The following is a 230,686-nucleotide window of genomic DNA, read 5'->3' as shown; positions in this document are numbered from 1 at the left end:
CTTCTGCTGACAAACTACGAATCATATTATAAGCTCCGCGGATTTTGAAAGAACGTACAATCTGCAAATCCTCGCGCTTCAAATACACATCACAATCATACTTGGCTGACAGCACAGCATCACGTTGTAGGGGTGTCCGGATTATGACTTCACGCAGTACGTGATGAGCCCGCACAATATCTTCCATTCCTACGATTCGGTCTTCCTCTTCTCTCATAACCCTCTCGCCTCACTATCTATCTGTTATTCTACTTCTTGTAACATACTCTCCCGAGGACATTTTTTCAAGCATCCTAATCAGTGATAAAGAAAAAGAGACTAAAGGAACCCCATAGTCTCTTACTAATATTTGCTATCCCTACGTTATGAAACCTACTAGTCCTGTTGCTTCAGCATCCACTTCACCAGGTCTGGTAAGCTTGTCCACAAACGTGAATGTACAATAACATATTCGATAGCCTCGTTAGCGTCACCCACGCCTACAAAATCAGGCAGGTTATGCGGCAATCTTTTGATACCTAACAGATAATCTGGCACATGCTTGTTCACATTCTTCGCCACGCGGTAGAGCATTTTGAGCTGGGAAGTAATCCCGTTCTTCTTATATTCTAAAACCATACGGTCATATGCTACTGTTGCTGCTGCATCCTTGCCGAACTTCTCCAGTACCTTCTCGGTCTTCTTAAGCTTATTGGTGTAAAGGTACGTTGCCGTTAGAAGGTAACGCGCACCTGTGTTATCTTCTGGGTTCAATTCTAGAATGTGCTCCAGCGTCTTTTGTGCTTCTTCTGCATTTCCGCTAAACCAGCAGGAGTCAGCGTAGCTTTTGCAGATTCGAATGTAAGAACGTGTCTCGTAAAGACCCCAGAAATGTCCTTTGTTCTCAGTGAAAAAGGCTTCTCCAAGCTCACGCGCACCCGCTTCCATCCCTGCTTTCAGATAAGCACGGGCATCTGCTTCATTCTCGGCTTCCTCAGCCAAAATGAGATAGGCGTCCGGACTGTCCGGATAAACTTCCAATGCCGCTTCTGCTAGCTGGATCCGACGATTGGATGCTTTAGTTTCCATTGCTTTTTGCAGCAAAGCCTGTTCCTGATCCTTCGGAGTACCTGAAACGTTGAGCAAAAGTAATTCTTCCTCTGCCCCGCCCATGCCGTACTGTTCGATATAATTAAGCATCTCTTTAACTTTTCTGGAGATGGTAGGTGCAGTAACCTCATGTTTGATCGCTAGATCAGCTTGAGTTTGAAGGAAACCATATTCCTCAGACAAGATAAATTCGATAGCCGCGCAGAAGGAGCCCATTTTCTTCACTGCAGGCTTGATGTGACGGGAATAACCATTCCATAGAACCAGACCTTCCCAGATTAGCTCCCGGTCATAGCTGTCTCTCATGGTCTCAATAAGGTGCATAGCCAATTGTTCATGTGCTGGATGCTCCCATTTCAGATCACGTGACACCTTTTTTTTGAGCGTAGTTAGGGTAAGTTTAGCTTCAGAAATGGCTGCCGCTTCTGGTTTCTCGGCCACAGCCACAGTAGCAGCGGATTCTTCCGTTGTTACCAGTCGCATGATGGATTCCACTGCAGAAGTTTCTTTCCCTAGGCAGCATTTCTTATATTTTTTCCCGCTTCCGCAAGGACACATATCATTTCTTCCAATCTTACTCAAAACGAATTCCCCCTTAAATCTGTGAGTAGCCATTCGCCATAAGCGTATCGCTAGTATGCACTATAAGTATCAACATTTTCAGGCACGAGGCATCCTTTATAAGGTTACTGCACAAAGTCTGAAGGACTCCGATTTAAAAGGGCCTTCCCATGATCGGAAAGGCCCTTATCTGTATATATCCGCACATTTTCCCCCGTACGTGTAGTATTATAGCACTTCTTCTATCACTTGTCAGTCCTTTTTTAGGACTTAAAGCGCAAAAAATTGCTAGATACAGTGCTTTATCCTTATACCAGAGCCTTCATAGCGATGTCGCTGCGATTCTGTTTCCCGGAAAAAGAGATTCCTTCAGCCCTAGCATAGGCTGCTGAACGAGCTTCGGCAATCGTAGCACCCAGGCCTACCACGCCTAAGACCCGTCCGCCGTTCGTTACCCAGCTGCCATCTGCCCCCCGTGCTGTACCGGCATGGAAGATCAGCCCTCCTTGGCTGTCCTCAAGCCCTTCAATCGGTACTCCCTTAGGATAAGAGCCTGGATATCCTCCAGAAGCGAGAACCACGCACACCGCTGCTTCGTCGCTCCATTCAATGTCGATATCCGCAAGTCTACCCTCGGTTACTGCCAAAAAGATTTCTAACAAGTCGCTCTTCAATCTAGGCAGCACGACCTGTGTCTCCGGATCCCCAAACCGGGCATTAAATTCGATGGTCTTTGGTTTACCTTCTGGAGAAATCATCAGCCCTGCGAACAAAACGCCGCTGAAAGAACGGCCTTCAGCTACCATAGCCTTTGCTGTTGGCTTAATGATGGTCTCAATCGCTTCTTGGATAATCGCCTCGTCGATATGCGGCAGAGGCGAATAGGTACCCATTCCACCGGTATTAGGACCTTTATCTCCATCGTAAGCGGGCTTATGATCCTGAGCGGCAGCCATCGGGCGAACTGTCTCTCCATCAACAAAAGCCAAAATCGACATTTCTTGACCCGCTAGGAACTCTTCAATGACAACCTGAGCGCCAGCTTCACCAAACACTTTGGTTACCATAATATCAGCTAGTGCCTGCTCTGCCTCTTCCCGTGAATAGGCAACGGTCACGCCTTTTCCTGCGGCAAGCCCATCTGCCTTGATTACGATCGGCAGCGGTTGCTCGCGTAAGTAAGCCAGTGCAGCTTCATAGCCATCAAATTTTTCATAGGCTGCTGTCGGAATATTATATTTGTGCAATAGATCCTTCATAAAGGTTTTGCTGCCTTCGATCTCAGCTGCATTCTTACGTGGACCAAACACAGGAATAGCCTGTGCTTCAAAAGCATCCACAATGCCCCCTGCTAACGGATCATCCGGTCCGATTACAACAAGACCTACTTCCTTCTCTTTTGCAAAAGCCGTCAGACGGTCGAACTCAAACACACCGATAGGCACACATTCTGCTAGCTGCGCGATCCCGGCGTTGCCGGGTGCGCAATAGATTTTACCAACCTTGGGGCTTTGGGACAGGCTCCAAATAATCGCATGCTCCCGGCCGCCGCCGCCAACCACTAAAATATCCATTAGAATAAAATCCTCCCAGCGTTCTAGTGTTTGAAATGACGGACGCCTGTGAAGACCATAGCAATTCCATACTCATTCGCGACCTTGATCGATTCTTCGTCTTTAATGGAGCCGCCTGGCTGAATAACTGCGGTAATGCCTGCTTTAGCTGCCATTTCAAGCGTATCTCCCATTGGGAAGAAGGCGTCAGAGGCAAGGACTGATCCTTTGGACTTCTCGCCAGCTTGTTCAATTGCAATTTTAGCTGCGCCAACGCGGTTCATTTGTCCTGCACCTACGCCAACTGTCATATCATCCGCAGCTAATACAATCGCATTAGACTTCACATGCTTAACTACCTTCCAGCCGAACAACAGCTGTTTCAATTCTTCTTCGGTTGGCTTACGGTCCGTAACAACTTGTAGATCATCCGGGTTCACAGAATGCACATCGCTCTCCTGCACAACCATTCCTCCATCAATAGAGGTAACTACGAAGCTGCTCTTACGCGCACTAGCCGTGCTGAGATTGCCGATTTTGAGCAGACGCAGGTTCTTTTTCTTCGTAAGGATTTCCAGTGCTTCTTCCGTAAAGCCTGGCGCCAATACGATTTCGAGGAAAATCTCTTTCAGCAGATTAGCAGTGTCCGCGTCGATAATCCGGTTAGCGGCTACTATTCCGCCAAAGATAGAGGTTGGGTCTGCGTTGTAAGCTTTTTGATAAGCTTCGTATACACTTTCACCGACACCTACACCACAAGGATTCATATGTTTAATGGCTACGACAGCAGGTTCTTCAAATTCTTTCACGATTTGCAGCGCTGCGTTAGCATCGTTGATATTGTTGTAGGATAATTCTTTGCCATGCAATTGCTCAGCTGCTGTAAGAGTATCCCCCGCAGCCAAAGGCTTACGATAGAAAGCCGCTTTTTGATGCGGATTCTCGCCATAGCGCAGATCCTGAATTTTCTCATAAGTCACGGTGTAGCGCTCAGGAAGCGGTTCGCCAGTAACATTAGCCAAATAATCGGAAATTAAGGCATCGTAAGCCGCCGTATGACGGAACACTTTTGCCGCAAGACGTTTGCGTGTTTCCAGCGTTGTATCTCCATCTGCGCGAACCTCTTCAAGCACTGTAGCATAGTCGTTAGCATCTACCACTACACTTACAAAAGCATGGTTCTTCGCCGCAGAACGCAGCATCGTCGGTCCGCCGATATCGATATTCTCGATAGCTTCTTCATACGATACATCCGGTTTAGCAATGGTTTCCGCGAACGGATACAGATTTACTACTACCAGATCAATGTAGTCCAGACCAAGCTCTTTCATTTGACGCGTGTGTTCCTCATTGTCACGAACCGCTAGCAATCCGCTGTGTACAGCCGGGTGCAAGGTTTTGACACGTCCATCCATGATTTCCGGGAATCCTGTAACATCGGAAATACCGATGACTGGAACACCTTCCTTAGCCAAAAGCGTGCTTGTTCCACCTGTGGAAATAATCTCTACGCCTAATGCAGACAACTCGCGGCAAAAATCCACGATACCTTGTTTATCCGATACGCTAACTAGCGCTCTTTTGATACTCACTTTGAATAGTCCTCCTTCGGGTTGTACGTGCGATTTAATGTGATGACATCTAAAAGCTTGGGAAACTATAAGAAAGAATCTGACTCTATTACCTACTACACGACACATAATGCCGCTTATGCAATATTTCCCGAGAAATACCCTGAAATCTCTCCGCCTGTCACCAAATGTCGATCCAAAACTTTGAATGACTACAGTGTGGCTTACTTTTCGCGGATAATCGTCTTTCTTCCACTCAGTTCCACTTTCCCGCTGGCAAAAGCGCCAACCACTTCAGGATATAACTCATACTCAACCTTATGAATCCGTTCCGCCAATGAATCCGCCGTGTCGTTATCCAACACAACTACGCTACGCTGAGCAATAACTGGCCCGGTATCCATACCTCCATCGACAAAATGCACAGTGACACCCGTCAGCTTCACGCCATAATTCAGCGCTTGTCCGATTGCATCCTTTCCAGCAAAAGCAGGTAGCAGCGATGGGTGAATGTTAATAATCCGACCCGCATACGGCGTTAAAAGCACTGGTGTAATGAGGCGCATATACCCTGCCAGCACAACCAGCCCGATATCCCGCCGCTGAAGCTCTGCTACAATCTCTGCTTCGTAGAGCTCACGGCTGGCGAAGTCTTTTGGCCGCAGCAGGAGGGCGGGAATTCCCGCATCCTCCGCACGTTGTGCTACAGGCGCTTCCGGCTTGTCCGAGACAAGCAATTCAATCCTGCCGTCTCCAAGCAAACCTGCTTTCTGTGCCTCGATCAGTGCTGCAAAATTGCTGCCCTGCCCCGAAGCAAAAACAGCGATTCGACTTGATTGCATCACACTTCAGCTCCAGTAAAGGTTACTTTGCGTTCCCCTTCTGTTACTTTCCCAATGATATACGCCTCTTCTCCGCTAGCCTTAAGCAGTTCAAGAGCGCGTTCTCCATCAGCAGCGCTAACTACGAGAACAAGACCAATTCCCATATTAAAAGTAGTGAACATATCACGGTTGCTTACGTTTCCTTTGTCCTGCATCAACCCGAAGATTGGCAGAATCGGCCATGATCCGTAATTGATCTCCACGTCTACATTATCAGGCAATACGCGTGGGATATTCTCGATGAATCCGCCACCCGTAATGTGAGCCATACCTTTTACCGGAAGCTGCTCCAGCAGTGCCAGCAAAGGCTTCACATAAATCTTAGTTGGTGCAAGGAGTACATCCGCCAGCGGAGCGCCAAGCTCAGGAAGCACGTCATTCAGACCATAACCCTCTTGCTCAAGCAAAAGCTTACGCACCAGCGAGAAGCCATTGCTGTGCACACCACTGGAAGCCAGACCAATCACTGTGTCTCCAGCAGCGATGTTAGCGCCTGTTACCAGCTTCGCTTTGTCAGCTACGCCCACTGTGAATCCAGCGATATCATATTCACCTGCTGAATACATACCCGGCATCTCAGCCGTTTCGCCGCCAATCAGTGCACAACCCGCTTGGTGACAGCCTTCAGCGATTCCAGCTACGATAGCCTCGATTTTCTCTGGCACCACTTTGTCGCAAGCCAGATAGTCGAGGAAAAAGAGTGGCTCTGCGCCTTGCACTACAATATCGTTCACGCACATAGCTACAGCGTCGATGCCAATCGTGTCATGGCGATCCGCCGCGAATGCGATTTTGAGCTTTGTGCCTACACCATCAGTTCCCGATACAAGCACTGGCTCTTCATATTTATCTTTATTGAGGCCAAACAGTGCTCCGAACCCACCAAGATCCGTCATTACTTCTGGACGGTAAGTACGTTTTACGTGCTTTTTCATGCGTTCTACCGCTTCATTACCAGCCGCAATATCCACTCCGGCGTTTTTATAAGCTTCCGACACTATTGGACACCTCATCTTTTAATAGTTTAGAGCGCGTTTGGGCGCATTCGGCTTTTGGGTGGTTGTAGGGGAGTTACTGCGAGGAATGTTTGGACTTCCGATCGCTGTTATGCTCGAATTCCTTTGAATTTTTTACCGCTGAGCGGTAGAAATTCGAGCATAAAGGCGAACGCTAACGCTTCTACAGTTCCAAACTTCCTCTCCATAACTCCCTCCAACCACCGGTTTGTCCCTACTGCAAGCCGCAGTGCGCGCCTTGCATACGGACCTCAAGACCTCGGTGCATGAGCTGCGCCATGCACCTTCTTAAGCGAAACAAGCGAGTACCGCATTTGCGTAGCAAACAGGGACGAGCTTGGAGAGCTGATCTTGGTGCTTAGAGCGCAGCCAAGTGCCTCCTTAGCGAGACAAGCGGCCCTCGTATTTGCGAAGCAAACAGAGGGAAGCTTGGCGAGCCAGTCCCGGCGGCGGATGCAGCCGGGGGGCGGAGCGTCGTAAAGCGTGTCCCGTCCGTGCGCAGCACACAGGGACAAAGCGAGCACTCGTACCCAAGTCTTCTTAGCAAGTTATAACCCAACTCCTACCGCCGAGCTTTCGGGTGGCCGGAGGGCAGAGCCCTTCGGAATCCCCCTTTGAAAGGGGGACTTAGGGGGATGTCAACACGAGCAGCCATCTTTCTCTGCCCCGTCAAAATCAACCTGCGTCGGGTAATCATTATCAAAGCAAGAAAGGCAAAGTCCGCCTTTGTAGTCATCTTTGTTGTGTCCACCAATGGAAGAGATTAAGCCTTCCGGCGACAAAAATGCCAAGGAATCGGCGTTGATCTCTTCGCACATTTCCTCAATGGTCTTGTAGGACGCGATGAGATCGCGGCGGTCTGGTGTATCAATGCCGTAGAAGCAAGGATTCTTGAACGGCGGTGAAGTAATCCGCACATGCACTTCAACAGCTCCCGCTTCCCGAAGCAGATTGACGATTCGGCGTGAGGTCGTGCCACGAACGATAGAATCATCGATCATAACGACACGTTTGCCATCAACTACACTGCGCACGGCGCTCAGCTTCATTTTCACACCTTGTTCACGCAGTTCTTGACTCGGCTGGATGAAGGTCCGTCCAGTGTACTTATTCTTAATGAGCCCAAGCTCATAAGGAATTCCCGTTTGCTCAGCATACCCGATGGCTGCTGAAATACTGGAATCCGGTACACCGGTTACGAGATCAGCATCGACAAAAGCTTCCAGTGCCATGCGGCTACCCATCCGCTTACGGGCGGAGTGCAGGTTGGAGCCGTTCATATCACTGTCTGGGCGTGAGAAGTAAATATACTCCATCGCGCACAGCGCTTTACGTTTGGGTTCGGTAAAACGGTCCTCTAAGAGGCCGTTTTTGTCGAGGACTAGCAGTTCGCCCGGCTCAATATCTCGAACCAGCTGTGCCCCAATGACCTCTAATGCGCAGGACTCGGAAGCAAAAATATAAGCTTCACCAATCCGTCCCATCACTAGCGGACGCAAGCCATGGGAATCTGAAGCGACAATCAGCTTGTCATTTGTCATAAGCAGAAAAGCAAACCCGCCAACGAGCTGCTGCAGCGCATCTTTTGCCGCTTCAACAAAATCCTTTGGCGAACGGGCAATCAGATGCGCCAGCACTTCTGTATCACTCGTAGTTTGAAAGATCGATCCGCTTTGTTCTAGCTGTTTGCGGATCAACGGTTCATTTACTATGTTGCCGTTCGTAGCAATCGCCAAATCGCCGTCACGATATTTAAATACCAGCGGCTGCGCATTGGTTAAGCGGCTGTCCCCACTGGTGGAATAACGTACATGCCCAATGGACATGTCTCCAACCAATGAGGCAATTTTGTCCTTGTCGAATACTTCTTTTACTAACCCCATCCCGCGGTGATAGTTGAAATCGCGACCGTCTGCTACGCAGATTCCCGCACTTTCTTCCCCACGGTGTTGTAAGGCGTGTAAGCCGTAATAAGACATGGACGCCGCTTCCGGGTGTCCGAAGACCCCGAAAACGCCGCATTCTTCTTTTAATGTGTCAAAAATATCTCCCGAGCCCGTTCCTTCATTGTAAAAGTCACCAGTCCACAGGATAGGAGTCTCCTGCTCTTTCCCGGTCTTTATTTCATAAGACATGGAATAGCATCCTCCCAAACGAATTTCAATTCTGCTACAGCTTCATCTAGTGCGGACACGCCGTCCAGATTTACGCGCAGTCTGTCTCCACCTACAGTTCCGATGATCTCCACTGGAACACCGCTGGCTGCAATCGCTGCTTTCAGCTCTTCCGCACGTTCAGGAGCTGCTGTCAGTACAATGCGTGATTGGCTTTCGCTGAACAATGCTACATCAGATCTAAGACCGTTAGCTGAAAGCTCAACGTTTGCTCCGATTCCACCGCTGATACAGCTCTCTGCAAGCGCTACGGCAAGTCCACCTTCGGACAAGTCATGCGCGGAACGCACCAGACCGCCACGAATTGAGGTAAGGACTGCGTTCAGCAGTTTTTTCTCAGTAGCCAAATCCAAAGCCGGAGGACGACCTTCGGTCACACCATGAACAGCATATTGGAATTCACTGCCGCCCAGCTCAGCCTTGGTCACTCCCAGCAGAAGGATGGAATCGCCTTCTTGCTTGAATCCCTGAGTCGTAATATGATCCGTGTCCGCTACTAAACCAACCATGCCGACAACCGGCGTTGGATAGATGGAGCCCGTAGTATTTTCGTTATAAAGACTGACATTACCACCGATAACCGGAGTATCCAGCACACGACAAGCTTCGGCCATACCATCAACCGCACGCTCCATTTGCCAGAACACATCAGGCTTCTCAGGATTTCCGAAGTTCAGATTATCCGTAATAGCCAGCGGTTCAGCACCGGAACAAACGATGTTGCGTGCCGCTTCGCTGACTGCAATACGTCCGCCCACTTCAGGATCAAGATGAACATAACGGCCATTACAATCTGTAGTCATTGCAAGTGCTTTACGAGTACCATGAATGGTAACTACAGCCGCGTCAGATCCAGGACGTACAGCTGTGCTCGTCCGCACCATGTAATCGTATTGATTGTATACCCATGCTTTACTTGCTACGGTTGGTGATCCAAGTACTGTACGCAATGCACCGCCCAGATCTGTAACTTCCTCGTAACGAAGGGTATCTACCTTTTCATTCGCGATATAATAAGCAGGAACCTCAGAGGGTTTATTATATACTGGGCACTCATCCACGAGCGCCGTTACTGGCATGTCACCAACAACCTCGCCGTGATGATACAATTTCAAGCGGCCATCATCCGTAACTTTACCGACTTTACAGCAGATAACACCCCAGCGGTCAAAAATCTCTTGTGCCTGGGCCTCATCCTTCGGCTCAACGACGAACAACATCCGTTCTTGTGATTCTGAAAGCATCATTTCGTAAGGGGTCATGCCCTCTTCACGTTGTGGCACCTGATCAAGATACAGCTCCAGACCATTGCCTGCTTTACTTGCCATCTCCGCACTAGAGCATGTAAGACCCGCTGCACCCATATCCTGAATCCCGATAACGATGCCGCTGTCGATCAGTTCTAGACAAGATTCCATTACGAGCTTTTCCATAAATGGATCGCCGACCTGTACAGCGGTACGTTTAGCTTCTGATTCCTCACTAAGCTCTACCGATGCAAAAGTAGCACCATGAATTCCATCACGACCTGTAGGAGGACCTACATAGAAGACTGGGTTGCCAACACCCTTAGCTACACCACGTTGGATTTTGTCATGATCAATCAGACCCACACACATTGCGTTAACTAGCGGATTGCCATCATAGCTATCATCAAACATGATTTCGCCGCCAACAGTGGGAATCCCGATACAGTTACCATAACCAGCAATACCAGACACAACATGTTCGAACAAATATTTTACTCGATCACTTTCCAGCTTCCCGAAACGTAGTGAATTGAGGATTGCGATAGGTCTGGAGCCCATGGAGAAAATATCACGGATAATCCCGCCGACACCCGTTGCCGCACCTTGGAAAGGTTCTACCGCTGAAGGATGGTTATGACTTTCGATTTTGAAAACAACCGCTTGGTTGTCACCGATATCTACAATCCCTGCACCCTCGCCAGGTCCCATCAGGACACGTGGTCCGGAAATTGGGAAACGTTTCAGGAGTGGTTTGGAGTTCTTATAGGCACAGTGCTCGGACCACATTACGCTGAATACGCCGATTTCAGTGTAGTTCGGCAAACGTCCCATAAAAGACTTGATCAGCTCATATTCGTTGTCCGACACACCGAACTGGCTGTAAATTTTCTGCTCCGCAATCTGTTCTGCGGTCGGTTCCTTAACGGATACTTGCTGCGTCATGACGATCCCTCCAAGTCTTCAGTATGGATGTAAACATTCTTTTGCCGTCTTCTGAACCAAGCAAACTATTAGCCGCGCGCTCAGGGTGAGGCATCATGCCAACCACATTCCCTTGTACGTTACTAACACCCGCAATATCGGCTACGGAGCCGTTAGGATTATCGCTATAGGTAAACACGATCTGATTGTTAGCTTTCAGCTCTGCCAAAGTCTCGTCATCACAGTAGTAGTTTCCTTCACCGTGTGCGATTGGGATGATGATTTCTTCATCTTTAGCATAGTCAATAGTAAATGGGGTTTCATTATTAACAACCTTAAGCACTGTATCGTGACAGCGGAACTTCATCGACATGTTGCGGCGAAGCGCACCTGGCAGCAAACCAGCCTCAGTAAGAATTTGGAACCCATTGCAAATGCCTAGCACGTATTTCCCTTGCTCTGCTGCTTTAGCAACTTCCGCCATAACAGGAGCAAATCTGGAAATCGCGCCACAGCGCAGGTAATCACCATATGAGAATCCGCCTGGAACCAAAATGCAATCATACGCCGACAAATCTGTCGCTGTATGCCACACATAATCGACTGGTTCGCCGAGACTGTCCTCTACCGCCTTGTAGCAATCAATATCACAGTTGGAGCCTGGGAAGACAAGTACAGCAAATTTCATGTCGTTTAGTCCTCCAATTCGTAGCGGTAATCCTCGATCACCGTGTTGGCAAGTAGCTTTTCGCACATTTCCTTGAGACGCACTTCCGCTTCAGCACGGTTATCCGTATCCAAAGACAGCTCCATATATTTCCCAATACGCAAGCTTTCAACTTCTTGGAAGCCTACCGAATGAAGTGCTCCTTGTACTGCTACCCCTTGTGGATCAAGAACGCTTTTCTTTATGGTGACATATACCGTCGCTTTTAACATATGCTTGTAGTTCCTCCTAAATTTTAATGAGCATACCCTCTGAAACTGAAATTCTACAATGAGTACATTTAGCTTCAAAAATATATACTGAATTTATTCCCATGAGTGCACACACTATGTTGAACTATAAAGACTTGCCAGTAAGACGATGATAAATGTCCAGATAACGCCGTGTAGTTTCTTCTACTACTTCAGTTGGGAGCGGATCAGGTTTACTATTCTTATCCCAGGCAGATGCAGATAGATACGTACGAACAGGCTCTTTATCCATACTATCAATTTCAATATCAAGCGCGTATTTATCCTTAGCCCAGAAGCGGGAAGCATCCGGTGTAAAAATCTCATCGATCAGAATCACCTTGCCGTCCAACAAGCCGAATTCGAATTTGCAGTCCGCAAGAATGATCCCCCGCTCAGCACAATACTCTCTAGCAAAAGCGAACAGCTTTAAGCTCTTTTCCTGCAGCTCAAGCGCCAGATCAGCTCCGATTAATTCCTGCATTTTCTCAAACGGAATATCCTCATCGTGACCTACATCATTTTTAGCCGCAGGGGTAAAAATCGGCTCTGCCAGCAGCGCGTTTTTGCGGAGGTTAGCAGGAAGCTCAATACCATTTACCTTGCCTGTTTCTTGATACTGTCTCCAGCCGCCGCCAGTGATGCATCCACGCACTACGCATTCGATATCAATGCGCTCCGCTTTGCGTACCACCATGACACGGTTTCTGAGGGCCTCTTTGTCCTTAACTACGTCGCCAAGCAGATCCACATCGATATGAACGACATGATTCTCCATCAGCTCTTTAGTCTGTCCGAACCAGAACGCGCTCAGACGGTTAAGCACATTACCCTTTTCAGGGACCGCCGGGTCCAGCACATAGTCAAAAGCAGATATCCGATCCGTAACTACGATCAGTACATTTTCCCCTAAATCGTATAGCTCGCGAACCTTCCCTTTGTAGAGCAGCGGCGCATTGATGAGTTCCACGGCTGTGGATACGGCCGATGATGTCATGACCTTTCCTCCCTTGAACTAATGATCATTAATTATTACTTGAGCGAAAACGTCTCTTGCAAAATCGGAAATATCTGTTGGGTCAATCGGGCCACTACAAGAAATGTTTGGACTTCCGATCGCTGTTATCCTCAGATTTCCTGATTTGAACCACTGCCCGTGGTAGAAATCCGAGGATAAAGGCGAACGCTAACGCTTCTACAGTTCCAAAATTTCTCTCCGTTCCTTATCGACCAGTTGCATTTCAATTCTGCACAACATTAACCGCTCGTACTATTCCTAGCTCCTTAGTTCACCACTAACTTATCTTTTTTAGATAAGTTCTAGCTTGCGGAAGATGGTATCCACATGCTTAAGGTGCCAAGAAGGGTTAAATGCATCTTCAATCTCTTCTGGGGTGAGGACATTAGTGATTTCAGGTGTAGCTTCCACGATATCACGGAACTGCTTTTGCTCTTCCCAAGCTTGCATCGCACGTGGTTGAACGGTATCGTACGCTTGCTCGCGGCTGAAGCCTTTATCAATCAGCTTGGTTAAGATCCGGCCAGAGAAAGGAACGCCGAAGGTACGGTTCATGTTACGCTTCATATTCTCTGGGAATACAGTCAGGTTCTTCACGATGTTTCCGAAACGGTTCAGCATGTAGTTCAGCAGCATCGTTGCATCCGGAAGGATGATACGCTCCACTGAAGAGTGCGAGATATCGCGTTCATGCCAGAGCGGCACGTTCTCATAAGCTGTAACCATATGTCCGCGAATCACGCGGGACAGACCGGAAATATTCTCGCAGCCAATAGGATTCCGTTTATGCGGCATAGCAGATGAACCCTTTTGACCTTTGGCAAAAGCTTCTTCTACTTCGCGAATCTCACTCTTTTGCAGAGCGCGGATTTCGGTAGCGAATTTGTCTAGCGAGGTTGCTACCAGAGCAAGAGCTGCCATATACTCAGCGTGACGGTCGCGCTGTAGAGTTTGTGTCGAGATCGGTGCAGGGCTTGTACCCAGCTTACGGCAGACAAATTCTTCTACGAATGGATCAATGTTGGCATACGTACCAACGGCTCCGGAGATTTTGCCAAATTGCACACCGTTCGCAGCATGGCGGAAACGCTCCAGGTTACGTTTCATTTCTTCGTACCACAATGCCATTTTCAGACCAAAAGTAGTTGGCTCAGCATGAACCCCATGAGTACGGCCCATCATCGGTGTATCTTTATAAGCAATAGCTTTATCTTTAAGGATCTCAATAAAGTTGATGATATCCTTCTCTAGAATCTCATTCGCTTGACGCAGCAAGTAACCCAGTGCTGTATCCACCACATCTGTGGAAGTAAGGCCGTAGTGTACCCATTTGCGTTCTGCGCCAAGGCTTTCGGAAACCGCACGTGTAAAGGCAATTACGTCATGACGTGTTTCCTGTTCGATTTCATCAATACGTGCGATGTCGAATTTAGCATCCTTACGCAGCTTAGCAGCGTCTTCATGTGGGATGACTCCCAGCTCCGCCCATGCTTCACAAGCGCATATTTCCACTTCCAGCCACGCTTTGAATTTATTCTCCTCAGTCCAAATGGCCCGCATCTCGGGTCTGCTGTAACGTTCGATCATATTCTTTAGTTCCTCCAAAGTTTAGATTGCTCCACCCAGGATAGGCCGTCTCCGGTATCCTTGCACAGCAGATTGATATGACCCATCTTACGACCAGTCTTACTCTCAGTCTTGCCATATATATGAAGCTTAGGTACAATACCCAGCTTATTATCTTTTTCCTCATGTGTACAGGTCGCTTTAATAGCACCATCCAAATGCTGACCTAATACATTTACCATAACTACAGGTGTCAAAAGCGTTGTATCGCCCAGCGGCAGATTACAAATCGCCCGGACATGCTGCTCGAACTGTGAGGTCACGCAAGCATCCATGGTGTAATGGCCGGAATTATGCGGCCTTGGTGCCAGCTCATTGACGAACAATTCACCGTCCGCTGTGACGAACATTTCCACGGCAAGCAGTCCAACCGCATTCAGCCCTGCGATTAAAGTCTCAGCCAGCTCGCAAGCTCTGCGCTGAATGTCTGCTGACACTCTTGCAGGTACAATGGACAGATGCAAAATATTATTTACATGAATGTTCTCAGAAGGCGGGAAGCTTTTGACCTCCCCAGATGCACTGCGTGCAGCAACAACGGATATTTCGCATTGAAAAGCTACAAACTTCTCAAGCACCAGCTCCGGAATCACCTCACCGGGTGCAACCTGCCGGAAAGCTTCTTCCAGCTCTTCTTCCTGACGAATCACAGCTTGACCCTTGCCGTCATAACCGCCTGTGGCTGTCTTGAGCACACAAGGTAGTCCAAGTTCAGCCGCCGCCTGTTTTAGCTCCGCAAGGCTGTCCACCTTCCGGTACGGGGCGACCGGAACGCCCGCCGCCTCGATGGCGGCTTTTTCGCGCAGCCGATGCTGCGTGGTATACAGCAGCGCGCTGCCCTGCGGCACGTAAGATTCCTCCGCCAGCAGCGCGGCTACGCCCGCGTCGACGTTCTCGAACTCGTACGTGATGACGTCCGCGCGGCGGGCCAGCTCCCGCGCCGCGTCCCGGTCGTTATACGCCGCCGTGATCTGCGGCGTAACTTGACCGCTAGGCGCATCCGGCGCAGGATCCAGCGCCACGAAGCGGTACCCCATGGCGCTGCCGGCCAGCGCCATCATGCGCCCGAGCTGCCCGCCGCCGAGCACGCCGACGGTCGAGCCGGGCAGCAGCGTCCGGACGGTGTCCGCACCGGACGCTTGTGCGGCTGGCGAAGCTGCGCCGCCAGCCTCCTGCAGCTTCAGCTCCTCCGGTCTCATAAGCTGTCGCTGCTTTCCAATACTTCATCGCGGATCGCATCCCGCCGCAGCTGCACACGCTGCTGCACTTCAGGGTCGAACGCTCCGATGATCTGTGCGGCCAGCAGGCCTGCATTTACAGCGCCTGCCTTACCAATAGCTACCGTTGCTACCGGTATGCCTCCAGGCATCTGCACGATGGAGAGCAGCGAATCCAGCCCATTAAGTGCTTTTGACTGCACTGGCACTCCAATCACTGGCAGGATTGTCTTTGCAGCCACCATACCCGGCAAATGCGCGGCGCCGCCTGCTCCTGCAATAATCACGCGAATGCCGCGGCCTGCGGCTTCCTCCGCATAGCGGAACATCAAGTCCGGTGTACGGTGCGCGGATACTACCTTCTTCTCATAAGACAATCCCAGCTCTTCCAGCACCCCACAAGCGTGCTCCATCGTATCCCAATCCGACTTACTACCCATGATGACAGCTACCTGCACAGACATGATTCGACCTACCTTCCAATCACTAGTATGAGATATCTTTATCTTGTAAATCCGAACAAACAGAGACTACATTCTCGTCCTTCAGGGATGACTATCGTTTTCCTTAATAATATAAGGTTGATGTATTACGTGTAACTTATTCCTTATATTAAAAAAGCCCGATGTCCAGACGCATTTTGCTGCGGGAGGATCGGACTAGTAAAGGAATTAGGAAAAAAACACTCCCGCTTGCCTCTCACCAAACTGGCATTAAGCGCGGAAAGCTGCACAATGCATCACTCCATTATCTGGACTGAACTATCGCATTCTAGCATCCTATTTCCTCGTAGTCCGGTAATTTACGGTTCCCGGGTAGAAACTTCCGGGCCATATTCCCGGTTTTATACGAGCTCTTCATGACATCAGTTTAACAATCCCCTACACATGATGTCAACTCAAACACGAACATTGGTAAAAACACCATAATAAATGTTCGCTTTTGGACGAATTTAAATTCTCAACAACCTTTTATTTTGTCAAGAAAGACTTCTTTCCGTACACTCCTAGCTCTAACACTCTATGTTGTTTAAGCTCCAGAATACGACCTATACTTCCTTAAATTGAAAAAAAGGAACGCTATCAGCGTCCCTTTGAACTCTATATTATTTTACAACCAGCACTGGAATACGAGCGCTTTGTACTACATTATGGCTGACACTGCCCAGAACAAATTCACGTATACCGCCAAGCCCACGGCTGCCGATAACTATGATGTCTATAGCATTTTCCTTAGCATATTTCAAAATCACTTCCGCAGGAGATCCTTGTAAAAGCTCAACCTCAGCATTCAGGCCTTCAGCCTCAAGGCGTCCCTTCACTTCTTCGGTAGTCTGCACTGCCAAATCATAATATTCTTTATTTACTGAAGCTGGTAGAGGTGCAAGAGCTTCTCCGATAAAAAATCTTGGGAATTCAAATGCGTGTACGACATGCAATATAGAACCTGGTGTGACTTTAGCGAGTTCAATTGCGCGCTCCAATGCTTGATTAGAAGCCTTTGAACCGTCATAGGCTAGCAAAATTTTAGAGAATAACATGTACGCCACCTCTTTTTCTAGTTTGTAATCCTAAAGACTATTATCTTAAAAAATAGCTGTACAAAAAGATATTCAGCAGCAGCAGAAGCGGAATTCCGATCCTGAAGGATGTATGACGCGTCTTGTGGCGCTTACGGTACATGGCAATCAGCACACCTAGTGCGCCGCCCATGGCTGCCAGCAGAAAAAGTGTTTTCTCAGGTACACGTTCCCGCCTTTTGCGGGCTTTGTTCTTGTCCTCGGACATCACTACATACCCGATAATATTAATTACCACAAACCACAACATTACAACCTTGACCATTCTCCCGGGCTCCTCCTCCTTGCTTCCTATCTCTATTATATTCCCCTTTTGCACAAAAAACCAATCATCCTTACACGCTCTGCCAAGTCTGTTAAGTTTCTTTTAGCTGCTTCTGCTTCGTATCCTTCATCCATACCCAGGATAAAATTGTAGCCAACGCCGCCGCAATCCCACCTAACCAGAATCCTCCGGTCAAGCCATATACAGAGCTCATCCAACCTGCTACAAATGGCCCTGCTGACATCCCTATCGCATAAACGGCCTGATAGAACCCCATAGCTGTAGCCCGTTTAAAGGGATCTATTTCTGATACGGATTTACTCAACAGCAGCGGAAAAATAAGTCCCTGCATAAAACCATTCCCCACCTGAGTCAGACAAAGCGCCGCTAATGTCGGCATAGAAGGAATGAGCAGCGTAAACAGTGCGCTTCCCGCAAAGCCTAGCATAAGCTTCCCTCTATCACCCAGTAGCCCTCCAAACAGACGTGAACCGTAGAGTGTTGCGATGGCATGCGGAATCATAAAAGCGAGTGTTAGCCAGCCCAAACTTTCTTTGCTTGCTCCGATATTCAGCGCCTGGTTCGGAGTATATCCGAACATCGTTATAAATAGCACACAGTGCGCCAGCACAGACAACAGCGAGACTTTTACCAGCAGAGGTTCCTTTACGACACCAGCCAGCTCCTTGATCTGTATGGCATTTTGCCGTTTTTCCTGCTTTTGTTCCGGTAACCGAAGCGCAAGTATTAGTGCCGCAATAGCTACAATTCCACCAATCAGGAAGGGGGCATTCCAGCCCCAATGCTCTACCATATAGCCGCTGATCATCATGCTGGTCAATTGGGCGATTACTGTAGTGAATTGCAGCATGCCCATCGCTTTTCCAGCTTCCTCTTTTGGAAAATAACCTGCAAACATCACAGAGTACACAACCCATGCCGATGCTGCTATCCCGGATACCGCACGTGCTGCCAACGCCCAACCCGGCTGTGCTCCCCACATAAAAATAAAACAGCTGACTCCACTCGCAATTAATCCCAGATAGATAAACGGCCGCCGCCTATTTAAATAATCTGAACCGATGCCAATGGGTATACGGAATAGAATCTGCATTAACCCATATATCCCAAGCACCATGCCCACCATAAAATACGATGCTCCCAAATGCTCAACATATGGTGAAAGCACCGGCACATAAATATAAGAAGAGAACCAAAACATAAATACAATAACCAAAAAGAAAAACCTGCTGCTTCCTTGCCCCTGTGGGCGATCTGCCGCTTTCAACGGATTCGCCGCCTGCTGCTCAGCTGCCACCTAATCACCTGCTCCACTCATTTGCTTTCCATTCTAATTCAAAGCCTATCCGTAGACCACATAAACTTACTAGGATAGAAAAAAGACTACTGAGCACACTCAGCAGCCATCATTATTCTAATCATTCGTTTTAATTGAAGCTAACCATCCGATGATTCCTACTACTTATCCTTCTTTTGTCCTTCAAGCGCTGCTTTCAGCAGTTCCCCAAGGTTAGAACCAATGCTTTCCTGCTTACTGTATTGCTGCACCAGCTTTTGCTGTTCACGTTTATTAACATGCTTGTGATCCTTATCTAAGGTCTCTGTGATTCCACAGCCTAGACATTGTACGAACATGCCTGCTTTACCCTCTTTAAGCTCCATTTTCTTATGGCACTGTGGGCAGCGGCGATTCGATAGTCTTTTCTCACCTGCACGGGTGTAACCACAGTTATCTGCAGGACACACCAGCAGCTTCCCTCGTTTGCTCTTCTTCTCGAGCAGTCTTGTACCGCATTCCGGACAGTGGCTGTTAGAGACATTATGCGGCTTATATTCTGCTCCGCTAGTTTTCACACCTGTTACCAATTCCTGTGCCATACTGCGGATACCTTGTAAAAAGAGCTCCGGTTTGCCTTGACCACGCGCTATTTTCTCCAGCTCAGCTTCCCAACGTGCGGTTAGATCCGGGGTTCGTAGCTGAGTGGATACCAGCTCGATTAACTGCTTACCTTTTCCTGTCGGATGCAGGAGATTACCTTGCCGCTCAATCGTATCAGAGCTTACCAGCTTCTCAATAATATCCGCGCGTGTAGCTGGGGTTCCGAGGCCGTGCTTCTCCATTTGCGTCAACAGCGAAGCTTCATTATAACGCTTCGGTGGCTGTGTTCGGCCAGCACGCACCATACAGCGGCCAATCGTGACAGCAGCCCCTTCGCGCAGCTCAGGCAGCTTTACACTGCCCGCTGCCGGCTCGTCCGCAGATTCCTCCTCGTCATCACTACTCATATCTCCGCCGTATACTTCGCGCCAGCCGGCATCTTTTACTGTCGTCCCTTTGACATGGAAGCTTTCGCCTTCCACATTGACGGTTACAGCTACCGCATCATAACGAGCTGGCGGATAGAACAAGCTTATAAAACGCCGCACAATCAGATCATACAACTTACGTTCTTCAGTACTCAGACCATTTAACAATACGGTCTGTTCTGTAGGAATAATAGCGTGGTGATCACTGACTTTACTGTCATCCACGATTCGCTTCGTAATCGGCAGCTGCTTGCGCAGCAATGGACGTGCTAACGCTGCATATGGACCGACCGCAACACTATCCAGTCTTTCCTTGAGTGTGCCCGTCATATCTGAAGTTAAGTAACGACTGTCCGTACGCGGGTATGTGACAAGTTTATGCTGCTCATATAACCGCTGCAGCACACTGGAGGTCTGCTTCGCGGAGAAGCCGAACTTCCGGTTCGCATCACGCTGCAGTTCAGTCAGATCATAAGCCAGTGGATGAGGTTCACTTTTCTCACTCTTCTGTACCTTAATAATACGGCCGCTGCGTCCTGTAAGCTTATCCTTTAAGCTGGCTGTCTTATCCTTTTCGAATATTCGACCATCACCGTTACTGGCCCGCCATGCCGCTTGGAAATCCCCAAAATCAGCAGTCAGCGTCTCAAAATCGACGGAACGGAAACCCGTAATCTCCTGTTCACGATCTATGATCATCCCTAATGTCGGCGTTTGTACCCGTCCCGCTGAGAGCGGCGAACCGAACTTACAGGTCAAAGCTCTCGTGACATTCAGTCCAATCATCCAATCCGCCTCTGCGCGGCAACGTGCAGATTCATACAACCGATCAAATTCCCGGCCCGGACGGAGTTTTGCAAATCCCTCTTTAATTGCCTTATCAGTCTGCGAGGATATCCATAACCGCCGGAATGGCTTCTTCCACCCTGCCATATTCATAATCCAGCGAGCCAGCAGCTCCCCTTCACGGGCAGCATCTGTAGCAACAATAAGCTCCTCAATGTCCTGACGCTTCATTAGATGCTGGACAGCTTTGTATTGCTGGTTGGTCTCCCGCAGCACCTTCAGCTTGGTCTTCTCCGGCAAAATCGGCAGATCCTCCAAGGCCCAAGTTGCAAACTTTTTATTATAATCCTCAGGCTCTGCCAGGCCGACCAAATGACCAAGCGCCCAGGTAACCACATATTTTGGACCTTCAATATAACTCTTCTGTTTATTATTACATCCCATGACCCGTGCAATCTCGCGTGCAACAGACGGCTTCTCCGCCAATACTAGTGTCTTCATAATGCTCCCCTTTCCACATCAAATTTCATTATAGCATTAAATGAATGTTAGCAAATATCGTCAGGCTTTACCGTATGCCACTGTTATACACTAGATCATATCTGATACCCGAAAGGAGTCATAGTCAATGTATGAACAAGAAAGCTATAATATAGTACCTATAGGATGGGTTAGAGGTACAGCACAAAATTTGCGGCTTGAAATCAACCCAGAATTCAGACCGGCGCTTAAAGGTTTATCTCAGTTTAGTCATTGCCAAGTGCTTTGGTGGCTGCATGAGTTTGCAGATGATCATTTCCGGCAGACTACACAGATTCAGCCTCCTTATGATGCGACCTTAACTGGAGTATTTGCTTCCCGTTCCCCTATTCGCCCTAATCCAATTGGGCTTAGTGTAGCAGCAATCCTGTCCGTCGATGTAGACTCTGGAATAGTAGAGGTGGCCGGGCTTGATGCCTATCCGGGTACACCGGTTCTCGACATCAAAGCCTATTTTCCTAGTGCAGATCGCGTAATGGAAGTGACCGTTCCCGATTGGGCTGCTGCTTGGGGCGACTGGACAGCAAATAATTGAAGTAATCGTGCTAGACACCATTTCTATTAACTGTTATGGGAGGACATCTCTTGAACAATCGCCAACTAATCATTCAAGCCTTAGATCTCATTGAGGATCGCTTAACCACGTTTCTTCCTGTAGCTGTCCTCTCCAAAGAAATGGGATACTCCCTTTATCATTTCACCCGTCTGTTTCAAGCAGTCACTGGGATAGCACCCGGCGACTATATAGCCAGACGCAAAATCTCTGAAGCAGCCTTGGACATTCATCGAATGCCAGAGCGCTCACTCCAGGACATCTCATTAGACTATAACTTTAGTAACTATGAGACCTTTACCCGTGCCTTCAAAAGAATGCTGCACACGACTCCCTCTCTTGTTCGAAAAAGACTTACTGAAACGAAACTCCCTTTGCTCCCTAGACTAAATGAACAAGATCTACTTCAAGTCCTTTCTGATAGTGATCTCTCCCCCCAGCTCGTTGATTTCGGAGAAATTATACTTCAAGGACCCGTAGTTAAAGTAGACCATGATTTCTCCGTCATTTCTGATACTTGGCCTTTGCTTTTCAATAAGGTAGCCACTATATCGGATAGAATACAGCCTGAAAAATATTATCAGCTTGGCTTCTGGCCAGATGACTATGAGAGTAATGGGTTTTCGATCATGTGTGCCTGCGAAATTAGTCCTATAAAAGCAGACCACAATCAGACTTTCCCCCTTCAGATCTTACCACCCATACGTTATCTGAAATTCATCCATAAAGGCCGGTCTTGTGATATCCCTTCTACCTATAAATATATCTACGGAATCTGGCTGCCGAAAAAAGAATACAGGATGTCCATTCCATTTGAATTGGAATATTATGGCGAATTGTACCTTGGACCAGATAACGAAAACTCGGTGAGTGAAATTTACATTCCATTAGAATTTTTACAAGAAGAGACCACGTTGTCGTCTTTTATAGATGACAACCGGTTCTTTTAGAAATATAAAGATGTTATAGTTGTGTAGCTTATAAATTCTTCTCTTTTAATAAAAAGTCCGTATCTGCTATGCAGACACGGACTTTTTTTGCTTATGGGATTAACAGTTACTTTAGCTCCACCTGAATCGTTTGTTCAAGCTCCGGATAATAATGTTTAACTTGTTTTCCCTCTTCATCCCTTAATGCTTTATGATTTTCATCGATGGAGTAAGTAAACGGCTTAACTGTAATTGTCTTTGGTGTTTGCGCGAACGGTATGAAATCTTTGTCTACCAAAGGATAGACTATAGCTGGCAAGTTAAATGACCCACCCGATGAGAACGCATTGCCTAGTTCATCAACAATTTCATAGAACATTTCAGAGGTTGTGTATCCATCCTTTTCTTTCACAGTTGGCGCTTTACCTTCTTCGCTGAGCTGTAATCTGCTTGTGGCTGGAGTTAATTCCAGCTTGGTAATCGTATAACTGAATTCTTCTGCCTCTTTTGTTTGGTTCAGATCAAGCTTAATAATTCCTTCCGTTACTTTTTTCACCGGCACCTTGATTACAAAAGGCTCTGCAATTTGTGCCACCGGCACACTGATGCTTAATTCAAATTCATCCCCCAAAGCCTCTATATTATTTAGATTTCTGTAATCGTATAAAATAGCATTCTTTTTGCCCTCAACATCACCAAAAGACGACATTTGGCTCTCCAGTTTTTTCCCATTCGGCAATTTCACTTCTGCTGAACCCAACAACCCTTTTTCGGACTGGTTCATTGTCACTTTCCCATGTTGTTCTGTTAGCGATGGATCGAACTCAATCGGTTCAATAATCATCTCAGCCATCATCTTATCATTATCAATGCCTTCCCGTTCAATCGCAAAAGCCAACCGCGAGCCGTCATAATAGGCATCGGTAACCTTTAAGGTCACTCCATCATGAGTAACGCTTTGGTTAGGGGCAGTAGATAATCCTTTTTCCTCAGCAGCATTTAGACCTTTATCGTCAATTCCCTTGAAAATACTTCCTACAACAGGAATCTGCTTCAACGTTTCAGCCATGACCGGGGATACAAATCCGCTACCAATTATGCCCGCACCCAACACTGCTGCTGCCGAGGCAGCCACCAATGATTTTTTCAGGAACTTATTTCCATTCTTTCTTGACGCTCGTTTTTCCATTCCCTCGTCTCCTATTCGCTTCATAATTGAATCGCTGAAACTGTCTACCGGCATTTCATGATTTTGGAATGTTTGACGAATGTGCTCCATCTTCTGACTTTCAGTTGGATCTTGCCATTTCTCCATGAGGGCTGCCTCCTTCATTCATTCTTTGCCGGACTAACTTTTTGCGTAGACGTTCAAATTTTTTGCGTAAAGTAGCTGAATTACAATCCATAATCTGACCCATTTCTTCAAAACTGTATTGCTCAACCACCTTAAGAATCAAAAGATTGCTCTCTTCGGCTGTCAGGTCATCCATAAATAACTTCTGCAATGGCTCCTCATCGTTAGGATTATAATAGGCTTTGGGCTGCTGCTCTTTATATAGCGACAACAGACGCTTTCTTCGCTTGCGTTTGCGAACCTGATCTAGACAATGATGATAGGCCACTTTATACAGCCATGCACTAAAAGAGACTCGTTTCTCATAACGTCTGAGTTCCTGATACACTTTTACAAATATATCTTGCACAGCATCCTCTGCTTCTTCATGACTTCTCAAAATATAATAGCAATACGTATAAATCTTTCTTTCATAGGCTTGTATTATAGTTCTATAGGCTTCGCGGTTACCCGCAAGAACCTGATCGATAGCCTCTTCAATTATTGTTTGATTCACTTGGACCCCGGGGCTGCGACGTTCCAAAGAATCACCTCCTTGTTATTGACTACAACTATATAACGAATGTGATCCCTTTAATTGTGACAGGCTCAAAAAAATTCTCCAAATATGTTAGAAACATTATCCGTTTTTCAATAAAAAAAGCGACTGCCCCGATTGATGTTCGGAGAAATCGCTTTATATAATAATATTCCATATTTATAAATTACTTACTTATTCGTACTAATGGACACCTTTTAACGCTATACATGCTTCAAAATACACAGTATCACTATTCTGACCGCGTACATATATACCATCATCCGTTACAGCTGAACGTAAAATAGTCAGTTCATCCCCAAACTTAGCTTCTTGTAGATAAGTAATCCGGAAGCGTGTGAACTCTGCATTATCCCATTCCGCTAAAGTGAGCGCATCACAACATAAATCCCCGTATCGGGCATTATTCAAATGTCCGTTGCTGTCCAGCCCACTATATCTTACCTGATACCGATAAGCTTCTTCCATAGTAATATCAGAAGGGATCGTTACCTTAACAGGCATATCGCCTACTGAATCGCCATTATAGTGCTTAACCTGAACTGGAAGGGCATTCGGTCTAAGTATCTTTCTCTTCTCAATATCTACTAAAGCCCATATGGATCGTGCTGTGGCGATTTCTATATGATCTGCATCGAAAATACGATAATCCCGTTGCCACAGTGCCCCTTTAGTGCCTTTACTCCAGGTATGTACGCTAAGCACATCATTTGGGCGGGGAATACGCTTAAAATCAAGATCTAACGTAATCATCATCCAGCCCATTCCTGCATTCAGAATCTCTTCCACACTTATCCCCAAATTACCCACTGCGAAGTCTGCCGCACATTGCATGATATCCAGAATAAAGGATAACTTACCCTGCGAACGATAATCCGTGTCGCTCGCATGTACAGAAAAATCTTCTATCCACACAAGATTGCTACTGTTGTCCATTGTTTATCCTCCTGCCATGCAAAATATCCTTGCATTTACTTGAAGTATCCACATATACCACTGCTCTATCCACATAAATTGGGGACTACTTTCATTTTTGAATATATTTTATTATTTCATCCACATGTTAGTAACTTTTATAATTTCGTTAATTCCCCATAACTTATCCACATTATTTAAATTAAGCGATAAAGGGAACAAAAAAGCCATTGTTGATAAATCAACAATGGCTTCGTGTGCTTGGCAACGTCCTACTCTCCCAGGACCCTTCGGTCCAAGTACCATCGGCGCTGGAGGGCTTAACGGTCGTGTTCGGGATGGGTACGCGTGGAACCCCTCCGCTATCGCCACCAAACATGCGTCTGTGAAACAGACGCTGCCGCGTGAAATTCGGTTCATCACCAGAAGTGAGAATGAATTTCTAAGCGTGTTACAGGCTTAATCGCCTGAAAACTGAACCCGAAACGAATCTGCATTCTAAGTATAGGATAAGCCCTCGACCGATTAGTATTGGTCAGCTCCATGCATTACTGCACTTCCACCTCCAACCTATCTACCTCGTCGTCTTCAAGGGGTCTTACTAATTGGGAAATCTCATCTTGAGGGGGGCTTCACGCTTAGATGCTTTCAGCGCTTATCCCGTCCGTACGTAGCTACCCAGCCATGCTCCTGGCGGAACAACTGGTGCACCAGCGGTACGTCCATCCCGGTCCTCTCGTACTAAGGACAGCTCCTCTCAAATTTCCTGCGCCCACGACAGATAGGGACCGAACTGTCTCACGACGTTCTGAACCCAGCTCGCGTACCGCTTTAATGGGCGAACAGCCCAACCCTTGGGACCTACTTCAGCCCCAGGATGCGATGAGCCGACATCGAGGTGCCAAACCTCCCCGTCGATGTGGACTCTTGGGGGAGATAAGCCTGTTATCCCCAGGGTAGCTTTTATCCGTTGAGCGATGGCCCTTCCATGCGGTACCACCGGATCACTAAGTCCGACTTTCGTCCCTGCTCGACTTGTAGGTCTCGCAGTCAAGCTCCCTTATGCCTTTGCACTCTGCGAATGATTTCCAACCATTCTGAGGGAACCTTGGAACGCCTCCGTTACTCTTTAGGAGGCGACCGCCCCAGTCAAACTGCCCGCCTGACACGGTCCCCGTACCCGGTAAGGGTACTAGGTTAGAACCTAGATACGATCAGGGTGGTATCCCAACGGCGCCTCCACCGAAGCTTGCGCTCCGATTTCTACGGCTCCCACCTATCCTGTACAGATCGTACCCAAATTCAATATCAAGCTGCAGTAAAGCTCCATGGGGTCTTTCCGTCTTGTCGCGGGTAACCTGCATCTTCACAGGTATTAAAATTTCACCGGATCTCTCGTTGAGACAGCGCCCAAGTCGTTACGCCATTCGTGCGGGTCAGAATTTACCTGACAAGGAATTTCGCTACCTTAGGACCGTTATAGTTACGGCCGCCGTTTACTGGGGCTTCGGTTCATAGCTTCGGGTTACCCCTAACCACTCCCCTTAACCTTCCAGCACCGGGCAGGCGTCAGCCCGTATACTTCGCCTTGCGGCTTCGCACAGACCTGTGTTTTTGCTAAACAGTCGCTTGGGCCTTTTCACTGCGGCCCCCTCGTGCTATTCACACTACCGGGGCACCCCTTCTCCCGAAGTTACGGGGTCATTTTGCCGAGTTCCTTAACGAGAGTTCTTCCGCGCGCCTTAGAATTCTCTTCTCGCCTACCTGTGTCGGTTTGCGGTACGGGCACCTTCTCCTGGCTAGAGGCTTTTCTTGGCAGTGTGAGATCATGACCTTCGCTACTATAATTTTCGCTCCCCATCACAGCCCAGCCTTAATGATGTGCGGATTTGCCTACACATCAGCCTCACTGCTTAGACGGACATCCATCAGTCCGCGTCACTACCCTCCTGCGTCACCCCATCGCTCATAGCGGATTACGGTGGTACAGTAATTTCAAACTGTTGTCCTTCGACTACGCCTTTCGGCCTCGCCTTAGGTCCCGACTTACCCTGAGCGGACGAGCCTTCCTCAGGAAACCTTGGGCTTTCGGCGGATCAGATTCTCACTGATCTTTTCGTTACTCATACCGGCATTCTCACTTGTGTAGTGTCCAGCGCTCTTTTCAGTACACCTTCAACCCCTACACAACGCTCCCCTACCCCAGATACATACGTATCTAGCCATAGCTTCGGTGGTGTGTTTAGCCCCGTTACATTTTCGGCGCAGAGTCACTCGACCAGTGAGCTATTACGCACTCTTTCAATGGTGGCTGCTTCTAAGCCAACATCCTGGTTGTCTGTGCAACTCCACATCCTTTCCCACTTAACACACACTTGGGGACCTTAGCTGATGGTCTGGGCTGTTTCCCTTTTGACAATGGATCTTAGCACTCACTGTCTGACTCCCGGCAATAAGTATATGGCATTCGGAGTTTGACTGAGCTTGGTAATCCTTGCGGACCCCGCACCCAATCAGTGCTCTACCTCCACTACTCTTATACCGAGGCTAGCCCTAAAGCTATTTCGGGGAGAACCAGCTATCTCCGAGTTCGATTGGAATTTCTCCGCTACCCCCACCTCATCCCCGCACTTTTCAACGTACGTGGGTTCGGGCCTCCAGTGCGTGTTACCGCACCTTCACCCTGGACAGGGGTAGATCACACGGTTTCGGGTCTACGTCCACATACTAAATCGCCCTATTCAGACTCGCTTTCGCTGCGGCTCCACCTTCTCGGCTTAACCTTGCATGTTAAACGTAACTCGCCGGTTCATTCTACAAAAGGCACGCCATCACCCATAGATCGGGCTCTGACTTTTTGTAAGCACACGGTTTCAGGTTCTATTTCACTCCCCTTCCGGGGTGCTTTTCACCTTTCCCTCACGGTACTGTTTCACTATCGGTCGCCAGGTAGTATTTAGCCTTAGCAGATGGTCCTGCTGGATTCATACGGGGTTTCACGTGCCCCGCACTACTCGGGATCCGTCTCGGAGAGAACACAGTTTAGGTTACAGGGCTTTTACCTCTATCGCGGGCCTTTCCAGACCTCTTCACCTACCATATTCCTTTGTAACTCCATGTGAGACGTCCCACAACCCCAAGAGGCAAGCCCCTTGGTTTAGGCTGTTCCGCGTTCGCTCGCCGCTACTGACGGAATCACTATTGTTTTCTCTTCCTCAGGGTACTTAGATGTTTCAGTTCCCCTGGTCTGCCTCTACACACCCTATGTATTCAGGTATGAGTAACTGCGAATTACCACAGCTGGGTTTCCCCATTCGGACACCCCCGGATCAAAGCTTGCTTACAGCTCCCCGAGGCAGTTTCGTTGTTCGCCACGTCCTTCGTCGGCTCCTGGCGCCTAGGCATCCTCCGTGTGCTCTTATTAGCTTAACCTTGATTCTTCCGAAGAAAAATCTCACTAATAACATTTACTTGTTTACACAAGTTGCTAAAAGATGTTCTAAAACGCAAATTCGTTTCGGTATCCAGTTTTCAAGGATCAAGTCTTACTTGAGAGCTTAAACTCTCAAAACTGAGCAACGAGTGAGTAACAGGCCTAAACCTGAGTTTTGGAAGCTGAGCTTCCGATTTGAATGTTCTCATTGCAGAGAACGATTCTCCATAGAAAGGAGGTGATCCAGCCGCACCTTCCGATACGGCTACCTTGTTACGACTTCACCCCAATCATCTACCCCACCTTCGGCGGCTGGCTCCCTTGCGGGTTACCCCACCGACTTCGGGTGTTGTAAACTCTCGTGGTGTGACGGGCGGTGTGTACAAGACCCGGGAACGTATTCACCGCGGCATGCTGATCCGCGATTACTAGCAATTCCGACTTCATGCAGGCGAGTTGCAGCCTGCAATCCGAACTGAGACCGGCTTTGATGGGATTGGCTCCACCTCGCGGCTTCGCTTCCCGTTGTACCGGCCATTGTAGTACGTGTGTAGCCCAGGTCATAAGGGGCATGATGATTTGACGTCATCCCCACCTTCCTCCGGTTTGTCACCGGCAGTCACTCTAGAGTGCCCAGCATTACCTGCTGGCAACTAAAGTTAAGGGTTGCGCTCGTTGCGGGACTTAACCCAACATCTCACGACACGAGCTGACGACAACCATGCACCACCTGTCTCCTCTGTCCCGAAGGCCGCTGCTATCTCTAGCAGATTCAGAGGGATGTCAAGACCTGGTAAGGTTCTTCGCGTTGCTTCGAATTAAACCACATACTCCACTGCTTGTGCGGGTCCCCGTCAATTCCTTTGAGTTTCAGTCTTGCGACCGTACTCCCCAGGCGGAGTGCTTACTGTGTTAACTTCGGCACCAAGGGTATCGAAACCCCTAACACCTAGCACTCATCGTTTACGGCGTGGACTACCAGGGTATCTAATCCTGTTTGCTCCCCACGCTTTCGCGCCTCAGCGTCAGTTACAGCCCAGAAAGTCGCCTTCGCCACTGGTGTTCCTCCACATATCTACGCATTTCACCGCTACACGTGGAATTCCACTTTCCTCTTCTGTACTCAAGCCACCCAGTTTCCAGTGCGACCTCAGGTTGAGCCCAAGGTTTAAACACCAGACTTAAATAGCCGCCTGCGCGCGCTTTACGCCCAATAATTCCGGACAACGCTTGCCCCCTACGTATTACCGCGGCTGCTGGCACGTAGTTAGCCGGGGCTTTCTTCTCAGGTACCGTCACTCCAGTAGCAGTTACTCTACCGGACGTTCTTCCCTGGCAACAGAGCTTTACGATCCGAAAACCTTCATCACTCACGCGGCGTTGCTCCGTCAGACTTTCGCCCATTGCGGAAGATTCCCTACTGCTGCCTCCCGTAGGAGTCTGGGCCGTGTCTCAGTCCCAGTGTGGCCGTTCACCCTCTCAGGTCGGCTACGCATCGTCGCCTTGGTGGGCCGTTACCCCACCAACTAGCTAATGCGCCGCAGGCCCATCCCTCAGTGACAGATTGCTCCGTCTTTCATTCTTCTCTCAGGAGAAAAAAGAAATTATCCGGTATTAGCTACCGTTTCCGGTAGTTATCCCAGTCTGAAGGGCAGGTTGCCTACGTGTTACTCACCCGTCCGCCGCTAAGTTACTTTGAAAGCAAGCTTTCAAAGTAACTCCGCTCGACTTGCATGTATTAGGCACGCCGCCAGCGTTCGTCCTGAGCCAGGATCAAACTCTCCAATTAGTATTGAAAAGAGCGATATGCTCATTTTGAAACATCTGACGAGAAAATTAATTCTCTAATTTTGGATTTCACTTGCGTGATTTCCTACTCACTCGTTGTTCAGTTTTCAAAGATCAAGTTCTCGTTGACGCCGTTTAATGTCTCAGCAGCAACTCTTATAATATATCATGTTGTTTTCAGAAATGCAAGCTTTATTTTTCGAAGCTTTTTATCAGCCTCGTTTGTATCGCCTGTACACTGTCTAACAACGCTTACCTATAATACCCCAACTATTAATAGAAAAGCAACCCCTAATATAAAAATAAACAACTAGCTTAATAATTAAGCTAGTTGTTTATTTAATAGAGTTATGTTTCTAGCGGCGAATTTAATAGTATTTTGCCGCAGTATATTTGCTTGAGGCTTTAATTAAATCGGTTTTCTTATCACTCTTTGCAAGTCCTGCATCCACTGTAGTATCAATGGTAACCCACTTCCCATTAAGCAATACTTCGTTCCAGGCATGATATTGCGTAACGTAGCTTGTATTCCCCATTACCAACTTAGCAGGAACATCTACACTCCGCAGCATTGCGGCAAAAAGAGAAGCGTAATCATAGCAAATCCCTTTTTTAGTAGTCAATGTCTTATCGATGCTTGGAATATAATCAGTAGTTACACTATTAGCAAGAGAGTAGTCATATTGTACATTCGCAACTACATAGTTATAGATCGCTTTAACTTTCTCTTCGTCTGTTGTTTTGCCTTGTACTAATTGTTTAGCTTTGACAATCGCTTTATCAGAAGAACTCCATTTCACATTCTGTACGGAGCCCAAATATACGGAATTCGAGTCACTCATGGTTACGTCTACTACTTCGGAATATAACGCTTTGTATTTATTACCGGTTGTGTTCTCCAGAACAGAAACCTTATAAGTCCCATTTCCTTGTTGCAAAGGGAAGTCCTCAGCTTGTCCAGAAGCATACAAGTTATAAGTATAGCTGCTGTTATCTTTGGTGATCATGAGTTTGATTCTTTTATCTTTCGGAATATCATAGTTAATACCAATAACACCTTGAGCCACTTTGGATGTAATCAACCAGCTGGCATCTGCACTTGCAGCTTGAGCTGTACTTACCGGAACTGAAGTCATTAGGACGAACAACGCCACCAGCATAAAATAAACCTTTTTCACGGATAAAACTCCTTTCGGTAGCTGGCTGCCATCCTTTCGGGAAGGCCCTTTAGCTTTGCGTCCCTACCTTTCGATAGGTTTGCCGTTATCGTATAAGCTCTATCTGTTCTAGCTTTACTAGATATAATTGATAGAATCCATTTGAAACAAACAAAAAAAGCCTCTTCATTCGGTAGCTGGCTGCCATCCTTTCGGGAAAAGGCCCTTTAGCTTTGCGTCCCTACCTTTCGGAAGGTTTGCCGTTATCGTGTTTAGCTTTTATAGTATAATACTATCATATTTATAGTTGTGAACAAGACCTAATTTACTAGATTACCCATTATTTTATAAATATCTCCCGGTATTTGTGTTTTCTTGTCATTCACTATTCTCATTTTGTTAATTTAGCATGAACAATCAGCCGATGCGTTGGATTCACTAGCGGATCACATGTAATCAGAGTAAGAATCTTATCCTTGTCATTCCCGTCAAGAACGGAGACATCACTCGGATCTACAACAGAAATATCGTATACCTCATAGTTAAACACCTGATCACTAGTCTTTACCGTGATAACATCCCCCACAACAACCTCATTCAATCTGTTAAACAAACGACCCGTAGTTCTAGCCCGATGCGCCGCGATTGCAGCATTTCCGATCTCTCCAAGGGGTGCCGTTTCTTTCATATGGGCTGCAGCATGTTTCATATTAGCTTTTGTAGCCCCTTCTAATACAGGCAGCTTCAAATCAATCTTAACGATTTCAATTAGTGCGATTACTTTGCCACCGACCTCAATCTCCGGTTCAGGCTTTTCTGTCTCTTGGGGTTGGGGCTGTGCCTGAGCATCCAGAACCGATTCCTCTGCTAACAGCTGAGTAACTTCAGCATACCTGCTCTTCAAATCTGGCTGGGGAGTACTATCGGCAGTGCTTAGTTCAGCCGTTTCTAATAACTTCTCCTGCTGCCTGTCGTTGTACCATTCGTTAGCTGTCGGATATAACATGATAAGTATCCCAGCCAGTATGAGTAGATAGGAGAATTTACGCAATGTTATTCACCTCCGTATATTGTTTCTATGGTTATATACAAATCAAGCAGAAACAGCTACTTGCCTTTAAGCATAGCAACTCCTTCTGCCTGAAATTAATGTTTAAAATACCCATTTACGACTTCCAAAGAAATTGATGATCACCGTGATAAAGGTAACCAGCACCTTGGAGATCAAGACTTGAATACCTAGTCTGTCTGTCAACAGATGCATTAGCAGCAGTGATATTCCGAGCACTACCAGATTCAGCACGATAAACTTGACCAGCTGCACGCGGTCGAAGCCTTCTTTATTCCCCCGGTCGCGATCACGAAAGGTTACTTTTTTATTCAAAATAAAGCTATTCGCCGTACCTGCACTATAGGAGATCACCTGCGCCAATGCGTATACCATCCCTAGTGAATTCAACAATGTGAAAATCACAAAATCAATAAGCGTATTGAGCAAACCTACGGCATTAAATTTAAGGAACTGTATGAATGCAGCACGCAAGTTCTTATCTGACATCATTGTGGTCCTTCCGGCGGTCCAGTTGTTCTTCGTTCTGGTAGCCTTTAGTCTCACTAACAATGTATAGCGGTCTATCTTTAGACTCGTCATAAATCCGTCCGATATACTCCCCAATCACACCCAACAGCATCAGAACGATACCGTTAAAGAGCAGATTGACGCCTACAATGGAAGCCCAGCCCGGAACCGTCCAGGAGGTGAAAAATATCTTTTGAAACAAGACGAAAAATAAATAGAGAAAGCTAGAGAATGAAAGGAAGAATCCAATATACGTAGCAATCTTAAGCGGCTTATGTGAAAAAGAGGTGATGCCATCTAACGCAAAACGAATCATTTTCTTCAGCGGATATTTGGTTTCTCCGGCAAAACGTTCTTCCCGTTCATATTCCACCATAGTCTGCTTGAAGCCAACCCAGCTCACCAAACCTCGGACATAGCGGTTCTTTTCTTTAAGTCCCCGCAGGACATCACATACCTTACGGTCAATAAGACGGAAATCGCCTGTATCCGTAGGAATATCCACACTTGTCATACTGCTGAGCAGGCGGTAAAAGAGCTTCGCGGTGACCTTTTTGAACATCGTTTCTCCGTGGCGCTTCAGGCGTTTCGCATATACAACATCATAGCCCTCTTTCCACTTCTCGATCATTTGCAAAATGACCTCCGGAGGATCCTGAAGATCAGCGTCAATAACAACAACCGCTTGACCTTCGGCATAGTCCATGCCAGCTGTAATCGCTACCTGATGTCCGAAATTACGCGAGAAGTCAATCAGCTTGACATGCTCGTCTCGTTCACAGATCTCCCGAATCATCTGGGCGGAACGATCACGACTGCCGTCATTGACGAAGACCAGCTCATAAGTATCGCCGCACTCGTCCATTACTTTTTTCAAACGTTCATAAGTATGGCTAATTACTTGCTCCTCATTGAACATGGGTACAATCACACTATATCTGGCTTTCACCTTTATTCCTCCTACAAGCTTTTTGGAGCGTTACATCCATCTACACTTCATAATAACGCTGCATGCATAAACTTATTTTATAGATTTTTATTAAATCCTAGAAAACCCAAGTAGGGAACCAACGCAGCATATCCTTTACGTAATCTCCACTCACCTGCATCCCTGACAGTACCGGGTAGAAAGCGATAAAGAGCAGCAAAGCAACGGCTACATAGACATACTGTACGTAACGGGCCTCAGGGAATTTACTATCCAGCAACTTCATTATATATACAATACCAAGAATCATAAATGGTACCATAGCAAAATAATGGTAAATAAATGTTTCTCTTGGGACAAGCATCCACGGAACATATTGCGAGAAGAAGGCGATCCAGATCATGTAGAGGTTCTTATCTTTACGTTTCAGCGTAATCCACAGCGTTGCCAGCATCGCAAAAATACCCGTCCACCAGATAAGGGGATTCCCCATAGTCACTATACTGCTGACCTGACCTTCCGGCAAACCTTCACCGCCGCTAAAGAACCAGACCGGTCTCTTCATAAACGGCCATTGCCACCATGAGGAAGCAAAGGGATGTGTAGCTACAAGCTGACTGTGGTAGTTGTACATATTCTTTTGGGAATCAATCAAACCTTTAATAGTGAAGCCCTCTGCTGATGCAGATAACCCTGGCACAAAAGATAAGCTATAAATAATTACTGGAATAATTACAAAGAACCCGATACAACTAGCCAACGTAATAATAGTCTTTTTCCAAAAAGAATCTACCGCTTCACGACAGGTGCCCAGCAATTCCTTGTCTTTAATCTTCCCCTCGGCCAGCAGGCGTCCGGAGGCTTGGTATTCTCTGTAGCGTTCAAAAAGGGAGATAGCCAGCATAATGGCCAGCCCTGCTCCTCCATAGAGCACAATCCATTTCGAAGCTACGCCGATTCCGAAGAATAAGCCAGACCAGAATAACGGAATTAATGTTTTTCTCAAAGGCTGCTTGTAGAAATTCATTGTGTAATACCGCTGCATGAAATAGAACATCAACATAATGAAGAATACTCCGTATACGTCAATCGTGGAGATTCTTGTCTGTGTGAAATGCATGAAATCCAGTGCAAACAATCCTGCCGCGAGGGCGGCGTATTTGCTTTTCTTAAACAAACGCAGCGCCATTACATATATGAGAGGTAACATGGCAACTCCGAACAAGGTTCCGATAATACGCCAGCCGAATGGATTGACCCCGAACAGCTCCATCCCTATGGCAATTAACAACTTACCAAGCGGTGGATGCGTATTCTCGTAAGGCACAATCCCGTGTGTATATTCATAAGCTGTTCGCGCATGATAGATCTCGTCAAAATAAGTGCTATTCATAAAGTTAGAATATTCCGGAATGAGCGACTGCTCGTCAAAAAGATTGGCCGCTGCTCCTCTTTTAGGAACTGCGTTAGCATCCGGTGTCACACCGGCAATAGGAAGAGGTTTTCTTCCCCCCCCCTGCTCATAAAAAGCCATTTCGTTCAAAGTGAACCCTGGAGAGGTAACTGTAAACTTCACATATCTCGCAGTAACGTTCAGGGGTTGGCTTTTCCAGATGAAGACATTCCCGACATCCTCACTGACATCCATCGGACTGCTCCAGACCTCAGGATTGTCGCTGAATTCCAGCTTGAACTTCCCCGTGCCTACGCCACCAAAGATATTGACCCGTTCCAATGGTTTACTCTGCCCCAAATCTACATAGAAGCTTTCACCACTGGCAGCAGGCTCCCATAAGGTCTCTGGAGATTTAGTAGAGCCAAGATTATATAAAGCAAGCGCTGCGTAAACGGCCGTAATAGCTATTAGGCATATCCAATCTATACGCTTAAACTTCATCGTTAGATCGCCCTCCCTTCTGATGCGGTTTAATTTGCCCGACAACTCTCAAATCTTCTTCATATTGTTCTTCCAGTGTAATTGGTGCTGGAAGAGGTTTTATACCCTTGCGGACATACACATCGTAACCGATATTCAGCATATAAAGCAGTAATGCTAGATTAGCTATAGCAGTCACTAATACGATTCCGTCTGCACCCGGGCTAACATCTGCATTCAGGTGGGATAAGGTGTACGCCACATTGATGTATTGCGTTAAGCTGAATCCGAGAAATAGCGATAAAAAGCGGCGGTCCCGACTTTCTATATAAGTAAACAAACAAAGAATAAGAGCAGGGAACATATAACGTTCATGCATTTTGGTGCCAAGCACAAAGACCACTACTATAAGCACCATGCCGATAAAATAGGATTTGGTCAGGTCCAAGCGATCCTTTTTAAAGGAATAAAATGCCGCAACAGCTACAGCCACTAAAATAAATATGAAGCCCCATACACGGTATGGAATGCCAAGCCAGGTTAGATCAAGGGATGACCACATCGGATCAGTCAGTGCATACAGATTAAATGCATTCACTGAAGAATACGGATAGGAAGATAACGTACTCTTGTAAAGATCAATAATCCCTACCAGACCTCCGTTATTCCAGAAAAATGGTGCCGCAAGCAATCCGAAGATCCCTAATCCATACAAAGCTCCGAATCCAAGCTGCTTCCAAGCGCGGTGATGATAAAAAGCAAACAACAATACCGGCGTGAATATCAACGCTTGCGGTTTAATTAGCGTCGCTAAGGCAAACAAAATTGCGGAGCGAACAAACTTTTTGTTCGCAGCGCCGTGGATACTGAGCAGCAGGAAGATCAAAAAGAACGAATCTGCTTGTCCCCAAGCCGCTGAATTAATAAGTACCGCAGGATTAAACAGAAACAACAACATCAAGCCGAAAGCAATTCCTGTGCCGAGTTTTTTGCGTGACATTTGATAAATGAAGTAGCCGAGCACCAAATCAGAAAGAATCGCAGGGAGCTTGAAGAGTAAATTCTCTCCACCTGAGCCCTGAGTGAATCCTAAAACGCCACGTATGGCGCTAAGCACGTACAATATGTACAAATAGCCTGGAGGATAATCGGCAAAATAACCTTCTTCATAAAATTTGCCTGGACCTAAATCCACCATACGCTGTCCCCAAGAAATAAAGGTATTCATATCATTCTGATATCCTTGCGCGGTAAGACCAATCCACACCCTCAGGATAAAAGCAACTCCGATGGCAATACTCAGCCATTTGGAATAAATATTCTCAGGCTGCTTCATAAGCTTCTCACTACGGAATGCTTTAGTATAAAGCACTGCAAAAAACACACTAAACAGCGCTGAGATCAGCAACATCTTAGTTGGAGATACTTTATGTGGAGTGTCTGCCTTTTTGTCGCCTGCATCTGGACTAACCGCTGCACTATCCAGCGAAATGACGTTAGCCCCTTCGGGAGCCGCGTCTAATTTTTCTACAGCAAAATCATCAAAATAAGCCTTACCTTGAATTAAGCTAGAGTAGCCGCCCAGACTTGCGCCTATGCCAAATGACTTCTGCTCCGGTCCTGTCTGGCCGATATATTCAAGATACTGCCATTCACCTGCCGTATCAGTTACGCTGGGATACCCCCCGCCTACTCCAACGGCAAGAATGTTGGCGCCTATTCCCTCGCCTGCTGTACTTACTACTTTGATCCATCCAGAGATTCTATAATAACTATTCGGCGTAGCCTCAATCGTCTGCACCCATTTCAAATGATTGGGTTCGATATTCTCAATGACTGCCGCCTTGCTGCCGGAATGAACTTCCTCCGATTGGATTGAAAGTAGACCTGAGTTGTCTCCTGAAATCCACATATCCTTAGTCCAGTTAGAAGGCGCATCATCTCCCCCCTCCTCAAAGCCAGGGTTCTGCAATAGATTCCCCTCTGCATAAATGCTTGTTACAGGAAGCACAAACAATAACAGCATCAATACAGTCATTACGGCCGCACGTGTACTCTTGATCATCGTCCCAACCTCACCTCGTCCTATATTCATCTTAGTCCAGCCAAAAGCATATACCTTCTGAAAAACAGCTCCCGAATTAGTGTATTTCACCGTTGCTAAGAAATCATTTGGATTGATTTTCTCATAAAAGAGCATATAAATATAGGGCATGTTTACCTTATCTGGATCGCAAACCCTTCCATCCACAATACTCCATTCCATAGGATCGCCTAAGCTTCAAGGCTCTTATATAGACTCTTATATAGAATAGAAGAATCGCAGTGGCTAAAGCAAATGCCGGAGCAAAAAAAACAGGCCATTCTATAAGCATAAAGCGAGAGAACTAACAAAATGGTAAGACCATAGGACCACCTAGGGGTTTGAAGTATTTTCAGTACAAAATAAACAGAGATCAGGATCATGGTGGGTAACAAATTGGACTCTAACACCAAGGCTGCCTCGTCCTGAACATCACCTCTTCAACAATATAATCTAAATCATAGATGATGAAAAGCTAGAAACATAGACTAGCCTGAATGGTTAAGTGCCAACAAAAATATAAAAAAAGGGCCCCCTCAGTTATGAAGGAGCCTTTGAATGCACATCTGTATGCTATATATGAGTTAGCCCGCGCTACCAAGAAATACATAACGGAGAATAATCAGAATAGCAAGTACCCACATCATCCAGTGAATATCGTATTTTTTCTTGCCAGCAAGGTTAGCTACACAAGCAAGGATTACATAAGTTACGATACCAAAGGAAATACCATTAGCAATATTATAAGTGAAAGGCATGATTACTAGAGTAAGGAACGCTGGAATCGCAACAACCATATCTTGAAAATCAATTTCGCGAATCGATTGTGCCATGAGCACGCCTACGACAATCAATGCTGCGGCTGTAGCAGATCCAGGGATCAGAGCCACTATTGGTGCAAGGAATAACGCAAGCAAGAAGCACACACCCGTTGTTACAGCTGTAAGACCTGTACGTCCACCTTCAGCAACACCTGCCGCGCTTTCTACAAAAGCAGTAGTAGTGGAAGTACCCAATGCCGCACCACCAGCTACAGCGATAGCATCGACAAACATTGCATTACCTACACGTTTGTTACCTTCTTCAGGGTTGTCCATAATACCAGCGCGTTGAGCAGTACCTACAAGTGTACCAAATGTATCGAACAATTCTACAAAAGTGAATGTTGCGATTGCTGAAACAATACCGGTGTGCAGGATACCATCCCAGTCAAATTCGAAAAAGTTCAATTGCGTCAGGTCAGGCACCCAAGGGGTTGTCGGACTGGACAATGAGCCAAAATCAACTACACCCATCAGTATACCCGCGAGGGTTGTACCCAAGATACCGAATAAAATCGCACCTTTAACTTGCAGTACCATCAGGATGGAAATAAGAAGCAATCCGATAATTACCAATTGTACATCAGTGTTCTCTAGACTACCCATATGAATAATTGTTTCAAAGGATAGGACATCTGTGAATGTATTGGCCGAAATATCTTTACCAGCTTCGACACCAATCGTCATCAAACCACTATTCTTAAGCCCAAGGATTGTAATGAACATCCCGATACCTACGGTAATGGCATGCTTCAAGCTGTCAGGAATGGCTGTCAGTAAGATCTGCCGCACTCGGGTAACCGTGAGCAGGATGAAGATCAAACCGGAAATAAATACTGCAGTCAGACCCATTTGCCAAGTGAATGGATGTTCTGAGGTTGCAGAAGACAAAATTACGGAAGCAAAGTATGCATTAAGTCCCATACCTGGTGCCAATGCTACTGGAAAGTTTATAAACACGCCCATTGCAATGGTGAAAATACCTGCTGCCAGCGCAGTCGCTAGAAATACAGAGTACCAGCCCATATCGATGCGGCCAAATGCTGTTAATGTGCTCGGATTAACCGACAGGATGTAAGCCATAGCCATGAACGTAGTCAAGCCGGCCATTATCTCTGTACGTACTGTAGTGCCGTTCTCTTTCAACTTGAAAAACCGATTCAAATTGTTCTCCCCCTAAGGTATGTTGTGGCTGACAGCAACAAAAAGCCGGTATCTGATCGACACCGGCTCGAAAAAAAGAGTAGCACCCATGACTATAGACCTAGATTCAGGACAATACGGGTTGCTCAGCTCTTCTTAATCGTAGCCAGGTCATTACGGTGACCTCGTAGAAACTTCCAGGCCTATTCCCGGAAATATACGAAAGAATTATGTTGTTGTGCTTTATCATTTTAGGGGGACATCACATAAGTTGTCAATGAAAAAAGCGAACATTTTCGACTTTATTTTTTCTATTGTTCGTAATTCATACATTTTTATCTTTAACTTCAACCCCAAAATCCATTAAACCATGCAGCTTATTAACTATCAAAAGCTTATTAAATGAGTATTTTTCCCTATAAAACAGTTTCAACATGCCCTAGCTTATTGGCCTTTGGAATACTGATAGCTATGCCAAGAATTAGCAAAATGCCCTATAGCTAAACAAATCACTGCAATACCTAACCAGAAAGATCTGCCCCATATAGCCGCAAATCCAAATGCACAAACAGGGAGAACTGCCATGGGAATCGGAAGAAACAATAATGGAGCCCATAATAATCTGAATTGCTGTCCCTTAACCATATAACGAATCCATAAACCGTAATAAATCGTGATAAACACAAAGATAAGTACAGCCCAGATCCCGAATTCTACATTTTCGAAGTTATCCTTTGAAATCGCAAGAATAGCTATACACCCCAACTGCCCTACTCTCTCCAAAAGGGTGTAGACGATGCCGGCATCTTTTAAACCGCTGGGAACATGATCGGGCGGAAACTTAATCATCAGTAAACTTGGGGCAAGAATAACCATAGCTATTAGTGTTCCAATAAGTGAGAATCCCATTCTAATGGCTCCTGTAAGTTTATTTTTTCCAGTTTATCACATTCTCTAAAGTTGCTATATAGGGTCCGTCACAAGCTTCACGGTAAATAAAAAAACCTGCAGTCCCTTAATAAATAAGGAGCTGCAGGTTTCTTATTGCTATATGCTATTCCCACTCAATCGTTGCAGGTGGTTTCGAAGTAATGTCATACACTACGCGGTTTACATTCTCAACTTCGTTGACAATACGTACAGAGATTTTTTCAAGAACATCCCATGGGATACGTGCCCAGTCAGCGGTCATGCCGTCGATGGAAGTTACTGCACGAACACCTACTGTGTAGGAATACGTACGAGCATCACCCATAACTCCGACACTCTTCATGTTAGGCAGGGCAGTGAAGTATTGCCAAATTTCACGGTCTAATCCCGCTTTAGCAATTTCCTCTTGCAGAATGTAGTCAGAATCACGAACGATAGTAAGCTTGTCCTCTGTTACTTCACCCAAGACACGAATAGCAAGACCTGGACCTGGGAAAGGCTGACGCCATACGATCGCACGTGGCATGCCCAGCTCTTCACCGAGTTTACGAACTTCATCCTTGAACAAGGTGTTTAGCGGCTCGATCAAGCTGAATTTCATATCTTCTGGCAGACCGCCCACATTGTGATGGGATTTAATGGTTTGCGCTGTAGCTGTTCCACTCTCAACGATATCCGTATAAAGCGTACCTTGTGCAAGGAATGAAAAATCTCCGAGCTTAGCCGACTCTTCGTCGAAGCAGTAGATAAACTCGTTACCAATGATTTTACGTTTTTGCTCAGGATCTTCAACACCTGCAAGTTTGCTCATGAAGCGATCGCGTGCATCGATTTTCACTACATGAATATCGAATTTGCCTACGAAAGTCTCCATAACGCTTTCTGCTTCACCTTTACGCAGAAGGCCGTGGTCAATAAACATACAAGTCAATTGATCTCCGATTGCACGGTGGATAAGCATAGCCACAACGGAAGAATCCACTCCGCCACTAAGAGCGCAGAGTACTTTTTTATCTCCGACTTGATTGCGAATATCTTGAACGGCTTCATCGATAAACGATTCCATTGTCCATTTGCCGTCGCAACCACAAACTTGGTATAAGAAGTTCGAGATCATCTCGTTACCTTGAACGGAGTGACGTACTTCTGGGTGGAATTGCACAGCGAACAATTTGCGCTCCGCATTGCTCATTGCTGCAATTGGAGCACTTTCTGTACCTGCATCCAGCTTGAAGCCTGTTGGAAGCTCAACTACATGGTCACCGTGGCTCATCCATACAGTCTGGCGGTTCTCCAATCCTGCAACTAAAGCAGTTCCTTCTGCAAAGTCAACATCAGCTTTACCATATTCCCGTTTAGCTGAACGTTCTACTTTACCATCAAGCTGATGAGCCATCAGCTGCATACCATAACAAATACCGAAGATCGGCACTCCTAGATCATAAATAGCTGGATCTACGTGTGGTGCATCTTCAGCGTATACACTGCTAGGTCCGCCGGAGAAGACAATTCCTTTAGGCGAAAGTGCTTTAATCTTGTCAACTGGCGTATTGTACGGCAAAAGTTCGCTGTATACTCCCAGGTCCCGAATTCTGCGCGCGATAAGTTGGTTGTATTGTCCTCCAAAATCGAGAACGACGATAATTTCATTTGGCTTGTTCATTACGTGCCTCCCTTGATTATTGGATTCATTATACTCATGGTTAATTCTCATCGTCAAGGAAAGGAGGACACGCCTCTCATAATCAGAGAGTGATAAAACTTCATGCAGAACCTTCCTTGCTATGGCATAAATTAGATAGCGGATCTAAGCGTTCTTGGCCGTTTATGTTAAACGGAAGGTAATGAGCAGACATTCGCGGATAAACGCATTCGCATCAGAAGCCGCAGGTTCGCCGCCAAGGTCGGGAGCGGAGTTTACGGAATTGCCGCGGGCAGAGATCACGGCTGTGGATGCCAAAGCTGGCGCGTACGCCAGGGTCTCCCACTGGCGGACGAACTGCCGGACGGCCACGTATAGTCCGGCATCGTAAATCCGCAGGGAGTCCACATACTCCCTGCCAGTAACGCCGGGCGGCGGCGGTCCAAACCGCTCCGCCAGCCCGTGCCAAGCCAGAGAGGCCGCGCGCAGCTGCCTCTCACGGCTCAAGCTGCTGCCGCGAAGCGCGGCCAGCAGCAGAGCCAGACTGCGCCGCCAGCGCCAAGCGGCGGCGGGAAGCAGCGCCGCGGCAGTCAGCGGCGCTGAAAAGGGTCCGCCCGCCAGCGGCAGGACGGGTAGTTCCGCGCTGCGCGTTGCTTGCGGCGCGAGCGCCGCTGCCGCAGGCCGTGCCGGCGCGGGGAAGCCAGCCGCAAGCGCAGGCCCCGGCGTCGGATCGAAAGGAACCCAACCTGCGCCGGCAAAATAAACCTCTACCCAAGCATGCGCATCCCCTTGGGTGACTAAATACTTCGCCGGCATGGCTTCCTCCTGCTGGGTTCCAGGTCCGTACCCTTGAACATACCGCGCTGGAATGCCTGTGCTTCGCAGCAATACGGTCATCGCTGTTGCAAAATGCACACAATAACCTTGCTTGGTCTCAAACAGGAAATGATCCACAAAATCAGCGCCAGCTGGCGGAACCATGGTATCCAGCGTGTAAGAATACCCGTTTTGCAAATAATCCCGAATGGCGGTTGCGGAGTCATATCGGTTATCCGAGGAAGCTGTGAGCTTCTCTGCCAGAGCTTTCACTCGCTCAGGTAATAAATCAGGCAGCTGCAAATATTTGTTCTTTATTTCTTGAGGATCAGCATCACCCAACCCGCGCAGCAGTACTGGATTACTCTCGGGAAGTATAGAATCAACTATATACTCAGTGATCCGAGTTGAACCCGCCGAATCTGGCAGACGAAAGGTATCCCTGTCCTTATTCGCCAGAACATAACCAAGCTGGCTGCCATTAGATAGTTGAACTGTCTCAACATCCGTTATGGTGCCCGCATTGAATACAGGAATTCCTCCGGAAGAAGGGCTGGCAAATTGTATCCGCTGTTGTAAAGTCCGTCCACCATTAGTAGTAGTTACCGTCGCCGGAATCTGAGGCAGGCTGGACAAGTTAAGCGGAGTAAATTCCTCACCACCTCTGATCCAACGGCGTCCGTCATAATAGGCAATGCTCTCCCCGCGCCAATAGGTACGCAGGCTGGTCAATGCTGTGAAGACTGGCTCGGTATTGCGTGACAATGGAGCACCCAGTTCTCCATCATTTGTACTATACCCTGTTGTTCCTGCAGGTATAGCCTCATTATCTTCCGGCATATGGCCCGAAGCCCATTCCTGCAGCTTTTCAAAGGTTGACTGGAGTGTAGTTTGGTTAGGCGGTCGTACTTCATATACCTGCCCACCGAACCATGCTGTCATCATTACGAATATGGCAGCCGCTAATGCCAAAACTCCCCATCGGGCATACGGCAGGTGAATGCTGCCCACCCGTTCCCGCAGACGGAGCAAACCACTCATTGCTTGCATCCATACAATAAGCCCCACTGATATTACAACATCCGTTGTCGTATTAACGCCAAAGCCAATATCCAGAACCAATAGATAAATGAGGGTCACCGCTGTAAACAGCAGCGTGCTTCCTCTGAAAAGTGCAAGCTGCTGCACCGAAGATACCAGCAGCCCCCAGCCAACAATCAAAATCAAAAGTCTGCTGATCTCGCTAAGCTGAGAAACATGCCCTGAAAAGAGCAAAATCAGATCATTTGGAATTTCTACTGCATAAATGCCCAACCATCCTGTCCCTACGCTCTCACTGCAAAGATATAGCCAAGCCGTGCCGATCATCAAACATTGGATACTTAGCAATAGCCATCCGGGAATCTGAAGGATTCCCCACATCAACAGCACGGCAGCAGAAATCATCAGAATCTGCAGCAATCTAGCAGTATCTTCCAATGAAGTCGTTCTATATAAAGGGAGCAGCCATTCTAAAAACAGCCCCAAAATAGCCAAAGAGAACAGCATGCGATAATACAGAGGTATCTTTCTCTGTTTACCGGCATGACTGCTCTCTAGTTTTTCCAAATGGAGCTGCTTTGGTTCCTTCCCACTTTGCCCATTCATAGAGAAGCTTGTGTCACCCGGTATCCGCTTACCGTAGCGTTGGTTTTCCGGATGATTCATGGTACTCTACCTCCCTGAGCCTGTAAGCTGGCAATGCATCATCCAGACAAAACATCCGTGCTCCCAGACGACCCAGACTATCCCCAACCGTTCCCCGCACAGGCTGGCGGATCTCCTGCAGCGTTACCTCCGCAGGCACCGGAGCTGGCTGATCCCAAGCATAATAGAGCTCAACTTTTACACCTTGCACTAAGAATTTAGCGATAACCTTAGCGGATTGTTCCTCTAATCTTCCGGTCACTATAGCAACGGTCATTCCCGGAATCCAGCCTCTAGAAGCATCCTCCAACAGCTCGGACAGGGTTCTTGTTCCATTCGGAGAAATATCAGTTAGAATATCCAGCACTCTCCCTGGGATTTTGCCCAGTCCTTCATGCCTAGCCATTCCTTCCGGCCAGCCTCCGCTGAATAACTGGACATAAGCACCTGACTGCTCAGCAAAGAGCATCAGCCCCATCGCCGTTGACACCGCCTTCTCAAATACCGGTGGCTGCTCTTCCCGACTGCCACGAGGTGTAAGTGCATTGGCTGGAATCTCATAGCTTTTTGGATCATTAGCCAACACGATACAGCTCATTTTTGCCTTTTCACGCTCTGGAACTTTGCTCTGCAGATTCCCTAGCCGGGCACTGTTCTTCCAATGGATTCGGCTAAGTGGATCACCGGGCTCATATTCCCGCGATTCCATGGTCTCATCATTGCTGCTTCTTCCCCTTCTGGAATAGAGCGAATCACCGCTAATAAAGCCGCTGTCCGGGACTGCTCCGCCATAATATAGGGGGGCTGGCAGCACTTTAATGCTATGCTCTTCAGCAGGCTCAGATCGGCCTGTGAACCAGCCGGGCAAATCTCCCCAGGTTACTCTACAGCCCTGCAAATGATGATGTCCGCGTGGCATATTCTCAAGAATGTAGGTGTATTCAAAAGAGCGTCTGAATCCCGGAAACAGTAGCTTGTGATGTCCTCTGTCCCCCCAAAAATCAGCGATAGTCAGCCATGGCAGTGGAAGCCGGGCAGAGAAATTCACCCGCACCTTCACAAGCAGTGTATTTCCAGCTATCGGTCTTACAGGAGTGATTGTACGTTCAATCTTTATCGCCCGTGGACCTGAAAGTTGAACGATAAGTCCGCCAACCATGATAACGCCTACAGCGATCAGCAGAAATAAGAGTGATGCGCCTCCGCGCCATGCATATAAAACACCTATAATTCCAGCCACAGTCAGCACCCGCAACCATTCAGCCAATGCACTACGGCTACGCGGATAGGAGAAGCTTCTAACTCTTTCAGTCTTGTTATTTAATTTGTGCTCTACTTTTTTTGAAGAGGACAATGGAACGAACACCCTTCCTTTGGGTCTAGACTTGTTCCCAGCTGAGGAACTTATTACTATCTATTCTTCCCATGAAAAAGGGTGCCCAGACATTGTTTTTTTCTTTTAGAAAAACTGCCCGAGCGCTAAATCTCAGAAGGCTATTACCCGGCGCTCACCTTCCGTCACGCTTATATTTAAAGGAGGGTGATCGGCTGTCTCCAGCAGCTCACGCAGCGATACCCAGATAGAACCGCCAATCATCTCCACACTGGCACCGTTTATCTTTTGAACATGATCAGGAAGATTTAAAAGGAGTTCCTTGTTCGCCACATCCGCGATGATATCTTTGCCGTTCCAGGCAATCCTTCCACTGCGACTGCCCGCATCCCAGCTAATCTGCCCTCCCAGCCGTTCGATCACAGCGCGAAGTGGCACCATATATTTTCCTTTTTGCAGAGTATATTCACCTGGCGCCAGCTTCGTCTCCAGCTTTCCAACCTCCAGCACCAAAGGTTTGCCGGGCGCAAACAGCTCTGCATTCGGTATGATATTCGAGGTGATCCAAGCTTCCGAAGGTTTCACTCTGCCCAAGCTATTGGCTTTTGAGGAGACTCTGAATTGTACAGGCTCCACCGTCTCATCTAAAAGGCCAAAGCTGTATCCAGCAGCCTTATAACGCGCAATAATATCAGGCAGTGCTTTAACACTCTCCTGATGGCCGCCGCCATCATGCAGCAGCAGAATAACCCGAGAGGACTTCAGATCCGCGGTTGACTCTTTTAAGATTTCTGACGCCGGTACCCCTTTGCGTTTGGAATCCCCGCTGTCCACCGTCCAATCCGTAACGATATAACCGGCTTGCTTCAACAAATTGAAGTAGGTATTATCAAAGTGATCAAAGGTTCCGCCCGGGGCGCGGATAAGTTGTGGGCGAACCCCTGTAATGCCCCGAATAATTTCTTCGGTCTTTTTAATCTGGCTCCAAAATTCAGTGAATCCACTATATAAATCATGGTAATTATGATTATAGGTATGATTGCCAATAGCATGTCCTTGTTCCCATATGGCATTAATTAGCTCTGGATGGCTTTTCGCTTGATTACCAAGGACAAAAAAGGTCGCCTTCACACCTTGCTGCTGTAAAATTTCAAGAACGTTGAAGGTATTGTCACTCGGTCCGTCGTCAAATGTAATATAGACTGTTTTTGAAGCTTTCTTTGCGGCTGTGATTGCCGAATATGTTGTTGACACCTTGGATACTTGTGCCGTACTGGAATTCAATTTAACTTCTGGAGAAGCAGTCACAATGGACTCTGCTTTAGGAGGCAATTCTTGCATCGCCACTAACGGGAGATTATTCTTAACAGAGACAGACTCCGCACTTGCGGACTGTAATGAACGATTCATCCAAGAATCTACACTCTCCCCTGCGTTCCATCCCAGCATTACGATGACGATTACAACCATAACAAGCAATCCGCGTATGAAGTTTCGGCGGCCGTGAGTGTTTTTGTTACCTTTCATCTTCTCTACCTCCAGCATTCTATTGGCTCAAAAGCCATTTGGTAGATTGTATGAAGACAAGCTTCAAAATAGAATAAGGCAACTGCCCCTTGGAGAGTGAGAATCTTATGGAAATGCTGAACTTTATACAAGAATTATTCAGCAAATATGGATATAGCGTATTGTTTTTTGGATTGCTGCTCGAATTCGTTGCCTTGCCGTTTCCCGGAGAAACTACCATGGCTTTTGCAGGTTTCCTTTCCTATACGGGAAGACTTGATTTCATAACGCTGATTCTAGTGGCGTTTGCAGGGACCACCGCCGGGATGACCCTCACCTATTTTGTCGGATTAAAAGCCGGAATGCCCTTCATCCAGCGATACGGCAAGTGGTTGCTGTTCTCCCCTGCCAAGCTGGATAAAACGCAAAAATGGTTCGAGAAATACGGCAGTATCCTTATTTCCATCGGATATTTTATTCCAGGCGTTCGTCACTTCACCGGCTATTTTGCTGGTATAGTTGCGCTGCCCTTTCGTAAATTCGCCCTCTACGCTTATAGTGGAGCATTATTCTGGGTAGTGCTGTTTCTTGGCATAGGACGGGTATTTGGTCCGCAGTGGATGGGTATTTTCCATTTATTCGAGTTATATGCACTATGGATTATCTCCGGCTGTGTAGCTATAGCTGCCCTTGTAATCCTGTATCGCTACCGCAAAAAGATAAGCATCCGCCTGTTCCCGCGCAAAGCTGCCATAAAGCTACAGACTCAGGTCAAAAAAACTTCCAAGGGACGGTGAAGCCACCGCCCTTTTTAAGTACGTTTTTTCTTGCTGCGTACCCCCGATATCCTGCAAGCAAAAGCGCAACTGCGGCAAATCCCGCTCCCCCAACAAACCCTACCATTCTTGGCTCCACCCCTTCTAATAGCCACCCGGCGAACAGCATAGATAACCCCAGCAGCGTATTTCCTACTGCAGACAGAAGTCCAAACACAAAGGGCTGTATAGCAGATGGCGTTTTCCGCATAACAAGCGTATCCAGACAGGCATTCCCCGTCCCCCCGGCAAATGACAGCAGAATGTATAACATTAATGCTGCCGCAAAATGATTGCTGACACTGATGCCCATCAATAATACACCTTCGAGCAAAAGCCCTCCGATGGCTACAATCAGCAGTCCCTTTTTTAAATAACGTGAGATAAAAAAACTAAGGCTAAGACCGACGCCAAGCGCCGCATAAAATGCCCCTACTCCAATATCGCCCGTGTGAAATACCTGTATCGCATATACACTGATCAGTACATTATCCAGACCATTTAACAACGGCACCAACAGCTCATAACCGAAAATGACCTGCAGCGTTAGGCTCCCGCCAATTACCATTCCCAGAGCACGCAGCCGACCGTATTTTGCTTCTTCAGCAGATTTTTCTAAGTCCCCCTCAGGAGAATATGTAGCCTTCTTAGCCACCGTCGCCATTTCCGTATGTTGTGGAAACTCGATACCGTAAATTAATATCGCCGCAATTAAAAAAGACACTGCATTCATAATGAACGCTGCCTCCGGACCAAACCACATCGACACCACCCCTCCACAAAACGCCCCAAGGATCAGCACGCAGCCGCTCATTAACTGCTCTAGTCCGTTGACGGTCAGCAGAGAATCTTTGGTGACGAGCAAAGGGATTGTGGACTTACGAACAGGGCTGTAAATGGCTTCGCCCGCTGCCAGTAAAAAACTTGCCATATATAACAACCACAGGTTCTCCTCCCCATCCACCCATAAAAAGGCTAAGGCTACTGGGACCCTCAGCATATCTGTAGCTATCATGATATATTTGCGTGGAATTTTACTGCCAAGTATGCCTCCAAGCGGGGCCAGGAATAAATAAGGAAGCAGTCTCACACCTAACGAAATCCCCACCGCCATGCCTGATCCCGTCAACTGCAGAACCAGCGCCAGTACTGCAACGCTAGTAAAACGATCACCAATTCCATTGATCAAGCCGGCTGTGAACAATCGTGAATATCCCTTATGACTCCTAAACATCGCAACAGCTGAGTGATTATTCATAAAATAAACCTCATTTCATCTATTTATACATATATCTAATTAGATATTAATCGAATCATTTATTTATGACAATGCTTTATTTTCAAGGATTTGCTAAGATGAAATACAGCATTACTTCACGGAAATCTCCGGGAAAGAAGGAATTGTCTTTTGAAAATAGATCGATTGCTCTCTATCGTTATCCTGCTAATGAACCGCCGCCTAATTCAGGCGAAGGAGCTAGCCGATATGTTCGAGGTATCTGTGCGCACGATTTATCGTGATATTGAAAGCATTAATGGGGCCGGAATTCCTATCGTCACCTATCAGGGAGCTAACGGTGGGATCGGGCTTATGGAAGGATACCGGCTGGACCGCAATGTTTTGACGGATCGTGAGCTGGCGGATATTTTCACGGCTCTGCAGAGCGTCTCGTCTTATGGAGGAAATGAACATACGCTGCTCATGGAAAAGATCAGCAGCGTAATCCCGCCCTCCCAATCCGCCGCCTTCCGCAGCAAAACGACTCAGCTCATCATCGACTTCTCCCCATGGGGTCTTCAACGTATTTTGGAAGAGAAGCTTGCCACTCTAAAAGAAGCACTTGAGGAAAGCGTGACCGTAAACTTTGATTATGTAGATGCTGCGGGTCAGACAAGCCAGCGTTCGGTAGAGCCCTATACTTTAGTGCTGAAGGGGCAAGCCTGGTACTTATATGGATTTTGTCTGAATCGTCAGGATTTCCGTCTGTTTAAGCTGTTGCGCATGAAAGAGCTCGTTAAGAATACCCAAGTTTTTATTGCAAAAGATGTAGATGCAAGCGAGCTGCCTTGGAGCAACGAGTATCAGAGATCAACCGTAACAACAGCAACACCCATCGTTTTGCAGTTTAAGGCTGAAAGCAAACATCTAGCGGAAGAGCGGTTTGATTCTACCGAGCTACTGCCCGACGGTAATGGAGGTTACAAGGTTACCATCAACTATCCTGAGGATGGATGGCTGTATGGTTTCCTGCTAAGCTTCGGGATGCATGTAGAGGTCTTAGAGCCACCGCATATTCGGCAAAAGCTGGGGCAGCTTGCAGCAGGCATAGCAGCAAAATATACAACCTAACAATAAACCTGACGGAATGCCGTCAGGTTTATTGTTCTATACTGAACTTAAAGCGGGCGCTCGAGAGCTTGCATACCTTTAAAGGAGTGTTAAATATGGGACATGAACATGTAGAGCAAGGAGATCTTAAAATTTGTCAAAGCTGTGGGATGCCAATGCCTACGGCGGAATTGCTTGGAACGGACCAGGATGGCAACAAGATCGAAGATTACTGCGTGTACTGCTATGAGAATGGTGCATTCAAACAGCCTAACATCACGTTGCAAGAAATGGCTGACATTTGTACAGGCTATATGGTCGAAGAAGGAATGGATGAGAATGTTGCCCGTAAACTTCTCGCGGAGCAGCTGCCACATCTGAAACGTTGGAGCGATCCTGCAGCTGTGTCTCCAGCTAACTAATAGCATCACAACAAAAAGAAGCGCCCTACGGAACCATAACGGTTTGTAGGACGCTCTTTTTCTTCATTCTTTTTTTGCCCAGCTTTTTATTGATTGTCCTGCTGTGGCTGCACTTCTTCCGTCTTCAGGAAGTCTGGCTGCGGTGAAGTCTTTTTTATAAAGAAAGCCAATACCAAAGCAACTACAGTGATCCAGGTAGCAATGTTAAAGGCATGCGTAACCCCGCTAATTGTAGCCTCTTGCGTAAGCTTAAGCATGGCTGCTTTATCGTTTAACGAAACCGTTCCGCTCATAAGCGTATCAGTGATTGTGCTCTTCGTCTTATTGGTCATTAGACTGACGAACAACGCCATTCCCAGCGCGCCCCCGACCGTCCGCAACGTATTCGACATTGCTGTACCATGCGAGCTTAAACGCTGTGGCAGCTGGTTAAGTCCAGCCGTTACAATCGGCATCGATAACATCGACATGCCTAACATCCGAACCGTGTAAGTAATAATCATATGCGTATACGTCGTACTGTCTGTAAGCTGGCTGAATTGCCAAGTCGTAATTACTGTAATAATCAGGCCTACCACAGACAGCCATCTTGCCCCGATTTTATCAAATATAATCCCCGTGATTGGAGACATAATTCCCATTAGAATGGCTCCCGGCAACAGCATAAGACCGGACTCCATTGGTGTAAAACCACGGATCGTCTGCAAATAAATCGGCAGCAAAATCATACCCGAATATAAAGCCATCGTAATGATGATATTGATTAATGTCGTGAGTGAATACATATTGTATCTGAAAATCCGGAACTCAAGCAGTGGTGTCTCAGCCTTAAGCTCTCTCCATACGAATAAAGCCAGTGCAATCACACCCACAATGAGGCAGGTGATGACTGTTGCACTTCCCCAACCATCGGTTCCAGCATCACTGAAGCCGTACAACAATCCCCCAAAACCAATGGTAGACAGGATAACACCCGTTTTATCCAGCTTCGGAGAGGTTGTTTGCCCTACATTTTGCATTGTTTTCATACCTAGCAAGGTAGAAAGAATGGCCAGCGGAAGAACGATAAAGAACAATACGCGCCAAGAATAGTTCTGAACTACCCAGCCTGACAACGTTGGACCTACAGCTGGAGCAAAAATCATGGCTACCGCCATTAGCCCCATCGCTTTCCCCCGCTCTTCAATTGGGAAGATACGAAGAAACACAATATTCATTAACGGCATCAAAATCCCTGCGCCAACCGCCTGTATGACTCTGCCGACCATGATCATTTCAAAGCCTGTTCCGATTCCACAGACAAGTGTGCCTAACGAAAAAAGTGACATCGCGGTGATGAATAGCTGGCGGGTCGTAAACTTTTCCACCAGAAATGCACTAATCGGTATCAGCACACCGTTCACGAGCATAAATCCCGTTGTTAGCCACTGTGCCGTATTCGTAGCGATTTTTAGATCGTCCATTATGCTCGGCAATGCCACATTAAGAAGTGTTTGGTTCAAAAGTGCGACAAACGCACCTATTAAGAGCGCTGCAATAATCGGTCCTCTACGTATTCCCTTAGTTGCCGCTGCAGCGTTACCTGTAATTGTACTCATAAATTCTATTTGTCTCTCCCCTGCTCTAAGATCTGAATGATTTCGTTATGAATCCTAAGTAATTCACCTGCATCCTTGGCAGGTATATTGGATAGTGGAAGTAAGTGTCTTCTGAGCGATTGCTTACTTCTTTCCCTGATCTCTCTGCCCTTTTCAGTAATCGCCAAGTTGTATATACGCCGATCTACCTCAGAGCGCTGTCTTGTGATCAAATCGGCTTTCACCATCCGGTCCACTACGCCGCTCGCTGCACTGTTCCCCAAATGTAATAGCTCGGCAAGATCTGTAATGCCAATATCGGGATTTGCAGATATTTTGCGGAGAACCATTAACTGTGTTGGTGTGATGTCCAGCTCTTCGGCATCCTTCCACAGCAACTGCTGGAATGCATGGCTAATCCGGCGAAAAGAGGAGAAAATATCATCTAATTGCTGCTCCTTATCTTCCAAATCTTCATCTCCAAAGAATTAATTAGTTAGATCATCTAATAGTTCGCATGCGTACTATTTTACACCTTAACTAAATTTCGGTCAATAATTTGCTGTAACTTTCTGAAAGGTAATTTTATATTGCAGGAAAAACATGAAAATCATACATAAGTGCACAAAGCATAAAAAAGCGAACCAAGGTAGATCCTTGGTCCGCTTTTTCGTCTGAACAATGCTCAGGTTAAGCTGTATGAACTTTCAGGTAAAGTCTGCTGTTGAGGCTTATCCGGCAGTTTTAAATTAGACGGCTTAGTCTCTTCCTGGCTGCTGGCAATCGACATCATCAGCTTGATCCGATTCGCTTGGTTGACGACGCTGACTCCAGCATCATAGTCAATCGCCACGATATTTGCACCCGGATATAATTCCTTAAGACCTTTAATCATCCCACGCCCGGTGATATGGTTGGGCAGGCACGCGAACGGTTGAATACAGGCAATGTTGTTCACACCATTATCCAACAAATCCATCATTTCTGCGGTTAAAAACCAGCCCTCACCCATCTGATTTCCTACGGACACCAGTCGGCTGGCCTTCTCGGCAAGACCATAAATATTCTCCCGTCCTTTAGCTAACCCCGCATCCTCAAGGGCAACCTTAATCGGCTTACGGTAAATTTCCAGATAAGAGATCAGCATGGGATTGATATAGCCGAGCCGTTTGCTTTTGCCGAATTGCTCAGCTTTGTAGATCGGATTATATACACAATAGAAAATGAAATCCAGGAAGTCCGGCATTACCGCCTCCCCGCCCTCTGCCTCGATCATCTCTATAATGCGGTTATTGGCATCCGGATGGAATTTGATCAGGATCTCACCGACAATGCCCACTCTTGGTTTAGCAATACCCGTAACGGGCAGCTTGCAGAACTCTGCAACAATCTCACGAATCAGGCGTTTGTATTCTCGGAATGAAAAGTTGGATAAGCTTGCCTTGCAACGCTCCATCCCTTTGCGGAAAAGAACTTCCGCACTTCCTGGAACAACCTCATGCGGCCTAAAGTGATTTAACATCCGCATCATAAGATCACCATAACAAGCGGCAGCTATCAACCGATTCGCCAGCTTAAGACTAATACGGAAACCCGGCTGATTCTCCATCCCTGAAGCATTGAGTGAAATCACCGGAATTTGTTCAAGGTCTGAATCCTTTAAGGCTTTGCGGAGCAAAGAAATATAATTCGTAGCCCGGCAGCCGCCACCCGTTTGTGACATAATCACAGCAGTACGATCCGGATCATATTCCCCACTCTTCAGCGCCGACAGAATCTGGCCAATCGTCACAATTGCCGGATAACACGCATCATTATTAACATATCTCAGACCTTCTTCTGTCTCTTCGGGTCCGGTAGTTTCAAGTATCTTCAGACGGTACCCGGCATCGCGAAAAACCTGCTCAAACAATTCAAAATGAATAGGCGACATCTGTGGTGCAAGGATGGTATAGGTCTCTTTCATTTCCTTCGTAAATAACACATTAGCCTGCACTTTTGGCGGCTTTTGCGGCACTACCTTACCTTTTTCACGCTCACGCATTGCCGCCAGCAATGAACGAAGCCGAATGCGCGCTGCACCAAGATTGCTGATCTCATCGATTTTGATCAATGTATATACCTTGTTATGTCTTTCCATAATATCCTGTACGGCATCACAAGTGATCGCATCGATCCCACAGCCGAAGGAAGTCAATTGAACAAGCTCCAGATCCGAGCGGACTGCAGCAAGGCGGGCTGCACGGTACATCCGGGCATGGTAGGTCCACTGATTCACAACAGCCACATCTCCTTCGCTGTGGTCCAGATGGCAGACAGAATCTTCTGTCAGCACGGCGAGTCCCATCCCGGTTATCATATCCGCTATCCCGTGATTAATCTCAGGATCGGCATGATAAGGGTGCCCACAGAGCAGGATTCCTTTGGTTCCAGTATCAGCTAGATACACAAGGGTCTCCTCACCTTTAGTACGCACATCACTTTTGGCGTTATCAGCCTCTGTAAGTCCCGCCTGCACCGCGGACGTAATCTCATCTCGCGGAATGCTGGTAAATGTCTTCACCAGTCCTTTGGTCAGCGCAGAAATATCATCAAAGGTCAGGAATGGACTGACAAGCTTGATTCCATTGTCCTTTAACCCATCCATATTGTTGCGAATGACTTCGGGGTACGAGGCGACCACTGGACAATTGAAGTGATTATCCGCGGCTTCATCTTCTTTTTTCTCATACACCACCGCTGGATAAAAAATAAAATCGACACCTTTACCGATCAGGCTTTGCACATGTCCATGTGCCATCTTCGCAGGATAACATATCGATTCTGAAGGAATTGTATCCATTCCGCTTTCGAAAAGCTTCTTGCTGGATTTAGGGGAGAGAATCACCCGATAGCCAAGTTTGGTGAAAAAGGTGTGCCAGAACGGGTAATTCTCAAACATATTCATGGTACGCGGAATCCCGACGGTCCCCCGCCATGCCCCTGTTTCCGGTAAACTCTCGTACTCAAAAAACCGTTCATATTTATACTGCATCAGATTCGGCAGGACATTTTTCTCTTTTTTGACTCCTGCGCCACGTTCGCAGCGATTGCCGGTCACATAAAAGCTCTTATCCGGAAAACGACTGATCGTCAGCGCACAGTTATTCCCACAGCGGCCACAGCGGCCTGAGGAGACCTCATATTTAAAGCTGGCAAGCTCCTCTGGTCCAAGCAGCGTACTGGATCCGTTAACCCCGGCTTGCTCACGCGCAATCAGTGCACAGCCATAAGCTCCCATTACGCCAGCTATATCCGGTCTAACCACCGTTCGCCCCGTTAAGGACTCAAAGGCACGCAATACAGCTTCATTATAGAAGGTACCGCCCTGAACGATGATATTTCGCCCTAAGTCCTCCGGATTGCGGATTTTAATTACCTTTTGCAGAGCATTCTTGATCACAGAGTAGGCAAGACCCGCCGATAAATCCGCTAATGACGCGCCCTCCTTCTGAACCTGCTTAACCTTAGAGTTCATAAATACCGTGCAGCGCGAGCCCAAATTAACAGGCTGAGTCGCTTCGAGTGCAGTCTTAGCAAATTCCTCGATGCCAAGTCCCAGGGCAGAGGCAAAGCTCTCCAGAAAAGAGCCACAACCGGCTGAACAAGCTTCATTGAGCATAAGGCTGTCGATAGCACCGCCACGGATCTTGATGCACTTCATGTCCTGACCACCGATATCCAGTATAAAATCTACTTCTGGCATGAACTTGGAAGCTGCCTTGTAGTGTGCAACAGTCTCTACTTCTCCGCCATCCGTCCGCAGAGCAGCCTTGATTAACCCCTCACCGTACCCTGTCACATATGAGCCTGCAATGTGGCAGCCTTCAGGTAGAACCCGGTAGATCTCCTTCAGTGCATCGCTGACCGAATGCAGCGGGTTGCCTTTGTTGCTGCCATAAAAGGTATAGAGAATTTCGTCAGCGGAACCGGTTAACACGAGTTTAGTTGTAGTTGAGCCGGCATCAATACCTAGATAACAGGGCCCACGATATAAAGCTAAATCTGATCTTGCTGCAGAGGCTTTACCGTGACGAAGCCGAAATTCTGCAAGCTCAGCGGCATTCTCAAAAAGCGGCGGCAATTCAGCATCCGCAGCTCGATCCGCAGTAAAATCAACCGCCGCAATTCGCGTGATCCAGCTTGAAAGTGGCAACACGACTGGATCAGCTTCGGAGAGTGCAGCTCCAATCGCCACGAAATACTGTGAGCGTTCCGGGAACAGGATATCCTCCTCCGCCAGCTCCAGCGTTTCCGCAAAACGCTGCCGCAAGGCAGGCAGGAAGGTCAGCGGGCCGCCAAGAAAAGCCACCCGTCCACGAATCGGACGTCCACAAGCAAGACCGCTAATCGTCTGATTAACGATACTCTGGAAGATCGAGGCCGCCACATCCTCCCGGCGTGCTCCTTCATTAAGCAGCGGCTGCACATCGCTTTTGGCAAATACACCACAGCGTGAAGCTATGGGATAGATTCGCTCATGCTTCTCCGCCAAAACATTTAAGCCTGCCGGATCGGTCTGCAGCAGCGCTGCCATCTGATCGATGAACGCTCCCGTTCCGCCCGCGCAGGCTGTATTCATACGCTGCTCAATGCCGCCCCGAAGATATATTATCTTAGCGTCCTCTCCACCCAGTTCAATCGCCGTGTCACATTCGGGGATCAGCGCACTGATCGCCTTCGTGCAGGCTATCACCTCCTGAATAAAGGGAACTCCACCTAATTTGGATAAAGACAAACCCGAGGAACCGCTTACAGTAAGCCTAGCTCCCCTCTCTGGGAATCTGTCGCGTACATCAGACAGAAGAGAGAGGGCCGCTTTTTTAATATCGCTATAATGTCTTACATAGTCTTGATAAACAATGATGTCCCGCTCTATGACAACTAATTTAGCAGTAGTTGATCCGATATCAAGCCCAATATGCAGCATTATCACTCCACCACCTCTTCTTGCTCCAAATTTGAAGCAATTATGAGGAAACTATATCATGACAACACCTTATATAAGCTGTTAAAAATGTAATAGACATCTATAAAAAGTAATTAGTAAAATTTATGATTCGCTTATTCCTGCTATCGTGTTTGCGACATGCCCTTTTACCCGTACCTTCCGCCATTCTTCCACTAATATCCCCTGCTCATCAATCAGAAAAGTAGATCGCACAATCCCCATAAACTCTTTGCCGTAAAGTTTCTTAAGCTGCCATACGCCGAACATTTCACTTACCTTATGATCCTCATCAGACAGCAGTGGAAAGGGCAGACTATGCTTCTCTGTAAATTTAGCGTGCGATGTCAAAGAGTCCGGACTAATGCCCAGAACAACCGCACCCACCGCCGTGATTTGATCAAAAGCGTCACGGAATTCGCAGGCCTCCTGCGTGCAGGCTGGTGTCATATTTTTAGGGTAAAAATATAAGATGACCTTTCGGCCCAAGTAATCACTCAAACTAACCTCATGCCCATTGGAAGAGGGAAGGGTGAAATTGGGTACTTTTTGTCCAATAGCTACTTCGTTCAAGATAGATCCACTCCTTCTTAAGATTGGGGAATTATTCCTAAATTGCACGTATCCCCAAAAGAAATTATAATGTAGTCAACGTGAATGCGAAAGGAAGAACGAGAAATGCCACCTAGAAAGAAAAGGCACGCAAAGACTGGTAAGTCAAAAAAGAAACCGCTGCTTTGGACGTTGGCCATTATACTCCTCCTTATTATCGGTGGGGCCATTTTCTACATTACAACCATTTACAATGAGCTTGGTAGCATGTCGAATACTGAAGATTCACCTTTTCAAAATGCAGAGACCGTTGATGTTGACACCCCTGAGCCTCCTAAATGGGAAGGTACAGAGCCGGTCAATATCCTATTAATGGGTGTGGATGCCCGAGGTGTGAAGAAAGGGGAAATCCCCCGTTCAGATACAATGCTCGTCGCTTCTCTTGACCCTGTGAAGAAGAAAATCAGTGTATTTTCAATACTGAGAGATACGTACGTTCCGATTCCGGATCATGGCGAGAAGCGTATTAATACAGCGATTATTTATGGACCTAATACTGCGATGCAGACCGTCAGCGATCTGCTCGGTATCCCAATTCAATATTATGTCTACACGGACTTCCAAGGATTCATCAAGCTGGTTGATGCCGTTGGGGGTGTGGATTATGAAGTCGAAAAAGATATGGTCTACAAAACCGTTGCAGACGGTCCTGAATATGATATTGATCTGAAAAAAGGATACCAGCATCTTGACGGCAACATGGCGCTACAATATGTTCGCTTTCGGCATGACGCTACCTCCGATTTCACTCGAACCGAGCGCCAACGCGGTTTTCTCAAGGCTGTGGCTGATAAGCTGATCAGCACCACCTCCATCGTCAAGCTGCCAAATATCCTGTCGCAGGTTACGCCTTATATTGAAACCAATATGTCAGTTAATGATATGTGGAAGCTGGCAAGCGTAGGGTATAATAGCAGTATGGGTGGCAGCGAGCAAATTCCGCCAATGGATCTGCTCACCGAGGAAACTACAAGTGACGGATCACAGGTTATTGGAATTCGTAGCGAAAAGAAGCTAAAAGAATTTATACAGGATACCCTAAATGGTCCTGAGCCAACACCAACCCCTACATCGGAGAACACCTCCAATAGCAGTTCTGGCGGGACCAATTAAGGGCCTGACAAGCAAAGTTCACATGTACACAAAGCAGTGACTTGGTATAATACGGGCGGACAACGGAAAACACCGTTGTTCGCCCGTTCCCTTGAGCACCAACAATCGAAAGGATGATCACATTATGAATCGTTCCACATCTGAACAACTTTATCACGAAGCCCTCCAGCATATCGTTGGAGGTGTAAATAGCCCTTCCCGCTCCTTCAAAGCCGTTGGCGGCGGAGCACCCGTATTTATGAAACGCGCCAGTGGATCTCACTTCTGGGATGAAGACGGCAATGAATATATCGATTATCTCCAAGCCTATGGACCGATCATTACCGGCCATGCCCACCCTCATATTACCAAAGCAATTACTACAGCAGCAGAAAATGGTGTTCTTTACGGAACCCCAACCCAGCTCGAAATCAAACTTGCTAAAATGCTAAAAGAAGCCATTCCATCTATGGATAAAGTACGTTTCGTCAATTCCGGAACCGAAGCGGTTATGACAACGATTCGTGTAGCCCGTGCCTATACAAAACGCAGCAAAATCGTAAAATTCGCCGGCTGTTACCACGGCCACTCCGATCTGGTGCTCGTAGCAGCAGGATCCGGACCTTCTACACTTGGCATTCCAGACAGTGCCGGTGTTCCAAGCAGTATCGCCCAGGAAGTAATCACCGTTCCTTTTAATGATCTGGACAGCCTGAAAGAGGCGCTGGAGAAATGGGGCGAAGATGTCGCAGCTGTTATGGTTGAACCGATTGTAGGAAATTTCGGCATGGTGATGCCTAAGCCTGGTTTCCTCGAAGGACTTTGCAAGCTGGCTCACGATAATAGCTCCCTTGTTATTTATGACGAAGTCATTACTGCCTTCCGCTTCCACTATGGTTCTACACAAACCTATGCAGGGCTGGATAACCATGAGGACATCACTCCTGACCTTACTGCACTTGGCAAAATCATCGGTGGCGGCCTGCCTATCGGCGCTTACGGCGGCCGCAAGCATGTTATGGAACAGGTAGCTCCACTTGGACCGGCATATCAAGCTGGCACAATGGCAGGTAATCCTGCGTCTATCTCTGCAGGGATTGCTTGTTTAGAGGTTCTGAGTGCAGAGGGTGTATACGAAGAAATGGATCGGCTTGCAATCCGCCTCGCCGATGGACTTCAAGCATCTGCCGACCGTCATGGCATTCCACTGACAATCAACCGCATCCGTGGTTCGTTTTCCACTCATTTCTGTAACCATCCGGTTACGAATTATGACGAGGCTCAGGATACAGACGGCGAATTGTTCGCCAGCTTCTTCCGTCATATGCTGAACCGTGGCATTAACCTTGCCCCTTCGAAATACGAAGCTTGGTTCCTGACCACAGCACATACTGATGCAGATATCGATGCTACACTTATCGCAGCTGAAGAATCCTTCCGCGCTATGGTGGCTGAGAAATAAGATTGTTTTGACACGCAGTGCTCTATAAGCTAAAAAAAAGCTGAATAGATTAACGGGCTGTCCCAGTCCCATAAACCGCAAATGTTAAAAGAGCAGCGTTTCTCCTGTATTGGAGGATCGCTGCTCTGCATTTTTACTCATCCACGGTCTGCATCTGTAGCTTGTGGCAAGCTTAAGCCAGCCGATCTCAAGCGTCAATTTCTATATGCTGCGTAACAGGTATCGCCGGACCTTCTCTGTGTTAAGTACAAGGGTTAGGGAGCTTCGATAGATAATTAGGGAAATTGCACCTTAAATTCAGGGATTTCTGGTCATTAAACTAATAATTGGGGAAATCCTCCCTATAATTTAGCTAATTTAGTGGAAAATAAAGAACTTACCCCGTTTTTTAGGGAGAAAATCCCTAATTCTGTTCATTTACAGAGAATATAGGTTATTTTCAGGGAGTTTTTCCCTAATAACTCTGTAGCTCACACCGCAAAAAGCTCAAATACACTTTATCTACGGATTTCATCCGCTAACAGCGTTTAGAAGTCCAAATATTCTACTGCTCTCATGTAAAATCCACCTGCTTGTCCAATGTAATCTCAGTCATTAATGGTCTTAACATTTGCTCGCTCCCGGGTACCAGCGAAAACTCTACACCCTCCAGATGCTCCGGCAGCGTTGGGGCGACCAAGAATTGCATTTGTGTATGCGCTCCACCTCCATGACCACCATGCGGCTGCACTTCATATTCATTCTCACCCGCCACTTCAAGCGTTAAAGCCGTTCGAAGATGAATATGTCCTACAGCTTCTTTTAAATATTTAATTTCCACAGTAACTATGCTGAAGGCTTCATACTGCATAGCATGCGTAAGTATATATTCACATTCTTCAACGACCGTCCGCTTTACAATCGGAAGCACTCCCAGCAATAAACCAGGCTCTTCCCAATATTGTCTTCTGGGTACAGTTTCATTCATAAGGTGCAAATGCTGCACAATCTGAGTAGTGTTCATCTCGAATCTAGTTACCCATTCCTCAAGTAGCTTACTATCAGGGGATAATCGTTTCTTGCCTGTTATAGCTTTACGTTCCTGAATCAGACTCAAAATCTGCTCATCAATCTTTTTAACCTCATCATTATATTCGTTGGCGAATCCTCTAATTGGCATTCTGCTCCAGTTCATTTAACGCCCTCCTCTTATTACTAATTTAAATCCATTAATTGTAAGGGTACATCCTTTCGATTGATTTGTAAAATATTTGAAATATCATAATCTTGCCGATAGGTAAAAAAAAGCGACCATCAGCTTTACGCTGTAAGGTCGCCCGCTTTTTAATTTGGAGTTACTCTCCTACTCATATAAGTTCCGGATCTCCACACCCTGAGGCAGCTTAAACGGATTCTCCTTGTTAATTCGGTCATAGAACATAATCCCATCGAGATGGTCTATTTCATGCTGGATGATGATAGCTTGGTAGCCCTTAAATTTAAGGACAACCTCCTTGCCTTCCAGATCATAACCCTTCACCTTCACGGTTTCATACCGAGGTACAAAGCCATGCACGGGACGATCAACGGACAGACAGCCCTCGCTTTCTGGTAAGTACACCATAGACAAGGAGTGGCTTATGATCTTAGGATTAACCCAAGCATGCTCTACAGCGCGCCCTCTCTCGTCTGTAAGATACATCGCGAACATACGCTTCTCCAGTCCGATTTGATTCGCCGACAGACCTACGCCAGAGCGCAGCTTATATTCTTCGGAAATCTCCGGGTCCTGACTGTTCTTCAGAAATTGAAGCATACATTGCAAAGCCTCACGATCTTCCGCCTGTAATGGAAGCTCCACTGGTTGTGCTACGGTACGAAGCACGGGATGACCCTCCCGCACTATATCATCCATGGTGATGATATATTCAGCATTATATTTTGAACTAGACAATATTCCATCCACCTTTTCCTTACGGGCTTAATTTAATTTCTTATGATGTATAGTATGCAGCTTTATGGATTTATGAAAGCAGTTCGCAGTTTGCTGCTGTAATTAACATCGAATCCAAGTCCTGTCGCCAAAGCGGCAAGGGGTAAGTAGGTTTTGTCCTCCTTACCTACCTTTTGCAGAAAAGCTGGAGTATCAATAGCCACGTTCTCTCCATTCACCTTAATAAATTTCGAGCCAATGGTGATCACAACGGTTCTTCCGCCATACACGATGGTAGCGCTGGAGGTTTTGTTATCCCACTTCCCGCTTGCGCCCACGGCATTTAGAATATCTTTCAGCGCCAAAAAGTTCTGCCCATTTTTAAGGATAGGCTTATTGGGTGTATTCAACTCCACGCCCTTCACTACAATCGACATCGGTACCGATGCAGTAGCCATTGTAGCTACAGTAGGAACACGATACTCTCCCCATTGTAACTCCGCGAAAACCTTAGCAATAGTCTCATATCCAAGCTGCGTTGGGTGAAAATCAGTTTGCCCTGCTCCAATAATATGTGTCAGCGAGCCTTCTACCCCGGCAAACTTTGCCGCAACATGAGCTACAAGCACCTTCGCTCCCTCTTGATTTACGCTTGCAGCTACACTATCCGCTGCTTCCGTAAATTTGCCCGCTGCCGTCATTAGTCTGTTGTACATTTGACCAAGCGCGACCTTAGGGGCAGGTTGATATTGATCAGCCAGTATAATCGTCGCTTGCGGACTTACCGCACGAATATTCTCCAGCACTGCCTTCACATTTGTTTGATAATCCGCTAACCGCTGGTCCAGCTGTGTTTGGAAATCCGCATCCGTCAGCTCCTTGAACTGCAAGAACAGACTGCTTACATCATTCCCACCAATCGTAATGGTAATCAGATCAGCTTCCTTAAGCTCTGCTGCGATCTGCGGAGTTAGCTTCACGAACTGCTCTATTCGTGGATCTGGGAGACCTGCCTGAACTCCTTCAGCAGTAATCACTGAACCATCCTTGATTGCTCCTGTGTAATTACGTAATCCGGCCGTAGTCAGGCCTAGGATACCATAATTAGTAAGTGCACTTCTGCCATGATACCAGCCCTGCTCAAGCAATCTCTCCGCATAGCCGTATGGCTTGGTATTCACGTCCGTCATTCCTGGCTCGTAGCCAGCAGTAATGGAATCACCTAGAGCTACGATGCGAAAGACATCCTGCCCAGAGTCTTGTATTGCAGTCGTGTCAGCCGCATTTGCCGTGCCTGCTCCTACGCTAATCAGCGCAGATAACAAAAGCAGGCTGCTTATGCCAGCTGCCCAATTTTTTTTCCAATTGCCTAGCATCGTATCCCTCCCAAATTGTTCTAATTCCATTCTACCATCCCAGGGTAGCAACGCAAAAGAGCGGCCTCCTATATTCAGGAAACCGCCCCTCGCAAATCACTGGCTATTATTTGTCTGAATCTTCATCTGACTCTAACTTCTGCCCTGCACGCTCCAGATATTTATCATACCGGTCATCCAGCTCATATCCAATCTTACGATAACGCAATGTTTCTTCCACAATAGGATCGAGCGTAGTCTGAATACGAATTTCATATTTAGGTGAGATTTCCCGGATTTCTTTAGCCGTACGATCGCCTTGTTCCATCTCACCATCTACCAACATTTCGCTCAGCTTGCGTTCCAAATCATCCTTCTCACTCATGCTGTATCGTCCTCCCTAAAGCTTATATCCTGTTGCTTCAGCATTCTTCAGTGACGAAACCAAATATTCGTGAATGTGGCCATTACTTGCTACTACATGGCGTGTACCAATATCATATGAACGTCCTAGGGTATCCGTAATCTTGCCTCCTGATTCAAGTACAAGCAGTACTCCTGCTGCACAATCCCAAGGGCTTAAGCCCACTTCCCAATAGCCATCTACCCGGCCTGCCGCCACATAAGCTAGATGTAGAGCAGCCGCGCCTCCGGCACGAATACCACGAATCTGCGGAAGAATACTTTGCAGTCCGGCCATATTCACAGGTTGTGCAAACTCACGATCCGGCGGAAAGCCCATAGCGATCAGGCTGTCCCCAAAATCAGTCTCCGTAGAGACCGAGGTAGGAACACCGTGCATGTAAGCTCCCTTTCCTTTTTCAGCGACGAACATTTCATCACGAGTCGGATCATAAATAACGCCTACTGTTAGTTCACCGCGAATCACCAATGCTATGGAGACACAGTAAAAAGGAAATCCGTGTACGAAATTAGTCGTACCATCTACAGGATCTACAATCCACAAATATTCATGCTCACGAGCTTCTTCCAATGCAGCGGTAGCCGCTGCTGCTCCCGGGGAAACCCCTTCTTCCCCGAGAATGGCATGGTCGGGAAAATGTGTCAGGATCAGCCTGCGAATCATTTGCTCAACGCCTTTATCAACTTCCGTAACCAGATCTTGTGCTGAAGTCTTTGTATTCAGCTCCTTCACGAGACCCTGTCTGCTCTTTATCCATTCTCCTGCTTTGGCAGCCGCATTAATGGCCACCGCCGTATGTCCCTTGCTTGTTACTACATAGGGTTCACGTTCATTCTTACCCTCTGGATTTAAAGGACTCATATCTTCACTCCACTTTCTTGAACATAATCGCCAATGGCTTTAATTCTAAAGCAATCCTATTCACAATACCGTGCAATACGTCAAAACGTTCCCCAAGTTCCCAAAGTTCCGCCAAAAGAGGACCCAATTCTCACCTGCGAGCATAAATGCCCTAGGTCCATATAAAGACGATAAGCGATTAAAGTTTCATTCAACGTACCCTATTTCAAGTTACATATCAAGTCATGATAGGACCCGTATTCGGGACCTATCTCCTTATTTTCATTGTTTAAGGTTCAATATTCACGCTTGCCCCATTTAATAAGGAAATTCCGTTACCAGCCTCAGCCAGCTCCTTCATAGCCTCCATCAATCCAAATAACGCGCCATCTTTTAGTTTCGCCTCAATCATAACATCGACAGCAGGCGTATCTGCGGCAATACGTTTCAGAAAAGCCAGCAAAGGCGCAGGTTCCACGCCATCCGCATGGCTGCGCGGATCAGACGGGCTGCGCGGACTGGATACATGAATCTTAGGCGGCAAAAGCTCTCCAGAAGGAACGTCCTTCTGTGCTAGCTCGCTTCGCCATGTCTGCAAAATGTCAGGCCACAGCTCCCAAGGGAGCTCTCCTTCATTATTCACCCATTGGTGGTGAATATCCAGCACCATCGGTAATCCTACGCTCTGACTGACTGCCAGTGTCTCCGGAGCTGTAAATGTCTTATCGTCATTCTCCAGCGTTATACGCTCCTGCAGCGCTGCCGGCAGCGCGCGGAAATGCTCCTCGAATCGCTTCGCCGCTACAGGCTTGTCCCCATAAGCTCCGCCAATATGGATATTGTTCTTCGCCATGGCAGGAAGCCCCATAGCAACCAGCATGTCCACATGGTACTGCAAATCCCGTACGGAGTTTATCAGCACCTCCGGACGGGGTGTACTAAGTACTGTAAAGTGATCTGGATGAAAAGAAACACGCAGCCCGTGCTTTTTCACATATTGGCCCACTTCCGCAAATTCCTCGGCGAGCGCCGCAAACGGATTCCAGTCCTGCAAATCCGGATGCGTCGCCAGAGGAATGATTTTGGAAGTGAGGCGGTACACCATGATGTCCGAAGCCACATTATGCTTCATCAACCGCAGCGTATTATGCAGATTCATTCTAGCGATGTTCTCCAAACGCCGAAGTGCCGCTTCACGGTCATCCAGCTTCTTAAAAGAGGCCATCGTCATTGTCTTAGATGGGGAGCAGTCTTTGATAACGGTGGACATCGCTACATATCCGAAGCGGACAATCATCCCTGTGCTCCAAAAAACATTTCCTCAGCCAAAGCCGTCTGCACTCTGGACTCTTCTTCATTCAGCTTACGCACAAGCTCCATCTCTACCGCGGTAACCTCATGTCCTTGAAAATTAATCTCTGCAATCGAGGCTGAAATTTTGACAATGGCTACAGCTACGTTCTCAGGGGTGTAAGCAATAACCTTCTGACCTGTTGGATACACACGAAAGCCTTGTTTCACCATTTTGGTGCGCCCATATTCCAGCAGCTCGTACAGCTCTTGTTCACTCTTGAATTTGCAGACGGAGTTGAATTCTGTTTGAAAACCCATGTTCTTCTCTCCTTCCAGTCGGGATATTCCCGCTATAGCTTCTATTACTCGTTGTCGTACTTAAGACCTTGTTTAAAATTATAGCGCTCCAAGGCTAACTCAATCATTCGGTCTAACAGAGCTCTATAAGATACACCCGTCTCACGCCACAATAGCGGATACATGCTGTAAGGAGTGAAACCAGGCATCGTGTTCACTTCGTTAATTAGAATTTTACCATCCGATTTTCGCAAGAAGAAGTCTGCCCGGGTAATTCCACTGCCCTCAATCGCTCGAAAAGCAACTATCGCGGACTCCCGCAAACGATCGGCCACTTCAGAATCCACTGGTGCAGGAATCATCATTTGCGATTTGCCGTCCGTATATTTGGCTGCGTAATCATAATATTCACCAGAAGAAACGATTTCACCCGGAACAGAGGCTTCTGGTTCATCATTTCCAAGCACGCCAACCTCTACCTCACGCGCATCCACAAACTCCTCAATAATAACTTTGGTGTCATAACGGAAAGCAAAATCAATTGCTTTTACAAGACTATCCTTATCAGCAGCCTTAGAAATACCTACACTTGAGCCTAGATTGGCAGGCTTCACGAATACCGGATATCCCAGTTTATCCTCTACACCAACAATCAACTCATGACGTTTTCTTTTCCAAGCGCTGATGTTGAAATAACAATACTCGCATTGATCCAGGCCGGCATCAGCGAACAGCTTCTTCATGACAACCTTATCCATACCTGCCGAAGAGGCAAGAACACCAGCACCGATGTAAGGAATATTCGCCATTTCGAACAACCCTTGAATCGTTCCGTCCTCACCATACGTGCCGTGCAGCAGCGGGAACATTACGTCCACTGTTTTGTCCGCACCGGATAACCCACTAAATACCACGTTCAGGGCTGTGCCCATATCTTCGGTCGCTTCTGCAAGCTTGAGCTGCTCCACTTGGCTGTAAGGCGCTGATAACTTCTCTCCAACCTTCCACAATCCCTGTTTTGAAATGTAAAAAGGTATAATCTCATATTTATCATAATCAAATGAGTTCATCACGGCAAAAGCCGTCTGTAGCGATACCTCATGTTCTCCTGATTTGCCCCCGTACACCAGCCCTACGGTTAGTTTTGCGTTCCCCATTCCCTTAACCTCTTTCTGTACTATAAGTAGTCGTTAATATGAAAAAAACGGTATTTCGTTTGATCAGTCCATGCGTAGGAATCACGATAGTCCCAATAGCGATGACGGCTGCTAACGGTACGTGCATTCACAAGCGGCATGCCTCCTGCATCAAAAGCTGTGACGATTGTGCTGTGCTGATACTGCCCGTTGCCATCCCAGTCATATTGAATGATATCGCCCAGCATCAATTGCTCCGGCCGCTCCATGACTTCCGCACGCAAGCCACTGCTCCGACTTCCGCTCAAATAGCGTTGCAGACTGTCTGATACAGCCCAGCTATAGCTCCACCATTCTTGTTTGCCTTGGTAACCTTTGTACCACCAGCCCGTTTCTCTTTTACCAGTATAGTTGATAGGTGCTCCCCCTGCAAAGAGACATTGGGAGACATAATTTGTGCAGTCCACCTCGAAGGTTTCGAACTCCGGATTGCCGTCTTTCCACCAGCGGTCGGCATACGCCACAGCTTCTTCACGGTTATAACGAACCTCTCTTGAACCGGCAATTTCTCCGAGAACATTCCGGTTAAGCAGGGGCTGTGATGGCAGCGGTGCCGGCAAAGCCTCTCCCCACTTGGATAGTCTGCCCGATAGCTCTACCTCTGCCCGATGAACCGTATTTCTTTCAGGGACACTTCGTTCCACACCAGCAATCTCCCAGCCCCCACCGTCCCGTACAAAGGTCAGCCGCTCCAGCTCGATAATATCCTCGCGGTGGTTAACACCGCCTTTTTCATAATAAAGCGCACTATGCAGTGTAACCTCTGCTACTACCTCGGTCGGAGTCTGCCGGACGGTCCGCAAAGTCTTAACCCCTGTCTCTCCGCGCAAAGGAGTTATCCCACGTTCTTTATACCACTCAGCAAGACGTCTTGAACGCTCCCCTTGTTCTACCAGAAAACGCGGATCCTTAACGGACACGGAAACGGTATGCGATGATGACTTAGGCTCCACCCTGGCCTTATTCACTTGATCAACATATACATAAAGACTTTGCTTCCACTGTTGTTCCATTATACTCGCGCCCCTTCTTTCCCTTTTAACTGCTGTTCTATGTATATGAAAGGAAACAGGCCGCTATACAGATCGGTTGAATAGTTAAGGATGTTTCAAGCAAAAACTCTAACCCCAAGTACGACATCTCAATCAAACATCGACAACGAGGACCATATCACCTAATAACTGAGGAAGAGAAATTCAGTGTGCATTTCCCCTAATAAATAAGTAAAACCAAGGATTCCGGTGAATTCCTTCGTATTATCTCCTTTAAATGGCTCTTTTTGAGGTAAAAAGAATATCCCGAAACGATACAATATAACAATGGAAGGGTAGCTTGGCATTTTCTCAGGCATAATTCGGGCTTTAGATGTAGGAAAAAAAACTTTACTCCCCACTTTGTAACCGTTATAATTAAGCTAGAAGCAATTTGAAATTGGGTTTCATTAGACGAAACAAGGAGGCGCATATATGCCAAGCAAGGATCATTTTTCATTGGCTCGGACCCTGGAATCAGGCGGCAAATCTTATCGCTATTATGATCTGAAGTCCCTTGAGGAACAAGGATTGGGCTCTATTTCTTCCCTGCCTTTTTCGATCAAAGTCCTACTAGAGGCTGCTGTTCGTCAGTTTGACGGACGGGCAATTACTGAAGAACATGTGAAACAACTGGCCGATTGGTCAGGTGACATTGACCGTAATAAAGAAATTCCATTTATCCCTGCTCGTATCGTGCTTCAGGATTTCACCGGAGTTCCGGTAGTCGTGGATCTCGCAGCTATGCGTGATACTGTAAAAAAAGCCGGAGGAGATCCTAAACAGATCAATCCGCTTGTCCCGGTTGACCTTGTAATTGACCACTCTGTCATGGTTGATGCTTTCGGTACAGCAGACGCCTTGGAATACAATATGAACGTTGAGTTCGAACGCAACGAGGAGCGTTACCGTTTCCTTCGTTGGGCACAGACAGCTTTTAACAACTTCCGTGCAGTTCCACCAGCAACAGGTATCGTGCACCAAGTAAATCTAGAGTATTTAGCTTCCGTTGCCACTACCAAAACTATCGATGGTGAAACTGTCGTTTATCCAGATTCCCTTGTAGGAACGGACTCCCATACCACGATGATCAATGGTCTTGGTGTTGTGGGCTGGGGTGTAGGCGGTATTGAGGCTGAAGCAGGAATGCTTGGACAACCGCTCTATTTTGTTACACCTGATGTAGTGGGCTTCAAGCTTACAGGCAGCCTTATCGAAGGGGCTACAGCAACGGATTTGGCACTGACAGTAACTGAAATGTTGCGTAAAAAGGGCGTAGTCGGCAAATTCGTCGAATTCTACGGACCCGGCCTTGCTAACATCAGTCTGGCAGACCGGGCAACTGTTGCCAACATGGCGCCAGAATACGGAGCAACTATCGGTTTCTTCCCTGTAGATGACGAGACACTCGCTTATCTTCGCAGCACTGGACGTCCGGATGATCTGGTGGCGTTGGTTGAATCTTATTACAAAGCACAAGGGATGTTCCGTACCTCGGATACGCCAGACCCTGAATTCAGCGATGTGATTGAGCTTGACTTAGCTTCTGTCGTTCCTAGCTTGGCTGGACCAAAACGTCCGCAAGACCGGATCGAACTTACGCATATGAAGGAAAATTTCGAAGGTATTATCCGTACACCTGTAGACAAAGGCGGTTATGGTCTCAGCGATGAGAAAATCGCTCAAGTCGTAGAAGTACAGCACAAAAACGATACCACTAGCAAGCTCAGCACAGGTGCAGTCGTAATCGCAGCTATTACTAGCTGTACGAATACTTCTAACCCTAGCGTTATGCTTGGAGCAGGTCTTTTGGCGAAAAAAGCTGTGGAACGTGGTCTGACAAAACCAGCTTACGTTAAGAGCAGCTTGACTCCAGGATCCTTGGTGGTTACTGAATACCTGCAAAAAGCAGACTTGCTGAAGCCACTCGAAGCATTAGGATTCTACTTGGCTGGTTATGGCTGTGCCACTTGTATCGGTAACTCCGGTCCATTGCCTGAAGAAGTTAGTCAAGCCATTACTGACAATGACATGACCGTAGCCGCAGTCATCTCCGGTAACCGGAACTTTGAAGGCCGCGTACATGCTCAGGTAAAAGCAAACTACTTGGCTTCACCGCCGCTCGTAGTTGCTTACGCACTGGCTGGTACAGTAAATATCGATTTGCAGACTGAGCCACTTGGATTTGATCCACAAGGTGAGCCAGTATTCCTGAAAGATATCTGGCCAACCACTGCTGAAATTCGTGAAGCCATTGGTCTCTCCCTTAGTCCGGAGATGTTCCGTAGCAAATACGAAAATGTATTCACCGCTAACGAACGTTGGAATTCGATTCCTGTTCCGCAAGGCGAGCTGTATGAGTGGGATGATAATTCCACGTACATCCAGAATCCGCCATTCTTCGAACATCTGGCAGACGGTCTGGGAGACATCAAGGATATCAAAGATGCACGCGTTCTAGCGCTGCTTGCTGATTCCGTGACAACCGACCATATCTCACCAGCGGGTAATATCTCTACCTCTGGTCCTGCTGGCGAATATTTGCGCGATCATGGTGTAGAACGTGCAGACTTCAACTCCTACGGCTCCCGCCGCGGAAACCACGAAGTCATGATGCGCGGTACGTTCGCTAACATTCGGATTCGTAACGCAGTAGCTCCTGGTACAGAAGGCGGCGTTACTACCTTCTTGCCAAGCGACGAGGTTATGTCCATCTATGATGCTTCCATGCTCTATCAGGATGCTGGACAAAATCTGATCGTCATCGCTGGTAAGGAGTACGGTACAGGAAGCTCACGTGACTGGGCAGCTAAGGGTACGCTTCTGCTTGGCGTTAAAGCAGTTATCGCTGAAAGCTTTGAGCGGATTCACCGCAGCAATCTGGTCGGTATGGGTGTACTCCCACTTCAATTCCAAGAAGGCCACGGCTGGAGCAGCTTGGGACTGACCGGACGCGAGACCTTCAATATTACTGGTCTCGATAACAACGTGGCACCAAGTCAAGAGCTAACTGTCACGGCTACCCGTGAAGACGGCACACAATTCGATTTCCCTGTCATTGCACGACTCGACAGTACAGTCGATATTGATTACTATCGCAACGGCGGTATCCTGCAGACTGTTCTTCGCCAGATGCTGGCAGATGCTACAGACTCTTCCGCGGTGTCGGTAGAATAGGTTTAAAGTAACTTAAAAAGGGACTGTTTCACGGCCATGAGTGGCTGTGAGCAGTCCCTTTTTTATGGGGTGGTTCCAGCAGCCAATTTGTGGCGGGTGGGGTGCCACTGTCTGTTGTCTTTGGGACCTTCACCATTGCTGCGTTGCTGGTTCCAAACTCCAAGCGTCGTTTGATTCGATAATATTCGCGCATAGGAGCAGCTCGAAGCAATTCACGGACAACTTACGGAATCAGCCGGCTTTAAACGTAGCTATATCCGACTTCGGGACCTGTAAGCCTCGGGCATCAGTAGGATTCGGCGTTATCGGACCTAGCTGACCTTATACGCTGGATTATCCGATATTTGGCGTGCTGTCGGACTCAGATGACTCTATACGCTCGATTATCCGACTTTTGGCGTGCGATCGGACTCCATAGTCGCTATTGGCATGAAAAACATACTAAAGGTTTCCGTTTTGGTCGAATAGCTGCACTGGGGTCCGAAACTATGCCAAACTGGCTGTAAATTCGCAAATAGCATCCCCTAAGTCCGCACGCCTCAGGAGACGCCTAGGATTCCGCGCTATCGGACCCAGATGACCCTATACGCTCGATTATCCGACTTTTGGCGTGCGATCGGACTCCATAGTCGCTATTGGCATGAAAAACACACTAAAGGTTCCCGTTTGGGTCGAATAGCTGCACTGGGGTCCGAAACTATGCCAAACTGGCTGTAAATTCGCAAATAGCGTCCCCTAAGTCCGCACGCCTCAGGAGACGCCTAGGATTCCGCGCTATCGGACCCAGATGACTCTATACGCTCGAATATCCGACTTTTGGCGTGCGATCGGACTCCATAGTCGCTATTGGCATGAAAAACACACTAAAGGTTCCCGTTTGGGTCGAATAGCTGCACTGGGGTCCGAAACTATGCCCAAAAGGCTTTAAAAGTGCAAATAGCGTCTTCTGAGTCCGGAAGCTCAAGAAAGATCTAAATAACAACCTGAGATTACTTGTGTACGAGTTATGAGATACGTGGGTTCGTGGGTTTGTGGGTTCATTGGCTCGTGAGTTCGTGGGTTCGTGGGTTCGTGGGTTCGTTGGCTCGTGGGTTCATTGGCTCGTGGGTTCGTTGACTCGTGGGTTCGTGAGTTCATGAGTTCATTGGTTCGTGGGTTCATTGACTCGTGGGTTCGTGAGTTCATTGGCTCGTGGGCTCGTGGGTTCGTGAGTTCGTTGGCTCGTGAGTTCATTGGCTCGTGGGTTGGTGGGTTCGTTGGCTCGTGGGTTCGTGGTGGTTTCTCTACCCTCCCTCCCCTCCGTCCCTCTGCCTATCTAGGCCCTGGGTTCAAACGCTCGTGCCTCAGCATTACGAGTTACTGAGGCTCCCAAAGGTACGTATATTCACTGAAGCTCACCATACAAACGCAAGGTGGGGAGCCGTTAGTTAGTCATCAGTTAGCTGTTGATTAGCCGTCAGTTACGCATCTATCATCCCATCAGCTACCCGTCAGACCGTCAGTTACCCATCAGTTACCCATCAGTCACTCATCAGTCACTCATCAGGCCATCAATTACCCGTCAGTTAGCCATCAAGCCATCGTTTCCTGCCACTTTACCCACAATCGACTAAGCATCCCTCCCAAAAACATCAAAACAGCGATCCTCCAGTAACAGAGAGATCGCTGCTTAGTTTCTTATATGTCTCAGCCAGCGAATTAAGGAATCATCATGCCCATTTCACTAGCCGCTTCCTTCAGTACCGCGGCATATTCCACTAACGTATCCCTTGATAGGCGACTTACTGGACCTGACAGTGATAACGCCGCGATCACATTTCCACTGCGCCCCGTAACAGGCACCGCCACCGCGGCCGCGCCGGGCTCGCGTTCCTCGAAACTGGTGGCATATCCGAGCCGGATAATGTCATTAAGCTGCTCTTGATAGACATCCTTCTCAACGTAGTCCGGCCATCCCGAACTCTCCAGCAATTCTTTCAGCACCTCTGGAGGAGCATAGGCTGCCAGCACTTTACTTGATGCGCCCACAGATAAAGGCAATCTCGCACCGATCTGCGCCACTCGCCGTATGGCCTGCTGACTCTGAACCGCCTGAATCCGCACACGTTCTATGCCGTCGCGTAAGTATAAACTAACGGTCTCCCCTAGCCGATCCCGCAGCCGTTCCATTGACGGCAACAATACCGCAGCCGACTCATCAAAAGCAGGCAAATGCGTAGACAATTCCCAAATTCGTATACCCAGGCTGTATTTCTCAGTGGCCGGATTACGAATGAGGAAGCCCTTTTCCTCCAAGGTTGCCAGCAGCCGATGGACGGTACTTTTATGTAAATCAATCTTTGAAGCGATCTCCGTCAACCCTAAATCTCTGTCCTGCGTAAAACAAAGCAATATATCAAGCGCACGTTCTACCGCACGCACTGTAAGCTTTCGGTCCTCCATGACAATCTCCCCCTCGTGTTTCATCAAATGAAACTCGGTTACATTATAACTAACTCTATCTTAGTGCAAAACTCTATGGAAAGTCCAGTATATTCACTCCTCCGGAGTTGTGCCAAAAATGTGCCGGAAAAGGTTGGGCTGCACTTTACAGTTACATTACAAAAGCGTCTAATTCATTGACTTTGTAAGGGCTTTTTCATACGATTAACATATTAAATTATCTACTGATGCTTTAGAATCATTTTTACAAATTCTTCTAGGCACTAGTACTCACTTCATTCTTAGGAGGGGACCATATGGATCTGGCAACTCGCCAAACCGGCACAACCGTCTCCCGTCGACCTAAACTACCTAAACAAGGCAGTTCGTCCCGGCTATCGCTGCGGATGATTCGTGTGAAGCATATTATCGTTGCACTGCTATTATCTATTTTTTTCTTTTTAGCCTTCTGCTTTGTCTCACTTCATGGCTATATCGCCTGGGTATTATCTAATCCAACGGTCGCACCTCTGTATTCCAATCCCATGCAGGCCAAAGGTCTCGCATACGAGGATGTGACGTTTCCAGCTAAAGACGGCAGTCGAATGATGAGCGGCTGGTATATTCCCTCCGAAGGGGCTACCAAAACGATCGTGTTCAGCCATGGCTATGGCGCCAACCGTGAAGAATCTTGGGTACCTATGTACGATCTCGCTCACTATGCACACAGTCTGAATTTCAATGTCGTGATGTTTGATTACGGCTTTGCTGCCCAAGGCAACAAGGATATTGCAACCGGGGGTAAAAAAGAATCCCAGCAGCTTCTAGGCGCTATTGATTTTGCTAAGGAACGTGGAGCTGAGGAGTTAGTTGTATGGGGCTTCTCCATGGGAGCAGGCACAGCACTGCAAACAGGATTAGTATCAGAGGACATTGACGCGATGATTCTGGACAGCACCTTTTTGTTAGAGCCAGATACGCTGTATCATAATATTAAGCAAAATATTGATCTGCCCCGCCAGCCTTCCCTGGCGATTATGGAAATGCTGTTCCCAGTTCTGAACGGTACCGGGCTGAATCAAATTCCTTATGCGAAGGTCAAATCCGAAGATTATCCTTTCCCTATTCTACTCATGCATGGAACCGAAGATGATAAAGCTCCTTATCCTATTGCAGAAAAGCTGGCCGCGAACCAAAGCAATCCGTTCTCAGATTCCTGGGTCGTAGAGGGCAGCCATCATGAGTTGCTGTTCCGTGAGCACCCGCGTGAGTATTTGCGGCGAGTCTCTGCTTTCTTAGGAAATGTTCAACTAGCCAAAACCTACAATGGCAACCAGCCGGCGATGGCAAGTAACTAGTTAAGCACTACAATCCGCCTCTGTCCCCTGATGGGTCAGTTGCTTCAACCATTTACCACGGCGAAAACGCACGTAACCTATAACCAATCGAACAGCCTCTTCTAGGGACAGAAAGAAGTATACCCAGGGAAGAGGCTGTTTCCATCCCCATGACAACAGTAGCCCTAGAGGCACCCCAAGCAACCAAGTTGTGGAGGCTTCCATAATAAAGACGAACTTACTATCGCCACCACTCTGCAGAATCCCTCCCGCAATCATCATATTGCCCACCTTTATCCATAAAAAAAGAGCAAAAAAGCAGATAACAGAAGTGGCCATTCGGCGTTCTTCCACTGTTAAGTTAAAGGCTGAGACGTAGAGCGGGGCTAGAACAGCAATAAGAACACCAAGCAGCAATGAAATCCCTACTCCTATTCGAACAAAAAAACGAGCATACTGAAAAGCACCTGCATTATTATTCTCTCCCAGCTTATGTCCGACCATAATCCCAGCTGCACCAGAAAGCCCAGCCAGAAGTCCAATCGTCAACCCCTGCAGCGGAAAGGTCACTGTCATAGCGGTCATCTCTGCTGTGCCCATACGGCTATATATTACGGAATAACAAGCTTCACCTAAAACCCAAACCAATTCCGTTAAAACAATAGGCGCTATCGTTCTTAAAAAAGGTATACACAGCGCTTTCGAAAACGAACTCAGCTCCTTAATTCCTCCGGCACCCGGCAGTTTCCCGCGATACACAGCTCCGATGATCAAGGTACTTTCGACTATACGTGAGATTAACGTTGCATATGCCGCACCTGCAAGTCCAAGCTCTGGAAACCCCCAATGCCCAAAAATAAGCGCATAGTTTAAAATAATATTCAGTCCTACAGCAGCTATGCTCACACCCATTGGATACTTTACATGTCCTGAACTTCGTAGAACCGCCGAATAGAGCATCGTCAACATCGTTGGAATATAACTGAGGGTAACGATTTTTAGAAAAATGTACCCCTTCTCCAACACTTCTTTATCCGTTGTAAAAATAGACAGGCATAGCCGAGGGTTGAAAAAAACAACTATCGTAAATGAACCCGACAATATCAGGCCAATTCCAAGACTTAATCCCAGTAGTGGTGTGATGCTCTTTCGATCTTTACTCCCCCAATATTGAGCCGCGTATATGGCAAGACCCGTAGCAAGACCCGCCAGCACCACCGAAATCACGCTATAGATTTTACTAGCCATACCAACCGATGCGATCGCTACACCCCCAAGCTGCCCTACCATCAATTGATCTACTAAATACAGCACCGCCATGACTAGACTTTGGAGGGATATCGGTACCGCTAATTTTAACAGCTGATTATAAAATTGTTTCTTCTCAAGCTTGTTCATACCCTCATCTCATTTCTCAAAGTTTTTCTACTACCCCAAAGGATTTCATTAATCGGTCCACACGACAAAAAAAGGTACACCCTCCTTTTCGCGAGGTTGTACCTTTCGGTATCATTGCCTTTATTTTCCTGTATTATTTCACCATATCAAACGGTTGTCAACGATATTATTATCGCGTTCTTATGCTCTTCATAAGCTATCATGAGCACACATATAATGGACTGATGAAGACATATCACGGGAGGTTTTCTTGGAATGTTATATGTATACGGGCCGATGCTGCCAGTACGTATTTTAGAAGAAATCGTATTCTGGAAAACACAAGAGAAAGAGCATACCGAGGTTATCAAAGCAATCGTACCTAACCTGGAGGAGCCCTATGTTAAACTGCTGGATGAATGGGCGGTGGTCTTCGGTGCCACAGAGATGGCCGCTCAACAGTTATTGAATTCTGCCCTCTCTGCTTCTCCACCAAGTCAGGCTGAACTCACTGCGAAAACAGAAAAGCTGCTGCACATCTCCTGTACCCAATCCCAAGAATTTGTTCGGCAGCTTTTTGCCATCATGGAAAGCAGCGCAGCCGTCAAAGCCGTCCCCCTTGCTACCACTGTGATCCTGCATATTATTCGTGAATCAGAGTATTTCCTTGCCGTACTACACACTTTGAGCTCGCCCGGACAGCTCACGCAAATTATGAGAGATTATACAGCAGCCGACTATGTCGTAAGAACAGAAGAGGACAATGTCACGCGGAATGAGGGACTTATTCCTTCTACAGATACTATCCTTGATATTCGTGAAATGAGTGCTGTGCCAATTGGCGGGCATACACTGCCTCCATTGCCTTATGCTTATAATGCGCTGGAACCATACATCGATGAGAAAACCATGCGGATTCATCATGATAAACACCATCAAAGTTATGTAGATGGACTAAACAAAGCGGAGAACAAGCTAGCCGAGGCTCGCAAGAAAGGAGATTTCGATCTTGTTAAGCATTGGGAACGGGAGCTAGCCTTTAATGGGGCTGGCCACTATCTCCATACAATCTTCTGGAACGTAATGTCACCTCAAGGTGGCGGGCGTCCAACTGGAGCCTTACTGGAAGCCATTGAACAAAGCTTCGGCAGCTATGACAACTTCAAGAAACAGTTCACAGAAGCTGCGAATAAGGTTGAAGGTGGCGGCTGGGCTATTCTCGTCTGGAGTCCACGCAGTCATAGACTGGAGATTTTGACTGCGGAGAAACATCAGAACCTGTCACAATGGGACGTTGTTCCGTTACTGGCTCTGGATGTATGGGAGCATGCCTATTACCTTAAACATCAGAATAATCGGGCCGATTATATTGAGGATTGGTGGAAGGTCGTTAACTGGCCTTACGTCTCAGAACGTTATGCTGCTGCCAGTAAACTGGCCTGGAAGCCCTTTTGATATTATTTCAATTCACAGTGAACATCACTCTTATTCCCACAGCCTGACCAAAAAGGACCCATCATTCACATTACGTGAACGATGGGTCCTTCCAATTTCGAGGTATGCACCCCGATATTTATTCCTTAATCAAGCTTAGAAACTCCGCACGAGCGGCGGCATCCTCACGGAAGACCCCTCTAGTAGCCATAGTTACCGTTTTGCTGCCTGGCTTCTTCACTCCGCGTGCACACATACACAGATGCTCTCCCTCCACAACAACCATAACACCGTGGGGGCCTAACACCTCCGTCATAATATCAGCAATTTGCGCCGTAATGCGCTCTTGAACCTGTAGACGCCGGCTTACTGCTTCAACAAGCCGAGCTAATTTGCTGAGCCCAGCAATACGTCCGCTCGGAATGTATCCTATATGCACTTTACCAAAGAAAGGAGCCATGTGGTGTTCACATTGGCTGTAATAGACGATATCCTTAACGATCACTAGCTCTTCATGAGACTCATCAAAAGTAACGCCGAGCGCCTCGCGGGGATCTATCGAATAACCGCCGAATATCTCCTCGTACATCCGCGTAACACGTGCCGGTGTTTCCAGCAGTCCCTCGCGGCCGGTATCTTCACCGATTAATTCTAATATTTTCTCAACGTGATACTCGATTTGCTCACGGTTCTCTGCAACTTTACCGTTCACATATTCCTTGATGTTCCCCATGATGTCTCCCCCTTCCGCACCCGTATACATGTTATCCGGACCCGGTTACTTACTTCTACGTTTATTCCCTTTAGCTGCTCCTGGGCGCGCACCTGGCTGTCCCTGAGTCTTCATCATTTGCTGGGCACGCTGCATTTGCTTCCCGTTCAGGTTATAACCCATTTGCTTTGCAACCTTTTGCAGCATTTCAGGATCATTCTGCATGTTTGTCATTTGTTTGCGCAGATAATATACACCGATGAAAAAACCACCGATGAGACCTACGACCAATGTAATAATAGGTAATGCGATATTCATCTAAAGCCCACCTCTACACTCTATTGTCTGCATCGCCATATGGCACGCGAATCTATCATAGCATTTCGGGAACTGGACAGCAATTGGCAATATGCAACCTGTCTATGAACTTTTTCCTCCATTAATATCGCTGTCCTCCCGTGCCTTCTTCCCAGTAAGGAGCACATCCTGCGCCCGGCTTAGCATTTCCCTCACCGTGCCATCCTCCTCGCGCTCTAAACCCGCTTCTACAGCCGCTAGAGCCTCATCACCGCCAATACGTCCAAGCGCCCAAGCAGCAGTGCCCCGCATCTCTGGCCGCGGTTCTTTCAGAACAATTTCTGATAGCTTTGGCACAGCCCCGGCTTCCTTGAAATTGCCTAGGGCAATGATCGCATTTCGCTGCATCGGCTTTTTGCCTCTCCAGGCTGCTGAGCTATTGCCGAATCTCTCTTTGAACTCACGATTGCTAAGATCCAGAATCGGCAGCAGCAGCGGCTTCACGATTTCAGGATCAGGTTGCATCTGAGGGCGATGATTCCAGTTCTTACCTCTATTCTTGGGACATACAATCTGGCAAGTATCACAGCCGTATAGACGGTTGCCGATCTTGGTCATATACTCCTCGCTGAGAAACCCTTTAGTTTGCGTCAAAAAAGAAATACAAGCCTGTGCGTTAAGCTGACCCGGACCCACCAGTGCTCCGGTCGGACAAGCATCAATACACTTGGTACACTCCCCGCAGCCTTCTTCAACAGGTTCATCCGGAGCAAAAGGAATGTTCGTAACCATTTCCCCAAGATAAATCCATGATCCCCATTTGGGTGAGATGATGGAACAGTTTTTGCCGCTAAAGCCTATTCCCGCTCTTTCCGCGACCGCTCTATCTACTAGAACACCGGTGTCCACCATGCTTTCCAGCACAGCCTCCGGTACACGCTCGTGAATAAATTCCTCTAGCTTACTTAAGGCTTCCCTCAGCACATGGTGATAATCCCTGCCCCAAGATGCCCGGGCGAGGATGCCTCTACGTGCACCCGGCTCAGATTTAGGAGGGTTCTCCATTTTAGAAGGGTAAGCCACTGCAATCGAAATAATAGATAACGGCTTGTCTCCAGAAGACAATGCTGGAACTGTCCTTTTATCCAGATCGGGCTCCTCGAAGCCAGATTCATATCCTTTGTCCCGATGGTCTTGCAGTATATTTTTTAAATATAAAAAAGGTTCTGCTGTTGTAAACCCGATATCATCAATACCGAGTGATGTCGCAGCCTCCTGAATCTCTGCTTTAAGCTGTGCCCACTTGGAAGGCGGGGGAGCATACGATGACTGAAATGTATTGGTCATTTCCGCCTTCTCCTTTCATATCTTCGCTGACTTTCTTATAATCTATTCAGTTTTGACAGAGGCCACCATATATAATCAGCCCTGCCGACAATCATATCCTGTGAAATAGAGCCGAAGTAACGGCTGTCCTTGCTGGCTGATGCATGACGGTTATCGCCCATTACAAAATAATTGCCACTTTCTACGGTTAACGCTGGAAAATCCGGATCTTCAATCTCAGTATCGATATAGGGCTCATTCACTATTTTTCCATTTACGTATAACTGATGATTCCGTACCTCTATGATATCTCCAGGTATGCCAATCACTCGCTTCACTAAATACTCCTTATGACTAGGACCGGTACTTGGATCATGAAGAATGACAACATCACCATGTTTTGGATTTACGAACAGCAATGAAATTTTATTAATGAAGAGCCTTTCTCCTTCCCAGAGTGTTGGCTGCATAGACTGACCTTTAACTGTTGATATATTGAACACAAAAACATTAAGAACTGACATCACAGCAAAAACAATCACAGCTGTAAGCAGCCAATCCTTCATTTCCGAGACCAAACGACCGCCCAGGGTAGTCTTGGATCTGGAGGATCTATGTCTTTGTTTCCTATTTCTCGTGTAATCTACTTGGGGCTCCTGATTCAATATGTCACCTCTTGTTCTCAATAATTGAAGATTATACTTGCAAATATTATAACAATAAAAAAGCATATCTCCCAGCCATTAGCAATGGACTTCTGGGAAATACGCTCGAGTATGAATGAAACAGACTATATCGTCAGCTATAGTTCTTTTTTCTAGAAAATGTTTCCGCTTTCGCAGCTGAGTGATCAAAATTACCCAACAATGCTCAGCTTCCGGACAGATTTGAAGATTTGATTCTCGCTATATCCCATAGCTTCATACAATGGCAAAGCAAAAGAATTATGCTCATCGACGGCTACATAGATACCACTGACTTTACGAGCTTGAAACCTGGATTCCATAGCCGATACCAGACTTCTGCCGACTCCTCTGCGGCGATAATCAGGATGTACAGCAATCCGGAAATAACAACCGTGGTTTTTCTCAATCGTACCAATCAGTGCTCCAACAATTTCTTCTTCATCTTCCGCAACTACAATGAGATCTGAATCCCATGAAAGCTGCCTGGAGAAAGGCTCGATAGTGTTCTCGAAACACTCTTCCGATAATGCGGTTTGCAGCAAATCAGTCACAGGGCTAACGTCGCTTAATTGAAAGGAACGAACGTGCATTCTTTAAAATCTCCCTTGTCTATGGCTTATGAATTTAACAAAAAGAAGGGGTTCCCTTAACATAGAGAAAATAAAAAAAAGCATCAAATACCGAGGAATACCTGCTTTTAAATCTATTAAAGCACACTTTTCTCGTGATATCATCATTTTTCTTTTGAAAGCGCTTAATATCAAGCGTTTACATTTTAGATGGGGTTCATTTCTTCATTAAAAGGGTATTTATAAGGATATATGTCTATAGGTTTGGGGACTATTAATTTTAACATTCCAAATACAATTGTAAAACCCTTTCCCTCTCCAATTATACTTTATAAACATTTATGTTTGTTTAGTGTTGCATTATTGGTCTAGATACGGTTTAATTAAGGTATCCTATCGGGCGAATACCCTATAGTACATATTTACAATAAAGGATTTTGACGTTAGTTCGCCAGAATTCTTTATCTATAACAAAATTCTAATATAACTCAGGAGGGATTTTTCCATGGCATTTCAATTACCGGCACTTCCTTATCCGAACAACGCACTCGAACCACACATCGACGCATTGACGATGGAAATTCACCATGACAGACACCATAACACATATGTAACTAATCTGAATGCAGCTTTGGAAAAAGCACCTGAATTGCAAAGCAAAAGCATTGAAGAGCTTCTTACAGATCTGAACGCTGTACCTGAAGCTATCCGTACTGCTGTTCGCAACAATGGTGGCGGACACGCTAACCACACCCTGTTCTGGGAAGTTATCGGACCAAACGGCGGCGGCGCACCAACTGGTGCATTGGCTGAAGCTATCGATAAGGAACTGGGCGGATTCGAAAAATTCAAAGAAGATTTCGCAGCAGCAGCAACTACTCGTTTCGGCAGCGGCTGGGCTTGGCTAGTTGTTAAAGATGGCAAACTGGCAGTAACAAGCACACCTAACCAAGACAACCCAATCAGCGAAGGCGCTACTCCAATCCTCGGACTTGATGTATGGGAGCACGCTTACTACCTGAACTACCAAAACAAACGCCCTGATTACATCAAAGCGTTCTGGAACGTAGTAAACTGGGAAGAAGTTGGCAAACGTTACGAAAGCGCAAAATAAGAAATTACATTTGGCTTAAGCCATTGAACTAAAAAAGAAGGTATCTCAGAGCCGAATTGGCTATGGGATACCTTCTTTGTTTAGGTTGGATAGAGAGAGATATAAAGATAAAGATAAAGATAAAGACAGAGATTGATTGAGATCCTCCCAGACACCGCATTTCACGCCGCTTGCGTCGCTTAAATGGATACACTGGATCGGAATAGATCGGAATAAATCGCAATAAATCTATACTCGGCTTATGAAAATCTGCTTTTGGAGTCGCTGAGCAATAGATTAGTTATGATGAACGAAAGGCAGCCCCTGTTTCGCACACCGTAGGTTAAAATGGAAGTTAAAAGGACAACCATTACAGAGCTACATGCGAAAGGAGCTGTTACTATGAAGAATACCATAAAATACGTCGGTTTGGATGTGTCTAAAGAAAAAATTGCGGTGGCGATTGCAGATGAGGGTCGGGAACCCGCACGATATTATGGAGCCATCCCCCATACCCCAGATGCAGTGGCTCGAATGATTCGGAAACTCAAAGGTTCAGGGATTACACTGGAGGTCTGCTATGAAGCCGGGCCTACGGGGTACGACTTATACCGCTGGTTGACGAAGATGGGAATTTCCTGTGTGGTAATTGCACCTTCGCGTATGCCACAGCGTCCCGGAGATGCCATAAAAACCGACCGACGGGATGCAGAAAAACTGGCTCAGTTACACCGGGCTGGAGAATTGACTGCGATCTATGTGCCAACGCCAGAACTCGAAGCTTTACGAGATCTCATTCGTGCACGAGAAGATGCTAGGCAAGACCTACATCGGGCTCGGCAACGGCTCATTCATTTTCTATTGCGCCACCAAATTCACAAGCCAGAGGGTATGAAAAAACGCTGGACCAAAAGGTACCGGGAATGGCTCTCTATGCTGAAGTTTAATAATGTAGCTCAAGAACGGGTATTTACCGAATCCCTGCAACAGCTCCGGGAAGTGGAGGAGCGAATCAAGCGACTTGAAGCCGCAATGCGAGAAGAAGCACAGATCTGCCCTTACGCACCTGTCATTCAAGCGTTGCAAGGCCTGAGGGGAATCGCCCTGCTGACAGCTATGACTTTAGTTGTCGAGATTGGAAATTTCGAACGTTTTCGTTCACCGGCTCAGCTCATGAGTTACCTGGGACTCGTGCCACGGGAATATTCCTCGGGAGCAAGTACCAAAAGAGGGAGTCTTACAAAAGTCGGAAATTCCGGAGTGCGGCGCGCACTGGTGGAGTCCGCATGGAGTTACCGTCACCGCCCTGCCGTCAAGGGAGATTTAGCAGTGCGTCTTGAGGGCCAGAGTATTCATGTCCATGAAACGTCGTGGAAAGCCCAAGAACGGTTACACAGCAAGTATTTAAAATTAGTCAGACGCGGGAAACACCGAAATTTAACCATGGCAGCAGTGGGTCGTGAGTTAATTGGATTTATCTGGTCGATTGCGGTAGAGGCAGAACGAAAAATGGCGTAGGTGAAACGAAAAAAAATAAAAACATACCCAAAAGATTTGAATCCTTGGGGCATGGAGACAAAGAGAAAGGTTCGAGGAGAATCCGTGAATTCCCTGTGCACAGGATCCCTGATCTAACGTGCGAAATTAGTTTACGGAAGCTCCTTCGACGTAGGCATAATATGTGGTAACCAACCCACGGATAGCAGATTGCCAGCCGACGACTCGCATTTTGTCTCTGTGCCCAAGGGATTGAAAACCCTCTAGTTAAAGGGGAAAACAGGGGAATTGACTAATTCGTTCATAGCAGGGAATAACTCCCTAAAATTCTGCGATAGGCTCCATAAACACATGTAATTAGTTATGATGAACGAAAGGCAGCCCCTGTTTCGCACACCGTAGGTTAAAATGGAAGTTAAAAGGACAACCATTACAGAGCTACATGCGAAAGGAGCTGTTACTATGAAGAATACCATAAAATACGTCGGTTTGGATGTGTCTAAAGAAAAAATTGCGGTGGCGATTGCAGATGAGGGTCGGGAACCCGCACGATATTATGGAGCCATCCCCCATACCCCAGATGCAGTGGCTCGAATGATTCGGAAACTCAAAGGTTCAGGGATTACACTGGAGGTCTGCTATGAAGCCGGGCCTACGGGGTACGACTTATACCGCTGGTTGACGAAGATGGGAATTTCCTGTGTGGTAATTGCACCTTCGCGTATGCCACAGCGTCCCGGAGATGCCATAAAAACCGACCGACGGGATGCAGAAAAACTGGCTCAGTTACACCGGGCTGGAGAATTGACTGCGATCTATGTGCCAACGCCAGAACTCGAAGCTTTACGAGATCTCATTCGTGCACGAGAAGATGCTAGGCAAGACCTACATCGGGCTCGGCAACGGCTCATTCATTTTCTATTGCGCCACCAAATTCACAAGCCAGAGGGTATGAAAAAACGCTGGACCAAAAGGTACCGGGAATGGCTCTCTATGCTGAAGTTTAATAATGTAGCTCAAGAACGGGTATTTACCGAATCCCTGCAACAGCTCCGGGAAGTGGAGGAGCGAATCAAGCGACTTGAAGCCGCAATGCGAGAAGAAGCACAGATCTGCCCTTACGCACCTGTCATTCAAGCGTTGCAAGGCCTGAGGGGAATCGCCCTGCTGACAGCTATGACTTTAGTTGTCGAGATTGGAAATTTCGAACGTTTTCGTTCACCGGCTCAGCTCATGAGTTACCTGGGACTCGTGCCACGGGAATATTCCTCGGGAGCAAGTACCAAAAGAGGGAGTCTTACAAAAGTCGGAAATTCCGGAGTGCGGCGCGCACTGGTGGAGTCCGCATGGAGTTACCGTCACCGCCCTGCCGTCAAGGGAGATTTAGCAGTGCGTCTTGAGGGCCAGAGTATTCATGTCCATGAAACGTCGTGGAAAGCCCAAGAACGGTTACACAGCAAGTATTTAAAATTAGTCAGACGCGGGAAACACCGAAATTTAACCATGGCAGCAGTGGGTCGTGAGTTAATTGGATTTATCTGGTCGATTGCGGTAGAGGCAGAACGAAAAATGGCGTAGGTGAAACGAAAAAAAATAAAAACATACCCAAAAGATTTGAATCCTTGGGGCATGGAGACAAAGAGAAAGGTTCGAGGAGAATCCGTGAATTCCCTGTGCACAGGATCCCTGATCTAACGTGCGAAATTAGTTTACGGAAGCTCCTTCGACGTAGGCATAATATGTGGTAACCAACCCACGGATAGCAGATTGCCAGCCGACGACTCGCATTTTGTCTCTGTGCCCAAGGGATTGAAAACCCTCTAGTTTAAAGGGGAAAACAGGGGAATTGACTAATTCGTTCATAGCAGGGAAATACTCCCTAAAAATCATCCTTTATGGGCAAAAAACCGATATTCGCCCAATTATTAGGGAGGTTTTCCCTAAAATGATCAATTACAAGCCAAATCGACCTATTTTTAGGGAGAAATTCCCTAATTAAGTCTTTACCACTCTCGTAGCATAGGGAACACCAGAAGAATTTAGTTGGAACAAGACTGAACTAGTCTGAGCCAAATAAACAAATATTTGCTACGAAGAGACTGAAGCATACGACCCTACTTAGGTGCATACGACCATACTTAGGTGCATACAACCATACTTAAGAGCATACAACCATACTTAGGTGCATACGACCACGCTTAGGTGCATAAGACCATGCTTAGGTGCATACAACCATACTTAAGAGCATACAACCATACTTAGGTGCATACAACCCTACTTAGGTGCATACGACCATGCTTAGGTGCATACGACCCTACTTAGGTGCATACGACCCTACTTAGGCGCACACGACCATACTTAGGTGCATACGACCATGCTTAGGTGCATACGACCATGCTTAGGCGCATACAACCATACTTAAGAGCATACAACCATACTTAGGTGCATACAACCATACTTAGGTGCATACGACCATGCTTAGGTGCATAAGACCCTACTTAGGTGCATACGACCCTACTTAGGTGCATACGACCATGCTTAGGCGCATACATCAAACTGAGGTTTTGTACATTTAGTGCTTTAGCAACACAACACGGCGAATCTTCTACTACTCTAGCTTCGCCCGCTCTTCCTGCTCATCAAAATAAAGGTTCAGTAGCTTCAGAAAAACGTTAGGGAACGCATAGTTAGCCATGTCTTCGCGGCTGATCCAGCGCACTGCTCCGCCGTCCTCTGGACTAGCGTTCCCGTCCTCAAATCTCTCGATAGGCATGCTGCTGTCGATCCCTGAGAACAAGTCCGCTTCCGCGTTGTACACCGCCCGTCCTTCTGCCGCTATCGGCAGCGGAAGGGCGTCCTCTACGCTGCAGCGGTACACCTGCAGCGTCCACACGATATGGCTGAAGATATGCTCAGCAGCCATCCAGTGCTTTTCAGGCCGGGCAGAGATCCCGGCCTCCCGCAGTGACCGGCGCAGCCGGTCCAGCGCCGCTGCTTCCGGCAGCCGCGCGCCTTTGGCGCCGCCTTCCACAGGCGGCGCCGGCCAGTGCGGCAGCTCCCACATGCGGGCTAACAGCCCGCTTTGTGGCCGCTGCCGGATGAGCACTTGGCCCGCGTGGGCACCGCGGCCCTCAATTAAGGCCGCCAGCCGCTCCTCAGGGCGCGGCGGCTTGGCCTTGGTCTTGACGGGCAGCGAGGTCTCGCAGCCCGCCAGGCGCGCGGCGCAATGCTCCATCACCGGGCAGGTTAAACAGCGCGGTGACTTAGGAGTGCATACGAGCGCCCCGAGCTCCATCAGGGCCTGATTAAAAGATGCCGCTTCCCCCTCCGGGATCAGTTCAGCTGCCAAGTGCTCCATTTTTACGCGGGTGGGTCCCTTGGCGATATCATCCTCTATCAGGAAGTATCGGGACAACACCCGCATCACATTGCCATCGACCGCTGGCTCCGGCCGATTGAACGCAATGCTAAGGATAGCCCCTGCCGTATAAGGTCCCACTCCCTTTAAACTGAACACAGCCTCGCGATCATTCGGCACCTGCCCGCCATACAGCTCTTTGACCTGTTTGGCCGCATGCTGTATATTGCGAGCACGAGAATAATAACCTAAGCCTTCCCAGCACTTAAGCACGTCCTCTTCTGGTGCATCGGCGAGCGACTCCACGGTAGGAAACCTTTCGATAAACCGATTGAAATACGGGATTACCGTATCCACCCTTGTCTGCTGCAGCATTATTTCAGAAATCCAAATATAATAAGGATTGCGGTGCCGACGCCAAGGCAAATCCCGTTTCTGCCCTTGATACCACTCCAGCAAATGATAGCTGAAATATTGCTTAGCCTCCCGCAGCTCCTGTTCGTCTTGAACTTGTAGATCTTGTTGTGTCATTATAACGCTCCTTGCCTTTCTATAATCATGGTTCAATTTATGAACCTAGCCCTTCCACGACGGCAAAAGCCGAAGCCAAATCACGGCCATGTGTTATCGTAAGATGAATGGTGTACTTCTGTCTATCTGGAAGATTTAGTCTGCTCCAGGCTTCGCACGATAAAGTCACCTCTGGTTTTCCTTTAACATCAGGCAATATCTCAATATCCTGAAACCCAACTACATTGCCGATGCCACAGCCTAAAGCCTTCACAACTGCTTCCTTGGCAGCAAAACGCCCGGCTACGAACTCAGCCAACCTCCCGCTTCGCTCTTCAGCAAGTTGATATTCTTGCTCTGTTAAGACCCGCTGGTTAAATTTCTTACCCAGTCCTCTATTTATTACCTCTGAGATTCGTTCAATTTCTAACACATCATGTCCGATTCCGTAAATCAACACTTCACGCTCCTTATGGACGTGTATCCCATTTTGCTTCAATAATGGTATGATCAATCATATGAAGTATTATTAAAAGTAATAGTCCTGCAAGATTCTTTCTGCTATCTTAAAAGAAAATGCGCTTTAAGTCTAATAAGACTATCCAGCGACTTCACGATAGACTAGCTGATTTACTTCATTTTTATATATGGAGAGGGGATTACCCTATGAATCATCGTAATTTTGAAATACCTGCCGGAGACGGAGCTGTTCTCCGCTGCTCACACTTCCCAGCCCAAGGCAAAGCCAAAAGCGTTATAGTTATAGCCCATGGCTACAAAGGTTTTAAAGATTGGGGAATGTTTCCTTACATAGCCACAACTCTCAGCCAAGAGCATGAAGTAATTACTTTTAACTTCTCTCATGCTGGCATCGGGGAAGATCTGCTGCATTTCACTGAGCTTGAGAAGTTCGCCCGCAACACCTATCGCCGCAGCTTAAAGGACATGGAAATCCTGTTGTCCTATCTTAGCCAACACCCGAAATTCGGCAGCCTGCCCTTATTCCTTCTCGGCCACAGTCTCGGAGGGGGAATTTGTTTGGTCTACACGCTTGATCATCCCAATGAGATCAGCGGAGTAATCTCCTGGAACGGGGTTACGAAACTCGATTTGCTGACGGAAGAACAAAAGCAGCAGATGAAGGAAACAGGAAGAACCTATGTCCTTAATGGACGTACTGGCCAACAAATGCCGCTGGATGCTGTAATTTTAGAAGATATGGAGAACAACAAAGAACGCTATAACATCCTTGAACGCATACAGAAAGCGTCCTTCCCAGTTGTTCTTATTCAAGGCAGTCAAGATGGAGTACATCTCCGCCAAGGGTCTGAGCATCTCATCAAACTTCGGCCAGATATTAGCTGGGTGCAGGTTCCTGAGGGTAATCATACGTTCAACACTGTGCATCCTTTTGCTAGCACGACTCCGCAATTAGAGCTCGCGATTGCTGCGACAACTAATTTTATCGATCAGACACTTACGCTTACAGAATAATTATTCTTCTTAGTCTATCCAGCTATCCAACTCACAAAAACCGCCACGAGCTCTGCTGCTACGCAGACCCGTGGCGATTTCTAGTTCAACCTATTCTAAATCCCCGGAATAACATTACGCTTATGTGCCGTTCTCCGGTAATAATTCTCAAGCTTCTCAGCTACCTCAGGATTAACCTGTTTACCTTCCAGATAGTCACTGTTATCGTCATAAGTAATGCCCAGCTCGGTTTCATCCGTCTGACCCGGCCATAAGCCCGCCGTAGGTGCTTTTGTGACAATATCCGCAGGCACACCGATATGTGCAGCCAATTGACGTACCTGACGTTTATTAAGTGTGGATAGTGGTGTAATATCTACAGCGCCATCGCCCCACTTCGTGTAGAAGCCGGTAATCGCTTCAGAAGCATGATCCGTTCCTACTACAATCAGATTGTTCTCAAAAGCGAGTGCATATTGCATAACCATACGTGTTCTGGCTTTAACATTTCCTTTGCCTTGATGCGTCATATGGCGGTGTTGGCCTATTGATTTCAGACCATGCTCAACTTCAAGGGCAATTTCATTTACAGCTTCCTCAATGTTGGTCTCCACAGTGTGAGTCAGATTAAAAGCTTTAGCAACATCGTAGCTGTGCTCGATATCTTCCTGAACGCCATAAGGCTGGAATACTCCAAGCGTCATATACTCTGTGCCTTTTTCTGCCGACAGCTCGTCCGTAGCCTGTTTACACAGACCCGCGGCTACCGCACTGTCCACTCCACCACTAATGGCGATCAATAATCCTTTAGCCCCTGCGTTCAGCACGTACGACTTTAAGAAATCAACCCGTTTGCGTGCCTCAACCTCTACATCAATCGTTGGCTTCACGCCAAGATCCGCAATAATTTCCTTCTGTAAACTCACCAAACACACCTCGTTCCATCAGAAATGGTTCCATATCCATCAAAATATCCACTCAAACGAAGCTCATGCTTCTAAGCATATTCTATCCCATTATTGCTCTTATATTTTGAAAAATCCCGCATGCAGCCGATTTGCCGGCTGATGCGAGATTATATGGAATAACTGTTTTTACTGGCACAAACGATTGAAGACTTCTTTCAATTCAGCAGCAATTTCAGCAGCCGAACGATCTTCTACGCCATGACGTTCAATAAAGTGAACGAGTTCTCCATCCTTCATCAGTGCGATGGAAGGTGAGGATGGCGGATAAGGAGCAAAATATTCACGTGCTTTAGCAGTAGCTTCTTTCTCTTGACCTGCAAACACTGTGAACAAGTGATCCGGAGTGATTTCATTTTGCAAAGCCTGAGCTACACCTGGACGACATTGTCCAGCAGCACAACCACAGACCGAATTTACGACTACAAGCGATGTTCCTTTTGCGGTTGGAAGAGTAGCTTCCACCTCTTCTGGAGTCATAAGCTCCTGAAACCCGATACTTGTCAGGTCATCACGCATAGGCTGAATTGAATCTCTCATATATTGATTAAAAGACATGGACATTTCTCTGCACTCTCCTTCACTTTTCAACTGTTTGTCAGATAATATTACAGCAGTACTTACTAACTTTATTATACATTCATACTCTGTGAAAGCAAGAGATGCTGTAGAGGGTGATTCAATCTAAGAGCGAACCCCGCTGGGTTCCTCCTTATCCAATGGGAAGGAGATCGTAAATACCGTCCCCTCTCCTTCTACAGACTCTACATTTATTTTACCGTTGTGCCGCTCCACAATACTTAGGCACAAGGATAAGCCTAGACCTGTTCCCTGAATTTTCGTCGTAAAAAAGGGTAAAAACAACTTCTCGCGTTGACTTTCTGACATACCAACGCCGCTATCGGTGACAATCAACTCCACTTTATCATGAGTACTGCGTGTCTCCAGCGTCAGCACCCCCTTGGGTCCCATAGCCTCCATACCATTACGTCCTAAATTGAGAATAAGCTGCTTGATTTCCCGGACATTTAGTTCCAATTCATGCAGTGATGGGCTCAGCTTCAGTTCAACACTTTGACCGCGAAGATTAGCATCAGCCCACAGCAATGGACTAACTTCTTCTATAATATGGTGCAGCAGCACCTTCTCTTTATCAGAAACCCGGCTCTGTGCCAAGGATAAAAAATCATTAATAATACTATTAGCGCGGTCCAGCTCTTCCATCACAATCTGATAATAAGAATCCAATTCTTGAGCACTCTTTTCTCTCATCAGCTGCAAAAAACCCCGAACTACCGCCATAGGATTACGAATCTCATGGGTAATTCCAGCAGCCATCTGCCCGACCAAGCTCAAACGTTCCACATGATCCAGCTCTACACGTAGTTTTTCCTCATTGGTCATGTCCTGCACAATAATTACAGCACCACTTGTTACCCCTGAACTCTTATGCATTAACGGCGCTGAATAAATCTGATAGATGCGCGACTCATGAATCATTTTTTCACTTGAACGCCGATTAGAGCGGATATTATCACTTACCCGCATATATGCCTGTGTATCCACTGAGCTATGAAAAAACTTTTTTACCGGCTCGTCAATAATATCCTCTTTTCGCAAATTGGGATAATGAGCCCGCATCATTCCTAGCATACAATCATTAAGATCAGTTACAACTCCGTGTTCATCCAGAGACATAATACTCAGAGGAACTACATTGGTAATCTGCTGCAGCTTCTCGGACTCCCACTGGAAACTTTCACTGATATTCTCCATCTGTACTTTATCCTGCAATCTACTTCTAACCATCTCAACATAATATACAAAAATACCACCTAAAGCGATGGTGAAAAACAGATATACCGTAATCAGAAATGCTTGCACGGAATTAGATTCATATATATTTTTCCCGCCTATAATAGGGACTAACGCAATAAATAGCATGCTTGGACAAAGAATCATCCATAACATACCGATCTTCTCAACTACTGTACCTTTCTTAAAAGGTTTGGCCAGTCCAAACAGTAGCGGATATAATAAAATCCCTGAATTCAATATCACATTACTGATTCCTGTAGGCTCCGCGATGATTACATTGCAGATAAGCAAAAAAATGGACAGCAAAATGCCCGAACGGGTAGTTCCATATAAAATACCAATATACGCAGGGATTAATCCTAAATTTAAATAGGCTACACCAAACAAAGTTGTCGAAAGAAGAGAGCACAGGATAAGACTAAACGTACACGCCAAAATCAAAAAGGTCTGATCATTTGGAAGCTTCCCCTTTTTCCGTGTTACAAATCTACGGTCCACCCACCATTGAAAAAGAAAAAGAAAGGAGCATGCTGCCGATATTTGCAATAAGATATCCTTAACCGCACCAATAATTACAATCACACCCCAAAATGGACAAATTACCCTACATGCTTAGATTAAAGCACAGGATTACTCTCCTGACAACGATAATCACCTAATGATTGGACAAGACTGGTTACATGTGAATCAGAATGGTATGATTCCGTTAGGAATACCCGCGGAATAGGCTTCCGTGTCTTAACATGTAAAGGAGTAAAATTTCATGAGCAATTACGATGTGATCGTCATTGGGGGCGGCCCTTCGGGTCTAATGGCCAGCGTGGCCGCTGCAGAACACAGGGCATCCGTTCTGCTAATCGACAAGGGAGCAAAACTAGGCCGAAAGCTCGGAATATCTGGTGGCGGACGCTGCAATGTTACCAACGTCAAGGAAAGAGACGAGCTAATCGCCCATATTCCAGGAAACGGGCGTTTTTTGTATAGTGCCTTCGACCATTTTAATAATCAGGATATCATCGCCTTTTTTGAAGGTTTAGGCATTGCATTAAAAGAAGAAGATAACGGGCGGATGTTTCCCGTTTCCGATAAGGCCTCTAGTGTCGTCTCTGCCTTAATTAGCAAAGTACGGAGTCTAGGCGTACAGATTATGACCGACAGTCCCGTCTCAAGAATAATCTATAACGAAGGGGCTGTTAAGGGAGTCCAACTGAGCTCGGGCAAGACGATCGCCTGCACTGCTGTTATCATCGCTACCGGAGGCAAGTCCGTACCACAGACCGGCTCCACGGGAGATGGTTACCCTTGGGCAGAAGCCGCAGGGCACACGATCACCGAGCTGTTCCCGACAGAGGTGCCGATTCTTTCACGGGAAGAATGGATTAAGTCCGGCGAGCTGCAAGGTCTGTCGTTACGTGATGTGGTCCTTACTGTGTGGAATCCGAAAGGAAAGAAGGTCATCTCTCATCGAGGGGATATGATATTCACCCATTTTGGATTATCAGGACCCATTGCACTGCGGTGCAGCCAATTTCTGAGACAAGTCCAACGTAAATCCGGCACAGATACGGTGGAGATGTCCATCGATCTCTTCCCTGATCTGAACGCACAGGAAGTAGAATCTATGTTGCAGGATAAGCTGGATCAGGAACCAAAGAAAGCGATCCGCAATTCGCTGAAAGGGCTGTTGCCAGAGCGTCTCATCCCCCTCTTGCTGACTAAATCTGACTTAGATGGGGACACAACCGGTCATCACGTCTCCAAGAATGGATTGCTTCTATTGGCTGGGATTTTGAAACGCATGCCGGTTTATGTGCATGGCACCCGGTCCCTATCCGAGGCCTTTGTTACCGGCGGTGGGGTAAATCTGAAGGAGATCGATCCCAAAAGAATGGAATCGAAGCTTATGCCGGGGTTATTCTTCTGCGGCGAGGTACTCGATATCCATGGCTATACAGGAGGCTACAATATAACAGCGGCCTTCTCAACAGGATATACAGCAGGCAAACACGCCGCTGACATTCGACTGGGATAATCTCTAGTGCAACGTGAATATCCTCCAAGCAGCTTACTGCTTTGAAAATGGCGGACCGTGCGATTCTCTCATTAATTAGAGAATCGCTCCTCTGTTTTGGGTTCGTTAGCTATGTGGAGCGTCTGCCTAATCAGCTACTGCGGCTTCGGACCCAGATGACGTTATTTGCGTATTTTTCACCTTATTGGCAGGGTTTCGGACTCCAACGACGCTATTCCTTATAATGAGGCTCATATATGGTGTTTTTCATGGCAATAGCAACTATGGAGTCCGTTAGCATCCCAAAAGTGGAAAAATAGTATGTTTAGGGGCAGCTGTGTCCGATAGGCTAGCTAGGTACCTCATACGTACGTGCGTGCAATAGATCGAATCAAGACAAAAAAAGAAGAGTGCCCCAGCAGCCTTTTTACGGCTTATGAACTGCACCCCGTCAAGTAGACAGCACAAAAAATAAAAGTAGTTTAAGCGGCCTTAGTCCTAAATTCAATGGGACTGAGGCCGTTTAGTTTTGCCTGTAACCGTTCGTTATTATAAAAGTGAATGTAGGTATCAATATCTGTTTGGAGTTCTTCAAAGGTCTGGTAGGTATGTAAGTAGTACTTCTCACATTTCAATGTTCCCCAGAAGGATTCCATCGGCGAATTGTCAATGCAGCAGCCTACTCGGGACATGCTTTGCTTCAGTTCTGCATCGTCCAGCATCTTCTTAAAATGCAGAGAGGTATACTGGAAACCACGGTCACTATGGAGTAAGGTTCGGCTCTCCGGTGCTGCCTGCAAAGCTAATTCCAGTGTGTTAAAAACTAGCGAATTATTATTGGAATGACCCAGAACGTAAGCAACAATGGACTTGTCATACAGATCTTTTATTGCACTTAAATACGCCTTCTTGCCGTTGCCGTATTTGAATTCCGTTACATCCGTTACCCATTTTTGGTTTGGAGCTTCAGCCTCAAAATTACGGTTCAGCACATTCTCTGCAACCTGCTGAGGCGTGGAGCCTACATACTTCTTTCTCTTTCTGCGGATGACTGACTGGATACCTTGGCATCTCATCAGCCGGTACACTCGCTTTGCGTTAATAGATTTATCCATTTGTCTGCGCAAATGCAGGGTCAATTGGCGATACCCAAAGGTTCGTTCCACCTTCTCATACAAGAGGAGCATGGCCTCTGTCAGTTTCTCGTTGTCAGCCTCTCGAAAACTGGGTTTGCGATTCAACCATTTGTAATAACTTGACCGTGAAATCCCTGCGATGTCACACAAAAGCCGAATGGAGCAAGACTGTTCCTGCTGAACAGCCTGAATGGCCAGGTAGATATTCACCTGGCGAATGGTTCTTAACGCCTCCTCTTTTCGAGTTCCTCTAACTTTTTTAGAAAAGCATTCTCCGCACGCAGGCGTGCATTCTCGTATTCCAGCTTTTGCATCGCGAGTTTGTGGCGATCTGCTTCCGTAAGTTCTTCAGGCGCTTTGGTGCGTCCTCTACCGTCTCGTAATGCCTCTTCACCACCTGCTTCGTACTTCTTTACCCAGCTATATACTTGTTGGTAAGACACGTGAAAATGGCTTGCCGCCTTCGCATAGTCTTCTCCGTTCGAAAGGCAGTACAGCACGATATTTATCCGTTCCTGCCAAGTGGTTACGCGTCCTTTGGTCATAGCTTTAGTTCCTCCTGAATGAGCTGTTAAGCTGTTGCTATGACCATTATACTTCCTAATCCAGTTGGCGAGTTGGGTTGCACTTGCAATCTTATACTTGCAGATGATTTGGTTTTGCGACAATCCTCCCTCGAGATAATCCTTAACGGCATAGAGTTTAAGTTCTGCAGAATACGTACGATTGTAGCTTCGGACTTCCAGCCCTTCGTATCCATACAATTGATAACGTTGCCGCCACTTCACTATAGAGTTTTTGGATATTCCATACTTCCGGGCCGCAGCTTTCAAACCAATGTCGCCCCGTTCAATTTCTTGGAGAATCGTTAACTTTTCCAGTGCTGTATACTTCTTTTGTTCCATAAAAATGCTCCCCATACAGCGACAGGTTTTTATTATTTCACCTGTCTACTATATGGGGAGCATATCATTATGGGGCACTCTTCCGTTCTATTTATATCTTTATTTCGCTAAGCGAAATGTTCCAAATATTCTAGAGCTAAACAGTGCAACGATATAACCTAGCGGGATGAACAGGATAATCCCAAACCATCCATATAAGGAAATACAGATTAGCGCAGAACAAATGATTGAAAAAGGAAGCAGTAAGATAGGGACCGCACGCAGCCCCGCTTCGGCTTTTTGTTCTTTCGTAAACGGCAGAATTCCGATGTAATCATCTCCCACGAATAACAACCAGAACGACAACAGCCAATTGGTCATGAGGGAAATTAAAACTATAAAACCCAGCCATTTGAACCCTGATGGAATGATAAATATCGCTAGAAGGGACACAGCAGTAAACGATAAGTAGAGCTTTAAATGGGCAGGATTCCGTACAAGTGCCTTAATCGCTGCCGCAGAGAAACGGCTCTCGGCAGTTTTTGATTTTAGCAAAGGCTGTGATTTCCGGAAAATCCACGGCTTATGGCGGGTCGGACGTGGCTTATCCAGTACGCCGCGGAGCAATAGGGCCGCTATTTTCATCCGCTGCTTATAATCTTCACGCACATCGTTCATGAATGTCCCACGCATCACTATACGCCGCTGAAGAGCGATTACCGCTACGACTGCAAAGAGTGCTGCAATCAGCAGCATAAAAACTGGACGGTTGTTCCAAAACGCAGCTGCACGGAAATAAATCCCACAGGGAACGGAGATGGCCAGAAACAGCCACAGCCAGCGCCGCCAGCCTTGCTTTTGTACTTTTACAATATGCCCAAGTAATTTAACGCACCAGCTACATGCCAGAGTCAGAGCGAACAGCGCCCATACCTCGGATGACAGCATTCCATATCCCCGAACCAGGAAAGGTAATAACAGCACAAAAGCTACACAGAACTTCAACGATGTTACAATCAGGCTGTACAGCAACCCGCGAAACATGATCGTATATATCCATCGCTGCCGTTGTCTTAGAAATAATAGATCCCCTTCCTGCAATAATAGCACCAGTCCACCTCTACAGAGCAGGAGCACTAATAATGAAGGAATCAACATAAACGGCAAATCTGCACTCCAAGCTGGCAGTGCCTCATTCCAGAACCCGTAATATAACCGTCCTCCCAGAAATCCTCCGGGAATCAGTATATATAACAGCACAGTCCAATCGGCTGCCGTACGAATAATAGCAGATTGCTCACGCCAATGAGAAAATAATCGCCGCCAGAATAGCTTTTTGGAGGTAGGAAAAGCAAACCCTCGCTGCTTCTGCTTACTCATGTCAGTTCGTCGAAGCAATCAAACAACGACGCCTCCGGCAGCCCAGCATAATCACGTATATCTTCAAGCGTTCCTGCAGCGGCAACCCTGCCACCCGAGATCAGCACAAAATCATCGCAAATTTTCTCAGCAGTATCCAATACATGCGTAGACATTAATACACCAGCTCCGCGCTGCCGCTCCGCTTCCAGCAGTCGCAGGAAATCTTTAGTGGCCCGAGGATCCAAGCCGATAAAAGGCTCGTCCACAATATAAACATCCGGCTGTACCAAAAAGCCCAGCATCAGCATCATTTTCTGTTTCATACCCTTAGAGAAGCCAGCTGGAAGATCATCACGGACATGATTCATACCGAACTGCTTCAGTAATCTCTCCGCCGTTTCTTGAAACTGCTCATATTTTAGTCCATAAGCAGCAGCAGCCAAATCTAAGTGCTCCCATAAGGTCAGATCCTCATAAAACACCGGCTGCTCCGGTACATAAGCATAGGACTTATTAACTCCATTAAAGGAGACCTTAGCTTTGGTATTCTTAAGCAAACCGAGCAATGTTTTGATTGTAGTACTTTTTCCCGCACCATTTGGTCCGATCAGTCCGAGCAGCTGTCCACGCCGCACCTGAAATGAAATATCGAATATGCATGGGGCACCTGCTTCATAGCCTGCTTCATCGATCTCAACATCGAGTACAATCTCTTCGTCGCTCTCGGTATCCCCTGTTATTTCTACATTCTCCATATTCGCCAACTCCTAAATATTTCTTATAAATATTATTATCGAAATTCCAATCCAGAAAGATAGCTTCTCTAATCGTACTATATATACTTTCTCCAAGGAAGCATACTGATTTTTTCACAGCTAAGAGAACTACTCTTATATTTAAAAAGAAACCTCCCATTAAAGAGAGGTCTGTCCGAGAAGCTCTAGGTTATTTGTTGCTGAAATTCCTTCCTCACGTTTAATTGCCGCTTCATCTCTCCGCTCGATTTTACCACGCAGCATTAACAGCAACACTCCAAGCAGGGCTGTAAGCGTACCAGAGAGAATGAACGCCGGGACAGGTCCTGACGCTGTAACTAAAGCCCCACCGGCTACAGGTCCTAAGATAACAGCCGCACTTGTTAGACTGCCTATAGTTCCAAATACACGGCCCGTGTATTCCGCAGGGGTCCGCTGTTGCAGCATAGAATTGAAGGGAATAAACGCAAGGCCTGCTCCCACACCAGCAAACATAAAAGAACCAAACAAAGCGATGTTCATCCAGAGTCCAGCCTGACCGTGGGCAGTTACAATTCCTGCACTTGAGAAAACAACCCCCATAATTACAGCTCCCAATCCCATGAAGACGAGCGTATGTTTACCACTGCCTATACGGCTTACAAGCAGGGCTGACAGTAAGGTGCCAAGACCACTGGCTGCCACACACCAACCCAGCAGATCTCCGTTCACACCCGGAATTTCCCGGAATAACGTTACAATCTGCGAATCACCAATTTGCAGCATTAACAGCACTAGCACCAGCATAGCAATCCCGCAAAGTACTACAGGCATTCCCACGATCACCTGCAGACCCGCCGACATTTCTTGGCGAAAAGACTTCCGAGCACCATTCTCCCCTGTGCTATCCTCTGCTGCATCTTTCTTCAGTGCAGCCGTACGCGGCAGTCCTATTAAGATGACCGCCGATAAAATGAAGGTAGCCGAGTCAATCACATAACAAGCAGCAATACCAAATGCGGCAACCAGCAGTCCACCGAGAGCAGGGCCTACAATTTTGGTTATTTGTTCAATAGATGAGCTAAGCGCCATGGCTTTATCCATCTGGGCCGCAGGGACGAGCTCCTTGAGCTTTCCGCTTTTGGCTGGTGAAAAGAGTACATCCATGATCCCTTTAGCCACCAGCAGGACATATACCTGCCAGAGAGAACCTGCAAATACCAAACAAACAACGATTCCGGCACGAGCTAGATCGGAACCAATCATCAGCGCCTTGCGGTTAAAACGATCACTTAAATAACCTGCAAACGGCCCTCCCAAGAGCAACGGCACAGCCATACATAAAGATATAGCCGTAATTTCCCACGGTGTAGCATTCCATTTAAAACCTACCATTGTCAGTAGCGCTAGTATATGCAACCAGTCTCCCACATTCGATACAAGCTGTGCGGCAATAAGCAGCATAAAGGGCTTATTCGCCGTCAGCTTTCCTTCTTTTGAATCATGAGCCAGCTGTTCCTCCATCTTACTTCACTCCCCGTTACTATTTCTCGATGAAGTAATAGTAAAATATTGGAGAACATCAATCATCCGTCTGGAGGCGTAAATAGTGCTTGAACCTAAGGCTGAAATTCTTATCCTTTCAAAGACTGAAATCAAAAAAACCTTCGTTTTTATCGTATTTAAAAAATTGTTTGATTTTTAATAATTAAAAGTGTGCTCATTGTGACAAATCACATGTTCTTCATTCGCTCTTTCACGTATTCTAAGGTTATCTCAAGGTTCGTTGCACAGGTAACCCGTGCACTAATGACTATTGATTGCAAACTGTGCGATGAGTTCACACATGATTAACGATAGAGGGTGGAGAAGCATGATACAATCTTACGAACGTGATACGCAATTAACACTACATTTGTACCGGGTATTTGCCAAGTCTTTTAAGAGCATTAATGAACATGCTGTTACCGGCAGCAAAATTGAAGGTTTTAATCCGACTGCCTTTGCCGTTATGGAAGTGTTGTACTATAAGGGACCACAACCCATTCAACAAATTGGCGCCAAGCTGCTGCTGCAAAGCGGCAACGTTACTTACGTAATCGATAAGCTTGAGGAACGCGGCTATTTGCAGCGTAAGCCTTGTCCGAGCGATCGCCGCGTGATTTTTGCGGAGCTGACTACGGAAGGTGAACGTCTCATGAATGAGATGTATCCGAAATATTCAGAACGCCTGCATCTTGCTTTCAGCGGTCTGAATGATGATGAGAAGGAACAAATGATTGTTCTCCTCAAAAAGATGGGTCTACAAGCTGAGAAGCTATCCCCTCTTCCCCGTAAGTAAGAGTCCCTTGTTTATGTGTTACAGACAAGCTGTTATTGATTTCTGTTAATGTTAAAAAGAAAACCAATAGGCGATTCTCCGATTTATTTGAGAATCGCCTATTGGTTTTTTTGTTCTGCGCCGGCTTACTTGAGCAGATGATCGGTAAGTCGATGCCGAAGACGGACTTTGAGGTCCGCTTTTGGCAACCCTCGGATCATAGTCATCCTTATTCGGCAGGACTTGCAAGCACGCTTCCGATTGGGCGTCCCTTTCAGCTGACCGTTACTATCGCTCTCGGTAAAATTCACTTTTGATGTAACTCGCTATATTTTCAGCGCCGGATCTTGATGAACCTGAGCAGTAACTTAGGGAATAACTGCATTCTATACAGCTATTTCGTATGCAAATCCGCTCATTCTAACTTTAAGTGTATTCTGTACAATTAAAAACCAGACAAACCACCCCTAGGCGAGTAAATCAAGAAAATAGGTGTACTAAATACAGCTATATCCATTGAAAAAGTTACCAGCAGGATTATAGTTGTACGAAATACAACTAAACGCGTCTATCCACTGCTTCCATCGACTCTCTACTCTAGAGGTTACATCAATCTGGCGTGCCACCGTCCGTTATTCCGTGCGTGATTCCATGTGCTACTCCGTCCGTTAGTCCATGTGTCTCTCCATGCGTCATTCCATGTGTCACTCCGTACGCCACTCCAAGAGTCAATTCGTATGGTTCAACCACTTTAACACGCTATCTACCTAATAAGTTATGCCTTTTTCAAGGACGATGTAGCATCCTCTACTGAAGGCACACCCTTGCGCAAACCCCAGGATATTATCAGCGACAAAACAGCGAAAACTGCCATTACGATAAATAATGAATGAAGACCACCTTCAAGGGCATCACGCAAACTATTTGATACTTCCCCAGACAGGTTAGTTCCTGCATGCGATCCAAGCAGCTTATTAATATCATCTCCTGAGATGTTCGAATCCGGTTGTTTTCTTAACAGCTTATCAATATTCAAGTTCAGCCAGGAACCAAAAATAGCCACCCCAACAGTCTGTCCTAAAGAACGCGTGAACGCATTAAGCGCTGTAGATGCTCCCCGTTGCTCATACGCAACAGAGGACTGCGCAATAATCGTAAAGACTGTAGAAGAATACCCAAATCCAACTCCACAGACCAGCATCAAGCATAAAAGCAGCAGCTGTGAAGACTCACCTGTTAAGAAAGCCAGGCCAATAGCCCCGGCAGCGATCATAATCAACCCAAGCATTGCGGTTCGACGCGAACCTGCTTTTAGAATCATCCGCCCTCCGGCGATCGAACCAAACATCCAGCCTACCGACATCGGCGCCAATAGCAAACCTGAGATGGCGGCGCTTTTTCCGGATACACCCTGCACCCATAATGGCACATACGTAGAAAGCCCAATAATTAATGTGCTTACCAGCAGGTTAGCGCCAGTAGATACCGCTATGTTGCGGTTCGAGAATAGACCCAGCGGCAACATAGGTTCAGGAGCACGACGCTCCACAAAGAAAAATAAGACTAGCAGGATAACAGCCACACTTAGAGTTGCGATTAGCAGTGGGGATGTCCACTCCAGATTCTGTCCTCCTGTGGAGAGACCGAAGAGCAATGCGCCCATACCAGCAGCGAACAGCAGCACCCCTGCCACATCAATTTGTGCTTTCCGACGTACCTTCTCTTCCTTCAGATAACGGGCAATAAATACCATTGCTAATAAACCGAATGGCAGATTAAAAACAAATACCCAGCGCCAGCTTAGGTAATCTACTACATATCCCCCAAGAAGAGGACCTACCAAAGAGGAAATCCCCCATACAGAGCTAAGTAATCCTTGTGTCTTCGCTCTCTCCTCGATACTGTAAATATCCCCGATGATGGTAAAGGTCATTGGAATGAGCGCACCCGCGCCAATCCCCTGTATTGCACGGAACAGGATCAGCTGCTCCATACTTTGCGAAATACCGCATAATAACGAGCCTAATAAAAAAACAGCTGCCCCCCACATGAACACCGGCTTGCGTCCAAAGAGATCACTGATTTTGCCGAAAATAGGAGTAGTAATAGCCATTGCCAGCAAATAAGAAGTGAATATCCAGCTAAGCCACTGCATTCCCTGAAATTCACCTACGATAGCTGGACCCGCTGGTCCTGTTACCGTTCCTTCAATCGCAGCCAGAAAGGTAGCTAGCAGCACCCCTATCAGTATTAATTTACGTTCTAAATCCCCTGTTGACTTCAATGTTCCAAACCCTCTCTTTATGTAATAAAATCATTCCCATTCCCCACGTAGAAGCGCATGTAGGGTCACATCCTGAAAGCCGGAAGGTGTCTGGCGATATTGACGCAGTATACCTTCCTTCTGAAAGCCGAGCGTTTGAACCAGCCTCTCCGCACGATTATTATCAGGATGACACAGCGCTTCTATCCGATTCAGCCCCATCCTATTAAAGCCGAAGTCGAGCACTAAACCAAGCGCTTCTTTCATATATCCAAGTCCCCAAAAGGCAGGCGCCAGATCGCAGCCAATTTCCCCGCGGTAAGCTCCCTGCAACTGCCAATAGTTATAACCGCAGCTCCCTATAACTTCACCTTCGGGTCCTACAATACTCCAGCGCAAGCTCTCCTCTTCCTGAGCCATCTGTAATAAAAAAGCAATCAGTTGCTTAGTCTCTTCTATAGAGGATAATGCTGGAGCCCCCAGCCAGCGGGTGACCTCTGGATGAGACCAGATCTGATATAATGCTGAAGCATGCTCAGTAGTCATAGCGCACAGCTTCAATCTACTGCCGACCAGTGTGGGTATCACTCCATTGCAGATATACAAATCTCTGCCCCCCTTCAACTTATCAATTATACATCATTCAAGAGTATATCCTTAAGATAAAAGTTCTAAATTCTTTAACATTGAAAAGAACAAATTCTACGCGTTAACATAAAAAGACGTCTGCATCAGGGGGCATACACTCCCTTAATACAGACGCTTTTTATTAAACTTAACTACAATGATTTCATTCCGCTTCATGAATAACTTCACTGCATAACACCTGAAGTTTGGCTCGAATATCCTTGAACTCTTCAATTCCAGTCCCCGTAATACTGTACCCTTCGGTATGGGCAGTCAGAAAGTTGTCCAGTGTCAGCTTTTCCAATTCCTGTTTCACTTCGCGCTCTCCTACACGATACCCCAGATCTTCAAGTCCGAGCAGCATCTCTGAGATCGTCACATCTTTATCCCGTGCACAATAAAGCATATGAATTCCTATGAACAAGTTCTGTACATCAGCGCGCATATTCCACCTCTTCCGGCTATATAGCCTTCGGTATTTATACTAGCATTACCCTCTGACCGATCCTCGGAAACATTATTGTGGCTGTTGCGCATTTCATGGACTTCAAGGAACATTCCATATTGTTACAGATTGGTATTGTCGCTTGACGTATCATGTCTAGCTGTACTATGTTGATAATTACAGTTAGGAGTTCATATTTGAATTTAAAGTACAGGAAGGTGATGCTTCATGTTTCAAGCTATGCCTTACGATGGAACACGCAACGAGCAGTTTGAAGCGGTTCTAATCCAACTAGAAGCATTAGTAGAGGACGAACCAAGTGCTACGGCCAACCTGGCCAATGCTTCGGCACTGCTTAAACACGCTATGCCGGATACGAATTGGGCCGGTTTTTATTTATTTGATGGCAAGGAGCTTGTGCTCGGACCTTTCCAAGGTCTTCCTGCCTGCATCCGCATCCCGTTGTCTCGTGGAGTCTGCGGAACGGCTGCTGCGGAACGACGCACGCTAGTAGTTGGAGATGTCCATGCATTCCCGGGACATATCGCCTGTGACGCCGCTTCAAACAGCGAAATTGTTGTCCCGCTGATCAAGGATGATCGTTTGCTTGGCGTACTCGATATCGACAGTCCGCTGAAAGATCGTTTTGATGATGAGGAACGCCGGTTCCTAGAGCGGTTCGCTGCCCTGGTATCGGAAGTTATCTAAAGCAGCTCTGCCTTATAAAGCATAAGAAATAGGCTGTCTCATTTGTAGGAATCTCCTACTTATAAGACAGCCTAATCTTGTTGAGCCTATAGCCGTACCGGACTGATATTCCAAATCTCCGCGGCGTAGCGGCTAATCGTATTATCGCTAGAGAATTTACCGGAATGACCAATATTTATAATAGACTTCTTCAGCCATTCCTGACGGTTGCGGTATGCCCGGTCAATCTCGACATGAGTCTCGACATAACTTGCGAAATCCTTAAGCACAAAGAATTCATCGTTATTATCCAAAAGAGAATGGAAAATGGTCTCAAACTCCGCACCATGACAGCATATAGGTCCCGGATTAACCAACTGATCCAATACTTCCTTCACACGACTATCCCCATTGTAGATATCACGTGCGTGATAGCCGCCATGCTGATAATAATCCATTACCTGCTCAGCACGAAGACCGAACAGGAACATATTGTTGTCCCCTACCATCTCATGCATTTCCACGTTAGCGCCGTCCATCGTACCTACGGTCAATGCACCGTTCATCATAAACTTCATATTCCCCGTACCGGAGGCCTCTTTACTCGCTGTAGAGATCTGTTCACTAATATCCGCAGCAGGAATGATTTTCTCGGCCAAAGATACCGAATAATTCTCAAGGAAAAAGATACGAATCTTGCCTCTAACATCCGGATCTTTGTTGACAGCCTCTGCCACAGTATTGATCAGCTTGATAATTCGCTTCGCCAAATGATAGCTTGGTGCCGCCTTTGCTCCGAATATAAACGTGCGCGGTACCATATCCATCGAAGGATTATCTTTGATTTGGTTGTACATATGCAGAATATGCAAAATATTAAGCAGCTGCCGCTTATAAGCATGCAGGCGCTTCACCTGAACATCAAAGATAGAGTCGGGGTCTACATGTACTGAATGCTTGCTGTAGATGTATTCAGCCAACTTGAGCTTATTCCGCCGTTTAATGCTGGCCACTTGTTCTTGGAAGGAAGCATCCTCACAATATTTAATCAAGCCAATCATCTCTTGCGGATGGCTCATCCAGCGGGTTCCTATCGATTGATTGATTAGGTTAGCCAGATCCGGATTGGCATGCATCAGCCAGCGCCGGTGAGTAATCCCATTCGTCTTATTATTGAAGCGGTGCGGGTACATTTCATTAAAAAGCCGCATTTCGCGTTTCATCAATATTTCTGTATGCAGCGCCGCTACCCCATTGACACTATGGCTCGCCACAATCGCCAGATGGGCCATGCGAACCTGATCGTCATGAATAATCGCCATCTGTGAAATCCGGTCCTGATCACCGGGATAACGGCTCATCAGCTCGCCGCAGAAGCGGGCATTGATCTCTTCAATAATAAGAAAAATACGTGGAAGCAAGTCCCTGACCATTTGAATAGGCCATTTCTCCAGCGCTTCGCTCAAGATCGTATGATTAGTATAGGACACCATACGAGTTGTAATACTCCACGCCTCATCCCATCCTAATCCATGTACATCCATCAGAATCCGCAGCAATTCAGGGATTACAAGCGTCGGATGTGTATCATTGATATGAAGTGCAACCTTGTCGGGCAGCGATTGTATAGGGAGTCCAAGCTTTCCAAAGGTTCGCAGAATACTTTGCAGGCCAGCACTGCAGAGGAAGTATTGCTGCTTCAACCGCAACAGCTTGCCTTCGTATTGTGAATCATCCGGATACAGAAACTCCGAGATGGATTCTACGGAACGCTTATATTCCAGGAATTTATGATAGTCTGAACCCGCAAAAGAGCCAAATGTTCTCGCTGGCTGAGTGATGGACTCCGCACTCCAGTTGCGCAGTGTATTCACATGCCGCCGATCTGCACCAATGATAGGCACATCATACGGAACTGCACGAACGGCCTCATATTGACTATGCTCAAAGATAAGCCGCCCGTTCTCCTCGCGAGTCTCAATCACGCCCCAGAACCTTACTTCTACCTGCTTGTCTTCACGACGCACTTCCCATACATTATCATTTTGCAGCCAGTAATCGGGCAGTTCCACCTGATACCCGTCAACGATTTTCTGCTCGAACAAGCCGTATTTATAACGTATACCGCAACCATGCCCCGCATATTGCAGGGAGGCCAGTGAATCCAAGAAACAAGCAGCTAGACGTCCAAGTCCTCCATTGCCAAGCCCAGCGTCGGCTTCTACCTCCTCAATATCCTGCAGCGAGAAACCAAGATCGGCCAATCCCTCACGCACGACCTCCAGCACGCCCATATTCAGCAGATTGTTCCCCAGAAGTCTTCCGATCAGAAACTCCATAGAAAAATAGTATACCTGCTTATCCTTATCCGTCTTGTACTTTTGATTGGTATCCGCCCAATTTTTCCCGGCATTCTCGCGAATCATGTTGCCTAATATTTTATAGACATCAGCATTAGAGGCTTCCTCCAAAGGTTTGCCCAATTTACTGATGAGCGTCTCGCGAAACACCTGTTTGAAAGTTTCTTTATCGTTAAACAACAGCAGGTTCCTCCTGACAAAAGCTTTTTTTAGGGATGCATTAGACTATGCCTATAGATCAGATAGGTTATACTGTTTCGTTTCATCTAATCCAGTTGGTTTATATTTTGCTGCTCTTGGCGATGACGAACGGACGTTTACTATCCCCGACGAGAATTCGATTCTTACTTAAATGTACGTCTTTATCCATGATCACATTCTCAATAACAGCATCTTCCTCTATAATGCACTTCTGCATAATTACAGAATTGATGATCTTCGCTCCTTTACGTACCTGAACCCCACGAAAGATCACGCTGTTCTCCACCGTTCCAGCTATAATGCAGCCGTTAGCCACCAGTGAATTGCTGACATTTGCGCTTTCTAAATATCGGGTAGGAGCCTCATATTTAATCTTCGTCTGCACGGGACTTTCTTTGAACAGACTAAAGTAATTCTCCTGCTGAAGCAGCTCCAGACTATTCTTATAATAGCTTTCCAATGAATTAATTACGGCATGATAGCCATGATATTCATAAGCAGCGATTTTGAATTTATGGCGGTTTTTCTGAATCACATCACGGAAAAAATAACTCTCACCATGTGCAATGCAATGTTCCACCTGCTCCAGGAACAGTTTTTTCTCCATAATGAAGATATCGAGATATAAATTGGGATGATCCTTCTCATGATGGATATTGGTCACATTATTCTCTTCGTCCACTTCAATACGCTGGCATAACTCATGTTCTGGCTGCAACTGCTCTATTTTTTTGTATACTACTGTAACGTCGGCACCCTTCTCCAAATGATATCTGTACAAGTCCTGGAGATCGATAGTATTAATATGCTGGCTACCGGAAAACACAATATATTTAGCAGATCCCCGTTTAAAAAGATCCAGATTATTATGATAATGCTGAAGGTCGCCAAGAGAAGTATCGGTGGGATCATTCCAGTCCGGAGGCAAAATAAATAGTCCCCCATGCTTGCGATTCATATCCCAAGATTTCCCGTCACCCAAATGGTCCATTAAAGAACGATATTTACGGCGAACAAACAGGCCCACGCTCTCCAGATCCGCACGCATCATATTGGAAAGCACAAAATCTATCAACCGATAACGACTGGCAAAAGGTACGGCTGCACCACAGCGGAAATAAGTGAGTTCATTTAGTTTATCGAGTTCATGATCCAGATTAATTACACCCATGAGTTGCTTCATCGGAATCCACCGTCCTCTTATAATTTATAAGAAAGTATAAGTTTCACTATATACTTTATCCTTATAAATCTCGCATAAACGCTTACCGTCCCTAGAAGGACGCCGAAGGCGTTTTAGCTTGATTATATGGTTTTGGCCACAGCTGATTTACGTTTCTTGCTTTTATTGTCGATCAGCAGAATTTCGTTCTCGTTCTCCCGCTCGATGCCTATTTCCATATAATCGTCGATTACCGTATTCTCACTAATAATCGCTTTATGAATGCGTACGTTCTTACCAATCTTAACCTTAGGCATAATTACGGAGTCCGTAATCACACTGCCTTCACCTACTTCTACGCCATAAAAAAGAACCGAGTGCTTCACTTCACCATGCACAATGCAGCCTTCATTAATAATGCATCCTGACACTTTCGCCCCAGGTGCGACATATTGGGCAGGTTGATTCGGATTGCGTGTAAATATGCGCCAGCTGGGATCATTTAGATTAAGCGGTGGATTATCGCTCAGTAAATCCATATTCGCTTCCCACAGGCTGGCTACCGTACCAACGTCTCTCCAATACCCTTCAAAAGGGTACGCAAATAAAGAGTTCCCGTCTTCCAGCATCAAAGGAATGATATCTTTACCAAAATCGTGAGATGATCCTATATTCTCTCCGTCCTCCAGTAAATGCTTGCGGAGAATTTCCCATTTAAAGATGTACACACCCATAGAAGCTAGCGTGCTTTTTGGCTGTGCAGGCTTTTCCTCAAATTCGTAAATTTTCAGATCGTCCTCCGTATTTAAGATTCCAAATCGACTTGCTTCCTCCAGCGGAACGTCAATCACAGAAATCGTGCAATCTGCGTTTCTCTCCTTGTGGTATTGCAGCATAGCATGATAATCCATTTTATAAATGTGATCACCGGATAGAATAAGGACATGCTCGGGGTCGAACTGATCTACAAATTTAAGATTTCGATAAATCGCATCGGCTGTTCCCCGATACCAGCTGCTTCCATTCTCACGTTCATGCGGTGGCAATACGAATACTCCACCATTCTTACGGTTCAAATCCCAATCACTGCCTACTCCGATGTAAGAATGTAGTATAAGTGGCTCATACTGTGTCAATACACCGACAGTATCAATACCCGAATTGGAGCAGTTACTTAAAGGAAAGTCGATAATCCGATAAGTGCCCCCAAAATAGACAGCGGGCTTGGCAAGCGATTTGGTTAAACCTTTCAATCTTTTGCCTTGGCCTCCAGCCAATAGCATGGCTACCATTTCTTTTTTCTTCATGGAAAAGCCTCCCTTGACTTATGGGTAATATAAAGTTCAGCAAACCTAGGATGAATGAACAGAATTCCAGAAAGAAGTGAATTAGAAAAGAAATACACCAGAAAGAAATGAGCCTTGATAGGAAGATGACAAAGTTGAAAAAACGAGGAAGGAAATTTTACACGTTCGGATGATCTAACCTAAAATAGGGAGAGCATTCTCCAAAATCAGGAGCCTGAATCAGGAGATTATCCTTATTGTAAAGTGTTCTATATTCTTCGTCAAAACCCTTTATCGCAATTCCGAAATTCCGGAATTTTTAACCCTGTTTGTCATTAAACACGTTAATATTCCTTATAACTAGATTAACCAATTTAAAGCCATGTGAAAGAAATTCACTCATTTATTCTAGAAAAAGAATCATCCGGTCTTCAGCAAACATTCAACCGGATATGGCATAATGAAGCTATCTATCACCGATTTGGAGGAACCTATGATGAAAGCAGTACAAGGAGTTCGACTTCTGCTCGTAGATGATGAGCCTCATATATTACAGTTCCTGGAGCTGGGTCTCCTTAATGAAGGTTTTGAAGTAAGAACCGCGTCGGACGGGCTAAGCGCCATTTCAATTGCAGCTGAATTCAAGCCCCATGTAGCTATCCTGGATGTTATGATGCCGGGTATGGATGGATTCGAGGTATGTCACTATCTGCGCTCGGAAGAGACAGAGGTAGCTGTCATCATGCTTACTGCAAAAGACGAAGTGGATGATCGCGTAAAGGGACTTTCTATTGGTGCTGACGACTATATGGTCAAGCCCTTCAGCTTTGATGAATTACTAGCGCGGATCCAAGCGCGGCTGCGGAATCAGTTTCCGGGGCTGCTAGGCGAGGTCCGCTGCGGTCCTTTCCGAATTGACAGCCGGCGAAAGGAAATTCGCTTCAGGGAAGAAGTACTTGAGCTCTCCCCTACGGAATACGAGTTATTGCAGTATCTCGTTATCAATCACGGCCTTGTACTCAGCAAGCCTATGATTCTTGATAAAGTGTGGGGCTATGATTTTGGCGGTGAGGAAAATATCGTTGAGGTCTATATCCGTTCGCTTCGTGAGAAGCTCGGAGATAAGGAGCACCGTATTATCCGTACCCTGCGGGGCGCAGGCTACCGGGTGGATCTATGAGCACTCCCATCTTCAGATGGCTTCGCAGACTACCTGCACCACGTTCCCTGCGTAAACAGCTGCTTGCCACATCGCTGCTCATTCTATCAGGATTGCTGCTGCTAATTGGAGTTTTACAATATATCCTTATGCGAGATTTTATATACAGCAATAGAGCGGAGTCTATGGAAGCGCAAATACGTTCTGTCCCCCGTGAGATGTTTTTCAACTTTTTTAATTCCTATGACGAGGACACCACAGGTATAAATGACACGAACAACGAGTTTAACAGCAATTTCCCGATGGAAAGAGAAGACATGAATAAAATGCCAAGTGGGCTGCGAACTGGCGAGAACCGGCGCCCGCTTCTGCTTGATGCCCATACAACTCTCGCCATGTACAGCTCGGATGGCACCTTCAGGGATTTACAGCAATTGACCCTCTCAGATATAGCAGCACCCAGGCTGACCAATGAGCAATACGATGCGCTGCTGATTCACACCACAGATAGGGCAACAGGAAATTACAAGCTCATCCAAGCTGAAGACGGCACTGAACATCTAGCCATATTCATGAATCTTTATAGGCCTGGAAATACTAGATTGCTGCTGCAAATGAGTGTGAGCACGGGGCCATTAACGGATGTGATTATGCAGCAGCTGCTGATCTACGCAGGTTTGTCAGTGATTGCTTTATTGACTGGATTATTCCTATACTTGCCGGCCCTGCGAAAGACGTTAGTTCCTCTTTCTAATATGGGAGAATCGGCTGAGATCATTAATGCCGGTAATTTGGACATTCGGTTTCCAGTTGACCAAGGACAGGCCGAGATCGACAAGCTTGCTCATTCATTCAATGGTATGCTCGAACGTCTCGAAATATCCTTTCATAATGAACGGGAGGCCAAGGAGCAGATGCGCAGGTTCGCTGCCGATGCTTCTCACGAGCTTAGAACTCCGCTCACCTCAATACACGGTTTTCTTGAGGTCTTGCTGCGGGGCGCCGCCGATAATAAAGAACAGTTATATAACTCGTTGCGAAGCATGCATGGTGAATCGAAACGGATCAATAAGCTGGTCGAGGATCTGCTACTGCTCGCTCGAATGGATGGAGCTCCACAGCTGCAGATGACTGACCTGATTCTCAGCGAGGTAATTCACGAAATGAAGCCGCATCTGCTTTTGCTCGCAGATCAACGTAAAGTTACTTTTGATATCTCCTATGGTATCCGTGGTAAATATGATCCCTATAAGCTCAAGCAGGTGATTCTGAATCTGTTCCACAATGCAGTTCAGCATACCGATGCCGCGGCAGGCAGCATTCATCTCTCTTTACAAGCCGCAGGAAATCAGGCTCTCTTAAGCGTGCGGGATAATGGCTGCGGAATTCCCGCAGAGCATATCCCACATATCTTTGATCGATTCTACCGCAGTGACTCCTCTCGCACACGTAAATATGGCGGATCAGGTTTAGGCCTCTCTATCACAAAATCTATTGTCGAGGCGCATCACGGCAAGATTAGTGTAAATAGCACCGTCGGCGAGGGGACAACATTTACGGTCAGCCTGCCTTGTGAGGAAGGATTAGCCAAGGAACAGTAACAACCGTTATAATTAAGAGGAACTGGAGCATCGCTCCACAAAACCAAGCGTATGCTTTCGATGCCAGTTTTGCTATGTAGTCCATTCTAAGGAGCATCGCTCCACAAAACTTTTAGGAGGTAAATACATGTACGAAATCGCCGTAATTGGCGCCGGTCCTGCCGGTGCAAGCGCAGCCCTGTTCGCCGCCAAGGCGGGCAAAAAAACGCTGCTGATCGACAACGATAAGGGCATGACCCGCAGAGGTTGGTTTGAGAACTTTTATGGAATTTCCGAAGTAGGTGGTCCTGAGCTGGTCGAAACCGGCCATAAGCAAGCCGTTAAATTTGGCGCTGAGCTGGTTTCCGAACAGGCTATCAACCTCACCTCCAGCGGCAATGGTTTTGTCATTGAAACTGAAGATGGAATTATCTATGAAGCAAAACATGTCATTCTCGCCACAGGCGCCCTTACAGATCTAGCTGCCAAAGCTGGCGTAGAGACTAAGGATGGTACAGAGCCAAGAATCAAAACTGTAGTAGCCGTTGATGCTGAAGGCAAAACGAATATCGCAGGTATTTGGGCTGCTGGTACTGTTGCTGGAGTAAGTGTACATGCCATTATTACCGCAGGCGATGGTGCGAAGGTAGCTATTAATGTAATTAGCGAGTTAAATGGCGCGCGTTACGTTGATCATGATGTGTTGAAAGCTTAATCTTCAGTACTCAAATCATAATCCGGAGGATGATTCTTAGGAATCGGTCTTCCGGATTTTTTCGTCACCAAGGAGAACCAAGTTACGAGATTTAAGAATAACTGCACTTGATGCAGCTATTTCAAACAATAACACCCACACGGCTGTTTTAAGTGTATTTTATGCAACTAAAAACAGGCTATATGAGCATTCTAGCTAAAATGTGAAGATATAGATGTATCAAGTGCAACTAAATCGATTTGCAGCTGTTCCCCCATACTTTTAATTGTATAAAGTACACCTATTTGCTCGTCCCTCACCTGCCCTTTGAACACCACACGCAAAAAAACTGCTTCAAAACCTCATGCCACCGCCGAAGCCGATGTTATGATCGTTTGAAACAGTTCCTCTCCCTCAACTGTGTATACTCCGATGCAAGGAGTCCACTTCTTCTTCTCTTCCCTTAAGACTAGCAGCCAGCTCCTGCAAATACGGAACCAATAATGGGCGCAAATCCTCTCGCATCAAACCTACCTCCAGCGTGGCCTTAATGTAACCGAATTTATCACCAATATCATAACGCTTGCCGATTAAATCGAGCGCCAGCAATCCTTCATGCCGGCATACCTCGTGCAAAGCATCCGTCAGTTGATATTCACCGCCCGCTCCACGTTCGAGGTTAGCCAGCACTGTGAATATCGAAGGCTCCAAAATATATCGCCCCATAATGGCATACTCTGAAGGAGCTGTTACAGGCGAGGGCTTCTCTACCAATCCCTTTACTTCATGAACTCCATTTAGTGAGCCGCTGGAGGCTATAATCCCATATTTGTTAACCTCCTGCCGTGGCACCTGCTGCACACCGACGATGGTCTGCTCCTCTTGCTCATACAATCTCATCATCTGCAGCAGCGCCGGGTCCTCCGAGACCATGATATCGTCACCAAGCAGAACAGCAAAAGGTTCATCACCGATAAATTGTTCCGCACAAAGGATGGCATGGCCCAGTCCCAGCGGCTCTTTTTGCCTAATGTAATGGATGCTCGCTAGCTCACTGATTAGCTGGACTTCACGAAGTAGATCCTCTTTCCCTTTTTCCAGAAGCGTCTGCTCCAGCTCCACCGATTTATCAAAATGATCTTCAATCGACTTCTTATTGCGGCCGGTCACGATGATAATACTTTCAATACCAGACCGAACGGCTTCCTCTACGATATATTGAATCGCTGGTTTATCCACAATGGGCAGCATTTCTTTTGGCTGAGCCTTAGTTGCAGGCAGGAAACGAGTGCCTAAGCCCGCGGCGGGAATGACAGCTTTTCTAATCTTCATCAGGAATCCCTCCCTTGCAGTTTATTTACGGAGATGGGTCACAGGGTGCTCACGAACATTCTTTTGCTGCCCCTTACCTTCATAGAACTCTTGGACAATATAAAGCGGACGTCCCTTAGTTTCATCATAAATCCGGCCGATATACTCACCTAGTATTCCTAGCATAATGAGTACGAAGCCATTAAAGGTCAGCGTAATTCCAATCATCGAAGCCCAGCCCTTAACGACTGAGTCTGTAAAAATTACCAGGTACAATACATACATAAGGTACAGAAAACCAGAAGCCGACAGCAGTGCGCCCAAATATCCTGCCAGCTTCAGCGGCTTATAAGAAAAGGAGGTGATTCCGTCCAAAGAGAGCTTGATCATACGTTTTAGTGGATATTTTGTTTCCCCCGCCAGACGTTCATCCCGTTCATATTCAATCGCCTTCTGACGGAAACCAACCCAGCTGACCAGTCCGCGTACGAAACGGTTTTTCTCCGGTAGACGTTTGAGCTCTTCGCAAACCCTACGATCTATGAGCCGAAAATCACCTGTATCCACAGGGATAGAAATATCGGTTGAATAACGCAGAATTCTATAAAACAGGCTGGCCGTCCACTTTTTGAATAAGGATTCACCGTTTCGCTTCACCCGTTTAGCATATACAACTTCATACCCCTTCTTCCATTCTGCAATCATGTCCAAGATCAATTCAGGCGGGTCTTGCAAATCAGCATCAATAATGACAACTGCATCCCCAAGGGCATAGTCCATTCCGGCAGTAATAGCGATCTGATGTCCAAAGTTACGTGACAAATCGATCAGCTTCACACTCTCATCCCAATAGCTATATTCCTCGATCATCTGGGCACAGTTGTCTGTGCTGCCGTCATTCACGAAGATCAGCTCATATACTTCCTCCGTCATTGCCATCACTTTTTTAATACGACGATACGTTTCCTGAATGACTGCCTCTTCATTAAACATCGGTATAATAATGGAATAGCGCACGTTGATACTCATGAGCAGCTCCTCCTTTAATTTGAATGCTGAAGCGTGCCTGCAAATGTATGAGCACGCTTCGTATCCTAAAACACTGAACTAGTTAACTGTAACTTTGTATAACGTTCCGCTGTTGCCAGCGTCGTTTCCTGCCCAATCCGCTGCTGGAACCTCTGTGCCATTGTCGGTAATCCATGTAGATAGCGTAGAATTCCCTCCACGTCCACCACCCATACCGCCGCTGCTCAGCAGGAAGTATTTCACCTTGCCACTCTCTACTAACGCCTTTAGGGTATCTGTGGTATATACTGTGTCCGAATTGGAAAAACCGTTCAGAATAACAACCGATGCCCCCTTATCGACGATATAAGGAGCTGCTGTGCCATAATCCAATACGGCAAACAGATAAGGCTCCCCAGTATTATTTTCCTCCAGATAGGACAGCAGACTCTCATTCGCACTTGTGGCGCTATTACGCCCAAAGTTGCTAGAATTGCCGCCCATTCCTCCTCTGCCCTCACTGCTCCCTGGTCCTGCTTCAGGGGTTTGGCTATTCAGGCCATAAGTAATTGGGGTAGCTGCCCAGTAGAGCGGGCCAATTAACAATACTAGTACAGCGACAATACTTGCCGAGAAAACAAATGGCTTCTGCTTGCCTTTAAGAACGACCAGCACCAAAGAAACAACTATACCGGCTGCCAGAATGCCAATCGACCAGCCCCTGCCAATCGTATCGTCATAAGGATGAATAATGTACCATTGAAAAACTGCTGTAACCAGCGTCGCAACTGGCAATAGCCATGACAGCCAACCAGAGTGCTCGCGATACAGACTCCAGAGCTTTGACCAGCCTGCACCGACCAGCGCGGCTATCGGCGGAGCCATCATCACCAGATAATATTGATGGAAGAATCCCGCAATACTGAAGAATCCCATCACCGGTACCAGCCATGCTAACCAGAATAGAGCTTCTTTATGCCCTTGCGTAAAGTTCCTTCTCCGCAGATTAGCGAATAATCCAATACAACCAAACAATACAAAAGGCAGCATCCAGCTTGCCTGACCTGACAGCTCTGATTGGAACAGGCGCAGTGGACCTGCGGTTCCAGTATTGAACATTCCACCTCCGCCGCCATTCATGCCGCTGCGTTGTCCTTGGCCCCCACCTTCACCACCAAATTGCCGGTTTTGATTATCTGTTCCACCGCCGGGTGGTTGCCCTGGTGAACCTCCATCATCGGCGCCATTTTGACCGTCTGAGGTTGAATTTATGCCTTGCCGACCCGAAAATGCTCCACGTCCGCTATCCGTACCATTTTCAGCATCTGCCCCGTTCATAGCGGGTCTTTCACCGTTCATAGCTGGCATCTCGCCATTCATGTTCGGCATCTCACCACCATTCATTGAAGGCATTCCACCTCCGCCACCACCTGTCCCCCGATCACCCGTCAACCGCGCGACACCATTATAACCAAAGGCAAGATTGAGCACGGAGTTAGTACCGCTGCTGCCGATATAAGGTCGTTTACTAGCGGGAATCGAATCCACTATCACTGCCCAGGATAACGAGACCACGAGTAATATAGCTGTCGAGGCCGCTAATACTCCAGTTTTTCGCTTCCAGTTCACTTTCGCAGCCAAGACATAAAAGAGATAAAAAGCCGGCAAAACCATATAAGCCTGCAGCATCTTCTCATTAAACCCAACACCGATTAAAGCGAATGCGGCAAGGAGACTGCCCAGCTTATTACTCTTCGTTCCTTTAAATAAAAACCAAACCGCCAACAGTAACGTGAATACTAACAAAGCATCAATGTTATTCGTCCGGCTAACAGCCGCCGCTACTGGAGTTGTTGCCATGGCCAGCGCTGCTAAACGTGCTGCCGCTTTACCAAAGGTAGGTTTAACCAGAAGGTATACGAGCAACACGGAGCCCACGCCCCCAAGCGCCTGAGGTAAAATTACACTCCAGCCATGCAGCCCGAAAATGAGTGCGCTAAGAGTCTGAATCCAAAAGGTGACCGGTGGTTTATCCACCGTGACTGAACCTGCAGAGTCGAGTGAAGCGAAGAAGAAATTATGAAAGTTTTGCAGCATACTTCCCACGGCAGTGGTGTAGTATGTATTCACATAGTGGTCATTCCAAACTCCATAACCGTACAAAAAAGCAGCGAGTATTAAAATGAGCCACAGTATAAGATCCGAGCTTATTTTTCTAGCAAAACTCATCTCCATTTCACTCCTATCCCTTGATCATTCTATATGCCGGCAGTTCTGTAACTCCGGCCCAAGCTTTCCGTAGGTGTATTATTTCATCCATACCTTAACTCTCAATGAGTGCAAGCTGAATGTTTGCTGAATAAATGAGGCTGCCAGAACGCAAAAAAGACCCCACAATGTGGAGCCTTTCGGTACTCTTTTCAATCCAAACTATGTTATTCCATCTTGCCTATGGCAACAAGCTTATTCACCGTGTTCCAGTTGCGTGCGGTAATGGGCATCCCGAGTATTTTGTCAAAAGGGACTTTAAAAAGCGGCGATTGGCTCACACTGACCTCATATAATATATACATCTCTCTGCCGACAAAACGTACTTTATCCGGTCCATTCTCATAAGTGCGCAGTTTATCCAATGCTTCCGCTGAAGGCTCGGCTGGTAAAAAAGTAACATACCATCTTTTGAATTCCTCTGGCTCGGAGAGCTGAAAGGGATCGTTAGCGATCACGTTCTCCATCTCCGCTAAAGTACGGATAATAACAGAGATCTCGAATCCAAAAACCTCATGAATCTGACGTTCAATGACTCCGCTAAGCAGGCTCTCCGAACCTTCATCACTCTCAAATACGACATTTCCGCTCTGAATATACGTTCGTACATTTGCAAATCCAAGAGTCTGAAACATCGCCTTCAGGTCCAGCATTTTAATAATTTTGTTCCCGCCGACGTTAATTCCACGCAGCAGCGCTATATAGGTAGTCATAGAATACGCCTCCGTTTTGTGCCATGATCAGCTTACCTCTGCGGCTAAGGTGTGTAGACGTTTACGAACTTCTTTTACCAGCAGCTCCTTCTCTGGAGGCGAAAGCCCCTCCACCAGACGCGCGGCCGCGATCGGCAAAATCCAGCGGTCTACGTCCTCATAAGTGTGTCCTGATAATCTGAGATACTCTTGAATGTATCCCTTAGTTAATCTTTTTCTTATAAAACCTAACATTAATTTGGAGAAGGCAGAAGCTCCCGGAGGCATAGCTCCCAAACTGAACATCACTACGGAACGCGCAGCATCTCCAGCAGGTTCTCCCACTACACCCGTCATCCAGTCGATCACCCAGAGCTGTTCATCCATAAGCACATTGTCGGGATGAAAATCCCCATGACATAAACGAGTGCCTTCCGGCAGCTTCTCCAGATACTTCAAAATGACGGATTTTTCCTCTTCGCTCAGCATAGGGGCAACCATGATCTGACTTTTCAGCATATCCTTTTGCTGGCCGATTTCCTCTGTAGTTTCAAGCTTATGCAAATCACAATGAAGCCCCGCCATCAGCCTGGCATATTGGGTAACTTTCCAAGGCTTCTCACCCATCACCTTTAGTAAAGAGGGACCCTGAATTTGTTGAAAAACGATACCTTGTCGATTCTGTTCAGTAATAAGCTCAAAAGGCTGAGGGGTCCGAACACCCCGCGCATGTACAAACCGGCTGATTTTATATTCCCGGCTGACGTGTTGCTCTGCTATATCCTCCCGGTACAATTTAAGAATCCTCTGATCGTCATGTTGCCAGATCTCCGCTGTTCTGCCTTCCCCAACAAGCTTCGCCTTCATTCGGTATCCTCCATTTAGTCCAGATTAATGCGGGTAAAATGCTCAACTACCGGAAATGGGTCGTAGTAATGGTGAAGGAGTGCTTTCCATTCCTGATATTGGCTGGATTCTCTAAAACCAACAGTGTGGTCTTCAAGCGTTCTCCACTTCACCAGCAACAGATACTTATGATCATCCTCCAAGCAATGTTGTAATTCATGGCCCATATAACCCTCTATCGAGGAGATTAAACTTGACGCCTCCTTGAAGCTTTGCTCAAATTCAGTAGTCAAACCAGGCTTTACTTGCAGCATCGCAGCTTCCAAAATCACAATCATCATCTCCTAAAGTTATGTATTTAAAGCATCACGGAAAAACTCATGATAGAAATTAATGATGACCAACAGTATAGCTAGTGACTCATTGACACTGCCTACCTCCAGCGAATGATTAGCATCATCGATTCTATACACCTTCAAATGATTCAGCCCACTAATTTCACCGGAATGTTCTTGACCAAATAAGGGGTCACTGCCGCCATAGATTACAGTACCACGACTCCGCTGAATCAGCGGCACCGCCTCAGGCAACGGGGTGATATATAGATGAGACGTCTTCTTCTGTATTTCTAGCTCTTCAGCTATTCTACCTGCAATAACAGCGCCCATGCTTTTACTTATAAAAAGAAATCTCTTATAATCCGGAAGAGAAGCGATCACAGCTTTACATTCCTCAATGATAATACTCATTTCTTCACGTTTGAAATCCACCCTTGCACTCTGGTAACCATATTCTAAAAGCAGAACATCACAATTATGCTCCCGGGCAGCTTTAGCCGCATAATCTAGCAGAGAGCGATCAGCTGAATAATTTTTACCCGGAAAAATAACAGCCAGCGCTTTGGACCCTTGGGTGATATATTTATGTTTAACCTCTCTACCCCAATAAGAGGACATAATGATATTGCTAACGTTCATACATGTTTCCCCTCTTCTACTCCTTAGACGGATTTAAAATGTTTAAAGAAATCTATCGTTTCTTGCAAATCTGCCTCATCTTTATAGATACTCATTATTCGCCCAATTTCAAGCGCAAAGTCTACATATCCATTCGGTTTAGCGGTAATGATTGTTCCATCGACAAAGACGTTAGATACCCCAGATTCATTGTCCACATAAACCTTACCATCCAGTACTCCGGCAGCCTTAAGAATGGATACCCCACCGCAAATGCCCGCGATGACTTTTCCTGCTCGATTCAGGCTTCTGATTAAATCTAATAGAGCCTCCTGCCCTATTAAATTATCTGTTTCCCCACCAGGGATAATCAATAAATCTATGGTGCTAACGTCCACATTTTCAACCAATACTGATGGATTCACAGAAAAACCCTCGCAGGAGATTAACGCCTTATCTTCCAAGCTTAAGGTATAGACCTCGCCCTTTGTTTTCATAAAATAAGCTGCCAATGTAACCTCAAACTGCACAAAGCTATCATATATAAGAATATATGTATTCAATGATAGATCAGCTCCCCTGTTCTCAATAAAAAAGTAAACTCTATCTATGTATCTATCATTATAGCATCATCGCCTTCTCCTGAAACTTACGGACTCAGAGGACGCTATTTGCACATTTCCCGCGGCTTTAAAAGCGTAAATGTGATCAAATAAAACGAAATAAAAAAAGACACGGGCAACCAGCCACTTTAAGGCTTACGAGACACCTGTATCCTCCTATTAGAGCTATTGCTGCGACTGCGGCGCTAGCTGTTTATTTTTACGCCGGCTCACAACAATTTCAGCGCAAATCCATAACATCAGTGGAATAATCACCTGAAAAGGAAAGGCGTATATTTTATAAATATGGTAAGAAAAATAGTACATTTCCATAATATCCTTGTACACAAAATCCGCAAAATAGATCATGAGTAGTCCCATCTGAAGCACAACAGAGCGGTAACTCTTGAGCTTGAGTACTTTTGCTATCCCACTACTCGCTACATACAGACATAAACTTGTCTTGATAAAAGTAGTGATTACAAAAGCAACTGCCGATGAACCTTCAATTCGGGTCAGAAAATCACCTACATTAATACGGCCAGCAGACACATAAGCGGGAAAATATAAACTGGATAGAACTTCAGGACCCAGCATCAACAGGTTACGCAAAGTAGCCATAATGATAATCACCCCTGAAATTACTAGACTACCAAATAATATCTTCCGTATTGAGCTCTTGTCCGATAAATTACTGAATGCTCCCAGAAATATTACAATCTCCGCAAATGGAAAAGAAAAAGTACCCAGAGTGTCGCTTAATAAAGGCTGCCAGCCTTTGTCCAACAGAGGAAGTAAATGATGATATTCCAGTCTGGAAAAGGCGAGTGTTATCAGTACTAAATTAACAAATACAGCAAACAGCAACAGGAGCTTAGCGCTTCTCCCCATCACTTCAATCCCCGCCTTAACCACCCAAACACACAATAGTCCCAGACATATCATAGGTGCTAACATAGGGGTATCCGTTAAGGTAATTGTGCGACTGAATTCTCCAAAGTTTCTAATAATTAGTGCCCCCAAATGAAAGGAATACCATATATAGAGAGTGGAGATGATTCGACCCAGGATTCCGCCAAACACGGTAATCAACATATCAAATAGATCCTTACCCGGTAATAGGACGTGGAGTCTGGCATATATCAGCAAAAGTGGGGCAACCAGCACCATAGCTAACAATACGGCGATCCAGTTACTGTTACCGGATTGTCCCGGTACGCCCATAAATATTGAAGTCCCCATAATAAATAAGACAGCAATACTAATAGCATGCCCTGTTGATATGATCTCTTTATTCATACTCTATCCTCCCTTTAGGCTAATACCTAGAATAGCTTCTTGATCCAATACACAAGGAATGGTGACGGACTAGGAATCGACCATCTCATTGCCAATGCAAAGGCAATACAGAATGAAATTAGACATAATGCAGAAGAAACATAAAAATCCCGCTTCATCCCCTGCTTCCACAGACCATAAGGATCAATTAAAACAATTACTACATAGATAAACATGACCACCACAACCAATATTATCACCTATTTTTGATGAATCTTGATAGACCTTGTCGTTTGTGCACTGTTCTCAATAATCACCTTGGAATTCACTACTACTTCTACGTTGGAAAATTCTTTCACCCAGTTTTTCTCGATTTTCTCCCAGGTCCGCGGCATTTTCTCATGAAGGAGCTCTCCAAACCCAAAAATATCTGCATGGTAATCCTTCTGAACCTTATGAATAACGGAGAAAATCTGCTCTTCTAGTTCTTTTTCAGCCCACCTTTCTATCGTCTTCTTGCTGTCCAGACTATTGAATTCGCCCGAAGATTTGACCTCGTCCAATCCGGCATGTGTCAGTGTATTAAGTTTTATTTGGAGCTTACCATTTACCCATACAGGTTTTATTTTTGTGCGATTGGATAAAATCTCGAGCGAAAAGTTAGGCTCTCCACTTTCATCCTTTACGATTAACACACCTCCCTGGATTTGATTGTTGGCAAACAGCATGTATTTCGTTTCTTCGCCACTGATCATACCGATCATTTTATCCATTTTGAATATAGCTGTTCCGCTAACTCGTGCATTCTTCATCTTATTTTGTCCATGGACATAAATTAACGGAGCGATAGCATATTCTCCAGAAGCCTCAAGCTTGTCAATGAAATCCCAGATTTCCACAACAGGCGCTGTGCTGACATTCTTCTCAGTTCTCATCTGCTGTGCAAGTGCGTAAGACATAATACTCTCAGTTGAACTGCTTAGGCTTATGATTTCTTGAGCCGGTTTGTCTTTAGCGACAAAGATATACACATCTGATCGGGTTTCCGTATCCCTGTTGTACCAATCAATTACTTTGGTGACTCCCTCCCTTGCAATCTCCTCACTGAGGATAATCGCCTTAGAATGGCTCCAAAATAACTTTTTTCCAGTAATCGAGATCATCCCCCGCACAATATCAAACATGGTTTCGCCCGCGAGCGTAATCATTTTGAAGCCAGCCTGACTTGATTTCAACCCTTCCTTCGTATCTACAATTTCTGTCGTTACCAATAACTGACCGTCTTTTTTCCCCTTATCAATTGCGACCCCAGCAACAATCGACATATCGTCAATTTCAAAGTAGTTCCAGCAGCCTGTATTGCAGATCAGAAGCATCATGGATATAACAATCAGAAGTATCCTTTTCAGCTTGCTCATGGTCTTCTCCTTACTTTATTGGAACCTTTTCTCCTCATATTTCGTGCCCCAATCAACGCCGGACGCAGATACATATGCCACCACGGCGCCCTGATCGCTGTATCTTTAATGTCCTGAGGACGGATAGAGCCTACTTCAAGCATGTATGGAACCCCAAAGCTGCGCAAACTCATCAAATGTACTACTAAACCAAGCATTCCAAGAAAATATCCGTATATCCCCAGGAAAAAACTCGCACCCAGCAGCAATGTTCTTACGATAATTAAAGGACCGGTCAACCTAGGATTAAGTAGCGTCATGATCCCTGTTAAACCGACTACAATAATCATTGGAGCACTCACTATTCTGGCCTCCACTGCCGCTTGTCCTAACACGAGAGCGCCTACGATACTGATAGCCTGCCCTATATAGGTAGGTATCCGCTCGCCCGCCTCTCTTAATATTTCAAAAATAGTTAACATGAATAGCGCCTCTACTATTGTAGGAAAAGGGACTGCTACTCTTGCTGTAGAAATACTGAGCAACAACATGGTGGGGATCATTTCCTGGCTATAGGTAACTAAAGCTACATAAAGAGCAGGAATACTGATCGACAAAAAAGCTCCAAAAACTCTTAACATTCGATTGAACGAACCAAAATAAAAGTTAATGTAATAATCCGAGCTGGCTTGAAAATTCTCTACAAATAGATAGGGAACGGTCATTGCAAACGGGCTGCCTTCTATAAGCACGGCAACTCTGCCCTCCATCATGTTACTGACTACGGCATCCGGGCGCTCTGTACTTCCTGTCATCTCAAAGGGCGAATAGGGTTCGTCTCTAATTAATTCCGCCAGAGATGCCGTGTCCAGAATAAGATCTATGTCAATCTGTTCAATTCGATTCTGTAATTCTTTGAGAATAGCCGGTGATGCCAAGCTCTCCATATAACAGATACATATCGGTGTTTTGGAACGTGTTCCCAGTGAACTAAAAACAAACTTTAACTCGGAGTCTTGCACCCTGCGACGAATAAGGGTGAGATTCACTAACAGTGATTCCGTAAATCCTTCCCTTGGACCTTTGACACTTTTTTCGGTCACCGGTTCCGCAAGAGCTTTCGTCTCCCAACCCTGTGCCCCAATGTTCAGAACACCCGCAAAGCCGTCCATCAGCAGTAAGGTCTTGCCAGCTATAATCGAATAAATCATTTCATCAAAATCTTCAGAGGCGACCACATCACTAATGCTAATGACCTGCGTCCGGATGTTCTCCATCAGCTCGGCTTTATTGTCACAATTCTTTTTGGTAAAATCAAAAGCCATAACAGGCTTAATAATCCCTTCCTGGATCAAATGCTTGTCAACCATTCCGTCAACATAGACTAACCCAAAGCGAAGACTATCAGTAAACATGTTGCTAAACACTCTGATTCTAAGCGTTTCATCGTCCTTGAATATGTTTCGAAACAAAGTCATCATTTCATCCAGTGACGTACTCAGAGTCTGCTCAGATTTTGTGTTTTTTTGAGACGTATTTCTGTTTCCACCTGCTGGCCGTTCCTCCACAGTAGTCACTCCTGTCAGAATTAGGTTTCCTAGAAATTATCCCCCGTCTCTCCAAATCCTATCCGCCAAAATTATACTGAAAAGGGATCAACAAGAAAGAAACGAGACTACTCCATACGCCGGGTTCGGCAGGTAAGTAACCCAATCAGCCCTTGGGGTCATGCCAATAGTGACTCACCGGGTACATCTTCAGGCGCTTCGGCTCAGGCACGTAACACCGCATACATCCTCAGACGCTTTCGGCTCAGGCACGCAACACCGAGTACATCCTCAGACGCTTTCGGCTCAGGCACGTAACACCGCATACATCCTCAGACGCTTATGGACTCAGGCACGATAACACCAAATACATCCTCAGGCGTTTAAGGACTCAGGAGGCGTTATTTGCTCATTTATCGCCTTTTTGGCATAGTTTTGGACTCCAGTGCAGCTATTTCATCAAAAGTGGCTCATATTGGGCGGTTTTCATGCCAATAGCGACTCTGAGGACCGATAGCACGCCAAAAGTCCATAAATGCAACGTTTAGGGGCTACTGGGTCCGTTACCGCCGAATCACACTCATCCCTTGGGGTTTACGGACCTCGCACAATAACACCCAACACATCATCAGGCGCTTACGGATCTAGGACGATAACACCGAATACATCCACAGGCACTTAAGGACTCAGGAGGCGTTATTTGCTCAATTATTGCCTTTTGCGAACAGTTTCGGACTCCAGTGCAGCTATCTCATCAAAAGTGGCTCAAACCGGGCGTTTTTCATGCCAATAGTGACTATGGGGTCCAATAATACGCCAAAAGTCGATAAATGCAACGTTTAGGGGCTACTGGGTCCGTTAGCGCCAAAACACCCTCTCCCCGGGGAGCTTACGGACCTAGCACAATAACACCAAACACATCCTCAGACACTTACGGACTTAGCCGCGATAACACCACTTGCATCCTCAGGCACTTACGGACTCAGGAGGCGTTATTTGCTCATTTATCTCCTTTTTGGCACATTTTCGGACTCCAGTGCAGCTATTTTATCAAAAGAGGCTCATATTGGGCGGTTTTCATGCCAATAGCTACTATGGAGTCCGATAGCAAGCCAAAAGTCGATAAATGCTGTGTTTAGCGGCTACTGGGTCCGTTAGCGATCTCTTGCGTGCAAATGACATACCATGAAGCAAAGTTTGTTTTAAGAGCATGGGGGATACGAGCATGTGATTAGGTGTTTTTGAGTTGTCAGCTCTGAGATAGCAACTTCGATCTAGACGTTTGAGGCTGGTATCTCTATGCTAGCAACTTTGAGTTAGGCCTTAGGGGTTGCCAGCTTGTTCTATGCGTTTGGCACTGGCATCTCTGAGCCAGCAACTTTGAGTTAGGCGTTTGGGGCTGGCACCTTTGAGCTAGCAGCTTTGAACTAATAAAGCTGGCGTTCGGGACATACGGTCAGCAGCAAAAAAACACAGGTACCCCACCAGTCATTGGCATGACTAGGACACCTGTGTTTTTTATATCTTGTATTGCTGCACGATTATTGAAGCTGCTCAAACAGGCGGAAGATCACTGTCGCTGCTTGCGCTCTTGTAGCCTTGCCGTTTGGCCCAAATTGGTTGGATGTCATACCGTTAATAATTCCACTAATACGCATCGCTTCTACAGCTTTGGCTGCATCCGCAGACAACTGGTTCACATCAGAGAATGCTTCACCAGAAGCATTTGTTCCGTCAGTCAATGGGATATTAATCGTCTGAGCCAAACGATAAATCATGACTGCCATTTCCTGACGAGTAATCTCCTCGCTTGCACCAAAGTTGTCATCCGCTTTGCCTTTAACAATGCCGAGCTTTTGAGCGCTCGCAATCGGACTGGCATACCATGCCCCATCCTTAACGTCTGTAAATGTGCTTACAGCCGTCTCATCTAGTAAATCAAAAGCGTTCATCAATATTTTGATGAATTCTGCACGGGTCACATTTCCACTTGGATTAAAGTGTTCAGCATCCATCCCTTCGATTGCACCTCGTGCTGCGAGTGCTTCAATGCTGTTTACCGCCCAATTAGCTGTAGCGATATCTTTGAATGAAACATTCGAGTGACCCACTACATAACTGCCAAGCTGCGGCAAAGTTAACTCAAGCATCTGTGTTCCTGTATTAAATCTTCCGTTCTTAACAATCTCTAGTTGCTGATTACTGTTCAAGTAATAAACCACTACTTTATGAGCTTTCTCACCAGACTTCAGCGTATAAGGGAGTGCCAGCTTGATCCCCGATGTCTTCAGAACATCACTCGGAATAACCACACCGTCTACGCTAAGACTGATGTCTTTAATTGTACCAGCATTCAACTGACTGCTTACCGACAGTGGCAATCCGGATACATCTCCAGTGCCCACAATAAGCTTAAGTTTGCCGTTCTTAGCATCTGTGTAAGTCTTCAAGAAACTTTCCGGCAGGATTCACGACAATGGACAGAATACCATCCTTTGCATCTTTAGCTGCCTTTTCAACATCTGCGGCAGTGAGTTCAGCCAATGCTTTTCCATCTGCTCCGATGACCGTCTGGACCACGATTTTACCACTGCTTACAGCAGGGGCTGTCGCAGACGCGCTAGGCGACGGTTTGGCCGTGGCTACCGGCACATAAGTACCCGGTGCCTCTGTTGGTTTTGGTGTTGACGTTGGCGTTGGTGTCGCTGTCGGTACAGGTGTTGATGTTGGCGTTGGTGTTGGCGTAGCTTCTGAAAGCAACTTCAGGCCCGCAACCGCCGCATTAAGCTGACTTAATGCCTCATCAATGTCTGCCTGAGTGGCAGTCCCACTCTCCAGCAATATCACTGCTCGTGCTACTTCTTTCTCAAGAGTATTCCAGCTCTCCTCTACATAAAGGCTCTTATCCAAAGCTTCTATTGCTCTAAGCTTCTCTTCCAAAGGTGCCGTTATGAGAGGCGGATTTACAGAAACCAATGTTAGGGTATACGTTCTGGTCGTTGTTTTATCCAGTGCCGTCACAATGACCTTGTAACCCGTTTGGATTTCTCCCGCAAGAGTAATGCTATCAGGTTCGTACACAGCGAAGGTAACCCCTACCGGAACAGTAAGTCCTTCCTTCAGCTCATCAAGCGTAGTCGTATCCGGTAAAATAATTTCTTTGGCTACCTGATCAATAGATCCGCCCGGAATTGTGATTCCGCTGATCGTTGCATCATGAGCTTCGACAGGCTGTAAGGCTTCAAAGGCATTTTTCAAATTGGAATATGCCACATTAATATCACCATCGGTAGCACCGTCATTTGCATAAGTGGCTTTAGCAGCCTCTAGTGCAATGCGTAATGCCTCCCATTGCTCAGGCGTTCCGGTATAATTCTCTTCATTTACCGAAGGATCTTCCGCTGTATCAATGGCTGCTTTAAGTTTAGATTTATCGTACCTCACACTGATGCGGCAGCTGGCAGCAATATCAGTGCCCGCCACTTTACCAAATATAGTGAAGTCTGTAGCAATGGTGAGTTTGTTAAGGGGAATTTCCTCCCATACCACACTTGCCAAGCCTGTCGTTTTATCGGCGTAAGTTACCGTAACCTTAGCTGGAAGCGTAGGCACGACGTTAACTGTCGTACTCACCGCAATCTGTTCAATGCCCGCAATCGCGCCGTGGTCGCCGGGAGCAGGAACTTCTCCTTCTGGCATAGACGAAATAGCCCGCCATTCCTTAACGCCTGTCCAAATACTGGTGGACTGCTTATTAAGAATCAAACGGAGTTTATCCGTCTTCACCTCGTCAAAGGTTACCTCGTTAAATGCATTTCTTGCTTTGCCTTTCTCGCTCAAGCCCGATACCGGTACATATTTTCCAGCATCCTTATCCCAATATTCGAAGTTGTAATCTCCCGGTACCTGCACACCGCCTTCATCATCATAGAAGTACACGGAGCTGCCTGACAAAGTCACGGGCTCTTTCCAGGTCAGTTGCAGCCAGTGGCTTTCACCGGGACCGCCCCAGTTCCCATACTGAGTTTCTGCTTCGCTATTGTAAATACTTGCTGAAGTATAAGGGATATAACCATCATTAATGCCATACACAGACTCCCATGCCGAAGTGTATGAGGCACTAGGGGCAGCCAAAAGGGCAGCATTTCTGTATCTAAGGTTATCCACCGCCATCCGCATTTGATCCGTTGCCACCTTGATCTCTTCCAGCGTATATTCTCCCTGAGCCAGCAACGCCTTGGCAGCAGTCAGCGCAGCTTGCAGCTCTTGCCATGTTGCCGCAGTAAAATCATCCTTGTTCCGGACAAGTCTGCCGGAATCCCAATCCGCAAACTTCGCGATCATCTCTGTCAGTTCCGCAGTAGCTACAAATACGGTGACTGGAACCTTCACGACAGTTTCCAGTTCTCCATCGCTGACAGTCAGGCGGTATTCGTATTCACCAGTCGTCTTAAAGGTAGCTTGCAGCATGGCTTTATCAAGCCCTGTCTCCTCTACTTCTCCTTCACCTGAATTCTTCTCCCAGGTATAAGTCAGCTTGCCACTTGGCAACCCATCATCAACGATCTGCGGCATAATCGTCAGAGGAACATTTTGCTCAACCTTCAATGGTGTTTCTAGATAAACCTTTGGTGCCTGATTGGCAGCCGCCTTAACCTCCAGATTATTATTGTAGATCTGAATCTCCTTGATGGCGGTCGCAAGTTCCAGCGGATGCGTCACATGAATGCGAATCGCTGCAGTGTTAACCTTTTGGAACTCCACATTGTTATAGTTGGAAGCAATATATTCCGGATAGCGGAATTGTCCCTCCACTGGTTTCCAGCTTCCATCAGCATCCTGATATTCGACACCAAATGTCTGTGGTGTACCATAACCGTTCAGAAGCCGGTCATTATAGAAATAGACTTTTACATTGTCCACAGCCTGGACTCCATCAAATTTGAACGTAACCGTATCGACAGAATTCGGCGAACCGCCGAATAAAGCTGTGTTTGACGTATGATTAATTGATGCGATTGTCGAATTGTCCGCCAGGTTGCGGATATTCGAACCGCTCTTGATATAAGTCGATTCAACAGTAGTGCCTGAAGCAACAGCCAGATTCGTACCGTTATTAACAATATCAACGCCTGCTTTATTAAACATGTCGACAGTCTTCTCATTGCTGGCTAAGGATGTTTGATCTGCTGCAGCAAGCGTCGTAGCACTGCCTTTTTCATATAACACCTGTGTCTTCGAGTTGTCGCCAACGGCCCCAGTTACATCCCCTGAAGGTTTTTCCACCTTGCCAGTAGCTGTATCATAAATCAGATGGGACATTTCGTTAGTTGTCATTACGAGTTCGTCATTAATGAAGAGCGAATAACCTGCTGGAATACCTTGATAATGAGGATTGTCACTATACTTAGCAGGATCCTGCCATACGATAGATAAGTTAGCATCATGATAACGCACGTTATCTACAGCAAAATAGTCATAATCGACATTAATCGGCCATAGCTCGATTTTGTCATCTGTCCGTGGCTGAATACCCGCCATATCTTCAACCACAGTGTAATTCATCATGCCAAGCGTATCGTGGTGAATCCATGCCCGTACCATATCTCCACTAGGGTTAGGAGGATTGTCTTTTGTCCATGGTGTGCCGAAGAAGTAATCCTCCAGCCAGAAAAATTCATTAGAGTCCAGGTGGTCCGTATTGCCCGGTTCCACTGTATGCAACCAAGCGCCCCAATCAAACAGTGTTTTGTAAACGTCACTGTTGATATTATCTATAGGATAATAGCGCAGAGAGGCACGAACGGTATTAATATAGTTGCCGAAGTTACACCATGCGAACTGGTCTGTACCGAAGGCATCCGTCTTGCCATTCTTGAAATCTTCTACCCGCTTCATAATGCTGTTCTGATCCGCTGTAAAGAAAGGAAAGATCGGATAATAATTCGGATCAGCGTAATCAGACAACTGAGATAAATATTTCGCCTCATATCCTTCTTCACCTTCAGTTGGTACTACACCAAAGTTAAAGACAAACATGTTATTATCCCGCCAAGGGTTGAATACATCGATACCGCCCACAACTTTTTTATGCAAAAAGCTGCCTGTACCATTCGTATCTGCCACACCGTCACCATCAAAGTCAGCCTTGTCGTACCACATCTCATTCAGAATTGAATTCTTAATATTCTGCGCCACAGTGTTCATTTTAGCTGCACCCGCAGTATCTCCAAGCTGCTCGTACATCTTCGCTGTTGCCACTGCATTGGCGTAGGTAGTAGAAGAACCATCCAGGCGGGCATAGTTACCACTGCCATTCCAGTGCATGGATACGGTATCTCCGTCATTACCTGTAATCGGACCATGGTTATAATAAACAAGATTTGGATTAGTGCCTTTAAAATGTTCAAGTGTGCCGGTAACATCAGTCGCAGAAAAATCAGCAAACTTCTTCAATATTTCCTGACCACCACCGTAAATCTTGTAAGCGTCCCAGCCTACTTGCGACGTGTTCTGCATCATATCCCAAGTCCAGATGTTAGGACGTCCGGGATTATTTTTATAATTCTTATTCTCGGAATATTCCCCTTGAGCCAGCCAGGTTCCATACAAGTAGGAAGGATCACGCAGCCATTTCAGATCCTGCATCGCCCAAGGTACACTGACCGTAATCCCGTTGTTGTAGCCGAGAACGCCCTCCATGTTCATTGGGAACTGCCAGTCATTGCCCGGAATGTTGGCATCCAGCAAATTAAAGCGGTTACACCACCAACGATAATAAAGTACCTTCTTCACATTCTCATCGGGAACATCGATATATGGAATGTTCTCTGCCCACCACTCGTTGTACTCCCGCACCTGTGCAGAGAAGGCTGTGTCATTGCTGTCAGCAGCCTTAAAGCTCTCATAATGCAGCTTTGAGCCCGGTATTTCATCCGCGAGCCAGCCCATGACTACCTTTTGGTCAACGGAGCCACCGGCGGGCACTGTAATCTCTCTAACCAGTTCATTTCCGGAAGGACTCATACCGTTTCCGCTCAGATGAACATCCACGTAGGACATCGCTTCAACTACCTTTTGCCCGGCTTTGCCTATCATTAGCGGAGCAGCCACTCTGTAACCCACCAGCTCATCACCCTCAGCCGCTGAGACGAAAGGTGATTTAACCTTCATCGTCAACGTTATATCACTGGCCGTAGGATTCTTCAACTGAAGCAGCGTTACAGCACTGTTATAGCTGGAAATAAATTTCCGCTGGTTAATCTCCAGGCCTCCGCTTGTGTAGGTCTGATTCTCATGACTCGGGTAGTTCTTCCGCACATTTTTCTGTTCCGCCAAGTCTCCTGTAGAAAGGGTGATGTTATACATCGTGTCCTTGTTCAAAGTATCCGCGTAATGCACCGTTCCCACAAAACCCAGCTTGGTATTATCCTGAGTCTTCATGTACAAAGCGCTTCCCCGGCTGAACAGAGTATTGGCGCTAACTTCATCGTTGACATCATCCGGAATGACACCTTCGTTAACAAGCAAGGCATCAAGCCAAGGCAAATCGGAATTATCTTTTGCAAAAGCCTCAAAATCAAAAGCTTCAATCGCCTGCATCATTTCTCCGACGGTGACATCGCTGAAATTAACGCCTTCCTTAACAATAGAATTATCCTTCCACTTCGCCTGCCCGTAATCGGTGCCTACGCCTTCATGATAGAAATCAGTCGTGTAGTTAGCCGATACGGGAACAATCCCTGCATTTAATACAACAGCCGCACATAATGCCGCTACAGAAGCTCTTCTGGGCCATTTATGACTTGTCATTTGGATGAATTCCTCCTTTTTATCCCTTGATTCCCGTTAATGTAATGCCCTCAACAAAATATTTGTTGCCGATCAAGAAAAATACTAGACAAGGAGCTGTAACGACGAGCGCCAGTGCCATGACCTGTTCATAGTTCGGAATGCGCATCCCGTTCACAATATACAAGCCCATAGGCAGCGTATAATCTGCTTCAGTCTTCAAATAAATCATGGTATAGAAAAATTCATTCCAACAGTTAATAAAGCTGAACAACGCCACAACAATCATTGCGGGACGTATAAGCGGCAGCATGATACGGGAGTAGATACGGAAGTAACCCGCACCGTCAATCTTGGCAGCTTCACTGAGTTCTAGCGGAATCGTCATAAAAAATTGCCGGAGCAAAAAGACAAAATACGCGTTGCCGCCTGCACAGAAAAAGGCCGGAATAATAAGAGCAGGTTTGCCAGCCAGTCCCAAAGAAGTGTACAGAGAATATTGTGGCAGCAGGGTTACGGCACTAGGCAGCATCATCGTACTGATGACCAGCACGAACCACATCCCGCGCAGCGGAAAGTTCAGCTTAGCAAAGGCATACCCGGCAAAGCTTGTCGTCAGCACCGTCCCAATCACATAAGGAACTACAATCGAAACTGAATTCCAGAGCTGCCGCAGGAACTGAATACGTTCCAATCCAAGCCGAAAATTATCGACATTTAGTGACTCGGGGAAAAACACAGGCGGCCGCGCCAGTATTTCTGTGTGGCTCACGAAGGCACCTCTCAGCAGCCAATAAAGCGGAAAAGCAAACACCACTGCAAGCAGACAGGAGAACAGAATCAGCCCGGTATTGATGGCTTTAGCTCTTTTCTTTTTTTTCTGGATACTTGTATAATTCATAATTGCGGTTGCCGCCATTATCTCACCTTCTTTCTTTTGCCCATCGAATCGTCCCTTTTAAATGCGCCCTGGAAGTAGAACAGCACACCAGTAATGGCCATAGTGATTAGGAAGACGACCCATGCCTCAGCAGACGCCAAACCGCGCATCCCTACCTGAACAAATGAATGGTCATAGATCATAACGTTGATAAAATAAGTCATCCGATCGGGTGCACCATTTCTGGACAACACCACACTTTGCGTATAAATCTGGATAGAGGTCATCATGCACATAATCAATTGGAAAAAGAGTACAGGCTTGATCGTCGGATAGGTTACTTTGAGGAACTTGTGCCAAGCATTTCCCCCGTCCATCTCGATGGCTTCCAGCAATTCTCCCGGAACATCCTGCAGCGTAGCGATGAACACAACAATCGTCCCACCACAGGTCCACAAGCTCATGATAAACAATGTCTCAAAAATACGGATGGGATCAGTCAGGAAATCAACAGGGGCTATTCCTATCTGCAATAAAATCCAGTTAAGCAGTCCACCCTTGGCTTGGTTCTGTAGAAGCATCTGCCACACAATCGTTGTCGCCAGCATCGGAACTACAGACGGCAGAAAGAATATAGCCCGCATCAAGTTTCTGCCGATAAATTTACGGTTCAATAAGAGTGCAACAATCAGACAAAAGGTGATTACAAGCGCCACGTTAATGAAGGCATAAATCAAGGTCACCGTTATGGATTTCTTGAATTCGGAGCTGGTATTGGTGAATATGTACCGGAAATTATCCAGCCCAATCCATTCCATAACTTGGCTTCCGCTCATAATCGTTATTTTATGAAAGCTGTAAAACAAACTGGCCAACATCGGATAAAGCGTCAATACCAAAAATCCAATAATGGCCGGTGCTGCAAACAAATATCCAGCCACCGCCTCTTTGGTGACACCTCTGGCATGCTTTTTAACATAGACCGCAGCCGTTTCGGTTTTGCTCTCTGGGTTCATAAGCAATAGCCCTCTTTTCAAATATAAGCTCTAATTAGGAAACCTTGCCGCTCTCGAACAACTGCTTGATCGCTGGCATGATCGCGTCATAGACTTCTTTAACACTTTTCTTACCTGCCAATGCCTGATCAATAGATTTCTCATATTCAGTATTCATCTTGAGGTAGGCAGGAACGTAATATGCAGGCCATTGTGCGATAGAATCTTTCGTTGTCGAATAACTAAGGATAGTTTCTTTTGCGCTTTCAGGAAGATCGGAGGTCCACTTTTCAACCAAGGTAGGATCGGTATACCAATCTGCCTGGTTTGGCAACCACGCACCACTCTTCAGCAGCTCCAGACTGTTCTCAGGGTTGACCATGTAAGCATAGAATTTCTTGGCTTCCTCAATGTGCTTCGATGTATTGTACACAACAAGTGGAGCACCACAGTTCATCGTTACTGCCTTTTCCATCTTAGGCAGAACCCCAACGCTGATATCTTCATTCCCTTTGATATTAGCTAGATCCCAAGAGCCGCTGATCGCCATGGCATAACCACCACTCAAAGCGTCTACCGCAGAACCAATTCCGGAATTCCAAGTGTAATTGAAAGCGGATGCAACCTTATCTTTGTTAACGAGATCAGCTAGCTTCTGGATGGCATCAACCGTTTTGGGAGAATCCCATTGAAACTCCTTTCCATCCGGGGAAACAATCCCGCCACCGTTGGCATAAGCTGCCCAGAAATGGTGGAACTCCCGTCCCGCTGTCATACCAAGCCCGTAGTTCTCGGTCAGAGCAGCATCAAAGCCTTCATCTGCCGCTGTTTTTCCTTTAGTATCTGTCGTTAACTTTTTCGCGTTTGTTACGAATGTATCCCAATCCCACGCATTTTCAACTTTGGAGGGTGGATATTCAAGACCTGCTGCATCAAATTTGGACTTGCTATAGTAAAGCAGCTCCAGCTGGTTGGATAGACCGACTCCGATCACTTTTTGCTCAGGTGAATGGATTGTTATCGCTGATAGTTTTTCAGGAATACTTCCGTCCGCTAATAAATCGCTGATATCTTCGATAATTCCCATTTCATTGTACTTTTGGATATCGCCTTCGCCCATATAACTGATATCTGGAAGTTCGCCGGATTCGAGCCGGGTCTGAATAAATGTATCAAAGGAGCCATCCGCTGGAAGCACTTGTGCATTGATTTTTACTCCGGTGTCGGCTGTATATTTTTCTGCTGCCGCTTCTACCAGCTTTTTCTGTACATCATCACCCCAATACAATAATTCCAAGGTTACATCTTTATCAGGCGTAGTTTCTTTGTTGGCTGCTCCAGACCCTTCAGATGCCTTTGGAGCCGCATTGTTGGAATTGCCCGAACAACCTGCCAGTGCGGAAAAAACCATCATTGATGCTAAAGATAGAACTAGAGTACGTTTTCCAAACTTCATGTTTGTTGCCTCCCTTTTTTCATATCTATTTATTTCAAGCCAAGCATTTAAAGCTTTAGCCTAAAATCATCATGGTTTGTCATTCTTAGCGATTACAGACAAGGGCTGAACATTCCGCCTGCCAGTCTTACGTGAGGCTCTAGCATCCCCTCAGTTGTGCGATATTCGAGCTTGTCCTCAAGCAGCACATATCTTGACGGATATGCAGCGTAACTTGTTACGATCCAGCCCTCCGAGTCTTCTTCAATATAACCGTTAATACAGCGCATCTTTCCGCGTGGATCCCTGTACAAATATGTGGTTGTCCCGAAGCCCATTAGATAGGCCACTAGCTCCTCCCCCATATCCCAATCATCTCCTGTCACACCCGAGAACAGCGAAGCAAACAAGGAATCACTTGCCCCCACAAATACGGATTGCCCAAAACGGTTTCGCGACAATTCTGGCATATTCAGGTTAGGAGCTGCCACACTATATGTAGAAGCTGCCTCTCCAGGCAACAAACGGCGTGGAGTAGAGCGTACATTCCAATCGTAACAATTGAATACTGCCATCGTAGAACGGTAAGCGGCTTCCAAATATTCAGGGTCTCCAAGGAATTCATAGGCAACCCGGGATGCTCCTGCTACCAATCCACCCCAAAGGGAATGAATCATATAAGACAAAGCTTCCCACCAGCGATCCGGATTCTGCACTCTGTAATCATTGCTGAATCCGATATTTGCCAGAATTAGTTGTCCATAACGCTGGGCCTCCTCTTTATTTCCAAGGTGACACAACGTTTCACAGGTAGGGCCAAACCCTGCATTATCGTAAAAATGCTCCGTTATAGCTCCCTCATACTGCTGTATCCCTGTCTCCAGATTTCTACCAAAGCGCTCCCATAAGGTAAGTAGACGTTTATACTCTTCTGAAAGACCGCACTGCTTCAGTGCTTCTAATAAATCAAGAATATAGAGCACAAATATCCCATTTAGACGGCTCTCATCCTTCTCACGCTGGCCACTGTGCCGATCAGGGTCTAGGCGAAGACACATGATTTCGGCAGCCCATTGTAGATATTCTCTAGGAGAATGAATTTTAAGTAATGAACCATCCATTCGTGACAATAGATAAAAGACATGCCCAATATAATCCAGATCATAAATGCGGTAGAATTCTCCGTACAAGGGACGCGGATGATTAAAATCCCCGCCTTCAAACCAATGCTCCTTCACATCCAATACTGCTGCAATCTCGGCCTTAGCTACTTGTTCTGGGACAGCCTTGGCCATGCTATTCTTCATCAGTAGAAAAGTAACCTTACCCAGCGATTCTCCCTGATTCGATAGCGGACGGAAGGCATATGGCCTTTCGACCTCCCCTGTCCCTCCAAAGTTATTATTTACCAACCACTCGGCTCTCTTTTCCAGAATCCAGTCAATCGACTCCAGTACATTCCAGACCAGGATATCGCTCCGTCCATCTTCTAGCACCAGCTCCAGCTTATGTTCTCCCGGCTCCAAACGCTGTAAAGATATAGCATAGCTACTGCCTGACTCCAACCGTACAGCTTCGTTCGTAATATTCTCCTGGCGGATCAGCTCCGTCCCCGGTAAAGTGCTATACAAACGCAGCTCACGTAGAACCTGGTCCTGCGGCAGATCAACAACAGCTTCGAACCTTCCTCCTCGGGTTAATACAGGCGTATAGCTCCAGCGCGGATGTCCATAGGCCATGCCCTGCCTATAGAAATCATCTCGATTCTGACAGGGATGGAATATGTATTCCCAGCTGTAGGTCTCCCCAGCGCCAAGATCCAGCGAACTGTAAGCGCCACCATATATCCAGTCGGCAGCTGCAGATTCGGTCATAGATGATCCGTCCTCCACCAACGATAGCCGATGATACAGCAGACCATCCAAAGAAGGGGAGACCTGCTCAAGAAAACGATTCTTATAACTACAATAAGTACCTACGCTTACTGTTCTGCCCTGAACCCCATAAACACCCAGATGTGGTGCTTTGTTGCTCCGTCGAATAGCAGCGATTTTAGCGAAATCCCCACCAAGATGGGGGAACACTGCACAGGACTGGCTCATATTGCGCTGCACATTTTCATCTCTGTACATGATATACGCGAGCGAAAGCCACACATGAAGTCCATTAATTCTTACAGATTGTGGTGAGCGGTTTGTAGCTTCAATAGTCCATCTTAGTCGCTCATCTTCCAGAGAATATATAAGTCTGATTGCAATCGGTGCGCCTTCAAAATCCACAATTACACGGTGTTTTCCTTCTGGCGTAATTTTGGGCAACAGATCAGTGCTTTTTATGATATTCCCGTCCAGCTCTATTGTCCATTCTCCGAATAGCTTATCTGTATCCGCATAACCTGCCTCTTTCAAATAAGACGGATCAACTACCCAATTCATTTCACTAGGGTCGCCCTGTAATATCAGAGACTGAAGTGCTCCGCGGTCGCTTAGCTCCATCGTGAAGTTTTCATTGCCTAGAATCGTCATTGCCTAGCACCTCTTCAATATTTTAAGTTAAACGTTTAGATTTATGAGGAAAAAGGAGCTGTGAAACTTATTTTTGTTTCACAGCATTTTTTAACGTAGCCACGGAATCACGTTCGATCAACCGGCACTCCGGCATGGTCAGTGAATCCATCTTCGTCCCCTTGATTAAATTGAACAAAACCTCAATAGCTTGATAGCCCATCTCATGTAGCGGAAGTCCCATTGTTGTTATACGCGGGCGTAAGTAATCACTGAATTCACGATTATCAAAACCGACAACCGACAGATCATCCGGTATTTTAACCCCTTTTTCCTCTGCCGCCTGCAAAATACCTACAACCATTACATCATTCATGGAAAGAATCGCGGTTGGGGGCTCCGGCAAAGCGAGCAACTCGGAGGTAAGGCGATACCCTGATTCCCTCTCCCAGTCTCCCATCTTAATTAACAGTGGATCGAACGGTAATTGATATTCAGTAACTGCCTTGTAATAACCGTTCAGTCTTAATCTGGAAGGAATAGAATCCATCAAACCACTGATTACTGCAATTCTGCTATGTCCTTGGTTAACCAAGTAGGACATGGCTTGGTAAGCAGCTTGCTCATCATTATACTGGATAGAGATATCGTCCTGTGTGTAAGAGTAGGTATACACAATCGGCTTACCCTCCGTATCGATTAGACCCGTTAAATCACGGGGATGAACACCGATATAAATAATCCCATCCACTTGATTGCTGAGCAGTTCGGCAACCGCATTAGCGGCATACTTTCGGTAGTCTTCCGTATTCGAGAAGTTACGGCCGATACGCTTGTCTAAACGAAGATTCACCAGTAAAATATGCAAATCGTTTCGATCTCCAAAATCATTAATTCCATCGATAATATCGGGCGTGTTAAATACCGTCACATCTTCTGCAATAACACCTATTGTATTCGTACGGTTGAGTTTGAGACTCTTCGCAATAGCATTCGGCTTATAATTCAACTCCTCAATGGCGGCAACAACTCGTTCCCTTGTATCAGAACGTACATTGCGGGTACCATTAAGCACATAGGAGACTGTAGCAATCGAAACATTAGCCTTTGCGGCTATGTCTTTAATGCTGGTTTTCCTCATTACACCTTCTCCTATCTTATTATGGAACTCTTTCAATCACGTTGTTAAACGTTTAGATTATTTTTACAGTTAGAATATACCACGCGTATTTATTGCTTTGCAACCCTTTTTTTGCTATCCTCAAAAAATCCTCCTGTTCGTCCCCCGTTTCGTTTAGAATTGATTTATCTGTTGAGGAGCAATGGATAAAAATAAGATATAGGAGCTTGAGCTTGCTATGACACCATTTACTGAGAGAGTTATTCATATCATACAGTCTATACCAGAAGGTAAAGTGATGACTTACGGAGGAGTTGCCCGCGCGGCAGGTAGCCCAAGAGGAGCGAGGCAGGTCGTTCGCATCCTTCACTCCATGAGCAAAAAATATAAGCTGCCCTGGCATCGGGTCATTAATGCTAAAGGAATGATCGCACTAACTGAGGATGAGTCTAACTCCCTCCAGAGGCTCTATCTACAGGGAGAGGGAGTTAGTTTTAATGAAAAAGGTGTGGTAGATCTGAAGCAATTCCAGTTTGAGCCGGAGTGTACCGATTAGTACCCTCTGGTAACTCTTCGTCTTTCTCCGGTGCCAAGAGCATTGAGTAGACAATACATCGTCGCGTAAATGACCAGCAGGACAAAGGCAATGAACAAGCTGAAAAATACGGACTGGAGATTCAGGCTATCCAGAACAAGTTGATACAACTGATGCCTGTCCGTCAGGACGTCCCAGCTATTGAGTCTGTAGACTCGGCCAAGCAGTACACCATATCCCCCGAGCATACATGCCGCAAGCACGAATACCCATGACCACAGCAGGTTGCTTTTACGATAAATGACCGTCTGGAACTGATACAATGAGAAGAACCCGGTCAACCATCCACTCCAGGTGAACAATAAAAGAGTGACCAAGTCATACCAGTAGCGATTCTGAATGGCTCCCTCCACGATATATCTACTTTTTCTTACCGTTAAATGCACCAGGTCAGTCATGAGATAAGGCGCGTTTGGAAAGAACAGCAGCCACGCGACACCCAAAGGAAGAAGTAATAAACCGCCTATCTTCCTTTTGTCTAGCTCATAAGCAGCCATGGAGAATAAAAACGGAATCCAAGCTAAGAACAAATTCCAAATTAAAAAACCGTAAAACGAATCCGTCTGAAGTGACACTACACGATATACCGCCAATGTAGCGACAGACAATCCCGCCAAGAGCATAAACACCTTCGGATAATTCAATTCCTTCATGAGCTTATATTCTCCTTATCAATATTGATTACATTAAACTTATACCCAATTGTACAAATTCAGAATTCCGAAGTCCAATTTTAATACAAAAGCCCAGACGCAAGAATAGCGCCCAGGCCGACTTTATTTATTAAGCTCAAGTACCGCTGATTAGTTCAGAGGCAATGCTGGCTTCTTGCGTCCTGTCAGACCCCGTAGTCCACCTGCATCCTCCTGACAGGATAATGCCGTACACTCCCTAAACGCCGCATGACTGCATCCGATACATTTGTTGTGATTAATACTGCTAAGAGCTTCATTGATCGCTTCACCGGTATGGTGATAAAACTGTGCTTTTCCTATTTTATCATATAGCCCGGTTCTCTTAAGTAGCTCAAGCGGCTGCGGCTGAACACCGGAGATCATCAGTTTCCCTCCAACAGCATGTAAATGCCGCACCAGCTCCGCCAGATTGGATTCGCCCGTAGTATCCATGAATGGCACTTTTCCCATCCGCATTAATATAATTTTCGGCTGGTCGGAGCCATAACCGGGCATGGTGTCATCAAATCTATACGCAGCGCCAAAAAACAGCGGCCCTTCCACGGTATAAATCCCAATCTGCGGACAATCATGACTCTCCGTTACCATATGTGCCCCTACCTTGACGGAATTAGGATCAGGCAATACTTTGGATACCAGATGAACCTCTCCCATCCGTTTCACAAACAAAATCACCGCAAGAATTAATCCCACCTCTACGGCCAGCGTTAAATCTGCAAATATCGTCAACAAGAAGGTGATGAATAATACCAAAGAATCACCTGTTTTGATTTTAAGCAAATGAAGAAATTGTTTGCGTTCACTCATATTCCAAGCTACTACCATCAAGATAGGAGCCATCGCTGCCAACGGAATACTAGAAGCATAGGGTGCAAACAACAGAAGAATTAGGAATACCACTACCCCATGAACGATCCCTGAGATCGGAGAAACTGCACCGCTTTTGATATTTGTGGCGGTTCTGGCAATGGCACCTGTAGCTGGAATTCCTCCAAACAATGGAGCTGCAATATTGGCGATTCCCTGACCAATCAGTTCACGGTTGCTGTTATGGCGGCTGCCTGTCATCCCATCAGCTACGACAGCTGACAATAAGGATTCAATAGCACCCAACATCGCGATGATAAAGGCCGGACGAATCAGCAGTGTAATCCGCTCCCAGGTAATGGTCGGAAAACGGAAGCTTGGCAGTGTATTAGGGATATTCCCATAGGCCAAACCAATCGTAGTCACCTTACCGCTAAAAAATAACGCTGCTATGACAGTCGCACAAAGAAGGCCAACCAATGAGCCCGGCACCTTCGGAGCGAAGCGAATCGCTAGGATAACAACGGCCAGACAAATCGCGGCGGTCAGGATACTATATCCATTGATCGTCGATAGATGAAGTCCAATTTCTTTCATGTTATCTACAAAGCTCTCGTGCCGTTCAATATTCCTTAACCCAAGGAAATTAGCAATCTGTCCGGTGAAGATAATAACCGCTATTCCTGCTGTGAAACCAATCGTGACCGGCTTCGGAATAAATTTAATCAGTACACCCAGCCTTAACAATCCCATGAGGACTAAAATAACCCCCGCCATCATCCCTGCTAACAGCAGATTCTCATAACCATACTGCATCCCAATGGCGAACAAGATAGGAATAAATGCACCTGTCGGTCCACCAATCTGAAATTTTGATCCCCCGAACAATGAAATACATATGCCGGCAACGATTGTCGTATAAATGCCATATTCCGGCTTTACACCAGAAGCAATAGCAAATGCCATCCCTAAAGGAATGGCAATAACTCCGACGATTGTCCCCGATATCAAATCCTTGCGAAAAGCGTTCATGTTGTAGCCTTTATAACGACCCCGCCCTGTCATGTTCAAACCTTCTTTTCTTTAAATATCTGATTATTTGAATATAAGAAGAACATTACTCTAGGACGCGACTGTTGTCAACGCCAAAATAACGTTAATCTATGCCATTTTCACTCGCCGCGCATGCCTTCCAGCAATGAAATGGTATTCACGAGATGGTTATCAAATATTTTTTTGGCCACTACCAGAAGGTCCTTGATCAGAGGATCACGTAAGGCATAAATGACTGTGGTGCCTTCTTTCACACTGGTTACTACATTTTTGGCGCGTAAAACAGCTAGCTGCTGGGATACAGCAGAACCTTCCGAGCCGAGAATAGCCTGCAGTTCATTCACATTCTTCTCACCTTCGCTAAGCAGCTCCAGAATACGAATACGCATCGGATGAGCCAGCGCCTTGAAGAATTCGGTCTTAAATTGCTGAATTTCGGTGTTCATAGCTTTCTACTCCTCATGCTTAACTTTCTGAATCTAATGTTATCTTTGTATGTTATCTTAGTCCCTAAGAAGCGTCAAATACTGAAGGGATAGATTCGCACATCACGGACCTGCAATTCTACGAACACACCCAGTGCCATAGGTTCACCGAGACACTCGAACATCACTAACCCTTCACCTATTCGTAAAAATCCTGTGCCATCTTCTTCAATATTCTCCAACACGCCCGTAAAAATAACCCTATCCTGTTCGAGCCTGATGTTGAACTCACCTGCAGGTACAGGATGGATATCCACCCACCTCATAAGCAGCTCCGAAAGCTCGAATTCCACATCCATTTCTACCCCTGGATTCACAGGAGCACCACACCAGATTCCCCGCCCCTCCCCAAATTCTGTGAGAAAGAATACCTCGTCCTTTTTCAAACCACTTTTTGTAATTTTGATTTGCATAGCCAATACTCCACCCTAATGATTTATAACGATCATTATATCATGAGAATTAGCCCCATTTATCAAGTATAATTCTGGGTTGCCTTATTCAGATAAGTACTAGGGTGTAACCAAGGATGCTTAAAGAACTCACTTTTACTGGTAATCTTCCGCGAGACACTCAGGTCATAATCGATCATAGACTTTATCTGCTCTGCAAAGGCCTCCCCTTTTACCAGCATTCCCAGCTCAAAATCGTGGCAGGCACTTCTTTCGTTGATATTATATGAACCATGAAAAACGGCTTGTGATCTATGATCATAGGTAATTTTCCAATGGGAAAATCGACCGGTGGCACTGTAGTCATAGAAGGAAACACCGTTAATAAACGGCATATACATATTGCCTCTTACCGCCGCGCGATTTGTAGGATGATCATTGACCTCCAGCGGGTTGCAAATGTTCAAATTACACGAGCATTCCGGACCAAGCAGCCCGAGCCGAGCCCAAAAATCCTGATCAATCAAATAAGGATTCACGATAATCGTCTCTTCAGCCGCGTAAGTAATTAAATCCAGATAATATTGTTGAATCAGGTTAACCGGGTTACCTGGAAAGCTTGCTAACAGCGTACATTCTTCCTCACCAAAATGATAATCCACATCAGGATAATAAAAGACATCATTCACATCAAAATGATCTCCGCCTAGAAGCAGCCAGCGAGAATAGAACATCGCATTCAAAGGCTGCGCTGCAGCGCCGCGAATCCGGAAGCAGCCATCATGCCACTCAGCCTCTTTACTAGGAATCCCCTGTGGATGTCCATCTATACTCATTGCAGAGGATGCCTGCACTGGGGTCTCATACGTATATTGGTCACCAATATTTACACTGCCTATAATCGAGGTTACCCCATCTATGACCATAAACTTCCGATGATCGATGACATTTAGTCCTGTGACCTCAACATCCTCTTGCACTTTATCCTGCAGAAACAGAATACTTTCCGGCACTCCCTCTTGCTCCAGCGCCTTTCGTTTCACCCGCCATTCCACGGCTGTATAATACGAATTGAAGGTATTCAGCAGCTTGGCGCCTGCATTCTCAAGCCGATCAGCAATCTTGGAGAACTGGCCGTACTCCAGATTATTTCCGTACCCCAATGCCGTCAATGTGTAATTGACCATAACCCTTACCTTAACGCCACGCTTAAGAGCATAAAATAGCTCATCTGCAACCAGATTGCCCGAACGATCATTAAAGAAAAGCATGACAGACAGGTGGATATAATGCTGCGCTTTTCTAATCTCCTCTAATATCATTCCTAGACACTCTGGACCATTCACGTAAGGTGTTACTTGATTATTCCAAGTAGTCTGTGGAGCCAGAACCTTTAGCTTGCCTGAGTCTAGTCTGCCCAATACTTCAGTAAGTTGTTCCAGTAAGCTTGGACTAAATCCAGGAAGCTGGAATAGCTGCTGACTTGTCGTAATGACCCCGCCAAGCGTCTGACGATAGGCTCTGGCAGCCTCTAGGTCTATCCCCTCAAGCTTACGCTCCACCTCTTCTCCTGCTACACCCATAATACGGGCAAGCGATCCGCCGGATAGATAATAATTCAAGAAATCAATCATATTTCTCTGTGTCTTCATATGTAAAGTCCCCCATCGTTTATATTGCATGCCTTTGAATCAAGGTAAGGATAGATACCCTAGATCTCCTTTTTATAAACGGGGTGAAATGCAAAACAGGGATGCCCCACAGCCTTTATGGCTATGGATCATCCCTGTTTAGGTTTAAACAGAATTCGCTAAGAATGGAGACAGCTTATTTTACCTGTTCTGCGCTAAATACTTTAACATCTAGAGGAGCAGCCAAGAATTCGCCAGCTTTAGCTGAGAAAGCAGTGAAATGAGCGCTCGTATTGTGGCTGGATACTGCTTCAGCATCACGCCATTGCTCAATCATAATAAATGAGTTGGCTTCTCCAGCATTCTCATATAGCTCATAAGAAAGGTTACCCTCTTCAGCATGAGTAGCAGCCAGTAATGCTTTAGACTCCGTCAAAAACTGTTCACGACGCTCTGGATTAACTTTAAGTACAGCATGAATAATGATCATTGTATATTCCTCCTAAGATTAGTGTTTATGGTAGCGCGTTGGCTTACTAACTTTATAATTATTTCCACTCAGCAACTTTATCGATAGGCAGACGAACAGATGGGTAACCTGCATCAACAGCTTTACCAATGGAGAGTAGCATTACAGGAACATAACGATCTTTTTCCATACCAAACGCTTCAGCGATTTGGTCTTTTTCAAATCCACCAATTGGGTTTGTATCGTAACCATGTGCACGAGCAACCAGCATCAGCTGCATAGCAACAAGTGCGCCATCGATAAGCACGGTGTCTCTGTTAATTTCCCGTGGCAGGTTAGCGAAATGAGCGGATAATCTGGTTAATTGATTTTCTTTTACTTCAGCAGGCATAAGTCCACGTTCAACAGCAGTACCGTAAATTTCTTCAGCATAATCGAAGTTGTTCAGATCACCAAAGATGGCAATCATAGCTGCAGAAGTCTCTACTTGTACGTTATTAAAACGAGCGAGAGGCGCTAAAGTAGCTTTAGCTTCGTCACTTTCAATGACCAGAAAACGCCAAGGCTGCATGTTCACTGAAGATGGAGCAAGTGTAGCTTCGGTAAGGATCTGTGTCATTTCTTCTTTGCTGATTTTAACGGATGGATCATATTTGCGGATAGAGCGGCGTCCTGTAATAATTTCTTGAAAATCATTTGTTTGTGTAGCGTTCATATGTGTAATTCTCCTTTGAGTGTGTGATTTGTAAGTTACAACAGAATGATATTAGATTGCAGACGATTAAGCATATCAATGAGCACTGCTCGCTCCTGATCGTTAAAACCTGTTAGCAAAGTAGCGATAAACCGCCTTTTCTCTTCGCTATATTTAACCATTCTTTCCCGACCTTGATCGGTTAATGAGACCAATGTGACCCTGTTATCGGCTGGGTTATTGCGGCGGGCGATCATGCCACTCTCTTCCAATCCCTTCAGATGACGTGTGACGGCTGCCCCATCAATCTCCATTTCCTTTTGCAGACTGATTTGGCTGACTTCGTCTACCCGAAACAGTTCGTGCAGGAGGCGAAGCCGTGTGGGACTAATCCCGGCACAACGTTCGAATTTTGGAGAGATTCCTTTGTTTAAAGCCTGCAGCAGTTCAAATATATGCTCTTCCTCAGGACAGTGCTCCGTCAAAATATGCCTCCTTTCTAAATTTAATTGCATGCAATTGTTTTGTACAAAATTATACTAACGCATAATCATTGACCCGTCAACTAATATATCAAATCATTTTTAAAAAATCAACATTGCTTATCCTTATCCGGTGCTATACGCTTGAACAAAAGAGGAGGATACCTATGAGAATATCCCTGATTCAGCTGGATATAGCATTTGGCAATCCCGCTATGAATTATGCTGCTGTTGCCCAGAAAATAAATGAAGCTGCTTCCGCAGCCCCTGATTGTCTGATTCTCCCTGAGCTATGGACCACTGGCTATGATCTGACTCGCTTAGAAGATATTGGCGATCTAGAAGGAGAAATTACCAAGGAATTCATCTCCAGCTTGGCTAAACAATACAGCATCAATATCATCGCCGGTTCAGTGGCTAGCCGTAATGATGCTGGGGTCACCAATCGTATGTATGTATTTAATCGATCAGGTGAGCTTGTTGGACAATACAGCAAGCTGCATTTGTTCCAGCTGATGGAGGAGCATTTGTATCTCCAACCGGGAGAAACTAAAGGACTCTTCACATTGGACGGCATCTTATGTGCAGGGCTAATCTGTTACGATATCCGTTTTCCGGAGTGGGTTCGCGCCCATACCGCACAAGGGGCGGAAATCCTGTTCGTCTGCGCTGAATGGCCACTGCCCAGGTTGTCCCACTGGCGGGCGCTGTTGATCAGCCGGGCCATCGAGAATCAATGTTATGTTGTAGCCTGCAACCGTGCAGGCAGCGATCCAGCCAATATCTTTGCTGGGCATTCTATGATTATTGATCCTTGGGGAGATATTGTGTGTGAAGCTTCTGAAGAGGAAGAAATTCTAACTGGAGATATCGATTTACATCAGGTGCGTGAGATTAGGAAACAAATTCCGATTTTTTCGGACAGACGTCCTGAGTTGTATAATTAAAAGAGCGTGATTGAATATTAAAAAAAGACGTTTCGTAGGCTGGCTCTAGCCAGCTTTCCATTACGTCCTTTTTTAACAGACTCCAACCCATGCTTAGCCCTCAGGAATACCGCTCGCGAAGCACCCGCGTTGCATCGAGTACACGTGGATCATCATAGTCCAAGCTGTATCCTGTCTCTTGCTGCAAAATGCCGGATGGTCTAAGAGACACTCCCCGGTGAATTAAAGCCTGAATAATTCCCTCCACAAACACTGTCGCCACTTCAGGTCCACCGAGTTCACCAAGTCCAGCAATCGTCTCTGGACGAACCCGTGGATAAGCTAATGAGGAGTCTCCTCCGGAGGCTTGCGCATAGAAATCGCGGATTTGTTCACCGCGTTCTTGTCCCGAGCCAGAAACTACAACAAATGCATGTACAAAATAAGCATTATTCTGCCTACGCTGAGCGATCCCACAAAACTTCCGACCATTAATGGCCAGATCGAAATCACCCGGGCAGTAAGAACCAACAATCTCACCAGCCTCAATTTGCGCCGCAGCCTGTGGATGACTTATAGCAACCGCTTCCGTGATCAAAGCAGCCAAGAGCTTAAAGTCATCATGAAAGTCCAGCTTTCCACGTCCTTTGGTCAGAACTAGAGAAACATTAACGATCCCTGAATCCAGAGGCACCGCAGCCCCGCCTGAATGCCTAACCGCCGTTCTAATCCCTTGCTCCTCAAGCATAAGCATCGCCTGAGCTGCACACGGTAGCTTACTGTCCCGAAGTCCAAGCGCCACACCACCAGAATGACTCCACAGATGTAAGCTAGGAGGTATAATGCCCGCTCCAACATCCCTGCATAAGGTTTCCTCAAAAGCGAATGGAACCAACATATCTTCTAGGCTCCCTGCTTCTGTATCTTTGCTCTCATCCTTTGCACTCAGATGTTGAAAGAGCCCCATTTCTGAAGGAAGTTTACTAATTATTGAATCATACTCACTAGTATCCACCAAAGCCCCTCTTTCCCGAATATGAGCCACGAGACCTGCTATTCTCTACCAGCTAAAGATCCAAGCCTATCCGTATAAATAATGATAGTAATATTGTAACCGATCTGTCTCTATGCTGTGAGTAGAGAATTGAAATGAGGTTATGATAACGCTATTCTTATAGTAAATGGACTTGCCCCAGAGCATAATAGGGGAAGCCCTAAATTCATGCTATCCCAAACGTTAAGGAGTGATGCTGCATGACAGGAGACAAGCTGACCAAAGAACGACAGCTAACCAAAACAAAGCAATGGGAACAAGCCCTTAACCACCTTTATATCAACTTTTGGGATTACAGCCATGACGCATTAAATAAATTCGCTGATGAAGATATCCACCAGGCAAGAGTGAACTGCCGTAAGCTGCTAAGTCTATTATCCATTCTTGATCCGCGGCACACTTCAGGCCTGTACCCTATTTTCAAAAAAGCGCAAAAGAGATTAGGTAAAGTGAGAGATGCAGATGTTCTAATAGAATCTTTTAAGAACAAGCGCAAGCAAGCGAAGGAGAACGGAGATTCTAAAACTGCAGACCTGTTAAAGGCAGTGATTGCTTACCAAAAGGACAAGCGCAAAACTTACCGCAAGAAGCTCACTAATGAGCTGCCTGAACTAATCAATGAAGGCCTCGAGGAAAAGTGGAAGACCTTCCTAAGCGAGCAGCTTGAAGCCCTAGTCGCAAAAAAGAATGTTAACGTTGTTATGCGTGAGCTTGAGATCGCTTATGAGCAGAAGAAAAAAACCTGTAAAGCTATTTTTCATGAAGACAATGCCGAATCTAAAGAAGCCTTCGACGCTTTGCACCAGCTAAGAATTGCCGCTAAGGAACTGCGCTATACCGCGAGTGCAGCCGATTTTGCGTTAAATCAGAAATTTCATGCGCATGAGGAGATCTATAAGGAGATTCAAGATCAACTTGGGCTGATTAACGACAAACGTCTGTGGCTAGAAACACTGAATGCTATTGGACGTGAAGAACTGGACATCGGTAAAAAAACATGGAATGCCTTCACATCTCAATTAAAGGATGAAGTGCTCGATGCACTGCATCAGAATGATGTCATTCCTATCCAGACACAAACGAAGTAGCTCCATACAACATTGCAAATAGCCCTTTCTATTCAGCCGATGTATCTGATGCACCATACTCTTCAATATTCAGTTTCACTTCATAGGTAATCGGAATCTCGCTAAAGGTTTCATCCCAGTTATCCTCTACGCTCCGCCATACGGCTGGATGTTGAATACGCAAAGCGTTGCCGAAACCTGCAACCTCTGTATGCAGCTCCTTCTGCATTTTTTTCACAGTGACCTGAAGCATGTCTACGACATGCTTCTCTAGCACTGCTTTATCCTCCTTTACAATGCCGTCATGTAACTTCTTCGCACTCTTAGCAAAAGCCTCACCATATCTCCCCGTAGATTCTATTTTCACATGAAAGGAGATCTTCCCATCCTTCACAATAGCCTTATACTTGCTACCCAGGGATTTGATTTCATAGGTAATGAGCTTATTGTTAGACGGGTCGTATGCTTTGAGAGCACCCCCCTCTCCCTTTCCAGTCAGCCAGACCATTCCTTCCAGCTCCGATGCATCAAAAAAACCAACGAGTTTTCCCGTTTTCCCTTTAATTACGCCTGCTCCATCCAGCTTTGTCTCCTTCTCTTTTTCTAAAGATATTACATTCTGCAACATGAAACTTCTTTTACCATGCAAAGGACCCGCTACTTTAGCTATTGAAACTGGCTCCCATATCCTCGTGCTCCGACTTCTATTCACAAAAATCCCCTCTAATACAAATGAAGGGGTTTGGCCCGGCAGCGCATTTTCCAATACATCTCTGGCTTTTCCCTTGCTGACATATAGTAGAACACTGGGACGAATATCGTTATCCCTGCTAAAGAAATCAATTAACTCAGAAAACTTAGTAGAGCGTGCAAGCTTCTCACCGATCACAATGACCTTAAGGTGATGTCCGATCGGAGTACGTCTAGTACGCAGTGAAAGTGCCCGTAATGCTTCAAACATCGAATCACTTACTTCACTCATGTTATAGTAATTTCTGGTTGAGGATGGGGAAGCCCCAGACTTCATACCTGACCCTCCTGAGCCTTGAGGAATCGTAAACTGATAGGTACTCATTATTTGGGCAGGCATGGGATTCCCCCCACCTCCTTGCTGAGTTGCCTCCTCATCCCCTGTCTCCTCCGCACTGTCCAGGGCAACACCAATCTCCATACTCAACTCCTCAACAGGTGTACTGCTCCAGCAACCGGTCAACAGAATACATAATATAAGAAATGTAATCGACACTCTCCACTTTTTCATGAAGCCGCCCTCCGGAAATGTGCGATGATTAACAGCGGCAATGGAATTAATCCAAATAAAACGATCATCCAATTCCCCACAACTGTCCCTAATGCAAACAGAGCATTCACATTTGGAGGCGTTCTGGAAACTACATAGGCTACTGGAAGTATAGCCAATAAGCAGCTATTAAATCGTTTATGAAATATTTGAGAAACTCCCAAAGCAGCAGCATAAATAGTGATGCAGAAGGTGCAGAAAATTTGCATAATCCAGATTACCAGCAGCAGCGATTCAAACCTCTCAAAAATAAGATAATTCACCTCAAAGCTTCTCACTAGATCAAGAAATGGCCAAGTTCTTGTGACCACTCCATCTATAGAAAACGCACCAATAGTCATTACAACGGCTAAAAGATAAAAGAACGTTGATATACATGATCCAGCAATAATTACCTTTACTGCTTTTTGTGGCTTATCCATAAAAGCAACAATGAACAGCATCGCTTCACCAGCAGTAAAAGTCAGAATGGTTGGCCTGATGCCCTTCCATACCGGTCCTAACCCATCTCCAAGAAAAGGCCGCAGATTATCGATATCAAAAACTTCAACACTAAGCAAACATACCCCAACAAAAACTGTCCATGCAATCGGAACAATCAACCTACACATGCTAGTTATGGCATTAAGCCCTCCTCTGCACAAATAGAAGGCTATCCAAATAAACACGGCAACAATAGCCCAAGGAGGGGTTCCCTCCAGCAGAAAAAAAGAGGTCACTTCCTGCACGGAACGTGCTTCAAAACTGGCTATGCACAGAAAATAAACAATCACTAATATAGAGAGAATCACTCCAAGTGGCTTGCCAATGATTTTCCCGCTAAATTGAAAGATGGTTTGACCTGGAAACCGTTGACTAAGCTTCACTATAATTAAACCTGTAAAAAAGGTAATCACTCCCCCTAAAAAAACGGAGATCCATACGTCTGGAGTCTCACTAGCCTCTACAATCGTCCGAGGAAGGGTAAGTATCCCTGCCGCAATAGTATAATTGGCTAATATGATCGTTGCTTGAACAGCAGTAATTCGGTCCTTAACCTCGGTACTCATAATTTCTTCCTCCTTTACCTAGACCCCTCACCCTTTGCGTCGGGGGTCCTTCGGCTTCAACAGCGTAGGGCGGCCTGTTAGAAATTGCAGTGGCATACGGAATATAAAATCTTTCCAATCCTTAATCTTATACGGTATGAACATGCCAAGATAGGGCATGCCAAAGCTTCTTAGCTTGATTAAATGGGCACTCAGGAAAAGGAAAAATAACACAACTCCATATAATCCAAAGACTGCTGCAGAAAACATAGCTACAAAACGGAGCGTGCGAAGTGTCATTCCAGCACTATACATAGGGATGGTGAAGGAAGAAATTGCTGTAACTGAAACAACGATGACTAGAATTGGACTCACAATTCCGGCTTCTACCGCGGCTTGACCGATGATTAGACCGCCAACAATCCCCATTGCAGGACCGATAGGTTTAGGCAGCCGGAGTCCAGCCTCCCGTAATATTTCGATGGAGGTCTCCATAATCAATGCTTCGATTAATACCGAAAAAGGTACACCTTGGCGGGAGCTGATGATTGAAATAGCCAACTTTGTCGGAATCAATCCTGGCTGAAAGGAGAGGAAGGAAATATATAGTGCCGGTGCAAACATTGATATCAATGCCGCGAGAAAACGCAGTAAGCGCACCAACGAACCCACCATCCACCGATCGTAATAATCCTCAGGTGATTGCAGCAGCATCCCGAAGGAAACTGGCATGATCAGGGCAAAGGGAGTGCCATCCAGTAAAATAGCTACTCTCCCTTCCAGTAGCGCTGCCATTACGCGGTCAGGTCTTTCCGTATTCTGAATCTGCTGGAATGGCGTGAAGCTATTATCTTCGATTAATTGCTCCACATAACCAGATTCTTGCACATCATCTATATCAATCGTCCTAATTCTTCGTTTGACTTCTTCGACAAGTTCATCATTCGCGATATCTTTGATATAAGTTAGAACCAAATCCTTCTTCATTCTCTTTCCTACAGTAAACGAAATCATCGCTAGCTCTGTGCTTTGCCCGTGCCTGCGCAGTAATGCTGTGTTGTCACTTAACGTCTCATTAGATCAGCTTCGTGATCCCCGCAAGACTGCCTCTGATTCAGGCTCCTCTATCCCTCTTGTGTTCCCCTTCGGGGTGCTGAGCACAATAGCCTCCGGTATCCCTTCCACTAGCAGCACTACAGAGCCGAACAACACCTTTTGAAGCGAGAGCTTCACATTATCCGTAAACTCAACTTCCGAAATAAGCACAATTTCATGAATGAGAATATCTTTTAGATCCTTTGCTTCCGGTATCGTATGGGGATCCTTAAAGACCTGATAAGCATCCATTAAAGGCTTCAGAATATTCCGATCCATTTTATCTTTATCCGTCAATCCATCTACAAATATAAGGGCCGCTTGCAGCTTTATACCTCCGATACGCAACTCCCGAAAACTCACATCATGCATATCTGTGCTCATCTCTTTAAATCGTTGCAAATCCTCCCGAAATTGACCGCTATAGCTTGCTCCTGTAGGACCTTCACTTAGATCAGCCGATCCATCTGGCTTAGCAACCTTTTTCGTGCCGCTAGTCCCTATAGATGTTTCTCCGTAAGGAACACCCCCGCCTATGCTGCCGGCAGCTTTTTTTGCTCTAGTACTTATCGTATCTTCCTTTGCCCTAGCCCAACTCGTCGTACGAATTAGAATAAACGGAACGAAAAAGATCATAAAACCTTGGAAAATTACGCTCCATTTAGGAATTAGCTCTAAAATACTACCCCACACCCTCATCACCTCCTTTATAGCTGTGTTCGTATTTTTTACCGAAGATGGTTAATTCATGCACAAAAAGAAGACCCCACAATATGGAGTCTCCCTAATTTCATCTTTATATTTATTGCCTTATGCTTGGAGAACCTTGTTCAGTATGCCTTGGTAGGCTGCTTTCGGACGCAGACCGACCAGCTTTTCTATAGGCTGTCCCTCTTTATATACAATGACAGTAGGCATCCCCATAACACCAGCTTCCCCAGCAAGATCCGGAAGTTCATCACAATTCACCTTTACAATAGAAACATCGTCTCCATATTCCTGGTGAAGATCTTCCAGAAGAGGCAACAGCACCTTACAAGGGGGGCACCATGGCGCACCATAATCCACCAGCACGGTTCCTCCACCACGTATTTCTGCCCGCACCCAATCCGCGCTATCGGCATTTATAATTGACATTTGCCATTCCTCCTCATATTTTCCAGCACCAGCAGTACCTATTCCAAGTTCTCCAGTGTACACGCGCCCAACTTGCTCTCATCCTGCTCCTGCAAGATAGATGCCATTCGTTCTTCCAAATTCCTCTTGATCTGATTTAGCTCTACAAGCTGACGTTCAATATCCTCCAGTTTACTGCGGTATAGTGGCATCACTTCTGCGCAGAAGGCTTCTTTGTTCTTCAACACACAATGTAGAAAGCCCGCGATCTGCTCTGTCGACAGACCCAGGTTCAAATATAGTTTAATCGTTTCTACCGTCTCTACAGCAAGTAAAGAGTACTCCCGATATCCGTTGGCCTGACGGATCGGCGAGATTAATCCCTGACTCTCATAGTAACGAAGTGAACGGACGCTTACGCCCGTCAGTTTAGCAAGCTCACCTATTTTCATAGCATTCTCCCCGGGGTTCATGAGAATTGTTCTACACCAGTATAAACCCTGACACCAATGTTAGAGTCAACAAAAAAAATCCAACCGCAGTTAACCCGCAGTTGGACTCGTGTTTTATGTTACAACAGGTATATCCGCTTATATCCTACAATAATCCCGCCGCCCAAAGTCCACCTCTACGAATCATCTGGCGAAAAGGCTCTACGGAAAATGACGGAAAATGATGTCCAGGCATTAAATAAACAACCCGGCCTAGACCAAACTCATGGCACCAAGCCGCCTGCCTCATTGCCCCATCATGAGGATATTCCATAAGCACAGTTGTTTCGAAATAGGGATGCTGCTCAAAATAATAAGGCTCATCATCGATCACAAATTCTTCTATTCCCTGCATAATGGGATGCTCCCCTGCCGGTATGGACATCTGGAGCGAAGTGAATTCTGGATGATGAGTGAAATGAGCTCCCAGCATGGCGCCTAGCTCCTGATTACGCTGTAAGGAGATTCCGTTATGTACCACTAGTAATCCGCCACCATTAGCCACATAGGAGAGCAATGCGCTGCTTTGTTCCGCCGGTATTTTATCATCGGAGAATTCGGTATAGGAGATCACCAGCTTGTAGTCAGATAATGTTTCTTTATTAAGCAGCCCGTAATCCTCCGAGGAGAATACCTGCAGGTCATTGGCAAATATCTGCTCAATCTCCCGGTCTACTCCCGCAAATGGGTGATATTTAACCTCCGAATAACTTCCGAGTGCCAGTGCTTTTAGTATAGACATCCTATCATCGCCTTTCTTCGTGTACTTTTTTTGATTACGGGAAACCCCTCTACCAAGGCCATGTATTGCCATCCACATCAAGATAGGCCGGCTCATCCCCTAGATATTTTTTATACTCCATAACCTGACTTATAATCTGATCTGCGGACACATCAGGTGAAATATCCGCTTGCTCATTTTTTTCGCCATGCATATAAGTCTTCATCCAGCCGGGGTGAAACACCATCACTTGACCCCCAAGCGTCTTTAGATGATTGTGCATCAGGGAGGACTGCATATTCAGTGCCGCTTTAGACATGCAGTAGCCGTACATATTAATACGCTTATTTCTGCCAATGCTGCCCGCTTCCGAAGAAATATTAACAATTAATTTATCCTTACTTTGCAATAATAGGCCCATAAGTGCATTGCTGACTCTCAACGCGCCTAGCGTATTCACATTATAAATCTCTGCCATGCCTTCATCATCCATATCCACCAGCATCGTAGCATCATCTGCGGAATGAATAATTCCGGCATTATTAATAAGAATATCAACATGCCCAGTTCTGCTGGCGATAGCCCTTGCTGCCTGCTTTACACTATCCTTACTACCAATATCGAGTGGAATAAGTTCCAGCTGTTCCGGATACTCTTCTTGAAGCGCTTTCAATTCATCTGCGTCTCTCATGTATTGTCCAGCAAATACTGAGAACTGTTTCTCTAAAAGAGAGTGTACAAGAGACAATCCAAGACCCCGATCAGCTCCAGTCACGCATGCGACTCTGTTCATTCTTATCAACGCTCCTACCTAGTAAGGATTATTGAAGCAAGTTGTCTTGCTTTCACCTTAGCATGCCGTCCCCTTTTTTTCAACGCGCTAAAATGAGGGTTTGGTCATCCTTGGATTAGCTGCTCCAGAATCCTTTTTGTTTTAAATTTAATATATGTTACAATCATGATTACAGGTTGTTAACAACACAATGGTTAGTAAAATAACGATCCCAGGAGGGTGATATCTATGTCTATTCAACAACTTCATACATTGGAAGATCTTAAGCAGTATGTGGCTAAACCTGGCAAAAAACTGCTGTTCAAACACAGCACTACCTGCCCGATTAGCGCCAAAGCTAATGAAGAATTCCAGGCTTATCTAAAGGATGCGGATACTGCAGCAGCAGTAGTTCTAGTCATCGAGGATCGTCCAGTTTCCAATCAAATTGCCGAGGATTTCGGGATTAAGCATGAATCTCCACAGCTCTTCCTGCTTGAGGATAATGAGGTTCGCTGGAACACTTCCCACTGGAAGATCACAAGAGATGCTATCAAAGAGGCTGTGAACCAATGAGCCAGCAAGTGATTGTTTATTCAACAGCAGGCTGCAGCGATTGTAATCTGGTCAAACAATATCTTACGGAGCAAGGTATCCCTTTTGAAGTAAGAGATGTTATGACTAGCACAGTCTATCAAGAGGAAGTCGAAAAGCTTGGTTTCATGGGTGTTCCTGTTACTGTAGCAGGGGATCATGCCACCAAAGGATTCAATCTTCCCGAGCTGAAAGCACTCATCGAAGCGGCCCAGTAATTCATCCGGTTAATTATTTAGCACTTGATATATGCATACCAAAAAAGGGTATTCCAACAGCCACTTGGCTAGGAATCCCCTTTTTTCATTGTTCTAAAGCTTAAGGTTCCTCACGCATAAGATTTGCCACGACCAGTACATCTACATTTCTGGCCGAACGCAGAATCTGCTTAGTGACATCCCCACGCAGCCATTTACGTACCCAGGAGCGTTGAGATTGGCCGATAATAATCTGTGTGCTCTGTAAGGCTTGAGACCTTTCAAGCAGCAAGGAAGACACTCGTGCCGGGAGCACGTTAGGAATCATCTTAAACGTTCCACCCAGTCGTTCCGTCAATTCTTTCAAATCATTAATTCGTTTATCGTAAGAAGGCCCGCTCTGCTTATATTCCTGTACGTACGTAACATACCAGCAAGCTTTTAGACGATAGGCAATCCGAAAACCTCGCCGAATCAGACGTTCCGCATGATCTCCTAAGGTGATGCACACATAGATCACTTCCTGCCGCCGCCAAGGTCCCCGCAGCGACCCGACACGTTCCCAGGCCTCCAGACGTTCATCCACATCATCAGCAATTTCCCGCAGCGCCAGTTCACGGAGGGCGATTAGATTGCCGATTTTGAAAAAAGCCCCCAGCGCCTGATCCACTTTGGTCATCGCATATATTTTCCCATCCTTCATCCGCTCTTGCAGTGTTTTAGGAGATACATCGATAAGTTCAACCTCGTCGGCCCGTTGCAGAATGCTGTCTGGGAAAGTCTCTCTAACTCTAACTCCGGTAATTTGTTCTACAGCATCATTCAAGCTTTCTAAGTGCTGAACATTCACTGTGGAGATTACAGAGATCCCTGCATCCAATAGCTCCATAACATCCATATACCGCTTCTTATGTTTGCTGCCCGGCATATTGGTATGTGCCAGTTCATCTACCAGTACGACCTCCGGATTACGCTTAATGATAGCTGCCGTATCCATTTCCTCAAGGACAGTCCCCCGATAGTCAATACTCAGTCGCGGAAGGATCTCCAGATCACCGATCTGTTCAAGGGTTTCTTTACGTCCATGCGTTTCTAGTAGTCCAATAACAACATCGATCCCTCTCTTTAGGAGATCATTTCCTTCTCGCAGCATCTTATAAGTCTTGCCCACTCCGGGAGCAGCACCAATGTACACTTTAAATGTGCCCCCACGAATGGCATCGATTTTATCCTTTACTTCCTGACTGCTTAATCTGTGATAGGCATCGGCTTTCCGCTCATTTCGGCTCTGCCGGGTAGGAAGAACGCGTTCTCCCTCACGCTCAGCACGATCAGCCACGAAAAACACATCTACTCCGCGGATTTGCTTTAACAATGAGTTAGCAATCGAACCCTTCCACAGCTCCTGCCACGCCGTTTGCTTGGAGTGTCCCATAACGATACGGGTAATATTATGCTGGATGGCGTATTTCACTAGTAGTCCTGGAATCTCCCTCTTCGAGCGAAAAGAAATCTCCTCCATCGAGGCCCCAATCTTCTCAGTCAGCTTCCATAGGGATCGCTTGAAGGTTGCTGCTTCCTTAGAGGGCGTCAGGCCCTGCTTCCAGAAGGATACCACCGCCAGATCTCCGTTTAACCGTTTAGCGATTTGCTGTCCACGGCGGATATGAATCGAGCCATTCCAATAATACTGTGCGGACACCAACACTTTTTCGGCAATCCCCGAAGCTCCCAGCAACCCTTGCTCCTCCCGATGCTTCTCCAGCGAACCATTAACATCCTCCGCTACCATTCTCAGCGCCAGCTCCCGCAGCTTGCTTAGATTCCCTTTGTTAAAAAGCGATGTCCGCTGCTTCTTGCCCAAATGTCCTTCGGACAAACGTTGAAGTATCTTTTCCGGAGTCACATCAATTAGAACGATATCATCTGCAAGGGTGAGCACTTCCGCAGGCAAGGAATACTCCACCTCAATCCCCGTCCACTTTCGCGCTAGATCTGCTGCGCCCTCCAGCTCGTATACGTTTACAGTTGTGATGACACTAATTCCACAACCCAATAAATATTTGATATCCTCCAGCCTAGTTGATCTCTCCGCACCCTCGCGATTATGATGAGCCAATCCATCGGTCAGTACAACCTCTGGATTACGCGCCACAATGGCCTCCACGTCCAGATCCTTCTTCTCGATCTCCTTCTGAAACCAATGAATACTTGGAATCCGTTCCAAGTCACCCAGCTGATCCCTTGTTTCTGGACTCTGGTTGGTTGAAACCGCACAGATTACAACATCGATGCCCTGTGCTTTCAGCGCCTGCCCCTCACGCAGCATCTGATAGGTCTTGCCTGATCCACTGACCGGGCCTATATAGATCTTCAGGCGTCCACGATGCAGCTCATAGATAGAGAGCAGCAGTTCCTCCGGCGTCTTCCTCCGATATGTTCCCATCAAGACCACTCCTTAATAACCCGTTCATCCATTCACTCTTCTATGCCAGAAAGCAAGATATCCCTGACCCAGTTTGAACAATCGGGCAGGGATATTAGCTATATTTATTTGTTCGTTAATTTCTGGAGCTCCATGTTCAGCTTCAGAACATTTACCCGTTCTTCACCAAACAGCCCTAGATCACGACCTTCGGTCTGCTTATTCACTAGCTCTTCCAGCTGCGTGGCTGGAATCCCGGTCAAATTACTGATCCGGGGAATCTGCACAATTGCCGATGCAGGAGTGATATGCGGATCAAGACCTGAACCTGAGTTGGTTACTAAATCAACCGGCAGCTTGTTTACAGGCACATCCGGATTATCCAGCTGCCACTGTGTGATGGAATCCTTCGTCCGCTGCAGCATATCGGGGTTGGATGGGCCATAGTTGTTGGAGCCTGAAGCTTCCGCTTTATAATCAATGCTGGATACACGGCCATGGAATAATGCCGGGTCCGTAAAGCTCTGCCCGATGAGTTCTGAACCCACTACTACTCCAGCGTCATTCTTCAGCTGACTGCCGTTCGCTTGCGATGGCATCAGAACTTGAGCAATCGCTGTAGTAGTCAGAGGATAAATCACTCCACAGAGAACAACAAACACTAGACATAGCCGTAATATAATAAAGAAATTAGCACCCTTCGATGATGACAACTGTTCTTCAGCGTCCGCAATCGATTTTCTGTTATTCACGATGCTCTCACCCTTTCAATGATTAGTTAATCCGTTGTTATATCCATACACTTACGAGCAAATCAATAAGTTTGATGCCCGCAAAAGGAACGACTACTCCACCTAAACCATAGATAAAAATATTACGTCCCAGCAGCTTCGTAGAACTCATCGCTTTATACGAGACACCTTTCATAGCCAATGGGATCAGCAGCGGAATAATAATCGCATTAAATATTAATGCAGATATAATTGCCGAGCTAGGTGAACCCAATCCCATGACATTCAGAGCTTCCATTTCAGGAATGGCGAGCATGAACATTGCCGGAATAATTGCGAAATATTTAGCGATATCATTCGCAATACTGAACGTTGTCAACGCGCCCCGCGTCATCAGTAGCTGTTTACCAATAGCTACAACCTCAATGATCTTCGAGGGATCGGAGTCCAGATCAACCATGTTTGCTGCTTCCTTAGCGGCTGTAGTCCCGCTGTTCATCGCTAAGCCCACATCAGCTTGGGCAAGGGCAGGTGCGTCATTCGTACCATCACCAGTCATTGCCACCAGCTTGCCTTCGTTCTGCTCGCGGCGGATAACCGCTATTTTATCCTCAGGTGTACTCTCTGCAATAAAATCATCTACCCCTGCTTCACGGGCAATAGTAGCTGCGGTCAGCGGATTGTCCCCTGTACACATGATAGTCTTGATTCCCATTTTTCGCAGCTCATCGAACCGCTCTTTCATGCCTGGCTTAACTGTATCCTTTAAGTAAATAAGTCCATAAATCCGGTTGTCTACCGCAACAGCAAGCGGGGTCCCCCCCATCCGGGCGATAGCATCGGAATTACTGTCGAGGTTCGCGGGAATGACTCCGCCCTTCGACTGTACCCATTTCTTCACGGAATCGACTGCCCCTTTACGAACAGATCGTCCATCCCGCAGATCTATACCACTCATCCGGGTCTCAGCCTTAAACTCCACGAGCTCTCCGCCTTCAGCAAGTTTGCTGTCATAGCTGCGTTCCAGCTTCTTAGCCAGCTCAATAACAGAACGTCCTTCCGGAGTCTCATCCTTTAGCGAACTAATAGCTGCCCAAGCCGTAAGCTCAGCTTCCGTTTCATCTCCAACTGGCACAAAATCACTCGCCATCCGGTTTCCGAAAGTAATCGTACCGGTCTTATCTAGAATCATTGTATTAATGTCGCCGGCAGCTTCAACGGCCTTCCCTGACATAGCAAGGACATTAAACTGTGTGACGCGGTCCATCCCTGCTATCCCGATAGCGGAGAGCAGTCCCCCGATTGTGGTCGGGATCAGACAGACCAGCAAGGCGATCATAACAGGAATATCTAGATCAACGCCCAGATAAGTCGCAATTGGCCGCAAGGTCACTACTACAATCAGGAAAATCAACGTCAGACTGATCAAGAGTGTATTTAGTGCAATTTCATTGGGTGTCTTCTGACGTTTCGCCCCTTCAACGAGGGAGATCATCCGATCCAAGAATGACTCACCGGGATCACTGGTAATTTTGACTTTAATCTCATCACTAACTACCCGGGTGCCGCCTGTGACTGAGCCGAAATCTCCGCCGGCTTCCTTAATAACAGGTGCAGATTCACCTGTAATTGCCGATTCATCTACGGAGGCCAGCCCTTCAATCACTTCACCATCGCCAGGGATAAGTTCTCCCTGACTGACGATCACGATATCTCCTTTCCGCAGCTCGGAGGAAGAAACGGTCTTCACAGACCCTCCAACGAGCTTATTAGCTGTGATATCCTGTTTCGTTTTCTTAAGCGAATCCGCCTGGGCCTTCCCGCGGCCTTCAGCCAGCGCTTCAGCGAAGTTGGCAAACAGCACTGTGAATAACAGAATGAACAACACCGTGATATTGAAGCCTACCGATTTCTCTGCATTAAAATATCCGGGGGCCAGTACCATAAGCAATACAATAATCGTGCCGATTTCGACTACGAACATGACCGGATTTTTGATTAACGTCACCGGGTTAAGCTTAATAAAGCTATCCTTTACAGCGCTTAGGAGTATGGGTCCCGTCAGCAGCTTTTTTCTTTTTACAGTACTCATCTTGTTCTCCCTCTTCCTACCGTAAGGTCAAATATTCTGCAATCGGGCCGAGCACAATGACCGGCAGAAACGTCAGCGCACCGATAATCACTACCGTACCAATCAGAATTCCGGTGAACAGACCATTGTCTGTGCGGAATGTGCCAATCGTCTCAGGAACCGGCTTCTTCTGGATCAGTGAACCTGCAACTGCCAGCATTGCGATTATAGAGACATAACGGCCAAGCAGCATTACGATCCCGGTTGTAACATTCCAAAAGGTGGTATTGTCCGCAAGCCCTTCAAATCCTGAACCATTGTTCGCGGCAGAAGAGACATATTCATATAACACTTGGCTAAGTCCATGGAATCCGGGATTCGTGATGGAACCGTTGCCCAAGTCCGTTAAGAACGCACCTGCTGTTGGTACAAGGATAATGAACGGATGCACAAGGATAGCAATCGCAATCAGCTTCATCTCCTTGGCTTCTATCTTTCGCCCGAGAAACTCTGGTGTTCTGCCAACCATTAGTCCACATAAGAAGACGCCCATGATGGCATACATCAGCATATTGATTAGTCCTACACCTTTTCCCCCGAAGACGTTATTGAGCATCATTAGGGCCAGAGGGGTAATGCCACCCAGCGGTGTCAGCGTATCATGCATATTGTTAACACTACCTGTCGTAGCTGCCGTTGTTACCGAAGTGAACAGAGAAGATTGCGGGATCCCAAAACGTACCTCTTTACCTTCCATGCTGCCTTGCGAAGACTCGATCCCCAGCGCATTAATAGCGGGATTCCCTTTAGTTTCCGCATAATAATTCAGCCCCAGCAGCAGAACGAACAAGGTCATCATTGCTGTGAAAATCACCCAGCCCTGACGTTTGTTCTTAGCGAACAACCCGTACATATATGGCAAAGAGGCTGGCAACATCCACATAGAGAGAATCTCCAGAACGTTCGTAAGTGGATTAGGGTTCTCAAAAGGATGCGCTGAATTGGCTCCGAAGAAGCCGCCACCATTCGTACCTAAGTGTTTAATTGACTCCAAAGAAGCGACTGGACCGATAGCGATTTGTTGCGTCTGCCCTTCGAGTGTAGTGACCTCAAGCGATGGCTTGAGCGTTTGTGGCACATGCAATCCTACCAGCACCAATGAAACTAGCAGAGCTAATGGAATGAATACACGAATATGTGCTTTTACGAAGTCCTCAAAAAAATTTCCGACTGATTTCTGTCCTGTAATCCCTCTGACAAAAGCAACCGCAACAGAAAATCCGCTCGCTGCAGACGTGAACATCATCATCGTGATGACTGCCATTTGTGAAAAATACGATAGTCCCGTCTCCCCGCTATAATGCTGCAGGTTCGTATTGGTCATAAAGCTGATCACCGTATTAAATGAAAGCGTCTGTTCCATATCGGCAATTCCATTCGGGTTCAGCGGCAATCCCCGCTGTAATCTTAGAAAAATATAACTGAAAGCAACCAGTACGATATTAGTTAAAACAAAGCTGAGTGCATACTTCTTCCAGGACATTCCGTCCCGTTTTTTCAGGCCGATCAGCTTATAAATACCTTTCTCTGTGCCTGCAAACCAGCGATCCGTACGATTCGGTTCGTTAGAAAATACATGATATAAATACGTCCCCATCGGCTTGACCAACAAGATGAGAATTACAATTACGACGACTATTTGCAAAATGCCCATGAATGCCCCTCCTTAAAATTTCTCAGGATGAATCAACGCGTAAACCAGATATATAAACAACAGTAGGGTAACAGCGATTACTAGAATCACAGCTTATCCCTCCCCGTATCCTCAACTACACCTGCGCACCAGCGCATAAAGCCATAAAATAACCCGTAAATTACAGCTAACGAAGCCACCATATACAGATCCATCATATCTTCCGCACTCCTTCCATTATCCTTGATGAGGTGATCTATCGATTAGAAAATCAGCATCACCACTATGGGAATAGATTACATAGCTCGCACCAAGTCTTTTATAGACCAATCTAGGATTTATAGAACTTGTAATCACAAAAATTGGCTGTGTCGTCCAGGTACGGCACATCTGAATATAGCGGCAGCAAAGCGGAAAGCTGCTCTCAAACAGATATACCCTGCCTACCGGGAACGATGGGCGAAACCAAGTGCTCTGATGGCGGGTATCCACTAGAATAACCTGCTCGATTCCGAGCTCCTCTAGTAAAGCTTTCTCAGCCAGATTGTTGGTTAATCCCGCCATCTTAATACCCCTGAACTTCAGAAGTTTAATGAAATGTTCTCCCGCCTTTGTAGGCGCACATACAAGCACATATTCATTCTGATCCGTCATCTCTTTTTTCTCCTCCTGCTCATTTACAACAAGGAGGCAACGAAAATCTCCGAAAGGATGTTGACCTATCGTCATTTTCGGGCACAACCTAAAGCTCGGTTGTGTCACGTCATTAGACGCTGCCTTACAAATACCGCTAATGATGAATTTAGCGACCTCTTGGGGGAGGCCTCCATAAATGCTTTGCTTCTAAGAGCACAGCAAAAAGCCACAAAGGATCTCCTCTGTGGCTCGCTAGCGGTCACATTGCACTCATCCTCTCTCCATACGCTTACGAGGTTAGCTGTCGGATTCGGGCGGTGAGAGTCGCCCTACCTGTATAGATGCGAGCTCACTCGCACCCTCTACAGGATTCACCCCATAATCAGCTTCCGACTCTCACATCGGCTGCCGATTGTTGGTTCCCCCGCTTTCCTTATCGGAAATTAAGCGGATCAAATATTCGATTGTCGTTGAAACAGGAGTAATCATACTCTTATGCACGAAGACTTGTAAAACCTGAATGATGCCAAAATAATGCAAATTAAAAACTATTTTCCCATTAGATAGCGCTTACTTGATATCTAATCTCTCTATATCTCTTGTTTACTCGAGTTTCGAGCGTTTAATCGCTATCTATAACCCATGTGATTTTATTCACCTTTTTAGAGCGAAAATACTGCAAATTCCCTTTATAGGTAGAAACGCAAGAAGCTGAGGTTGAGCGAGAAAGAGGCGCGATAACACGCCATAAATACCTATTTACCTCGTTTTTCAGTCGTAGTCGGCAGGATATGGTTAAAATCGCTCTAAAAGAACATTTTCCGTTTTTTACAGAAAATCTTGAAAAGAGTATGATTCGGGTTGAATCTAATTCATGAAAAACAATCAACGCTGAGTTCCTGCATTCGCAGGGAACGGGGGAACCATCAGGCCACCTGGCCTACTTGGGGTGAATCCAAAGGAGACTGCGTAAGTCTCAATAGGTAGGGCGACTCTCACCGTCCGAATCCGACAGCTAACCTCGTAAGCGTAAAGAGAGAGACCCTTGATCCGCCACGCTTTGGCCCAGGTATATCTGCCTGTAATCCAAAACCGCAGCAGAGGTCCTCCTCTTGCTGCGGTTTTTGCGTTACCTGAGCCTATTAGGTGATAGCACGCTGGATGGGGTGAATGTTTTGAAGCACTATTATTTAGGGATACATCAAGGGCTGCTTGAGCCGATAAGTCTAAATTACGTTTGTTTCGGGGCCTTGTGGTTCGAAGAAAATAATCACAGGTACATTGTAGGTTATGCATTTGGCCAGAACCAGATCCAAGCCCTTCGCCAATTCAGTACACCTTCTTCTTGTAAAGACTGTTTAGACTCTAAGATTGTATATGAAATATATAAAAAAATTCGAGAACAACAACAGCAGCAGGATTGGTCATCGCATCAAAAACTCCCGTGGTTTACAGCCTTCAAGGAGCCTTGGAAAGATGTAAGCGCCGGTTGGTATGTCTTGAGATCCCGCAGCACCTTTCCCTTACATCTATCTGTTATACGGAAAGAGAAGTTCCGACTATGGCTAGAGCATACCGCAGTCTGTGAGAATAAAATGGAAATGCTCGCCTGTGTAGAAAAGGCTAGTGTCACTCATCAGGTAGACTTAAAGCTTTTGGAAATCTAAGGAGGAACCCTACTATGGACCAGCGCAGACTATCCCGCATTGAAGTATTTGTATTGGATGAACCCGAGCCTATTCACTATGGAATGGAAGGGGCTGAAGGCTGCCGTTATGGTATTCTGAAGCTCACCTGTAAGGGAGGTTGCAGTTGGGGGGCTTGTCTAATCTCTGCCAACACCAAAAATTTCGATCTCATTAAATGGAGTTCTTTTTTACGGGCTATCTGTCATTGCCGTCTTGAGGAAGCGCTGGATAAGGTCCGCCGCGAAGGTTCAGATTGGGAGCAGGTTAAGCTTGAGCTAGTTCAGGGTGCTTTGCAGGATTTAAAGGCCAAGCTCCAGGGTAAATCCTTGGCTGGGCATATTCAGCAAGGGCGTCTGTACAGTGTTGCAGCTGGGGGGAGCAATTCCAGAAGTGAACGGCTCTACTACAAACCTTCCAAAGCTTTTTCCACTGCCTCCCAGCAGAAACACAGTTGCCCGGAACCAGACACCGCCGATCTTATCAATAAATCCATCTCTTACTTTTCTATATTATAGATTCAAGCAAATCTCTCATTCTGAAAGGATCGTGTTCACCATGCCTGACCCCTTACCTCCCGTGTCCACCTACAGTGCTAAATTTGCAGAGTGTGTTCAAAAGTATACTAATGAAGTCTACGTACTCAGTTCCATGTTATTAGAACAATCTAATGAGGCAGACAAGGTTACTATCCGCACCTTCACAGAGCTTCATAAAATATATCGTCAGGATAACTTCGACCCTCAGTTATTCTCTATCCACGCTTACCGCACTTGTATTCGCCAGTGTGCTGATTCTTTTGCCCGGCGCTCTCTTCTATCGGCTAAGGGATTACCTTGGGAGGAACAGCTTGTGAAGGTATTGTGGTACGGCTTAAAGCTGCCTCTTTCTCAAATAAGCATTATTCTGCAAAAAAGTGTTCCTGCACTGAAAGCACAGCTTAGAGCTGTACGGGAGCAGATGACCGACCAAGCGGATATACGAACGAGCGCAAATCTTTCTATAATTTAGTCACTGACTAGAATTCAGACGATCTTTAAGCGCATGAAGCATCTAACGGACTCAGGAGCCTTTAATTGAAGCTTTTCCTCAAATTTGGCCGGCGTTCGGACTCCAGTAGAAATCCCGAGCGATGAGCGTCTCGGATCGTCTTCAAGCAGGCCCTAATCATCTTCCACCAAGGCAAGGCTTACGGACCCAGATGACATTATTTGCACGTTTATCGCCTTTTGAGCATAGTATCGGACTCCAGTGCAACTATTTGGTTAAAAGAGCTACTAATTCACCGTTTTTCATGCCAATAGCGACTATTGTGTCCGATATCTTGCCAAATCTCGATGATTGTTGCATTTAAGTGTTGCTGGGTCCGTTAGCTATATCAGCTCGTATACAAAGAGATTGCCAACGCAAAAACGGGGATATCCCAGCAACCATAAATGGCTGTTAGGATCCCCCCCGAAAATTCAGTACCTACTATTGTGCCTTACTCTTACGCGCCTTACTGTACATCCACAATCCTGCCAACATCCCCACTATAGCAACACCGGTCAATACGCCTTGAACGAAATCCATAAAAGTGGAGCCATCCGGAAGCATTCTACTAACCGAAGCCAGTGATACCGAACTCATTAAAAGCATAATGGTATATTGTTCGCTTGTAGACATCATTAGCACTCCTTAAAAGTTATATGGGGCCTTCTTAGATCTTGTATGCTTTCATTGCTTTTCTGATTTCTTTAATACTTGGGCGTTTGCCGTACATCAGTACGCCGGTACGATAGATCTTGGCTGCCAGCCATCCGAAGATGAAGGTAGTCACAAGCAGGATCAGCAGCGATACAATGACTTGCCAGATCGCCACCTCACCGACACCAATTCGGAGCAGCATCGTCAATGGTGAAGTGAAAGGTACATAACTCGCTATCTTAACCACTAGAGTATCTGCATTGGAGATACTGAACAGTGGAACATAGAACGCTACGAAGCCTAACATCATGATTGGCATTACCGCCTGACCGAGATCCTCCGTACGGCTGACAATCGAACCTACAGCCGCATACATCAAGGCATAGAGGAAGTAACCTAATACGTACAAGACAAATCCATAGAGCAGCAAGTTAATATTGAGCTGGCCTAAATCGAGATCAAAATCAGCCAATACAGTCGCATTATGCGGGAGCGTCAAATTGACGACGATCGCTGCGACAAAGATCCCAATTTGCAATATTCCTACTAGGAAAACACCGATAACTTTACCGAACATTTGCGCTAAAGGTGAGGCACTTGTAATGAGAATCTCCATAATCCGCGAGCTTTTCTCAGAGGTTATCTCAGCGGCAATCATGTTGCCTGTCATCATAATGGACATAAAGAACAACATAAGCATGGCATATACGATAATGTAGTTAATGGCCGGAGTGTCCTCCTGAGAGCTTTCACTGCCACCGCCTGCCTTAAGCTGTTGTGTAGTAATCTGCACTGGTGTTGACATTGCAGCAATCTGTTCAGAGGTCAGCTTGTCGCCAACGATGAATTGTGTGTTTGCTTGCTGAAGTGCATTTTGAAGATAAACTTGAACATCTCCGTTTAGTTCCCCATCATTACTGTGATAAGTAACGGGTGGAAGCCCTTCACCAGTAGGTTCTGCAAAAGTAACATAACCTTCTACTGTCTCTTCATCTAATGCTTTCTTTAACTCGGCATCATCCGCAGAAGCATATTGTACTATCTTAGCCTGTGGCATGCCCTCTGGCGCAGTATAAGCCTTCAGCAATTCTGCAACCTGATTTCCCTCTTCAGCAATCACAGCAATTTGAGTAACTTCACTTTTGGCCGAATCACCCTTAAACTGATCGATGATATAGGGAAGATTCATCCCTATGCTGAGCAATAATACTAGAATCAAAGTAGTAATCATAAATGATTTCGTTCTAACTTTATTTTTAAAGGTAAAGCCGATAATTGTCCCCATCTTATTCATTAGATTCACCCACCGCTCTGATAAAGATTTGGTTTAACGTAGGTTCCTTGATTTCAAAATGCTCCACTTCACCCTGTGCTATCGCCTGCTGTAAAATACGCTGTGCTGCACCGATCTCACTGATCGATAACAGATACCCACGCTCCAGCCGTTTCACTGCTGTAACGCCTGCGATGGACTCCAGACCTTTTACCTCATTAGCTGTACGCAGCAATACTTCTTCCCGCGGGTAGCCATTCTTGATCGTGCGGATATCCCCTTGAACGACCGTATTGGAACGATCGAGAATCGTAATGTTACGGCACAGCTCTTCTACATGCTCCATCCGGTGCGTAGAGAAAAGGATACTTGTTCCCGAATCACGCAATTCTTTGACCGTATCTTTCAGCAGCTCCACGTTTACTGGGTCCAGCCCGCTGAAAGCTTCATCTAGAATCAGAATCTGCGGTTTATGAACGACAGCGGCGATAAAGCCCATTTTTTGCTGATTTCCTTTGGAAAGCTCTTCTATCTTTTTATTGTAATAATCCGGAACCTCAAATCGATCCAGCCAATAGCGCAAGCTCTTATCTGCATCACTAGCTGACATCCCACGCAGGCGGGCTAAGTAAACGATTTGATCGCTGATCTTCACCTTAGGATATAGCCCGCGTTCTTCGGGCAGATAACCCATAAGTTGCTGCAGTTCACTGTTGAAAGGCTTCCCGTTATACAAAATTTTGCCCTCATCAGGGTAGATTAGGCCGAGTACCATACGCATCGTGGTTGTTTTTCCCGCGCCGTTCGCCCCCAGTAATCCGTAAATTTCCCCTTTACCTACAGTTAGGTTAATTCCGTTTACTGCGGTTTTTTCTCCATATTGCTTAACTACACTTTCCAGCTTTAAGGCTTCCATTTCTCTAGTCCCCTCTCTTGTGGTCAATTAGAATAGGACGATGACCCTGTGTCCATAAACTTAATATTTCGTCCAGTTCCAAACTGCGGCTCTTGATAACCTTTACGCCCAAGTTATGAATGCGTTTCTCGTTTTCAGAAAATTGTTCTATGATAAAAGAAGCTACACCCGGTGTATCCATTGTAAAGTGCAAGCCTCCTGGCAACTCAGCCGATAACTCCGCAAGCTCCTCTTCATCCGCAGCATTCACCCAAACCTCGGTCCAAGCACCGAACAGACTGTCTTTTTCAGCCATGCCCAGCAGTTCTCCCCGATGCATAAGGACGATATAATCCGCCAGCCGCCGCACCTCATCCACAATGTGTGTGGAGATGATGATCGTTGCGTTGTTCTCATCCATATATTTACGAAGTGTCTCGATCATAATCTTCCAGGCAAAAGGATCAAGACCTGATGAAGGTTCATCCAATAGCAGCAGACTTGGCCGCGCCGCAAGTGCTGCAGCAATTTCGAATTTCCGACGCTCCCCTTTAGACATCTTCGAAAGTCTCATATGATACGGAACCTCCAAGCGATCCATCAGCTCCTGAAAATATTGATCGTCCCAATTTGGATACCAATACTTCCGAAATCGAGCTGCCTCCTCTGCATTCCAGTGGTTCTCCTCAGTAATTGACGTTTCAGGAACATAGGCAATGGTCTGGCGAAGCTCCAGAGACAACCCGCTATCATACCTGTTCTCAAACCAATATATCTCGCCTTCCTCTGGATTAGTCAGCTGCATCAGCAGATTCAGCAGTGTGCTTTTGCCGGAACCATTCTGACCTACCAAAGCTGTAATATATCCTTTAGGCATATTCAGGGTCAGCGGCCCTATCGTCTTGTTTCGCCGCCGTTTAAGTACATTCCGCAATTCTATAGCCATCTGTACCATATGAGTAAGCGCCCCCCTCTCAATCCTTTTCTCTATACTTGCGTTCTACAATCTCCATAAAAATCTGTTCAAGTTCATCCTTGCTGCAATGTACCGATCGGCCGATATCCACTGCACTTTCAAGTGCTTTGCCAACCGTTTCCCGTTTATATTCTTCCATTGCTCCGTCACCTACATGGGATACAAAGGTACCTGTTCCTTGTCGCGTTCGCAGCAAACCTTCGTTCTCCAGATCCTGATATACCCGCCGCACGGTAATTACACTGCATTTCAGATCTCCTGCGAACTCACGAATTGAGGGCAGCAGCGTACCTTCTGTAATGACTCCGCTAATGATTAATGATCTAAGCTGAGTCTCTATTTGATGATAGAGGGGCTCTGCACTATTTTCGTTGATTTGTACCGGTATCCACATTATTTACACCTCGCCTTCCACTCTAGCGTGCTAGAGCGCAGTCCTTGCCATTTCCGATTTTTTATACGAGATTGCGACTTTTCAGCCGATGTATAGTCCATTTAGAGAATAATTGCACAGATATTGTCCCCAGCAGAAGTGACCCCCACATGATCGGAGATAACAACCCCCACTCCTTTGAATAGGAGATACTGTATAAGAACAAACTGCCTCCGCCCAGTGTAACTAAGAACGATGTTGCCCACGATAAAACTACGATAAGCAATGTTAGCCATAGATAAGCTTTGCCGCTAAAAAGATATTCAATAAAAATATATAGACCCGAGACCATGAATCCGAAGCCGAGCCAAGTAATCGCAAAAGCTATATACGAAGGAACCGCCAGTTCTGTCCGGAAATTCTCTCCTAACAAGTAAATAATACCGAAGAATAACGTACCATTTAGTGTAAAGGAGCCCACACCCTGAAGTTTCCTCCGCGATAATATTACTGCAGCTGGAATCGGTAAAGTCCGTAAGTAAACCAACATTTTTGTGTAAGAGTCTTCACTCCAATATTTCATGGAGCGGCGAGAGAATGTTAATCCCAATAAGGGGATAAAGGAGAGAAATAAGAAATCCGCTAGCATCGTCCGATCCTGCTCACCTAGTACATCATTTGCTATCAGGCTAGTCAGTCCACCAAGATAACTCATAAAAACAACTGTTATTACGAGGGTCCCTAATATTTTTAATTTGTCTCCGCGAAAATCAGAGCGCAACATAAACCATGAATCTTTTAATGTTCTCATCAATGCTAACCTCGCTTTACAATGTCTTCAGCGTCTAGCAGAAGCAGGTGTTCATATCCCTGTGCTTACTGTATATATCTATATACACAGTATATGACCTTGGTTTTTTATTGTCAATCCTGTAACTGGAAATTATTCAAAAGAAATAGGAGGTTTGGGCAACCTCATACTTCAAGCTTATGAAGACACTCTCAGACGTTAGGTAACGCTTATTAATTGAGATTAACTACAATGAGGGGGAATTGAGGCAGAATGCTACGGGGCGAATGTAACTGGGATAATTGAGTTTATTAGATAATTCATTTCAGGAAATGAAGTAGTAAGAGCTCACTCTCTGCTTCTATGCAACGTGTTGGTGTGATGTGCGTTGAGAGAGGCGGGTGGCGGAGCAGATACTGGTTCGGGTTAGGGTGCTGGTGCGGCTGTGGTGCTGATTCGGGGGTATGATGCGTGTGCGGCGAATGGTGCAGTTCCGATTGTGTGATGCGGGCGCGGCGGATGGTGCAGTTCCGATTGTGTGATGCGGGTATGGCGGATGGTGCGGTTTCGGGTGCGGGATACCGTTTCGGCTGCTAGTGCAGTTTCAGGTGTGGGATATGGGCGACTGCCGGACGGAATAGAAACATTAGGGAAAAACTCCCTAAAATCAGCCAAATAGAGCTTAGATTACGAGCTTTTAGGGAATTCCTCCCTAAAAATTCAGCTATTACTCTGTTATTGGGTTAATTCCATTCAATTTTAGGGAGGATTTCCCTAATTATGGCCTTTTTTAGCTAATTTCGTTCATTTTCAGGGAGGTTTTCCCTGATTACGTCTTTTTCGAGCTAACTTCATTCAATTTCAGGACAGATCCCCGAAAATCCACAAACGAAAATAAGCCCATCACCCGCAATCCCTACTCAGGAACATGCAGATATATAGGCTTATTTCATAACTATTTACGACTCTGCTACTCTAGTGCTGTTCATTCGCTCAACGCACTAAACTCTGTGCTCTATTCAAGCACTTATTTTACGCTCCCAAAATAACTTCCCACACCGGCTTGGTGTGTCCACCTGGATACAAAACATACAACAGCACGTACACCATAACGCCTGTAATCGCTGTGATAAACCAAATTATCGATGTCACTCTGCCCCACTTACGGTGCTTGGAATACTTCGCCTTGAAACCAAGAGTTAACGTAGTAAGTCCGAATACCGCAGCTACGGTTGCCAGGACGATATGGAAGATCAGAAACACTTGATAAATCGTCTTCAGTTCATCCGGACCGCCCCATGAGGTATTCCCCACAAACAACGTTCTCGATACGTAAACAATAAAAAACAGCAGCGCAGCGATAGCGGCAGCAATCATCGTTTTCTTATGCGCCTCGCGTTTGCCCTTGATAATGAGCCACCAACCTATAGCCACCAGCACCGCGCTGAGCACGATGAATGACGTACTAATAGTCGGGAACACTGTGAAAATATCCATGATTCTCCCCCTCGGCAGTCTACCAGTTATGCACGGTTCAAGTTGCTCTCCTGAAGTGTTGAGGATGGCGTCGACAATTCATCGTCGTCTTGTCCGTTCTCTTTTTTATACCAATGATAGAACACATAAGCAAGCATAGAGGCAAAAATAAATTCCTGAATGAACTTCATCGCGATGCCTCCCACCTGTTGATCCACCTTCGGCGACATCACTTCAAAGAATGCAGGACCTCCAAAATTCTGAAGTAAAACAGAGGGGTCACCCGAGATACAATAGCCCATAGCACGCGCCCAAGTCTCTGGATCACTGTAAGTGGCGTAGAGCGGATGATCGGCAAATATAATCAGCCCGCAAGCTGGCGTCAGCAATACCATGTTCAGAAAAATAAACCCAATCTTCCCAAGCCCACTCGCCATACGATGTTCCGGCAGCGGATTAATCAGTGTCCACCACATTAAAGCAGAGGTCAGGAACAAAACAATGTAATAAATACGATGAACAGTAAAATGCAGCATCACATAATCATGAATAACAGGAATATGGTACAAGGAAAAAAGTCCGTTAAACAATAGAGCAGCTACTACCGGATGAGCTAAAAAAGATAACCGCCGAAGCGGATTCACCTTTAGTATCCTGCGCCAGATAAAATCTGGAATTCCAAGCATAATCAGCGGCACCGCTACCAGGTAAGACAAGGCCATACTGACCATGTGGAAGGAAAACATCATATGCCCTAAGAGGCTAATGGGTCCTCCTTGTGCCAGATAAAGGGCAAGCATCCCACAGACAAATAACGCTCTACGCCAAAATGGCACCGTAACTGAATCGGCATAACGCCCAGCAATCGGACCAATCCACACAAAATAACCTGCTGTCAGCAGCAGCATTACCGCTAGAAAAAGCGGACTCCATAGTTCAGCAAAGCTAAAGTATTCTAATCCCAGCATAATCCCAACCTCCTAGCGCAGGAATTCTTATATCTAAACATCAAAAAGAGGGGGCATCGCAGCCCACCTCTTTCATTATTGTCCGTTAGTTCCACCAAACCCAATACAGCGACATAACAATACAGGTCCCAGCGATAAAGAAGCCGCCCAGCATGAAGAGAATCGGCAGAAGATGCCCTTTATCTTTTAGGTGCATCCAGAAGCCCATCTGTACAATCACCTGAAGAACAGCCATTACCAGCAGCAAAATAATCGCAAAGGTTGCATTTACTCCCCCAGCCGCAACAGCGGCGAAAGCAATCAATGTTAAGACAATGGAGAAAATAAAGACAACAATATGTTTCTGTGGTCCTTCATGCCGATGACGTTGCTTATACCCGCCGCTATCTGGCATATGCTGATCCGTCGTCATAGTGCCTAGCCCACCTTTCCGAGTAGGTATACAACCGTAAAGATGAAGACCCATACCACATCGATAAAATGCCAGTACATGGCTGACACATACACTTTTGGTGCAGTAATTACCGTTAACCCCTTGCGGGCGAGCTGCCCGATCAAGATGGAGATCCAAGCGATCCCGAAGGCTACGTGCGCACCATGAAATCCTACCAGTGTGTAGAATGCCGAGCTGAATGCACTTGTGGTCATTCCGAATTCTTCGTGTCTTACATATTGAGTAAACTCATAGATCTCCAAAACCAGGAAACCTAAACCTAAGACTACAGTCACTAAAAGCCAATTCCGTAGCAGTGCCGGCCGATTTCTGTGCATCGCTTGAATAGCGAATACACTCGTCAGACTGCTTACCAGCAGGATGAATGTTGCAGCGGCTACAAGCGGCAGGTGAAACAGTTCATTCGCCGAAGGCCCCTCATTCGTCTGATTACGCAGTGCGAGGAAAGTAGCGAACAACGTGCCGAACAATACCGCTTCGCCGCCTAGAAACAACCAAAAGGCAAGAACCTTGTTGCGTCCTTCGAGCGTAGCTTTTTCCGGCTCGTGCGGAAAGGTATCCTTAGAAGCTTCTGCATGTGCCGTTGTCATGTCCGCTCACTTCCTTCCAGCTCTTCAGGTTCAATATGCCATCCGTGATCATCATACAGCGAACGCATCAGCATGGATCCAAATGTAATAATAAGACCGATGGCTGTAACGATATAATTATTAAACAGGAAGCTCATAAAAGCATTGCCGAATTCATCACGGCTAAACATAAAGCCAAGCCCAGCGATAAAAATTCCGATAGACATCGTAAACGGTAAAATCGTTGCCGACGGCATATGAATTGAGCCCACCGGCTCTGCTGGTGTCATGCCTTTATTCCCTGCTACTTTTTCTTTCCAGAAGGCATCAATCCCCCGAATAAGAGGTGTTTGCTTGAAGTTATATTCTGGCGGCGGTGAAGGAATGGTCCATTCCAATGTACGTCCATCCTCCCACGGATCATTGCTTGCATCCGCTGGTTTTCTGGAAGTCAGGAAGATGTTCACCAAGAAAATAATCATACCGACACCCATAAGTCCTGCACCGATGGTACTGACTAGATTCAGGAAATCAAATTGCTGATTAGGTAAATAAGTAAATACGCGGCGCTGCATCCCCATAAGCCCAAGGAAATGCTGTACAAAGAAGGTCAGATGGAATCCGATGATAAACGTCCAGAAAGTCCACTTGCCCAGCTTCTCACTCAGCATCCGTCCGAACATCTTCGGCCACCAGTAGTGCAGACCTGCGAACAGGCCAAGCACCAAGCCACCAACAATAACATAGTGGAAATGCGCTACGACAAAATACGTATCATGGAACTGAAAGTCAGCAGGTGCGGACGCCAGCATCACTCCAGTTACTCCCCCCATAGTGAAGGTAGGAATAAATCCAACAGCGAACAGGTTAGGGGTTGTGAAACGTACTTGCCCGCCCCACATCGTGAACAACCAGTTAAAAATTTTAATCCCGGTAGGAACCGCAATTAACATCGTTGATACGGAGAACAACGCGTTAGCTACAGGTCCAAGTCCAGTTGTGAACATGTGGTGAGCCCAGACCATGAAGCCTAAAAAGGCGATCAAGATGGTTGCAAACACCATGGAGCTATATCCGAACAGTCTTTTACGCGAAAAGGTTGGGATGACCTCGGAAATAATCCCGAAGGCAGGCAGAATGAGAATGTAAACTTCCGGATGACCAAATATCCAGAAGATATGCTGCCATAGCACTGGACTTCCTCCGGCTCCAACTTCGAAGAAATTGGCTCCGAGAATCCGGTCGAATGTCAACAGTACTAAACCTACTGTTATTGCTGGAAAAGCAAACAAAATAATGGCGGAAGTGATAAATGTGGTCCAGGCGAACATCGGCATCCGCATATAGGTCATTCCCGGTGCACGCATCGTAATGATCGTGGCTAGAAAGTTAATCCCCCCGATGAGGGTCCCTAATCCGGCAATTTGTAAGCCGATCGTATAGAAGTCTACACCGTGTGTAGTGCTGTATGTACTCGTAGATAGTGGGGTGTAGGCGGTCCACCCGGCGTCAGGAGCGCCACCCATAACCCAGCTAAGATTCAGTAGAATCCCGCCGAACAGGAAGGTCCAGAAACCAAGTGCATTTAGAAAAGGAAAGGCTACGTCACGTGCACCGATCTGTAGCGGAATGACGGCATTCATGAGTGCGAAGATGACTGGCATGACGCCGAGGAAGATCATCGTCGTACCATGCATGGTTATGAGTTCATTAAACGTTTGTGCATCCAAAAAGTTATTCATCGGCTTGATGAGCTGCCAGCGAATCAGAAGCGCTTCAATTCCCCCGATGCCAAAAAATAATCCTCCGGCCCATAGGTACAAAATCGCGATTTTTTTGTGATCGACGGTTGTTAGCCAATCCATAAGTCCTGTATGGCGCTTCACACTGTGGCCGTGCCCCAGAGGCTTGGATGAATTCAAGGTATGCGCTGCTTGAGCCAAAGTTCGTCCCCCCTTTTCGAAAGTTCCGCCCGCCTTTAGGCTAAGGCATTAGTCCAGCTTATAGTTGGCCAGATACTCTGCAATGCCATCAATCTCAGCATCACTCAGGCCCAGATCTTTGGGGTTAGGCATCAGATTGCCTGGTTTTACGGATTGCGGGTCGTGCAGCCAGGTTTTGAGATTCTCTTCAATCGGCGCACCATCTTCCCTCGTGTCGTCGTTGAGCAGAATTCCAGCAATCGACTCCCGAGAACTAATTCCGGTCAAGTTCGGCGCATTATTAATCCCTTGATCGCCTACAGCGTGGCAAGTCAGACATGCCGCTTTGAACTTCTCAGCTAAAGCAGGATCCTCCGGCAGCACAGCGACAGGCGCTTTCATCGAATCAATCCACTTCTGAAATTCCTGTTCACTAACTGATTTCACCTTAAATTCCATCAATCCATGAGAAGGCCCACATAGCTCCGCACATTTCCCACGGTAAACGCCTTCATTAGGCGCACTAAAGCTAAAGCGGTTAATCGTTCCAGCTGGGTTGGTATCGATTTTACCGGAAAGAGAAGGGACCCAGAAGGAGTGCAGCACATCTTTAGTTTCCAGTTCAAAGGCGATATCTTTGCCCACCGGAATAATCAGATCCTGTGCTGTAGTTACCTTATAATCGGTATACTCAAACTCCCACCAGTATTGGTGGCCGGTTACTTTAACCTTGATCGCATTCTTGTCATTGGAATGATCATCTCCAGCGGCAAACACTGCTTTCACCGTTGGCACGGCCAGTACTACAACAAGGATAAGCGGAATAACTGTCCAGAGAATCTCAAGTTTAATGCTGCCCTCAACCTGCTCAGGGATTTCATTCTGACCCGGTCTTCTGCGGAAGCGGATCAGTACATAAGCTGCAATCGTAAAGACAATCAGCAGCACCACGATCATAATGCTGATCGACAGCTCCATTAATCCGTAAGATCTGTCTGCTGCAGGTCCCTGTGGTCTGAGTACTGACAAGTCCTCACGACCGCACCCGGCAAGAAAGAGTCCAAACATAGCGGTCATGGGAAGGAGTCGCTTTACAGCCTGCCACGTTTTCATCATTGATCTACCCCGCTTTTCCCGATTTCGTAGATTCCTGTTTTTTTCTGTCAATTATAACAATCACTATTAATATAAGTTTAAGGGAAAGTTTTGTCAATCGTTCACAACTAGTTCACATTGTAATTTTCGACACAATAAACCCTTGTCCCATCTGGATTTGATGGCATTTTATGAAAACGCAAACAAATAAAAAATAATAAAGAAAGCGCATACACTTTAAAATGTGTCTATTAATTCATTTGACTATTCTATGAGGAAGACTTTTCCTTATTCGTAAATGGGCATACAAAAAAAACCGATTCCAGCAACAAAAGTTGCTCGGGCACGGTTTATAAGAATCCTCGTGGATGTTATTACTCAAAATGATGTCTAAAGTTAAGCAAGTGACAAACGTATCTGTTAGCTAGGAGACGGATGAATTCATCCGTACCAACTCGTGTTCCACGACCATGGTCAGTTCCTCTTCATAGCCTCCTGTAATCCGATACTTTCGGACGTACTCCTTTACGAATTTCTTGGGATCTTTGGGCCGGAAAATGCGTGTCATTTCCCGTAGACTTTCCTTGACTTCGTTATGACCTTTACTTGCCATGATCAGTTCCCTCCCAAAACATTGAAAATGAATGCTCCGTTGTAGAGAATGCATGATGAAAAGTACGCCGTAACCTCGAATGCAAGTGAAGTATCCATTACACATACGTGGCTTGCACTATCCGTCAAAACGTGGAATCTAAAGCTATGACTAGCCTTTGAAACACCGCCTTGCCGGTGAAGCAGGTTCGTCGTGATTTGGGCTGAGAGTAAGGACGCCTGATGAACGATAGCTCCTTGACACTTTTATTACCCGAAGAGCCACTTACTGAATCACTCCTTTCGGGCCTTATCGTTATATTGTATCATATTCCGGATTAACTTCCACCTTTCCTTGTAAAATGTACTATTTGGAAAATATTATTTTTTTACAACTCTCTTCGTAAGTCATATGTCTCCAAACTGGTTAAAATACAATAACCAATACAGCAAGTGAAACTGCATTTATCAACAAATGAGAAGGAGATCGTTATGGCCCAGCCTGTAATTCCCGTAATGACTACCGCAACGCCAGAGGACACAGCTACACGCCGGGAGGGTCTTGAACAAGCCCATCAAGCTATCCTAAAAGAATATCCCAAGATGCATAGCATACTTATTGTGCGCCATGGCAACCTTATCTTCGAACGTTATTATAACGACCATCATGCTGGAGCATTAAATGATCTCCGTTCTGCTACCAAAAGTTTTGTCAGTGTCCTTACGGGAATCGCTATCGACCGTGGCGAGATGCCTGATCTCCATATTTCTGTATCTGAGGTACTTCACAAGCATATTCCATACCTTCACTCCCCACATCTCTCAAAAATCACACTCCGTCATCTTCTTACCATGACTTCCGGCTTTAGCTGGATCACAGGGAAGAAGCTCGGTGAACCTCTCGTCCGGAACCTCCATCGCAGCCGCCGCTGGGGTTCCTTTGGCCTTAGCTTGAACATTATTCCAGAACATGTCGGCCAGTTCCAATATCGAAGCATCGACTCACATCTAATCTCGATGATGATTAGTGAATCTACAGGTCTTGATGCATTTTCCTATGCAGCACAGCATTTATTTACTCCACTCCGAATGGCTAATACCGCTTGGTTACCTAGTCCCGAAGGACATAGCATGGGCCATATCGGCTTGTACTTAACCTCTCGGGATATGGCTAAATTCGGAATTTGCCTGCTGAATAATGGAGTGTTTGCAGAGCAGCAAATCATCCCAGAGCATTGGTTGCAGGATGCACTTACCGCTCAAACTAAGGGATATCCAGCGTTTGGTGATTACGGATATCAGTTTTGGATCGGTACGATGAGCGGGCAGCCCTACAAGCTCGCCCACGGGCATGGCGGGCAGCAGATTCTGCTCTTCCCCAATCTGGATGCTGTAGTGGTCTTTACAGCAGAGAGCAAGACAAACAACTGGAAGAACCCTCGCAGGCTGCTTGAAAAGTATGTTCTCCCTTCAATGAGCTAAACATACTTTTTCCTGACAAGTCATAGGCTTGTAAGGAAGAAGGATTCGAACAATCAAGCCCCTTCTTCTCCAAGCAGAAGGAGAGTGAGCCCATTGTCCCCTTTTAAATCATCCACCGGATTGCCCGATAATATAGCGGGCGCGTTGTGTTACTTTTTCCCTTTTCTCGGCGGCGTCGTCTTTCTCGCATTGGAGAAACGCAGCCGTTTTGTGCTGTTCCATTCGCTGCAATCACTGATTACCTTCGGGGTGCTGATGATCCTCCACGTACTAACCGGATTGGTCCCATTCCTCGGTCCCTTGATGAGTGCCCTCGTCTCTCTTTGCAGCTTTGGGGTGTGGCTGTTAATGATCTACCATGCCTTAAGTGGCAGGTGGTATAAACTCCCTTGGGCAGGTGATATCGCAGAAAGTCAGATTCGCCATCTGTAATCCCCCAAAAGGCAGCCCCTCTGATCGCTGAAAAGTATTCCCTTTTGCCCATCCACTCCTTACAATGTAGAAAGGGCATCAATGGAATTCTACAGGCTGGAGGAAATCATATGTATCTATTTATCATAAACCCGCGTTCCGGCGGGGGAGCAGGCGGCCGGACCTGGCATACTGTAGAGGCGCTCATGAAGGAGCGTTCGCTGCCTTTCATGTCCTTGTTTACGCACAGCGTAGAGGGTGCAGAAGCCCTTGTTTTAAATACACTAAAGCATCGCGAGGATTGGAAAGCCGTGATTGTAATCGGTGGTGACGGCACGCTCCATAGCATTTTGGGTGCACTTTGCGGCAGAGATATCCCCATGGGCGTGATTCCTGCCGGCTCCGGCAACGACACCGCCCGGGGGTTTGGCATTCCACTTTCAATAGAAGCCGCGCTGGAGGCTGCCCTTAGCGAGCGGTATATCGAAGCAGACCTGCTTTCAGGAGCAAACGGACTGACCGTAACAGCCGTTGCCAATGGCTTTGATGCTCAAGTGGCCGAGAATGTGAATGCCAGCCGTTACAAACGGCTGTGCAATGCCATTGGAGCAGGCCAGCTGGCGTATATCATCGGCATATTGCATACGCTGATGACGTTCAAGCCCTGCCGGGTAAGCGTAGTCTGCGACGGTACGGAGCACGCCTTCGAGAAGGCATGGCTGGTCTCGATCTGCAACCTGCCCAGCTACGGCGGCGGGCTTTTGATCTGCCCGCAGGCAAAGGCCGATGACGGCCAGCTCGACGTCTGCGTCGTGCACGGGTGCAGCCGCGGGCAGCTGCTGCGGCTGTTCCCTACGGTACTGAAGGGCAAGCATGTGGCGTTGCCCTTCGTGTCTATGCTGCGCGGACGTAGCGTAGCCGTAGGCTTTGCCGAGGCCCGGCCTGCGATCGGCGACGGCGAGAGCCTCGGCAAAGGGCCGCTGGCCGTTCGCTGCGAGCCGGGGGCGCTGCGGGTGCTCTCGCCGCTGGCGGCGGACAGCGTACAGCTGCCCGTCGACACTGCAGCGGCATGCGGCAGCAACGGGTAACCTGACCCGTGCACACCATACACACAAAAAACAGCAAGCGACTGGTTCATTACCAGTTCACTTGCTGTTTTGTATATCCTATAGCTTTTGTTTGAGAATGCATTCCAAAAGCCTCAAACAAGATGCTCTTCCTCGTCTTCCACGAAAGTGACTCTTCCGTCCTCCAGTGAAGCAATACGCACAAGTGACTCTACGCGATATCCCGCTTCCTGCAGCAACCGATTCCCTGGCTGAAACGCTTTTTCGATCACAATGCCAATTCCAACCACACTTCCGCCCGCCTGCTCAACAATACGGGCAAGTCCGAAGGCGGCTTCACCATTCGCCAAGAAATCATCAACAATCAGCACCCGTTCTCCGGGAGCAATGAATTTCTTCGAAACGGTAATTTCATTCGTTTCTTTCTTCGTGAAGGAGTATACCTTCTCCACGTAAATGTCTTCTGTCAGCGTCAGCGATTTCTGCTTACGGGCAAAAATCAACGGAACCTCCAGCTCTAATGCTGTCATAATCCCCGGAGCGATTCCCGAGGATTCTATAGTCAGCACCTTCGTAATTTCTTCGCCAGCGAACCGGCGGATAAACTCACGGCCAACCTCGCGCATCAGGAAGGGGTCCATCTGATGATTCAGAAAAGAATCCACCTTGAGCACTCCTTGCCCGAGTACAATACCTTCTTTCAATACCTTTTGTCTCAACAGCTCCATAGTGCTCCTCCTTCTCCCATCATTGAATCCATTCTCCCCACATTACAGGCCTGTCGGCTTCTGAGGCAATAAATTTCCAACGATCGATTTTAAATTATGATCATCCTTGCTCTTTTCCTGACCGTTATCATAACCCGTAATTCGAATCTCCAAGAAATCTCCCGGATTTACCGGTTTAAAAATCAATTTCTCGCGGTCTTCCAGTCTCACGTTAAAATTCATATCCTTAAACATTTCGACCAGTTCTGCTTCTCCAGGAGATGCTCCCTTATCCAGAAACAATAGTCCACGCAATTTCTTAGGACCATCATTGTGCACCACTTCAAAATGAACGATACATTCCATGCTTCTCACCTCCCTATGATAATAACTACTGCGCCTGTTCTTCCCCATCATCGCCTTGATCATACATAACATATTTACTATGAATTTTGCTGTAACGTTCTCCATAACGCTCTACTAATTCTGCGCCCATATCCTGCTCCAGCTCGAATAAGACCATTTCCTGTGTAAAATGATTCAACAACAGCTCCACTAACACCGGGTGCTCTGTTACCACTGCTTGTGCGGATCCATCATCATAACGCATCCCCAGCATACACCAGCTCCGGTCGATCACAAATGAGAACTTCCGTCCATCCGCCCGCTGCGAATCTTTTCCGAATGACGGCCATACCGGGTAAGAGGCAGCAGCAGCATTGCCACCGTCAAAAGCCCATAAAAGCCTAACGCCACGCAGTTCGGCCTGTTCAAGTTCGCTCCGCAGAAGCGACGCTTCCTCGCGCCACATATCCACTACAATCTCCTGCTCTGCCATGTTAAGCTGGCGAATCAGCGCCCCCATTACATTGCGGTCGCCCTCTACATTATAAAAAGAAGGACTAACAGGCCCCCCGCGAGGCATCTCACTTTCCATATAAGCCAGCGAAGCTTGAACTCTTCCCGAGATCATCGTCGCCAGCTCCTCTGGATTGAGAACACTATACCGCGCAGGCTCTCCTTCACCACATCGTACATATCCCTGCTGTGTTAGGCGCTGAAGCGCCGCATACACATTTGATCTTGAAACTCCGAGCTGTTTGGCAACCTCATAGCCAGAAGCCTGACCTTTAGTCGCAAGCTCGACCATGATTTTGGACTCCATCTCCGTGAAGCCCAGATTGCGCAGATGCAGCAGCAGCTGTTCCATCTTGTTGTCCCCCTAAGCCCTAAGCTGACTGATATCTGTACTATATTTGCTCCGATCCACAACGCGGGCACCATAAGGAGCCCTTTGGCAATTCATTCCGACAGATTTGACACTTAATCATATCACGTACACCACTGTCCTGGGTGACTGCGGACTCCTCCTGATGTTCATTCGCATTCCAATCGCGGATGCGACGATCCAGCTCAAGCTGTCTTTGTCTTTCCCGTTCCAGCTGATCAGCATGTCTGCGATCCCGTTCAATGTCATGTTCGTTCGCCGCATATTCCTCCAATGGCAGCTCATCATCCTCTGAAGGCAGGATCTCAGAATACACCATACTTTGCGGATGGAGCTTCATTGCAATCTCCTTCTCTTCATCCGTTAGCTCATCTGCACCATAGTATTGATCCTCATCCTCTTCGTCCTCATCCACAGTTTTGACGAATACGGGCGGTGAAGGAATCTTTCTTGAAGTGGTTAGCTCCTCCAGCTTACTTCCACACTTTGGACAAAAGTTTGCATCGAGCGCCACAACATTGCCGCAAGAACATAACCGTTCATTTTTCAGTTCAGCAATCCTTGCGCGTTGGACTTCGATTTTTTCCTGAAGTTTGGAACAGGTCCGTGCCAGTTCTACCATTTTGCCTTCAGCTACCGACATATCCTTAGTGCGATACCCTTCATAAAAAAGCCTGCCCATTTTCGTGAATTCCACTTCCATCTCACGTTCAATATCGGAAATAAGCCCGTTCAGCTTGCCAATCTCAACAGAGCTTTGTGCTTTTTCAGTAACCCGGCTCGCACTATCTTTGATTCGTTTCATAAAACTCATTACAGTTCCTCCCTCTCCAGCGATACGTGATTCTATCATACCAAATGTATCGAACAGATTCATTAATGTGCTTTAATACGCGATTTAGCGGAGAATGTTCCTATAAATTCTTATTTTCACTGATTTCAGACGTTATTTTGCGTCAGGGGTTCTACATCGGTTAAAATAGAATTAATCACAAATAACGAAATTGGGAGAGTTTCAGTGGAAGAACATGACAGCACACAGCTTACGCTAAAACAGATGCAGGTACACGTTAAGGATCTGCAACATTGGCAGGATAACGAGGATTTCACAAATCTTATCAATGAGTTTAAGTCTCTGCCAGCACTCTATCGCCATGCACTAAATGATCTTGAGAATAAAATCGATGTGATCAAAACGGAATGGCAGGTCCGTGACGGCTTCAGTCCCATCGAACATGTTAAATGCCGAATTAAAGAACCCAAGAGCATCCTGCAAAAGATGGAGCGCAAAGGTTTCGAGTTCAACTTGGAAAATATGGAGCAGCACATTCACGATATTGCAGGTATGCGGATTGTATGTGCTTTTGTTAAAGATATTTACCGTCTGGTTGATCACCTCAGCACACGCGAAGACATTCGCGTATTGGAGATCAAAGATTATATAGCCCATCCCAAGCCGAATGGGTATCAAAGCCTGCATCTTATCGTCGCAATTCCGCTCGTCCTGCTGGAAGGAACACGCTGGGTCAAAGCAGAAATACAGCTGCGAACCCTAGCCATGGACTTCTGGGCAAGTATGGAACATATTCTGTATTATAAATTCGATAAACAGCTCCCTTCGCATGTTGCTGAGGAATTGAAGGATGCCGCACGCGCCGCCGATGAACTGGATCAAAAAATGCTGCGCCTGCGCCGTGAGATTCTGGAACTTGCAGAAGGGGAATCCCCTGCCGGCGGGCAGGTTTAAGCTTTCATATTTCTACATTTCTCAAAAATTAAGGGGATGTCTCATAAGCCATGACAATGGCTGCTGGGACACCCCCTTCTTTTTAATCGATTAGGCCGTTTGATCGATACCCTTCGCCGCCGAAGCAAGGTGTTATCGGACACAGCCGATCTTATTCACAGAATAATCCTCCATTTTGCATAATAACGGACCCCAAAGTCGCTATGGACATAAAAAACACCAGATTTGTGCCCTTTTATATGAAATAGCTGCACTGGTGGACCTCTGTCAAGAAAGTGGACAGTCACGCAATAGACATTCTAGTCAATTGCTCAGCAAAACGAACTGGAGAAAGATACCCCAGCGCGCCATGCATTCGCTTGCGGTTATAATAAAACTCAATATATTGAAAAAGTGTCTGGTAGGCTTGCTCCTTAGTTTTGAATCGTGGATTACAATAAATGAGCTCCTTTTTCAAAATGCTGTGCCACGACTCGATACAGGCGTTATCATAACAGTTACCTCTGCGGCTCATGCTGGACTCCATGCCATACGCTTTCAACTGCTTCGTATATTCATGAGAAGTATATTGAGAACCTCTATCGGAGTGATGTAATAGACCCTTTTCCGGTTGTTTAGCTTCGTAAGCATCTTGTAAGGCGCCCGAAATTAAGCTAGTTTCCATATGGTCCTCCAAGCGCCACCCCACGATTTCACGCGTGCAAAGGTCCATCACACTAGCCAGGTACAAGCGCCCTCCCCGGCAAGGAATGTACGTAATGTCGGTAACCCATACTGAATTGGGTTTGAGTATTTTAAATTGCTGGTTCAGCGTATTCGGGGCAATCGGATGGTCATGATTGGAGTCGGTGGTCTGTACGCGATACGTTTTGGAGACAATGGAGCGAAGCTTCATATGTCGCATGTACACACTCACCGTGCGTTCGGTAACGGTATAACCTTCTTGATGCAACAGGCGGGTGATCTTCGGACTCCCATACCGCTTTTGATGGTCTGCAAAATGATACTGAATTCGCTTCATTATCGCAGCCTTACGAAGCATATGCGTACTGGTTTTTTCTGTCCGCCACTTGTAGTACCCGCTCCGTGACACATGTAGGGTCATGCACATCTTCTCCAAGAGAAACTCGGAGCGATGTTTTTCAATAAACTGGAATCTCAGTTCCTTGGTTTGCTGAAGATGTGCACTGCTTTTTTTACGATCGCTAATTCCTCTTCCACATCAGCAATCTTGTTATCTTTTTCTTGAAGTTGTCGGCTCATTTCTTTCAACTGTGCCTCGAGTTCCCGTACTCGATCCACGCTAGCTGCCGGTTCATTCTTTAGTTCTCGATACTGACTCATCCATTGATGCAGGGTACTTTTTGGGATGTTGAGCTCTTCCGCCAAGTCGCCCACTGTCTTTGTTTGCTCTTGAATGAACTGCACTGTCTGTTTTTTAAATTCTTCGTTATACCGTTGTCGATGTTCTCCCATGTGAACACACCTCCGTGGACTCATTATCGCCAGTCTGTTAACTACTGTCCACTTTTTATTCTAGCTTCATGGAGTCCGAAAACATGCTGGATAGGCGGTAAATGTGTGAATAACGCCCCCTGGGTCCCTAAGCCTCAACGGCTAATCATTACATCCGGCATTCCGCTGTATTCAGCCTCAAGGCTTGCCAACCAAAGGCTTCCATGTAACGCCACCATCTGTAGTGGTCTGTAGAAATCCTGGACCCGCCAGCCAGCCGTTTTTCGGCGTAACAAACTGAATGTTTTCTGCCTTCGCGAATAGCTGTGATGTTGCAATCATCCTCCAGCTTACTCCCCCGTTGACAGTCGCCACCAGTTTGCCGCCCTCCTGCAAGGCCCAACCTTCCCGAGCGTTCAGCCATGTTGTTCTCACCGCCTCAGTACCGAGTAATTGAGGGCCCGGCTTCCATGTCCTACCTCCGTTATCACTTGTGTAAAACACCATACTTCGAATCCCATCGTCAACAATCTCCAGCGGCAGGATGCCTTTCATATTGTCTTTGCCTGAGAATTTAGGTGGATAACTATTACTGTAAGTAAATGCTGCCATAGCAGCCGGCTTCTTTAATTGTTCCGGCTTCCAGCTCTTCCCGCCATCCGAAGTTCTGAACGTTAAAATGTATTCTTGCCCATGGTTGCTGGAGGTGATCCAGCCATTCCGGGAATCCTGAAAGGTCATCCCTGTTGGATAGGCTTTAATACTCCCCGTTAGATTTCCGATTCGCTTCCAGCTGTTCCCGCCATCTGTCGTGCGATACAAGGATTTCTCCATCATCCCGAGACCAGGTTCTGAATCCAGCAGCACATACCCGTTATTCACATCGATAAAATGAATAAATCCGCCACTGTATCCTTGCTCCCAATCCTCCGTGACGGGAAGTTTTGTCTCCTTCCAGGTCTGGCCCTGATCAGAGGTATGATAGATCAGGACAGGTTGACCCATACCATGACTACTTATAATCCAGCCATTTGTGGCATTCAGGAAAAAGCTTGCTGCGGCAAAGATGCCTGTTTCTTGTGGAATAGGAACGATATTGCTGTCCGGATGGTACCAACTACTCCCTCCATCGTTCGTAGTCCATAATCCAGTCTCGTCTATTCCCCACCCATGCTTTATGTCATTCATGCTAAATTTAGCAGGATACCCCTGCAAAGAATTCATATCCGTCTTCAGCTCAGCGGTATTTGTCCCAATACTCGAATCTAAACCAAGCTTATCGTTTACCATGCAGGATTGCAGAAATAACCCGGCAATGATTATCGGGGCAAAAACGGCATATAGTCTCAAATGAAATCCTCCTTTTTCCATTTCCTTCTATTCTATAATCATAGACAGAGTTTAATAGTAAAAGGTTACAGAAGCTTTACACAAAGAAGCCGCCTCCTCAGATAGGATGCGGCTTCTCTAAACTCCACTGCTGTTTAATTACGCCTTACTTGCTCGACGGGCAGCAGCTTCTGCTACTCGATTCATAATCAAGGTTAGGCCTTCTAGCGCCTTAGGTGTCTGAGGCAGCAAAGCTCCCCAGTCTTCCGTTACCGCTGCTACTACCGGCGATGAAGGAAATGGCCTAGCCGTAATCTCATGGAACTGCGGTCCCGGCTGGTGAAGCGAACCTTCAGCAGCCGCTTCTGCAAGCCATTCTCCAGAGGAAATTGCGGGGCCCTTGCGCTCTAGCCGTGCTAATTCCGTTGCAAGCTCACTAACTGGGGCTGCCTCTGTCTCAGAATCATCGGCAGCTATATCACTTTCAGCCCAAAGGGCAAATATTCCATCCAGGAGTTCTCCCTTAGTAAATCCTCTCAGAGAAAGCGCCAGCAGCGGTTCTTCAGCAAGTCGTTCTTTTATAAGCTGCAGAATCTCCGCCTGATCCTCTAACCCTTCACCCTCAAAGAGGGCCTGCTCCAGCTCTGTATCTGTAGGCAGAAGATCCAGTTCCGCCAGCCCACCCGTTAATCTCCCCTGCAACAATGCAAATACCTCATCCGGACTTAGCGCCAGACGCCGCAATATTTCTTTTCTACGGGCAGCATGCCATACTGGAACCTTCAGAGAGAGAGGTCGCTCCGGTCTTTGTCCCTGAGGAACAGCAGAAGTACCGACATTCCATTCACCCTTTGCCCGTGACCCTCCCGTCACTTTCCCGGGCGAAGTCGTCCATGCTGCTTTTACTAATCCAGGCACAACTTCCAGCCGCATCTCTAACAGTTCACTCATTGTTTGATCCCTCCGTATTGCTCATGTCTTTCCTTACATCCAATCCTGATCCTGCAGTTCAATAAGCTCCTTCAGTTCATGATTAGACATCTCGGTCAACCATGTTTCACCAGAACCAACAACCTGCTCCGAAAGGCTTTTCTTCCGCTCAATTAATTCGTCAATACGTTCCTCCAGTGTTCCTTGGCAAATCAGCTTATGAACTTGAACATTCTTATCCTGTCCAATTCGGAAAGCCCGGTCTGTCGCCTGATTCTCCACTGCCGGATTCCACCAGCGATCGTAATGAATAACATGATTGGCCCGGGTTAAGTTCAAACCTACTCCACCCGCTTTAAGAGATAACACGAAGAAGGATGGACCCTTGCCCTCTTGAAAATCATGCACCATCTCGTCACGCTCTCGTTTTGGAATCCCTCCGTGAAGGAACAATGGCGATGTACCATAACGCTTAGTAAGCTTGCTCACCAGCAGCTCGCCCATCGCTACGTATTGCGTAAAGATCAACACAGATTCGCCAACTTCAGCAATACTGTCCAATACCTCGAACATAACCTCCATTTTACCGGAATGTTCATTACGCGGACTCCGACCTTCTTCTTTCCGGAATAGCTGAGGATGATCGCAAATCTGCTTCAGCTTCGTCAGAGAGGATAACACCAGTCCACGGCGAGCCATACCACTGCTCTCCCCGATCACGCCGAGCATTTCATCCACAACACCCTGATACAGGGCAGCTTGGGTCTCGGTCAGCGGGCAATAAGACTTCAACTCCAGCTTCTCCGGTAAATCCTTAGAAATATCCGGATCACTCTTCAGACGCCGCAACAGGAAGGGTGATACCAAGCGATGCAGCTCCCGCAGACGCTCCCCACCCTCCCCAGACACATAACGCTGCCGGAAGGAATGATAGGTTCCTAAATAGCCCGGGTTTAAAAAGTGGAAAATAGACCATAACTCGCCAAGTCTGTTCTCTACCGGAGTACCCGTCATAGCTATGCGATGCGGCGCTGATAACTTCATCACACTCTGCGCCTGCTTCGTACGGTGATTTTTAATATATTGAGCTTCATCCAGCACCACTGTTGACCACTGAACATTAGCTAAATCCTCGCTGTCACGCCCTGCCAAGTGATAGGTCGTCAGTACGATATCATGACTGGTTGCCAGTTCTAAGAAGCTATCTCCCCGAACACGGCGTCCACCATGATGTATGTGTACATTAAGCGAAGGAGCAAAGCGCTGCAGCTCCCGCTGCCAGTTGCCAAGAAGCGAAGTTGGGCAGAGAATCAGCACAGGCTCCTGCTTCTCTTCAGGGGGAGCACTTAACGCCCGGTCCAGCAGGCAGGTGATAACCTGCACCGTTTTACCTAGACCCATATCATCGGCGAGACATACCCCAAAACCCAGACCACTGAGCTCGGCCAGCCACTGATAACCCCGCTCTTGATAAGGTCTTAAAGTTCCATGCAGACCTTCAGGTACGGGACGCACCGGAAGATTACGTAATACATCTCCGCGCATAAGCGATGCCAACAGCCCGGATGTCTCCATCCCAGTGACGGACATTCCTTTCCAGAGCCGATCTTCACCATCCTCGGCTTCTAGGCGCATCCAATCCGCGGCAGTCATTTCTCCGTTTTCATGGCGTTTCATATATCTAAGAACCTGGCGGATTTCTTTAGGATCTATCTCGATCCATTCCCCGCGGAAACGTACAAAAGGTACGCCAGCCTCTACTAATGCGTTTAGTTCTTCCTCACTAATCGCACTTTCTCCAAGCGAGGCCTCAATACGGAACGAGATCAGCTCTTCCATACCCAGAGCCGCGGGCGCAGGACTATCGCCCCCGTTCACGCCTGGCTGCATTTTCATCTTCATGCCAATGCGGCGGCGTCCTTCACGGCTCCAGCGCGAAGGCATCTGCACCGTTATTCCCCGATCGCGCAGCTGCTGCACCGTCTCCTTCAAAAAGAAATAAAGACGTTCTGGTTCCAAATCTGCCCCCGTAGGCGCAGGCTTAGCAAGAGCGCGCTGGATATCCGGCGATATCTTCGCAGCCCGGCCCAGCGCTATAAGCAGCTGCTGCTGGATATTGCGATAGCGTTTCCCCCATAACGTAAACTCTCGTTCCTTACTGCTCCAGATCGATTTGGCGGGAAACCAGAATTCCCCTTCTTCCTTATTCTCCGCCCAGAAGGTTAACCGCCAGACTTCATTATTGTCTTCTGGCGGCTCCAGCCGTAGCCCAAGACCCAGCTGCCCGCTCCGCGCTTCCTCTGGCTCTGAATGTGGCACATCGCTGCCAGCGGTCTCGTTCACAGTGACCAAAAGGTCCGTCACCTCTGCTGGAGTTCCTTGCACGGGTATATCTCGGCTTCCAGTGAGAAGGCTATTCCACCACAGTTCAGTTAAAGGAGAATAACCCCGGCGATAATTTGCTTTATAAGGGGTTAACTCACTTTCAATGCCCGCAATTACCTTTTTTATCTCAGCAGTCATTACAGCCTGCATAAAGGAGTAAAGCACATAAGCTCCAGCCTCATCGCGAGAGGATAGATCCCCTGCCTCTGCGATATGCGTTCCTAGTGCAAGAACAGGCATGGATGCTGCCAGCTGCAAAAAGATCTCTTTGTCCTCCTGCTTTCGGAAAGCTGGCGACCAGCAGACTGTCGCCGCCTGTTCTCCGCCGCGGCGACGTGAGCCCACGGGGCGTGGTGGCAAGGCTCCCGGCGTAATCCCGCCTGTACCCATCAGCTCCAGCGCAAAACGTGCCGCTGCTGCCCAGTAACGCAGTTCGCCGCCTGGCTCCACTCCCTGATCTCGGCATAACGTCTCATCCCATGCCAGAAGCAGTTGAAATGCATCGCTAGGAACCAAGGCGAGCCCTTCGAACGTTCGTCCGGGCAATCCGCGCCGGGCTGGCTTCCCCTCTACAGGGGGAGCCGGATATTTCACTTCTGCCAGACGCAGAGCAGCAGTTGCAAAAGGACGCACTCCTCCCTGTAGCTCCATCCGCTTCACTACGCGAGTCCAAGCGTCAACCTTCGGCTCCGAAGTTTCGCCAGAGAAGCAAAATAAAACGTCCCCTAACCATATTGCATACAGATGCTTAATCATCGGTGATCTCCTGTCTTTTAAGCAAGCAAAAAAAGAACCAGCCCCCCACCATCAGGAAGGGTAACTGCAACCTTTTCCGCGAGAAATAAATTTTGAAGCTATACAAGTAGAAGCCGCCTCTTCCTCTTTTAGAGAGGGGATGCACTCCTGCGGTAAATATAAGGATAAAGAACTAGGACAAAACTTATATTTTCTTGAATCTTCATCTCTTCATCTTATACGAAAAAGCGCTGATTTAAAAACATTTCTGCATATTTTCTGTAGATTTTTATGAAATAAAGTTGAAGGATATAGAAACACCCAGTAATTTGATTCATTTAAAATACCCCGCACTACTGCCCTGCTATCCAAGAATGTTATGACTCACTAGTCACTTCTTTTCCTTTTATAGTCTTAATTGTGCCAAAAAGGGGTATATTCTAAATAAGCAATACCCTATTAAAAAAGCTAGGGAGTGAATTATTTGAGACGTTATAATCCTTATAAATGGTGGAACCTCGTATTCTTTGTGGGTGTAATTATCGTAAATGTGCTGGCGGTAACCTTGCCTTTGGGCGGAAACAGTACAGGAGAAATCTCTGACAAATATAAGACTTACATGACTCCCGCTGGCTATGCCTTCTCCATTTGGTCGCTGATTTATTTATTGTTAGCCGGTTTCGTTATTTATCAATTCCGCTCCTATACAAGCTCTAGGGATTCTGTACGAGTTATTTCGTTCTGGTTTATCCTGAGCTGTGTTTTTAATATGAGCTGGCTTTTCCTCTGGCAGTATCTATACATCGAGCTTTCATTGATTGCCATGGTGTTAATGTTAATTTCAATCATTGTTATCTATCGCAGATCGCGCCAGATCGCAAATCCTACTTCAGGTGAGAAATGGTTGATCAAGCTACCCTTTAGTATATACCTTGGCTGGATCTCTGTGGCTACTATCGTGAATGTTAGCGTTGTTCTGGAGAAAAATCATTGGGATGGATTTGGACTTAGCGGGATAACCTGGGCTGTGATCATGCTCTGCGTGGGGACACTGCTTGCGGTGTTAGTCAGCTATCCTAACCGAGACAGCATCTATCCTCTGGTCTTCGTATGGGCTTTCATCGCGATTGCCCTGGAACATAGAGAGGCTAATGCAGTCTTTGTGACGGGCACAATAACGGCAGGTCTTCTGCTGCTCTACAGCATTTGGCTATTGCTCACACCACGCCGCAGAAGATACAGCAGATACTGATCGTCCGCTCGATAATATAAAAAGGCAGGCTCAGAAGGTGATCCTTCTGAGCCTGCCTTTTTTGTAGATTAATTTAGAAGTGCGAAATCATATTTATTTCTTACGCGCTACCGCTTCGATCTCAACAAGGCCATCTTTTGGCAGACGGGCAACCTCAATGGCACTGCGGGCAGGATAAGGTTCTTTAAAGAAGGTGCTGTAAACCTCATTAACTGCTGCAAAATCATTCATATCCTTTAGGAATACAGTGGTCTTCACTACATGATCCAGTGATGCACCAGCCTCCTCAAGAATAGCTTGTACATTGCTAAGTGCTTGACGAGCTTGTTCCTGAACGCCTTCAGCCAAATTCCCTGTCTCTGGATTAAGGCCCAGCTGTCCTGAAGTGTATACCCAACTACCGGTGGTAATGGCTTGACTATAAGGACCAATGGCTCCAGGTGCTTTTGTAGTAGCTACTTGTTTTTTACTCATCTTGTTACCCCTCTCCATTAAACGCTGATCATTTATTGTCCATTGTAAGTCCTGTTCTCACCGTAATGCAAATTTATTAGCAGCCCGAAAAACTTATCGTTTTCCAATCACATGTATTACTTCATTCGTGTAGATATGCAAACCATGCGTGTCAGCAGAGGCAATGTTAACCATAGCTCTCGCCACAGTTACACCAGGAATGGCACGATATTTAGCTGCTTTGCCAACCATTACAAACTCCAGCGCTTTCATCAATCTAGCCGCGACGCGTTCTCCCAGTCTGAATTCCTCACGATGACCCAGCAGCAAGGATGGCCGAAACAAATGCAGCCCTTGAAAACCGATTTTGCTTAACGCTTCCTCTGCTCTACCCTTAGTCCGACTGTAGAAATTGCGCGATTTGGCATCTGCCCCCATGGATGAAACAACCAAAAACTGTTTAACACCGTGATCTCTCGCAATAGTAGCAGCTGCAAGCGGATAATCCAGATCAACACGTTCGAACTGCTCTTGTGAACCTGCCTTCTTGATCGTAGTCCCGAGGCAACAGAAGATGGAATGAACGCCTTCGAACGAATCGCTATACTCCGCCAGGTTCTCCCAATCCACAACGATTTGCTTAAGCTTAGGATGTTCTAAAGCTAATGGAGTCCGTACAAGCACTCTCACCTCACCCCAACCTTCACGATTCAGCAATTCCTCCGTAACCGCTTTCCCTACTAACCCAGTAGCCCCTAATACCAACGCAATCCTTAACATGGAATAGTCCCCTTTACATCTATTCGTCCTTTAGAATACGACGGCCCAGCAGGAAGGCAAGAGCAATCATAAGCGTTCCCACTACCAACTGCATACCGTATACTTGGGTCCATTGCGGCCAGTGCGCAATTTTTTCATACAACTGTCCCCCAATAAGCGGGCCAAAAAAGGATGATAAACCCGTAAGCGCCGCATAGGTCGCCATATACATAGGCCGTTCTTTTTTCGGCGTGTCCCCAATAATAAAATTAAAGGCCAGCTGGTTGAAACCGCCTACACCTACACCAAAAACAATATGAGCGGCAAACAACACCAACAGCATCGGCAGCACAGACAAGAGTCCCCACATTAAAGAGGACAAGGCAATAATCGGCAACGTAAAGAACAACAGACGTTTATTGCTATATTTTGCATTTAGATTGCCCCAAACGTAGAAACTGGCCATCATAAAAAGAGTCTGGGACACATTAAGCAGTGATAACGTTTCATAATTTATATGAAGTAACTGCAACATGACATACGAGTATAGCGGAACAGTTAGATTCTGCAGCAGTAACCAGGCGGCCAGAAACAAAGTAGACTTCATAAATAAAGTATCTTTAAGCGGTTTCTTAAACATCGGCAAAAATTTATGTTCTTCCGATTTCTCGAAAGGCACGTCGGGATAAAAAAAGAATACAACGACGTTAGAGATCGCAAAGATCCACACAACAATATAAAGAATCAGAAAGCCATGGCTCCCGGGATAACGATCCAAAACGATACCCCCACCATACATTACCAGACTACCGAGTGCATTCAGGAACGTATTACGAATCCCAAAATAACGTCCACGTACACGTGCTGGAACAAGATCGCTGATCACAGAGCTCCACAGCACACCACCCGCCGTATTGGCAATAAATGCAGTAGTATATAAGGCTATAAAAGCCATGACCCAATACTCTTTAGGAAAAATAAACGGAATTAGCCCCGTAGAACTCCAAAGTATCCTATGCAGGCCGATAAAAGTAACCATAGCCCATTTGCGGCTTGGCAGCTTCTGAATCAAAAAAGCTACCCCGATCTGCATCACATTAACCAAGGTGGTAAGCGCTAGCACAAATCCAATTTGACTTGAAGTGGCTCCTAAATATAGTAGGAATCCTGTTAGAAACTGCCCTTGCAGCAGTACCTGGAAAATGGTCGATGGCACACCTTCCCAGGTAGCAATGCGCAAATTTCTGCGATGTACTGAGGTTTTACGGACACGCTTTGAACTAGTAACTGTGTGCTTAGTTTCCATGTTGTTCATAGAGAGGGGTAACACTCCTTTGATGCGGCATTTGCTTCATTCTACTCCGCATCAATCTACTGTCAATACGCCAAATTAACAAATAATATTGGAGCTTACTCTTCTATGATTTCGAGGGGTAAATAAAGCGAAAAACGGCTCCCTTTACCTTCCTCACTTTCTAAAGTAATGAAACCTCCGAGCAGTCTGGCCAAATCATTACTAATAGAAAGCCCTAATCCTGTTCCGCCATATTTTCTACTAATTGTTCGATCCGCCTGTTGGAAGGCTTCAAAGATCATGGCATGCTTCTCTGGTGCAATACCAATACCGCTATCTTCTACCTCAAATACAATCCAATGCTTCACAATAGCTCTTTCCCCACGTTCCTCTTGACGAATACGGAGTGCGACATGGCCAGACTTTGTAAATTTAAAAGCATTAGAAAGCAAATTGCGCAGGATTTGCTGAATCCGCTGCGGGTCGGAATGAATCATTTGTGGAACATTTTTTTCCATATCAATATTAAATTCCAGTTCTTTTTGTTTAGCTGTCACAGCGAACTGCATAGCCAGAATCTCTGGAATCTCACTAACACTTAAATCTTCATTAATAATATCTAATCGACCTGCTTCCACTTTGGACAGATCTAATATATCGCCAATAATCATCAATAATTCTTCACCAGAACGGCGGATAATAGCTGCATACTCCCTCATTTCTGCTTCCGTAAGAGAATTATCATTGTCTTCAATTAATTGCGATAAATTAATAATGCTATTCAGTGGCGTTCTAAGCTCATGAGACATATTTGCCAGAAATTCGGATTTAAATTGCGAAGCCATCATTAACTGATCGGCACGCTCTTCAAGCTCGATCTTATTCTTATGCAGCTCCTCCGTCTGAGCAGACAGCTGTTCATTAGCACGCTCAATCTGTCCATTCCGCAAGAGACCCAATTGAAAGTCACGGATAATTAAGGAGAATAGAACACTTAGAATCAATCCGGCAGGGAAAGTAATCGGCATAATCTCTTTTATGTACTCTGGGGCGGGGATCACACCAAACACCATAATGTTGATTGCGTTCATTACATTTATGACTAGAATCACGATCAAACCTTTGTTCACCATACATAAGTTAGATCGTCTGACCCAGTAGCTAAGCGCAGCACAAACAAATCCTAGAATGGACAGATTAATGGTTCCGGCCATCGCCGCCTCATTTACTCCAAAAGTTAACCGTGTAAGACCTGTTCCTATACCGATCAAAACAAGAATGAAAGGATGCGGATAAGCCAGCGTTGATATAATAAGTGGCACAAAACGTAAATCAAAAATCACATGCTCACCCAGCCTATATCCGAAAAGAGTACTAATCCACCCGGCAAAAATGGCCAGTAATACCCAGCTTACCTTCTTTATTCCTACACTTGCATTTGAAATGGTGTTTTTATATATAAGATTAGCCAAATAGGCTACAGCTATTAGCATTGCGGTATTTCCAAAAAATATTTTAAGATAACCCATAGATTCACTCCCACCTCGGCAAAATAAATTACAACTTTCATCTCATAATACTACCATACTAAAGCCCCATTCGATAACTAACGCCTATGGACGCAGAAGAAGAGCGCAAATCAGATGCGATTTGCGCTCTTCTTCTGGAATTTTATATTAACGTCATTAGTAATGAATTAATCGCGGTAGGAACGTCCCCAGGTTTGGTACTCTTTCTCCGCGTCTTCTTTCGTATGTCCATAACGTTCTTGTAGTTTACCTACTAATTTATCCTTTTCACCGTCAATTACGTCAAGATCATCATCTGTAAGCTTGCCCCATTGCTTCTTGGCCTCGCCTTTGAGCTGTTTCCATTTTCCTTTAAATACATTGTTGTCCATTATAAGCTCATCTCCTTAGCTGAATTAATTAGGGTAGGATTGTTATCCCGTGTTACCTTTACTTACCCTTCCCCATTCGCTATGAATCTTTCCACATTTCAAGACATTAGCAAATTAAGTCGTATTCTGTCACATATATTTTTAAATATATGTATTCAAATCTTTTAAAATTTGATATAATCCAGATATAAATTAAATATTTAATTTTTTAAGTGATTTATTTCACAATGGTTTTCCTAGTCCATGTGCTAGAATGCCATCGGAGATAAAACAACATCATTAAATTTTTTCCTAATGTATGCCGATATAAGTCAAGATACTGTTACAAATGGGTAATAACGCATGAGATTAAAGTGACAAATATCATTTATAAAGTGATTTTTATCACTTCGCTCGACTATTAAAATGTTTTACATTTTAATATATATATTTTAAACTATATTTTTGGAGGTCATTTGAAATGAAAAAAGCTTCTGTTATCTTGTCGAGCGCACTTATCCTTGGATTGCTCGCAGGTTGTGGTAACAACACAGACAACGCCGCAGCCCCTACTAACGCACCAGCTGAAACAACTGCTCCTGCAACAAATTCCGGTAACGCTGGAACTGAAGCTGGACAGTACAAAGACGGAGTTTACTACGGTACTGCTGACGTTGATGCTAAAACTGGCTGGCAATATTTCGCACTCTTAACTGTAGAAGGTGGAAAGATCACTAAAGCTGACTGGGATGCCTTTAACGTTAACACTGCAGGCGACCTGAAGAAAAAAGTTTCCGAAGATGGTAAATATGGCATGAAAGCTGGCGGTGCTTCTTCTGAATGGCACGAGCAAGCAGCTAAAGCTGAAGAATTCCTGATCGAAAAACAAGATCCAGCAGCTATAACTTTTGATGCTGAAGGGAAAACTGATGCCATCTCTGGTGTATCCGTACACGTATCTGACTTTGTAAAAGCTGCTCAAGCTGCTCTTGCTGCTGGTCCAGTAGAAGCTGGTCAATATAAAGACGGAGGCTACCATGCTGAAGGCGAAATGGACGCTGAATCCGGTTGGAAATCCACTGTTGACCTGACTGTTGCTAACGGTAATGTTGTAGCTGTTAAATTCAGTGGTTTGAATGCTGCTGGCGATGACAAAAAGCAATTCTCCGTTGATGGTAAATATGGTATGAAAGCTGGCGGCGCTTCTGCTGAATGGCATGAAGAAATCGCTTTGGCTGAAAAATACTTCCTTGAAAACAAAGGTGTTGCTCCAACGCTTGATGCTGAAGGCAAAACTGATGCAATTTCCGGCGTGAGTATTCATGTTGGTGAATATTTTACACTTGCAGAAAAAGCACTCGAAGGCGCGAAATAATTTCGCAGGACCTTCTGCAGCTAATCAGACGAATGAGGTGAATTTCTCTTGAAGAAGATAGTCATTTTGGGCGGCGGCTACGGCGGCGTACTCACGGCTAAAAAACTGGCAAAGAAATTTAAGAAAAACAAAGATGTTGAAATTACACTGATCGACCGGAATCCATATCACACTCTATTGACTGAGCTGCATGAGGTTGCCGCGAACCGTGCTCCAGAGGATTCAATCAAGATCGATCTTAAGAAGATTTTTGCGGGCCTTAAAGTAGATGTTGTTCTTGATGAGATCAGCAATATCGATTTCAAAAGCAGAAAACTTAAATCCGATAAAGCTACCTACGCTTACGATTACCTTGTAATCGGCACAGGTAGCAAACCAACCTTCTTCGGCATTCCAGGCGCAGAAGAAAACACCTTCTCCTTCTGGTCTTACGATGATGCGGTAGCATTGAAACGTCAAATCCGCGATATGTATACCAAAGCGGCTATGGAGAAAAATCCAGCTGTACGTCGTGCTATGCTAACCTTCGTTATTATCGGTGCCGGCTTTACTGGTGTCGAGCTAGTTGGTGAAATGGCTGAACAACGCGAGGAATTATGCAAGGAGTTCTTTATCGACCCATCCGAAGTAAGACTGATTGTGGCTGATATGGCTCCGAAGATTCTGCCTATCCTTCCAGATAAGCTGATTCAAAAAGCTGAAGCTCGCCTTCGTAAGCTGAACGTAGAAATCGTGACTGGCGCTAAAATCACCGAAGTAGGCAATGGTAGTGTTGCACTTGGTGAGAAAAACGTTGTCGATTCCCAAACAATTGTTTGGACTGCTGGTGTTGAAGGCTCCGAAATCGTTGGTGGACTTGAAGTACAACAACAAGGCCGCAAACGGATTGTTACGAATGAGAACCTGGAAAGTGTAGATCATAAGAACGTTTACGTAGTAGGGGACAACATTTTCTACATTCCTGAAGGTGAAACTCGTCCTGTACCACAAATGGTTGAGAACGCTGAACAAGCAGCTCCGATTGTTGCTGGCAACATTGCCGCTGACATTCAGAACACTGCTAAAAAAGCTTACAAACCAGGTTTCCACGGTACAATGGTCTCCATTGGTAGCCGCTACGGTGTAGCAAATGTTGGTCTGCCAGGTAAGTTCTTTATGCTTACTGGATTCATGGCAATGCTATCCAAACACTTTATTAATATGTTCTACCTGTCTCAGGTTGTCGGATTCAATAAAGTATGGACATATATGATGCATGAGTTCTTCCATGTTGAGAACCGCAAGAGCTTCTTGGGTGGTCACTTCTCCAAACGTTCACCTAATTTCTGGCTCGTACCACTTCGTGTTCTACTTGGTGGTATGTGGTTATACGAAGGTATTGAGAAGATCCAAAAGATTTGGAAAGATCCAGATAAGATTTTCTTGATTCCAGCTGCTCCTTTTGCAACGGATGCTTCATCAGCAGCCAGTGTTGCAGTAGATGCAGTTAAAGACACCGTAGATGCACAATCTGCAGCTTCAGCAGTATCCACTGCAAAAGAAGCTGTTGAAGCGTTGCCTGTACCTAACTTCGTATACAACATTACAAACTGGTTCATGGATTTGATGTTCTACAACAACGACGGAAGTTACACTTTCCTCGCGAAATGGTTCCAAATCGGTATGGTATGTGCAGAAATCGTCTTCGGTATTATGCTCATCGTTGGTCTCTTCACTGCACTCGCTTCTATAGCGACTGTCGCCATGTCGGTCATGATTTGGTCAACCAAAATGGCATCGACAGAAATGTTATGGTACGTTGCTGCTGGTATTGCCTGCATCGGCGGATCAGGAAGCACACTTGGTCTAGACTATTATGTACTTCCTTGGCTTAAGAAACAGTGGAAGAGAATTCCGCTCGTCAGACGATGGTATCTATACACCGACTGATAATAAAACCCTGAATTAGTGTAATTTATCATATAGAACATATGTGCAAATTGTATTTTATTAGGGTTAAATATGGATATACTTCAGAGTAATGTGTCCCTAGGACACATTACTCTCCTTATTTACAAGAAGAAAATAACCTTCCTAATCCTAGGAAATGGTGGTTTTTTCTTGAATGAATGGTTTTGTAGGGATGATCGGGGTATGGTTTCTTCCGGCAAAACCGACAAGAAGGAGAGAATCTTGTGAACAAACAACTCATAGAAGATACCCTCCGGTTGTTGCATACTGAAATGTCACCTATTGCCGGAATTGAGCTTCAGCCCTCTCCGGCTGCATGTGAACAGTTAATCTCGGTACTGGAACGCCATGATCTGGAATACAGCCGCAAAGTCAATTTGCTGGGTATTTACACTATTCTCACTTTGGCAGCAGAGCGCCATATGGAATGTATCCCACATCATCCCGACCTTACACGCAACATTTTGGATGGAGATTATTTGTATAGCTTTTACCTGCAGTTTGCGGTGAAATGCCGTGAGCTCGACTTAGTTGCTTATCTAGCTCCTTCGATCAAAAAAATGCAGATTAGACGGTCAAATGGAGACTTCGCGGAACATGATCCAGCTACTGGAATCGAAGAGTTCTTGATCCAAGAGTGCAGACAGCGTAATCGCACAAGCAAAGCCATTTGACAGGTGGGATCCATAAATGAAGCTGCATGAGGCCTTAAATATAGACATAAATGAAATCAACCGCGAAATCGTAAACCTTGTGGCGCGTGATAAAGATGTACCTAAGAAATCTCAGCTCGCGCAAAGTGTTCTAGAGCTTATAAATTCCGGTGGTAAACGCCTTCGTCCCCTCATGGTCATTGTTGGCAGTCGGTTTGGCCGTAAGGATACCGGCCGCAGAGCGCTTCAATTAGCTGCTGCTGCTGAATTTATTCATGCCGCCTCATTAATTCATGATGATATCATTGACCGTTCAGAGTTACGGCGGGGCGTACCCGCCTTACATATTAAGACGGGGACATTGTCAGCAGTACATGTTGGTAATTACATGTCCGCTCGGGTCATCGAGCTGCTGAGCAAATATACAGGAGATAAAAACAGATACGTTCATGACTTATCCTCTGTAGCCACCGCTCAGCTGTGTCTGGGTGAATATCAGCAAATGGAACATGCTTTTGATTATGAAATTACAATGGATCAGTATTTGGAGAAATCCTTAAACAAAACCGCTCTTCTTATGGCAACCTGCTTACGGGTTGGTGCTTTGTCCACTGAAAGCACCGAAGAAGTTGCCAATCTCCTTTATAATTTTGGAGAAGCCTTAGGGATGTCCTTTCAGATACAAGATGACTTGCTAGATTTCACACAGTCCGCCGATGTCCTAGGCAAACCTGCCGGTAGCGACCTGCGACATGGTCAGGTCACCCTGCCAGTGCTGTACGCCTTGCAGGACCCTAAGCTCTCGCCTGTGATCCGTGCAATCGGCCCGGATTCTTCCGACGCTGAAGTAGCACATGTGCTCACCCTAATTAACAATAGCGATGCCCTCGCTCGCGCTGAACGGGTCAGCCAGAACTATCTGGATAAAGCTGCAGCTATTGTGCAGCAGCTCTCCTCCTACCCGGCACATGCTGATCTGGAAACGTTGCTGCAATATTTTGCGGACCGTGATCGCTAAAGCGTACGTTCTAATACAAATAAAAACGGATACCTCCCATTCACTTGGGGGTATCCGTTTTTTTGATTTAAACACATCATTTCATTGATCTTGTCGCAAATTCAAACCGATATTTTTCCGCTTCAACAAGACAAGCTAAACACGCAAACGCAGCGTAGCGCACATGAGCTAATTTAGTCATTCTACTCCATCGGATATAATTAGGGAAAACCTCCCTAAAATTAGCTACTAATCGCTCGAAAACTACGATATTAGGGAAAACCTCCCTAATAAAGTCCACTTTAGCATGCTTTTAAGAGTAACCAGCTATATTTCAGGGAGAAATTCCCTAAAACAGAGTTTAAAGATAATAAACGCAATAAGATTAGGGAGGTTTTCCCTAATCTTTGCATTTAGCTTCCCCCTTACAGAGCGGGGAGCGAGTCAACACAAAAAAGGAAAGCTAGCGTAGCCAGCTTTCCGATTCCTTTGCCTACCCCTTTTGGGTAGGCTATTGTCTTTTATTGTTAGTTTGCGGGCAATGCGCCAATGTCAGCCAGCCGGCTCACCAAAGCCAGCTCCCTAACTAACATAGAAAAAATCAATCAGCGTACACAATAATATCACTATGCTGATTACCTGATTTAGATTATAAGAAGCCACCTTCATCAGCTTACGATTCGAAGGTTTTATAATCTTATGCTCGGTCATCAGGAGCAATGTAGCGATGCCAATCCCAACCAGATACATCCAGCCGAGATCCTGCCATACGTATAGGAATAATAGCAGCATAATCATAATGAAATGTAGACCTTTGGCGATACGCAGCGCATTCTCTAATCCAAAGAAGCTCGGAATAGACCATAACCCATGCCGCCGGTCAAATTCAATGTCCTGAGTGCCGTAGATAATATCAAATCCGGCAATCCAGAGCATAACTACCGTCCCGATCACAAACGGTGTAAATGCGATATTTCCAGTTACGGCAAACCATGCACCAATCGGCGCGGAAGCAATGACAAAACCTAAATATAAATGGCTGAGAAAGGTAAAACGTTTTGTATAAGAATAAGTCGATATCAATACGATTGCTACCGACGATAAGAGCAGGCAGAGCAAGTTCAGCATGCCTGAAGCCACAATAAAGATGGCATAATTGACAATAACAAAGACAACCACTTCTTTTTCTGCCAGTAACCGTTGTGGCAAATGCCGATGTGCCGTACGAGGATTCTGTTCATCAAACGTACGGTCTGCCAGCCGATTGAATGCATTAGCGCCATTACGGGCACCGATCAATGCAATCAGACCCCAGATCATTACATGCCCTGATGGCCAGCCCCCAGCGGCCCACACCATAGAGATAATGGCAAACGGCAGCGAAAAAAGTGTATGAGAGAACATCACCAGTTCACTGAACATTTTCAGCTTTAGGCCTGCAGTTTTAAAAATGTTTAGAATAGCCATTCGTTTTCCTCTTTCTTCGCTACTTGAAATTCATTGTATTAGACATTAAGCTCCGCAAGGACTTCATTCAGGTTGTTAAGCAGCCCGTCGATATCCTCTTCCATAATAATCATCGGCGGTTGAAAGGCTAGTACGTTGCGTCCTATGCCATTTTTGCCGATCAGGTATCCTCTGTCTTTCATCTCTTCCAGTACTTGATCTGTAAGCGCCGCAGAGCCTTCAGTATTCTCACCGGCAAGCTCCGCTCCCAACATAAGCCCAATTCCACGGACATCCACAATAAGCGAAGGATAACGCTCTTGAAGGGTCTTTAGCCCTGCTTTCAATTGTTCTCCGAGCAGCACTGAGCGTTCAGGAAGCCGTTCATCGCGAATATAATCAAGCACAGCCAGCGCCGTTGCAGCAGATACCGGATTGCCTCCAAAGGTTGAAGCCGACGGACGGTTCAGCGCAAGTGCAATCTCATCCGTTGTCGCAAAAGCCGCAACCGGAATTCCATTCCCCAGCGCCTTAGCCATACTTATAATATCGGGCACTACGTCAAAATGCTCCATAGCGAATATTTTGCCTGTACGACCAAATCCAGTTTGAATTTCATCAGCGATCAGAAGTACGCCGTATCTCTCCAGCAACATTTTGACCTCACTGAAGTAGGTTGGCGTTGGCATAATCATACCACCATTGCCTTGGATTGGCTCTACGATCATTGCGGCGATAGTATTCCCCTTCACCTCAAGCACTCGCTCCAGAGATTCCAGGGAGAGTGCAGCGGCTTCCTCCAGAGATAGTTCTGGATGATATGGGCGAGGAATAAACTCAACGTCATGATCCAAGTATTTATCGGTACGCCACATCGGCAGTCCTGTCACACTCATAGTTAGATTGGTACGGCCGTGTAGACCACTCTCCAATGCAATGAACCCCTTACGTCCTGTATACATCCGGGCGAGCAGCAATGCACCTTCATTAGCCTCTGAGCCGCTGTTCACGAAGAAGGTTCGGCGTAGACCGCCTGGCATAACCTCTTCCAGACGTTCAGCCAAATCCACATTTGGCTGAGTTAAATAGATCGTAGACGTATGCTGCAGCTGCTGCAATTGCTCAATCGTACGTCCAGTTATGGCTGGATTGCAGTGCCCACAAGCGACTACAGATACACCTGCGAAGAAATCTGTATATTGTTTGCCATTTTCATCATACACAAACTGCATCGAACCTCGCACAAGCTGAGGCGCATCGCGGTAAAAATGCTGTGTACACGGATAGAAATATTGCTTACGCTTCGCCGCTACGGCTTCTCTTCCGATGAATTCTTGCTGTTCCATGATTGATTCCCTCTCTTCTTGTGAAAATAGTAACTTATTGATAGAGTACTGTGCATTCTTCTTACTAGCAGACGATATTTTGTCCCAAAAAATAGAATTAGTTAAATTGCAGCGAACCTAGAGTATAACCCGCATAAATGGGCTCAAGACCACCTAGCATGTCATCTTTCACTTCAGTACGATTCATAGCTTGTTGATAAGAAATTATAATTTCACGCAACTGCTGAGCACTATACGTCGCTCCTTCAATACGGAAGCTAGATATGCCTAGATCAATCATCTCACCAAGTAACGGTAAATAGCAGAGCTCTTTTGCGAACAAAAGATGGCAACGGCCGTGCTGATCACGATATACCGGATTCTCACCTTTGTCTGTTTTTAGAACCAATACATTATTGTGCACATATTGATTATCCTCTTCAGCGATAGGTTCCATTACTTCAGTATTCTCATAAAGGTCGTGCTCCATATACATTAGTGCAGGTGTACCATGTACAACAACTTCCAAAGGCGTGTCACAACGTGAGGCAAAGGTAGCAAAGTGCTCCAGCGTCATTTCCGGTGAAACCGAAAGCTGAGTCAAACCTAATTTTGCATATAATTGGGCGGAAAGATGATTGTAGACATTTAAACTACCATCTCCAATTAACGGATAACCTGTAGAGCTGTATCTGCGAATCGCTCCCAAATTAGTAACGATTATACCGTCGATCGGCAAGCGTTCTCCACCAAGCAATTGATCATATTGATCGAAATGCAGCTCGGTCATCATGCGTGGCAACCCTAAATATATTTTGCTATCGCCTTTTAATTCACCAAGTTCCTTAATATCACGTTTTGTAAAAGGTCTGTCCGGTTCAAATACATCGCCCGGCAAATACAGACTATCCACACCCAGTTCCAATACTACGCGCGCCTGTTCCATATTATTCACACGTACAGCCAGCTTCGCTTTTGTTGTCTTAGGCTTCTTTTCTTGCGCCAAACGTTCCCGCAATTCCTCTACACGTTTTTCAGATAGCTCACGTTCTGCGGTTGGTGTGCTAAATACTTTTCCAGTGCTATAGAATTTGCCCGTACCTTCATAACGACGGTTGATATTAGCTAACCCTGGTTTACCAAAAGCATAAGCTGTCGAAAAGTCGCGCTTGCGGTTGTTGTACAGTTCTTTGGTATCAACCGTACGATCAAAACCAATCGGATCATCGATATATCGGTCAATGGCTTCGCCGTAGCTATTCGCCAGCATCACCATAAATTCCTTATCACGCATACGGCCCTCAATTTTAAAAGAAGTAATGCCTGATTCAATCAATTCCGGAAGATGCTCATACATAAACATATCTTTGACAGCCAGTGGATATTCAGCAGGATATACATATCCGTCTTTTTTAACCCGATAATCCCAGCGGCAAGGCTTCATACATTTCCCCCGGTTGCTGCTCATACCAAAAACATGGGAACTAAAGTAACAATTTGCACCATGCACAGAGCACATATCTCCATGAATAAAATATTCCAGCTCCATGCCACTCCGCTGACCAAGCAGCTTAGCTGTCTGCAGGTCCATTTCCCGCGAGGTAACTACACGAGTTACACCCAGATCACGCAGTGCATAGATCATCTCCAGGTTGTGAACATTCATCATTACTGAAGAGTGAATAGGAAGGTTAAGCTCCATCTCCCGAATAAGCTCCAACACTGCCATATCCTGAACAATCAAGGCATCCGGCCGAGCACTATCAAGAAAACGCAGGTATTCTCTAGCTTCTTCCACATCTTCCTCACTAAAAAGATTATTCACAGTGATATACACTTTTTTGTCTAGACGGTGAGCGATATCAAGTGCCTCTACAATCTCTTCATGAGTAAGATTATAACCTTTACGCATCATTCTCATATTCAATACAGGTCCACCAAAATAAACTGCATCACACCGTGATTGGATCACTTCCTTGAAAATCTCAAACGTTCCTGCGGGTGCGAGTAATTCAACTTCTCTACCGTTAAAATAACGTGCCATTCAAGTTCCCTCCCAAGTTGATACTACTAATAGGGAATGAGTATTATAACAAAGCTACTGCAATTCCCATGACCACAAACATCCCAATAAAAACAGTATCGAATTTGCCCCACCTTAGGCGGTGATACCGACTGCGGGGAGCATCCATGCGAAAACCGCGGGCTTCCATGGAATACACCAGATCCTGAGCACGCCTAAAAGCACTGGCGATAATCGGGACCAGCAGGGAGACTAACATCCGTCCCTTTTCCTTCAAAGGCAGCTCTTTTAGATCGGCTCCCCTTGAGGCCTGCGCTTTCATTATGATCTGCGATTCATCTAGAATCGTAGGAATGAAACGAAGTGAAATGCTGATCATCAGCGTGATACGGTCAGGGGATAAGCCAAGCTTTTTGAAGGGTGTCAAGATCCCCTCCAACCCTTGATTCAGCTTCCCCGGCGTTGTTGTGAAGGTCAGAAGCGCTGTAAAGGTGATAAGAAAGAACATGCGGATGACCGAAAATGCCCCTAATCTTAGCCCTCCCTCATAGATAGACCAGGAACCAAGAGTCAGCACTACCTCCCCTGTCTTCACAGACACCACCTGCACAATAAAGATAAATAACATTAAATAACGTAAAGGCTTAGCTGCTTTCAGGAAGTATTTAAGCGGAATCCGCGTGGAAGCCATAACGGCTATCGAAAAAATAGCCAACACAGCCATGGCCATCCACGAACGTGAGAGCAGGATAACAGCTACGTATAATAGCATGCCAGTGATTTTGGCACGAGCATCCAGCTTGTGCACCCACGAACCGGTCTCAATACTCCGACCTAAGATCAGTTTCTCATTCATGGTCATCCCTCTTTCCATCGGGCTTACCAGTGCTTATTGATTCCGCTGGCAGCGAAGCTATAAGCTCTGCCAGACTCTCAGCCGTCAAGCGGGGGACTTCATCCACAAGACCTAAATGATCAGCAACTGCACGCCAGTAACGAAGGGACTGAGGAACCGTCAAACCACACTGTTCCAGAATCGAAGGATCATCTGCAAGTGCCTTTACACTGCCCTGAAACGCCGTGCTGCCCTCTTTAAGTACAACCCAGCTGTCCGCATAAGGCAATAACTCATCCATCCGATGCGTAACGATAATGATCGTTCTGCCCTGCTCACGGCATAATCGCTCCAGCAAGCTGATTAGCTCTGCACGGCTAATGGGATCAAGCGTTGCCGTGGGCTCATCCAGAACGATGACCTCCGGGTCCATAGCTAGCACGGAAGCGATAGCCGCCTTACGCATTTGTCCACCGCTCAATTGAAAAGGATTCCGCTCCAGCAACGCGAGATCCAGCCCCATATCTGACATGGCCTGACGTGCACGTGACTTTGCCTCATCGAGACTCATACCGAAATTAAGGGGACCGAAAATGAGATCCTTTTCGACCGTATCTTCGAACATCTGCTGCTCCGGAAATTGAAATACCAATCCGACTCGGCGGCGCAGTGGCATTAGCTTAGGTGACTTCTCACCAGCCTGAATGGTTACATCAAGCACTTTTACCGTACCCTCGGTTGGTTTCAGTATCCCGTTAAACATTTGCAGCAGCGTCGATTTACCTGAGCCCGTCGCCCCCGCAATACCAACCATCGAGCCAATGGGTACACTGAGGTTAATGTCCCGGAGCGCCGTCAGCTTCCAGAGGCTTCGGTCAGCGTAGGTGTAACTTACTTGCTGTAATTCTATGGCCATAACGTGTCTATAAGCTCCTTTTCACTGATCGGAACATCCACATGAATACCCTGGTTCTGCAGCTCGCGTGCAAGGCGCCAAGGATAAGGTTCACGCAGATGGCATTTTTCCAGAAGCTCCTCGTTGCGGAACAACTCCGCCGGTGTAACATCTGCAGCCAAACTACCTCCATGCAGCGCAAGCACCCGATCCGATGCCAAAATCTCATCTGCATCATGCGTAATCATGAGGATCGTGTACTTCCCTTCTGCCCGCATATCCTGCAGAATGCCGAGAAGGTCATTTCTGCTTCCTTCATCCAACATAGAAGAGGCCTCGTCAAAAATGACGATGCCTGGTTCCATAGCAAGAATGGAAGCGATAGCAACACGCTGCTTTTGGCCTCCCGACAGCTCACCCGGATGCTTGGACAACAGATGATTTATTCCTAGTCTTGTCGTATAGGAGTGCAAACGTTCAGCCATCTCTTCGTACGGCAAACAAAGCCCTTCCAGGCCGAATAGGATATCTTCCTCTACAGTGGCTCCAATAAACTGATTATCTGGATTTTGGAACACCATTCCGATACATTGCCGAATGCTTCCGATCGTTTCCTCACTAAGCAGCATGCCACTAACCTCAATCTCACCAGCCCCCTTAGGCAGCAGAGCATTGAGCAGCTTGACCAACGTAGACTTCCCGCAGCCATTAGGACCAACCAAGCTGACCCATTGTCCTTGTGAGATAGATAACGTTATATTTTGAAGAATCGGATGCTCGGGATCATAGCCAAACGATACCCCATCCAGAGAGATGACTGCTTGTCCTTCTCCCTCTAAGTCTTGACCTTCGTATGATTCATTCATGTTAGTCATCCTTCCGCTGATGTGACTAATCAGTCCAAAAATTCTTCAAACAGCGATATTTTTGACAATGACGCCACCAAATAACGGACTGCATAGCCCACGGCAATTCCTGTTACTACCCCAGTGATCAGCAGCATGGGAAGATAATAAAAAATACTAAGTGATGCAAATACCATAGAAGCTGCCAGCAGCTGACCGATATTATGTGCAATCCCACCAGCTATACTAATTCCGATCAAGCTTATACTCTTACCTTTGCCACTAATCAGCATCAGCACAAACATAACAACAAAGCTAAAAAGTGAACCAAATAAACTAAACAGCAAGCTTGAGAAGGTACCTAGCAGAAATGCAGTAAGCAGTGTTTTGAGGATGACAAGCAGGAAAGCATCCCGTCCACGTAAAAAGTAAATACAAGTCAAAATCATAATGTTGGCCAGTCCGAGCTTAGCACCCGGCACCAGTCCCATCCCGGATAACGGAATCTGTGCCTCTATTAAACTTAACACTACTGCCACTGCGGCGAAAATCGCAATAATCACTGTTCTTTTTAAAGCTGTTGCAGATTCACTACTGGACATAGGCATCTATATCATCCTCCCCCGACGCACTGGTGATTTCGACTAATACTCTATGCGGTAGACAGACAATCGTCTGTTTGGGCAGGGTAATAAAACCAAAACCTAGGCAAACTTTATCAGCGCAATCGGCATCGTACATTTCAATCCCGTAATCATGCACCTTCAAAATGTTATAGCCGCGTTCCGTGCGGACCTCAATGGTTTGTTCTTCTTTTGTAAGCTTTACCGTTTTAAATAACTCACCGTCCACCGTTACATTGGCTATGAGATTTTTACCGGCCCCACCTTTGTCATCATTGTCCGAAAACCATCTCGGTACGAGAAAAGCGAGCGCAGCAATCAATACGATGGAAATCAGCCACACATCTGCGCGTTTCATAAAAATCTCCCTTATTTTTTAATTAAAATCCAGACTTATTAATTATAACGGTCTACCCTCAATCCTTCAATCAATGTTGGAGTTTATTGTCAGTTTTAGAGAGCTGTTCACAAAATAGGCACGCAAAATAACCCCAGCAGACACAAGCCCTTCGTCTCTGGCATTTTCAGTTGTAGTTTGTAGCGTTTGCAAAAATATCCAACTTACATTTTAGCCCATTTGCACCGAGATCGCCCATCTCCTCTGGTTTACTAGCTTTTCCGGAATAATTCACAATTAACCCAATTTAAGTTACTTTCAAAATCTAAGCGCTCCTTATCGAGGTTTGTTCCTCTCTAGAATCAAATAAACCTTATCTTGGAATTCATTATTATATTTGCCTTTTAAACAATAGTGTGTTATATTTATATGGTATTTGTTTTTCGATATATTGAATATCCCCACCAAGAAGATGTCAGGCCGACTATTATACACATCGGCATTTTGGACAAAGAGGCTTTATGTTTTCTTGCAGTACTCTTCCTTTTTATGAGATTAAATTCGAAATATAGCATTCCGATTCACACTGGCGCGGTCAATGGAGCCGCAAGGGCAAAAGAGAGGTAGGGCTTTTGTCGTATTGGAAGGATTATTCTCGCCACACGGCTGCTGGAAATAACAAGGAATCAAGACACCCGTTACTCACGAACGGCGGGGGATGAATATAACGAGAAAGCATGACGGTACGATCCTTATTCAAGGACTACGTCATGTGTGGAAAAATATAGGCGCCCGATAACCGCTACCTAGCGGATATCGGGCGCTGTCTACGTTCAGGACTTATTTTACATATCGGCTTACAAAAGCTGTTACTACATCTATATACCCCGCCTTATCCGTATCATAAGACAATCCATGCCCCGCTTGCGGCACTATGAGCCTCTCCTTTGGACTCTGGCATGCCTCATACAATTCATTCATCATAGCAAAAGGTACAAAGTTATCCGCATCCCCGTGAATAAAAAGAATCGGAACCTTCGCTTTCCGCACTTGTTTTAATGCAGAGGCTTCACCAAAACCATACCCCGCCTTCAAGCGGGTGATTAGACTTGCACTTTGAACGAAAGGGAAACTTGGCAAACGATACATGCGCCGTAGTTGGTAAGATAATTGTGCTTTTACTGAGGTATAAGCGCAGTCCGCAACAATAGCTTTTACCTGCGGCGGAAGATCTTCCCCTGAGGTCATTAGCACTGTAGCACCGCCCATAGAAACACCGTGAAGCACAATTTGAGCACTAGACCCAGTCTTTTTAATCATGTATTCAATCCATTGCAAATAATCTTTTCGTTCCGGCCAACCAAAACCAATGTAATCCCCTGCGCTATCTCCATGCCCCCTTGCATCGGGAATTAGGATGTTAAAGCCTAAGTTCTCGTAGTAGATTTTGGCGTACGCCCCCATATCCTTTGCTTTACCTGAATAACCGTGGGCTAGAATGGCTGTGCGTCCCGCAGCACGATTAGATTGGAGTAAGAAACCTCTTAGTTTAAGTCCATCTGCAGATACGATCTCAATATTCTCGAAGCTCTGGCGAGAGACCCAATCTTTCCCCTCCCCCCAAGAAGCTCCGGCAACCGGAGGATCAGCCTTCAGATTAGGATTATTACTTAGAAATACCTTTGGTGCTCGTTTAATAGCAATACCATAGAAGAAAAATCCCACATAGATTAGAATCCCTATGATGATTACAGCGCTAATAATGAACCATATCAATTCGCCTTCGCCATCCCCTCTTCATTTCTTTTGCAACAAGAGTATACCATCTACTTAGAATGCACCAAACTATCGCAATCATGACATACAAATAGAGCCGCCATCGGGACACCCCCCGAAAGCGACTCTATGTTGTGCTCTACCGTTTATTATTTATTCTTTTTGGAGAACTTGGTTCTCATTAATAATCCGATAAGTGCAAAACCTAAACCTGCTACATAGTAAGGTGCAGGACTTGATTCACCCGTTTTTGGCAATTCCTTCACAGGTGGCTTACCTAATGGGATCGTATCGTCCACTACGATGATTTCATCAGGTGTTGGTGTTGGCGTTGGTGTCACTGCCGGTACCGGGCCTAATGGGATCTCATCATCATCAACAAGTACTTCTGTGCTATTCGACGGTGTTGGTACTGGCGCTGGTGTCGGCGAAGCTACAGGCCCAAGCGGCACAGGATCTTCTGCAAGAACTATAGTGCCAATTACGGATGATGGCGTTGGTGTCGGGAACACCGAAGTCTCTGGTGTCGACGTTGGTGTTACCTCTGGTGTTGGTGTTACCTCTGGCGTTACCGTCGGTGTCGGTGTTGCTTCTGGTGTTACTGTCGGTGTCGGTGTTACCTCTGGCGTTACCGTCGGTGTCGGTGTTACCTCTGGCGTTACCGTCGGTGTCGGTGTTACCTCTGGCGTTACCGTCGGTGTCGGTGTTGCTTCTGGTGTTACCGTCGGTGTCGGTGTTGCTTCTGGCGTTGGCGTTGGTGTCGGCGTCACTGTTGGCGTCGGCGTTGGTGTCACTGTTGGCGTTGGCGTCGGCGTTGGTGTCACTGTCGGCGTCGGTGTCACTGTTGGCGTCGGTGTCGGTGTCGGCGTCGGCGTCACTGTCGGCGTCGGTGTTGGCGTCGGCGTTGGTGTCACTGTCGGCGTCGGTGTTGGCGTCGGCGTTGGTGTCGGCGTCGGCGTTGGTGTCACTGTCGGCGTCGGTGTTGGCGTCGGCGTTGGTGTCGGTGTTGGCGTCGGCGTTGGTGTCGGCGTCGGCGTTGGTGTCACTGTCGGCGTTGGTGTTGGCGTTGGTGTCGGCGTCGGTGTCGGCGTTGGTGTCGGTGTCGGTGTCGGTGTCGGCGTCGGCGTTGGTGTCGGCGTCACTGTTGGCGTAGGCGTTGGTGTCACTGTCGGCGTCGGTGTCGGTGTCACTGTTGGCGTCGGCGTTGGTGTTGGCGTCACTGTCGGTGTCGGTGTTGGTGTTGGTGTCACTGTTGGCGTCGGTGTCGGCGTCACTGTTGGCGTTGGTGTCGGTGTTGGCGTCGGCGTTGGTGTCACTGTCGGCGTCGGTGTTGGCGTCGGCGTCGGCGTTGGTGTTGGCGTCACTGTCGGCGTTGGCGTTGGTGTCACTGTCGGCGTTGGCGTTGGTGTCACTGTCGGCGTTGGCGTTGGTGTCACTGTTGGCGTTGGTGTCGGCGTTGGTCCAGGTTCATCACCATCGTATGGATAGTGGTGAAATTCACCACCACCAGTCCCTTTGAGTGAAGCCGCCACTAAAGTACCGTTAATCTGACCATTAATAAAATCAACATGAGCATAGGGGGCAAGTATGCTTCCCATTACACCTATGCCTGCCATATCAAGATACGCAGCTTGGCTAAAGTTAAGCAAAATTTTCTTGCTGTTCAACACGTTATTAGGTAGAAATCCGAAGTTTTTCATTTTTACGTTAGAACCATCAATATTAATAATTGCTGTAGATCCTGAAGGAACATTTATTGTAATTCCATAGGTATTAGAGACGTTATCTCCTGGAACATTAAAAACATTGACCGCAGGATCTGTACCTGTCAGGGTAAGACTGCCATATTGGTACACTGTTGTTCCATTCGCCGGCAATGCTGCAAGTTCTGCTGATTTGTCCTTCAAAGACTGACCTACGGCTGAAAAGTCAATCGTACTCCCCTGTCTTTTTGTACCTCCCTTGAGGAGCGTTACATTCCCTGAAAAATCTCCCCCGTGCACGATATTCCCATAAACAGTACCTCCGTTGAAAGTAAGATTCCCTCCAACAACAAGTGTGTCAGTCAAGGAAACCTCAGCAGCGGTCAACCTATCTCCAACACTATAGTTGGTTAAGTTAACGTTACCTCCAGCAGCAAACCTTCCTTCCGTATCCGAAACCGTTGTTATATCCCCTAGAATAAACACGTTGTAGACCCCTGCAATTCCCAATGTAGAAGAACTACTAGCTCCAGCAACTCCAGCTCCTAATGAGGAAAGCCCACTACCTACCGTCAAAATCCCAGCTAATACAAGCGAGAGTAACGGTCTTATTCTTCTTTTCAAATGGCACACCTCCTAAAACTATGATTTATATTAATCAGAATAATTACCAGAAACTCTAAAGGACCTAACAACAAAAAAGACCGCCAAAAAGAAGTGGAATTCCCTTCTCATGGCAGTCGGACGGTCATTGTGCCTTTAAGACACTTTAGACTCCTGGACTTTGCGTCCCGCCCTTTCAGACGGTTTGCTATTATCATGACTATATATATGTATTACACTGCAAGTCCAGAACTGGTAGCCGAAGCATTCTCTCCAATAACCGTCTATGACTTTTAATACTTTTTGAATTAATAACAGTTTAGCGCCCGACACCCACAATTGTCAATCAATTCCTTTCGATGATCCCCCTCATTATTACCATACAAAAAAAGCGCCTAAAGGCGCTTCGCATAAGGTTTTTCATTAAATTTTAAAGTAACTGTATATAGCCCAATATGGATATCCATAAGGGAACACTCAGAATTAAACCAAAAAACAATCCACGCTGGAGGCTGCCCTCTTTTTCCATCATAATTCTCCTTTATGTGCGTCCGATACATTAATTTTTATTATTACAATTTTAATATAATTTATTCTTCGTTATTTAGTTGTGAATTTAATCACATTGAATAAGCTGTTTAGAAATACCATTGATTATTTTTGGAATATCGGGGTAGAATACGAATATACGTTCCTATTAGAGGTGATGAGATTCATGCATAGAGCAGAAAGCAGGGACAACATGCTGGTGAAATCTTATTTATTGCTTCCGATGATTTTATCAGCTTTCGAACGGGACTCCGCCATTTTATCTACACACTTACGAACACCCGCCCCTTATCTGGAGGTGCTTGGAACAGCTGCTGCAGTAGCTACAACAGATCTAAGGGATGTTCGTGCAGAAATGAGAAGACGGGGAATCAAGGTGTATGAGCAAAACAGACTTAATACGGGAATTGAAGCCAAGTATATATGTCGTGGCTATCACGAACGAATGCTGCTGTTGAATGACATTGTTGCGGCTCAGGCTGCCATCCATATGCGCAGATACCTAGGGCTGGATATTTCCTCTTTTAAGAGTTACGAAGAACAGTATCAGATTAAATAAAGCTGTATAGAAGCCGCTCTACTCTCCCCCCAATCAATTAGTGAACAAAAAAATAGGCCTTACCATGGGAGTTGGCAAGACCTGAGAGAGATATACCACAAAACACTGGGGGGTGTTTGGTGTCTTCAATATATACCTCGAACCTGAAAAAAAGCTGATAGGCACATAAAAATTACATTAAAAATATCATTCGCCGTTCAGAAGTGATCCGAATGCTCCCACAAGCTTAGCCGACCTTTGGCTGGAATTGGATGGCGCAGTGAGTGAACCTCTTCAAGCTTCCAGGCAAAACGTCCTTCGCTATAGTCGCCAAAATCATATTCGTTCCCATTGATCCATTCCCTTAAATCCACCTCTGGAGTAACCACATAACATCCCGCGAGCTGACCTGTAGCAATAATAGCTCCTGTCGGCAAATTATTCGCTGTATAGCCATGTTTCGCCAATACTGATTTGTACGGTTCCTGTTCACAAATCTTTTTGTCAATCCTCATTCCGGCATGGATGCCTAACTCGCCGCGGTAGGCTGTTCTCCATGAACGAGTTTCAAACTCTTTTTCACCAAGAGCAATTAAGGTCGCCCAAGGCTGCCGTATTGTTATACACCGCATGATATTTATCCCCTTTGTTTATGTTGGACGTTTGTCACGGATGCCACGGATCTCGATCTCGCGTTGTGTAATCTTGCTCTCCTTGACTTGATAAATAATCCCAACCGTTTGGTCGATACTCATTTCCATGATTGATCGCCTCTAAAAATAAGAACATTCATTTTTATTATATACAAACAAAAGTTCTAAATATCAATATTATTGACATTCACCTGTAACTCCCCACAATTTAAACAAATAAAATAATTAAAATTGATAAAGGAGAATATAGTTTGTATACTAATCAAGTAGTTAGTGTGCAAACTATATAAAGAGGGGAATTAATTTATGGACAACCCAGGACAGTTATTAATAAGAGTAAGTCTTGAAATGAAAAAAAGCTTAACAAAAAAACTTTTACTTTATAATGTAACAGCTCCTCAATGGGCAGTATTAAAAGATATATCTATTCATTTAGAAGGAACAACTCCAGCTATGATTGCAGAGCGAACTTACTCGGATCGCCCTACAATAACGGGTATACTCGAGCGACTTAAAGCAAAAGGACTTCTGGACATTAGAGATAATCCAAATGATAAACGATCAAATCTTGTATTCATTACAGATTCGGGAATGATAATTAAGAGTCAAATAGAAGTTCTTAGTGACGAAATCATGGATAACGCACTTAAAAATATTTCTGAACAAGAAATGTCCACGTTTATGAACGTGCTTAAAACAATCTATTTAAATATTAGTTAGGGAAGTGAGACTTATGATTCTAATCACAGGGGCAACCGGTAATGTAGGACGTGAAGTGGTTAACGAACTAAGGAAAAGTGAAACACCTTTTAAAATTGCCTCCCATCGAAAAGACAGTGAGTATGTTTATTTTGATTTTGAAAATGCTGATTCTTTTCGTCCAGCGTTAACAGGAGTGAAAAAATTATTTTTACTGCGCCCTCCTCATATAGCTGACGCAAAAAAATATTTCCAACCCCTCATAGATATCGCAAAGGAAGTCGGAGTTGAACACATTGTGTTTCTATCTCTATTGGGCGTAGAGAAAAACCCAATTGTTCCACACCATAAAATTGAAAAAATCATTAAAAAATCAGGAATTCCATATACTTTTTTACGCCCAAGTTTCTTCATGCAAAACTTAATTTCTCAACATGGGGAAGAGCTACGTAAAGAAAAGGAGATCTATGTACCCGCAGGAAAAGGCAAGACTAGCTTTATCGATGTTCGTGATATCGGTACTGTAACAGCTAGAATCCTAACTGAGAATGGTCATGAAAATAAAGGTTACTCGTTAACGGGAACTGAAGCGCTAGATTACTATGAAGTAGCTGAAATTTTATCTGAAGAGCTAGGAGAAACAATCAAATATGTTAATCCATCAGTTCTTCAGTTTAGAGATAAAATGTTAACAAAAGGAATTCAAAAAGAATTTGTGACTGTTATGATTGGAATTTACTTCACTGCAAAAATTGGATTAGCCAAAAAAATCACGCCCGATTTACAAATATTACTTGGTAAAAGACCCATTACATTCAAAGAATTTGCACATGACTATAAGTACGAATTAGTTTAATCATGGTGGTTTTTTGGCTAAACCATCAGGAAGCATTTCAGGATACATTGTTACTGCCGCGTGCGAGGGGAATCAATAAAGGTCGTCATAATGGATATGCTGCTGTTTATTCTTATATTGGTAATGTACAAAATGCTATGCCTGTGCAACCGATTTTAAACTAATGTCGTAACCACTAGAGGGGAAGGTCCATGATTCAAAAACCACGTACTACTATTAAATGGACTCTTATTTTTGTTTTTTTGTTATTAGTCACCGCCTGTAGTAAGAATGATGAAGTTTTGAAAGGAATTGTACATACAATAGATGCAGAAAATAAAAGAATTTTAGTAATTTCCGAATTAAAAGAAGAAGACTTGAACAAGGAATACAAGGAGGTTCTCGAATCTAATGAGTACTCTCAAGCCATTTGGGTAAATAAAGTTGCACCTTCTAAATATAAAAAAAGCGATGAGATTAAAGTATTTTTTGAAGTAAGTGATGATTCATTCCCTGCACAAGTTACCGCCAAAAAAATCACCAAAATCAAGAATTGAGCAAAAAGAATAGAATCTACTATAAAGAAGCGGCGTCTCCAAAAGGGGCGGCGCTTCTTTGTGTAGATTTAAGGAGAAATCCATATTTATAAATGCACTCTGTGCAAAAAAGTGACCCCACCACTTTCGGCAGGGTCTAGATCTATTTTATAAGGGGGTTATGTGATTACTATAATCCTCTTAGCTTAAATAAGTATGAAGCCCGTCTAAAGATTTGCTGAAATATTATTATTTTTATCGAAACCGATCAAATATAGTAACGTATCAATCTTAATTTTCAAATTACTACATATACAAAATGGAGGTGTGTATAAAGATGAAAATATTCAGTCTATTGCTTGTAGCATTGTCTTCCATTGGAGTAGTTGCCACATTCGGATTTTCAACATTCAGCTTAATCACAGGAATTATAGGAGGGCTTATTGCAGCATTTGCAATTTCAGGCTACTTGCAGTCTGTCAGACGTGATTACCCCAATGAGAGCTATGAGAATAAACAAGTTAAGTATCAGTCGAACTATAATACTTGGTAAGCAAAAGCCCCACCTTAAACTGGTGGGGTTTTTCATATTCCCAAACACTTGTAAAATCACTTTGTGATATTAATGGTAGAAGAAACAAACGAGGGATAATGGCTAGCTGTAGAAGTGCTTTCACCGAAAATTCATTCCTTAGTTCATAGACTACTTGAGCTTTGTCTTGTTTGGTGATTTCCCCTTGTTTTGAACCTCTAGTTTAATCTGTGCAGGATATGATGTATAGCCCTTTTTAAAAGCTTCTTTCCCATGATGTTCATATTGACTAATCCAATTACTGTATGACAATTAAATAGAAGAGAGCTGCTAAAACAAACCGGTATAGAGCAAACCACTCCAATCGAAGTCGCTTAATCAGTTTGATGAACGTCACTACTGCAATCATTGCCACAAGAAAGGATGTCGCAAAGCCAATTAACATTAGAAGTAAATCGTCAGAACTCAGCAAATCACGACTATCGTACAAATCCAACAAGCTTGCACCAAACATAACTGGCACGGAAATAAGGAATGTAAAATCTGCGGCGGCTTTTTGGCTAGTGCCAAGCAACAGGCCACCTGAAATTGTCGAACCTGATCTCGAAAATCCCGGCCATAACGCCAAGCATTGGAACAGACCAATTCCGAAAGCCTGTTTATAATTAATCCCATCGATAGTATCAGCGGTTTCAGTCCGCCTATTCCGCGCTGCAATGATCATCAACACCCCACCAACAACTAGACCGATCAAAACAGGGGTTGGACCAAATAATTGGCTTTTTATTGTGTCCTTGAAGAGAAGATATAGGATTAATGCTGGTAACATAGCCAAAATCATATGAATGACATTTAATCCTTTGCTTTTGGAAAAATCCATTCTAATCATATTAACCCCAATTTCCAAATACCTTTTCCAATAAAGAATTAGAACTGCCATCACTGCACCCAACTGAATAACAATTTTAAAAGTTATTGCAGCATCTCCCTCAAAGCTAAGCAAATCGCCTGCTAAAATAAGGTGTCCAGTAGATGATACTGGTAAAAATTCAGTTAAGCCCTCTATTATGCCAAGTATTATTGCTTTAATTACGTCAGTCATCAGTGGATTGTCCCCTTTCGGAAATAAAATCATTTAATTTCCAGTATAAGGGAGACACGTAAACTTCCCCATCGATTAACCTAACAATATTCAATTCAGAATGACATAATTGTCACATTGCTCATTATTTCAGTCTTAAGGGGGCTTTGGTTTGCAAAACACAAAATATTAAGTATAATGTTACTGTCGAAACGCTAAGGCGTCTGTACAGGATGGCTACCTGGCACTGATGATGGCAGGCCAAGCGCTTTATAAAGTTTTCTTTATGTGTATTTATACTTTAGGAGCGTGGTTATCTATGAAAATTAATATTACCGCACATTTTAACATTAATATTACTTTATCTCTTCATCTGTTAGCCGTAGCCAGTCTTGCTTATGAACTCAGTTCACTGACGAGCTCGTGAAATTCGAGCGAAAAGTATCTGTACTAAGACACCTTGTGGTGTCTTTTTTTATTTTTATAGTAATTACCATCTAACCAATCTGCCCCCGCAAGAGAAAAGCAGCTTATGCTGCTCCTCCTCCACCATCCTTCATTCTGACTGCTGTCAGCTTGCGACACACCTTCCATCTGCTCGACAGTGACCACTAGTCATACCGTTTTCATTAGCGATTTCGCCATGTCTTATCTTTTAGAAGAATGTTAGAAGCCAGGGGATTTAATGAAAAATGACGCGGTCCCGAAACCTCGGAAATCCGCGCCACGTATGGTTTTTTGGGATGCTGGTGAAGGGAATTGAACCCCCGGCCTACGCATTACGAGTGCGTTGCTCTACCCCTGAGCTACACCAGCTTAAAGCTGATTTTTCTGTCAAACAAAAAATATTATACAACTTTCAGCCAGAAACGCAAGCCTATTTCTCCCTGTTTTCCGCCCTCCTAAACTGCTAATCCACCTGTAGCTTACGCTCCACAGACTCTAACTTTCCACGGCTAGTGGAGGGTTTATCGCGGCGGTCGTCTATTTTAAGTGAGGTAGAGACACGTTCTGCACCTGCGGCAAAAGGAGACTCATGCAAAGCTTCTACCGCGGCAAAAATGCGTTGCAGAGGCCCTTCGATGATCGTCCCCATGGACGTAAGTTCATATGTAATCCCTTCTACTGTCTTCAGCACCCGCTGCATATCCGCAACATAGCTGCTAAGACTGGTACTGCCTGTTCCAATTGGAATAACTGTAACTTCAGCAATAGGCATGAGAATACCTCCTCGAAATTTTATAGTACCTATCTTCTTCCATTGTAACAATTCCACCGCTCTGTCACAAACTAAGCAAGATTATCCTCCCTTATCTCTTCTATTTCTTCTGATTACTCCAAAATATGACTTTGGGCTAAGAGTATTTTCTCATGCGCAAATTCTAGGGTCATCTGCACTATATTTATGGACTCTTTGTGGCATCTTTTCGGACAATTTATGAATCATTTCGCATCTCCCTGTGGATCAATTGTGGATTACTTATGGACAGCCTGTGGATCATTTGTGGAGTACTTTTAAAGAACCCGCTCCCCGCGCGGGTTTTCTAAAAAACTGTTTACAAACACAACATCTTGGGTTATTTTTATCTAACGACAACAAAATATAGTGGAGACAGGCGCTTTGATCCTTAACCGGATTTAGAGCTTAATAGGGAAGCGCGGTGAGAATCCGCTGCGGTCCCGCCACTGTAACCGGATGGCCTTCTTAAGCTTCTGGGAAGCTTGAGAATCCACATCTCCCGGCAGATGCCACTGAGGGTTAGGAACACCCTTGGGAAGGCGCCGAGAGATCCCACGGAAGCCAGGAGACCTACCTGTTTCGACGACACCAACTATTGATGCCTGCGAGGAACAGGGATGGTGTCCGCATGCGGTCATCTACGTAGAGACCTCTGCAAATATCCGTGTGGATATTTACATAACGCATCGGGCATTTTCTGCCATCCTCGGGTAGGGGATGCTTTTTTTATGTAATCAGAACAAATATACGACTGCTTATGGCAGTCCAACTTCCTATGGATATATGGATTTGATGATAGATGTTTTTCTTTTATACTGAGAGGAGAGCTGTACAATGACGTTGTTGGAGAGACAATTTAATGGAGTAGAAAATGCACGGGAAGTTCTTTTAGAAGAGCTCATTGATTTAGGCCGGGATATTATCGACAGTCGGGATATGGACCTATTGCGCGAGAATGCCAATTTGAATGGAGAGAGTTTCTCCGGTAAAATGAGCAAGTTCGGCAGTGAATATTCAAAATGGTACGCCCGCAATTTTACGATGCCGCCGCAGCTAGTGCAGGCTATTGATGACAATGTCGTCTATGTGCATGATCTGGATCAATACGCGATTGGAACGACGAACTGTATTTTTATCCCGTTTGATAAACTTCTCCGTGAAGGTTTCAATACCGGCAACGGCAGCGTTCGTCCTCCGAACTCAATAATGACTGCTATGTCTCTGGTAGCGATTATTTTCCAATCCCAGCAAAATGCTCAATATGGTGGTGTATCCGCCAATAAACTCGACTATGATCTGGCACCTTATGTAACCAAATCCTTCGCCAAGCTGTTCCGCAAGGGTCTGGATTATTTTGAAGAAGGACAAGCTGATGAATCTTTGGGCGAGATTACGATGAGCCGGACCGATCTGGCGGAGTTATATCCAAGAGCGTTCCGTTTTGCACTAAAGGAAACCGAAATCGAAACCCTGCAAGCGGCTGAAAGTATGGTACATAATCTGAATACCATGTCCAGCCGATCCGGTGGACAAATACCGTTTACCAGCATCAACTACGGTACTTGTACTTCACCAGAAGGTCAGCTTGTGATCAGTTCTCTGCTAACAGCAACTATGAACGGACTTGGCAGCGGAGAAACACCAGTGTTCCCGATTCAAATCTTCAAATGCAAGCAAGGAATCAATCAACAACAAGGCGATCCTAACTATGAACTGTTCCTAAAAGCGGCTGAATGTTCTGCGCGCAGACTATATCCAAACTTCGCTAATCTGGACGCTCCGCTCAACTTGCAGTATTATGATCCAAGTGATCCTGATACGGAGTTCGCTACAATGGGCTGCCGAACCCGAGTGCTCGGTGACCGTTTTGGTCGTAATCATTGCTCTGGAAAGGGCAACCTTTCCTTTAATACACTGAATCTGGTTCGGCTAGGTCTGGCACACGGCACAGTAACAGGCAGACGTACCATCGCAGACGAAGCTGGCTTCTATGAAGATCTAAATCATTATATGGATATTGCGCTGGAAGGACTTCTTCATCGGTTCCACATTCAAACCGCACAAAAAGCTAAAGCTTCCGATTTCATGATGCGAGAAGGCGTCTGGGAAGGCGGCGAGCATCTTGCACCTGATGACACTGTAGGCGATCTGCTAAAGCATGGCAGTCTGTCTCTTGGCTTCATCGGTATGGCGGAATGTATGAAAGCTATGTACGGCAAACACCATGGCGAGGATATGGAAGTTCATGCCAAGGCGCTGGCTATTGTGCGTCATATGCGGGACTATTGCGATCGGAAAAGTGAGGAACTGGATCTCAACATCACTCTGTTCGCAACTCCAGCAGAAGGTTTGTCCGGTAAATTCACAAAAGTTGATCGCAAGGTACTGGGTTCCATTCCGGGCGTAACCGACCGTGAATATTATACGAACTCTTTTCACATCCCTGTATACTTCGATCTGGGTGCTGCTCAGAAGATCAGCTTGGAAGCTCCTTTCCATGAATATTGCAATGCCGGGGCTATTTCTTATGTCGAATTAAACGGCAATGCCCGCAACAACCCATCGGCTTTTATCAAAATCATTAAATATGCGCTCGAACAACAGGTCAGCTATTTCAGCATTAACCATCCGATTGACCGCTGCTCCAGCTGTGGATACGAAGGCGTAATTGGGACAAACTGTCCTTCCTGCAACGCACATGAGAATGACGTGCACATCCGCCGTTTGCGCAGAGTTACAGGTTATTTAACCGGCGACTATCAGACCCGCTTTAATGCCGCCAAACAAGCTGAAGTACGGGATCGCGTTAAGCATCTATGAATATTTGCGGTTACTATCCGGAGTCGATTAACGAGGGAGAGGGCATGCGGGCCGTCCTCTTTCTCAGCGGCTGCCGCCATCGTTGCCCGGGATGTTTTAATCCCGAGACATGGAACTTTAAATATGGAGAAGTCTTCACCTTAGAACGACAACATGAAATTATTGCAGAAATCGCCGCTAACCCTTTGCTGGATGGTCTGACACTGGCAGGCGGCGATCCTTTTTTCTCAGCAGAAGAGTTGCTGGGGTTCATTCATGAGCTTCGCGCTGTACTGCCAGGCTTCTCAATCTGGATTTACAGTGGTTATACGTACGAAGAACTTACAGCCCTTCCCGGTACGCCGGAATGGGATCTACTTAAGCAGTGTCAGGTGTTAATAGATGGAAGATTTGTAGAAGAACTGAAAGATACTACGCTTCTCTACCGGGGAAGCTCCAACCAACGCATTATCGACATTCCGGCCAGCATGAACGGCTCGGAGGTCTTTCTGTGGCAGCCTGCTGCGCTATAATATATCAATTTTTGATATTGAAAATTAATTTGAAATAAGAAGGGATGAACTAACCATGCCGCAATTCGTAGTAAAACCGGATAATCGCCAACTGGCTTTTGATGAGAACCGTCTTTCCGTCTACGCTGACCGTATTCTGGAAGGTCTCGATCAACTAAATAAAGAAACTTTGCTGCGTGGAGTGAATTCCAAACTGCGTCGTGACTCGGTAAGCGGAGAAGAAATCAGCAACGCCTTCACCATGAGCGCTCTAGAGCTTGTAACAAAAGAAGAGCCTACCTGGAAGTTCGCAGCTGCCCGCGCCCTTCTGACAACCCTTTATAAAAAAGCTGCTGTTCATCGCCGCTACAAAGCTTATCCAGAAGAGCCTTACGGTGAATTGTATCCACTAATTACGGATCTCGTGAAAAAAGGAATCTATCGCGAAGAACTTCTAAGTCATTACACCAAAGAACAAATTATCGAACTAGGTGGGTGTATCGATTATACACGCGACCTTTTGTTTGACTATATCGGTCTGCTTACGCTATCCGACCGTTATTTGGCGCATGATTTTGACGGCCGTGTGATGGAGCTTCCACAAGAACGTTATATGATTATTGCCATGTACCTGATGCACCGTGAGCCAGCTGAGAAACGTCTTGAGCTTGTAAAAGAAGCTTATTGGGCTATGAGCAACATCTACATGACTGCTGCTACACCTACAATGTCTAATGCCGGCAAAAAGGTCGCTGGACAGCTATCCAGCTGCTTTATTGATACTGTAGACGATTCCCTAGAGGGTATCTTTGACTCCAATACAGACGTAGCACGTCTAAGCAAAATGGGTGGCGGCATCGGCGTTTACCTTGGAAAAGTACGGGCACGTGGTTCGGATATCCGTGGCCACAAGAACACAAGCTCCGGCGTAATCCCTTGGATTCGCCAGTTGAACAATACAGCAGTCAGCGTAGACCAGCTGGGCACACGTAAGGGTGCTGTAGCTGTATATCTTGATGTATTCCATAAAGATATTCTCGCTTTCCTTGATCTTAAGCTGAACAACGGTGACGAGCGTATGCGTGCACATGACGTGTTCCACGGGGTCTCCCTGCCTGACCTGTTCATGGAAGCTGTAGAATCGCGCAGCCACTGGAACCTCTTCTGCCCTCATGAAGTGAAAAAGGTCATGGGCTGGACTGATAAAAATGGCCGTCCACTAGGATTGGAAGATTTCTACGATGAAGAGCTTGGCAAAGGTACTTTCCGTGAAAAATATGCTGAAGCTACAGCGAACCTGGAATTATCCCGGATCACTGTTCCTGCGATCGACATCATGAAACGGATTATGAAATCACAGCTAGAGACGGGTACACCGTACATGTTCTACCGTGATACCGTGAACCGGACCAACCCAAACCGTCATCAAGGTATGGTTTTCTCCTCCAACCTGTGCACAGAAATTATGCAGAATCAGTCTGCAACAGTAATTGAACAAGAAGAATTAGTAACTAAAGATGGCCAGACCCGGATCGTTATTTCCAAAATCCCTGGCGACTTCGTAGTCTGTAACCTGAATTCGATTCACTTGGCACGGGCGATTCCAGCTGGCGTATTAGAAAGACTTGTTCCGATCCAAGTCCGTATGCTTGATAACGTAATCGACATTAATAATATTGAAGTTCTGCAGGCACAATACACGAACAGCCAGTACCGCGCAGTAGGTCTTGGCACATTCGGCCTGCATCATCTATTGGCACTCAAGGGCATTCGTTGGGAATCCGATGAAGCCGTAGAATATAACAATCATTTATATGAACATATCAACTACCTGTTGGTTCGTTCGAGCATGGAGCTTGCCCGTGAAAAAGGCCGTTATCCGAAATTTGCTGGCTCCGATTGGGAGACTGGCGCATACTTCACTTCCCGCGGGTATGTTAGCGGTGAGCAAGAAGGTAAATATGTAACGACTGAGCAATGGCGCGAGCTGCAAGAAGAAGTAGCTAAGGACGGCGTGCGTAACGCTTGGATGTTCGCCATTGCGCCAAATGGATCTACATCGATTATTGCCGGCTCCACCGCCAGCATTGATCCGCTGTATGAACTGCTATCCTATGAAGAGAAAACAACTTATAAGATCGCTAACCCAGCACCGGATCTGTCCGACAAAACGATCTGGTACTATAAGACAGCATTCACAATTGACCAAAACTGGTCGATCCGCATGGCTTCTGCTCGCCAGCGTCACGTCGATCAAGGCCAAAGCTTTAACCTGTATGTTCGTCCTGACATCAAGGCTACCGAGTTCCTGGAACTGCATCTGAATGCCTGGAAGGGCGGCTTGAAATCAACTTATTATGTGCGTAGCCGTGCTTTGACTATAGAAGAGTGTGAATCTTGCGCTAGCTAATTATCTTAGTGCCCTGAATAGAAAAACGATGATGAATTTCGTAACTGCGAGGAATGTTTGGGCTTCCGGCCGCTGTTGTCATCAGATGTCTTGATCTTTACCGCTATTAGCGGATGACATCCGATGACAGCATATGCTTTCGATGCGAGCTTTCCTACGGAAAGCTTTCGGGCGAACGCTGACGCTCCTACAGCTCCAAACTTCCTCTCCGTTACTCCATCACCGTCTTTCTATGAACAAGACACCAAAG

The 230,686-nt window shown here is 46.1% G+C and carries 194 protein-coding genes, 1 tRNA gene, 3 rRNA genes, 2 pseudogenes and 8 riboswitches (1 of these 208 cut by a window edge); of the genes and pseudogenes, 46 read left to right on the top strand and 154 right to left on the bottom strand.

Going from position 1 to position 230,686, the window contains the following annotated elements; translation table 11 throughout:
- The 6 genes from ilvA to purM all read right to left on the bottom strand — a co-directional run.
- Window positions 1-217, bottom strand: the 5' end (the start) of a protein-coding gene (gene ilvA, locus NSQ66_RS03295) for a threonine ammonia-lyase IlvA (RefSeq protein WP_076104158.1). 1,046 nt of this gene lie to the left of the window's left edge; 217 of the gene's 1,263 nt are visible here — the first part of the coding sequence; it begins with the start codon at window positions 215-217; the stop codon falls past the left edge of the window.
- 158 nt (window positions 218-375) lie between these two features.
- Entirely contained in the window at window positions 376-1,671 is a 1,296-nt protein-coding gene (locus tag NSQ66_RS03290; protein WP_076142417.1) for an SEC-C metal-binding domain-containing protein, read from the bottom strand.
- A gap of 287 nt (window positions 1,672-1,958) precedes the next feature.
- Window positions 1,959-3,224 (bottom strand): phosphoribosylamine--glycine ligase, encoded by a 1,266-nt coding sequence (gene purD, locus NSQ66_RS03285; RefSeq protein ID WP_076142419.1) that lies wholly within the window; start codon window positions 3,222-3,224, stop codon window positions 1,959-1,961.
- Between the two features lie 23 nt (window positions 3,225-3,247).
- Window positions 3,248-4,795: a bifunctional phosphoribosylaminoimidazolecarboxamide formyltransferase/IMP cyclohydrolase gene (purH, locus tag NSQ66_RS03280; protein WP_076136910.1), complete on the bottom strand. Its 1,548-nt coding sequence runs from the start codon at window positions 4,793-4,795 to the stop codon at window positions 3,248-3,250.
- A gap of 203 nt (window positions 4,796-4,998) precedes the next feature.
- Window positions 4,999-5,616, bottom strand: coding sequence for a phosphoribosylglycinamide formyltransferase (purN, locus tag NSQ66_RS03275; protein WP_038568663.1), 618 nt, complete (start codon window positions 5,614-5,616; stop codon window positions 4,999-5,001).
- Window positions 5,616-6,656: a phosphoribosylformylglycinamidine cyclo-ligase gene (gene purM / locus NSQ66_RS03270; protein WP_076136912.1), complete on the bottom strand. Its 1,041-nt coding sequence runs from the start codon at window positions 6,654-6,656 to the stop codon at window positions 5,616-5,618. The genes purN and purM overlap by 1 nt, the downstream gene beginning before the upstream one ends.
- Window positions 6,657-7,025: 369 nt before the next feature.
- On the opposite strand from purM, the gene NSQ66_RS03265 reads away from it, so the two are divergent.
- Window positions 7,026-7,154 (top strand): hypothetical protein, encoded by a 129-nt coding sequence (locus tag NSQ66_RS03265; RefSeq protein ID WP_256719543.1) that lies wholly within the window; start codon window positions 7,026-7,028, stop codon window positions 7,152-7,154.
- Window positions 7,155-7,312: 158 nt separating this feature from the next.
- Here the strand turns inward: NSQ66_RS03265 and purF are convergent, their stop codons facing one another.
- The 12 genes from purF to NSQ66_RS03205 form a co-directional block, all read right to left on the bottom strand.
- Entirely contained in the window at window positions 7,313-8,809 is a 1,497-nt protein-coding gene (gene purF, locus NSQ66_RS03260; RefSeq protein ID WP_076142421.1) for an amidophosphoribosyltransferase, read from the bottom strand.
- The gene (gene purL, locus NSQ66_RS03255) at window positions 8,794-11,040 is read right to left on the bottom strand and encodes a phosphoribosylformylglycinamidine synthase subunit PurL (RefSeq protein ID WP_076142423.1); all 2,247 of its coding nucleotides are present in this window, start codon (window positions 11,038-11,040) and stop codon (window positions 8,794-8,796) included. The genes purF and purL overlap by 16 nt, the downstream gene beginning before the upstream one ends.
- Window positions 11,018-11,707, bottom strand: coding sequence for a phosphoribosylformylglycinamidine synthase subunit PurQ (gene purQ / locus NSQ66_RS03250; protein WP_036680909.1), 690 nt, complete (start codon window positions 11,705-11,707; stop codon window positions 11,018-11,020). The genes purL and purQ overlap by 23 nt, the downstream gene beginning before the upstream one ends.
- Window positions 11,708-11,712: 5 nt before the next feature.
- Window positions 11,713-11,958 carry a phosphoribosylformylglycinamidine synthase subunit PurS gene (gene purS, locus NSQ66_RS03245; protein WP_076142425.1) on the bottom strand — a complete coding sequence of 82 codons (246 nt, stop codon included), beginning with the start codon at window positions 11,956-11,958 and terminating at the stop codon, window positions 11,713-11,715.
- Window positions 11,959-12,082: 124 nt separating this feature from the next.
- The gene (locus tag NSQ66_RS03240; protein ID WP_036680914.1) at window positions 12,083-12,973 is read right to left on the bottom strand and encodes a phosphoribosylaminoimidazolesuccinocarboxamide synthase; all 891 of its coding nucleotides are present in this window, start codon (window positions 12,971-12,973) and stop codon (window positions 12,083-12,085) included.
- A 312-nt stretch (window positions 12,974-13,285) separates the two neighbouring features.
- On the bottom strand, window positions 13,286-14,581 hold the full coding sequence (gene purB / locus NSQ66_RS03235) for an adenylosuccinate lyase (RefSeq protein WP_036680917.1): 1,296 nt from the start codon (window positions 14,579-14,581) through the stop codon (window positions 13,286-13,288).
- Between the two features lie 5 nt (window positions 14,582-14,586).
- Window positions 14,587-15,819 carry a 5-(carboxyamino)imidazole ribonucleotide synthase gene (purK, locus tag NSQ66_RS03230; RefSeq protein ID WP_051491162.1) on the bottom strand — a complete coding sequence of 411 codons (1,233 nt, stop codon included), beginning with the start codon at window positions 15,817-15,819 and terminating at the stop codon, window positions 14,587-14,589.
- Window positions 15,816-16,301, bottom strand: a complete 486-nt coding sequence (purE, locus tag NSQ66_RS03225; protein WP_036680920.1) for a 5-(carboxyamino)imidazole ribonucleotide mutase — start codon at window positions 16,299-16,301, stop codon at window positions 15,816-15,818. Before purE ends, purK begins: the two co-directional genes overlap by 4 nt.
- A 306-nt stretch (window positions 16,302-16,607) precedes the next feature.
- Window positions 16,608-16,709, bottom strand: a riboswitch (purine riboswitch).
- 233 nt (window positions 16,710-16,942) lie between these two features.
- On the bottom strand, window positions 16,943-17,377 hold the full coding sequence (locus NSQ66_RS03220) for a universal stress protein (RefSeq protein ID WP_036680923.1): 435 nt from the start codon (window positions 17,375-17,377) through the stop codon (window positions 16,943-16,945).
- 40 nt (window positions 17,378-17,417) lie between these two features.
- The gene (locus NSQ66_RS03215) at window positions 17,418-17,681 is read right to left on the bottom strand and encodes a DUF1294 domain-containing protein (RefSeq protein WP_036680925.1); all 264 of its coding nucleotides are present in this window, start codon (window positions 17,679-17,681) and stop codon (window positions 17,418-17,420) included.
- A gap of 91 nt (window positions 17,682-17,772) precedes the next feature.
- Window positions 17,773-18,999 carry an MFS transporter gene (locus NSQ66_RS03210; protein WP_339279556.1) on the bottom strand — a complete coding sequence of 409 codons (1,227 nt, stop codon included), beginning with the start codon at window positions 18,997-18,999 and terminating at the stop codon, window positions 17,773-17,775.
- Between the two features lie 161 nt (window positions 19,000-19,160).
- Window positions 19,161-21,296, bottom strand: coding sequence for a DNA topoisomerase 3 (locus NSQ66_RS03205; RefSeq protein ID WP_076148053.1), 2,136 nt, complete (start codon window positions 21,294-21,296; stop codon window positions 19,161-19,163).
- 127 nt (window positions 21,297-21,423) lie between these two features.
- Here NSQ66_RS03205 and tsaA point away from each other — a divergent pair, with 127 nt between their 5' ends.
- Both tsaA and NSQ66_RS03195 read left to right on the top strand, forming a co-directional pair.
- Window positions 21,424-21,870: a tRNA (N6-threonylcarbamoyladenosine(37)-N6)-methyltransferase TrmO gene (gene tsaA, locus NSQ66_RS03200; protein ID WP_036680929.1), complete on the top strand. Its 447-nt coding sequence runs from the start codon at window positions 21,424-21,426 to the stop codon at window positions 21,868-21,870.
- A 50-nt stretch (window positions 21,871-21,920) separates the two neighbouring features.
- Complete coding sequence (locus NSQ66_RS03195; RefSeq protein WP_076142433.1) at window positions 21,921-22,838, top strand: AraC family transcriptional regulator; 918 nt, start codon at window positions 21,921-21,923, stop codon at window positions 22,836-22,838.
- A gap of 106 nt (window positions 22,839-22,944) precedes the next feature.
- Here the strand turns inward: NSQ66_RS03195 and NSQ66_RS03190 are convergent, their stop codons facing one another.
- The 18 genes from NSQ66_RS03190 to NSQ66_RS03105 form a co-directional block, all read right to left on the bottom strand.
- Entirely contained in the window at window positions 22,945-24,132 is a 1,188-nt protein-coding gene (locus NSQ66_RS03190; protein WP_076142435.1) for a DUF4179 domain-containing protein, read from the bottom strand.
- The gene (locus NSQ66_RS03185; protein WP_036680935.1) at window positions 24,107-24,694 is read right to left on the bottom strand and encodes an RNA polymerase sigma factor; all 588 of its coding nucleotides are present in this window, start codon (window positions 24,692-24,694) and stop codon (window positions 24,107-24,109) included. The genes NSQ66_RS03190 and NSQ66_RS03185 overlap by 26 nt, the downstream gene beginning before the upstream one ends.
- A gap of 198 nt (window positions 24,695-24,892) precedes the next feature.
- On the bottom strand, window positions 24,893-25,645 hold the full coding sequence (locus tag NSQ66_RS03180; RefSeq protein ID WP_076142437.1) for an acyl-ACP thioesterase domain-containing protein: 753 nt from the start codon (window positions 25,643-25,645) through the stop codon (window positions 24,893-24,895).
- Window positions 25,646-25,883: 238 nt separating this feature from the next.
- Window positions 25,884-26,000: ribosomal RNA gene (gene rrf, locus NSQ66_RS03175) — 5S ribosomal RNA — on the bottom strand.
- A gap of 129 nt (window positions 26,001-26,129) precedes the next feature.
- Window positions 26,130-29,056 (bottom strand): 23S ribosomal RNA (locus tag NSQ66_RS03170).
- A 232-nt stretch (window positions 29,057-29,288) separates the two neighbouring features.
- Window positions 29,289-30,846: ribosomal RNA gene (locus tag NSQ66_RS03165) — 16S ribosomal RNA — on the bottom strand.
- The 16S, 23S and 5S rRNA genes sit together here, the layout of an rRNA operon.
- Before the next feature lie 367 nt (window positions 30,847-31,213).
- On the bottom strand, window positions 31,214-32,023 hold the full coding sequence (locus NSQ66_RS03160; RefSeq protein ID WP_038568647.1) for a transglutaminase-like domain-containing protein: 810 nt from the start codon (window positions 32,021-32,023) through the stop codon (window positions 31,214-31,216).
- 13 nt (window positions 32,024-32,036) lie between these two features.
- A riboswitch (cyclic di-GMP riboswitch) is annotated at window positions 32,037-32,117 on the bottom strand.
- A 74-nt stretch (window positions 32,118-32,191) separates the two neighbouring features.
- Window positions 32,192-32,274: riboswitch (cyclic di-GMP riboswitch) on the bottom strand.
- A gap of 119 nt (window positions 32,275-32,393) precedes the next feature.
- The gene (locus tag NSQ66_RS03155) at window positions 32,394-33,053 is read right to left on the bottom strand and encodes a class D sortase (protein ID WP_249267785.1); all 660 of its coding nucleotides are present in this window, start codon (window positions 33,051-33,053) and stop codon (window positions 32,394-32,396) included.
- Window positions 33,054-33,155: 102 nt separating this feature from the next.
- Window positions 33,156-33,563: a GtrA family protein gene (locus NSQ66_RS03150; protein ID WP_076101416.1), complete on the bottom strand. Its 408-nt coding sequence runs from the start codon at window positions 33,561-33,563 to the stop codon at window positions 33,156-33,158.
- Entirely contained in the window at window positions 33,550-34,530 is a 981-nt protein-coding gene (locus NSQ66_RS03145; protein WP_038568643.1) for a glycosyltransferase family 2 protein, read from the bottom strand. The genes NSQ66_RS03150 and NSQ66_RS03145 overlap by 14 nt, the downstream gene beginning before the upstream one ends.
- A gap of 97 nt (window positions 34,531-34,627) precedes the next feature.
- The gene (locus tag NSQ66_RS03140) at window positions 34,628-36,406 is read right to left on the bottom strand and encodes a phospholipid carrier-dependent glycosyltransferase (protein ID WP_038568641.1); all 1,779 of its coding nucleotides are present in this window, start codon (window positions 36,404-36,406) and stop codon (window positions 34,628-34,630) included.
- Window positions 36,396-38,651 carry a glycosyltransferase 87 family protein gene (locus NSQ66_RS03135; protein WP_076142336.1) on the bottom strand — a complete coding sequence of 752 codons (2,256 nt, stop codon included), beginning with the start codon at window positions 38,649-38,651 and terminating at the stop codon, window positions 36,396-36,398. The genes NSQ66_RS03140 and NSQ66_RS03135 overlap by 11 nt, the downstream gene beginning before the upstream one ends.
- Window positions 38,652-39,052: 401 nt before the next feature.
- Window positions 39,053-40,453, bottom strand: a complete 1,401-nt coding sequence (locus NSQ66_RS03130; RefSeq protein WP_036679893.1) for an NCS2 family permease — start codon at window positions 40,451-40,453, stop codon at window positions 39,053-39,055.
- A gap of 122 nt (window positions 40,454-40,575) precedes the next feature.
- Window positions 40,576-40,675, bottom strand: a riboswitch (purine riboswitch).
- A gap of 201 nt (window positions 40,676-40,876) precedes the next feature.
- Complete coding sequence (locus NSQ66_RS03125) at window positions 40,877-41,341, bottom strand: hypothetical protein (RefSeq protein WP_076142335.1); 465 nt, start codon at window positions 41,339-41,341, stop codon at window positions 40,877-40,879.
- Between the two features lie 145 nt (window positions 41,342-41,486).
- Window positions 41,487-43,025 carry a glutamine-hydrolyzing GMP synthase gene (guaA, locus tag NSQ66_RS03120; RefSeq protein ID WP_036679874.1) on the bottom strand — a complete coding sequence of 513 codons (1,539 nt, stop codon included), beginning with the start codon at window positions 43,023-43,025 and terminating at the stop codon, window positions 41,487-41,489.
- Between the two features lie 162 nt (window positions 43,026-43,187).
- Window positions 43,188-45,527: a transglutaminase domain-containing protein gene (locus NSQ66_RS03115; RefSeq protein ID WP_076142334.1), complete on the bottom strand. Its 2,340-nt coding sequence runs from the start codon at window positions 45,525-45,527 to the stop codon at window positions 43,188-43,190.
- Window positions 45,496-46,860, bottom strand: coding sequence for a DUF58 domain-containing protein (locus NSQ66_RS03110; protein ID WP_052096755.1), 1,365 nt, complete (start codon window positions 46,858-46,860; stop codon window positions 45,496-45,498). Before NSQ66_RS03110 ends, NSQ66_RS03115 begins: the two co-directional genes overlap by 32 nt.
- A 132-nt stretch (window positions 46,861-46,992) precedes the next feature.
- Entirely contained in the window at window positions 46,993-48,366 is a 1,374-nt protein-coding gene (locus tag NSQ66_RS03105; RefSeq protein WP_038568632.1) for a polysaccharide deacetylase, read from the bottom strand.
- Between the two features lie 107 nt (window positions 48,367-48,473).
- Between NSQ66_RS03105 and NSQ66_RS03100 the strand changes: the two genes are divergently transcribed.
- Window positions 48,474-49,142, top strand: coding sequence for a DedA family protein (locus tag NSQ66_RS03100; RefSeq protein ID WP_036679870.1), 669 nt, complete (start codon window positions 48,474-48,476; stop codon window positions 49,140-49,142).
- Here the strand turns inward: NSQ66_RS03100 and NSQ66_RS03095 are convergent.
- On the bottom strand, window positions 49,117-50,418 hold the full coding sequence (locus NSQ66_RS03095) for an MFS transporter (protein WP_052096754.1): 1,302 nt from the start codon (window positions 50,416-50,418) through the stop codon (window positions 49,117-49,119). The two genes, NSQ66_RS03100 and NSQ66_RS03095, sit on opposite strands and share 26 nt — an antisense overlap.
- Before the next feature lie 150 nt (window positions 50,419-50,568).
- Here NSQ66_RS03095 and NSQ66_RS03090 point away from each other — a divergent pair, with 150 nt between their 5' ends.
- Both NSQ66_RS03090 and NSQ66_RS03085 read left to right on the top strand, forming a co-directional pair.
- Complete coding sequence (locus NSQ66_RS03090) at window positions 50,569-51,510, top strand: YafY family protein (RefSeq protein ID WP_036679868.1); 942 nt, start codon at window positions 50,569-50,571, stop codon at window positions 51,508-51,510.
- A gap of 95 nt (window positions 51,511-51,605) precedes the next feature.
- Entirely contained in the window at window positions 51,606-51,911 is a 306-nt protein-coding gene (locus NSQ66_RS03085; RefSeq protein ID WP_051491091.1) for a zinc ribbon domain-containing protein, read from the top strand.
- 86 nt (window positions 51,912-51,997) lie between these two features.
- On the opposite strand, the gene NSQ66_RS03080 is transcribed toward NSQ66_RS03085, so the two are convergent.
- The 4 genes from NSQ66_RS03080 to bcp form a co-directional block, all read right to left on the bottom strand.
- A complete protein-coding gene (locus NSQ66_RS03080) occupies window positions 51,998-53,509 on the bottom strand; it encodes a DHA2 family efflux MFS transporter permease subunit (RefSeq protein ID WP_076106051.1) in 1,512 nt (503 codons plus the stop codon).
- 5 nt (window positions 53,510-53,514) lie between these two features.
- Window positions 53,515-53,958 carry a MarR family transcriptional regulator gene (locus NSQ66_RS03075; protein ID WP_036679864.1) on the bottom strand — a complete coding sequence of 148 codons (444 nt, stop codon included), beginning with the start codon at window positions 53,956-53,958 and terminating at the stop codon, window positions 53,515-53,517.
- A gap of 215 nt (window positions 53,959-54,173) precedes the next feature.
- Window positions 54,174-58,457, bottom strand: coding sequence for an acyl-CoA dehydratase activase-related protein (locus tag NSQ66_RS03070; protein ID WP_339279725.1), 4,284 nt, complete (start codon window positions 58,455-58,457; stop codon window positions 54,174-54,176).
- A gap of 123 nt (window positions 58,458-58,580) precedes the next feature.
- Window positions 58,581-59,048 (bottom strand): thioredoxin-dependent thiol peroxidase, encoded by a 468-nt coding sequence (bcp, locus tag NSQ66_RS03065; RefSeq protein ID WP_080742389.1) that lies wholly within the window; start codon window positions 59,046-59,048, stop codon window positions 58,581-58,583.
- Window positions 59,049-59,153: 105 nt separating this feature from the next.
- Between bcp and NSQ66_RS03060 the strand changes: the two genes are divergently transcribed.
- Together NSQ66_RS03060 and NSQ66_RS03055 are read left to right on the top strand one after the other, a co-directional pair.
- The gene (locus tag NSQ66_RS03060) at window positions 59,154-60,200 is read left to right on the top strand and encodes an LCP family protein (RefSeq protein ID WP_036679863.1); all 1,047 of its coding nucleotides are present in this window, start codon (window positions 59,154-59,156) and stop codon (window positions 60,198-60,200) included.
- Window positions 60,201-60,324: 124 nt separating this feature from the next.
- Window positions 60,325-61,641 (top strand): glutamate-1-semialdehyde 2,1-aminomutase, encoded by a 1,317-nt coding sequence (locus NSQ66_RS03055; RefSeq protein ID WP_339279553.1) that lies wholly within the window; start codon window positions 60,325-60,327, stop codon window positions 61,639-61,641.
- 553 nt (window positions 61,642-62,194) lie between these two features.
- Here the strand turns inward: NSQ66_RS03055 and NSQ66_RS03050 are convergent.
- The 9 genes from NSQ66_RS03050 to NSQ66_RS03010 all read right to left on the bottom strand — a co-directional run bounded on the left by NSQ66_RS03050 (window position 62,195) and on the right by NSQ66_RS03010 (window position 69,974).
- On the bottom strand, window positions 62,195-62,815 hold the full coding sequence (locus NSQ66_RS03050) for a hypothetical protein (protein ID WP_038568624.1): 621 nt from the start codon (window positions 62,813-62,815) through the stop codon (window positions 62,195-62,197).
- A 168-nt stretch (window positions 62,816-62,983) separates the two neighbouring features.
- Window positions 62,984-63,535 carry a peptide deformylase gene (def, locus tag NSQ66_RS03045; RefSeq protein WP_036679906.1) on the bottom strand — a complete coding sequence of 184 codons (552 nt, stop codon included), beginning with the start codon at window positions 63,533-63,535 and terminating at the stop codon, window positions 62,984-62,986.
- A gap of 101 nt (window positions 63,536-63,636) precedes the next feature.
- The gene (locus NSQ66_RS03040) at window positions 63,637-64,929 is read right to left on the bottom strand and encodes a stalk domain-containing protein (protein WP_339279551.1); all 1,293 of its coding nucleotides are present in this window, start codon (window positions 64,927-64,929) and stop codon (window positions 63,637-63,639) included.
- 106 nt (window positions 64,930-65,035) lie between these two features.
- The gene (locus NSQ66_RS03035; protein WP_036679858.1) at window positions 65,036-65,293 is read right to left on the bottom strand and encodes a hypothetical protein; all 258 of its coding nucleotides are present in this window, start codon (window positions 65,291-65,293) and stop codon (window positions 65,036-65,038) included.
- Window positions 65,294-65,308: 15 nt separating this feature from the next.
- On the bottom strand, window positions 65,309-66,193 hold the full coding sequence (locus NSQ66_RS03030) for an inositol monophosphatase family protein (protein ID WP_036679857.1): 885 nt from the start codon (window positions 66,191-66,193) through the stop codon (window positions 65,309-65,311).
- A 268-nt stretch (window positions 66,194-66,461) separates the two neighbouring features.
- A complete protein-coding gene (gene uvsE / locus NSQ66_RS03025; RefSeq protein ID WP_036679855.1) occupies window positions 66,462-67,469 on the bottom strand; it encodes a UV DNA damage repair endonuclease UvsE in 1,008 nt (335 codons plus the stop codon).
- Window positions 67,466-67,783 carry a hypothetical protein gene (locus NSQ66_RS03020; protein ID WP_036679853.1) on the bottom strand — a complete coding sequence of 106 codons (318 nt, stop codon included), beginning with the start codon at window positions 67,781-67,783 and terminating at the stop codon, window positions 67,466-67,468. The genes uvsE and NSQ66_RS03020 overlap by 4 nt, the downstream gene beginning before the upstream one ends.
- Window positions 67,784-67,827: 44 nt before the next feature.
- Window positions 67,828-68,919 carry a D-alanine--D-alanine ligase gene (locus NSQ66_RS03015; RefSeq protein ID WP_036679852.1) on the bottom strand — a complete coding sequence of 364 codons (1,092 nt, stop codon included), beginning with the start codon at window positions 68,917-68,919 and terminating at the stop codon, window positions 67,828-67,830.
- Window positions 68,920-68,939: 20 nt separating this feature from the next.
- Window positions 68,940-69,974: an amidase domain-containing protein gene (locus tag NSQ66_RS03010; protein ID WP_036679850.1), complete on the bottom strand. Its 1,035-nt coding sequence runs from the start codon at window positions 69,972-69,974 to the stop codon at window positions 68,940-68,942.
- Window positions 69,975-70,424: 450 nt separating this feature from the next.
- Here NSQ66_RS03010 and acnA point away from each other — a divergent pair, with 450 nt between their 5' ends.
- Window positions 70,425-73,166 (top strand): aconitate hydratase AcnA, encoded by a 2,742-nt coding sequence (gene acnA / locus NSQ66_RS03005; RefSeq protein WP_038568617.1) that lies wholly within the window; start codon window positions 70,425-70,427, stop codon window positions 73,164-73,166.
- 1,698 nt (window positions 73,167-74,864) lie between these two features.
- On the opposite strand, the gene NSQ66_RS03000 is transcribed toward acnA, so the two are convergent.
- The gene (locus NSQ66_RS03000) at window positions 74,865-75,608 is read right to left on the bottom strand and encodes an IclR family transcriptional regulator (RefSeq protein WP_036676839.1); all 744 of its coding nucleotides are present in this window, start codon (window positions 75,606-75,608) and stop codon (window positions 74,865-74,867) included.
- 296 nt (window positions 75,609-75,904) lie between these two features.
- Between NSQ66_RS03000 and NSQ66_RS02995 the strand changes: the two genes are divergently transcribed.
- Entirely contained in the window at window positions 75,905-76,945 is a 1,041-nt protein-coding gene (locus tag NSQ66_RS02995) for an alpha/beta hydrolase (RefSeq protein ID WP_139329954.1), read from the top strand.
- On the opposite strand, the gene NSQ66_RS02990 is transcribed toward NSQ66_RS02995, so the two are convergent.
- Entirely contained in the window at window positions 76,946-78,322 is a 1,377-nt protein-coding gene (locus NSQ66_RS02990; protein WP_038568615.1) for an MATE family efflux transporter, read from the bottom strand.
- Between the two features lie 255 nt (window positions 78,323-78,577).
- On the opposite strand from NSQ66_RS02990, the gene NSQ66_RS02985 reads away from it, so the two are divergent.
- Entirely contained in the window at window positions 78,578-79,756 is a 1,179-nt protein-coding gene (locus NSQ66_RS02985; RefSeq protein ID WP_076216125.1) for a Fe-Mn family superoxide dismutase, read from the top strand.
- 118 nt (window positions 79,757-79,874) lie between these two features.
- Here NSQ66_RS02985 and folE read toward each other — a convergent pair whose 3' ends face one another.
- From folE to NSQ66_RS02960, 5 genes and pseudogenes are all read right to left on the bottom strand, one after another.
- Window positions 79,875-80,468: a GTP cyclohydrolase I FolE gene (gene folE / locus NSQ66_RS02980; RefSeq protein WP_036676830.1), complete on the bottom strand. Its 594-nt coding sequence runs from the start codon at window positions 80,466-80,468 to the stop codon at window positions 79,875-79,877.
- Window positions 80,469-80,513: 45 nt separating this feature from the next.
- Window positions 80,514-80,765 carry a YneF family protein gene (locus NSQ66_RS02975; RefSeq protein ID WP_076216127.1) on the bottom strand — a complete coding sequence of 84 codons (252 nt, stop codon included), beginning with the start codon at window positions 80,763-80,765 and terminating at the stop codon, window positions 80,514-80,516.
- A gap of 171 nt (window positions 80,766-80,936) precedes the next feature.
- Window positions 80,937-82,091, bottom strand: a pseudogene (queG, locus tag NSQ66_RS02970) (tRNA epoxyqueuosine(34) reductase QueG); the annotation flags it as partial.
- Window positions 82,092-82,126: 35 nt separating this feature from the next.
- A complete protein-coding gene (gene lepB, locus NSQ66_RS02965) occupies window positions 82,127-82,735 on the bottom strand; it encodes a signal peptidase I (RefSeq protein WP_076216132.1) in 609 nt (202 codons plus the stop codon).
- Window positions 82,736-82,926: 191 nt separating this feature from the next.
- Complete coding sequence (locus NSQ66_RS02960) at window positions 82,927-83,346, bottom strand: GNAT family N-acetyltransferase (RefSeq protein ID WP_036676822.1); 420 nt, start codon at window positions 83,344-83,346, stop codon at window positions 82,927-82,929.
- 484 nt (window positions 83,347-83,830) lie between these two features.
- On the opposite strand from NSQ66_RS02960, the gene NSQ66_RS02955 reads away from it, so the two are divergent.
- The 3 genes from NSQ66_RS02955 (at window position 83,831) to NSQ66_RS02945 (ending at window position 87,493) form a co-directional block, all read left to right on the top strand.
- A complete protein-coding gene (locus NSQ66_RS02955) occupies window positions 83,831-84,439 on the top strand; it encodes a superoxide dismutase (RefSeq protein ID WP_036676820.1) in 609 nt (202 codons plus the stop codon).
- 381 nt (window positions 84,440-84,820) lie between these two features.
- Window positions 84,821-85,936 carry an IS110 family transposase gene (locus NSQ66_RS02950; RefSeq protein WP_036683961.1) on the top strand — a complete coding sequence of 372 codons (1,116 nt, stop codon included), beginning with the start codon at window positions 84,821-84,823 and terminating at the stop codon, window positions 85,934-85,936.
- Between the two features lie 441 nt (window positions 85,937-86,377).
- Window positions 86,378-87,493, top strand: coding sequence for an IS110 family transposase (locus tag NSQ66_RS02945; protein WP_036683961.1), 1,116 nt, complete (start codon window positions 86,378-86,380; stop codon window positions 87,491-87,493).
- A gap of 1,030 nt (window positions 87,494-88,523) precedes the next feature.
- On the opposite strand, the gene mutY is transcribed toward NSQ66_RS02945, so the two are convergent.
- Complete coding sequence (mutY, locus tag NSQ66_RS02940; RefSeq protein ID WP_076105969.1) at window positions 88,524-89,804, bottom strand: A/G-specific adenine glycosylase; 1,281 nt, start codon at window positions 89,802-89,804, stop codon at window positions 88,524-88,526.
- A 37-nt stretch (window positions 89,805-89,841) separates the two neighbouring features.
- A complete protein-coding gene (gene acpS / locus NSQ66_RS02935) occupies window positions 89,842-90,240 on the bottom strand; it encodes a holo-ACP synthase (RefSeq protein ID WP_076101391.1) in 399 nt (132 codons plus the stop codon).
- Between the two features lie 209 nt (window positions 90,241-90,449).
- Here acpS and NSQ66_RS02930 point away from each other — a divergent pair, with 209 nt between their 5' ends.
- Window positions 90,450-91,277, top strand: coding sequence for an alpha/beta fold hydrolase (locus NSQ66_RS02930; RefSeq protein WP_076142581.1), 828 nt, complete (start codon window positions 90,450-90,452; stop codon window positions 91,275-91,277).
- Window positions 91,278-91,372: 95 nt separating this feature from the next.
- On the opposite strand, the gene nadE is transcribed toward NSQ66_RS02930, so the two are convergent.
- From nadE to NSQ66_RS02915, 3 genes are all read right to left on the bottom strand, one after another.
- Entirely contained in the window at window positions 91,373-92,182 is an 810-nt protein-coding gene (gene nadE / locus NSQ66_RS02925; RefSeq protein ID WP_036676815.1) for an ammonia-dependent NAD(+) synthetase, read from the bottom strand.
- A gap of 168 nt (window positions 92,183-92,350) precedes the next feature.
- Window positions 92,351-92,785 (bottom strand): BrxA/BrxB family bacilliredoxin, encoded by a 435-nt coding sequence (locus NSQ66_RS02920; protein WP_036676813.1) that lies wholly within the window; start codon window positions 92,783-92,785, stop codon window positions 92,351-92,353.
- Between the two features lie 120 nt (window positions 92,786-92,905).
- The gene (locus NSQ66_RS02915; RefSeq protein WP_081382619.1) at window positions 92,906-94,621 is read right to left on the bottom strand and encodes an ATP-binding protein; all 1,716 of its coding nucleotides are present in this window, start codon (window positions 94,619-94,621) and stop codon (window positions 92,906-92,908) included.
- A 181-nt stretch (window positions 94,622-94,802) separates the two neighbouring features.
- Here NSQ66_RS02915 and NSQ66_RS02910 point away from each other — a divergent pair, with 181 nt between their 5' ends.
- Complete coding sequence (locus tag NSQ66_RS02910) at window positions 94,803-96,071, top strand: NAD(P)/FAD-dependent oxidoreductase (RefSeq protein WP_076142580.1); 1,269 nt, start codon at window positions 94,803-94,805, stop codon at window positions 96,069-96,071.
- 461 nt (window positions 96,072-96,532) lie between these two features.
- Here the strand turns inward: NSQ66_RS02910 and NSQ66_RS02905 are convergent.
- The 4 genes from NSQ66_RS02905 to NSQ66_RS02890 all read right to left on the bottom strand — a co-directional run bounded on the left by NSQ66_RS02905 (window position 96,533) and on the right by NSQ66_RS02890 (window position 101,690).
- Window positions 96,533-98,091 (bottom strand): IS3 family transposase gene (locus tag NSQ66_RS02905; protein WP_094903917.1). Its coding sequence is split into 2 segments (ribosomal slippage): window positions 96,533-97,458 and window positions 97,458-98,091, totalling 1,560 coding nucleotides; the frame shifts between segments, so codons are not numbered across the junction.
- Window positions 98,092-98,190: 99 nt separating this feature from the next.
- Window positions 98,191-99,450: an ABC transporter permease gene (locus tag NSQ66_RS02900; protein ID WP_076141871.1), complete on the bottom strand. Its 1,260-nt coding sequence runs from the start codon at window positions 99,448-99,450 to the stop codon at window positions 98,191-98,193.
- Window positions 99,447-100,187 (bottom strand): ABC transporter ATP-binding protein, encoded by a 741-nt coding sequence (locus NSQ66_RS02895; protein WP_036676805.1) that lies wholly within the window; start codon window positions 100,185-100,187, stop codon window positions 99,447-99,449. Before NSQ66_RS02895 ends, NSQ66_RS02900 begins: the two co-directional genes overlap by 4 nt.
- Window positions 100,188-100,346: 159 nt before the next feature.
- Window positions 100,347-101,690, bottom strand: coding sequence for an MFS transporter (locus NSQ66_RS02890; protein ID WP_076141870.1), 1,344 nt, complete (start codon window positions 101,688-101,690; stop codon window positions 100,347-100,349).
- 349 nt (window positions 101,691-102,039) lie between these two features.
- Here NSQ66_RS02890 and NSQ66_RS02885 point away from each other — a divergent pair, with 349 nt between their 5' ends.
- Window positions 102,040-102,507, top strand: a complete 468-nt coding sequence (locus tag NSQ66_RS02885; RefSeq protein WP_036676802.1) for a MarR family transcriptional regulator — start codon at window positions 102,040-102,042, stop codon at window positions 102,505-102,507.
- 588 nt (window positions 102,508-103,095) lie between these two features.
- On the opposite strand, the gene NSQ66_RS02880 is transcribed toward NSQ66_RS02885, so the two are convergent.
- From NSQ66_RS02880 to NSQ66_RS02865, 4 genes are all read right to left on the bottom strand, one after another.
- Window positions 103,096-103,236: a hypothetical protein gene (locus NSQ66_RS02880; protein ID WP_170914267.1), complete on the bottom strand. Its 141-nt coding sequence runs from the start codon at window positions 103,234-103,236 to the stop codon at window positions 103,096-103,098.
- A 25-nt stretch (window positions 103,237-103,261) separates the two neighbouring features.
- Entirely contained in the window at window positions 103,262-104,770 is a 1,509-nt protein-coding gene (locus NSQ66_RS02875; RefSeq protein ID WP_076101386.1) for an MDR family MFS transporter, read from the bottom strand.
- 30 nt (window positions 104,771-104,800) lie between these two features.
- A complete protein-coding gene (locus NSQ66_RS02870) occupies window positions 104,801-105,355 on the bottom strand; it encodes a GNAT family protein (protein ID WP_076105960.1) in 555 nt (184 codons plus the stop codon).
- Between the two features lie 184 nt (window positions 105,356-105,539).
- The gene (locus NSQ66_RS02865; protein WP_036676794.1) at window positions 105,540-105,821 is read right to left on the bottom strand and encodes a hypothetical protein; all 282 of its coding nucleotides are present in this window, start codon (window positions 105,819-105,821) and stop codon (window positions 105,540-105,542) included.
- A gap of 228 nt (window positions 105,822-106,049) precedes the next feature.
- On the opposite strand from NSQ66_RS02865, the gene NSQ66_RS02860 reads away from it, so the two are divergent.
- A complete protein-coding gene (locus NSQ66_RS02860; RefSeq protein ID WP_339279547.1) occupies window positions 106,050-106,529 on the top strand; it encodes a GAF domain-containing protein in 480 nt (159 codons plus the stop codon).
- A gap of 86 nt (window positions 106,530-106,615) precedes the next feature.
- On the opposite strand, the gene NSQ66_RS02855 is transcribed toward NSQ66_RS02860, so the two are convergent.
- The 3 genes from NSQ66_RS02855 to NSQ66_RS02845 form a co-directional block, all read right to left on the bottom strand.
- Window positions 106,616-109,048: a glycogen/starch/alpha-glucan phosphorylase gene (locus NSQ66_RS02855; RefSeq protein ID WP_038568597.1), complete on the bottom strand. Its 2,433-nt coding sequence runs from the start codon at window positions 109,046-109,048 to the stop codon at window positions 106,616-106,618.
- A 100-nt stretch (window positions 109,049-109,148) separates the two neighbouring features.
- Window positions 109,149-110,252, bottom strand: a complete 1,104-nt coding sequence (glgD, locus tag NSQ66_RS02850; protein ID WP_076141869.1) for a glucose-1-phosphate adenylyltransferase subunit GlgD — start codon at window positions 110,250-110,252, stop codon at window positions 109,149-109,151.
- Between the two features lie 122 nt (window positions 110,253-110,374).
- Complete coding sequence (locus NSQ66_RS02845; RefSeq protein WP_038568594.1) at window positions 110,375-111,538, bottom strand: glucose-1-phosphate adenylyltransferase; 1,164 nt, start codon at window positions 111,536-111,538, stop codon at window positions 110,375-110,377.
- A 475-nt stretch (window positions 111,539-112,013) separates the two neighbouring features.
- Here NSQ66_RS02845 and NSQ66_RS02840 point away from each other — a divergent pair, with 475 nt between their 5' ends.
- The 3 genes from NSQ66_RS02840 to NSQ66_RS02830 all read left to right on the top strand — a co-directional run bounded on the left by NSQ66_RS02840 (window position 112,014) and on the right by NSQ66_RS02830 (window position 114,971).
- Window positions 112,014-112,697, top strand: coding sequence for a response regulator transcription factor (locus NSQ66_RS02840; RefSeq protein WP_038568592.1), 684 nt, complete (start codon window positions 112,014-112,016; stop codon window positions 112,695-112,697).
- Complete coding sequence (locus NSQ66_RS02835; RefSeq protein ID WP_076141868.1) at window positions 112,694-114,277, top strand: HAMP domain-containing sensor histidine kinase; 1,584 nt, start codon at window positions 112,694-112,696, stop codon at window positions 114,275-114,277. Before NSQ66_RS02840 ends, NSQ66_RS02835 begins: the two co-directional genes overlap by 4 nt.
- 127 nt (window positions 114,278-114,404) lie before the next feature.
- Window positions 114,405-114,971, top strand: a complete 567-nt coding sequence (locus NSQ66_RS02830; RefSeq protein ID WP_036676776.1) for an FAD-dependent oxidoreductase — start codon at window positions 114,405-114,407, stop codon at window positions 114,969-114,971.
- Between the two features lie 393 nt (window positions 114,972-115,364).
- On the opposite strand, the gene galU is transcribed toward NSQ66_RS02830, so the two are convergent.
- The 19 genes from galU to NSQ66_RS02735 form a co-directional block, all read right to left on the bottom strand.
- Window positions 115,365-116,285, bottom strand: a complete 921-nt coding sequence (galU, locus tag NSQ66_RS02825) for a UTP--glucose-1-phosphate uridylyltransferase GalU (protein ID WP_212592218.1) — start codon at window positions 116,283-116,285, stop codon at window positions 115,365-115,367.
- Window positions 116,286-116,303: 18 nt separating this feature from the next.
- Window positions 116,304-117,290, bottom strand: coding sequence for a glycosyltransferase family 2 protein (locus NSQ66_RS02820; RefSeq protein WP_036676773.1), 987 nt, complete (start codon window positions 117,288-117,290; stop codon window positions 116,304-116,306).
- A 78-nt stretch (window positions 117,291-117,368) separates the two neighbouring features.
- Complete coding sequence (locus NSQ66_RS02815) at window positions 117,369-119,498, bottom strand: glycosyltransferase family 39 protein (RefSeq protein ID WP_076141866.1); 2,130 nt, start codon at window positions 119,496-119,498, stop codon at window positions 117,369-117,371.
- A 206-nt stretch (window positions 119,499-119,704) separates the two neighbouring features.
- Window positions 119,705-120,250, bottom strand: coding sequence for a DUF1697 domain-containing protein (locus NSQ66_RS02810; protein ID WP_076141865.1), 546 nt, complete (start codon window positions 120,248-120,250; stop codon window positions 119,705-119,707).
- A gap of 27 nt (window positions 120,251-120,277) precedes the next feature.
- Window positions 120,278-121,096, bottom strand: a complete 819-nt coding sequence (locus tag NSQ66_RS02805; protein WP_038568584.1) for an aminoglycoside phosphotransferase family protein — start codon at window positions 121,094-121,096, stop codon at window positions 120,278-120,280.
- A 14-nt stretch (window positions 121,097-121,110) separates the two neighbouring features.
- On the bottom strand, window positions 121,111-121,407 hold the full coding sequence (locus tag NSQ66_RS02800; protein ID WP_036676767.1) for an antibiotic biosynthesis monooxygenase: 297 nt from the start codon (window positions 121,405-121,407) through the stop codon (window positions 121,111-121,113).
- Window positions 121,408-121,425: 18 nt separating this feature from the next.
- A complete protein-coding gene (locus tag NSQ66_RS02795) occupies window positions 121,426-122,052 on the bottom strand; it encodes an alpha/beta hydrolase (RefSeq protein ID WP_036676765.1) in 627 nt (208 codons plus the stop codon).
- 23 nt (window positions 122,053-122,075) lie between these two features.
- Window positions 122,076-122,594 carry a DJ-1/PfpI family protein gene (locus tag NSQ66_RS02790; protein WP_038568581.1) on the bottom strand — a complete coding sequence of 173 codons (519 nt, stop codon included), beginning with the start codon at window positions 122,592-122,594 and terminating at the stop codon, window positions 122,076-122,078.
- Between the two features lie 225 nt (window positions 122,595-122,819).
- Complete coding sequence (locus NSQ66_RS02785) at window positions 122,820-123,932, bottom strand: endospore germination permease (protein WP_036676761.1); 1,113 nt, start codon at window positions 123,930-123,932, stop codon at window positions 122,820-122,822.
- A gap of 26 nt (window positions 123,933-123,958) precedes the next feature.
- On the bottom strand, window positions 123,959-124,171 hold the full coding sequence (locus tag NSQ66_RS02780) for a hypothetical protein (protein ID WP_141118560.1): 213 nt from the start codon (window positions 124,169-124,171) through the stop codon (window positions 123,959-123,961).
- Window positions 124,172-125,329 carry a Ger(x)C family spore germination protein gene (locus tag NSQ66_RS02775; RefSeq protein WP_076179792.1) on the bottom strand — a complete coding sequence of 386 codons (1,158 nt, stop codon included), beginning with the start codon at window positions 125,327-125,329 and terminating at the stop codon, window positions 124,172-124,174.
- Complete coding sequence (locus NSQ66_RS02770) at window positions 125,326-126,786, bottom strand: spore germination protein (RefSeq protein ID WP_283160360.1); 1,461 nt, start codon at window positions 126,784-126,786, stop codon at window positions 125,326-125,328. The genes NSQ66_RS02775 and NSQ66_RS02770 overlap by 4 nt, the downstream gene beginning before the upstream one ends.
- A 1,610-nt stretch (window positions 126,787-128,396) precedes the next feature.
- Window positions 128,397-129,305, bottom strand: coding sequence for an S-layer homology domain-containing protein (locus NSQ66_RS02765; RefSeq protein ID WP_076141862.1), 909 nt, complete (start codon window positions 129,303-129,305; stop codon window positions 128,397-128,399).
- Window positions 129,283-134,667 carry an Ig-like domain-containing protein gene (locus NSQ66_RS02760; protein WP_339279545.1) on the bottom strand — a complete coding sequence of 1,795 codons (5,385 nt, stop codon included), beginning with the start codon at window positions 134,665-134,667 and terminating at the stop codon, window positions 129,283-129,285. The genes NSQ66_RS02765 and NSQ66_RS02760 overlap by 23 nt, the downstream gene beginning before the upstream one ends.
- A 19-nt stretch (window positions 134,668-134,686) precedes the next feature.
- The gene (locus NSQ66_RS02755) at window positions 134,687-135,565 is read right to left on the bottom strand and encodes a carbohydrate ABC transporter permease (RefSeq protein ID WP_081382617.1); all 879 of its coding nucleotides are present in this window, start codon (window positions 135,563-135,565) and stop codon (window positions 134,687-134,689) included.
- Window positions 135,565-136,542 (bottom strand): sugar ABC transporter permease, encoded by a 978-nt coding sequence (locus NSQ66_RS02750; RefSeq protein ID WP_051490934.1) that lies wholly within the window; start codon window positions 136,540-136,542, stop codon window positions 135,565-135,567. The genes NSQ66_RS02755 and NSQ66_RS02750 overlap by 1 nt, the downstream gene beginning before the upstream one ends.
- Before the next feature lie 34 nt (window positions 136,543-136,576).
- Entirely contained in the window at window positions 136,577-137,977 is a 1,401-nt protein-coding gene (locus NSQ66_RS02745) for an extracellular solute-binding protein (protein ID WP_076141860.1), read from the bottom strand.
- A gap of 92 nt (window positions 137,978-138,069) precedes the next feature.
- A complete protein-coding gene (locus tag NSQ66_RS02740) occupies window positions 138,070-140,481 on the bottom strand; it encodes a hypothetical protein (protein WP_076141859.1) in 2,412 nt (803 codons plus the stop codon).
- Between the two features lie 67 nt (window positions 140,482-140,548).
- Window positions 140,549-141,601: a LacI family DNA-binding transcriptional regulator gene (locus NSQ66_RS02735; RefSeq protein ID WP_036676749.1), complete on the bottom strand. Its 1,053-nt coding sequence runs from the start codon at window positions 141,599-141,601 to the stop codon at window positions 140,549-140,551.
- Window positions 141,602-141,818: 217 nt separating this feature from the next.
- Here NSQ66_RS02735 and NSQ66_RS02730 point away from each other — a divergent pair, with 217 nt between their 5' ends.
- On the top strand, window positions 141,819-142,136 hold the full coding sequence (locus NSQ66_RS02730; RefSeq protein WP_036676747.1) for an MGMT family protein: 318 nt from the start codon (window positions 141,819-141,821) through the stop codon (window positions 142,134-142,136).
- Here NSQ66_RS02730 and NSQ66_RS02725 read toward each other — a convergent pair.
- The 8 genes from NSQ66_RS02725 to NSQ66_RS02690 all read right to left on the bottom strand — a co-directional run bounded on the left by NSQ66_RS02725 (window position 142,133) and on the right by NSQ66_RS02690 (window position 148,886).
- Window positions 142,133-142,828: a DUF1361 domain-containing protein gene (locus NSQ66_RS02725; RefSeq protein ID WP_038568569.1), complete on the bottom strand. Its 696-nt coding sequence runs from the start codon at window positions 142,826-142,828 to the stop codon at window positions 142,133-142,135. The genes NSQ66_RS02730 and NSQ66_RS02725 overlap by 4 nt on opposite strands.
- Window positions 142,829-142,978: 150 nt before the next feature.
- Complete coding sequence (locus NSQ66_RS02720) at window positions 142,979-144,742, bottom strand: SulP family inorganic anion transporter (protein ID WP_076141858.1); 1,764 nt, start codon at window positions 144,740-144,742, stop codon at window positions 142,979-142,981.
- A 107-nt stretch (window positions 144,743-144,849) separates the two neighbouring features.
- Window positions 144,850-145,176 carry a metalloregulator ArsR/SmtB family transcription factor gene (locus NSQ66_RS02715; protein ID WP_076141857.1) on the bottom strand — a complete coding sequence of 109 codons (327 nt, stop codon included), beginning with the start codon at window positions 145,174-145,176 and terminating at the stop codon, window positions 144,850-144,852.
- A 74-nt stretch (window positions 145,177-145,250) separates the two neighbouring features.
- Entirely contained in the window at window positions 145,251-145,628 is a 378-nt protein-coding gene (locus NSQ66_RS02710) for a hypothetical protein (protein WP_038568565.1), read from the bottom strand.
- Window positions 145,629-145,690: 62 nt separating this feature from the next.
- Window positions 145,691-147,259, bottom strand: coding sequence for a phosphatidylserine/phosphatidylglycerophosphate/cardiolipin synthase family protein (locus NSQ66_RS02705; protein WP_076141856.1), 1,569 nt, complete (start codon window positions 147,257-147,259; stop codon window positions 145,691-145,693).
- A gap of 175 nt (window positions 147,260-147,434) precedes the next feature.
- On the bottom strand, window positions 147,435-147,728 hold the full coding sequence (locus tag NSQ66_RS02700; protein ID WP_036676736.1) for a putative quinol monooxygenase: 294 nt from the start codon (window positions 147,726-147,728) through the stop codon (window positions 147,435-147,437).
- A gap of 58 nt (window positions 147,729-147,786) precedes the next feature.
- Complete coding sequence (locus NSQ66_RS02695; RefSeq protein ID WP_076101373.1) at window positions 147,787-148,422, bottom strand: nitroreductase family protein; 636 nt, start codon at window positions 148,420-148,422, stop codon at window positions 147,787-147,789.
- Between the two features lie 35 nt (window positions 148,423-148,457).
- Window positions 148,458-148,886, bottom strand: a complete 429-nt coding sequence (locus tag NSQ66_RS02690; RefSeq protein WP_036676732.1) for a MarR family winged helix-turn-helix transcriptional regulator — start codon at window positions 148,884-148,886, stop codon at window positions 148,458-148,460.
- 158 nt (window positions 148,887-149,044) lie between these two features.
- Here NSQ66_RS02690 and NSQ66_RS02685 point away from each other — a divergent pair, with 158 nt between their 5' ends.
- Complete coding sequence (locus NSQ66_RS02685) at window positions 149,045-149,830, top strand: carbon-nitrogen family hydrolase (protein WP_036676852.1); 786 nt, start codon at window positions 149,045-149,047, stop codon at window positions 149,828-149,830.
- Window positions 149,831-149,930: 100 nt separating this feature from the next.
- On the opposite strand, the gene NSQ66_RS02680 is transcribed toward NSQ66_RS02685, so the two are convergent.
- Entirely contained in the window at window positions 149,931-150,824 is an 894-nt protein-coding gene (locus tag NSQ66_RS02680; RefSeq protein WP_081382615.1) for a hypothetical protein, read from the bottom strand.
- A gap of 239 nt (window positions 150,825-151,063) precedes the next feature.
- Between NSQ66_RS02680 and NSQ66_RS02675 the strand changes: the two genes are divergently transcribed.
- Window positions 151,064-151,951, top strand: coding sequence for a CHAD domain-containing protein (locus tag NSQ66_RS02675; RefSeq protein ID WP_036676731.1), 888 nt, complete (start codon window positions 151,064-151,066; stop codon window positions 151,949-151,951).
- Between the two features lie 28 nt (window positions 151,952-151,979).
- On the opposite strand, the gene NSQ66_RS02670 is transcribed toward NSQ66_RS02675, so the two are convergent.
- The 7 genes and pseudogenes from NSQ66_RS02670 to NSQ66_RS02640 all read right to left on the bottom strand — a co-directional run bounded on the left by NSQ66_RS02670 (window position 151,980) and on the right by NSQ66_RS02640 (window position 158,474).
- Window positions 151,980-153,191 carry a Ger(x)C family spore germination protein gene (locus NSQ66_RS02670; RefSeq protein ID WP_036676729.1) on the bottom strand — a complete coding sequence of 404 codons (1,212 nt, stop codon included), beginning with the start codon at window positions 153,189-153,191 and terminating at the stop codon, window positions 151,980-151,982.
- Window positions 153,188-154,279: a GerAB/ArcD/ProY family transporter gene (locus NSQ66_RS02665; RefSeq protein ID WP_036676848.1), complete on the bottom strand. Its 1,092-nt coding sequence runs from the start codon at window positions 154,277-154,279 to the stop codon at window positions 153,188-153,190. The genes NSQ66_RS02670 and NSQ66_RS02665 overlap by 4 nt, the downstream gene beginning before the upstream one ends.
- A 27-nt stretch (window positions 154,280-154,306) precedes the next feature.
- Window positions 154,307-156,052, bottom strand: a pseudogene (locus tag NSQ66_RS02660) (spore germination protein).
- Window positions 156,053-156,163: 111 nt separating this feature from the next.
- Entirely contained in the window at window positions 156,164-156,490 is a 327-nt protein-coding gene (locus NSQ66_RS02655) for a thioredoxin domain-containing protein (RefSeq protein WP_036676728.1), read from the bottom strand.
- A 38-nt stretch (window positions 156,491-156,528) separates the two neighbouring features.
- Window positions 156,529-156,921 carry a MerR family transcriptional regulator gene (locus NSQ66_RS02650; RefSeq protein WP_036676727.1) on the bottom strand — a complete coding sequence of 131 codons (393 nt, stop codon included), beginning with the start codon at window positions 156,919-156,921 and terminating at the stop codon, window positions 156,529-156,531.
- Between the two features lie 145 nt (window positions 156,922-157,066).
- Window positions 157,067-157,702 carry a ThuA domain-containing protein gene (locus NSQ66_RS02645; RefSeq protein WP_076141855.1) on the bottom strand — a complete coding sequence of 212 codons (636 nt, stop codon included), beginning with the start codon at window positions 157,700-157,702 and terminating at the stop codon, window positions 157,067-157,069.
- Between the two features lie 49 nt (window positions 157,703-157,751).
- Complete coding sequence (locus tag NSQ66_RS02640; RefSeq protein WP_036676722.1) at window positions 157,752-158,474, bottom strand: SDR family NAD(P)-dependent oxidoreductase; 723 nt, start codon at window positions 158,472-158,474, stop codon at window positions 157,752-157,754.
- A gap of 228 nt (window positions 158,475-158,702) precedes the next feature.
- Between NSQ66_RS02640 and ytxJ the strand changes: the two genes are divergently transcribed.
- Together ytxJ and NSQ66_RS02630 are read left to right on the top strand one after the other, a co-directional pair.
- On the top strand, window positions 158,703-159,029 hold the full coding sequence (ytxJ, locus tag NSQ66_RS02635; protein WP_038568551.1) for a bacillithiol system redox-active protein YtxJ: 327 nt from the start codon (window positions 158,703-158,705) through the stop codon (window positions 159,027-159,029).
- Window positions 159,026-159,265, top strand: a complete 240-nt coding sequence (locus tag NSQ66_RS02630; RefSeq protein ID WP_036676715.1) for a glutaredoxin family protein — start codon at window positions 159,026-159,028, stop codon at window positions 159,263-159,265. Before ytxJ ends, NSQ66_RS02630 begins: the two co-directional genes overlap by 4 nt.
- A gap of 100 nt (window positions 159,266-159,365) precedes the next feature.
- On the opposite strand, the gene NSQ66_RS02625 is transcribed toward NSQ66_RS02630, so the two are convergent.
- The 5 genes from NSQ66_RS02625 to NSQ66_RS02605 form a co-directional block, all read right to left on the bottom strand.
- The gene (locus NSQ66_RS02625; protein WP_036676712.1) at window positions 159,366-161,690 is read right to left on the bottom strand and encodes a histidine kinase; all 2,325 of its coding nucleotides are present in this window, start codon (window positions 161,688-161,690) and stop codon (window positions 159,366-159,368) included.
- Window positions 161,691-161,794: 104 nt separating this feature from the next.
- Window positions 161,795-162,403: a potassium-transporting ATPase subunit KdpC gene (gene kdpC, locus NSQ66_RS02620; protein WP_051490939.1), complete on the bottom strand. Its 609-nt coding sequence runs from the start codon at window positions 162,401-162,403 to the stop codon at window positions 161,795-161,797.
- 55 nt (window positions 162,404-162,458) lie between these two features.
- A complete protein-coding gene (gene kdpB / locus NSQ66_RS02615) occupies window positions 162,459-164,492 on the bottom strand; it encodes a potassium-transporting ATPase subunit KdpB (RefSeq protein ID WP_076101365.1) in 2,034 nt (677 codons plus the stop codon).
- Between the two features lie 16 nt (window positions 164,493-164,508).
- Window positions 164,509-166,185, bottom strand: coding sequence for a potassium-transporting ATPase subunit KdpA (gene kdpA / locus NSQ66_RS02610; RefSeq protein ID WP_076141854.1), 1,677 nt, complete (start codon window positions 166,183-166,185; stop codon window positions 164,509-164,511).
- A gap of 216 nt (window positions 166,186-166,401) precedes the next feature.
- Complete coding sequence (locus NSQ66_RS02605; RefSeq protein ID WP_306083442.1) at window positions 166,402-166,893, bottom strand: hypothetical protein; 492 nt, start codon at window positions 166,891-166,893, stop codon at window positions 166,402-166,404.
- Window positions 166,894-167,070: 177 nt separating this feature from the next.
- Window positions 167,071-167,260: riboswitch (cyclic di-AMP (ydaO/yuaA leader) on the bottom strand.
- 419 nt (window positions 167,261-167,679) lie between these two features.
- Window positions 167,680-167,844, top strand: a riboswitch (cyclic di-AMP (ydaO/yuaA leader).
- Between the two features lie 68 nt (window positions 167,845-167,912).
- On the opposite strand from NSQ66_RS02605, the gene NSQ66_RS02600 reads away from it, so the two are divergent.
- Genes NSQ66_RS02600 through NSQ66_RS02590 form a run of 3 tightly spaced genes read left to right on the top strand, consistent with a single transcriptional unit; the run spans window position 167,913 to window position 169,496 of the window.
- Window positions 167,913-168,467, top strand: coding sequence for a hypothetical protein (locus NSQ66_RS02600; protein ID WP_076141853.1), 555 nt, complete (start codon window positions 167,913-167,915; stop codon window positions 168,465-168,467).
- A 14-nt stretch (window positions 168,468-168,481) separates the two neighbouring features.
- Window positions 168,482-169,003, top strand: coding sequence for a hypothetical protein (locus tag NSQ66_RS02595; protein ID WP_052096743.1), 522 nt, complete (start codon window positions 168,482-168,484; stop codon window positions 169,001-169,003).
- Between the two features lie 40 nt (window positions 169,004-169,043).
- Window positions 169,044-169,496, top strand: coding sequence for a hypothetical protein (locus NSQ66_RS02590; protein ID WP_038568543.1), 453 nt, complete (start codon window positions 169,044-169,046; stop codon window positions 169,494-169,496).
- Window positions 169,497-169,958: 462 nt separating this feature from the next.
- On the opposite strand, the gene NSQ66_RS02585 is transcribed toward NSQ66_RS02590, so the two are convergent.
- The 13 genes from NSQ66_RS02585 to NSQ66_RS02525 form a co-directional block, all read right to left on the bottom strand.
- Window positions 169,959-170,153, bottom strand: a complete 195-nt coding sequence (locus NSQ66_RS02585) for a hypothetical protein (RefSeq protein ID WP_143761263.1) — start codon at window positions 170,151-170,153, stop codon at window positions 169,959-169,961.
- Window positions 170,154-170,184: 31 nt separating this feature from the next.
- Window positions 170,185-171,465, bottom strand: a complete 1,281-nt coding sequence (locus tag NSQ66_RS02580) for an ABC transporter permease (RefSeq protein ID WP_076141852.1) — start codon at window positions 171,463-171,465, stop codon at window positions 170,185-170,187.
- Entirely contained in the window at window positions 171,458-172,360 is a 903-nt protein-coding gene (locus NSQ66_RS02575; RefSeq protein WP_036676693.1) for an ATP-binding cassette domain-containing protein, read from the bottom strand. The genes NSQ66_RS02580 and NSQ66_RS02575 overlap by 8 nt, the downstream gene beginning before the upstream one ends.
- A gap of 4 nt (window positions 172,361-172,364) precedes the next feature.
- Complete coding sequence (locus tag NSQ66_RS02570) at window positions 172,365-173,294, bottom strand: ABC transporter ATP-binding protein (RefSeq protein WP_036676691.1); 930 nt, start codon at window positions 173,292-173,294, stop codon at window positions 172,365-172,367.
- Window positions 173,295-173,313: 19 nt separating this feature from the next.
- The gene (locus NSQ66_RS02565; RefSeq protein ID WP_036676688.1) at window positions 173,314-173,709 is read right to left on the bottom strand and encodes a GntR family transcriptional regulator; all 396 of its coding nucleotides are present in this window, start codon (window positions 173,707-173,709) and stop codon (window positions 173,314-173,316) included.
- Window positions 173,710-173,770: 61 nt separating this feature from the next.
- A complete protein-coding gene (locus NSQ66_RS02560; RefSeq protein ID WP_051490929.1) occupies window positions 173,771-174,499 on the bottom strand; it encodes a hypothetical protein in 729 nt (242 codons plus the stop codon).
- Between the two features lie 1,011 nt (window positions 174,500-175,510).
- Window positions 175,511-175,975 carry a DUF420 domain-containing protein gene (locus tag NSQ66_RS02555; protein WP_036682502.1) on the bottom strand — a complete coding sequence of 155 codons (465 nt, stop codon included), beginning with the start codon at window positions 175,973-175,975 and terminating at the stop codon, window positions 175,511-175,513.
- 26 nt (window positions 175,976-176,001) lie between these two features.
- On the bottom strand, window positions 176,002-176,922 hold the full coding sequence (gene ctaG / locus NSQ66_RS02550) for a cytochrome c oxidase assembly factor CtaG (protein ID WP_036682504.1): 921 nt from the start codon (window positions 176,920-176,922) through the stop codon (window positions 176,002-176,004).
- 85 nt (window positions 176,923-177,007) lie between these two features.
- On the bottom strand, window positions 177,008-177,334 hold the full coding sequence (locus NSQ66_RS02545) for a cytochrome C oxidase subunit IV family protein (protein WP_036682505.1): 327 nt from the start codon (window positions 177,332-177,334) through the stop codon (window positions 177,008-177,010).
- Between the two features lie 5 nt (window positions 177,335-177,339).
- Window positions 177,340-177,966, bottom strand: a complete 627-nt coding sequence (locus tag NSQ66_RS02540; protein WP_036682507.1) for a cytochrome (ubi)quinol oxidase subunit III — start codon at window positions 177,964-177,966, stop codon at window positions 177,340-177,342.
- Window positions 177,963-179,810: a cytochrome c oxidase subunit I gene (ctaD, locus tag NSQ66_RS02535; RefSeq protein ID WP_051491246.1), complete on the bottom strand. Its 1,848-nt coding sequence runs from the start codon at window positions 179,808-179,810 to the stop codon at window positions 177,963-177,965. Before ctaD ends, NSQ66_RS02540 begins: the two co-directional genes overlap by 4 nt.
- Before the next feature lie 126 nt (window positions 179,811-179,936).
- On the bottom strand, window positions 179,937-180,983 hold the full coding sequence (gene coxB, locus NSQ66_RS02530; protein ID WP_036682508.1) for a cytochrome c oxidase subunit II: 1,047 nt from the start codon (window positions 180,981-180,983) through the stop codon (window positions 179,937-179,939).
- A gap of 403 nt (window positions 180,984-181,386) precedes the next feature.
- The gene (locus tag NSQ66_RS02525; RefSeq protein ID WP_019913840.1) at window positions 181,387-181,575 is read right to left on the bottom strand and encodes a hypothetical protein; all 189 of its coding nucleotides are present in this window, start codon (window positions 181,573-181,575) and stop codon (window positions 181,387-181,389) included.
- Between the two features lie 431 nt (window positions 181,576-182,006).
- Between NSQ66_RS02525 and NSQ66_RS02520 the strand changes: the two genes are divergently transcribed.
- The 3 genes from NSQ66_RS02520 to NSQ66_RS02510 all read left to right on the top strand — a co-directional run bounded on the left by NSQ66_RS02520 (window position 182,007) and on the right by NSQ66_RS02510 (window position 184,534).
- The gene (locus tag NSQ66_RS02520; protein ID WP_339279544.1) at window positions 182,007-183,035 is read left to right on the top strand and encodes a serine hydrolase; all 1,029 of its coding nucleotides are present in this window, start codon (window positions 182,007-182,009) and stop codon (window positions 183,033-183,035) included.
- Window positions 183,036-183,128: 93 nt separating this feature from the next.
- Window positions 183,129-183,467 (top strand): membrane protein, encoded by a 339-nt coding sequence (locus NSQ66_RS02515; RefSeq protein ID WP_036682511.1) that lies wholly within the window; start codon window positions 183,129-183,131, stop codon window positions 183,465-183,467.
- A gap of 110 nt (window positions 183,468-183,577) precedes the next feature.
- Window positions 183,578-184,534, top strand: coding sequence for a diacylglycerol kinase family protein (locus tag NSQ66_RS02510; RefSeq protein ID WP_051491243.1), 957 nt, complete (start codon window positions 183,578-183,580; stop codon window positions 184,532-184,534).
- A gap of 113 nt (window positions 184,535-184,647) precedes the next feature.
- Here the strand turns inward: NSQ66_RS02510 and NSQ66_RS02505 are convergent, their stop codons facing one another.
- The 4 genes from NSQ66_RS02505 to NSQ66_RS02490 are packed head-to-tail and all read right to left on the bottom strand — an operon-like array spanning window position 184,648 to window position 187,262.
- Window positions 184,648-185,241 (bottom strand): xanthine phosphoribosyltransferase, encoded by a 594-nt coding sequence (locus NSQ66_RS02505; RefSeq protein WP_036682513.1) that lies wholly within the window; start codon window positions 185,239-185,241, stop codon window positions 184,648-184,650.
- Window positions 185,242-185,283: 42 nt separating this feature from the next.
- Window positions 185,284-185,586 carry a hypothetical protein gene (locus NSQ66_RS02500; protein ID WP_038568522.1) on the bottom strand — a complete coding sequence of 101 codons (303 nt, stop codon included), beginning with the start codon at window positions 185,584-185,586 and terminating at the stop codon, window positions 185,284-185,286.
- Window positions 185,587-185,611: 25 nt separating this feature from the next.
- Window positions 185,612-186,430, bottom strand: a complete 819-nt coding sequence (locus tag NSQ66_RS02495; RefSeq protein ID WP_036682516.1) for a TrmB family transcriptional regulator — start codon at window positions 186,428-186,430, stop codon at window positions 185,612-185,614.
- 40 nt (window positions 186,431-186,470) lie between these two features.
- A complete protein-coding gene (locus tag NSQ66_RS02490) occupies window positions 186,471-187,262 on the bottom strand; it encodes a zinc ribbon domain-containing protein (protein WP_036682517.1) in 792 nt (263 codons plus the stop codon).
- A gap of 204 nt (window positions 187,263-187,466) precedes the next feature.
- Between NSQ66_RS02490 and NSQ66_RS02485 the strand changes: the two genes are divergently transcribed.
- The gene (locus NSQ66_RS02485; RefSeq protein WP_076218890.1) at window positions 187,467-188,195 is read left to right on the top strand and encodes a GTP pyrophosphokinase family protein; all 729 of its coding nucleotides are present in this window, start codon (window positions 187,467-187,469) and stop codon (window positions 188,193-188,195) included.
- Window positions 188,196-188,478: 283 nt separating this feature from the next.
- Here NSQ66_RS02485 and NSQ66_RS02480 read toward each other — a convergent pair whose 3' ends face one another.
- The 5 genes from NSQ66_RS02480 to NSQ66_RS02460 form a co-directional block, all read right to left on the bottom strand.
- Window positions 188,479-189,342, bottom strand: coding sequence for an IS3 family transposase (locus NSQ66_RS02480; RefSeq protein WP_339279724.1), 864 nt, complete (start codon window positions 189,340-189,342; stop codon window positions 188,479-188,481).
- A gap of 11 nt (window positions 189,343-189,353) precedes the next feature.
- Window positions 189,354-189,671 carry a transposase gene (locus NSQ66_RS02475; RefSeq protein ID WP_036683594.1) on the bottom strand — a complete coding sequence of 106 codons (318 nt, stop codon included), beginning with the start codon at window positions 189,669-189,671 and terminating at the stop codon, window positions 189,354-189,356.
- 177 nt (window positions 189,672-189,848) lie between these two features.
- The gene (locus NSQ66_RS02470; RefSeq protein WP_036682519.1) at window positions 189,849-191,000 is read right to left on the bottom strand and encodes a YCF48-related protein; all 1,152 of its coding nucleotides are present in this window, start codon (window positions 190,998-191,000) and stop codon (window positions 189,849-189,851) included.
- Window positions 191,001-191,138: 138 nt separating this feature from the next.
- Window positions 191,139-191,930, bottom strand: coding sequence for a hypothetical protein (locus NSQ66_RS02465; RefSeq protein WP_051491244.1), 792 nt, complete (start codon window positions 191,928-191,930; stop codon window positions 191,139-191,141).
- A 33-nt stretch (window positions 191,931-191,963) separates the two neighbouring features.
- Window positions 191,964-195,050, bottom strand: a complete 3,087-nt coding sequence (locus NSQ66_RS02460) for a DEAD/DEAH box helicase (protein WP_076215296.1) — start codon at window positions 195,048-195,050, stop codon at window positions 191,964-191,966.
- 463 nt (window positions 195,051-195,513) lie between these two features.
- Between NSQ66_RS02460 and NSQ66_RS02455 the strand changes: the two genes are divergently transcribed.
- A complete protein-coding gene (locus NSQ66_RS02455) occupies window positions 195,514-196,281 on the top strand; it encodes a TspO/MBR family protein (protein ID WP_076215299.1) in 768 nt (255 codons plus the stop codon).
- A gap of 93 nt (window positions 196,282-196,374) precedes the next feature.
- Here the strand turns inward: NSQ66_RS02455 and NSQ66_RS02450 are convergent, their stop codons facing one another.
- From NSQ66_RS02450 to NSQ66_RS02430, 5 genes are all read right to left on the bottom strand, one after another.
- Window positions 196,375-196,755, bottom strand: a complete 381-nt coding sequence (locus NSQ66_RS02450) for a RidA family protein (protein WP_036682524.1) — start codon at window positions 196,753-196,755, stop codon at window positions 196,375-196,377.
- 93 nt (window positions 196,756-196,848) lie between these two features.
- Window positions 196,849-197,514 (bottom strand): oxidoreductase, encoded by a 666-nt coding sequence (locus NSQ66_RS02445; protein ID WP_076316515.1) that lies wholly within the window; start codon window positions 197,512-197,514, stop codon window positions 196,849-196,851.
- A 19-nt stretch (window positions 197,515-197,533) separates the two neighbouring features.
- Entirely contained in the window at window positions 197,534-198,799 is a 1,266-nt protein-coding gene (locus NSQ66_RS02440; RefSeq protein WP_036682545.1) for an MFS transporter, read from the bottom strand.
- 104 nt (window positions 198,800-198,903) lie between these two features.
- Window positions 198,904-200,316, bottom strand: a complete 1,413-nt coding sequence (locus NSQ66_RS02435; protein ID WP_038568513.1) for an ATP-binding protein — start codon at window positions 200,314-200,316, stop codon at window positions 198,904-198,906.
- A 167-nt stretch (window positions 200,317-200,483) separates the two neighbouring features.
- The gene (locus tag NSQ66_RS02430; RefSeq protein WP_036682530.1) at window positions 200,484-200,687 is read right to left on the bottom strand and encodes a CsbD family protein; all 204 of its coding nucleotides are present in this window, start codon (window positions 200,685-200,687) and stop codon (window positions 200,484-200,486) included.
- A gap of 460 nt (window positions 200,688-201,147) precedes the next feature.
- Between NSQ66_RS02430 and NSQ66_RS02425 the strand changes: the two genes are divergently transcribed.
- The 4 genes from NSQ66_RS02425 to NSQ66_RS02410 all read left to right on the top strand — a co-directional run bounded on the left by NSQ66_RS02425 (window position 201,148) and on the right by NSQ66_RS02410 (window position 205,662).
- Window positions 201,148-202,041, top strand: a complete 894-nt coding sequence (locus NSQ66_RS02425; protein ID WP_036682532.1) for a hypothetical protein — start codon at window positions 201,148-201,150, stop codon at window positions 202,039-202,041.
- Window positions 202,042-202,089: 48 nt separating this feature from the next.
- Window positions 202,090-203,970, top strand: a complete 1,881-nt coding sequence (locus NSQ66_RS02420; protein ID WP_036682533.1) for an FAD-dependent oxidoreductase — start codon at window positions 202,090-202,092, stop codon at window positions 203,968-203,970.
- A 245-nt stretch (window positions 203,971-204,215) separates the two neighbouring features.
- Window positions 204,216-204,665, top strand: a complete 450-nt coding sequence (locus NSQ66_RS02415; RefSeq protein ID WP_036682535.1) for a hypothetical protein — start codon at window positions 204,216-204,218, stop codon at window positions 204,663-204,665.
- Between the two features lie 16 nt (window positions 204,666-204,681).
- Window positions 204,682-205,662, top strand: a complete 981-nt coding sequence (locus tag NSQ66_RS02410) for a polyprenyl synthetase family protein (RefSeq protein WP_036682537.1) — start codon at window positions 204,682-204,684, stop codon at window positions 205,660-205,662.
- A 561-nt stretch (window positions 205,663-206,223) separates the two neighbouring features.
- Here NSQ66_RS02410 and NSQ66_RS02405 read toward each other — a convergent pair.
- From NSQ66_RS02405 to NSQ66_RS02360, 10 genes are all read right to left on the bottom strand, one after another.
- Complete coding sequence (locus tag NSQ66_RS02405) at window positions 206,224-207,108, bottom strand: UbiA-like polyprenyltransferase (RefSeq protein ID WP_076215101.1); 885 nt, start codon at window positions 207,106-207,108, stop codon at window positions 206,224-206,226.
- A 38-nt stretch (window positions 207,109-207,146) separates the two neighbouring features.
- The gene (locus NSQ66_RS02400; protein ID WP_339279541.1) at window positions 207,147-208,433 is read right to left on the bottom strand and encodes an aspartate aminotransferase family protein; all 1,287 of its coding nucleotides are present in this window, start codon (window positions 208,431-208,433) and stop codon (window positions 207,147-207,149) included.
- Window positions 208,434-208,530: 97 nt separating this feature from the next.
- Window positions 208,531-210,456, bottom strand: coding sequence for a U32 family peptidase (locus tag NSQ66_RS02395; RefSeq protein ID WP_038568508.1), 1,926 nt, complete (start codon window positions 210,454-210,456; stop codon window positions 208,531-208,533).
- A 43-nt stretch (window positions 210,457-210,499) separates the two neighbouring features.
- On the bottom strand, window positions 210,500-211,291 hold the full coding sequence (locus tag NSQ66_RS02390) for an energy-coupling factor transporter transmembrane component T (RefSeq protein WP_036681014.1): 792 nt from the start codon (window positions 211,289-211,291) through the stop codon (window positions 210,500-210,502).
- Window positions 211,284-212,186, bottom strand: a complete 903-nt coding sequence (locus NSQ66_RS02385; RefSeq protein ID WP_076215095.1) for an ATP-binding cassette domain-containing protein — start codon at window positions 212,184-212,186, stop codon at window positions 211,284-211,286. The genes NSQ66_RS02390 and NSQ66_RS02385 overlap by 8 nt, the downstream gene beginning before the upstream one ends.
- The gene (locus tag NSQ66_RS02380; RefSeq protein ID WP_051491165.1) at window positions 212,177-213,031 is read right to left on the bottom strand and encodes an ATP-binding cassette domain-containing protein; all 855 of its coding nucleotides are present in this window, start codon (window positions 213,029-213,031) and stop codon (window positions 212,177-212,179) included. The genes NSQ66_RS02385 and NSQ66_RS02380 overlap by 10 nt, the downstream gene beginning before the upstream one ends.
- Window positions 213,032-213,060: 29 nt before the next feature.
- The gene (locus NSQ66_RS02375; protein WP_036681020.1) at window positions 213,061-213,618 is read right to left on the bottom strand and encodes a Gx transporter family protein; all 558 of its coding nucleotides are present in this window, start codon (window positions 213,616-213,618) and stop codon (window positions 213,061-213,063) included.
- Complete coding sequence (locus tag NSQ66_RS02370) at window positions 213,602-213,991, bottom strand: NusG domain II-containing protein (RefSeq protein WP_036681022.1); 390 nt, start codon at window positions 213,989-213,991, stop codon at window positions 213,602-213,604. Before NSQ66_RS02370 ends, NSQ66_RS02375 begins: the two co-directional genes overlap by 17 nt.
- Window positions 213,992-214,810: 819 nt before the next feature.
- The gene (locus tag NSQ66_RS02365) at window positions 214,811-215,746 is read right to left on the bottom strand and encodes an alpha/beta hydrolase (protein WP_305953821.1); all 936 of its coding nucleotides are present in this window, start codon (window positions 215,744-215,746) and stop codon (window positions 214,811-214,813) included.
- A 149-nt stretch (window positions 215,747-215,895) separates the two neighbouring features.
- Complete coding sequence (locus NSQ66_RS02360) at window positions 215,896-218,073, bottom strand: choice-of-anchor A family protein (protein WP_339279540.1); 2,178 nt, start codon at window positions 218,071-218,073, stop codon at window positions 215,896-215,898.
- 108 nt (window positions 218,074-218,181) lie between these two features.
- Window positions 218,182-218,272, bottom strand: a riboswitch (cyclic di-GMP riboswitch).
- A gap of 495 nt (window positions 218,273-218,767) precedes the next feature.
- On the opposite strand from NSQ66_RS02360, the gene NSQ66_RS02355 reads away from it, so the two are divergent.
- Window positions 218,768-219,160 carry a hypothetical protein gene (locus NSQ66_RS02355; RefSeq protein ID WP_051491249.1) on the top strand — a complete coding sequence of 131 codons (393 nt, stop codon included), beginning with the start codon at window positions 218,768-218,770 and terminating at the stop codon, window positions 219,158-219,160.
- Window positions 219,161-219,357: 197 nt separating this feature from the next.
- Here the strand turns inward: NSQ66_RS02355 and NSQ66_RS02350 are convergent, their stop codons facing one another.
- Window positions 219,358-219,771 carry an ASCH domain-containing protein gene (locus tag NSQ66_RS02350; protein ID WP_076101343.1) on the bottom strand — a complete coding sequence of 138 codons (414 nt, stop codon included), beginning with the start codon at window positions 219,769-219,771 and terminating at the stop codon, window positions 219,358-219,360.
- A 327-nt stretch (window positions 219,772-220,098) separates the two neighbouring features.
- On the opposite strand from NSQ66_RS02350, the gene NSQ66_RS02345 reads away from it, so the two are divergent.
- The 4 genes from NSQ66_RS02345 to NSQ66_RS02330 all read left to right on the top strand — a co-directional run bounded on the left by NSQ66_RS02345 (window position 220,099) and on the right by NSQ66_RS02330 (window position 222,415).
- The gene (locus NSQ66_RS02345) at window positions 220,099-220,512 is read left to right on the top strand and encodes a MarR family transcriptional regulator (protein WP_036682564.1); all 414 of its coding nucleotides are present in this window, start codon (window positions 220,099-220,101) and stop codon (window positions 220,510-220,512) included.
- Window positions 220,513-220,525: 13 nt separating this feature from the next.
- Window positions 220,526-221,347 (top strand): SDR family oxidoreductase, encoded by an 822-nt coding sequence (locus NSQ66_RS02340; RefSeq protein ID WP_036682566.1) that lies wholly within the window; start codon window positions 220,526-220,528, stop codon window positions 221,345-221,347.
- Window positions 221,348-221,538: 191 nt separating this feature from the next.
- Window positions 221,539-221,883, top strand: coding sequence for a DUF3221 domain-containing protein (locus NSQ66_RS02335; RefSeq protein WP_339279539.1), 345 nt, complete (start codon window positions 221,539-221,541; stop codon window positions 221,881-221,883).
- A 316-nt stretch (window positions 221,884-222,199) separates the two neighbouring features.
- Entirely contained in the window at window positions 222,200-222,415 is a 216-nt protein-coding gene (locus NSQ66_RS02330) for a hypothetical protein (RefSeq protein WP_036682571.1), read from the top strand.
- 277 nt (window positions 222,416-222,692) lie between these two features.
- On the opposite strand, the gene NSQ66_RS02325 is transcribed toward NSQ66_RS02330, so the two are convergent.
- From NSQ66_RS02325 to NSQ66_RS02315, 3 genes are all read right to left on the bottom strand, one after another.
- Window positions 222,693-223,496: an undecaprenyl-diphosphate phosphatase gene (locus NSQ66_RS02325; RefSeq protein ID WP_038568497.1), complete on the bottom strand. Its 804-nt coding sequence runs from the start codon at window positions 223,494-223,496 to the stop codon at window positions 222,693-222,695.
- Window positions 223,497-224,219: 723 nt separating this feature from the next.
- Window positions 224,220-224,291: transfer RNA gene (locus NSQ66_RS02320), tRNA-Thr, on the bottom strand.
- Between the two features lie 94 nt (window positions 224,292-224,385).
- Window positions 224,386-224,694 (bottom strand): MTH1187 family thiamine-binding protein, encoded by a 309-nt coding sequence (locus tag NSQ66_RS02315; protein WP_036682575.1) that lies wholly within the window; start codon window positions 224,692-224,694, stop codon window positions 224,386-224,388.
- A 378-nt stretch (window positions 224,695-225,072) separates the two neighbouring features.
- A riboswitch (cobalamin riboswitch) is annotated at window positions 225,073-225,308 on the top strand.
- 241 nt (window positions 225,309-225,549) lie between these two features.
- Here NSQ66_RS02315 and NSQ66_RS02310 point away from each other — a divergent pair.
- From NSQ66_RS02310 to NSQ66_RS02300, 3 genes are read left to right on the top strand one after another with little or no spacing between them, the layout of a single operon-like run.
- Window positions 225,550-227,535: an anaerobic ribonucleoside triphosphate reductase gene (locus NSQ66_RS02310; protein ID WP_036682578.1), complete on the top strand. Its 1,986-nt coding sequence runs from the start codon at window positions 225,550-225,552 to the stop codon at window positions 227,533-227,535.
- A complete protein-coding gene (nrdG, locus tag NSQ66_RS02305) occupies window positions 227,532-228,047 on the top strand; it encodes an anaerobic ribonucleoside-triphosphate reductase activating protein (protein ID WP_036682580.1) in 516 nt (171 codons plus the stop codon). The genes NSQ66_RS02310 and nrdG overlap by 4 nt, the downstream gene beginning before the upstream one ends.
- Window positions 228,048-228,102: 55 nt before the next feature.
- The gene (locus NSQ66_RS02300; RefSeq protein ID WP_036682582.1) at window positions 228,103-230,436 is read left to right on the top strand and encodes a ribonucleoside-diphosphate reductase subunit alpha; all 2,334 of its coding nucleotides are present in this window, start codon (window positions 228,103-228,105) and stop codon (window positions 230,434-230,436) included.
- Window positions 230,437-230,686 lie beyond the last annotated feature (250 nt).

The organism is Paenibacillus sp. FSL H3-0329, from assembly GCF_037963285.1.
Taxonomy (GTDB): domain Bacteria; phylum Bacillota; class Bacilli; order Paenibacillales; family Paenibacillaceae; genus Paenibacillus_AQ; species Paenibacillus_AQ odorifer.
This window is presented reverse-complemented; position numbering and strand designations above follow the sequence as displayed.

Coding starts and splice junctions, on each gene's coding strand:
- purD (WP_076142419.1), bottom strand. CDS start 3,224: ATGGATATTTTAGTGGTTGGCGGCGGCGGCCGGGAGCATGCGATTATT.
- purN (WP_038568663.1), bottom strand. CDS start 5,616: ATGCAATCAAGTCGAATCGCTGTTTTTGCTTCGGGGCAGGGCAGCAAT.
- purF (WP_076142421.1), bottom strand. CDS start 8,809: ATGTCTTATGAAATAAAGACCGGGAAAGAGCAGGAGACTCCTATCCTG.
- purL (WP_076142423.1), bottom strand. CDS start 11,040: ATGACGCAGCAAGTATCCGTTAAGGAACCGACCGCAGAACAGATTGCG.
- purQ (WP_036680909.1), bottom strand. CDS start 11,707: ATGAAATTTGCTGTACTTGTCTTCCCAGGCTCCAACTGTGATATTGAT.
- purS (WP_076142425.1), bottom strand. CDS start 11,958: ATGTTAAAAGCGACGGTATATGTCACCATAAAGAAAAGCGTTCTTGAT.
- NSQ66_RS03240 (WP_036680914.1), bottom strand. CDS start 12,973: ATGACATCATCGGCCGTATCCACAGCCGTGGAACTCATCAATGCGCCG.
- purB (WP_036680917.1), bottom strand. CDS start 14,581: ATGATCGAACGTTACAGCAGACCCGAGATGCGGGCCATTTGGACTGAG.
- purK (WP_051491162.1), bottom strand. CDS start 15,819: ATGAGACCGGAGGAGCTGAAGCTGCAGGAGGCTGGCGGCGCAGCTTCG.
- purE (WP_036680920.1), bottom strand. CDS start 16,301: ATGTCTGTGCAGGTAGCTGTCATCATGGGTAGTAAGTCGGATTGGGAT.
- NSQ66_RS03220 (WP_036680923.1), bottom strand. CDS start 17,377: ATGTTATTCTCTAAAATTTTGCTAGCCTATGACGGTTCAAAGGCTTCT.
- NSQ66_RS03215 (WP_036680925.1), bottom strand. CDS start 17,681: ATGGTCAAGGTTGTAATGTTGTGGTTTGTGGTAATTAATATTATCGGG.
- NSQ66_RS03205 (WP_076148053.1), bottom strand. CDS start 21,296: ATGAAGACACTAGTATTGGCGGAGAAGCCGTCTGTTGCACGCGAGATT.
- tsaA (WP_036680929.1), top strand. CDS start 21,424: ATGTATGAACAAGAAAGCTATAATATAGTACCTATAGGATGGGTTAGA.
- NSQ66_RS03190 (WP_076142435.1), bottom strand. CDS start 24,132: ATGGAGAAATGGCAAGATCCAACTGAAAGTCAGAAGATGGAGCACATT.
- NSQ66_RS03180 (WP_076142437.1), bottom strand. CDS start 25,645: ATGGACAACAGTAGCAATCTTGTGTGGATAGAAGATTTTTCTGTACAT.
- NSQ66_RS03150 (WP_076101416.1), bottom strand. CDS start 33,563: ATGATGTCAGATAAGAACTTGCGTGCTGCATTCATACAGTTCCTTAAA.
- NSQ66_RS03140 (WP_038568641.1), bottom strand. CDS start 36,406: ATGAAGTTTAAGCGTATAGATTGGATATGCCTAATAGCTATTACGGCC.
- NSQ66_RS03135 (WP_076142336.1), bottom strand. CDS start 38,651: ATGGAATGGAGTATTGTGGATGGAAGGGTTTGCGATCCAGATAAGGTA.
- NSQ66_RS03125 (WP_076142335.1), bottom strand. CDS start 41,341: ATGGGATTCTCACTTATTGGAACACTAATAGCTATGGTTATTCTTGCC.
- guaA (WP_036679874.1), bottom strand. CDS start 43,025: ATGAACAAGCCAAATGAAATTATCGTCGTTCTCGATTTTGGAGGACAA.
- NSQ66_RS03115 (WP_076142334.1), bottom strand. CDS start 45,527: ATGAATCATCCGGAAAACCAACGCTACGGTAAGCGGATACCGGGTGAC.
- NSQ66_RS03105 (WP_038568632.1), bottom strand. CDS start 48,366: ATGAAAGGTAACAAAAACACTCACGGCCGCCGAAACTTCATACGCGGA.
- NSQ66_RS03100 (WP_036679870.1), top strand. CDS start 48,474: ATGGAAATGCTGAACTTTATACAAGAATTATTCAGCAAATATGGATAT.
- NSQ66_RS03095 (WP_052096754.1), bottom strand. CDS start 50,418: ATGAATAATCACTCAGCTGTTGCGATGTTTAGGAGTCATAAGGGATAT.
- NSQ66_RS03085 (WP_051491091.1), top strand. CDS start 51,606: ATGGGACATGAACATGTAGAGCAAGGAGATCTTAAAATTTGTCAAAGC.
- NSQ66_RS03080 (WP_076106051.1), bottom strand. CDS start 53,509: ATGAGTACAATTACAGGTAACGCTGCAGCGGCAACTAAGGGAATACGT.
- NSQ66_RS03070 (WP_339279725.1), bottom strand. CDS start 58,457: ATGCTGCATATTGGGCTTGATATCGGATCAACTACTGCTAAATTAGTT.
- NSQ66_RS03060 (WP_036679863.1), top strand. CDS start 59,154: ATGCCACCTAGAAAGAAAAGGCACGCAAAGACTGGTAAGTCAAAAAAG.
- NSQ66_RS03055 (WP_339279553.1), top strand. CDS start 60,325: ATGAATCGTTCCACATCTGAACAACTTTATCACGAAGCCCTCCAGCAT.
- NSQ66_RS03050 (WP_038568624.1), bottom strand. CDS start 62,815: ATGAACTGGAGCAGAATGCCAATTAGAGGATTCGCCAACGAATATAAT.
- def (WP_036679906.1), bottom strand. CDS start 63,535: ATGGATGATATAGTGCGGGAGGGTCATCCCGTGCTTCGTACCGTAGCA.
- NSQ66_RS03040 (WP_339279551.1), bottom strand. CDS start 64,929: ATGCTAGGCAATTGGAAAAAAAATTGGGCAGCTGGCATAAGCAGCCTG.
- NSQ66_RS03035 (WP_036679858.1), bottom strand. CDS start 65,293: ATGAGTGAGAAGGATGATTTGGAACGCAAGCTGAGCGAAATGTTGGTA.
- NSQ66_RS03030 (WP_036679857.1), bottom strand. CDS start 66,193: ATGAGTCCTTTAAATCCAGAGGGTAAGAATGAACGTGAACCCTATGTA.
- uvsE (WP_036679855.1), bottom strand. CDS start 67,469: ATGATTGTCCGCTTCGGATATGTAGCGATGTCCACCGTTATCAAAGAC.
- NSQ66_RS03020 (WP_036679853.1), bottom strand. CDS start 67,783: ATGGGTTTTCAAACAGAATTCAACTCCGTCTGCAAATTCAAGAGTGAA.
- NSQ66_RS03015 (WP_036679852.1), bottom strand. CDS start 68,919: ATGGGGAACGCAAAACTAACCGTAGGGCTGGTGTACGGGGGCAAATCA.
- acnA (WP_038568617.1), top strand. CDS start 70,425: ATGCCAAGCAAGGATCATTTTTCATTGGCTCGGACCCTGGAATCAGGC.
- NSQ66_RS03000 (WP_036676839.1), bottom strand. CDS start 75,608: ATGGAGGACCGAAAGCTTACAGTGCGTGCGGTAGAACGTGCGCTTGAT.
- NSQ66_RS02995 (WP_139329954.1), top strand. CDS start 75,905: ATGGATCTGGCAACTCGCCAAACCGGCACAACCGTCTCCCGTCGACCT.
- NSQ66_RS02990 (WP_038568615.1), bottom strand. CDS start 78,322: ATGAACAAGCTTGAGAAGAAACAATTTTATAATCAGCTGTTAAAATTA.
- NSQ66_RS02985 (WP_076216125.1), top strand. CDS start 78,578: ATGTTATATGTATACGGGCCGATGCTGCCAGTACGTATTTTAGAAGAA.
- folE (WP_036676830.1), bottom strand. CDS start 80,468: ATGGGGAACATCAAGGAATATGTGAACGGTAAAGTTGCAGAGAACCGT.
- NSQ66_RS02975 (WP_076216127.1), bottom strand. CDS start 80,765: ATGAATATCGCATTACCTATTATTACATTGGTCGTAGGTCTCATCGGT.
- NSQ66_RS02960 (WP_036676822.1), bottom strand. CDS start 83,346: ATGCACGTTCGTTCCTTTCAATTAAGCGACGTTAGCCCTGTGACTGAT.
- NSQ66_RS02955 (WP_036676820.1), top strand. CDS start 83,831: ATGGCATTTCAATTACCGGCACTTCCTTATCCGAACAACGCACTCGAA.
- NSQ66_RS02950 (WP_036683961.1), top strand. CDS start 84,821: ATGAAGAATACCATAAAATACGTCGGTTTGGATGTGTCTAAAGAAAAA.
- NSQ66_RS02945 (WP_036683961.1), top strand. CDS start 86,378: ATGAAGAATACCATAAAATACGTCGGTTTGGATGTGTCTAAAGAAAAA.
- mutY (WP_076105969.1), bottom strand. CDS start 89,804: ATGACACAACAAGATCTACAAGTTCAAGACGAACAGGAGCTGCGGGAG.
- NSQ66_RS02930 (WP_076142581.1), top strand. CDS start 90,450: ATGAATCATCGTAATTTTGAAATACCTGCCGGAGACGGAGCTGTTCTC.
- NSQ66_RS02920 (WP_036676813.1), bottom strand. CDS start 92,785: ATGTCCATGTCTTTTAATCAATATATGAGAGATTCAATTCAGCCTATG.
- NSQ66_RS02910 (WP_076142580.1), top strand. CDS start 94,803: ATGAGCAATTACGATGTGATCGTCATTGGGGGCGGCCCTTCGGGTCTA.
- NSQ66_RS02900 (WP_076141871.1), bottom strand. CDS start 99,450: ATGAGTAAGCAGAAGCAGCGAGGGTTTGCTTTTCCTACCTCCAAAAAG.
- NSQ66_RS02895 (WP_036676805.1), bottom strand. CDS start 100,187: ATGGAGAATGTAGAAATAACAGGGGATACCGAGAGCGACGAAGAGATT.
- NSQ66_RS02890 (WP_076141870.1), bottom strand. CDS start 101,690: ATGGAGGAACAGCTGGCTCATGATTCAAAAGAAGGAAAGCTGACGGCG.
- NSQ66_RS02885 (WP_036676802.1), top strand. CDS start 102,040: ATGATACAATCTTACGAACGTGATACGCAATTAACACTACATTTGTAC.
- NSQ66_RS02865 (WP_036676794.1), bottom strand. CDS start 105,821: ATGCGCGCTGATGTACAGAACTTGTTCATAGGAATTCATATGCTTTAT.
- NSQ66_RS02860 (WP_339279547.1), top strand. CDS start 106,050: ATGTTTCAAGCTATGCCTTACGATGGAACACGCAACGAGCAGTTTGAA.
- glgD (WP_076141869.1), bottom strand. CDS start 110,252: ATGAAGCAACTCATGGGTGTAATTAATCTGGATCATGAACTCGATAAA.
- NSQ66_RS02845 (WP_038568594.1), bottom strand. CDS start 111,538: ATGAAGAAAAAAGAAATGGTAGCCATGCTATTGGCTGGAGGCCAAGGC.
- NSQ66_RS02840 (WP_038568592.1), top strand. CDS start 112,014: ATGAAAGCAGTACAAGGAGTTCGACTTCTGCTCGTAGATGATGAGCCT.
- NSQ66_RS02835 (WP_076141868.1), top strand. CDS start 112,694: ATGAGCACTCCCATCTTCAGATGGCTTCGCAGACTACCTGCACCACGT.
- NSQ66_RS02830 (WP_036676776.1), top strand. CDS start 114,405: ATGTACGAAATCGCCGTAATTGGCGCCGGTCCTGCCGGTGCAAGCGCA.
- NSQ66_RS02820 (WP_036676773.1), bottom strand. CDS start 117,290: ATGAGTATCAACGTGCGCTATTCCATTATTATACCGATGTTTAATGAA.
- NSQ66_RS02815 (WP_076141866.1), bottom strand. CDS start 119,498: ATGAGTTTTGCTAGAAAAATAAGCTCGGATCTTATACTGTGGCTCATT.
- NSQ66_RS02810 (WP_076141865.1), bottom strand. CDS start 120,250: ATGACTACCTATATAGCGCTGCTGCGTGGAATTAACGTCGGCGGGAAC.
- NSQ66_RS02805 (WP_038568584.1), bottom strand. CDS start 121,096: ATGAAGGCGAAGCTTGTTGGGGAAGGCAGAACAGCGGAGATCTGGCAA.
- NSQ66_RS02795 (WP_036676765.1), bottom strand. CDS start 122,052: ATGAACGTTAGCAATATCATTATGTCCTCTTATTGGGGTAGAGAGGTT.
- NSQ66_RS02785 (WP_036676761.1), bottom strand. CDS start 123,932: ATGAATAAAGAGATCATATCAACAGGGCATGCTATTAGTATTGCTGTC.
- NSQ66_RS02775 (WP_076179792.1), bottom strand. CDS start 125,329: ATGAGCAAGCTGAAAAGGATACTTCTGATTGTTATATCCATGATGCTT.
- NSQ66_RS02770 (WP_283160360.1), bottom strand. CDS start 126,786: ATGACTTTGTTTCGAAACATATTCAAGGACGATGAAACGCTTAGAATC.
- NSQ66_RS02760 (WP_339279545.1), bottom strand. CDS start 134,667: ATGACAAGTCATAAATGGCCCAGAAGAGCTTCTGTAGCGGCATTATGT.
- NSQ66_RS02755 (WP_081382617.1), bottom strand. CDS start 135,565: ATGGCGGCAACCGCAATTATGAATTATACAAGTATCCAGAAAAAAAAG.
- NSQ66_RS02750 (WP_051490934.1), bottom strand. CDS start 136,542: ATGAACCCAGAGAGCAAAACCGAAACGGCTGCGGTCTATGTTAAAAAG.
- NSQ66_RS02745 (WP_076141860.1), bottom strand. CDS start 137,977: ATGAAGTTTGGAAAACGTACTCTAGTTCTATCTTTAGCATCAATGATG.
- NSQ66_RS02740 (WP_076141859.1), bottom strand. CDS start 140,481: ATGACGATTCTAGGCAATGAAAACTTCACGATGGAGCTAAGCGACCGC.
- NSQ66_RS02735 (WP_036676749.1), bottom strand. CDS start 141,601: ATGAGGAAAACCAGCATTAAAGACATAGCCGCAAAGGCTAATGTTTCG.
- NSQ66_RS02730 (WP_036676747.1), top strand. CDS start 141,819: ATGACACCATTTACTGAGAGAGTTATTCATATCATACAGTCTATACCA.
- NSQ66_RS02725 (WP_038568569.1), bottom strand. CDS start 142,828: ATGAAGGAATTGAATTATCCGAAGGTGTTTATGCTCTTGGCGGGATTG.
- NSQ66_RS02720 (WP_076141858.1), bottom strand. CDS start 144,742: ATGACAGGGCGGGGTCGTTATAAAGGCTACAACATGAACGCTTTTCGC.
- NSQ66_RS02715 (WP_076141857.1), bottom strand. CDS start 145,176: ATGAACACCGAAATTCAGCAATTTAAGACCGAATTCTTCAAGGCGCTG.
- NSQ66_RS02710 (WP_038568565.1), bottom strand. CDS start 145,628: ATGCAAATCAAAATTACAAAAAGTGGTTTGAAAAAGGACGAGGTATTC.
- NSQ66_RS02705 (WP_076141856.1), bottom strand. CDS start 147,259: ATGAAGACACAGAGAAATATGATTGATTTCTTGAATTATTATCTATCC.
- NSQ66_RS02700 (WP_036676736.1), bottom strand. CDS start 147,728: ATGATCATTATTCATGCTGTACTTAAAGTTAATCCAGAGCGTCGTGAA.
- NSQ66_RS02695 (WP_076101373.1), bottom strand. CDS start 148,422: ATGAACGCTACACAAACAAATGATTTTCAAGAAATTATTACAGGACGC.
- NSQ66_RS02675 (WP_036676731.1), top strand. CDS start 151,064: ATGACAGGAGACAAGCTGACCAAAGAACGACAGCTAACCAAAACAAAG.
- NSQ66_RS02670 (WP_036676729.1), bottom strand. CDS start 153,191: ATGAAAAAGTGGAGAGTGTCGATTACATTTCTTATATTATGTATTCTG.
- NSQ66_RS02665 (WP_036676848.1), bottom strand. CDS start 154,279: ATGAGTACCGAGGTTAAGGACCGAATTACTGCTGTTCAAGCAACGATC.
- NSQ66_RS02655 (WP_036676728.1), bottom strand. CDS start 156,490: ATGTCAATTATAAATGCCGATAGCGCGGATTGGGTGCGGGCAGAAATA.
- NSQ66_RS02650 (WP_036676727.1), bottom strand. CDS start 156,921: ATGAAAATAGGTGAGCTTGCTAAACTGACGGGCGTAAGCGTCCGTTCA.
- NSQ66_RS02645 (WP_076141855.1), bottom strand. CDS start 157,702: ATGTCTATACTAAAAGCACTGGCACTCGGAAGTTATTCGGAGGTTAAA.
- NSQ66_RS02640 (WP_036676722.1), bottom strand. CDS start 158,474: ATGAACAGAGTCGCATGCGTGACTGGAGCTGATCGGGGTCTTGGATTG.
- ytxJ (WP_038568551.1), top strand. CDS start 158,703: ATGTCTATTCAACAACTTCATACATTGGAAGATCTTAAGCAGTATGTG.
- NSQ66_RS02630 (WP_036676715.1), top strand. CDS start 159,026: ATGAGCCAGCAAGTGATTGTTTATTCAACAGCAGGCTGCAGCGATTGT.
- NSQ66_RS02625 (WP_036676712.1), bottom strand. CDS start 161,690: ATGGGAACATATCGGAGGAAGACGCCGGAGGAACTGCTGCTCTCTATC.
- kdpB (WP_076101365.1), bottom strand. CDS start 164,492: ATGAGTACTGTAAAAAGAAAAAAGCTGCTGACGGGACCCATACTCCTA.
- kdpA (WP_076141854.1), bottom strand. CDS start 166,185: ATGGGCATTTTGCAAATAGTCGTCGTAATTGTAATTCTCATCTTGTTG.
- NSQ66_RS02605 (WP_306083442.1), bottom strand. CDS start 166,893: ATGACGATAGGTCAACATCCTTTCGGAGATTTTCGTTGCCTCCTTGTT.
- NSQ66_RS02595 (WP_052096743.1), top strand. CDS start 168,482: ATGGACCAGCGCAGACTATCCCGCATTGAAGTATTTGTATTGGATGAA.
- NSQ66_RS02590 (WP_038568543.1), top strand. CDS start 169,044: ATGCCTGACCCCTTACCTCCCGTGTCCACCTACAGTGCTAAATTTGCA.
- NSQ66_RS02585 (WP_143761263.1), bottom strand. CDS start 170,153: ATGATGTCTACAAGCGAACAATATACCATTATGCTTTTAATGAGTTCG.
- NSQ66_RS02580 (WP_076141852.1), bottom strand. CDS start 171,465: ATGAATAAGATGGGGACAATTATCGGCTTTACCTTTAAAAATAAAGTT.
- NSQ66_RS02575 (WP_036676693.1), bottom strand. CDS start 172,360: ATGGAAGCCTTAAAGCTGGAAAGTGTAGTTAAGCAATATGGAGAAAAA.
- NSQ66_RS02570 (WP_036676691.1), bottom strand. CDS start 173,294: ATGGTACAGATGGCTATAGAATTGCGGAATGTACTTAAACGGCGGCGA.
- NSQ66_RS02565 (WP_036676688.1), bottom strand. CDS start 173,709: ATGTGGATACCGGTACAAATCAACGAAAATAGTGCAGAGCCCCTCTAT.
- NSQ66_RS02560 (WP_051490929.1), bottom strand. CDS start 174,499: ATGAGAACATTAAAAGATTCATGGTTTATGTTGCGCTCTGATTTTCGC.
- NSQ66_RS02555 (WP_036682502.1), bottom strand. CDS start 175,975: ATGGATATTTTCACAGTGTTCCCGACTATTAGTACGTCATTCATCGTG.
- ctaG (WP_036682504.1), bottom strand. CDS start 176,922: ATGCTGGGATTAGAATACTTTAGCTTTGCTGAACTATGGAGTCCGCTT.
- NSQ66_RS02545 (WP_036682505.1), bottom strand. CDS start 177,334: ATGACGACGGATCAGCATATGCCAGATAGCGGCGGGTATAAGCAACGT.
- NSQ66_RS02540 (WP_036682507.1), bottom strand. CDS start 177,966: ATGACAACGGCACATGCAGAAGCTTCTAAGGATACCTTTCCGCACGAG.
- ctaD (WP_051491246.1), bottom strand. CDS start 179,810: ATGGATTGGCTAACAACCGTCGATCACAAAAAAATCGCGATTTTGTAC.
- coxB (WP_036682508.1), bottom strand. CDS start 180,983: ATGATGAAAACGTGGCAGGCTGTAAAGCGACTCCTTCCCATGACCGCT.
- NSQ66_RS02525 (WP_019913840.1), bottom strand. CDS start 181,575: ATGGCAAGTAAAGGTCATAACGAAGTCAAGGAAAGTCTACGGGAAATG.
- NSQ66_RS02510 (WP_051491243.1), top strand. CDS start 183,578: ATGTATCTATTTATCATAAACCCGCGTTCCGGCGGGGGAGCAGGCGGC.
- NSQ66_RS02505 (WP_036682513.1), bottom strand. CDS start 185,241: ATGGAGCTGTTGAGACAAAAGGTATTGAAAGAAGGTATTGTACTCGGG.
- NSQ66_RS02500 (WP_038568522.1), bottom strand. CDS start 185,586: ATGGAATGTATCGTTCATTTTGAAGTGGTGCACAATGATGGTCCTAAG.
- NSQ66_RS02495 (WP_036682516.1), bottom strand. CDS start 186,430: ATGGAACAGCTGCTGCTGCATCTGCGCAATCTGGGCTTCACGGAGATG.
- NSQ66_RS02490 (WP_036682517.1), bottom strand. CDS start 187,262: ATGAGTTTTATGAAACGAATCAAAGATAGTGCGAGCCGGGTTACTGAA.
- NSQ66_RS02475 (WP_036683594.1), bottom strand. CDS start 189,671: ATGGGAGAACATCGACAACGGTATAACGAAGAATTTAAAAAACAGACA.
- NSQ66_RS02465 (WP_051491244.1), bottom strand. CDS start 191,930: ATGAGTGAACTGTTAGAGATGCGGCTGGAAGTTGTGCCTGGATTAGTA.
- NSQ66_RS02460 (WP_076215296.1), bottom strand. CDS start 195,050: ATGATTAAGCATCTGTATGCAATATGGTTAGGGGACGTTTTATTTTGC.
- NSQ66_RS02450 (WP_036682524.1), bottom strand. CDS start 196,755: ATGAGTAAAAAACAAGTAGCTACTACAAAAGCACCTGGAGCCATTGGT.
- NSQ66_RS02445 (WP_076316515.1), bottom strand. CDS start 197,514: ATGTTAAGGATTGCGTTGGTATTAGGGGCTACTGGGTTAGTAGGGAAA.
- NSQ66_RS02440 (WP_036682545.1), bottom strand. CDS start 198,799: ATGGAAACTAAGCACACAGTTACTAGTTCAAAGCGTGTCCGTAAAACC.
- NSQ66_RS02435 (WP_038568513.1), bottom strand. CDS start 200,316: ATGGGTTATCTTAAAATATTTTTTGGAAATACCGCAATGCTAATAGCT.
- NSQ66_RS02430 (WP_036682530.1), bottom strand. CDS start 200,687: ATGGACAACAATGTATTTAAAGGAAAATGGAAACAGCTCAAAGGCGAG.
- NSQ66_RS02425 (WP_036682532.1), top strand. CDS start 201,148: ATGAAAAAAGCTTCTGTTATCTTGTCGAGCGCACTTATCCTTGGATTG.
- NSQ66_RS02410 (WP_036682537.1), top strand. CDS start 204,682: ATGAAGCTGCATGAGGCCTTAAATATAGACATAAATGAAATCAACCGC.
- NSQ66_RS02405 (WP_076215101.1), bottom strand. CDS start 207,108: ATGGCTATTCTAAACATTTTTAAAACTGCAGGCCTAAAGCTGAAAATG.
- NSQ66_RS02400 (WP_339279541.1), bottom strand. CDS start 208,433: ATGGAACAGCAAGAATTCATCGGAAGAGAAGCCGTAGCGGCGAAGCGT.
- NSQ66_RS02395 (WP_038568508.1), bottom strand. CDS start 210,456: ATGGCACGTTATTTTAACGGTAGAGAAGTTGAATTACTCGCACCCGCA.
- NSQ66_RS02390 (WP_036681014.1), bottom strand. CDS start 211,291: ATGAATGAGAAACTGATCTTAGGTCGGAGTATTGAGACCGGTTCGTGG.
- NSQ66_RS02385 (WP_076215095.1), bottom strand. CDS start 212,186: ATGGCCATAGAATTACAGCAAGTAAGTTACACCTACGCTGACCGAAGC.
- NSQ66_RS02380 (WP_051491165.1), bottom strand. CDS start 213,031: ATGAATGAATCATACGAAGGTCAAGACTTAGAGGGAGAAGGACAAGCA.
- NSQ66_RS02375 (WP_036681020.1), bottom strand. CDS start 213,618: ATGCCTATGTCCAGTAGTGAATCTGCAACAGCTTTAAAAAGAACAGTG.
- NSQ66_RS02370 (WP_036681022.1), bottom strand. CDS start 213,991: ATGAAACGCGCAGATGTGTGGCTGATTTCCATCGTATTGATTGCTGCG.
- NSQ66_RS02355 (WP_051491249.1), top strand. CDS start 218,768: ATGCATAGAGCAGAAAGCAGGGACAACATGCTGGTGAAATCTTATTTA.
- NSQ66_RS02350 (WP_076101343.1), bottom strand. CDS start 219,771: ATGCGGTGTATAACAATACGGCAGCCTTGGGCGACCTTAATTGCTCTT.
- NSQ66_RS02345 (WP_036682564.1), top strand. CDS start 220,099: ATGGACAACCCAGGACAGTTATTAATAAGAGTAAGTCTTGAAATGAAA.
- NSQ66_RS02340 (WP_036682566.1), top strand. CDS start 220,526: ATGATTCTAATCACAGGGGCAACCGGTAATGTAGGACGTGAAGTGGTT.
- NSQ66_RS02335 (WP_339279539.1), top strand. CDS start 221,539: ATGATTCAAAAACCACGTACTACTATTAAATGGACTCTTATTTTTGTT.
- NSQ66_RS02330 (WP_036682571.1), top strand. CDS start 222,200: ATGAAAATATTCAGTCTATTGCTTGTAGCATTGTCTTCCATTGGAGTA.
- NSQ66_RS02325 (WP_038568497.1), bottom strand. CDS start 223,496: ATGACTGACGTAATTAAAGCAATAATACTTGGCATAATAGAGGGCTTA.
- NSQ66_RS02315 (WP_036682575.1), bottom strand. CDS start 224,694: ATGCCTATTGCTGAAGTTACAGTTATTCCAATTGGAACAGGCAGTACC.
- NSQ66_RS02310 (WP_036682578.1), top strand. CDS start 225,550: ATGACGTTGTTGGAGAGACAATTTAATGGAGTAGAAAATGCACGGGAA.
- nrdG (WP_036682580.1), top strand. CDS start 227,532: ATGAATATTTGCGGTTACTATCCGGAGTCGATTAACGAGGGAGAGGGC.
- NSQ66_RS02300 (WP_036682582.1), top strand. CDS start 228,103: ATGCCGCAATTCGTAGTAAAACCGGATAATCGCCAACTGGCTTTTGAT.